The sequence below is a fragment of the Reyranella sp. GW821-FHT12G01 genome (assembly GCF_058806575.1).
The window spans coordinates 1,110,627-1,330,400 of record NZ_JBXAPV010000001.1; the positions used below are offsets into that span (position 1 = coordinate 1,110,627).

218 protein-coding genes, 2 tRNA genes and 1 riboswitch (2 of these 221 running past the window's edge) are annotated in these 219,774 nt (G+C 66.9%); of the genes, 111 read left to right on the top strand and 109 right to left on the bottom strand.

Annotated elements, in window-relative coordinates; all coding sequences use genetic code 11:
* The 3 genes in view from AC1RP5_RS05485 to AC1RP5_RS05495 are tightly spaced (at most 36 nt apart) and all read right to left on the bottom strand, a layout consistent with a single transcriptional unit that may run on beyond the window.
* Window positions 1-350, bottom strand: partial view of a Bug family tripartite tricarboxylate transporter substrate binding protein gene (locus tag AC1RP5_RS05485; protein ID WP_493109585.1) — the beginning only. Its footprint begins 625 nt before the window's first position; the window shows 350 of its 975 coding nt (coding positions 1-350); its start codon is at window positions 348-350; the stop codon falls past the left edge of the window.
* A gap of 36 nt (window positions 351-386) precedes the next feature.
* Window positions 387-1,367 (bottom strand): Bug family tripartite tricarboxylate transporter substrate binding protein, encoded by a 981-nt coding sequence (locus tag AC1RP5_RS05490; RefSeq protein WP_493109586.1) that lies wholly within the window; start codon window positions 1,365-1,367, stop codon window positions 387-389.
* 19 nt (window positions 1,368-1,386) lie between these two features.
* On the bottom strand, window positions 1,387-2,364 hold the full coding sequence (locus AC1RP5_RS05495; RefSeq protein ID WP_493109587.1) for a Bug family tripartite tricarboxylate transporter substrate binding protein: 978 nt from the start codon (window positions 2,362-2,364) through the stop codon (window positions 1,387-1,389).
* 235 nt (window positions 2,365-2,599) lie between these two features.
* Between AC1RP5_RS05495 and AC1RP5_RS05500 the strand changes: the two genes are divergently transcribed.
* The 3 genes from AC1RP5_RS05500 to AC1RP5_RS05510 are packed head-to-tail and all read left to right on the top strand — an operon-like array spanning window position 2,600 to window position 6,022.
* Window positions 2,600-3,025, top strand: coding sequence for a VOC family protein (locus AC1RP5_RS05500; RefSeq protein WP_493109588.1), 426 nt, complete (start codon window positions 2,600-2,602; stop codon window positions 3,023-3,025).
* A 23-nt stretch (window positions 3,026-3,048) separates the two neighbouring features.
* Window positions 3,049-4,254 carry an acyl-CoA dehydrogenase family protein gene (locus AC1RP5_RS05505; protein ID WP_493109589.1) on the top strand — a complete coding sequence of 402 codons (1,206 nt, stop codon included), beginning with the start codon at window positions 3,049-3,051 and terminating at the stop codon, window positions 4,252-4,254.
* A gap of 52 nt (window positions 4,255-4,306) precedes the next feature.
* Window positions 4,307-6,022, top strand: coding sequence for a thiamine pyrophosphate-binding protein (locus tag AC1RP5_RS05510; protein WP_493109590.1), 1,716 nt, complete (start codon window positions 4,307-4,309; stop codon window positions 6,020-6,022).
* A 133-nt stretch (window positions 6,023-6,155) separates the two neighbouring features.
* Here the strand turns inward: AC1RP5_RS05510 and AC1RP5_RS05515 are convergent, their stop codons facing one another.
* Window positions 6,156-6,806, bottom strand: a complete 651-nt coding sequence (locus AC1RP5_RS05515) for a TetR/AcrR family transcriptional regulator (protein WP_493109592.1) — start codon at window positions 6,804-6,806, stop codon at window positions 6,156-6,158.
* A gap of 109 nt (window positions 6,807-6,915) precedes the next feature.
* Here AC1RP5_RS05515 and AC1RP5_RS05520 point away from each other — a divergent pair, with 109 nt between their 5' ends.
* Window positions 6,916-7,377 carry a GNAT family N-acetyltransferase gene (locus AC1RP5_RS05520; RefSeq protein ID WP_493109593.1) on the top strand — a complete coding sequence of 154 codons (462 nt, stop codon included), beginning with the start codon at window positions 6,916-6,918 and terminating at the stop codon, window positions 7,375-7,377.
* Here AC1RP5_RS05520 and hslO read toward each other — a convergent pair.
* From hslO to AC1RP5_RS05535, 3 genes are read right to left on the bottom strand one after another with little or no spacing between them, the layout of a single operon-like run.
* Window positions 7,374-8,348 carry an Hsp33 family molecular chaperone HslO gene (hslO, locus tag AC1RP5_RS05525; RefSeq protein ID WP_493109594.1) on the bottom strand — a complete coding sequence of 325 codons (975 nt, stop codon included), beginning with the start codon at window positions 8,346-8,348 and terminating at the stop codon, window positions 7,374-7,376. The two genes, AC1RP5_RS05520 and hslO, sit on opposite strands and share 4 nt — an antisense overlap.
* Window positions 8,336-9,262, bottom strand: a complete 927-nt coding sequence (gene argF, locus AC1RP5_RS05530) for an ornithine carbamoyltransferase (protein ID WP_493109595.1) — start codon at window positions 9,260-9,262, stop codon at window positions 8,336-8,338. Before argF ends, hslO begins: the two co-directional genes overlap by 13 nt.
* Window positions 9,263-9,264: 2 nt before the next feature.
* Window positions 9,265-10,461 carry an aspartate aminotransferase family protein gene (locus AC1RP5_RS05535; protein ID WP_493109596.1) on the bottom strand — a complete coding sequence of 399 codons (1,197 nt, stop codon included), beginning with the start codon at window positions 10,459-10,461 and terminating at the stop codon, window positions 9,265-9,267.
* Between the two features lie 181 nt (window positions 10,462-10,642).
* Here AC1RP5_RS05535 and AC1RP5_RS05540 point away from each other — a divergent pair, with 181 nt between their 5' ends.
* The 9 genes from AC1RP5_RS05540 (at window position 10,643) to AC1RP5_RS05580 (ending at window position 21,396) form a co-directional block, all read left to right on the top strand.
* Window positions 10,643-12,382 carry a fatty acyl-AMP ligase gene (locus AC1RP5_RS05540; protein ID WP_493109597.1) on the top strand — a complete coding sequence of 580 codons (1,740 nt, stop codon included), beginning with the start codon at window positions 10,643-10,645 and terminating at the stop codon, window positions 12,380-12,382.
* Between the two features lie 9 nt (window positions 12,383-12,391).
* Window positions 12,392-13,315 (top strand): NAD-dependent epimerase/dehydratase family protein, encoded by a 924-nt coding sequence (locus AC1RP5_RS05545; protein ID WP_493109598.1) that lies wholly within the window; start codon window positions 12,392-12,394, stop codon window positions 13,313-13,315.
* A gap of 111 nt (window positions 13,316-13,426) precedes the next feature.
* A complete protein-coding gene (locus AC1RP5_RS05550) occupies window positions 13,427-13,729 on the top strand; it encodes an acyl carrier protein (RefSeq protein ID WP_493109599.1) in 303 nt (100 codons plus the stop codon).
* A 2-nt stretch (window positions 13,730-13,731) separates the two neighbouring features.
* Window positions 13,732-14,958, top strand: coding sequence for a serine palmitoyltransferase (gene spt / locus AC1RP5_RS05555; protein ID WP_493109600.1), 1,227 nt, complete (start codon window positions 13,732-13,734; stop codon window positions 14,956-14,958).
* Between the two features lie 13 nt (window positions 14,959-14,971).
* A complete protein-coding gene (locus AC1RP5_RS05560) occupies window positions 14,972-15,892 on the top strand; it encodes a metallophosphoesterase family protein (RefSeq protein WP_493109601.1) in 921 nt (306 codons plus the stop codon).
* Window positions 15,893-15,898: 6 nt separating this feature from the next.
* Entirely contained in the window at window positions 15,899-17,050 is a 1,152-nt protein-coding gene (locus AC1RP5_RS05565; RefSeq protein ID WP_493109602.1) for a GNAT family N-acetyltransferase, read from the top strand.
* Window positions 17,047-18,300 (top strand): MFS transporter, encoded by a 1,254-nt coding sequence (locus tag AC1RP5_RS05570; RefSeq protein ID WP_493109603.1) that lies wholly within the window; start codon window positions 17,047-17,049, stop codon window positions 18,298-18,300. Before AC1RP5_RS05565 ends, AC1RP5_RS05570 begins: the two co-directional genes overlap by 4 nt.
* A gap of 427 nt (window positions 18,301-18,727) precedes the next feature.
* Window positions 18,728-19,858, top strand: a complete 1,131-nt coding sequence (locus AC1RP5_RS05575; protein ID WP_493109604.1) for a type III PLP-dependent enzyme — start codon at window positions 18,728-18,730, stop codon at window positions 19,856-19,858.
* Between the two features lie 95 nt (window positions 19,859-19,953).
* Window positions 19,954-21,396, top strand: coding sequence for a homospermidine synthase (locus AC1RP5_RS05580; RefSeq protein ID WP_493109605.1), 1,443 nt, complete (start codon window positions 19,954-19,956; stop codon window positions 21,394-21,396).
* Window positions 21,397-21,496: 100 nt separating this feature from the next.
* Here the strand turns inward: AC1RP5_RS05580 and AC1RP5_RS05585 are convergent, their stop codons facing one another.
* Together AC1RP5_RS05585 and AC1RP5_RS05590 are read right to left on the bottom strand one after the other, a co-directional pair.
* Window positions 21,497-22,402, bottom strand: coding sequence for a hypothetical protein (locus AC1RP5_RS05585; protein WP_493109606.1), 906 nt, complete (start codon window positions 22,400-22,402; stop codon window positions 21,497-21,499).
* A gap of 160 nt (window positions 22,403-22,562) precedes the next feature.
* The gene (locus AC1RP5_RS05590) at window positions 22,563-23,096 is read right to left on the bottom strand and encodes a DinB family protein (protein WP_493109607.1); all 534 of its coding nucleotides are present in this window, start codon (window positions 23,094-23,096) and stop codon (window positions 22,563-22,565) included.
* Between the two features lie 59 nt (window positions 23,097-23,155).
* Between AC1RP5_RS05590 and AC1RP5_RS05595 the strand changes: the two genes are divergently transcribed.
* Together AC1RP5_RS05595 and AC1RP5_RS05600 are read left to right on the top strand one after the other, a co-directional pair.
* Complete coding sequence (locus AC1RP5_RS05595; protein ID WP_493109608.1) at window positions 23,156-23,821, top strand: TetR/AcrR family transcriptional regulator; 666 nt, start codon at window positions 23,156-23,158, stop codon at window positions 23,819-23,821.
* Between the two features lie 88 nt (window positions 23,822-23,909).
* Complete coding sequence (locus AC1RP5_RS05600) at window positions 23,910-25,493, top strand: ABC transporter substrate-binding protein (protein ID WP_493109609.1); 1,584 nt, start codon at window positions 23,910-23,912, stop codon at window positions 25,491-25,493.
* 19 nt (window positions 25,494-25,512) lie between these two features.
* Here AC1RP5_RS05600 and AC1RP5_RS05605 read toward each other — a convergent pair whose 3' ends face one another.
* The 4 genes from AC1RP5_RS05605 to AC1RP5_RS05620 all read right to left on the bottom strand — a co-directional run bounded on the left by AC1RP5_RS05605 (window position 25,513) and on the right by AC1RP5_RS05620 (window position 30,118).
* The gene (locus tag AC1RP5_RS05605; protein WP_493109610.1) at window positions 25,513-26,658 is read right to left on the bottom strand and encodes an energy transducer TonB family protein; all 1,146 of its coding nucleotides are present in this window, start codon (window positions 26,656-26,658) and stop codon (window positions 25,513-25,515) included.
* Window positions 26,659-26,830: 172 nt separating this feature from the next.
* A complete protein-coding gene (locus AC1RP5_RS05610) occupies window positions 26,831-27,913 on the bottom strand; it encodes a 50S ribosomal protein L11 methyltransferase (RefSeq protein ID WP_493109611.1) in 1,083 nt (360 codons plus the stop codon).
* A 16-nt stretch (window positions 27,914-27,929) separates the two neighbouring features.
* A complete protein-coding gene (locus tag AC1RP5_RS05615; RefSeq protein WP_493109612.1) occupies window positions 27,930-29,300 on the bottom strand; it encodes a sodium:proton antiporter in 1,371 nt (456 codons plus the stop codon).
* Window positions 29,301-29,353: 53 nt separating this feature from the next.
* Entirely contained in the window at window positions 29,354-30,118 is a 765-nt protein-coding gene (locus AC1RP5_RS05620; protein ID WP_493109613.1) for an SDR family oxidoreductase, read from the bottom strand.
* Between the two features lie 68 nt (window positions 30,119-30,186).
* Here AC1RP5_RS05620 and AC1RP5_RS05625 point away from each other — a divergent pair, with 68 nt between their 5' ends.
* From AC1RP5_RS05625 to can, 7 genes are all read left to right on the top strand, one after another.
* Complete coding sequence (locus AC1RP5_RS05625; RefSeq protein WP_493109614.1) at window positions 30,187-30,879, top strand: glycerophosphodiester phosphodiesterase family protein; 693 nt, start codon at window positions 30,187-30,189, stop codon at window positions 30,877-30,879.
* A gap of 133 nt (window positions 30,880-31,012) precedes the next feature.
* Window positions 31,013-32,329, top strand: coding sequence for a sn-glycerol-3-phosphate ABC transporter substrate-binding protein UgpB (gene ugpB / locus AC1RP5_RS05630; RefSeq protein ID WP_493109615.1), 1,317 nt, complete (start codon window positions 31,013-31,015; stop codon window positions 32,327-32,329).
* A gap of 86 nt (window positions 32,330-32,415) precedes the next feature.
* Window positions 32,416-33,297: a sn-glycerol-3-phosphate ABC transporter permease UgpA gene (gene ugpA, locus AC1RP5_RS05635; RefSeq protein WP_493109616.1), complete on the top strand. Its 882-nt coding sequence runs from the start codon at window positions 32,416-32,418 to the stop codon at window positions 33,295-33,297.
* A complete protein-coding gene (gene ugpE, locus AC1RP5_RS05640; RefSeq protein WP_493109617.1) occupies window positions 33,297-34,148 on the top strand; it encodes a sn-glycerol-3-phosphate ABC transporter permease UgpE in 852 nt (283 codons plus the stop codon). Before ugpA ends, ugpE begins: the two co-directional genes overlap by 1 nt.
* A 3-nt stretch (window positions 34,149-34,151) precedes the next feature.
* Window positions 34,152-35,243: a sn-glycerol-3-phosphate import ATP-binding protein UgpC gene (locus AC1RP5_RS05645; protein ID WP_493109618.1), complete on the top strand. Its 1,092-nt coding sequence runs from the start codon at window positions 34,152-34,154 to the stop codon at window positions 35,241-35,243.
* Window positions 35,240-36,007, top strand: a complete 768-nt coding sequence (locus tag AC1RP5_RS05650; RefSeq protein WP_493109619.1) for a fumarylacetoacetate hydrolase family protein — start codon at window positions 35,240-35,242, stop codon at window positions 36,005-36,007. Before AC1RP5_RS05645 ends, AC1RP5_RS05650 begins: the two co-directional genes overlap by 4 nt.
* 11 nt (window positions 36,008-36,018) lie before the next feature.
* Window positions 36,019-36,702 (top strand): carbonate dehydratase, encoded by a 684-nt coding sequence (can, locus tag AC1RP5_RS05655; protein WP_493109620.1) that lies wholly within the window; start codon window positions 36,019-36,021, stop codon window positions 36,700-36,702.
* 6 nt (window positions 36,703-36,708) lie between these two features.
* Here can and AC1RP5_RS05660 read toward each other — a convergent pair whose 3' ends face one another.
* Both AC1RP5_RS05660 and AC1RP5_RS05665 read right to left on the bottom strand, forming a co-directional pair.
* On the bottom strand, window positions 36,709-37,581 hold the full coding sequence (locus AC1RP5_RS05660) for a hypothetical protein (protein WP_493109621.1): 873 nt from the start codon (window positions 37,579-37,581) through the stop codon (window positions 36,709-36,711).
* The gene (locus AC1RP5_RS05665; protein WP_493109622.1) at window positions 37,572-38,525 is read right to left on the bottom strand and encodes a phosphotransferase family protein; all 954 of its coding nucleotides are present in this window, start codon (window positions 38,523-38,525) and stop codon (window positions 37,572-37,574) included. The genes AC1RP5_RS05660 and AC1RP5_RS05665 overlap by 10 nt, the downstream gene beginning before the upstream one ends.
* Window positions 38,526-38,635: 110 nt before the next feature.
* On the opposite strand from AC1RP5_RS05665, the gene AC1RP5_RS05670 reads away from it, so the two are divergent.
* Window positions 38,636-39,499, top strand: a complete 864-nt coding sequence (locus AC1RP5_RS05670; protein ID WP_493109623.1) for an endonuclease/exonuclease/phosphatase family protein — start codon at window positions 38,636-38,638, stop codon at window positions 39,497-39,499.
* Window positions 39,500-39,505: 6 nt separating this feature from the next.
* On the opposite strand, the gene AC1RP5_RS05675 is transcribed toward AC1RP5_RS05670, so the two are convergent.
* Window positions 39,506-41,110, bottom strand: a complete 1,605-nt coding sequence (locus tag AC1RP5_RS05675; protein ID WP_493109624.1) for an arylsulfatase — start codon at window positions 41,108-41,110, stop codon at window positions 39,506-39,508.
* 169 nt (window positions 41,111-41,279) lie between these two features.
* Between AC1RP5_RS05675 and AC1RP5_RS05680 the strand changes: the two genes are divergently transcribed.
* Window positions 41,280-42,356: a PLP-dependent cysteine synthase family protein gene (locus AC1RP5_RS05680; protein WP_493109625.1), complete on the top strand. Its 1,077-nt coding sequence runs from the start codon at window positions 41,280-41,282 to the stop codon at window positions 42,354-42,356.
* Window positions 42,357-42,452: 96 nt separating this feature from the next.
* Here AC1RP5_RS05680 and AC1RP5_RS05685 read toward each other — a convergent pair whose 3' ends face one another.
* Entirely contained in the window at window positions 42,453-43,541 is a 1,089-nt protein-coding gene (locus AC1RP5_RS05685; protein WP_493109626.1) for an ROK family protein, read from the bottom strand.
* Between the two features lie 105 nt (window positions 43,542-43,646).
* Between AC1RP5_RS05685 and AC1RP5_RS05690 the strand changes: the two genes are divergently transcribed.
* Entirely contained in the window at window positions 43,647-44,780 is a 1,134-nt protein-coding gene (locus tag AC1RP5_RS05690) for a zinc-binding metallopeptidase family protein (RefSeq protein WP_493109627.1), read from the top strand.
* 6 nt (window positions 44,781-44,786) lie between these two features.
* On the opposite strand, the gene AC1RP5_RS05695 is transcribed toward AC1RP5_RS05690, so the two are convergent.
* The 3 genes from AC1RP5_RS05695 to AC1RP5_RS05705 are packed head-to-tail and all read right to left on the bottom strand — an operon-like array spanning window position 44,787 to window position 48,655.
* Complete coding sequence (locus tag AC1RP5_RS05695) at window positions 44,787-45,857, bottom strand: DUF3500 domain-containing protein (protein WP_493109628.1); 1,071 nt, start codon at window positions 45,855-45,857, stop codon at window positions 44,787-44,789.
* 10 nt (window positions 45,858-45,867) lie between these two features.
* The gene (locus AC1RP5_RS05700; RefSeq protein ID WP_493109629.1) at window positions 45,868-46,509 is read right to left on the bottom strand and encodes a redoxin domain-containing protein; all 642 of its coding nucleotides are present in this window, start codon (window positions 46,507-46,509) and stop codon (window positions 45,868-45,870) included.
* A 10-nt stretch (window positions 46,510-46,519) separates the two neighbouring features.
* Complete coding sequence (locus AC1RP5_RS05705) at window positions 46,520-48,655, bottom strand: protein-disulfide reductase DsbD family protein (RefSeq protein ID WP_493109630.1); 2,136 nt, start codon at window positions 48,653-48,655, stop codon at window positions 46,520-46,522.
* A gap of 116 nt (window positions 48,656-48,771) precedes the next feature.
* On the opposite strand from AC1RP5_RS05705, the gene AC1RP5_RS05710 reads away from it, so the two are divergent.
* Window positions 48,772-49,995 carry a Zn-dependent hydrolase gene (locus AC1RP5_RS05710; protein ID WP_493109631.1) on the top strand — a complete coding sequence of 408 codons (1,224 nt, stop codon included), beginning with the start codon at window positions 48,772-48,774 and terminating at the stop codon, window positions 49,993-49,995.
* Here the strand turns inward: AC1RP5_RS05710 and AC1RP5_RS05715 are convergent.
* Genes AC1RP5_RS05715 through AC1RP5_RS05725 form a run of 3 tightly spaced genes read right to left on the bottom strand, consistent with a single transcriptional unit; the run spans window position 49,975 to window position 52,735 of the window.
* Entirely contained in the window at window positions 49,975-51,264 is a 1,290-nt protein-coding gene (locus tag AC1RP5_RS05715; protein WP_493109632.1) for a TRAP transporter large permease, read from the bottom strand. The two genes, AC1RP5_RS05710 and AC1RP5_RS05715, sit on opposite strands and share 21 nt — an antisense overlap.
* Window position 51,265: 1 nt before the next feature.
* Complete coding sequence (locus tag AC1RP5_RS05720) at window positions 51,266-51,763, bottom strand: TRAP transporter small permease (RefSeq protein WP_493109633.1); 498 nt, start codon at window positions 51,761-51,763, stop codon at window positions 51,266-51,268.
* Between the two features lie 3 nt (window positions 51,764-51,766).
* A complete protein-coding gene (locus tag AC1RP5_RS05725; protein WP_493109634.1) occupies window positions 51,767-52,735 on the bottom strand; it encodes a TRAP transporter substrate-binding protein in 969 nt (322 codons plus the stop codon).
* Window positions 52,736-52,802: 67 nt separating this feature from the next.
* Here AC1RP5_RS05725 and AC1RP5_RS05730 point away from each other — a divergent pair, with 67 nt between their 5' ends.
* From AC1RP5_RS05730 to sugE, 4 genes are all read left to right on the top strand, one after another.
* Window positions 52,803-53,528 (top strand): FadR/GntR family transcriptional regulator, encoded by a 726-nt coding sequence (locus tag AC1RP5_RS05730; RefSeq protein WP_493109635.1) that lies wholly within the window; start codon window positions 52,803-52,805, stop codon window positions 53,526-53,528.
* Window positions 53,515-54,345, top strand: a complete 831-nt coding sequence (locus AC1RP5_RS05735; RefSeq protein ID WP_493109636.1) for an NAD-dependent epimerase/dehydratase family protein — start codon at window positions 53,515-53,517, stop codon at window positions 54,343-54,345. The genes AC1RP5_RS05730 and AC1RP5_RS05735 overlap by 14 nt, the downstream gene beginning before the upstream one ends.
* Window positions 54,346-54,374: 29 nt before the next feature.
* On the top strand, window positions 54,375-55,310 hold the full coding sequence (locus tag AC1RP5_RS05740; RefSeq protein WP_493109637.1) for an N-carbamoyl-D-amino-acid hydrolase: 936 nt from the start codon (window positions 54,375-54,377) through the stop codon (window positions 55,308-55,310).
* A 247-nt stretch (window positions 55,311-55,557) separates the two neighbouring features.
* Window positions 55,558-55,878, top strand: coding sequence for a quaternary ammonium compound efflux SMR transporter SugE (gene sugE / locus AC1RP5_RS05745; protein WP_493109638.1), 321 nt, complete (start codon window positions 55,558-55,560; stop codon window positions 55,876-55,878).
* Here sugE and AC1RP5_RS05750 read toward each other — a convergent pair.
* Genes AC1RP5_RS05750 through AC1RP5_RS05760 form a run of 3 tightly spaced genes read right to left on the bottom strand, consistent with a single transcriptional unit; the run spans window position 55,875 to window position 57,945 of the window.
* Window positions 55,875-56,345: a YybH family protein gene (locus AC1RP5_RS05750; protein WP_493109639.1), complete on the bottom strand. Its 471-nt coding sequence runs from the start codon at window positions 56,343-56,345 to the stop codon at window positions 55,875-55,877. The genes sugE and AC1RP5_RS05750 overlap by 4 nt on opposite strands.
* A 10-nt stretch (window positions 56,346-56,355) precedes the next feature.
* Window positions 56,356-57,195, bottom strand: coding sequence for a S49 family peptidase (locus AC1RP5_RS05755; protein WP_493109640.1), 840 nt, complete (start codon window positions 57,193-57,195; stop codon window positions 56,356-56,358).
* Window positions 57,196-57,219: 24 nt separating this feature from the next.
* Window positions 57,220-57,945 (bottom strand): tRNA1(Val) (adenine(37)-N6)-methyltransferase, encoded by a 726-nt coding sequence (locus tag AC1RP5_RS05760; RefSeq protein WP_493109641.1) that lies wholly within the window; start codon window positions 57,943-57,945, stop codon window positions 57,220-57,222.
* A gap of 64 nt (window positions 57,946-58,009) precedes the next feature.
* On the opposite strand from AC1RP5_RS05760, the gene AC1RP5_RS05765 reads away from it, so the two are divergent.
* Genes AC1RP5_RS05765 through trpA form a run of 7 tightly spaced genes read left to right on the top strand, consistent with a single transcriptional unit; the run spans window position 58,010 to window position 64,664 of the window.
* Window positions 58,010-59,029, top strand: a complete 1,020-nt coding sequence (locus AC1RP5_RS05765) for a polyprenyl synthetase family protein (protein WP_493109643.1) — start codon at window positions 58,010-58,012, stop codon at window positions 59,027-59,029.
* 15 nt (window positions 59,030-59,044) lie between these two features.
* The gene (gene glpK / locus AC1RP5_RS05770) at window positions 59,045-60,529 is read left to right on the top strand and encodes a glycerol kinase GlpK (RefSeq protein WP_493109644.1); all 1,485 of its coding nucleotides are present in this window, start codon (window positions 59,045-59,047) and stop codon (window positions 60,527-60,529) included.
* 38 nt (window positions 60,530-60,567) lie between these two features.
* A complete protein-coding gene (gene pyrF / locus AC1RP5_RS05775; protein ID WP_493109645.1) occupies window positions 60,568-61,320 on the top strand; it encodes an orotidine-5'-phosphate decarboxylase in 753 nt (250 codons plus the stop codon).
* Entirely contained in the window at window positions 61,317-61,955 is a 639-nt protein-coding gene (locus tag AC1RP5_RS05780) for a phosphoribosylanthranilate isomerase (protein ID WP_493109646.1), read from the top strand. The genes pyrF and AC1RP5_RS05780 overlap by 4 nt, the downstream gene beginning before the upstream one ends.
* Window positions 61,956-61,967: 12 nt before the next feature.
* Window positions 61,968-62,555: a RidA family protein gene (locus tag AC1RP5_RS05785; protein ID WP_493109647.1), complete on the top strand. Its 588-nt coding sequence runs from the start codon at window positions 61,968-61,970 to the stop codon at window positions 62,553-62,555.
* 58 nt (window positions 62,556-62,613) lie between these two features.
* Window positions 62,614-63,828 (top strand): tryptophan synthase subunit beta, encoded by a 1,215-nt coding sequence (trpB, locus tag AC1RP5_RS05790; protein WP_493109648.1) that lies wholly within the window; start codon window positions 62,614-62,616, stop codon window positions 63,826-63,828.
* A gap of 2 nt (window positions 63,829-63,830) precedes the next feature.
* Window positions 63,831-64,664 (top strand): tryptophan synthase subunit alpha, encoded by an 834-nt coding sequence (gene trpA, locus AC1RP5_RS05795; RefSeq protein WP_493109649.1) that lies wholly within the window; start codon window positions 63,831-63,833, stop codon window positions 64,662-64,664.
* Window positions 64,665-64,773: 109 nt separating this feature from the next.
* Here the strand turns inward: trpA and AC1RP5_RS05800 are convergent, their stop codons facing one another.
* On the bottom strand, window positions 64,774-65,412 hold the full coding sequence (locus AC1RP5_RS05800) for an MBL fold metallo-hydrolase (RefSeq protein ID WP_493109650.1): 639 nt from the start codon (window positions 65,410-65,412) through the stop codon (window positions 64,774-64,776).
* Between the two features lie 83 nt (window positions 65,413-65,495).
* On the opposite strand from AC1RP5_RS05800, the gene AC1RP5_RS05805 reads away from it, so the two are divergent.
* Genes AC1RP5_RS05805 through AC1RP5_RS05815 form a run of 3 tightly spaced genes read left to right on the top strand, consistent with a single transcriptional unit; the run spans window position 65,496 to window position 68,953 of the window.
* The gene (locus AC1RP5_RS05805) at window positions 65,496-66,710 is read left to right on the top strand and encodes a D-alanyl-D-alanine carboxypeptidase family protein (protein WP_493109651.1); all 1,215 of its coding nucleotides are present in this window, start codon (window positions 65,496-65,498) and stop codon (window positions 66,708-66,710) included.
* A gap of 37 nt (window positions 66,711-66,747) precedes the next feature.
* Complete coding sequence (accD, locus tag AC1RP5_RS05810) at window positions 66,748-67,641, top strand: acetyl-CoA carboxylase, carboxyltransferase subunit beta (protein WP_493109652.1); 894 nt, start codon at window positions 66,748-66,750, stop codon at window positions 67,639-67,641.
* A gap of 13 nt (window positions 67,642-67,654) precedes the next feature.
* Window positions 67,655-68,953 (top strand): bifunctional folylpolyglutamate synthase/dihydrofolate synthase, encoded by a 1,299-nt coding sequence (locus AC1RP5_RS05815; protein ID WP_493109653.1) that lies wholly within the window; start codon window positions 67,655-67,657, stop codon window positions 68,951-68,953.
* Window positions 68,954-68,974: 21 nt separating this feature from the next.
* Here AC1RP5_RS05815 and trxA read toward each other — a convergent pair whose 3' ends face one another.
* The 13 genes from trxA to AC1RP5_RS05880 form a co-directional block, all read right to left on the bottom strand.
* Window positions 68,975-69,292: a thioredoxin gene (gene trxA / locus AC1RP5_RS05820; protein WP_230550834.1), complete on the bottom strand. Its 318-nt coding sequence runs from the start codon at window positions 69,290-69,292 to the stop codon at window positions 68,975-68,977.
* An 85-nt stretch (window positions 69,293-69,377) separates the two neighbouring features.
* The gene (gene addA, locus AC1RP5_RS05825) at window positions 69,378-72,881 is read right to left on the bottom strand and encodes a double-strand break repair helicase AddA (RefSeq protein ID WP_493109654.1); all 3,504 of its coding nucleotides are present in this window, start codon (window positions 72,879-72,881) and stop codon (window positions 69,378-69,380) included.
* The gene (gene addB, locus AC1RP5_RS05830) at window positions 72,878-75,826 is read right to left on the bottom strand and encodes a double-strand break repair protein AddB (protein ID WP_493109655.1); all 2,949 of its coding nucleotides are present in this window, start codon (window positions 75,824-75,826) and stop codon (window positions 72,878-72,880) included. Before addB ends, addA begins: the two co-directional genes overlap by 4 nt.
* Window positions 75,823-76,515 (bottom strand): nucleotidyltransferase family protein, encoded by a 693-nt coding sequence (locus AC1RP5_RS05835; RefSeq protein WP_493109656.1) that lies wholly within the window; start codon window positions 76,513-76,515, stop codon window positions 75,823-75,825. The genes addB and AC1RP5_RS05835 overlap by 4 nt, the downstream gene beginning before the upstream one ends.
* Complete coding sequence (locus AC1RP5_RS05840) at window positions 76,512-77,519, bottom strand: aminoglycoside phosphotransferase family protein (RefSeq protein ID WP_493109657.1); 1,008 nt, start codon at window positions 77,517-77,519, stop codon at window positions 76,512-76,514. The genes AC1RP5_RS05835 and AC1RP5_RS05840 overlap by 4 nt, the downstream gene beginning before the upstream one ends.
* Window positions 77,506-77,949, bottom strand: coding sequence for a tRNA (adenosine(37)-N6)-threonylcarbamoyltransferase complex ATPase subunit type 1 TsaE (tsaE, locus tag AC1RP5_RS05845; protein ID WP_493109658.1), 444 nt, complete (start codon window positions 77,947-77,949; stop codon window positions 77,506-77,508). Before tsaE ends, AC1RP5_RS05840 begins: the two co-directional genes overlap by 14 nt.
* Before the next feature lie 64 nt (window positions 77,950-78,013).
* A complete protein-coding gene (ahcY, locus tag AC1RP5_RS05850; RefSeq protein ID WP_493109659.1) occupies window positions 78,014-79,408 on the bottom strand; it encodes an adenosylhomocysteinase in 1,395 nt (464 codons plus the stop codon).
* Window positions 79,409-79,565: 157 nt separating this feature from the next.
* The gene (locus AC1RP5_RS05855) at window positions 79,566-79,877 is read right to left on the bottom strand and encodes an HPr family phosphocarrier protein (protein ID WP_493109660.1); all 312 of its coding nucleotides are present in this window, start codon (window positions 79,875-79,877) and stop codon (window positions 79,566-79,568) included.
* Window positions 79,874-80,278: a PTS sugar transporter subunit IIA gene (locus tag AC1RP5_RS05860; RefSeq protein ID WP_493109661.1), complete on the bottom strand. Its 405-nt coding sequence runs from the start codon at window positions 80,276-80,278 to the stop codon at window positions 79,874-79,876. The genes AC1RP5_RS05855 and AC1RP5_RS05860 overlap by 4 nt, the downstream gene beginning before the upstream one ends.
* A 9-nt stretch (window positions 80,279-80,287) precedes the next feature.
* The gene (gene rapZ / locus AC1RP5_RS05865; RefSeq protein ID WP_493109662.1) at window positions 80,288-81,223 is read right to left on the bottom strand and encodes an RNase adapter RapZ; all 936 of its coding nucleotides are present in this window, start codon (window positions 81,221-81,223) and stop codon (window positions 80,288-80,290) included.
* A gap of 16 nt (window positions 81,224-81,239) precedes the next feature.
* A complete protein-coding gene (locus AC1RP5_RS05870) occupies window positions 81,240-81,698 on the bottom strand; it encodes an HPr kinase/phosphorylase (RefSeq protein ID WP_493109663.1) in 459 nt (152 codons plus the stop codon).
* Window positions 81,695-83,377: a sensor histidine kinase gene (locus AC1RP5_RS05875; protein WP_493109664.1), complete on the bottom strand. Its 1,683-nt coding sequence runs from the start codon at window positions 83,375-83,377 to the stop codon at window positions 81,695-81,697. Before AC1RP5_RS05875 ends, AC1RP5_RS05870 begins: the two co-directional genes overlap by 4 nt.
* Before the next feature lie 79 nt (window positions 83,378-83,456).
* Window positions 83,457-84,152 carry a response regulator transcription factor gene (locus AC1RP5_RS05880; RefSeq protein WP_493109665.1) on the bottom strand — a complete coding sequence of 232 codons (696 nt, stop codon included), beginning with the start codon at window positions 84,150-84,152 and terminating at the stop codon, window positions 83,457-83,459.
* A 121-nt stretch (window positions 84,153-84,273) separates the two neighbouring features.
* Between AC1RP5_RS05880 and AC1RP5_RS05885 the strand changes: the two genes are divergently transcribed.
* The 7 genes from AC1RP5_RS05885 (at window position 84,274) to AC1RP5_RS05915 (ending at window position 91,519) form a co-directional block, all read left to right on the top strand.
* Complete coding sequence (locus AC1RP5_RS05885) at window positions 84,274-84,993, top strand: HugZ family pyridoxamine 5'-phosphate oxidase (RefSeq protein ID WP_493109666.1); 720 nt, start codon at window positions 84,274-84,276, stop codon at window positions 84,991-84,993.
* 182 nt (window positions 84,994-85,175) lie between these two features.
* The gene (locus AC1RP5_RS05890; protein WP_493109667.1) at window positions 85,176-86,783 is read left to right on the top strand and encodes a phosphoenolpyruvate carboxykinase; all 1,608 of its coding nucleotides are present in this window, start codon (window positions 85,176-85,178) and stop codon (window positions 86,781-86,783) included.
* Between the two features lie 63 nt (window positions 86,784-86,846).
* Window positions 86,847-88,694: an adenylate/guanylate cyclase domain-containing protein gene (locus AC1RP5_RS05895; protein WP_493109668.1), complete on the top strand. Its 1,848-nt coding sequence runs from the start codon at window positions 86,847-86,849 to the stop codon at window positions 88,692-88,694.
* A gap of 88 nt (window positions 88,695-88,782) precedes the next feature.
* Complete coding sequence (locus AC1RP5_RS05900; protein ID WP_493109669.1) at window positions 88,783-89,952, top strand: DUF3300 domain-containing protein; 1,170 nt, start codon at window positions 88,783-88,785, stop codon at window positions 89,950-89,952.
* The gene (locus tag AC1RP5_RS05905) at window positions 89,949-90,902 is read left to right on the top strand and encodes a DUF2950 domain-containing protein (protein ID WP_493109670.1); all 954 of its coding nucleotides are present in this window, start codon (window positions 89,949-89,951) and stop codon (window positions 90,900-90,902) included. Before AC1RP5_RS05900 ends, AC1RP5_RS05905 begins: the two co-directional genes overlap by 4 nt.
* Before the next feature lie 29 nt (window positions 90,903-90,931).
* Window positions 90,932-91,153 carry a YMGG-like glycine zipper-containing protein gene (locus AC1RP5_RS05910; protein ID WP_493109671.1) on the top strand — a complete coding sequence of 74 codons (222 nt, stop codon included), beginning with the start codon at window positions 90,932-90,934 and terminating at the stop codon, window positions 91,151-91,153.
* A gap of 12 nt (window positions 91,154-91,165) precedes the next feature.
* Window positions 91,166-91,519, top strand: a complete 354-nt coding sequence (locus tag AC1RP5_RS05915) for an HdeA/HdeB family chaperone (protein WP_493109672.1) — start codon at window positions 91,166-91,168, stop codon at window positions 91,517-91,519.
* Here the strand turns inward: AC1RP5_RS05915 and AC1RP5_RS05920 are convergent, their stop codons facing one another.
* Window positions 91,520-92,137, bottom strand: coding sequence for a glutathione S-transferase family protein (locus AC1RP5_RS05920; protein ID WP_493109673.1), 618 nt, complete (start codon window positions 92,135-92,137; stop codon window positions 91,520-91,522).
* Window positions 92,138-92,309: 172 nt separating this feature from the next.
* The gene (gene polA, locus AC1RP5_RS05925; protein ID WP_493109674.1) at window positions 92,310-95,228 is read right to left on the bottom strand and encodes a DNA polymerase I; all 2,919 of its coding nucleotides are present in this window, start codon (window positions 95,226-95,228) and stop codon (window positions 92,310-92,312) included.
* Window positions 95,229-95,288: 60 nt separating this feature from the next.
* Here polA and AC1RP5_RS05930 point away from each other — a divergent pair, with 60 nt between their 5' ends.
* Entirely contained in the window at window positions 95,289-96,206 is a 918-nt protein-coding gene (locus AC1RP5_RS05930; RefSeq protein ID WP_493109675.1) for an ABC transporter substrate-binding protein, read from the top strand.
* On the opposite strand, the gene AC1RP5_RS05935 is transcribed toward AC1RP5_RS05930, so the two are convergent.
* Complete coding sequence (locus tag AC1RP5_RS05935; RefSeq protein ID WP_493109676.1) at window positions 96,193-97,170, bottom strand: Bug family tripartite tricarboxylate transporter substrate binding protein; 978 nt, start codon at window positions 97,168-97,170, stop codon at window positions 96,193-96,195. The genes AC1RP5_RS05930 and AC1RP5_RS05935 overlap by 14 nt on opposite strands.
* Before the next feature lie 126 nt (window positions 97,171-97,296).
* Window positions 97,297-97,397: riboswitch (yybP-ykoY riboswitch) on the top strand.
* Window positions 97,398-97,503: 106 nt separating this feature from the next.
* Between AC1RP5_RS05935 and AC1RP5_RS05940 the strand changes: the two genes are divergently transcribed.
* From AC1RP5_RS05940 to AC1RP5_RS05950, 3 genes are all read left to right on the top strand, one after another.
* Window positions 97,504-98,082, top strand: a complete 579-nt coding sequence (locus AC1RP5_RS05940; RefSeq protein ID WP_493109677.1) for a TMEM165/GDT1 family protein — start codon at window positions 97,504-97,506, stop codon at window positions 98,080-98,082.
* A 239-nt stretch (window positions 98,083-98,321) separates the two neighbouring features.
* Window positions 98,322-99,515, top strand: a complete 1,194-nt coding sequence (locus AC1RP5_RS05945) for an efflux RND transporter periplasmic adaptor subunit (RefSeq protein ID WP_493109678.1) — start codon at window positions 98,322-98,324, stop codon at window positions 99,513-99,515.
* A 10-nt stretch (window positions 99,516-99,525) separates the two neighbouring features.
* Window positions 99,526-102,687: a multidrug efflux RND transporter permease subunit gene (locus AC1RP5_RS05950; protein WP_493109679.1), complete on the top strand. Its 3,162-nt coding sequence runs from the start codon at window positions 99,526-99,528 to the stop codon at window positions 102,685-102,687.
* Window positions 102,688-102,876: 189 nt separating this feature from the next.
* Here the strand turns inward: AC1RP5_RS05950 and AC1RP5_RS05955 are convergent, their stop codons facing one another.
* Genes AC1RP5_RS05955 through AC1RP5_RS05965 form a run of 3 tightly spaced genes read right to left on the bottom strand, consistent with a single transcriptional unit; the run spans window position 102,877 to window position 105,878 of the window.
* Window positions 102,877-103,758 (bottom strand): fumarylacetoacetate hydrolase family protein, encoded by an 882-nt coding sequence (locus AC1RP5_RS05955; RefSeq protein ID WP_493109680.1) that lies wholly within the window; start codon window positions 103,756-103,758, stop codon window positions 102,877-102,879.
* Window positions 103,755-104,924, bottom strand: coding sequence for a CobW family GTP-binding protein (locus AC1RP5_RS05960; protein WP_493109681.1), 1,170 nt, complete (start codon window positions 104,922-104,924; stop codon window positions 103,755-103,757). Before AC1RP5_RS05960 ends, AC1RP5_RS05955 begins: the two co-directional genes overlap by 4 nt.
* Window positions 104,925-104,957: 33 nt before the next feature.
* Window positions 104,958-105,878, bottom strand: coding sequence for a CHAD domain-containing protein (locus AC1RP5_RS05965; RefSeq protein WP_493109682.1), 921 nt, complete (start codon window positions 105,876-105,878; stop codon window positions 104,958-104,960).
* Between the two features lie 197 nt (window positions 105,879-106,075).
* On the opposite strand from AC1RP5_RS05965, the gene AC1RP5_RS05970 reads away from it, so the two are divergent.
* From AC1RP5_RS05970 to AC1RP5_RS05985, 4 genes are all read left to right on the top strand, one after another.
* A complete protein-coding gene (locus AC1RP5_RS05970) occupies window positions 106,076-106,591 on the top strand; it encodes a flavin reductase family protein (RefSeq protein ID WP_493109683.1) in 516 nt (171 codons plus the stop codon).
* A gap of 63 nt (window positions 106,592-106,654) precedes the next feature.
* Window positions 106,655-106,729 (top strand) — tRNA-Gln (locus AC1RP5_RS05975).
* Window positions 106,730-106,796: 67 nt separating this feature from the next.
* A complete protein-coding gene (locus tag AC1RP5_RS05980) occupies window positions 106,797-107,801 on the top strand; it encodes an SGNH/GDSL hydrolase family protein (protein WP_493109684.1) in 1,005 nt (334 codons plus the stop codon).
* On the top strand, window positions 107,801-109,315 hold the full coding sequence (locus AC1RP5_RS05985) for an SGNH/GDSL hydrolase family protein (RefSeq protein ID WP_493109685.1): 1,515 nt from the start codon (window positions 107,801-107,803) through the stop codon (window positions 109,313-109,315). The genes AC1RP5_RS05980 and AC1RP5_RS05985 overlap by 1 nt, the downstream gene beginning before the upstream one ends.
* A 42-nt stretch (window positions 109,316-109,357) precedes the next feature.
* Here the strand turns inward: AC1RP5_RS05985 and AC1RP5_RS05990 are convergent, their stop codons facing one another.
* The 3 genes from AC1RP5_RS05990 to AC1RP5_RS06000 are packed head-to-tail and all read right to left on the bottom strand — an operon-like array spanning window position 109,358 to window position 111,665.
* The gene (locus AC1RP5_RS05990) at window positions 109,358-110,221 is read right to left on the bottom strand and encodes an alpha/beta fold hydrolase (RefSeq protein WP_493109686.1); all 864 of its coding nucleotides are present in this window, start codon (window positions 110,219-110,221) and stop codon (window positions 109,358-109,360) included.
* Window positions 110,218-110,781 carry a DUF488 domain-containing protein gene (locus AC1RP5_RS05995; protein ID WP_493109687.1) on the bottom strand — a complete coding sequence of 188 codons (564 nt, stop codon included), beginning with the start codon at window positions 110,779-110,781 and terminating at the stop codon, window positions 110,218-110,220. Before AC1RP5_RS05995 ends, AC1RP5_RS05990 begins: the two co-directional genes overlap by 4 nt.
* Complete coding sequence (locus AC1RP5_RS06000; RefSeq protein ID WP_493109688.1) at window positions 110,778-111,665, bottom strand: LysR family transcriptional regulator; 888 nt, start codon at window positions 111,663-111,665, stop codon at window positions 110,778-110,780. Before AC1RP5_RS06000 ends, AC1RP5_RS05995 begins: the two co-directional genes overlap by 4 nt.
* A 77-nt stretch (window positions 111,666-111,742) precedes the next feature.
* Here AC1RP5_RS06000 and AC1RP5_RS06005 point away from each other — a divergent pair, with 77 nt between their 5' ends.
* From AC1RP5_RS06005 to AC1RP5_RS06025, 5 genes are read left to right on the top strand one after another with little or no spacing between them, the layout of a single operon-like run.
* Window positions 111,743-112,489 carry a TSUP family transporter gene (locus AC1RP5_RS06005; RefSeq protein ID WP_493109689.1) on the top strand — a complete coding sequence of 249 codons (747 nt, stop codon included), beginning with the start codon at window positions 111,743-111,745 and terminating at the stop codon, window positions 112,487-112,489.
* Between the two features lie 8 nt (window positions 112,490-112,497).
* Window positions 112,498-112,920, top strand: a complete 423-nt coding sequence (locus AC1RP5_RS06010) for a PaaI family thioesterase (RefSeq protein WP_493109690.1) — start codon at window positions 112,498-112,500, stop codon at window positions 112,918-112,920.
* 1 nt (window position 112,921) lies between these two features.
* Window positions 112,922-113,422, top strand: coding sequence for a PaaI family thioesterase (locus tag AC1RP5_RS06015; RefSeq protein WP_493109691.1), 501 nt, complete (start codon window positions 112,922-112,924; stop codon window positions 113,420-113,422).
* Window position 113,423: 1 nt separating this feature from the next.
* The gene (locus AC1RP5_RS06020) at window positions 113,424-114,056 is read left to right on the top strand and encodes an HAD-IA family hydrolase (protein WP_493109692.1); all 633 of its coding nucleotides are present in this window, start codon (window positions 113,424-113,426) and stop codon (window positions 114,054-114,056) included.
* The gene (locus tag AC1RP5_RS06025) at window positions 114,053-115,186 is read left to right on the top strand and encodes a DSD1 family PLP-dependent enzyme (RefSeq protein WP_493109693.1); all 1,134 of its coding nucleotides are present in this window, start codon (window positions 114,053-114,055) and stop codon (window positions 115,184-115,186) included. Before AC1RP5_RS06020 ends, AC1RP5_RS06025 begins: the two co-directional genes overlap by 4 nt.
* 110 nt (window positions 115,187-115,296) lie before the next feature.
* On the opposite strand, the gene AC1RP5_RS06030 is transcribed toward AC1RP5_RS06025, so the two are convergent.
* The 3 genes from AC1RP5_RS06030 to AC1RP5_RS06040 all read right to left on the bottom strand — a co-directional run bounded on the left by AC1RP5_RS06030 (window position 115,297) and on the right by AC1RP5_RS06040 (window position 117,447).
* Window positions 115,297-115,995, bottom strand: a complete 699-nt coding sequence (locus tag AC1RP5_RS06030; RefSeq protein ID WP_493109694.1) for an ArsR/SmtB family transcription factor — start codon at window positions 115,993-115,995, stop codon at window positions 115,297-115,299.
* Between the two features lie 64 nt (window positions 115,996-116,059).
* A complete protein-coding gene (locus AC1RP5_RS06035) occupies window positions 116,060-116,419 on the bottom strand; it encodes a DUF6285 domain-containing protein (protein WP_493109695.1) in 360 nt (119 codons plus the stop codon).
* A 2-nt stretch (window positions 116,420-116,421) separates the two neighbouring features.
* Window positions 116,422-117,447 (bottom strand): phosphotransferase family protein, encoded by a 1,026-nt coding sequence (locus AC1RP5_RS06040; RefSeq protein WP_493109696.1) that lies wholly within the window; start codon window positions 117,445-117,447, stop codon window positions 116,422-116,424.
* Window positions 117,448-117,516: 69 nt separating this feature from the next.
* Here AC1RP5_RS06040 and AC1RP5_RS06045 point away from each other — a divergent pair, with 69 nt between their 5' ends.
* Both AC1RP5_RS06045 and AC1RP5_RS06050 read left to right on the top strand, forming a co-directional pair.
* Entirely contained in the window at window positions 117,517-117,963 is a 447-nt protein-coding gene (locus AC1RP5_RS06045) for a MaoC family dehydratase (RefSeq protein WP_493109698.1), read from the top strand.
* 7 nt (window positions 117,964-117,970) lie between these two features.
* A complete protein-coding gene (locus tag AC1RP5_RS06050; protein ID WP_493109699.1) occupies window positions 117,971-118,894 on the top strand; it encodes a bifunctional riboflavin kinase/FAD synthetase in 924 nt (307 codons plus the stop codon).
* A gap of 243 nt (window positions 118,895-119,137) precedes the next feature.
* On the opposite strand, the gene AC1RP5_RS06055 is transcribed toward AC1RP5_RS06050, so the two are convergent.
* Window positions 119,138-122,254, bottom strand: coding sequence for an adenylate/guanylate cyclase domain-containing protein (locus tag AC1RP5_RS06055; protein ID WP_493109701.1), 3,117 nt, complete (start codon window positions 122,252-122,254; stop codon window positions 119,138-119,140).
* A gap of 58 nt (window positions 122,255-122,312) precedes the next feature.
* Here AC1RP5_RS06055 and AC1RP5_RS06060 point away from each other — a divergent pair, with 58 nt between their 5' ends.
* The 10 genes from AC1RP5_RS06060 to AC1RP5_RS06105 all read left to right on the top strand — a co-directional run bounded on the left by AC1RP5_RS06060 (window position 122,313) and on the right by AC1RP5_RS06105 (window position 133,933).
* Window positions 122,313-122,825, top strand: a complete 513-nt coding sequence (locus tag AC1RP5_RS06060) for a hypothetical protein (RefSeq protein WP_493109703.1) — start codon at window positions 122,313-122,315, stop codon at window positions 122,823-122,825.
* A gap of 61 nt (window positions 122,826-122,886) precedes the next feature.
* Complete coding sequence (locus tag AC1RP5_RS06065) at window positions 122,887-123,411, top strand: hypothetical protein (protein WP_493109705.1); 525 nt, start codon at window positions 122,887-122,889, stop codon at window positions 123,409-123,411.
* A gap of 259 nt (window positions 123,412-123,670) precedes the next feature.
* Window positions 123,671-126,469 carry an isoleucine--tRNA ligase gene (ileS, locus tag AC1RP5_RS06070; protein ID WP_493109707.1) on the top strand — a complete coding sequence of 933 codons (2,799 nt, stop codon included), beginning with the start codon at window positions 123,671-123,673 and terminating at the stop codon, window positions 126,467-126,469.
* Complete coding sequence (lspA, locus tag AC1RP5_RS06075; RefSeq protein WP_493109709.1) at window positions 126,466-126,948, top strand: signal peptidase II; 483 nt, start codon at window positions 126,466-126,468, stop codon at window positions 126,946-126,948. The genes ileS and lspA overlap by 4 nt, the downstream gene beginning before the upstream one ends.
* 45 nt (window positions 126,949-126,993) lie before the next feature.
* Entirely contained in the window at window positions 126,994-127,578 is a 585-nt protein-coding gene (locus AC1RP5_RS06080) for a DUF3035 domain-containing protein (RefSeq protein WP_493109711.1), read from the top strand.
* A 53-nt stretch (window positions 127,579-127,631) separates the two neighbouring features.
* Window positions 127,632-128,954: a M16 family metallopeptidase gene (locus AC1RP5_RS06085; protein WP_493109713.1), complete on the top strand. Its 1,323-nt coding sequence runs from the start codon at window positions 127,632-127,634 to the stop codon at window positions 128,952-128,954.
* On the top strand, window positions 128,951-130,276 hold the full coding sequence (locus AC1RP5_RS06090) for a M16 family metallopeptidase (protein WP_493109715.1): 1,326 nt from the start codon (window positions 128,951-128,953) through the stop codon (window positions 130,274-130,276). The genes AC1RP5_RS06085 and AC1RP5_RS06090 overlap by 4 nt, the downstream gene beginning before the upstream one ends.
* Window positions 130,277-130,301: 25 nt before the next feature.
* On the top strand, window positions 130,302-131,624 hold the full coding sequence (locus tag AC1RP5_RS06095) for a phosphoglucose isomerase-related protein (protein ID WP_493109717.1): 1,323 nt from the start codon (window positions 130,302-130,304) through the stop codon (window positions 131,622-131,624).
* A 12-nt stretch (window positions 131,625-131,636) separates the two neighbouring features.
* The gene (gene mutL / locus AC1RP5_RS06100) at window positions 131,637-133,457 is read left to right on the top strand and encodes a DNA mismatch repair endonuclease MutL (RefSeq protein ID WP_493109719.1); all 1,821 of its coding nucleotides are present in this window, start codon (window positions 131,637-131,639) and stop codon (window positions 133,455-133,457) included.
* On the top strand, window positions 133,454-133,933 hold the full coding sequence (locus AC1RP5_RS06105) for a hypothetical protein (RefSeq protein ID WP_493109720.1): 480 nt from the start codon (window positions 133,454-133,456) through the stop codon (window positions 133,931-133,933). Before mutL ends, AC1RP5_RS06105 begins: the two co-directional genes overlap by 4 nt.
* On the opposite strand, the gene AC1RP5_RS06110 is transcribed toward AC1RP5_RS06105, so the two are convergent.
* The 5 genes from AC1RP5_RS06110 to AC1RP5_RS06130 form a co-directional block, all read right to left on the bottom strand.
* Window positions 133,920-135,317: an MATE family efflux transporter gene (locus tag AC1RP5_RS06110; protein ID WP_493109721.1), complete on the bottom strand. Its 1,398-nt coding sequence runs from the start codon at window positions 135,315-135,317 to the stop codon at window positions 133,920-133,922. The genes AC1RP5_RS06105 and AC1RP5_RS06110 overlap by 14 nt on opposite strands.
* Before the next feature lie 185 nt (window positions 135,318-135,502).
* Complete coding sequence (locus AC1RP5_RS06115; RefSeq protein ID WP_493109722.1) at window positions 135,503-136,114, bottom strand: histidine phosphatase family protein; 612 nt, start codon at window positions 136,112-136,114, stop codon at window positions 135,503-135,505.
* A gap of 10 nt (window positions 136,115-136,124) precedes the next feature.
* Window positions 136,125-136,706: a 16S rRNA (guanine(966)-N(2))-methyltransferase RsmD gene (gene rsmD, locus AC1RP5_RS06120; RefSeq protein WP_493109723.1), complete on the bottom strand. Its 582-nt coding sequence runs from the start codon at window positions 136,704-136,706 to the stop codon at window positions 136,125-136,127.
* A complete protein-coding gene (locus tag AC1RP5_RS06125; RefSeq protein WP_493109724.1) occupies window positions 136,706-137,509 on the bottom strand; it encodes a pseudouridine synthase in 804 nt (267 codons plus the stop codon). Before AC1RP5_RS06125 ends, rsmD begins: the two co-directional genes overlap by 1 nt.
* Complete coding sequence (locus AC1RP5_RS06130; RefSeq protein WP_493109725.1) at window positions 137,506-138,222, bottom strand: gamma-glutamyl-gamma-aminobutyrate hydrolase family protein; 717 nt, start codon at window positions 138,220-138,222, stop codon at window positions 137,506-137,508. Before AC1RP5_RS06130 ends, AC1RP5_RS06125 begins: the two co-directional genes overlap by 4 nt.
* Before the next feature lie 76 nt (window positions 138,223-138,298).
* On the opposite strand from AC1RP5_RS06130, the gene AC1RP5_RS06135 reads away from it, so the two are divergent.
* Window positions 138,299-138,730 carry a nucleoside deaminase gene (locus AC1RP5_RS06135; protein WP_493109726.1) on the top strand — a complete coding sequence of 144 codons (432 nt, stop codon included), beginning with the start codon at window positions 138,299-138,301 and terminating at the stop codon, window positions 138,728-138,730.
* A gap of 57 nt (window positions 138,731-138,787) precedes the next feature.
* Here AC1RP5_RS06135 and AC1RP5_RS06140 read toward each other — a convergent pair whose 3' ends face one another.
* Window positions 138,788-139,660: a class I SAM-dependent methyltransferase gene (locus tag AC1RP5_RS06140; protein ID WP_493109727.1), complete on the bottom strand. Its 873-nt coding sequence runs from the start codon at window positions 139,658-139,660 to the stop codon at window positions 138,788-138,790.
* 24 nt (window positions 139,661-139,684) lie between these two features.
* Window positions 139,685-140,143 (bottom strand): preQ(1) synthase, encoded by a 459-nt coding sequence (gene queF / locus AC1RP5_RS06145; protein WP_493109728.1) that lies wholly within the window; start codon window positions 140,141-140,143, stop codon window positions 139,685-139,687.
* Between the two features lie 28 nt (window positions 140,144-140,171).
* Between queF and AC1RP5_RS06150 the strand changes: the two genes are divergently transcribed.
* The 3 genes from AC1RP5_RS06150 to AC1RP5_RS06160 all read left to right on the top strand — a co-directional run bounded on the left by AC1RP5_RS06150 (window position 140,172) and on the right by AC1RP5_RS06160 (window position 144,862).
* Complete coding sequence (locus AC1RP5_RS06150) at window positions 140,172-141,356, top strand: FAD-dependent oxidoreductase (RefSeq protein ID WP_493109729.1); 1,185 nt, start codon at window positions 140,172-140,174, stop codon at window positions 141,354-141,356.
* A gap of 248 nt (window positions 141,357-141,604) precedes the next feature.
* Complete coding sequence (locus tag AC1RP5_RS06155) at window positions 141,605-143,188, top strand: ABC transporter substrate-binding protein (protein ID WP_493109730.1); 1,584 nt, start codon at window positions 141,605-141,607, stop codon at window positions 143,186-143,188.
* Between the two features lie 87 nt (window positions 143,189-143,275).
* Window positions 143,276-144,862: an ABC transporter substrate-binding protein gene (locus tag AC1RP5_RS06160; protein ID WP_493109731.1), complete on the top strand. Its 1,587-nt coding sequence runs from the start codon at window positions 143,276-143,278 to the stop codon at window positions 144,860-144,862.
* Between the two features lie 180 nt (window positions 144,863-145,042).
* On the opposite strand, the gene AC1RP5_RS06165 is transcribed toward AC1RP5_RS06160, so the two are convergent.
* Window positions 145,043-145,858, bottom strand: a complete 816-nt coding sequence (locus AC1RP5_RS06165) for an N-acyl homoserine lactonase family protein (RefSeq protein ID WP_493109732.1) — start codon at window positions 145,856-145,858, stop codon at window positions 145,043-145,045.
* A 175-nt stretch (window positions 145,859-146,033) separates the two neighbouring features.
* On the opposite strand from AC1RP5_RS06165, the gene AC1RP5_RS06170 reads away from it, so the two are divergent.
* Entirely contained in the window at window positions 146,034-146,288 is a 255-nt protein-coding gene (locus tag AC1RP5_RS06170) for an ACT-like domain-containing protein (RefSeq protein ID WP_289297836.1), read from the top strand.
* A gap of 32 nt (window positions 146,289-146,320) precedes the next feature.
* Here AC1RP5_RS06170 and AC1RP5_RS06175 read toward each other — a convergent pair whose 3' ends face one another.
* The 7 genes from AC1RP5_RS06175 to AC1RP5_RS06205 all read right to left on the bottom strand — a co-directional run bounded on the left by AC1RP5_RS06175 (window position 146,321) and on the right by AC1RP5_RS06205 (window position 152,494).
* On the bottom strand, window positions 146,321-147,007 hold the full coding sequence (locus tag AC1RP5_RS06175; RefSeq protein WP_493109733.1) for an aspartate/glutamate racemase family protein: 687 nt from the start codon (window positions 147,005-147,007) through the stop codon (window positions 146,321-146,323).
* Window positions 147,008-147,017: 10 nt separating this feature from the next.
* Window positions 147,018-147,998 (bottom strand): Bug family tripartite tricarboxylate transporter substrate binding protein, encoded by a 981-nt coding sequence (locus AC1RP5_RS06180; protein ID WP_493109734.1) that lies wholly within the window; start codon window positions 147,996-147,998, stop codon window positions 147,018-147,020.
* 13 nt (window positions 147,999-148,011) lie between these two features.
* Window positions 148,012-148,647 carry a glutathione S-transferase family protein gene (locus AC1RP5_RS06185; RefSeq protein ID WP_493109735.1) on the bottom strand — a complete coding sequence of 212 codons (636 nt, stop codon included), beginning with the start codon at window positions 148,645-148,647 and terminating at the stop codon, window positions 148,012-148,014.
* Between the two features lie 9 nt (window positions 148,648-148,656).
* Window positions 148,657-149,526 (bottom strand): NAD(P)-dependent oxidoreductase, encoded by an 870-nt coding sequence (locus tag AC1RP5_RS06190; RefSeq protein ID WP_493109736.1) that lies wholly within the window; start codon window positions 149,524-149,526, stop codon window positions 148,657-148,659.
* Window positions 149,527-149,631: 105 nt separating this feature from the next.
* Window positions 149,632-150,543: a trypsin-like peptidase domain-containing protein gene (locus tag AC1RP5_RS06195; RefSeq protein ID WP_493109737.1), complete on the bottom strand. Its 912-nt coding sequence runs from the start codon at window positions 150,541-150,543 to the stop codon at window positions 149,632-149,634.
* Between the two features lie 61 nt (window positions 150,544-150,604).
* Window positions 150,605-150,979, bottom strand: a complete 375-nt coding sequence (locus AC1RP5_RS06200) for a hypothetical protein (RefSeq protein ID WP_493109738.1) — start codon at window positions 150,977-150,979, stop codon at window positions 150,605-150,607.
* Between the two features lie 51 nt (window positions 150,980-151,030).
* The gene (locus tag AC1RP5_RS06205; RefSeq protein ID WP_493109739.1) at window positions 151,031-152,494 is read right to left on the bottom strand and encodes an L-lactate permease; all 1,464 of its coding nucleotides are present in this window, start codon (window positions 152,492-152,494) and stop codon (window positions 151,031-151,033) included.
* A gap of 122 nt (window positions 152,495-152,616) precedes the next feature.
* Between AC1RP5_RS06205 and AC1RP5_RS06210 the strand changes: the two genes are divergently transcribed.
* The 3 genes from AC1RP5_RS06210 (at window position 152,617) to AC1RP5_RS06220 (ending at window position 155,448) form a co-directional block, all read left to right on the top strand.
* Window positions 152,617-152,692, top strand: a tRNA-Thr gene (locus AC1RP5_RS06210).
* A gap of 201 nt (window positions 152,693-152,893) precedes the next feature.
* The gene (locus AC1RP5_RS06215) at window positions 152,894-154,564 is read left to right on the top strand and encodes an anti-phage phosphoesterase (RefSeq protein WP_493109740.1); all 1,671 of its coding nucleotides are present in this window, start codon (window positions 152,894-152,896) and stop codon (window positions 154,562-154,564) included.
* Window positions 154,552-155,448, top strand: a complete 897-nt coding sequence (locus AC1RP5_RS06220) for an HAD family hydrolase (protein WP_493109741.1) — start codon at window positions 154,552-154,554, stop codon at window positions 155,446-155,448. The genes AC1RP5_RS06215 and AC1RP5_RS06220 overlap by 13 nt, the downstream gene beginning before the upstream one ends.
* Window positions 155,449-155,556: 108 nt before the next feature.
* Here AC1RP5_RS06220 and AC1RP5_RS06225 read toward each other — a convergent pair whose 3' ends face one another.
* Complete coding sequence (locus AC1RP5_RS06225; protein WP_493109742.1) at window positions 155,557-155,844, bottom strand: putative quinol monooxygenase; 288 nt, start codon at window positions 155,842-155,844, stop codon at window positions 155,557-155,559.
* 108 nt (window positions 155,845-155,952) lie between these two features.
* Here AC1RP5_RS06225 and AC1RP5_RS06230 point away from each other — a divergent pair, with 108 nt between their 5' ends.
* Entirely contained in the window at window positions 155,953-156,552 is a 600-nt protein-coding gene (locus AC1RP5_RS06230) for a DUF3592 domain-containing protein (RefSeq protein ID WP_493109743.1), read from the top strand.
* Window positions 156,553-156,676: 124 nt separating this feature from the next.
* The gene (locus tag AC1RP5_RS06235; RefSeq protein WP_493109744.1) at window positions 156,677-157,666 is read left to right on the top strand and encodes a Bug family tripartite tricarboxylate transporter substrate binding protein; all 990 of its coding nucleotides are present in this window, start codon (window positions 156,677-156,679) and stop codon (window positions 157,664-157,666) included.
* 10 nt (window positions 157,667-157,676) lie between these two features.
* Here AC1RP5_RS06235 and AC1RP5_RS06240 read toward each other — a convergent pair whose 3' ends face one another.
* Genes AC1RP5_RS06240 through AC1RP5_RS06250 form a run of 3 tightly spaced genes read right to left on the bottom strand, consistent with a single transcriptional unit; the run spans window position 157,677 to window position 160,989 of the window.
* A complete protein-coding gene (locus AC1RP5_RS06240) occupies window positions 157,677-158,921 on the bottom strand; it encodes an MFS transporter (protein ID WP_493109746.1) in 1,245 nt (414 codons plus the stop codon).
* Between the two features lie 18 nt (window positions 158,922-158,939).
* Window positions 158,940-160,310, bottom strand: coding sequence for a sensor histidine kinase (locus tag AC1RP5_RS06245; protein WP_493109747.1), 1,371 nt, complete (start codon window positions 160,308-160,310; stop codon window positions 158,940-158,942).
* A gap of 10 nt (window positions 160,311-160,320) precedes the next feature.
* Window positions 160,321-160,989 carry a response regulator gene (locus AC1RP5_RS06250; RefSeq protein ID WP_493109748.1) on the bottom strand — a complete coding sequence of 223 codons (669 nt, stop codon included), beginning with the start codon at window positions 160,987-160,989 and terminating at the stop codon, window positions 160,321-160,323.
* 140 nt (window positions 160,990-161,129) lie between these two features.
* Here AC1RP5_RS06250 and AC1RP5_RS06255 point away from each other — a divergent pair, with 140 nt between their 5' ends.
* The 4 genes from AC1RP5_RS06255 to AC1RP5_RS06270 all read left to right on the top strand — a co-directional run bounded on the left by AC1RP5_RS06255 (window position 161,130) and on the right by AC1RP5_RS06270 (window position 163,761).
* Window positions 161,130-161,690 (top strand): hypothetical protein, encoded by a 561-nt coding sequence (locus tag AC1RP5_RS06255; protein WP_493109749.1) that lies wholly within the window; start codon window positions 161,130-161,132, stop codon window positions 161,688-161,690.
* A gap of 73 nt (window positions 161,691-161,763) precedes the next feature.
* Window positions 161,764-162,246, top strand: a complete 483-nt coding sequence (locus AC1RP5_RS06260) for a hypothetical protein (protein WP_493109750.1) — start codon at window positions 161,764-161,766, stop codon at window positions 162,244-162,246.
* A 30-nt stretch (window positions 162,247-162,276) separates the two neighbouring features.
* Window positions 162,277-162,639, top strand: a complete 363-nt coding sequence (locus AC1RP5_RS06265; RefSeq protein WP_493109751.1) for a DMT family protein — start codon at window positions 162,277-162,279, stop codon at window positions 162,637-162,639.
* A gap of 144 nt (window positions 162,640-162,783) precedes the next feature.
* Window positions 162,784-163,761, top strand: coding sequence for a Bug family tripartite tricarboxylate transporter substrate binding protein (locus AC1RP5_RS06270; RefSeq protein ID WP_493109752.1), 978 nt, complete (start codon window positions 162,784-162,786; stop codon window positions 163,759-163,761).
* Here AC1RP5_RS06270 and AC1RP5_RS06275 read toward each other — a convergent pair.
* Window positions 163,748-164,179: a VOC family protein gene (locus tag AC1RP5_RS06275; RefSeq protein ID WP_493109753.1), complete on the bottom strand. Its 432-nt coding sequence runs from the start codon at window positions 164,177-164,179 to the stop codon at window positions 163,748-163,750. The genes AC1RP5_RS06270 and AC1RP5_RS06275 overlap by 14 nt on opposite strands.
* 100 nt (window positions 164,180-164,279) lie before the next feature.
* On the opposite strand from AC1RP5_RS06275, the gene AC1RP5_RS06280 reads away from it, so the two are divergent.
* The 3 genes from AC1RP5_RS06280 to AC1RP5_RS06290 all read left to right on the top strand — a co-directional run bounded on the left by AC1RP5_RS06280 (window position 164,280) and on the right by AC1RP5_RS06290 (window position 166,449).
* Window positions 164,280-165,047 (top strand): HpcH/HpaI aldolase family protein, encoded by a 768-nt coding sequence (locus tag AC1RP5_RS06280; RefSeq protein ID WP_493109754.1) that lies wholly within the window; start codon window positions 164,280-164,282, stop codon window positions 165,045-165,047.
* 88 nt (window positions 165,048-165,135) lie between these two features.
* A complete protein-coding gene (locus AC1RP5_RS06285; protein ID WP_493109755.1) occupies window positions 165,136-165,963 on the top strand; it encodes an SDR family NAD(P)-dependent oxidoreductase in 828 nt (275 codons plus the stop codon).
* A gap of 87 nt (window positions 165,964-166,050) precedes the next feature.
* A complete protein-coding gene (locus AC1RP5_RS06290) occupies window positions 166,051-166,449 on the top strand; it encodes a DUF6941 family protein (RefSeq protein ID WP_493109756.1) in 399 nt (132 codons plus the stop codon).
* On the opposite strand, the gene AC1RP5_RS06295 is transcribed toward AC1RP5_RS06290, so the two are convergent.
* The 6 genes from AC1RP5_RS06295 to AC1RP5_RS06320 all read right to left on the bottom strand — a co-directional run bounded on the left by AC1RP5_RS06295 (window position 166,446) and on the right by AC1RP5_RS06320 (window position 172,844).
* Window positions 166,446-166,814, bottom strand: a complete 369-nt coding sequence (locus AC1RP5_RS06295; protein ID WP_493109757.1) for a hypothetical protein — start codon at window positions 166,812-166,814, stop codon at window positions 166,446-166,448. The two genes, AC1RP5_RS06290 and AC1RP5_RS06295, sit on opposite strands and share 4 nt — an antisense overlap.
* Window positions 166,815-166,831: 17 nt before the next feature.
* Complete coding sequence (locus AC1RP5_RS06300; RefSeq protein WP_493109758.1) at window positions 166,832-167,872, bottom strand: ion transporter; 1,041 nt, start codon at window positions 167,870-167,872, stop codon at window positions 166,832-166,834.
* Between the two features lie 277 nt (window positions 167,873-168,149).
* Window positions 168,150-168,530 carry a hypothetical protein gene (locus AC1RP5_RS06305; protein WP_493109759.1) on the bottom strand — a complete coding sequence of 127 codons (381 nt, stop codon included), beginning with the start codon at window positions 168,528-168,530 and terminating at the stop codon, window positions 168,150-168,152.
* Between the two features lie 128 nt (window positions 168,531-168,658).
* Window positions 168,659-170,563, bottom strand: coding sequence for an adenylate/guanylate cyclase domain-containing protein (locus tag AC1RP5_RS06310; protein WP_493109760.1), 1,905 nt, complete (start codon window positions 170,561-170,563; stop codon window positions 168,659-168,661).
* 108 nt (window positions 170,564-170,671) lie between these two features.
* Complete coding sequence (locus tag AC1RP5_RS06315; RefSeq protein ID WP_493109761.1) at window positions 170,672-171,505, bottom strand: Crp/Fnr family transcriptional regulator; 834 nt, start codon at window positions 171,503-171,505, stop codon at window positions 170,672-170,674.
* A gap of 148 nt (window positions 171,506-171,653) precedes the next feature.
* Window positions 171,654-172,844: an acyl-CoA dehydrogenase family protein gene (locus AC1RP5_RS06320; protein WP_493109762.1), complete on the bottom strand. Its 1,191-nt coding sequence runs from the start codon at window positions 172,842-172,844 to the stop codon at window positions 171,654-171,656.
* A gap of 155 nt (window positions 172,845-172,999) precedes the next feature.
* Here AC1RP5_RS06320 and AC1RP5_RS06325 point away from each other — a divergent pair, with 155 nt between their 5' ends.
* Window positions 173,000-174,016: a Bug family tripartite tricarboxylate transporter substrate binding protein gene (locus AC1RP5_RS06325; protein WP_493109763.1), complete on the top strand. Its 1,017-nt coding sequence runs from the start codon at window positions 173,000-173,002 to the stop codon at window positions 174,014-174,016.
* An 8-nt stretch (window positions 174,017-174,024) separates the two neighbouring features.
* Here AC1RP5_RS06325 and AC1RP5_RS06330 read toward each other — a convergent pair whose 3' ends face one another.
* The 12 genes from AC1RP5_RS06330 to AC1RP5_RS06385 form a co-directional block, all read right to left on the bottom strand.
* On the bottom strand, window positions 174,025-174,930 hold the full coding sequence (locus AC1RP5_RS06330; RefSeq protein WP_493109764.1) for a tripartite tricarboxylate transporter substrate-binding protein: 906 nt from the start codon (window positions 174,928-174,930) through the stop codon (window positions 174,025-174,027).
* A 209-nt stretch (window positions 174,931-175,139) separates the two neighbouring features.
* Window positions 175,140-176,003, bottom strand: coding sequence for a TauD/TfdA dioxygenase family protein (locus AC1RP5_RS06335; protein WP_493109765.1), 864 nt, complete (start codon window positions 176,001-176,003; stop codon window positions 175,140-175,142).
* Window positions 176,004-176,244: 241 nt separating this feature from the next.
* Window positions 176,245-177,201, bottom strand: a complete 957-nt coding sequence (locus AC1RP5_RS06340) for an OmpA family protein (RefSeq protein WP_493109766.1) — start codon at window positions 177,199-177,201, stop codon at window positions 176,245-176,247.
* A 148-nt stretch (window positions 177,202-177,349) separates the two neighbouring features.
* Entirely contained in the window at window positions 177,350-178,132 is a 783-nt protein-coding gene (locus AC1RP5_RS06345) for a 3-hydroxybutyrate dehydrogenase (protein WP_493109767.1), read from the bottom strand.
* Window positions 178,133-178,160: 28 nt separating this feature from the next.
* A complete protein-coding gene (locus tag AC1RP5_RS06350) occupies window positions 178,161-178,916 on the bottom strand; it encodes an acetoacetate decarboxylase (RefSeq protein WP_493109768.1) in 756 nt (251 codons plus the stop codon).
* Window positions 178,913-180,061, bottom strand: coding sequence for a patatin-like phospholipase family protein (locus AC1RP5_RS06355; protein ID WP_493109769.1), 1,149 nt, complete (start codon window positions 180,059-180,061; stop codon window positions 178,913-178,915). Before AC1RP5_RS06355 ends, AC1RP5_RS06350 begins: the two co-directional genes overlap by 4 nt.
* Before the next feature lie 185 nt (window positions 180,062-180,246).
* Window positions 180,247-181,380, bottom strand: coding sequence for a nucleotidyltransferase domain-containing protein (locus tag AC1RP5_RS06360; RefSeq protein WP_493109770.1), 1,134 nt, complete (start codon window positions 181,378-181,380; stop codon window positions 180,247-180,249).
* Window positions 181,381-181,420: 40 nt separating this feature from the next.
* Window positions 181,421-181,651, bottom strand: coding sequence for a hypothetical protein (locus AC1RP5_RS06365; RefSeq protein WP_493109771.1), 231 nt, complete (start codon window positions 181,649-181,651; stop codon window positions 181,421-181,423).
* Window positions 181,652-181,680: 29 nt separating this feature from the next.
* Window positions 181,681-181,959 (bottom strand): PqqD family protein, encoded by a 279-nt coding sequence (locus AC1RP5_RS06370; RefSeq protein ID WP_493109772.1) that lies wholly within the window; start codon window positions 181,957-181,959, stop codon window positions 181,681-181,683.
* Between the two features lie 85 nt (window positions 181,960-182,044).
* Window positions 182,045-183,757: an asparagine synthase-related protein gene (locus tag AC1RP5_RS06375; RefSeq protein WP_493109773.1), complete on the bottom strand. Its 1,713-nt coding sequence runs from the start codon at window positions 183,755-183,757 to the stop codon at window positions 182,045-182,047.
* Window positions 183,758-183,759: 2 nt separating this feature from the next.
* On the bottom strand, window positions 183,760-184,194 hold the full coding sequence (locus AC1RP5_RS06380) for a lasso peptide biosynthesis B2 protein (protein WP_493109774.1): 435 nt from the start codon (window positions 184,192-184,194) through the stop codon (window positions 183,760-183,762).
* Window positions 184,191-185,135, bottom strand: a complete 945-nt coding sequence (locus AC1RP5_RS06385) for a hypothetical protein (RefSeq protein ID WP_493109775.1) — start codon at window positions 185,133-185,135, stop codon at window positions 184,191-184,193. The genes AC1RP5_RS06380 and AC1RP5_RS06385 overlap by 4 nt, the downstream gene beginning before the upstream one ends.
* Before the next feature lie 126 nt (window positions 185,136-185,261).
* On the opposite strand from AC1RP5_RS06385, the gene AC1RP5_RS06390 reads away from it, so the two are divergent.
* On the top strand, window positions 185,262-186,047 hold the full coding sequence (locus AC1RP5_RS06390) for a phytanoyl-CoA dioxygenase family protein (RefSeq protein ID WP_493109776.1): 786 nt from the start codon (window positions 185,262-185,264) through the stop codon (window positions 186,045-186,047).
* An 8-nt stretch (window positions 186,048-186,055) separates the two neighbouring features.
* Here the strand turns inward: AC1RP5_RS06390 and AC1RP5_RS06395 are convergent, their stop codons facing one another.
* Complete coding sequence (locus tag AC1RP5_RS06395) at window positions 186,056-187,738, bottom strand: ATP-binding cassette domain-containing protein (RefSeq protein WP_493109777.1); 1,683 nt, start codon at window positions 187,736-187,738, stop codon at window positions 186,056-186,058.
* Window positions 187,739-187,792: 54 nt separating this feature from the next.
* Window positions 187,793-188,920, bottom strand: coding sequence for an LLM class flavin-dependent oxidoreductase (locus AC1RP5_RS06400; RefSeq protein ID WP_493109778.1), 1,128 nt, complete (start codon window positions 188,918-188,920; stop codon window positions 187,793-187,795).
* A 65-nt stretch (window positions 188,921-188,985) separates the two neighbouring features.
* On the opposite strand from AC1RP5_RS06400, the gene AC1RP5_RS06405 reads away from it, so the two are divergent.
* From AC1RP5_RS06405 to AC1RP5_RS06420, 4 genes are read left to right on the top strand one after another with little or no spacing between them, the layout of a single operon-like run.
* On the top strand, window positions 188,986-189,675 hold the full coding sequence (locus AC1RP5_RS06405; protein ID WP_493109779.1) for a LolA family protein: 690 nt from the start codon (window positions 188,986-188,988) through the stop codon (window positions 189,673-189,675).
* A 42-nt stretch (window positions 189,676-189,717) separates the two neighbouring features.
* Window positions 189,718-190,254, top strand: a complete 537-nt coding sequence (locus AC1RP5_RS06410) for a GNAT family N-acetyltransferase (RefSeq protein ID WP_493109780.1) — start codon at window positions 189,718-189,720, stop codon at window positions 190,252-190,254.
* A 12-nt stretch (window positions 190,255-190,266) separates the two neighbouring features.
* The gene (locus tag AC1RP5_RS06415) at window positions 190,267-191,802 is read left to right on the top strand and encodes a class I adenylate-forming enzyme family protein (protein ID WP_493109781.1); all 1,536 of its coding nucleotides are present in this window, start codon (window positions 190,267-190,269) and stop codon (window positions 191,800-191,802) included.
* Window positions 191,802-192,749: a DMT family transporter gene (locus tag AC1RP5_RS06420; protein WP_493109782.1), complete on the top strand. Its 948-nt coding sequence runs from the start codon at window positions 191,802-191,804 to the stop codon at window positions 192,747-192,749. The genes AC1RP5_RS06415 and AC1RP5_RS06420 overlap by 1 nt, the downstream gene beginning before the upstream one ends.
* On the opposite strand, the gene AC1RP5_RS06425 is transcribed toward AC1RP5_RS06420, so the two are convergent.
* Window positions 192,697-193,074, bottom strand: coding sequence for a YkvA family protein (locus AC1RP5_RS06425; protein ID WP_493109783.1), 378 nt, complete (start codon window positions 193,072-193,074; stop codon window positions 192,697-192,699). The genes AC1RP5_RS06420 and AC1RP5_RS06425 overlap by 53 nt on opposite strands.
* Before the next feature lie 79 nt (window positions 193,075-193,153).
* On the opposite strand from AC1RP5_RS06425, the gene AC1RP5_RS06430 reads away from it, so the two are divergent.
* Entirely contained in the window at window positions 193,154-193,915 is a 762-nt protein-coding gene (locus AC1RP5_RS06430; protein WP_493109784.1) for an SDR family NAD(P)-dependent oxidoreductase, read from the top strand.
* 23 nt (window positions 193,916-193,938) lie between these two features.
* Window positions 193,939-194,307 carry a hypothetical protein gene (locus tag AC1RP5_RS06435; protein WP_493109785.1) on the top strand — a complete coding sequence of 123 codons (369 nt, stop codon included), beginning with the start codon at window positions 193,939-193,941 and terminating at the stop codon, window positions 194,305-194,307.
* Window positions 194,308-194,323: 16 nt separating this feature from the next.
* Here AC1RP5_RS06435 and AC1RP5_RS06440 read toward each other — a convergent pair whose 3' ends face one another.
* Window positions 194,324-194,902 carry a hypothetical protein gene (locus AC1RP5_RS06440; protein ID WP_493109786.1) on the bottom strand — a complete coding sequence of 193 codons (579 nt, stop codon included), beginning with the start codon at window positions 194,900-194,902 and terminating at the stop codon, window positions 194,324-194,326.
* A gap of 226 nt (window positions 194,903-195,128) precedes the next feature.
* Here AC1RP5_RS06440 and AC1RP5_RS06445 point away from each other — a divergent pair, with 226 nt between their 5' ends.
* From AC1RP5_RS06445 to AC1RP5_RS06465, 5 genes are read left to right on the top strand one after another with little or no spacing between them, the layout of a single operon-like run.
* Window positions 195,129-195,959 (top strand): chromate resistance protein ChrB domain-containing protein, encoded by an 831-nt coding sequence (locus AC1RP5_RS06445; RefSeq protein ID WP_493109787.1) that lies wholly within the window; start codon window positions 195,129-195,131, stop codon window positions 195,957-195,959.
* Between the two features lie 38 nt (window positions 195,960-195,997).
* A complete protein-coding gene (gene chrA, locus AC1RP5_RS06450) occupies window positions 195,998-197,317 on the top strand; it encodes a chromate efflux transporter (RefSeq protein WP_493113302.1) in 1,320 nt (439 codons plus the stop codon).
* A gap of 7 nt (window positions 197,318-197,324) precedes the next feature.
* The gene (locus AC1RP5_RS06455; RefSeq protein WP_493109788.1) at window positions 197,325-197,570 is read left to right on the top strand and encodes a DUF3297 family protein; all 246 of its coding nucleotides are present in this window, start codon (window positions 197,325-197,327) and stop codon (window positions 197,568-197,570) included.
* A gap of 7 nt (window positions 197,571-197,577) precedes the next feature.
* The gene (locus tag AC1RP5_RS06460) at window positions 197,578-198,576 is read left to right on the top strand and encodes a TAXI family TRAP transporter solute-binding subunit (RefSeq protein WP_493109789.1); all 999 of its coding nucleotides are present in this window, start codon (window positions 197,578-197,580) and stop codon (window positions 198,574-198,576) included.
* 52 nt (window positions 198,577-198,628) lie between these two features.
* Window positions 198,629-198,856: a hypothetical protein gene (locus AC1RP5_RS06465; RefSeq protein ID WP_493109790.1), complete on the top strand. Its 228-nt coding sequence runs from the start codon at window positions 198,629-198,631 to the stop codon at window positions 198,854-198,856.
* A gap of 19 nt (window positions 198,857-198,875) precedes the next feature.
* Here the strand turns inward: AC1RP5_RS06465 and AC1RP5_RS06470 are convergent, their stop codons facing one another.
* Window positions 198,876-199,850 carry a Bug family tripartite tricarboxylate transporter substrate binding protein gene (locus tag AC1RP5_RS06470; RefSeq protein WP_493109791.1) on the bottom strand — a complete coding sequence of 325 codons (975 nt, stop codon included), beginning with the start codon at window positions 199,848-199,850 and terminating at the stop codon, window positions 198,876-198,878.
* A gap of 164 nt (window positions 199,851-200,014) precedes the next feature.
* Between AC1RP5_RS06470 and AC1RP5_RS06475 the strand changes: the two genes are divergently transcribed.
* Both AC1RP5_RS06475 and AC1RP5_RS06480 read left to right on the top strand, forming a co-directional pair.
* Complete coding sequence (locus AC1RP5_RS06475; protein WP_493109793.1) at window positions 200,015-200,473, top strand: CBS domain-containing protein; 459 nt, start codon at window positions 200,015-200,017, stop codon at window positions 200,471-200,473.
* On the top strand, window positions 200,470-200,802 hold the full coding sequence (locus AC1RP5_RS06480) for a hypothetical protein (RefSeq protein ID WP_493109795.1): 333 nt from the start codon (window positions 200,470-200,472) through the stop codon (window positions 200,800-200,802). Before AC1RP5_RS06475 ends, AC1RP5_RS06480 begins: the two co-directional genes overlap by 4 nt.
* On the opposite strand, the gene AC1RP5_RS06485 is transcribed toward AC1RP5_RS06480, so the two are convergent.
* From AC1RP5_RS06485 to AC1RP5_RS06495, 3 genes are all read right to left on the bottom strand, one after another.
* Window positions 200,803-201,171: a copper-binding protein gene (locus AC1RP5_RS06485; RefSeq protein ID WP_493109796.1), complete on the bottom strand. Its 369-nt coding sequence runs from the start codon at window positions 201,169-201,171 to the stop codon at window positions 200,803-200,805.
* Window positions 201,172-201,338: 167 nt separating this feature from the next.
* Window positions 201,339-202,313: a tripartite tricarboxylate transporter substrate binding protein gene (locus AC1RP5_RS06490; RefSeq protein WP_493109797.1), complete on the bottom strand. Its 975-nt coding sequence runs from the start codon at window positions 202,311-202,313 to the stop codon at window positions 201,339-201,341.
* Window positions 202,314-202,370: 57 nt separating this feature from the next.
* Entirely contained in the window at window positions 202,371-203,288 is a 918-nt protein-coding gene (locus tag AC1RP5_RS06495; RefSeq protein WP_493109798.1) for a TauD/TfdA dioxygenase family protein, read from the bottom strand.
* A gap of 91 nt (window positions 203,289-203,379) precedes the next feature.
* Between AC1RP5_RS06495 and AC1RP5_RS06500 the strand changes: the two genes are divergently transcribed.
* Entirely contained in the window at window positions 203,380-204,126 is a 747-nt protein-coding gene (locus tag AC1RP5_RS06500) for a GntR family transcriptional regulator (protein WP_493109799.1), read from the top strand.
* Window positions 204,127-204,268: 142 nt separating this feature from the next.
* Here the strand turns inward: AC1RP5_RS06500 and AC1RP5_RS06505 are convergent, their stop codons facing one another.
* The gene (locus tag AC1RP5_RS06505) at window positions 204,269-204,592 is read right to left on the bottom strand and encodes a 4a-hydroxytetrahydrobiopterin dehydratase (RefSeq protein ID WP_493109800.1); all 324 of its coding nucleotides are present in this window, start codon (window positions 204,590-204,592) and stop codon (window positions 204,269-204,271) included.
* Window positions 204,593-204,636: 44 nt separating this feature from the next.
* On the opposite strand from AC1RP5_RS06505, the gene AC1RP5_RS06510 reads away from it, so the two are divergent.
* Window positions 204,637-206,175 carry an ABC transporter substrate-binding protein gene (locus tag AC1RP5_RS06510; RefSeq protein ID WP_493109801.1) on the top strand — a complete coding sequence of 513 codons (1,539 nt, stop codon included), beginning with the start codon at window positions 204,637-204,639 and terminating at the stop codon, window positions 206,173-206,175.
* Window positions 206,176-206,230: 55 nt separating this feature from the next.
* Here the strand turns inward: AC1RP5_RS06510 and AC1RP5_RS06515 are convergent, their stop codons facing one another.
* From AC1RP5_RS06515 to AC1RP5_RS06530, 4 genes are read right to left on the bottom strand one after another with little or no spacing between them, the layout of a single operon-like run.
* Window positions 206,231-207,196, bottom strand: coding sequence for an ABC transporter ATP-binding protein (locus tag AC1RP5_RS06515; RefSeq protein WP_493109802.1), 966 nt, complete (start codon window positions 207,194-207,196; stop codon window positions 206,231-206,233).
* The gene (locus tag AC1RP5_RS06520; protein ID WP_493109803.1) at window positions 207,193-208,149 is read right to left on the bottom strand and encodes an ABC transporter ATP-binding protein; all 957 of its coding nucleotides are present in this window, start codon (window positions 208,147-208,149) and stop codon (window positions 207,193-207,195) included. Before AC1RP5_RS06520 ends, AC1RP5_RS06515 begins: the two co-directional genes overlap by 4 nt.
* Entirely contained in the window at window positions 208,146-209,012 is an 867-nt protein-coding gene (locus AC1RP5_RS06525; protein WP_493109804.1) for an ABC transporter permease, read from the bottom strand. The genes AC1RP5_RS06520 and AC1RP5_RS06525 overlap by 4 nt, the downstream gene beginning before the upstream one ends.
* On the bottom strand, window positions 209,009-209,923 hold the full coding sequence (locus AC1RP5_RS06530) for an ABC transporter permease (RefSeq protein WP_493109806.1): 915 nt from the start codon (window positions 209,921-209,923) through the stop codon (window positions 209,009-209,011). Before AC1RP5_RS06530 ends, AC1RP5_RS06525 begins: the two co-directional genes overlap by 4 nt.
* 137 nt (window positions 209,924-210,060) lie before the next feature.
* On the opposite strand from AC1RP5_RS06530, the gene AC1RP5_RS06535 reads away from it, so the two are divergent.
* Window positions 210,061-210,516, top strand: coding sequence for a metallopeptidase family protein (locus AC1RP5_RS06535; protein WP_493109807.1), 456 nt, complete (start codon window positions 210,061-210,063; stop codon window positions 210,514-210,516).
* A gap of 146 nt (window positions 210,517-210,662) precedes the next feature.
* Here AC1RP5_RS06535 and AC1RP5_RS06540 read toward each other — a convergent pair whose 3' ends face one another.
* From AC1RP5_RS06540 to AC1RP5_RS06555, 4 genes are read right to left on the bottom strand one after another with little or no spacing between them, the layout of a single operon-like run.
* Entirely contained in the window at window positions 210,663-211,376 is a 714-nt protein-coding gene (locus AC1RP5_RS06540) for a superoxide dismutase (RefSeq protein WP_493109808.1), read from the bottom strand.
* A gap of 34 nt (window positions 211,377-211,410) precedes the next feature.
* Window positions 211,411-212,823, bottom strand: coding sequence for a DUF1254 domain-containing protein (locus tag AC1RP5_RS06545; protein WP_493109809.1), 1,413 nt, complete (start codon window positions 212,821-212,823; stop codon window positions 211,411-211,413).
* Window positions 212,820-213,362 carry a mismatch-specific DNA-glycosylase gene (locus tag AC1RP5_RS06550; RefSeq protein ID WP_493109810.1) on the bottom strand — a complete coding sequence of 181 codons (543 nt, stop codon included), beginning with the start codon at window positions 213,360-213,362 and terminating at the stop codon, window positions 212,820-212,822. The genes AC1RP5_RS06545 and AC1RP5_RS06550 overlap by 4 nt, the downstream gene beginning before the upstream one ends.
* Window positions 213,337-214,311: a Bug family tripartite tricarboxylate transporter substrate binding protein gene (locus AC1RP5_RS06555; RefSeq protein WP_493109811.1), complete on the bottom strand. Its 975-nt coding sequence runs from the start codon at window positions 214,309-214,311 to the stop codon at window positions 213,337-213,339. Before AC1RP5_RS06555 ends, AC1RP5_RS06550 begins: the two co-directional genes overlap by 26 nt.
* A 115-nt stretch (window positions 214,312-214,426) precedes the next feature.
* On the opposite strand from AC1RP5_RS06555, the gene AC1RP5_RS06560 reads away from it, so the two are divergent.
* From AC1RP5_RS06560 to AC1RP5_RS06575, 4 genes are read left to right on the top strand one after another with little or no spacing between them, the layout of a single operon-like run.
* Window positions 214,427-214,846: a response regulator gene (locus AC1RP5_RS06560; RefSeq protein WP_493109812.1), complete on the top strand. Its 420-nt coding sequence runs from the start codon at window positions 214,427-214,429 to the stop codon at window positions 214,844-214,846.
* Between the two features lie 57 nt (window positions 214,847-214,903).
* Entirely contained in the window at window positions 214,904-216,064 is a 1,161-nt protein-coding gene (locus tag AC1RP5_RS06565) for an acyl-CoA dehydrogenase family protein (protein ID WP_493109813.1), read from the top strand.
* Window positions 216,061-217,212 carry a CaiB/BaiF CoA transferase family protein gene (locus AC1RP5_RS06570; RefSeq protein WP_493109814.1) on the top strand — a complete coding sequence of 384 codons (1,152 nt, stop codon included), beginning with the start codon at window positions 216,061-216,063 and terminating at the stop codon, window positions 217,210-217,212. Before AC1RP5_RS06565 ends, AC1RP5_RS06570 begins: the two co-directional genes overlap by 4 nt.
* Entirely contained in the window at window positions 217,209-218,336 is a 1,128-nt protein-coding gene (locus AC1RP5_RS06575) for a CaiB/BaiF CoA transferase family protein (protein ID WP_493109815.1), read from the top strand. The genes AC1RP5_RS06570 and AC1RP5_RS06575 overlap by 4 nt, the downstream gene beginning before the upstream one ends.
* 30 nt (window positions 218,337-218,366) lie before the next feature.
* On the opposite strand, the gene AC1RP5_RS06580 is transcribed toward AC1RP5_RS06575, so the two are convergent.
* Window positions 218,367-219,774 carry the 3' portion of an acyl-CoA dehydrogenase family protein gene (locus AC1RP5_RS06580; protein WP_493109816.1) on the bottom strand. Its footprint extends 371 nt past the window's final position, so the window shows 1,408 of its 1,779 coding nt (coding positions 372-1,779); its start codon lies beyond the right edge, outside the window; it ends in the stop codon at window positions 218,367-218,369.

Genomic DNA, 219,774 nt, shown 5'->3' on the forward strand with positions numbered 1-219,774 from the left:
CTGTCGGGCTTGAGACCTGTGTCCTTCACGAGATGCGGCTGGGCGGTGACCGCGGTCATCGGTCCGATCATCAGCGTGTAGCCGTCCGGAGCCGCGTTCGCGACGGCCTTGGTGCCGACGACACCGGAGGCGCCCGACTTGTTGTCGACCACGGTCGGCTTGCCGAGTTGCTGCGACAGGGCTTCGGCGATCGTGCGCGCGGTCGCGTCCGAGGCGGTGCCCGGTCCGTAGTTGTGGATGATGGTGATCGGCTTGTCGGGATACTGCTGGGCCACGGCGGAAGTGCCGGCGACCAGCGTGCAGGCGGCAACCGCTGCGACGAGCGTGCCGAGGCGTTCGTGTCGGATCATGAGCGGCTCCTCCGAGCGTTTGACTTTTTGTTTTCTCTAGTCGGCGCGCGCGCCCGACGCCTTCACGATGGGCGCCCAGCGCGTGATCTCCATGAGGTAGAACTTCTCGAACTCGGCCGCGCCCATCGGCGCGACGGTGGCGCCGGCGCGTCCGAAGCGGGCGGCGACCTCTGGTTCTTTCAACGCATCGAGTGCTGCGGCTTCGAGCTTGGCGATGATCGCGCGCGGCGTGCCAGCCGGCGCCACCAATCCGTTCCACGACGTCACGTCGAAGTCGGGAATGCCGGACTCCATGACCGTGGGCACGTCGGGAAGTTGCGACAGCCGCTTCGACGAGGTGACGGCCAACGCCCATACTGCACCGCTCTCGACCTGACCCATGACGTTGGTGATGTTCTCGATGGCGAAATCGACCTCGCCGTTCACCGTCGGCAGCAGCGCCGTGCCCTTGTAGGGAACATGCAGGAATTCCGCCTGTGCGCGCACGCCGAGCAGCACCGTCGCGAGATGCGTCGTCGTGCCCGCGCCGCCCGAGCCGTAGCTCACGGAGCCGGCCTTGCTGCGGGCCTTTGCAAGCAGATCCTGCAAGGTCTTGTAGGGCGAGTTCTTCGGCACGATCACGATGTTCGCCAGCTCGACCAGCCGTGCCACGCCCACAAGGTCCTTGGCCGCGTCGTAGCCCGGGTTCTGGTAGAGCGACGGGCCGATGCCGAGCGGGCCGGCGCTCACCAGCACCACCGTGTTGCCGTCGGGCTTGGCCTTCGCCGTATAGGCGACGCCCACCGTGCCGCCGGCGCCGGGCCGGTGCTCGACGATGAATTGCTGGCCCAGGCGGCGAGTCAGGGCCTCGGCGATGATGCGGCCGATCACGTCGGACAGGCTGCCGGGCTGGCCGAGGCCGATGATGCGCACCGGGCCGGTCGGCCAGGCCTCCTGTGCCGAGGCGGCGGTTGCGCCGGCGATGCCGCCAAGGGCCAGAAGGGCGCCGAAGTCGCGGCGCGAGAGGATGTGAGCCATGGGAAGGCCTCCTCGATCTCTATTCGATGACGATGCGGGCCTGGTCGACGACTTCGGTCCAGAGCTTCAGGTCCTGCTCCAGCGCACGGGTGAAATCCGCCGTCGCCTGGCCGACCGGTTCGATGCCCAGGCGCTGGAAGGTTTCTATGACGCTGGGCGCGGTGAGGGCCTTGCGGAAGGCGGCGTCGAGCTTGGCGATGACGGCGGGCGGCGTACCGGCGGGCGCGAACACGCCGGCCCACGAGGTCACGATGAGGCCGGCCACGCCCAGCTCGAGGGCGGTTGGCACATTGGGCAGGATCGAGATGCGCTTCTGGCCCAGCGACGCCAGCACGTTGATCTTGTCGAAATAGGCGCTGCCCGAGCCCGCGGAGGTTAGCGACAGGCCGACATCGCCCGCGATCAGCGCAAAGGTGCCGGCCGGACCGCCCTTGTAGGGAATGTGCTGGATGTCGACGCCGGTCCGCACCTTGAACAGCTCGCCCGCGAGATGGCCGAGCGAGCCGACGCCGGCCGAGGAGTAGTTCACCTTGCCGGGGTTCGCCTTGAGATAGGCGATGAACTCCGGAAGCGTGCTGGCGGGAATCGTGCGGCTGGTCATGACGACCAGCGCTTCCTCGGCCAGCTTGGTCACCGGCACGAAGTCGCGCGCGGCGTCGTAGGCTGTCTTGGTCTTGAGCGCGAGCGCCACCGGCACCTGCGTGGGTGCGGCGACCATCAGCGTGTAGCCATCGGGCTTGGCGGTCGCGACGGTGGCGGGTCCGCTCGAACCGCCGGCACCGGGCCGGTTCTCGACGACGATGGGTTGACCGAGAATCTTGCTTGCCTCGTTGCCGACGGTGCGCGCCACGACATCCATGGTGCCGCCGGCCGCGAAGGGGACGATGAAGCGGATGGGCTTGTCGGGGAAATCGGCCTGGGCGCGAACGGAAGACGCAAGGCCGAGGCCTGCGGTCGATGCGACGCCCAGCACTGCGCTGCGACGGGTGATTGCCACCTGTTTCCTCCGGTTCTTTCTTCTTGGTTGCCGAGCGGGAGTCTTGCGGCCGTGCAGTGGTCGAGTCAACGGAGAAACGAAAAACTCGAACCGCCGTTCGACTTTGTGCGGCGCATCATCCGCTCAGTGAAAATGGGCCTCAAATAGATGTCGGCGAAAAGTCGAACCGCGGTTCGATTCGTTGACGCGCCCACCCCGATCGCCCACCATTGGGGTCACAAAAGGGAGTAGGGCGATGAGCATCGTTCGTCGAATGGACCATTTCACGATCGTCACCGACAAGCCGGAAGAGACGAAGGAATTCTATGCGCAGCTCGGACTGCATCCCGGCGACCGTCCGAACTTCGCGGTCAACGGCTTCTGGCTCTATGGCGCCGAGGGCAAGCCGATCCTGCACGTCATCCAGGTCAAGACCATGCCGAACCCGCGCCGCGGCGCTCTCGACCACATGGCCTTCTGGGGCGAGGACATGGCCAAGTCCCTGGCGTGGTTGAAGGAACGCAACATCACCTACCGGCTGAGCCGCGCGCCCGAGCCGTTCCTGACCTGGCAGCTCTTCTTCCCGGATCCGAACGGGGTCGAGGTCGAGATCGATTTCTCGCCGAGCGAGCCGCAGCCGGCGGACTGGAAGGGCAACATGCCCATGGCGCCGCGCAACTGATCCAGCCGCGAAGGGGATCCGAGATGGCGACGAAGCCCAAGGCGGAAGCCGAAGTGGTGGCAGGCCCGGTCGATTACATCCAGCGCGTCCGCGCGCTGGCGCCGGCTTTCGCGGACGCGCAGGCCCACCAGGAAGTGGTGGGCGAGCTCGATCCACGGCTGGTCGAGCAGATGCACGCGGCCGGCCTGTTCCGCATGGTCCTGCCGGCCTGGCTGAACGGCGGCGCGCTCGATCCGCTGACCTACACCAACGTCGTCGAGGAGATCGCGCGTCACGATGCGAGTGCCGCCTGGTGCGTGAACCAGGGTTCGGGCTGCTCGATGGTGGCGGGCAATCTCGATCCGGCGGTGGCCAAGCGCGTGTTCGGCACGCCGGCCGACGTGCTGGCCTGGGGCCCGTCGCCGGGCGCCAAGGCCGTTGCCGTCGAGGGCGGTTACAGCCTGAACTACAGCGGCTCGTTCGCAAGTGGCAGCCGGCACGCCACGTGGCTCGGCGCGCTCTGCCCGGTCGTCGAGCCCGACGGCAAGCCGCGGATGCGGGCCGATGGCCGCGCCGATCTGCGCGCTTTCATCTTCCGCAAGGAACAGGTCGACGTCCGCAAGGACTGGAACGTCGTGGGCCTGCGCGGCACCGGCAGCGATTCCTATGTCGCCAAGGACCTGTTCATCCCGGCGGAGTTCAGCGTCATCCGCGACGATGAAGCGACCCGCAAGGACACGAGCCCGCATTACCGCTACGCCAGCACGCTGATCTATTCGTCGGGCTTCGCGCACGTGGCGCTGGGCATCGCGCGCGGTTTCATGGAGGATTTCCTCGAACTCGCAGTCCACAAGACGCCGCGCGAGGGCCGCAGCTCGCTGCGCGACAGCTCGGCGGTTCAGTCGGAAGTGGCGCTGTGCAAGGCCAAGTGGGAATCCGCACGCGGCTACATGCGCGCCTGCATGGCCGACGCCTGGGCGACAGCGGTGCAGTCGGGGCGCCCGACGCCGGAGCAGCGGGTCACGCTGCGACTCGCCTCGACCTTCACCATCCATGCCGCCAAGGAAGTCGTCGACATCCTCTACGACGCAGCCGGTTCGCACGCGATCCTGCGCAGCGGCCCGTTCGAACGCCGCTTCCGCGACATGCATTCGGTGACCCAGCAGCTCCAGGGCCGCAAGGCGCATCTGGAGAATGTCGGGCGCTTCCTGCTCGGCCTGCCGATCGATCTCGCCAGCCTGCAGATGTAAAACCCGCCTTTAATAGGTATCGGCGGTCTTAGTCGTCTTTTCGGAGAATCCCATGTCGTCTGCTTCGGCTCCCGCCTCAGCGGGATCGCACCTGACTGCCCGCACCGGCGGCCAGGTCCTGATCGACCAGCTCGTCATCCACGGCGTCGATCACGTGTTCGGCGTGCCGGGCGAGAGCTATCTCGCGGCGCTGGACGCGCTGCATGACGCGCGCAATGCCATCAAGTTCGTGATCTGCCGCCAGGAAGGCGGTGCGGCGAACATGGCGGAGGCCTATGGCAAGCTCACCGGCAAGCCCGGCATCTGCTTCGTGACGCGCGGCCCCGGCGCCACCAACGCCAGCATCGGCGTCCATACCGGCTTCCAGGATTCGACGCCGATGATCGTTCTGGTGGGCCAGGTGGCGCGCGACCAGGAGGAGCGCGAGGCGTTCCAGGAGATCGACTATCGCCGCATGTTCGGCCCGATGACCAAGTGGGTCGCCCAGATCGAGGATGCGCGGCGCATTCCCGAGCTGATCAGCCAGGCCTTCCATCGCGCCATGTCAGGCCGGCCGGGTCCGGTCGTGCTGGCGTTGCCGGAAGACATGCTGACCGACATCGTCGAAGTGCCCGACGCGCCGCACTACAAGGTCGTGCGCGGCGCGCCCGACCCCGAGGATATGGACCGCCTGCGCGCGCTGCTCGAGGAAGCCACCGATCCGATCGTGCTGCTGGGCGGCGGCGGCTGGACGGTCAAGGCGACCGAGGATATCCGCGCCTTCATCGAGGCCAACGAGCTGCCGGTCGCGACGGCCTTCCGCAACGCCGACCTGATCGACAACCGGCATCCCAACTATCTTGGCAACCTGAGCAGCAGCGCCTCGGCCTACCTGCAGGAGCGCATCCTGAAGTCCGACCTGGTGCTGGCCATCGGGCCGCGGCTGGGCGAACAGACGACGCGCAGCTATGTGCTGTTCGAAGTGCCGGTGCCGAAGCAGCGGCTGGTCCATGTCCATGGCGGCGCCGATGAGCTCGGCCGCGTCTATCACGCGACCTTGCCGATCAACTCAGGGATGGCGCAGTTCGCGAAGGCTGCGAAGGCGATGAAGCCGGCGGCGCGCCGGCCGTGGGCGTCGAAAATCAAGGAAGGCAACGACGCCTATCTCGAGAGCATCGCGCCGATGCCGCCGCGCGGCGCGGTCGACATGGTGGCGATCGTGCGCTGGCTCAACGAACGGCTGCCGCACGATGCACTGATCAGCAACGGCGCCGGCAATTACAGCGGCTGGGTCTCGCGCTTCTTCCAGTATCGCGGCATGCGCTCGCAGCTCGCCCCGACCAGCGGCGCCATGGGCTACGGCGTGCCGGCGGGCGTCGCCGCCAAGATCGTGCAGGCCAACCGCCTGGTCGTTACCTTCGCTGGCGACGGCTGCTTCCTGATGAACGGCCAGGAATTCGCGACGGCGGTCCAGTATGGCGCCAACGTGATCGTCGTGGTCGTCGACAACAGCATGTACGGCACGATCCGCATGCACCAGGAGCGAGAGTATCCGACGCGCACGATCGGCACGGAGCTGCGCAATCCCGACTTCGCGACCTACGCCCGCGCCTTCGGCGGCCATGGCGAAACGGTCGTGAAGACCGACGAGTTCGCGCCGGCCTTCGAGCGCTGCGTCGCGTCGAACTTGCCGTCGATCATCCACGTGAAGACCGACCCCGACGACGTCAGCCCACGCACGACGCTCTCGCAGGTTCGCGAAGCGGCGCTGAAGCGTCTGAAGAAATAGAAACAGCCCGTCGTCCCGAGCGAAGCCGCCCGTAGGGCGGTGTAGTCGAGGGACCTCTTTTCCGACGCACGGCGTGTCGACGGGAAAAGAGGTCCCTCGACTACGCTGCGCTCCGCTCGGGACGACGGGAGTATCAGGCTTTGCGTGCGCTCGCGCGCATCGGGCTGCCCAGCCCGTGCGTCAGGAACTTGAGGTACGTCTTGCGGATGCCGGGCGGCATGCGGCGCTGGTTCTTGCCGGCGAGGAAGCGCGGGCCGATGAAGCTGCGCAGGGCGATCAGGATGACGGCGAGCGTTTCAAGCTCGTCCTCGCCGTAGTCCTTCAGTTCGCCGTTGGTCATCGCCCGCTTCAGCGCCTTCACATATTCGGCGCGGGCGGCGCGCAGGTGCTTGTCGAACGCCGCCTGCGCCAGCGTCTCGGCCTCGCTGAAGATCCGGTGATAGCCCGGCACCTGGTAGAGGAATTCGAACAGCGCGTCGAAGGACAGCTCCTCGAACTCGATCATCGAGGAGAAGCTCTTGGTCTTGTCGCGGATGAACGAACGAAGCTGGCCGCCCAACTCGGGCAGCAACTGGTCGAACAGCTCCTGGCGCGAGGCGAAGTAGGTGTAGAAGGTGCCCTGTCCGACACCGGCGCGTGCCGCGATCTTGGCGATCGAGCAGGCCTGGTAGCCTTCCTCTCCGACGATCTCGGCGGCGGCGGCAACGAGAGCGGCGCGGGTCTTCTCGAGCTGGACGGCGCGGGGAACCCGCTGAGGCTTCTTGAGCTTTTTCGTCTTCGGCACGATCGAGACCTTGAAGAAACGACAACCGGGGCGATTGGCCGTAGGTGACAAAGAGACAGTCGTCAAGGCAGTCTGCCTCTCGAGAAAAGAGGGAGCGCTCGAGTCTTCGATGTCCATCACCATCGCCGTCGAAACGCCGCTGCAGGACGAGGTCCGCACGCTGGTTGCAGAACTGAACACGGTGCTGCTCGCCCTGACGCCACCCGAACATTGCCATCACCTGACCGTCGAGCAGATGGCCGATGCGGAGACCACGGTCTTCATCGCGCGTGAAGAGGGTGCGGCGGTCGCGTGCGGCGCGCTCAAGCGGCATGCCGACGGGATCGGCGAGGTGAAGCGCATGTACACGCGGCCGAGCCATCGCGGCCGCAAGATCGGCGAGCAGATCATGGAGCGCATCGAAGCGGCGGCGCGGGCCGACGGGCTGAAGCGTCTCGTGCTGGAGACGGGCGACCAGCATTACGCCGCGTGGAAAGTCTATGAGCGCTCGGGCTTCACGCGCTGCGGGCCGGTGCTCGATTATGCCGACGTCAAATGGTCGGTGTTCTACGACAAGCAGCTCGGAGACTAGGTCTCCGGCGCATAGACCCGGTCGAGATCGTTGTCGTCGTAGGCGTATTCGGTCGAGCAGAACTCGCACTTCACCGAGACGCGGCCGGTCTTGTCGCGCAGGTCGCCGAGTTCCTCGCGCCGGATCGAGCGCAGCACGCTGTCGATGCGCTCGCGGCTGCAGCGGCAGCGCGCGGCGAAGGCGCGGCGTTCGAAGACACGCGGCTGTTCCTGGTGGAACAGGCGATGCAGCAGGGTCGTGCCGGGCAGCGCCGGATCGAGCATTTCCTTCTCCGTGGCCGAGGCCATCAGGATCACGGCCTTGCGCCAGTCGTCCTCGCGCTGCTCGGCATCGATGTCGACACGGCCGGCATCGAACTCGGGCATCTGCTGCACCATCAGCGACGCGGCATGCCAGTGGTGCTTGCCGTCCGCCTCGCTGCGGCGGGCGGTGATCTTGATGCCGGTCGGCAGCTGCTCGGACTGGCGGAAATAGGTGTGGGCGCAATCCGCGAGCGTCGCGCCCTCGAGCGGCACGACGCCCTGGTAGCGCTCGGTGTGCTGGCCCTGGTCGACGGTGAAGGTGAGGCGGCCCTGGCCGAACAGCTTCGGGATGTAGCCCGCCGGGACGTCCTCGTTGCCGCTGCCGAGCGCAATGGCGAGCTTCCACGAATCGAACTGCGCGTAGCCGCGCAGCGCGCCGTCGCTGGTGAGATCGGTGACGAGCAGGCGGATCGGTCCGTCGCCCGTCAACTGCAGGGTGAAGATGCCGTCGTATTTCAGCGAGGTGGCGAGCGTGGCGCACAGCACCATCGCCTCGGCGAGCGGCCGCGCCACGGCAAGCGGATAGCCGTGGCGTTCGATCACCTCGTCGAGGGCGGGACCCAGCCTGACCAGCCGGCCGCGCACGCCGAGCGCGTCCAGCTGGAAAGGAAGGACACGGTCCCAGTCATCGGAAGGAAGTCCTCCCGACGCAGGACTCAAGACAGGCACCAGGCCAGGATGCTCTTCTGGGCGTGCAGGCGGTTCTCGGCCTCGTCGAACACGACCGACTGCGGACCGTCGATCACCTCGGCGGTCACTTCCTCGCCGCGATGGGCGGGGAGGCAGTGCATGAAGATCGCGTCTTTCTTGGCCTGCTTCATCAGGTGCTTGTCGACCTGATAGGCGCGCAGCAGGTTGTGGCGTCGCGCGGCGCTCGGGCTGTCCGGATCCTCGTCGCCCATCGACACCCAGGTGTCGGTGACGACGCAGTCGGCGTCCTTCACCAGCTTCTCGGGGTCATGGCCGATCGAGATGCGGCCCTTGGACTTCTCCGCCCACTGCACCACGTCGTCCGGCGGCTTCAGCTCGGTCGGGCAGGCGATGCGCAGCTCGAAGTCGAACTGCACGGCCGCATGGATCCACGACGTCGCCATGTTGTTGCCGTCGCCCGACCAGACCACCGACTTGCCCTGGATGGAGCCGCGATGCTCCTCGAAGGTCATGACGTCGGCCATCAGCTGGCAGGGATGGGTCTTGTCGGTGAGGCCGTTGATCACCGGCACGGTCGCGTACTTCGCCATCTCGAGGAGTTTCTCCTCGACGGTGGTGCGCATCATGATGATGTCGACGTAACGGCTGAGCACGCGCGCGGTGTCGGCGATGGTCTCGCCGCGGCCGAGCTGCGTGTCGGTGCGGCCGAGCATGATCGTCTCGCCGCCAAGCTCGCGCATGCCCACTTCGAACGACACGCGGGTGCGGGTCGAGGGCTTCTCGAAGATCATGGCGAGCGTCTTGCCGGCCAGCGGCTTGTCGTGCCCGCCGTTGGACCGTTCCTGTTTCATCGCCTTGCCGCGATCGAGAATCTGGCGAAGCGTCTTGGGATCGACCTGGTCGAGGTCGAGGAAGTGCTTGGGAGTCGCCATGATTACTCGGCGGCCTTCGCCGCCGCCTCGAACGACTCCGCCGCATGCCCAAGAATCGCGATGCCCTCGTCGAGCGCCGCCTTGTCGGCGATCAGGGCCGGGAAGATGCGGACCACGTTTTCGCCGGCCGGCGGGACCAGGAGGCCCAGCGACTGGAGCTTGTTCACCATGTCGCCCACGGGAACCGACGGGGCGCACTGCAGGCCCTGCAGGAAGCCCATGCCGCGCTGCTCGACGAACACCTTGGGGTGCTTCTTGCAGAGTTCCTCGAGCTTGCCCTTCAGGTACTCACCGCGCTCGCGCACGCCGTCGATGAAGCCCGGCTGCAGCAGGATGTCGAGCACGCCGTTGGCCACGCCGGTGGCCAGCGGATTGCCGCCATAGGTCGAGCCGTGCGTGCCGGGGACCATGCCGACCGCCGCCTTCTCGGTCGCCATGAAGGCGCCGATCGGGAAGCCGCCGCCCATGCCCTTGGCGATCGCCGCGACATCGGGCTTCACGCCCGACCAGTCGTAGCCCCACATCTTGCCGGTGCGGCCGAAACCCGTGTGGATCTCGTCGTAGAACAGCAACAGGCCGAACTCGTCGCAGATCGCGCGCAGGTCCTTCAGGAACTGCGGGGTGGTGGCGCGGATGCCGCCTTCGCCCTGGATCGGCTCGACCAGGATGCCGGCGGTCTCGTCATCCACCATGTCGCGCACGACGTTGGTGTTGTTGAGCGGCGCGTGGCGATAGCCGGGCGCCGGCGGGCCGAAGCCTTCGAGGTACTTCTCGTTGCCGGTGGCGGCGAGTGCGTTCAGCAGGCGGCCGTGGAACGCCGCCTGGAAGGCGATGATCTTGTACCGCTTGGGCTGGCCGTTCATGTACTGATACTTGCGGATCAGCTTGATGCCGCCCTCGATGGCTTCCGCGCCGGAGTTGCAGAAGAACATCGTGTCGGCGAACGAATTCTCGACCAGCCGCTTGGCCAGCTTCTCGCCGTTGCCGACCCGGAACAGGTTCGACGTATGCCAGAGCTTGGAGCCCTGCTCGGTCAGGGTCTTGACCAGGTGCGGGTGGCAGTGGCCCAGCGCGTTCACGGCGATACCGGACGTGAAGTCCAAGTAACGTCGGCCGTCCACCGCGTAGAGATAGTTGCCCTCTCCGCGTTCGAACACGACGTCCTTGCGACCGTACGTCGGCATAACAGCCGTAATCACAGCAAGCCTCCCTCAAAAACCAAAAAACCCCCGCCGTTTCAGCGATTCCACCATGGAAACACCGACTTTTAGCGAGGGCCCGGCACTATCTTACCCGCCCCCTTGTGTGTCAACTTTGGGCGGGGGGGCGGCGGGGCGCTTCTTGAGGGCCCTCGACCCCTCTGCTACGACGCGCCTTCCGATGAAATTGCTGCCGACCCGCAATTCCACGCTCGCCCTGCATCGCGCCGGCTTCTCGTCGGTGCCGGCGATGCTCGACTACGCGGCGCGGGGCGACACCGGGGCTACCTTTTATAATGCCAAGGGTGAGCAACTCTCGGGCTTGCCGTGGCGCGAGGTCCGAGAGCGGGCCCATGTCGTTGCCCGCAAGCTGATCGGCGCGGGCTTCGCGCGCGGTGAGCGCATCCTGATCACGGCCGACACCTGGCCCGGCTTCTTCGACGCCTTCTTCGGCGCCCAGTATGCCGGCCTCGTGCCGGTGCCGGTCTCCATCCCGATCGGCATCGGCAGCAAGGATGCCTATCTCGACCAGCTTCGCCGCCAGCTCGCCACCTCCGGCGCGGTGGCCGCGGTTGGTCTCGACGATCTCGCGGGCTATCTCGCCGATGCGGCGGGAGAGTTTCCCGACGTTCGCCTGCATGGCGGCGTGGATGCGCTCTATGCCTTGCCGGAGAAGCAGGTCGACCTGCGGCCGCTCGAGGCCGGCGACCTTTGCTACATCCAGTTCTCGTCGGGCAGCACGCGCCAGCCGCACGGCGTGCAGATCACGCAACGTGCATTGATGGCCAACCTGGCGGGCATGGTCGGACCGGCCGGACTGGACATGGCCGAGGGCGACCGCGCGGTGAGCTGGCTGCCGCTCTATCACGACATGGGCCTGATCGGTTTCCTGTTCGCGCCGCTGTCCTGTCAGATCTCGATCGACTATCTGACGCCGCGCGACTTCGCGCGCCGGCCGATGCAGTGGCTGAACGTCATCGCGCGCAACGGCGGCACCATCTCCTACAGTCCGAGCTTCGGTTACGATCTGGCCGTACGTCGTGGCGCGTCCCAGATCCCGGCCGATCTGGATCTGCGCAGCTGGCGTCACGCCGGAATCGGCGGCGACATGGTGCGGGCCGATGTGCTGGAGCGTTTTGCCGAGACGTTCGAGCCGTTCGGCTTCAACCGCAACGCCTTCATCCCGAGCTACGGCATGGCCGAGGTCTGCCTCGCCGTCAGCTTTTCCCCGCACAGTACGGGGATGCGCTCCGACACCATCGATCGTACCGCGCTTGGCGAACTGCAGCGCGCGGTTCCGGCGCAGGATCCGACGGATCGTCACCGCACGCGCCGTTTCGTGATCTGCGGCCGCGTGCTGCCCGACCACCGTCTCGAAGTGCGGGGTCCGGACGGCACGGTGCTGGCCGATCGCGCGGTCGGACGCATCTTCGTGTCCGGTCCCAGCGTCATGCCGGGATACTACGGCGATCCCGACGCCAGCCGCGAAGTCCTGTCGGACGGTTGGCTCGACACCGGCGACCTCGGTTACATGCTGAACAGCGAGATCGTCGTCACCGGGCGCGCCAAGGACCTGATCATCGTCAATGGCCGCAACGTCTGGCCGCAGGACATCGAATGGGCGATCGAGGCCACGCGCGTCGTGAAGGCGGGCGACTCGGCGGCCTTCTCCGTCGACACCGGCGAAGGCGAACGTGTGGTCGTCGCCGTGATGGCGCGCGTGACCGGCGATGAGGCGAGGGAAGCGCTCGCGCGCGAAGTGGCCGGTGCGGTGCGCGAGGCGGTCGCCGTCGATTGCGACGTGGCGCTGGTGCCGCCGACCCTGGGCCTGCCCACCACCTCGTCGGGCAAGCTGTCGCGCACCCGCACCAAGGCCAATTACCTCGCCGGCCTCTACGCGCCGAAGCCCGTCGCGGCCTGATCGGGTGCCATGACCAAGCTGGTCGCGGTGACCGGGGCCACCGGTTTTGTCGGGCCGCATCTCGTGGCGGCGCTGGCGCGGCGCGGCTGGCGGCTGCGCCTGCTGGTGCGCCGCTGGACGCCGCTGCCGTCGCTGGCCGGCGTCGACGCCGACATGGTCCTGGGCGACCTCTCTTCGGAAGGCGCGCTGCGCCAGCTCGTCGAGGGGGCGGATGCGGTCGTCCATGCCGCCGGGCTGATCAAGGCGCGCCAGGACCGGGATTTCCTGCCCGTGAACCGGGACAGTGCCGCGCTCCTGTCGGCGCTGGCCCCGGACGCCCGTCTGGTCCTGCTCTCCTCCCTGGCCGCTCGTGAGCCCCAGCTTTCTGCCTACGGGGCGAGCAAGCGCGCTGGAGAGGCAGTTATCGCCACCCGCAGCGGTCCTTGGGCGGTCGTCCGGGCGCCGGCGGTCTATGGGCCGGGCGACCGCGAGACCCTGGCTTATTTCCGAGCGATCAAGTCAGGTATTGCGCCGCAGCCCCGGCTGACGGGTGCCCGCCTGTCCCTCATTCATGTCGCCGACCTCGCCGAGGCGCTCGCGCTGACCGTGGAACGGCCACCGCCGGACGCGATCTACGAGGTCGACGACGGCCACACCTATACCTACGCCGAGATGGCCAAGGCCGCGGGCGAGGCGCTGGGCGGCCGCCGGCCCTGGCGGATCGCCGTGCCGCGCGGCGTGATGGCCTGCCTCGCCGGCTGGAACGGCATTCGGCAGTCACTGGGGGGCGATGCCCAGATCCTGACCCGGGGGAAGGTGAACGAGATCTTCCATCCGGATTGGTCCGCCGGGGATCGGCGGCTGGCCGCAGCGATTGGCCTACAGCCCCGTTACACCCTGGCGACCGGCTTTCGTGACACGATCTTGTGGTATCGGGCGAAAGGCTGGCTATAGGTCGCGTGAAACACGGCGTAACAATTTGTCATTTCACTCGGAATCAGTGTTTTGGCACAAGGTGACCGCCCACCCCCGGGCCTGGAGAGCGTTTTGCGCACAGCTCATCAAATGATCGTCGAAACTGACGGCATGACCGAGACCCTCGAACGGACCCGCGTCAGCGGTCAGTCGCGTGGTGAAGTCATCAGCGAGATTTGCCATCACCTGGCACCGTTCCAGACCGGCGAGCGGCCGATCACGGGCAGCACGGTGATCGCCAAGGATCTGACCATCGACTCGTTGGCCATCATGGACATGGTCATGGAGCTCGAGGATCATTTCGACATCTCGATCCCGATGAATGTCGTGGCCGAGATTCACACTGTCGACCAGCTCGCGGACACCATCCTGAAGCTCTGCGCCCGGCGTTAGCCATGGGCCTGTTCGATCGCCATAAGGGCCTGCTCGAGGCCTATCGGGACGTTCGGACGACGGGATACGACCCGTTCCAGATTCAAATGGAACGGGTCCTGTCGCCCACCGAGGCGATCATCAAGGGCCGCAAGGCCCTGCTGGTCGGCACCAACAACTATTTCGGCCTGACGTTCGATCAGAGCTGCATGGACGCGGCTGTCGAAGCCATTCGCGCCGAAGGCACGGGCACGACCGGCTCGCGCATCGCCAATGGCAGCTACACCGAGCATATGCTGCTCGAGCAGGAAATTGCCGCGTTCTACGGCAAGAAGCACTGCATGGTCTTCACGACCGGCTACCAGGCCAATCTCGGCGTGATCTCGACCCTGGCGGGCGAGGGCGATCATCTGCTGATCGACGCCGACAGCCACGCCTCGATCTACGACGCCTGCAAGATGACCCAGGCCGAGGTCGTCCGCTTCAAGCACAACGATCCCTCCAGCCTCGATGCGCGCCTGCGCCGTCTGGGCGACCGTCCGGGCAACCGCGTCGTGGTGCTCGAAGGCATCTATTCGATGCTGGGCGACAGCGCGCCGCTGCGGGAGTTCATCGACGTCTGCAAGAAATACAAAGCCTATGTGCTGGTCGACGAGGCCCATTCGCTGGGCGCGCTCGGCGACACCGGCCGCGGCCTCTGCGAATCGACCGGCGTGATCGACGATTGCCATTTCATCGTCGGCACCTTCTCCAAGACCCTGGGCGCCATCGGCGGCTACTGCGTCTCGGACGATCCGGATTTCGACGTGCTGCGTGTCACCGTGCGCTCCTACATGTTCACGGCCTCGCTGCCGCCGTCGATCGTCGCTTCGGTGCGTCAGGCGCTGAAGGTCGTGAAGGCCAAGCCCGAGCTGCGCACGCAACTCTGGGCCAACGTCTCCACGCTCTACGAAGGTCTCGCCGCCAAGGGCTTCAAGCTCGGCCCCGAGCACGGCCCGGTGGTCGGCGTGCACCTGCCCGATCCCATGACCGCGATCGGCTTCTGGCGCGCCATGCTCGATGCCGGCATCTACGTGAACGTCGCCGTGCCGCCGGCCACGCCCAACGGCGTGTCGCTGCTGCGCTGCTCGGTCTGCGCCGTCCACACCAAGGAACAGCTCGAGCACGTGATCGAGGTCATGGCGGGCATCGGCCGCCAGCTCGGCGTCCTCGACGACCGCACGCTCCGCGTGGTTGGCGGCGCCCGCTAGGGGCGCGTCCGCCATGTTCACCCTCGCACATCTGTCCGATCCGCATCTGCCGATGCCGCCGGCGCGCGCCGTCGAGCTGCTGGGGAAGCGTGCGACTGGCTACTATAATTGGTGGCGCAACCGCGTTCAGCTCCATCGCCCCGAGGCGCTGGCCGGCATCGTGGCCGACATCAAGGCCCAGGCGCCGGACCATATCGCGCTGACCGGCGATCTCGTGAACATCTCGCTGCCCGACGAATTCGCGCGCGCCTCGACGTGGCTGGAAGGTCTCGGCACGCCCGAGCATGTCACGGTCATCCCCGGCAACCACGATGTCTATGTCGCCACGAAGTGGGGCGAGGGGCTGGGTCGCTGGGGCGCCTATATGGCCGGCGACGGCCAGCCGCCCGCTGCCGACTTCAAGGTCTTCCCGACGTTGCGCCGGCGCGGTCCGGTCGCGCTGGTCGGCCTGAACAGTGGCCTGCCGAAGCCACCGCTGCTGGCGACCGGCACGCTGGGCGAGGCGCAGATCGCTGCTGCCGAGAAGCTGCTGGCCGAGCTCGGCCGCGAAGGACTTTGCCGCGTCGTGATGATTCATCATCCGCCGCTCACCACCGAATCGCGCTTCAAGCGCCTGACCGACGCCGCCGCCTTCCAGGCGATGATCCGTCGCGTCGGCTGCGAGATCGTGCTGCACGGCCACAACCATCGCAGCGAGGTCGCACGCATCGCGGGGCCTGCCGGTGCGATTCCCGTGGTCGGGGTCACATCGGCGTCGGCCGCGCCCGGCAGCAAATACGGTCGCGCCCGCTATCATCTCATCGGCATCGAGCGGGACACCGCGGGCTGGCACATCTCCGTCGACATCCGCGCCCTCAAGGCCGATGGCACGGGATGCGAGCCCGACGGCCGGCTCGTGTTCAACAGCGGCGCCTCGGCCGCCCTGGCAGCGTGAGGCGCAATGGCTTCGTCCGACATCGTCGTCAGCCCGGTCGCCTCGAAGGCTGACCTGAACGCGTTCATCGCGCTCCCCCGGCGCCTCTATGCCGGCCACAAGGGCTACATCGCGCCGCTCGACCTCGAGCGCCGCGAAGCCTTCACGCCGGGCAAGAACCCGCTGTTCCAGCATGTCGAGGTCGGCTTCTTCCTGGCGCGGCGGGCCGGCAAGGTGGTGGGTCGCATCTCCGCGCAGATCGATCACGCCCATCTCGAACGCTACAACGACAGTACCGGCAATTTCGGCTGCCTGGCGGCGGAGGACGATCCGGCGATCTTCACCGCGCTGTTCGCCGCGGCCGAGGCATGGCTGCGCGACAAGGGCATGAAGCGCGCGACCGGTCCGTTCAGCCTCTCGGTCAACGAGGAGGTGGGCCTGCTGGTCCACGGCTTCGAGAGCCGGCCGGTCCTGATGGTGCCCTACGATCCGCCCTATGCTGGCCCTCGGGTCGAGGCCTGCGGCTACACCAAGACCAAGGACGTCTTCTCCTACGACTACGACGTCCAGAACGCGCCCGAGACGATCGGCGCCAAGCTGCTGGCGCGCGGCGGCCTCGAGGGCCGGGTCAAGGTGCGCACCGCCAACATGAAGATGTTCGATGCCGAGGTCCGCACCCTGGTCGGCATCTTCAACGACGCCTGGAGCGACAATTGGGGCTTCGTGCCCTTCACCCAGGCCGAGATCGATCATGCCTCCAAGGCGTTCGGCCCGGTAATTGTCCCTGAGCTCGCGGTGTTCGTGGATGTCGACGACGAGACCGTCGCCTTCATCGTGGCGCTGACCAACCTCTACGAGGCGATCGAGGAGTTCGACGGCAAGCTGGGGCCGGTGAAGCTCGCCAAGCTCTTGTGGCGCCTCAAGATCGCGGGCGTCGGCAGCACCCGCGTGCCGCTGATGGGCGTGAAGAAGAAGTACCGCAATCACCCGCTGCTGGGCGCCGGCCTCGCCATGATCGCCATCGATCACCTGCGCCAGAACGGCAAGCGGCTGGGCAAGACCTCGGCCGAGCTGGGCTGGATTCTCGAGGACAACAAGGCGACCAACAACATCATCCGCTCGGTCGGCGGCGTTCATTACAAGACCCATCGCATCTACGAGAAGGTGCTGGCGGGGTGAACGAGCCGGCGTCTCCGAGGCCGCCTTCGAGACCACCGTCGGCCTTCGCGCCGCTGGCCAACCGGTCGTTCCTGGCGATGTGGATCGCCAACCTGATGTCCAATGTCGGCGGCTGGATGCAGACCACGGGCGCCGCCTGGGAAATGACCAGCCTGACGCAGGAGCCGATCTTCGTGGCCCTGCTGGCCGCCGCCAGCACCCTGCCGATGTTCCTGTTCTGCTTCTTCGCCGGCATCCTGGCCGACCGCTTCGACCGCCGCCGCTACATCATCTGCTGCCAGATCTGGATGATGGGCGTGGCCGCGACGCTGGCAGTGCTGGCCTTCTTCGGCCTGCTCAACCACTGGAACCTGCTGGCGCTGTCCTTCTGCATGGGGCTGGGCAACGCCATGAACGCCCCGGCCTGGCATGCTGTGGTGCCCGAGATCGTCTCCGGCCCGCAGCTCCGCCCCGCCATCGCGCTGAACAGCGCGGGCTTCAACCTCGCCCGCACCGTCGGCCCGGTGATCGGCCAGTTGCTGCTGAGCCTCGTGGGCGTCTTCCTGCTCTTCGCCATCAACTCGCTCACCTATGTCGGCGTGATCCTTGCCATGCGGGCCTGGAAGCGGCCGGCCGAGGCGCGCGCCGCCCAGCGCCGCGAGACCCTGGGCGAGGCGGCCCGGGCCGGCATCGCCTTCGTCCGGGGTTCGGCCGAGCTGCGGGCGATCTTCGCTCGCGGTCTCTGCTTCTTCGTGCCGGGCATCGCCATGGGCACCTTGCTGCCGGTGATCGGGCGCTTCGAACTCGGCCTCGATGAGTTCAACTTCGGCATTCTCTACGGCGTGTTCGGCATCGGGGCGGTGGCCGCGGCCTTCTCGCTGCCCACGGTCAACCGCTTGCTGGGTTCGGACCGCGCCAATATCTGGGCGATGGGCATCTCGGGGGCGGCCACGATGGTGGCGGCGCTGGCGATGACGCCGATCGTGGTCGGCGCCGTCGTTGCCATCAACGGCGCCTGCTGGATCACGGTCATCGCCAACAACGGCGCCTCAGTGCAGATGATCCTGCCCAACTACATGCGGGCCCGCGGCATGGCGGTCCACCAGATGGTGTTCTTCGGCGCCATGGTGCTGGGCGCGCTGCTGTGGGGGAAGATCGCCAACTTCTTCGACGTCCGTACCGCGCTCATCGGCTCGGCGGTGATGCTGGCACCTCTCACCGTGCTCGCGGCGTCGATCAAGCTGCCCGGCTCGTCATTGCCGCGTGTCTGAAGCGCCACACGCCTGACACGCATGTGCCGATTCGACCACAAGCGGCCCGAAAATTTTCGAGGCGGGGCAGATTCTTCTTGTAACCAGGTCGATTAGTTGTAGATAGCGTTCATACAAGACGCCCAACGCACGTGCCGCTGGCCCTCTGTGGTTACGCAACGACGGAAAGTGTTCTTTTTGGCAGTGCCGGTTTCGAGCCGGGTCCGGGAAGGAGCTTCTGAGATGGTTGCTTACCGCGCGGGGCGCGTTCCCCGCTATTATGTCATTTGCCCGACCCTTGCTCGGGCCTCCTTCCTCGCTCAGCCGCATAAACGGATTTTAGCTCAGTCGAGTATCGGCTGACGTATCGCGCCACGCTTGGCGCCGTACGTCGTTGTTCGATCCTTCGTTTGACTGACTGACTATTCCTACGGGGAGCCCCCCAGCGATGACCGAGCGTATTTTCCGTTACCTCCGCGAGCAGCAGCCCGAGACGCCGTGCCTGGTGATCGACCTCGATGTGGTCGAGACGAACTTCCGCCGCATGCGCGAGCTGCTGCCGACCGCGCACATCTTCTACGCCGTGAAGGCGAACCCGGCCGCACAGGTGTTGGCTCGTCTAGCGACGGCCGGTTCCAAGTTCGACACCGCGAGCCGCGGCGAGATCGAGATGGTCCAGGCGACCGGCGTCTCGATGGACCGCATCTCCTTCGGCAACACGATCAAGAAGGAAAAGGACATCGCCTGGGCCTACCAGCAGGGCGTGCGCCTGTTCGCCTTCGACAGCGAGGCGGAGCTGCAGAAGCTCGCCCGCGTGGCGCCGGGCGCCCGCGTGTTCTGCCGCGTGCTGGTCGATTGCGGCGGCGCCGAGTGGCCGCTCAGCAAGAAGTTCGGCTGCGCGCCGGAGATGGCCAAGGACCTGCTGCGCAAGGCCCAGGATTGGGGCCTCGACGCCTACGGCATCTCCTTCCACGTCGGCAGCCAGCAGACCGACCTCGAACAGTGGGACAAGGCGCTGGGCCAGGTCTCGCAGATGTTCTTTGCGCTGGCCGAAGCGGGCGTCGACCTGCGCATGGTCAACCTGGGCGGCGGCTTCCCGGCGCGCTATCGCTCGGAAGTGAGCGGCATCGAGGCCTACTGCGAGGCGGTGACCCGCGCGCTGGTGCGCCACTTCGGCAACCGCATGCCCGAGGTCATCATCGAGCCGGGCCGCTCCATGGTGGGCGACGCCGGCGTGATCCAGAGCGAGGTCGTGCTGGTCTCGCGCAAGGCCGCGGGCGACCGCAAGCGCTGGGTCTACCTCGACATCGGCAAGTTCTCCGGCCTCGCCGAGACGATGGACGAGAGCATCAAGTACCGCCTGCGCACGCCCGGCGAGGGCACGCGCATGGGCCCGGTGGTGCTGGCCGGCCCGACCTGCGATTCGGCCGACATCCTCTACGAAAAGACGGAGTACAAAATGCCTCTGTCTCTGAAGCCGGGCGACAAGGTCGAGATCCTCTCGACCGGCGCCTATACGACGACCTACTCCTCGGTCGCGTTCAATGGCTTCGCGCCGCTCAAGGCGGTCTGCATCTGAACTGACACAATTCGGGCGTACGGAACGACGGGGCCTTGAGAAAGGCCCCGTTGCTGTTTTTACTGACTGCTCGTGACAAGGACGGGGACGCTGAAATGGCGAAGAAGACCGCACGCAAGCCTGCCGCGAAGAAGTATCTCGATTTCCATGGCCGCCTGGTCATGGTGGGCTTCGGCTCGATCGGTCAGGGCGTGCTGCCGCTGATCCTGCGTCACATCGGCATCAAGCCCGAGCAGATCACCATCATCACCGACGACATGCGCGGCGGCGAGGACGAGGCCGAACGCTACGGCGTCGAGTTCGTCGAGAAGCGCCTGACCGAGTCCAACGTGCGCTCGACCCTCGACAACCGGCTGGGCCAGGGCGACTTCCTGCTCAACCTCTCCGTCGAGGTCGCCTCGACGGCGCTGATCGAGCTCTGCCAGAAGAAGGGCGTCCTTTACCTCGACACCTGCATCGAGCCGTGGCCGGGCGGCTACTCCGACCCGAACCTGTCGGTGTCGCGCCGCTCGAACTACGCGCTGCGCGACACGATGCTGAAGCTGAAGTCGCGCCACAAGGGCGGGACGACGGCCGTCGTCGCGCACGGCGCCAACCCGGGCCTGGTCTCGCACTTCGCCAAGCAGGCGCTGGTGAACATCGCCCGCGACACCGGCGTGAAGGCGCCCGTGCCGACCACGCGCGAGGGCTGGGGCAAGCTCGCCCAGCGCCTGGGCGTCAAGACGATCCATATTGCCGAGCGCGACACCCAAGTCTCGGCGATCCCGAAAGAGGTGGGCGAGTTCGTCAACACCTGGTCGATCGACGGCTTCATCTCCGAAGGCGGCCAGCCCGCCGAGATGGGCTGGGGCACGCACGAGAAGGCGCTGCCGCCCGACGGCAAGCGCCACACCTTCGGCTGCGATGCCGCGATCTACCTCAATCGCCCGGGCGCGGTGACGCAGGTTCGTACCTGGACGCCGATCGAGGGGCCGTTCCACGGCTTCATCATCACGCACAACGAGTCGATCTCGATCGCCGACTACCTGACCGTCCATGACGGCAAGAAGGTCGTCTACCGGCCGACCGTGCACTACGCCTATCACCCGTGCGACCAAGCGATCATGTCGCTGCACGAGCTTGCCGGTAAGAACCTGAAGCAGCAGAAGCACCAGCGCCTGATCGTCGATGAGGTGGTGTCGGGCCGCGACGAGCTTGGCGTGCTGCTGATGGGCCACAAGAAGGGTGCCTACTGGTACGGCTCGCAGATCGATATCAACGAGGCGCGCAAGCTCGTGCCCTACAACAACGCGACCTCGATCCAGGTCGTGGCGCCGGTGCTGTCGGGCATGATCTGGGCGCTGGAGAACCCCAACGAGGGCATCGTCGAGGCCGACGAGATGGACTTCGCGCGCAACCTCGAGATCTGCATGCCCTATCTCGGCCCGGTCGTCGGCAAGTACAGCGACTGGACCCCGCTGCAGGGCCGCGGCGAACTCTTCCCCGAGGACCTCGACAAGTCCGACCCCTGGCAGTTCAAGAACTTCCGGGTGGTTTGACGGGAACGTCAGGCAATCGCCTGGGGTTGAAGCGACATTGAGGGCTCGACGGCACGCCTGCCGTCGGGCCCTTTCCATGAGTGCGCGCCTCTATTGGCGCCTATCTCGGACCCGGCGGGGGTGAGACCTGACCCGTCGCGATCAGTCCCTTCAGCAATGCGACCGCACCGCATTGCCTGGATTCGGCATTGGCATCGTACTTTCCGTCGGCGACGAAGCGACCCTTCGCATAGAGGTCGGTGCACGCCCATACATACGGCGAGTTGACGCCGTAGTGCCGATAGCCAAGGCCGTTGTAGCGTTCCCAAACGACGAGCATTCCGGCAATGCTCCAATCGTTCCACTTGTCGTAGCGATTGATCGCGATGGCATCCATCGCACTTTCCTCCCAGCTGAAAGGCGGTTTGCCCTGGGCCGGCCGCCCCGCCGGCACACGGACCGTACGGGCTGTCAGCGGGTCGCCGTTATGGAGGTGCGCATCGAATCTGAAGTCGGCTTCCAGTCCATGAATGATCGCGAGGAAGTACCAGGGCATCGTCGTCGACTTCGTCAGGCGTTCATACCGGGCGCGATTGCTCAGGATCTTCTTGACGCTTTGCGCGACGATTTCCTGGCGTGCCGCAGGCACTCTCGCGGCGTCGAAACGCTGCTGGTACTCCTGGCGAAGCAACCTCGAGAGAACGGCGTTCTCATACTCGAGCTGCGCGACCTGGCTTTCGCGCGTTACCGCCAGCTCCCTGAAGATCCATGTTGCCGTGCCGCCCAGCGCCAGGATGATTGCGGCGATCGCGCTTGCCGCAATCGTTTGACGACGGCGCTTCCGGGCAAGTTCATATGCGGCTCGGAGCTCACGCCCTCTTGCCTCTCTCTCCTCGACCTCGCTCAGGACCGGTAGTGCCGTGCTTGCCTCAGAACTTGCCCACGCCGCCTCGTCGAACCGGCTGGCAAAGCGAGTCTCTCCGGGCGAACCATCGCTTTGGGCGGAAGCGGGAGTGCGATCGGCCATGTCGTTACCGCGCCGGCCTTGCGTGCCGATATCGCAAATGCCTATTCCTCATTCTGTCTCCTCGGCCGCAATGGCGAGCAGGGTCAGGATCGTGGTCAGGCCAACTCTCTGCCCATTGAAACGGACTATGTCACCGCAGACAAGGGCGGCTCCGACCGTGTTACTGCGGCGAGGCTTTCAGGAAATCGGTGATCCGGTCTGGAAAGGGCTGGATGCCGTTCTTCTGCAGCAGGATCGCGACCTGACCGCGATGCCCGGCGGCATGCATCGCCACGTGCAGGAGCATCTCGCCGCGTGTCATGCTCGCGGGCTCGCCGTTGGCGAAGGTGAAGTCCACCACCTCGTCGACCTCCGCCGGTAGCAGCGCGTCGGCGTAATCGGCATACCAGTCCGCGGTCGAACGGGCCCGGCTCGCCAGCGCATCGAACGCCGGCATCTCGGCCGAGCGCGCCGCACGATGGCCGTGAGGGCGCGATTCGAGATTGCTGCAGAAGATCTCGTCGACGACCTGGATATGGTCGAGCAGCCTCGTGATCACGAACCGATCATCCGCGGCAATGCCGTCGAGATGTTCGGCAACGACTCCGTTGAGGCCGTTGGTCGCCCAGCGCTTGAAGTGCATCAGCGTGCGATAGGGCAGGGTGAACATCGCGATGCCTTTCGGTCGGTGCGGGAGGACGGCGAGGCGTTGCATGTCCAGAATTTGCGAGCTATGGCTCGTATTGTCTACTCGCATTGGCGGCTGGGTGTCTTATGGCGCGCGCAATCCCCACGACCCCGAGGAAATCGGCCTCGCAGAAGCGATCCCAGGCGATGGTGGAGACGCTGCTGGATGCGACCGCTCGCGTTCTCACGCGCGAGGGATACGATCGCGCCAGCACGAACCGGATTGCCGCCGCGGCCGGCGTGAGCATCGGCTCGCTCTATCAGTACTTCCCGAACAAGGAAGCACTCGTCGCGGCGCTCGTCGCGCGCCACAACCGCGAGATGCTCACGCTGCTGCGCGGCGCCCTCAATGAAGTCGCCTCGCTCGACCTGGCGACGGCGATCCGCAAGCTGGTCAAGGCATCGGTCGACGCCCATCTGGTCGATGCTGCCCTGCATCGCATCTTCGCCGAGCAGGTGCCGCGCATGGGCCAGCTCGCCAAGATCGAGGCGCTTCAGCAGGAAACCTTCCTGATGGTCAGGACGTACCTGGAGTCACGCCGGTCGGAGATCTCGGTCCGCGATCTCGACGCCGCGACCTATATCGGCGTAACGGCCGTCGAAGCCCTGACGCACGAGTTCGTCATCAACAAGCCCGATGCGCTGGCCGGCGACCGCGATCTCTTCATCGAAGAAGTCGCGCGCTTGCTGGAGGGCTATCTGATGCCGGCCCGTTCCCCGATGAAGAAGCGCCCCGTCCGCCTACCCAGGTAGCCGGCCGAGCGGCACGCGCATTGCATGGCTTGTGAGGGGAACTGGCAGCCTGCCGGGCACGGTCCGTGACAGGCAAAGGGGGTGACTCATGGCCCATTTGCACAAGTTTGCAGCGGTCGCGGCGATGGCGTTCGGATGGGCGGCCGGGGCGGTGGGACCGGCAGCGGCCCAGACGACGCTCCGGATGGTGTCGCACGCCGACATCAAGATCCTCGATCCGATCTGGACGACGGCGAACATCAGCCGCAACCACGGCTACATGATCTACGACGTGCTGTTCGCCACGGACGCCGATTTCAAGATCCAGCCGCAGATGGCGGAGAAGTACACCGTCTCCGACGACAAGCTCACCTACACGATCACCTTGCGCGATGGCCTGGAATGGCACGACGGCAAGCCCGTCACGTCCGAGGATTGCATCGCCTCGATCAAGCGCTGGGGCGCGCGCGACGGATATGGCCAGGTGCTGATGAAGGCGATGGCCGACATGAAGGCCGTCGATGACAAGACCTTCGTCCTCACCCTGAAGGAGCCGTTCGGTCTGGTGCTGGAGGCGCTGGGCAAGGTGGGGTCGAGCGTGCCCTTCATGATGCCCAAGAGGGTGGCCGACACCGATCCCAACAAGCAGATCGAGGACTATACCGGCTCGGGCCCCTTCATCTTCAAGAAGGACGAGTGGAAGGCCGGCGAGCGCGTCGTCTACGTGAAGAACACGAAGTACAAGCCGCGTGCCGAGCCGCCGTCGCTGCTGGCTGGCGGCAAGGTCGTGAAGGTCGACCGGGTCGAGTGGCTGGCCATTCCCGACCCCAGCACGGCGGCCAATGCGCTGATCGCGGGCGAGATCGATCTCATCGAGACGCCGCCGCCCGATCTGTTTCCGCTGCTCCGGGCTGCGAAGAACGTCGAACTGTACGGCTGGAACGCGCTCGGCTCGCAGGCACTGATGCGCTTCAACCACCTGCAACCGCCGTTCAACAATCCGAAGGCGCGTCAGGCCGCGATGTATGCGATCGCGCAGGAGGATCTGCTGCGGGCGCAGTATGGCGAACCCGAGATCTACAAGGTGTGCAACGCGCCGTTCATCTGCGGCACGATCTACGGCAAGGAGTACGGCGATTTCCTGATCAAGCCCAACCTGGAGAAGGCGCGGGCCCTCCTGAAGGAGTCGGGCTACGACGGCACGCCGATCACGATGCTGCACCAAACCGATCTCGCCTCGTCCAACCAGTTCCCGCCGGTCGCCAAGCAGCAGCTCGAGCGCGCCGGCTTCAAGGTCGAGATGCTGGCGATGGATTGGCAGAGCGTGATCTCACGGCGCGCGCGCAAGGAGCCGCCGGCCCAGGGTGGCTGGAACATCTTCTTCACGACCAACATCACCATCGACGTCGACAATCCCGGCACCAGCGGCTACGCCGCCGCGACCTGCGAGAAGGCCTGGTTCGGCTGGCCCTGCGATCCCGAGATCGAGAAGCTGCGCACGGCCTTCCTCAAGGAAGGCGATCCGGCCAAGCGCAAGGAAATCGGCTTCGCGATTTCCGATCGCTTCATGGACCAGGGCATCTTCGTTCCGCTCGGCCAGTACAAGGCCTTCGGCGCCTATCGCAAGGACAGGCTCGAAGGCTGGCTGCCGGGCCCCGTGGCCATGGTCTGGAACATCAGCAAGAAGAACTGAAGCCGCGAGAAGCGGGAGGTCACGGCCCCCGGTACGACACCAGCGGCACCGTGAAGGACGCGGGGTCGCCCTTGATCTCGGCTGGAACCGGCGGATAGGGCGAGCCCGCCCGCACGCCGGCCATCACGCCGTTGTCGAACTCCGGCAACCCACTCGACTGCACGACGCGGACATCGAGCAGCCGGCCGTCGCGGGCGATGACGATCTGCACGACGGTCCTGCCTTGCTGTGCCTTCGTGTTGCTGGCCGTGTATCGATAGCCCACGAGCTTGCGGACGACCTGGGCCAGGTAGTTGTCGGTGATCTTGGCGCGCGAATAGGCATCCGCCGGATTGACGAAGGGATGGGGCGACGGCGGCTCCTTCGACGATGCCGACGGAGGCCGCTTGCTCGGCGTCGTGGCGAGCGGCGAGGGTTTTAGCTCCGGCTTGGGCGCAGGCGGCGGCTTGCCCGGCGGCGTCGCCAGCGCCTGCTGCTGCGGCATGGGCTTGGGCGTCGGCGCAGGCTCGGGCGGCTTGGCCTGCGGCTGAGGCTGCGGTTGAGGCGGCGTCGGCGTTGCCTGCGGCGCGGGCGGCGGCGGCTGCTCGGGCGCCTTCTTCAGACCGTTCTCGGTCGGCACGTCGATCGGCTTCTCGGCCGGCGTCGCCGGCGGAGGCGGCTGCACGCTGGTCTCGACCGGTGGCGTGGGCGTCGGCGGCGGAGGGGCGGCCTCCAGCTGCGGAAACTCCTTCGAGGCCTCGCGCTCGGGCGGCGGCGGCGGTGCGGGGGGCTCCTTCGACACCTGATCGGTCGGCGGAGCCTGCGTCCGCTTGTCGTCCACGATCGGCGCCGGCGGTGCCAGGGCGTAGTCGACCGGCGGCGCTGGCGGTGTCGGCGGCTGCTGGGCCTGCTGGGGTGGTGGTGGCTTCGGCGGTTCGGGCTTGGGCGGCTCCGGCTTCGGCGGTTCCGGCTTCGGGGCCTCGGCCTTCGGCGGCTCCGGTTCTGGCGGTTTCGGCTGCTCGAAGGAGACCTCGATCGCTTCCTCGACCGGCGGCACCGGCGTTCGCTGCTGCGACAGCCACCACAGGACCGCGGCCACCAGCACGTGCAGCAGGATCGCCATCGCCAGGGCGACGGGCGACATGCGGTCGGAACGGTAGGAGAAGGCGCTTACGGCGTGGGCCACGGGGTCGTTCTACAGCTTTTCGCCTCGATGCTTGGCGTCCTCGGTACGAGAGGGCGGGCCTGGGTGTGCCAAGGATCGGGAGGCTTTTCCCATTCTAGAGGAAATGCGCCGGTAGCCTCTGCGGTTTCTTGTCCGCTAGGCCGTTGGAATTACTGGCAATTTTGCGGGATTCCTATGAATCCGACCCGGTCCACAGCCAGAGCGACGTCCGGTCCCGGCCGCCGTGCACGACCACCTGCTCGCCCGGGCGCGACTCCATGACAGAGGGCAGGGGCTGGAACATCACGGCCCAGCACGAGGACGCCCCCGGCGCCGGCCTGTTCTCGTAGGTGCCCTCGGCGTCCATCCGCAGCCAGATCCACTGGGCGATGCCGTTGACCGGGCCGCCGGTGCTGGTGAGGCAGGCCGATGCGCGATGGTTTTCGAAGGGGCCGCCCGAGCTGAAGTCGAAGCTGAAAAGATCGGCCGGTTCGCTCCTGAGCTCGAGCGCTTCGTTCCCGATCGACAGGCCGATGCGCCCGCCCAGCACATTCATCGGCGACAGGTCGAACCCCTGGACCGACTCGACCTGTTTGCGCGCGAGCTTGCCGTAATGGGCGAGAGCGATGCGAACGGCGCCGTGCGAGGGAATGATGCAGGCGGCGGGTTGTGTCAGCCGTCCGACCGCGTCCTCGAGGCAGCCGAGCACGTCCTCGCCCAGCAGGTCGTTGGTGACGATCTCCGACACGAGGATGTCGACGGGCCTGGGAAGGTCGGCGCCGATCGCGAGATCGCGCGAATGCTTGCAGACGACGCTCACGCGATCGGCGAAGCCGTTGCGCTCGACGATCCCCGCGGCGGTCGCGGCCGTGGCGCTGTTGAATTCGCAGCTCACCACATGGGCCGCGCCGGCGCGCGCCGCCATCATGCCTAAAAGGCCCGATCCCGCGCCGATATCGAGGACGTGCGACCCGGCCCGCACGTTGCGCCGCAGCGCCGCGTCGTAGGCCGCGTTGCGGGTGTCGTCGGCCAGGATGGCATGGTGCCAGACCGGCACGCTGCGGCTCATGACGAGTCCGACGATGCGTTCGACTTCGGGATCGTCCGGGGCGATGCGGCGTGCCTCGCGCGCGAGCTCGACGGCGCGCTGCACCTCGCCGCCGTCCAACATCAGCTTCGCCAGCCGCGCCATGCGGACCGGATGGCCGGCGAGGCGCGTGACCATCTCGGGCACCGAGAGGTGTTTCAGAAGCGACGCGGCGGCCAGCGAGTCCACGGTGATCGATGGCCCTTCAGTGGAAGAACATGAAAGTCAGCACGATGAAAAGCGGCACGAGGATGCCGCACGACCAGGCCATGTAGCCGAAGAAGCTCGGCATGCGGATGCCGGCTTCCTCGACCACCGCCTTGACCATGAAGTTGGGTGCGTTGCCGATATAGGAGTTGGCGCCCATGAACACCGCGCCGCAGGAGATCGCCGCGAGGGTGCCGGCAAGCGCTCCCATCAACAGATCGGCATCGCCGCCGGCCAGGTTGAAGAACACGAGATAGGTCGGCGCGTTGTCGAGGAAGCTCGACAGGATGCCGGTCAGCCAGAAATACCAGACGTCATTGGGCTGGCCGTCCGGGCCCGTCACCAGGGCGACCAGGGGCGCGAGCGCGCCGTCCTTGCCGGCGCGGAGAATGGCGAGCGCCGGCGCGATGGTGATGAAGATGCCGGCGAACAGCTTGGCGACCTCGGCCATCGGTCCCCAGCTGAAGCCATTGTCCGCGCGCGACTTGCGCGAGGTGAGTCGCAACGACAGGAAGCAGATCGCCACCAGCGCGAGGTCGCGCAGCACGTTCTGGAGCTCGAGCGGCACGTGGAAGACGCTGAAATGAACGCCGGGATTCCAGGTGCCGCTCATCAGCACGACGCCGACGATGGCGAGTAGCAGGATGATGTTGGCGCCACCTTCGAGGCGCACCGGCTTTTCCGGCGTCGGGTCGGACTTGAGATGGCCTTCCTTGCGGTACCAATAAGTGTCGAGCGCATAGAACAGGGCCAGGAGGACGAGGGTGCAGACCAGCATCTGCGGGAACAGATGCTGCGTCGTCCAGAAGAAGCTGACGCCTTTCAGGAAGCCCAGGAACAGCGGTGGATCGCCGAGCGGCGTCAGCGCGCCGCCGATGTTCGACACCAGGAAGATGAAGAACACGAAGACGTGCGTCTTGTGCCGGCGATCGTCGTTGGCGCGGATCACCGGGCGGATCAGCAGCATCGACGCGCCAGTCGTGCCCATCCAGCCCGCCAACACCGTGCCGATCGCCAGCAGGGCGGTGTTCATCGACGGCGAGCCGTGCAGGTTGCCCTTGATGTGGATGCCGCCCGTCACGGTGAAGAGCGCCAGCAGCAACACGATGAAGGGAATGTAGTCCAGCAGCAGCAGGTGGATGATCTCGTAGGCGGCCGTCGGAATGCCATGGATCACGGCGAAGGGCACGACGATCATCGCCGCCCAGGCGGCGGAGACCTTTCCAAAGTGATGATGCCAGAGGCTCGGCGTCGCGAGCGGCAGGATGGCGATCGACAGCAGGATGCCGACGAAGGGGATCATCCAGGCGAGGCCGAGATGGCGGCCGTCGATGGCCGGTGCATCGGGGCTGGCAGCGAACGCCGGCAAGGCGAGGCCGAGCGCGAGGGCGCCCGCGAGAGGGGGGAGGTGTCGGATCTTCTTCAGCCCATGTAGGTGGCGGTGACGCCACCATCGACGGTGAGCGTATGGCCGTTGACGTAGCTGGCGGCCGGGGAAGCAAGGAAGATCGCGGCGCCGGCGATCTCCGACGGGTCGGCCCAGCGCCGGGCGGGACAGCGCATCCGCATCCGCTCGCCGGCCGGCGAGGCGATCAGCGCCTCGTTGGTCTCGGTCGCGAAGAAGCCGGGCGAGATGGCGTTGGAAGTGATGCCCTTGTCGCCGAGTTCGCCGGCCAGCGCGCGGGCCAGCGCAGCGAGGCCTGCCTTGGCCGCGATGTAGGAGGAGGCGCCGGGCGCCGCGAGCGTGGCGGCGATCGAGGTGACGAGGATCAGCCGGCCCCAGCCGCGCTCGACCATGCCCGGCACGACCAGCCTGATCAGCGCCTGCCCGGCCGACAGGTCGGTATCGACCAGCCGGGCGAAATCGTGGGATTCGATCTCGGTGAAGGGGCGGCGGTCCCGCTCGCCGACATTGTGGATCAGGATGTCGATCGGCCCGGTCTCGGCGAGGGCCAGGTTCATGGCGGTCCGGTCGGCCATCCCGAACACCACCGCGTCGGTCGCCCGGCCGGCGGCGCGCAGTTCGGCCAGCCGCGGCGCCAGCCTCTCGTGCGAGCGTCCATGCAGGATCACGCGGGCGCCGGCCTCGGCCAGGCCCTTGGCCATTTCCCAGCCGAGGCCGCGGGCCGAGCCCGTGATCAGGGCGGTGCGGCCGTCGAGGCGGAATTTGTCGGGGAAGGTGGACATGGATATCGGACGGGACAGGAGCGAGGCGTTAAGCTATTGCGACAGCCGAGTTAGCTTCGGATTCGTTCATGCTGCAACTGCCTAAAGTCGTCGGCCATCGCGGCGCCATGGCCTATGCGCCGGAAAACACGCTGGATTCGTTCCGCGAAGCCCATCGCCGGGGCGCGACCTGGGTCGAGATCGACGTCAAGCTGACGGCCGATGGCGTGCCCATCGTGATGCACGATTCGTCGCTCAAGCGGACGACCGGCGTCGACCGGCTGGCGTCCGAAATACGGGCTGCCGAGCTGCCGCCCTCGGTGCCGACCTTCGAGCAGGCGATCGCCTGCTTCGGCGAGCTGGGACTGGGCTGCAACGTCGAGATCAAGCCCTGCGAGGGAAGTGAGGCCGAGACGGCGCGCGTGACGGTCGCGACCTTGCGCAAGTCGTGGCCGGCCAAGCTGCCGGCGCCGCTCCTGTCGAGCTTCAAGGACGCTTCGCTCGCCGCCGCCCGTGAGGCCGCGCCCGAATTTGCGCGGGCGCTGCTGATCGACGAGGTGAAGGACGACTGGCAGGCCCGCGCCGAAGCCGTGTCGGCCGTCGGCATCAACACCAGCGGCAAGCGGCTGACGGCGGTCCGTGCCGTCGAGATCCGCAAGGCCGGCTACCTGCTCAGCGTCTACACGATCAACGACGGCGACGTCGCCCGGGCGCTGGTCGGCATGGGCGTGCAGTGCGTCATCAGCGACGCGCCCGACGTGATATTGGCGGCGCTTCAGTAATATCGACCATTTGGGGGTTGCGTTACCTGCGCAGTCTTGGTGGACTGTCATCAGACCGCAACAAAAGAGACACATCGCAGTCTTGCGGCCCGCCGATACATCGCCGGGGATTTTTCTGGGAGGTTTGTTCGATATGACACGGATTCTGCTGTCTTCCGTCGCGGCTGCGGCGGTTCTCGCGAGCGCGTCGACCGCGTTCGCGCAGACCGAGATCCAGTTCTGGCACGCCATGGGCGGCAACCTGGGTGAAACGGTCAATGCGCTGGCCGACGGCTTCAACAAGTCGCAAAGCGAATACAAGGTCAACGCGGTCTACAAGGGCTCCTATCCGGAGACGCTGACCGCCGCGATCGCCGCCTTCCGCGCCAAGCAGGCGCCGCACATCGTGCAGGTGTTCGAAGTCGGTACCGCCAACATGATGGCCGCCAAGGGCGCGATCTATCCGGTCTATCAGCTGATGGCCGATGCCAAGGAGCCGTTCGATCCCAAGGCCTATATCGGCCCGGTCTACGGCTACTACTCGACGACCGACGGCAAGCTGCTGTCGATGCCGTTCAATTCCTCCACGCCGGTGCTCTACTGGAACAAGGACCTGCTCGCGAAGGCCGGCCTCGATCCCAACAAGGGCCCGACGACCTGGCCGGAACTCGGCGAGATGGCGAAGAAGGCCGTCGCGGCCGGCGCCAAGTGCGGGTTCACGCCGCAGTGGCAGACCTGGACGCTGATCGAGAACTACGGCGCCTGGCACAACCTGCCCTACGCCACCAAGGACAACGGCTTCGGCGGCACCGATATCGAACTGAAGTTCAACGATGCGCCGCGTATCAAGTTGATCCAGATGATGGCCGAGTGGACCAAGGACAAGACCTTCGTCTACGGCGGCCGCGAAGGTAAGTCGGACTCGCTGTTCAACGGCGGCGAATGCGCGTTCCGTATCGGCTCGTCCGGTTCGGCCGCGGGCGCGGAGAAGGCGCTGGGTCAGGACAAGGTCGGCATCGGCATGATGCCCTACTCGCCCGACGTCATCGCCAAGCCGCAGAACTCGATCATTGGTGGCGCCACGCTGTGGGTGCTGCAGGGCCGTCCGGCCGCCGAATACAAGGGTGTCGCCAAGTTCCTGACCTACCTGTCGACCACCCCGGTGCAGGCCAAGTGGCACCAGGAGACGGGCTATGTGCCGATCACGGTCGGCGCCTACGAAGCCACGGAGAAGGACGGTTTCTACAAGAAGTTCCCGGGCCGTGACATCGCGGTCAAGGAGCTGACGCTCAACCCGCCGACGGCCAATTCGAAGGGCCTGCGCATCGGCAACTTCGTGCAGATCCGCGACATCGTCGACGAGGAGCTCGAGTCGGTGTGGTCGGGCAAGAAGGACGCCAAGACCGCTCTCGACGACGCGGTGAAGCGCGGCAACGAACAGCTTCGCAAGTTCGAAGCGGCCAACAAGTAAGACCGGCCTTGGCCGCGCTCTTTTTTCAGGTTCCTCTCCCCCTGGCGGGGGAGAGGAGACTTGAAAGCGGGGTGCGTCTCTAAGTCATGGAAAAGCGCGTCACCTTCAACGAACGATGGCTGCCCTACCTTCTGGTGGCGCCGCAGATCGTCATCACCCTGGTCTTCTTCTTCTGGCCGTCGGGCCAGGCGATCTACCAGTCGGTGCTGACCGAGGACGCGTTCGGCGGCAATACCAAGTTCGTCTGGTTCGATAACTTCACCTCGCTGTTCCACGACAGCGCCTATTTCGCCTCGGTGCGACTTACCCTGGTGTTCAGCGCGCTGGTCGCCTCGATCGGCCTCGCCGTCTCCCTGCTGCTGGCCGTGATGGCCGACCGCGTCATCCGCGGCGCCTCGCTCTACAAGATGATCCTGGTCTGGCCCTATGCCGTGGCGCCCGCCGTGGCCGGCGTGCTGTGGGGCTTCCTGTTCAATCCGTCGGTCGGCGTGGTCGCCTGGCTGCTGCACAAGGTCGGCGTCGACTTCAACTACGTGATGAACGGCAACCAGGCGCTGATCCTGGTCGTCATCGCCGCGGTCTGGAGCCAGGTCAGCTACAATTTCCTGTTCTTCCTCGCCGGCCTGCAGTCGATCCCGAAGTCGCTGATCGAGGCGGCGGCGATCGACGGCGCGGGACCGGGGCGGCGCTTCTGGGACATCGTCTTCCCGCTGCTGTCGCCCACCGGCTTCTTCCTGCTGGTGATCAACATCATCTACGCCTTCTTCGGCACCTTCGGCATCGTGGGCTCGCTCACCCAGGGCGGGCCCGGCCAGGCCACCAACATCCTGGTGTGGAAGGTCTACAATGACGGCTTCCGCGGCCAGGATCTCGGCGGCTCCTCGGCCCAGTCGGTGATCCTGATGATCGTCGTCATCGCGCTCACCTTCGTGCAGTTCCGCTTCATCGAGCGCCGGGTGCATTACTGATGGTCGAGAACCGGCCCTTCGTGACCTGGCTCAGCCATATCGTGCTGATCATCGGCCTCGTCGTCATCGCCTTCCCGGTCTGGATGACCTTCGTGGCCTCCAGCCACGACCAGCAGACGATGCTGCAGCCGCCGGTGCCGCTGTGGCCCGGTTCGCACCTCATCGAGAACTACAAGGAAGTGCTGGTCGACGGTTACAACAGCAAGCGCGGCACCGTCCCGCTCTACGTCACGCTGACCAACAGCATGATCATGGCGCTGGGGGTGGCGCTCGGGAAGATCGCCATCTCGATCATCGCCGCGTTCGCCATCGTTTACTTCCGCTTTCCGCTGCGCATGACCTTCTTCTGGGCGATCTTCGTGACGCTGATGCTGCCGGTGGAGGTCCGCATCGTGCCGACCTACGGCGTCGTCGCGAGCCTCGGCATGCTCGATACCTATGGCGGATTGATCATCCCGCTGATCGCGTCGGCCACCGCCACCTTCCTGTTCCGGCAGTTCTTCCTCAGCGTGCCCGACGAGCTCACCGAGGCCGCCCGCGTCGACGGTGCCTCGCCGATGCGCTTCTTCTGGGACATCCTGCTGCCGATGAGCCGCACCTCCATCGCCGCGCTGTTCGTCATCCAGTTCATCTACGGCTGGAACCAGTACCTGTGGCCGCTGCTCATCACGACCAAGGAGAAGTACTACACCGTCGTCATGACGGTCTCCCGCCAGGCCAACGTGGTTGACGCGGTGCCGAGCTGGAACCTGCTGATGGCCATGGCGATGCTCGCCATGCTGCCGCCGGTGCTGGTCGTTGTGTTCATGCAGCGCCAGTTCGTGCGCGGCCTCGTCGAGACGGAGAAGTAGGCCATGGCGCAAGTCCACCTGCGCGGCGTCAAGAAGAGCTACGACAAGCTCGAGATCATCCACGGCATCGACATGGAGATCGCCGACGGCGAGTTCATCGTCATCGTCGGACCCTCGGGCTGCGGCAAGTCCACCCTGCTGCGCATGGTGGCGGGGCTGGAGCGCATCACCGGCGGCGAGATCGCGATCGGCGACCGGGTCGTGAATGAGCTGGAGCCGAAGGATCGCGATATCGCGATGGTGTTCCAGAACTACGCGCTCTATCCGCATTTCAGCGTCTACGAGAACATGGCCTATGGCCTGAAGATCCGCGGCCTGTCCAAGGCCGAGATCGACACGCGCGTGCAGAAGGCCGCCAAGATCCTGGAACTGGGCGCGCTGTTGCAGCGCAAGCCGCGCCAGCTCTCCGGCGGCCAGCGCCAGCGGGTCGCCATGGGCCGTGCCATCGTGCGCGAACCCGCGGTGTTCCTGTTCGACGAGCCGCTGTCCAACCTCGACGCCAAGCTGCGCGTGCAGATGCGGCTCGAGATCAAGCGGCTGCAGCGCGAGCTCGACGTCACCTCGATCTACGTGACGCACGACCAGGTCGAGGCGATGACGCTCGCCGACCGGCTGATCGTCATGAACGCGGGCGTCGCCGACCAGATCGGCACGCCGATGGACGTTTACGAGCGTCCGGCGTCGGTATTCGTCGCCGGCTTCATCGGCTCACCGGCCATGAACTTCCTGGCGGGCAAGGTTTCCGACGGCGGCCGTGCGGTCGAGTTGGCCGGTACGGGCGCCGTGCACGTGACCTTGCCGCTCGGCCTGCCCACCACGGCGACCGCGGGCACGCCCGTTGCGGTCGGCATCCGGCCCGAGCACCTGCATCCGGCGGCCGACGGCGCGCTGGAATTCGAGATCGAGCTGGCCGAACCGCTGGGCGCCGACACGCTGCTGCACGGCCGCTTCGGCGAGGCGCGCGAGCTGGTCACCGTGCGTCAGGGCGGCCATGTGCTGGCCCAGCCGGGCGAGAAGCGTCGCTTCAAGGCCGAGCCCGGACACATCCACCTGTTCGACTCGCAGACCGGCAAGCGCATCGCCGACGCGACATGACACTGCTCGCACGTATCGACCATGCCGGTCGTCCGCGCGTCGGCGTCCTCGAAGGCGAGACGATTCGCCTGCACGAAGGCACGATCTTCGAGCTTGGCGCGGCGACGGGCGAGGAGGTCGCGGTCGCCGATGCGAAGTGGCTGACGCCGACCGAGCCCACCAAGATGGTGGCGTTGTGGAACAACTTCCGCGCCGCCGCCGAGAAGAACGGCTGGGCGATCCCGGCCGAGCCGCTCACCTTCCTGAAGGCGCCCAACAGCTTCGCCGCGCACGGCCAGCCGATCCCGGTCCCGAAATCCTATGACGGCCGCGTCGCCTACGAGGGCGAGTTGGGCATCGTGATCGGCAAGACCTGTTCGGGCGTGTCGCCGCAAGAGGCCGCGGCTCACATCCTCGGCTACACCTGCGTGAACGATGTGACCGCGATGGAACTGCTCCAGCGCGACCCGTCCTTCGCGCAATGGACGCGGGCCAAGAACTTCGACGGTTTCGGCGTCTTCGGCCCGGTCGTCGCGACCGGCCTCGATCCGGCATCGCTCACGGTGCGCACGCTGGTGAACGGCCGCGAGCGCCAGAACTATCGGGTCGACGACATGATCTTCCCGCCGGCCGAACTGGTCAGCCGCATCTCGCAGGACATGACCCTGGTGCCGGGCGACGTCATCGCCTGCGGCACCTCGCTCGGTGTGCTGCCGATGAAGGCGGGCACCACGGTCGAGATCGCGATCGACGGCGTCGGCACGCTGCGCAACCAGTACGGCTGAGAGGTCCGGTCATGGCTGATTCCGACGAGCAGGATTTCCTCGACGGCCTCTTCGCCAACAATCGTGCCTGGGCGAAGCGGATCGAGGAGGAGAATCCCGGCTTCTTCGACAAGCTGGCCAAGCAGCAGGCGCCGCGCGTGCTGTGGATCGGCTGCTCCGACAGCCGCGTCCCGGCCAACGAGATCACCGGCATGCTGCCCGGCGAGGTGTTCGTTCACCGCAACGTCGCCAACCAGGTCATGATGGTCGACTTCAACTGCCTGGCCGTCCTGCAATACGCCGTCGAGGCGCTGCGGGTGCGCCATGTCGTCGTGTGCGGCCACTATGGCTGCGGCGGCGTGAAGGCATCGCTCAAGAGCCACGAGCTCGGCCTGCTCGACAACTGGCTGCACGACATCCACGTGCTCGGCCGCCGCCACGAGAAGGCGATCGTCGCCCAGCCGCACAAGAGCCAGCAGGTCGACGCCCTGTGCGAGATCAATGTCATCGAGCAGGTCCGCAACGTCTGCGAGACCTCGATCGTGAAGCAGGCCTGGCGGCGCGGCCAGGACCTGTCGATCCATGGCTGGATCTACGGCATCCAGGACGGGCTGCTGCACGACCTGCACGTCACGGTGAGCGAGGCCAAGGGTGCCGAGAAGGTGCTGGCCGATGCGATGGCGGCGCCACGGCTGCAGCACAAGGCCAACCGCTAGGCCCTTTCACATCGAGAACAGGCTGCCGGCGTCTTTGCCGCTTTCGCTATCGGGCGACGCCTTGCGTTCGCCCAACCGGTATCCGTCGATCGTGGCCACGATCCCGGTCATGCGCGGGCTGAGATGGGGTTCCATGGCCTTGAACAGGCCGCTGTCGCGGAATTCACCCCACTCGGCGAGATGCTTGCCGATATCCCAGCCGCCGATCTTCCTGCCGTCGCGCACCGAGGGTTCGGGCGACCTGTTCGGGCTCGCATGGATCCCGTGCAGGGGACGGAAGCGTTTGAAGTCGAGCGGGAAGTCGCCGATCTTGCGGCGCACCAGAACGGCCAGCAGCGCCTCGTCGTTGATCCGGATGCCCTGCAGGTCGCTGAAGTCGGGCAAGGGGTAGTAGGCGTCGTAGCGCGTGAAGTGCAGGCCCGACAGCCGCATCGGGCGCGACCGCGTCTCCTGGCCTTCTTCCGGCCTGCGTATGATGTTGCTGAAGGGCAGTCCCGTCTTCGCCATGTGCCGCAAGTGGGCGTCGAGGATGCCGGGTTCGAGCACGATGATGTCGATGTCGCCGATATAGACGTATTCGGACGCGAGGACGGGCGTGGTGATGTAGCGGACGGAATTGGGCAACATGCGCCGCCCGTCGGGACGCCGGAAATCGGCCTTTCGTATCAGGAACGAATCCTGCCCGAAGTGCCTGGCGATGGGCGCGATGGCGCCGCCATGCGCCTTCATGAACTGGTCCACGTCCTCGACACCGATTTCCACGGTGACGTCGGGATTGGACCAAAGGCAGGACGCGATATAGGACGGCGCGAAATCCTCGTACTTGCGATCCGCGCAAGTGAACATGTTCAGCCGCGCCGGCGTGGCTCTCAGTTCCATATGGCGTCGAAACCCTGACTGTCCCGCACGCGCATGGCCTGGGCGATGTGCACGGCGAGCTGTTCGGGATGGTCGCGACAGACCTGGGCCTGCATGACGCACCGGATGAACAGCACCGACCTGAACGTGTCGCGATCCAGGCCGAGCATTTCCCGGGCGCCGGCGACCAGCCGTTCCTGCAGGTCGGGGCGGTTCCAGAGCAGGAGCCAGTGATAGGCGACGCTGTTCTCGTTCTCGAACGTCGAGGCCTGGGCGCCATCCCAGTCGATGATCGCCGTGCGGGCCGGCGAAACCTCGACGAGATTGAGGAAGCGGAAATCGCCGTTGCTGACGATGACGGGTTTCGTCCGGTCGTCGAAGCCGCTCAGCGAGACGATCTCGCCCTCGAGGATCAGCCCATCGTCCTGCGAGATCAGGTTGCGGTTGATCATCTCGCGCAGGCGTTTGCGAACGCCGCGAATCGCCACATCGTGCGTGATCTTCTTCAGGCCTTCCGACAGCAGTTCCGTCGTCGGCAGTTCCTGGAGATCGCGCATCAACTCCAGCACCAGGTCGATGTGCGCCGGCTCCAGCTTGATGCCGCCGCTGCGATCGGGCCTGAAATAGTGCCAGCGGTCGCGGAAATCCCGCCCCTCGATGTGACCGAGGAGGACATACCAGCCGGATTTGGGATCGTATCCGTCATAGATGTATTCGGGCAAAACCAGCCGGCCGTTGCTCTTGCGCATCGACGTAAGAAAGCGATGGGCAAGGATCGGATAAGGCGTTTCCTGTGTCTCCCTGTCGCCGGTGCCGGGCGACCAGGTCTTCAGTACGAACGAACGCCCCGCGCGGCTGACCAGCCAGGTCTGCCGGCTCTGGGAAACCTTGAAAGGCTCCTCCAGCTTCAGGCCGAGCGAAGCGCCCAGCAATGTATTCGCGACGACCAGTTCATCGGTAGACAAGGCGCATCCTACGTGGCGTTGCACCAAGGATGAATACTAACAACCTCCGATTGGAAGTCACCCGGGGAGTGACGAATCGGGCTACAAGCATGTGTCAACGACATGATTCGATGGGATCCGAAGTGCTGTTCTGCACCTACAACATCCACTACGGCGTCGGCGCCGACGAGAAGTACGACGTCGCCCGCATCGCCGACGCGGTGGCCGAGGCCGATATCGTCTGTATCCAGGAGGCCGTCTCCGGCTGGCCGCAGAACGGCTTCGCCGACCAGACCGCCGAGATCGCCGGCCGGCTCAATCGCTATCACTGGTATCACGGCGCCATGGAGTCCGACGCGAGCTCGGTCGATGCGGAGGGGCGGATCACCAATCGCCGCCGCAGCTTCGGCAACGCCGTCATCTCGCGCTGGCCGATCGCCTGGGCGCGCGGGCATCTCCTGCCCAAGACACAGCTCATCGACAGGTTCGACCTGCAGCGCGGTTTCGTCGAGGCGGCGATCGAGACGCCGGCGGGACCGCTCCGCGTCTACAGCGTGCACCTCAGCCATGTCGGCCCGCAGACGCGGCTGCCGCAGGTTCGGGCGCTGATGGAGACCGTCCTGAACGCCGAGAGGATCGGCGCGACCTGGGACAGCGCCGCGGGCGAGACTTTCATGTTCCAGGAGCGCCGGCCCGAAGTGCCGCGCGCCGCCATCCTCGCCGGCGATTTCAATTTCACGCCGGCGCACCCGGAGTATCCGCTGGTCTGCGGCGACACGAGCTATTACGGCCGGCTCGGTACCACGATGAACCTCGCCGATGCCTGGATCGCCGCGGGCAACAGCGAGGAGGAGGTCGATTCCTTCCCGCACGAAGGTCGTATCGACCATGTCTTCGTGACCCACGACCTCTCACCGAAGGTGAAGAGGGCGTGGATCGGTCACGGCATCGTGGCCTCGGACCACTGGCCGGTTTTCGTCGAGTTCGACCTCTAGGCGACGTCAGTTCACGCCCTGCGGCGGGGTGCTCAGCTTGTCGAGCACGCCCTGCAGGTTGAACGAGGCCGGCTTCTGCCGCGGCGGGAACTCCGCCAGCGTCTGGATGAAGCGGCTGACGAAGGCCTGTGCCGGCACCAGCAGGTAGATGCGGTCGAGGCGCCAGCGGCCGTAGCCCATGCCTTCGTGGTCGGCCCGCTCGAACGGATCGGCCTTGAGGTCGAACAGCTTCGGCACACGCAGGGTCACCATCGGGTCCTGCCAGACGTCGAAGCCGTGGCTGCGCTGCTCCATGAAGGCGAGCTTCCACTTGTCGTAGCGCAGGCCGGCCAGGCCGCCATCGTCGGTCCAGTAGAAGAACTCCTTGCGGGCGCTGCCCGCGCCGTTCTTCAAGAGCTCGCGCTGGTCGTAGCCGTCGAGATGGACCTTGAAGGTCTTGGGGCCGAAGCTGGCGCCGGCCATCAGCTTGGCCTTGAGGTCGGTCTCGCCGACCGCGGCCAGCAGGGTCTGCATCCAGTCCTCGGACGAGAAGACCTCGTTGATCTCGGTGCCGGGCTTCACGAGTCCGGGCCAGCGCACCATGGCGGGCACGCGGTAGCCGCCTTCCCAGTTGGTGTTCTTCTCGCCGCGGAACGGCGTGGTGCCGCCGTCGGGCCAGCTCATGACCTCGGCGCCGTTGTCGGTCGTGTAGATCACGATCGTGTTCTGGGTGATGCCGAGGTCGTCGAGCTTCTTCAGGAGCTGGCCGACATGGCCGTCATGCTCGACCATGCCGTCGGCATAGACGCCCAGCCCGGTCTTGCCCTCGGACGCGGGCTTGAGATGCGTCCAGATGTGCATGCGGCTGGAGTTCGACCAGACGAAGAACGGCTTCTTGTCGCGGTTGGCGCGGTCGATGAAGTCGAGCGACGCGGCCAGGAATTCCTCGTCGACCGTCTCCATGCGCTTCTTGGTCAGCGGCCCGGTATCCTCGCACTTCTGCTTGCCCCACTTGCCGAAGCGCGGATCCTCGCCCGGCGTGTCGTTGGGCTGCGTCACGCACTTCAGCACGCCGCGCGGGCCGAACTTGGCCTTGAAGGTCGGGTCCTTCGGGTAATCGATGTTCTCCGGCTCTTCCTCGGCGTTGAGGTGATAGAGATTGCCGAAGAACTCGTCGAAGCCGTGCACGGTCGGCAGGAACTCGTTGCGGTCGCCGAGGTGGTTCTTGCCGAACTGGCCGGTCGCATAACCCTTGGCCTTCAGCAGGTCGGCGATGGTCGGGTCCTTTTCCGACAGGCCTTCCGGCGTGCCGGGCAGGCCGACCTTCAGCAAGCCGGTGCGGATCGGCGACTGGCCGGTGATGAAGGCCGCGCGGCCGGCGGTGCAGCTCTGCTGGCCGTAATAGTCGGTGAAGATCGCGCCTTCCTTGGCAATGCGATCGATGTTGGGCGTGCGGTAGCCCATCATGCCGCGATTGTAGGCGCTGATGTTCCAGAGCCCGATATCGTCGCCCATGATGACGAGGATATTGGGTTGCGCCGTTGCCTGCGCGCGGGCGGGCAGGGCGCCGCCTGCGAGGCCGGCCAGCAGCGCCGCCGCCGACAATAGCCGGCTCAGTTTCAGTTTGGGCATTGGTTTTCCCCCTCCGATGGATGGAGCAGGGACACTCTTCCTGGTGTCGATACGGAACAACCAAGCGAACGATACGGTTCGTGCATCAACCTCCCTGCGCCCGGTGTGGGTGGTTTTGCGGCATGACCGAACCGTCGTAGACTTCGCGCCCAGCCAAAGGGAGACGAATATGAGCGCCAAGCTCCGGACCACTGCGGGACGCGGTCGACTTTACGACAACGTGCTCGACACGATCGGCGACACACCCTGCATCCGCATCAATGCGCTCGCGCCCAAGGGCGTCACGATCTACGTGAAGGCCGAGGCCTTCAATCCCGGTGGCTCGGTGAAGGATCGCCTGGCCGTCAACATCATCGAGGCGGCCGAGCGCAATGGAACCCTGAAGCCCGGCCAGACCGTGGTCGAGGCGACCAGCGGCAACACCGGCATCGGCCTCGCCATGGTCTGTGCCCAGAAGGGCTATCCTCTGGTCGTCACCATGGCCGACAGCTTCTCGATCGAGCGGCGCAAGCTGATGCGCATGCTGGGCGCCAAGGTCATCCTGACGCCGCGCGCCCAGAAGGGCTTCGGCATGTACCAGAAGGCCGTCGAGCTCGCGAAGGCCAATGGCTGGTTCCTGGCCCATCAGTTCGAGACCGACGCCAATGCCGAGATCCACGAGAGCACCACGGCGCGCGAGATCCTGGCCGACTTCAAGGGCCAGCGGCTCGACTATTTCGTGAGCGGCTACGGCACCGGCGGCACCGTGACCGGCGTCGCCCGCGTGCTGCGCAAGGAGCGGCCCGAGACGAAGATCATCCTGACCGAACCGGCCAATGCCCAGCTCGTCGGCAGCGGCAAGGCGCAGGAGCGTGGGCCCGACGGTTCCCCCTCGGTCAGCCATCCCGCGTTCGAGCCGCATCCCATCCAGGGTTGGACGCCGGACTTCATTCCGCTCGTGCTGCAGGAAGCGATCGACAAGAAATACTTCGACGAGCGCCTGCCGATCGCCGGCCCCGAGGGCATCAAGTGGGCCAAGGCGCTGGCGCAGAAGGAAGGCATCTTCACCGGCATCTCCGGCGGCTCGACCTTCGCCGTGGCATTGAAGGTGGCCGAGACCGCCGCGCCCGGCTCGGTGATCCTCTGCATGCTGCCCGACACCGGCGAACGCTATCTCACGACGCCACTGTTCGAAGGCATCATCGACGACATGGACGAGTCCGAGATCGCCATCTCGAAGTCCACGCCGGGATACCAGATGGGGTAGGGATCATCGGAGCGCGCCACTCCAGTGGCGCTCATGTCTTGTCGATCGGCGATTCATGAGCGCAACTGGAGTTGCGCGCTCCAATGACTCTTCGGGTCACTCCCGGTTCGTGAACCGCGCGTTGCCCAGCCCGGTGCCGATCGTCATCACGCCCCAGTGCTCGACATCCTTCATGTTGGGGACCTCGCTCAGGCCCTGAACGACGGCGTCGTTGTGCAGCAGGATGAAGATGTCGTGGCCCCCCACCTTTGGAAGGTGAGGGCCGAGCGCGGCGGCGAGGTTGAAGCCCTTGCCTTCCCAGTTGCCCGGCAGGTTCTGGCCGCCCTTCAGGATGAAGCCGTGCTCGTCGATCAAGCCGGGGCAGCCGATGCCCATGAACGGTGCGAGCTTGATCTTCTCCTCGCTCGCCCGCTCGATCAGCTTGTTGATCATCGCGCCGATTTTCTCGATCGCCTCGTCGCGTTCGGGCTTGTCGTCGGCATGACGCCAGTGTTGGCGTTTCCAGACGTCGGCTTCCTTGATCTCGCCGCGCTTGTCGGCGTTGAGCTCGACGACGCCCGCGCGCACGTTGGTGCCGCCGATGTCGACCGCCAGGATGGCGTCGTGTCCAGCCATCACCCAGCTCGGCGCGAGATGCACCGCGCCGATCAGGCCGGCCTCATCGGGATGGTTCTGGATGGCCACCAGTTCGATGCTGACGCCTTCGGCCGCCAGCATGATGCTGGCCCGTCCCATCGCCAGCTCGCCGATGCGGCTGGCGATCATGCCGCCGCCGATCACGATGCGCTGCGTGCCCTTCCAGCTCGGGACCCGCAGGAAGCGGCGCACGACGGTCGCCAGTTCGCCAGCGAACTCTTCCACGACTGTGTGGACGAGGCCGGCGGAGACCGGATCGGCGCTGCCCAGCATCTTGTCGAGCTTGGACTTGGAGATTTCCTCCATCGGCAGGTCGCCGAACGGATCCTCGCCGCGCTCCTTCAGCCGGTCGCGCCAGTCGGCCAGGATGGCGCGGAAGGCGCGGCGGCTGGCGCGGTCGCCCACGAAGCCTTCCTCGTCGCGCAGTTCCTCGTTGTAGGTATCGACGGTGACGGCGGGCAGGACCTTGCCGCCATGGGTGAGGACGGCGGGCGCGGCGGCCGGCTCGTCAGGGGGCGCCGCTTCTCGAGCTTCCGTCTTCGCGCCCATGGACTCTCTCCTCGTTGGGTGCGTGAACGAGTGGGAGGGGCACAAAGTTCCCCCTGCGGCGGCATGGCTCGGCAACACCCGGCCGCGTCGGGCGTTGGGACGGCGATGAAACTCTTCAAATGCCAGAGCTGCCAGCAGATCCTGTATTTCGAGAACGATGTCTGCGTGAAATGCGGGCACAAGCTCGGATACGTCCCCGAGGCCGCGACCCTGTCGGCGCTGGAGCCGGAAGGCGACTTGTGGCGCGCCCTGGCGTCGAAGGACGTGCTTTACCGGTTTTGCGCCAACGCGCAGCATGCCGCCTGCAACTGGCTGGTCGAATCGACCTCACCGGAGACTTTCTGTTTGTCGTGCCGGCACAACAGGATGATCCCCGACCTGTCGATCGCCGATAACCTCGCCAACTGGCAGAAGATCGAGATCGCCAAGCACCGGATGTTCTATTCCTTGCTGCGCTTCAAGCTACCGACGCCAACCAAGGTCGAAACACCGGAAAACGGGCTGGCCTTCGACTTCCTCGCCGAAATGCCCGATCCCAATGCGCCGCGCGTCATGACCGGCCACGACAACGGGTTGATCACCCTGGCGCTGGCCGAGGCCGACGATGCGGCCCGCGAACAGAACCGCGTCGCCATGCACGAGCCCTACCGAACCTTGATCGGTCATTTCCGGCACGAGATCGGCCACTACTATTGGGACCGGCTGGTGCGCGACGGCGGGCAACTCGACGCGTGCCGCGCCGTGTTTGGCGACGACAGCCAGGATTACGGGCAGGCGCTGCAGAACCACTACGCCAATGGGGCGCCCGCCGATTGGCAGGACAGCTTCGTCAGCCAGTATGCGACCTCTCATCCGTGGGAGGATTTCGCCGAGACCTGGGCGCACTACCTGCATATCGTCGACACGCTCGAGATCGCGCGCGCCTTCGGCCTCTCGACCCATCCGCGCCTGACCAAGAGCGAGGAGCTGGACGCGAGTGTCGACTTCGATCCCTATCGCGCCGTCGAGATCGGCCAGCTGATCGACAGTTGGCTGCCGCTGTCGCTGGCGCTCAACAGTCTCAACCGCGCCATGGGCCAGCCCGACCTCTATCCGTTCGTGCTGTCGGTGCCCGCGATCGAGAAGTTGGGCTTCATCCACCAGCTCGTGCACGGCGCAAACGCCCCCGTGACGCAGGCCGTCCCGGCAGCGCCCGCCGCTCCGGCGCCGTCCGCTGCCCCGGTCACACCTGCCGTCTAGCCTGCGTCAGCGGTGCTTCTGCTGGCGATAATGATCGGCCAGCGCATCGCGGCCGAAATCGGCGGCGAGGTCGCGCCAGACGGCGTGGACATGGTTGGCGCCGTTCTGGGTATTGTCGTGCTCGATCAGGGTCGCGGGGCCGTGGACCCGGAAATAATGCGCCTCGCCGGGCGTCAGCGATCCCGCCCAGGCGAAGCGGAAGGTCGCCAGCCCCTGTTCCATCACGCGTTGCTTCTGCTGCGCTAACAAGTCGGCGGCGAGCGTGCCGAGGAAACGGTCCATCAGCGCTTCGACCAGCGTGCGTTGCGCGCCGGTCATCTCACCCAGCAGCAGGCCCTTCGAGCTGCCGAGATCCTGTTCGCGCTGCGGGCTCGCCACGATCTCGCCGAACGAGCGGTTGGCGATGATCGCGGTCTTGCGTTGCTGGTCGTTGAGGCCCGCCATGATCTGGCGCGCGAGATCCTCCGAGGCGCCCAGCAGGCGGAAGCCGGCATTCGGCCCGTCGCGCACCGTGGCGGGATGGGCGCCGGTGAAGAACGGCGTCACGGAGACATGGCCCGCGGCCGGCAGCGCCACGTTCAGCGAGAGGTGATGGCCCTCGAAGCGCCAGCCCCAAGGGAAGCGGCCGGGCGTGCCGAAGACGGAAACGTAGTAGCGGCCGGGATCGCGGAAGCTGCCCTGCTGTTCGCGCAACACGCCTTCCAGCAGGCGCACGCCGTCAAGCAGTTCAAGGCCGCGCTGGTTCAGCACCGAGGCGAAGAGCGCGCGGGCTGCATCGGCCTGGTTGGGTCGCATCTCGCCCAAAGCGAGACCGGAGCGGCTGCGCGGGATGTAATGCCAGTCGAGGCGATTGGCCGAATCGAAGGCGATCATCGCCTTCTGGCGCTGGCCGTCGTCGAGCGAGAGCAGGAAGCGATTGGCCGCGTCGGCGATGCGCTGGGCGGCATCGACCGTCTGCGCGTTGGCCACGCCGAACGGCAACAGGGCCGCCGCGGCCAGCACGGTCCGCCGGGTCGGCGGGCCGTGATGATGATGATGGTGCTCCTCGTCGTGCGGATGCCAGCCGTCGTGCGGCATGGCCGGTCCGTCAGGTCGAGGTCTTCGGGTACTTCAGCGTGCAGCCGTAGGCGCGCGTCGAGGAGTCGGCGACCTGCTGGCCGGCCTGCACCTGGCCGAGCGCCACGCGGACATACTGCGTGGCCTTGGGAATGTCGGCGACGTTGGACGACGGGATCGAGTCGATGCCGCCCTTGTAGACCAGCGTGCCGTTGGCATCGATGATGTACATGTGCGGCGTCACGGTGGCGCCATAGGCGCGCGCGACCTTGCTCTGCGGGTCGAGCAGCACGGCGGCCGGAGCGGCGTTGCGGCTCTTGGTGAGATCGTTCGCCTGCTGCGCCGTCACATGGCCCTGCTCGCCGGTGGCGGAGGAGGCGACGGTCAGCCAGACGATGCCCTTGGCGGCGGCTTCGCGCTGCTGGTCCTGCATGTTGGCGGACGTGTAGTGCTTGCGCACATAGGGGCAGTCGTGATTCGTCGTCTCGAGCACGACGATCTTGCCCTTTAGGTCGGCCAGCGACCAGGTCTTGCCGTTGCTGTCGACGCCGGTGAACTGCGGCGCGGGCTTGCCCACGTCGGGGCTGGTGGTTGCGAAGGCGGCGGCCGGAGCGATGGCAATCGCGGCGCTGCCGAGCAGCAGGGAACGACGGTGAACGTTCAGCTTCGACATGATGACCTCCTCAACGCTTTGCTTGTTGGATTGACGACAACTCCGACAGGATCAGCGACTCGGTGAGGACCTGCGGCAGGATCTTCGGTCGATCCGCGCCCGGCGCCCAGAACAGATAGAGCGGAACACCCGCGCGGCCGAGTTCCTTGAGGACCCCGGTGATCTCGGCATCGCGATTGGTCCAGTCGCCCTTGAGCTTGACCACACCGGCCTGCTCGAAAGCCTTGCGGACGGCAGGGATTTCGAGCGCGACACGCTCATTCACCAAGCAAGTAATGCACCAGGCGGCGGTGAAGTCCACGAACACCGGCTTGCCGGCGGCCACGGCCTCGGCCATGCGGGCGCGCGAGAAGCGCTCCCAGCCGTCGAAGCTGACGCCTGCGCTTGGACTGCCCGACGCCGAGGCGGCGGTCGCGGGACTATCGTCGAGCTTCAGGGTTGCGGCGAAGGCCAGCAGCACGGCGGCGGCCGCGAGACCACGGCGCACCCAAGTGCCGGCCGAGGCGCCGCTGCCGATCCGCAACAGCCAGATCGCGAAGGCGATCAGGATCATGCCGCCCAGCGCGTAGAGCACGCCGTCGGCGCCGGTCTGCTGGGTTAGCACCCAGATCATCCAGACGGCGGAGGCGTACATCGGGAAGGCAAGGAACTGGCGCAGCCGGTCCATCCAGGCGCCGGGCCGCGGCATCAGCCGCTGCAGCGCCGGCGTCATCGACAGCGCCAGATAGGGAAGGGCAAGACCGAGGCCCATCGCCAGCAGCACCGCCACGGTGGCGGGCGCGGGCTGGCTCAAGGCAAAGCCCAAGGCCGCGGCCATGAACGGCGCGGTGCAGGGTGTCGCCACGATCACCGCCAGTACGCCGGTGAAGAAGGCGCCGGTGGTGCCGCCGCGCGAGACCAGGCCCTGGCCGACGCCGGCCAGGCGTCCGCCGACCTCGAACACGCCGGAGAGGTTGAGGCCGACCACGAAGAAGAGATAGGCGATCAGCAGCGAGAAGACCGGCGACTGGAACTGGAAGCCCCAGCTCACCTCGCCCGCGGCCGAGCGGATCGCGATCACCGCGCCGGCCATGGCGGCAAACGAGATCAGCACGCCGGCCGTGTAGGCGATGCCGTCGCGGCGCATCGCGCTCTGCTCGTGGCCGGCGAGGCGCGCAAAGGCCGCGGCCTTCATGGCGAGCACCGGGAACACGCAGGGCATCAGGTTCAGGATCAGGCCGCCCAGCAGCGCGAACAGCAGCGCCTGGACCAGCGAGATTTCCTCGGCGCCCACGGCGTTGGCGAGCGACACCGACGAGCCGGTCGGCACGAAGGCGGGATCGAGCTTGGCCGAGAGATCGAAGGCCTGCTTCACGCTGCCGTCGGCGGTCTTCTCGGTGAGGACCAGCGTGCCGGCGAGTTCGGCGGGCATCGGGGTCTTGGCGTCGCCCCTCTTCAGCGGGATGCGGATGCCCTCGGCCGTGACCGTGGCAGTCTGCTTGGCCATGGTGGCGATCGGGCCCCATTCGGCCGGGAAGAAATAGATGTCGCCGACCGCGTCGGCCTTCAGGCCCTTGGCTTCGACCAGCAGGGTCGGATCGCCGGCCTTCGACACGCCATAACGCGCGGGCCACGGGCTCGCCGTCGGCACCGCGCGGCGTGCCTGCTCGAACACCGCGCGCGTCTCGGGCGAGGCCGGCGTCGCAGCAGTGCCGCTCGGCAGCACCAGCTCGAACTTGCCCTCCTCGGGGATGCAGACATCCTCGCAGACCAGCCAGTTGGCTTCGGCGGCGACCGTCATCGGGCCCGTGAGGTTGGCCGGCGGCGTGATGCGCACCAGCAGCACCGACTCGTCCTTGAAGCCGTAATTGATGACGCCGCCGATATCGAAGCGCATCGGCGCCGGCCAGACGATCGGATCGGCCTTGGCGCCGTCCGGCAGCTTCCACGCGATCTCGGTCGGCAGTCCCGATTCGCCCGGGTTCTTCCAGTAGGTGTGCCACTTCGGCCGCAGGGTCTGGCGCAGGCCGACCCAGAACGGCTCGCCGGGCTTCACCGTCGCGACTTCGGACACGAGTTCGGATTTCACATTGTCGGTCTGCACGACAGCTTGCGCAAAAGCCGGGCCTGCCAGCAGAACGAGCAGAAGGGCGAGGATACGTGCCATCGCCTACTTAAGTGACCCCGGCCCGTGGCGCTGGCAAGGCAATCCGGATCAAGCCGCCGTGATATTTTGCCCGATACCCCGCGAGCGACTAAGGTCTTGGTTCGATTGGAGAATTCATGTTGCGACTGGATGAAGGGCGTCTACTGGGCGCGCTCGACGAGCTGGCTTCCATCGGTGCGATCGAGGGTGGCGGTTGCGCGCGGCTGGCGCTGACCGACGAGGACAAGGTCGGCCGCGATCTCGTCGTGGGCTGGATGCAGGCGCTGGGGCTCGCCGTGACGGTTGACGCGATCGGCAACGTGATCGGCGTGCGCGCCGGTCGGGAGAACCTTCCGCCGATCATGACCGGCAGCCACATCGACACGGTGCGCACCGGCGGTCGCTATGACGGCAATTACGGCGTGCTCGCGGGGCTCGAGGTCGTGCGCGCGCTGAACGAAGCGGGCGTCACGACGCGCCGGCCGATCGCCGTCGCCTTCTTCACCAACGAAGAGGGCGCGCGCTTCCAGCCCGACATGATGGGCAGCCTCGTCTATGTCGGCGGCATCTGCCTCAACGAAGCCTATGCCGCGGCCGACAAGGACGGCGCCTCGGTCGGCGACGAGCTGCGCCGCATCGGCTATCTCGGGCCGGTGAGGCCTGGCGCGCTGAAGCCGCATGCCTTCGTCGAGCTGCATATCGAGCAGGGACCGATCCTCGACGAGGAGAAGGTGCAGATCGGCGTCGTCGAGAGCGTGCAGGGCATCTCGTGGACCGAGTACACCGTGACCGGTGTCTCCAACCATGCCGGCACGACACCGATGCGCCTGCGACGCGACGCGGGCTATCTCGCGGCCTCGGTCAATCTGTTCACCCGCAAGCTCGCCTGGGAGATGGGCGGCAACCAGGTGGCCACGGTGGGGTCGCTGGCGCTGCGGCCCAACCTCATCAACGTCGTGCCCAACCGCGCGATCTTCTCGGTGGACTTGCGCAACACCGACGAGGCCAAGCTCAAGGAAGCCGAAGCGCGCGTTGCCGCGCACATCGCCGAAGTGGCGAAGGCCGAACGGGTGGAAGTCGAGGCCAAGGTACTGGCGCGCTTCGAGCCGGTGATCTTCGATTCGAAGCTGGTCGATCGGGTCGAGCATCACGCCAGGGCGCTGTCGCTCAGCACCCGCCGCATGCCCTCGGGTGCCGGCCACGACGCGCAGATGATGCAGCGCCTCTGCCCGACGGCGATGATCTTCGTGCCGTCGGTCGATGGCCTCAGCCACAATGTGAAGGAACACACCGAGGCCGCCGACCTCGCCGCCGGCGCGCAGGTGCTGCTGAACGTGATGCTAGAACTTGCCGAGAAATAGGTTCGGCAAAGCGAGCGAGAAGGCCGGCACGTAGGTCACGAGCAGCAGCGCCATGATCAGCGCGCCGTAGAAGGGCAGGATCGTCCGCATCACCTGGCCGACCGAGATGCCGCCGATGGCGCAGCCCACGAACTGCGTCGTGCCGACCGGCGGCGTGTTCAGGCCCAGCGCGCAGTTGATCAGCATCAGCATGCCGAACTGCACCGGCCCCATGCCGTACTGCATGCAGATCGGCAGGAAGATCGGCGTACAGATCAGGATGGTGGCCGCCATGTCGAGGAACGTGCCCAGGACGAACAGGATCACGTTCACCAGCAGGAAGATCACCCAGGGATCGGTCGAGAGCGCCGACAGCGACTTGCCGGTGAGGTCGGCCACTTCGTAGAGCGTGATCAGGTAGCCGAAGGTATTGGAGACGCCGATCAGCAGCAGCACGATGCCGGTGGTCTTCACCGCCTTGGCCGCGGCCTTGAGGAAATTGGTCCAGGACAGGCTGCGATAGACGAAGATCGTGAGGGCCAGCGCATAGATCACCGCGATCGCCGCCGACTCGGTGGCGGTGAACACGCCGCTGAGGATGCCCACCAGGATGATTGCGATCACGAACAGGCCGGGCAGCGCACCGACCATCGACCACAGGACCGCGTTCCAGCCCGGGAAGGTGCCGGCGGGATAGCCGCGCCGGATGGCCACCAGATAGGCCGCGACCAGCATGCAGGCCATCAGCAGCGCCGCCGGGATCATGCCGGCGAGGATCAGCGCGGTGATCGAGACCTTCCCGCCGGCCGCCAGCGAATAGATGATCATGTTGTGGCTGGTCGGCATCAGCGCGCCGACGAGAGCGGCGTGCGTCGTCACGTTGACGGCATAGTCGGCGTCGTAGCCTTCCTTCTTCATCATCGGGATCATGACCGCGCCGGTCGCCGAGACGTCGGCTACCGGCGAGCCCGAGACGCCGCCGAACAGGGTGCAGGCCACGACGTTGGCCATGCCCAGCCCGCCGCGCACATGGCCGACCAGGCTTTTGGCGAAGGAGACGATGCGATCGGCCACGTCGCCATAGAGCATCAGCTCGCCCGCGAAGATGAAGAACGGGATGGCGAGGAAGGAGAAAATGTTCATGCCCGACGTCATGCGCTGGAACACGACGGCGAGCGGCAGTCCCTCGTAGAGGATGGTGGCGACGGCTGAGAGGCCGATGGCGAAGGCCACGGGCACGCCCAGCAGCAGGCAGGCCACGAAGACGATGCAGAGGATGGTCAGGGCCATTTCAGTACCAGGACGGCTCGACATCCTCGCCGCGCAGGAGCGCGATGATGTGCTCGAGCGAGAAGAGGGTGATCAGGACGCCGGCGATCACCAGCGGCAGGTGATTGATGCCTTCGGAGAACCCGAGCGTGGGGATCTTGTAGGCCATCACCGATTCAGCCAGCACGCCGCCATTCCAGGCCATGATGAGGCCGAACGCGCCGACCAGCACGTGGATGACGATCTCCAGCTTCAGCCGCAGCCCGTCGGGCACGAGGATCAGCAGCGACTCGAGGCCGATATGGCCCGCGTCGCGGACGCCGACGGCGGCGCCCAGCATGGTCACGTAGAGGATCAGAACCAGCGCCGTGCTCTCGGCCCAGATCGGCGTGTCGTTCAGCACGTAGCGGCCGAACACCTGTACGCCCACCACGGTGACGATGCCGATCAGGCCCGCCACCGCGAGATACATGCACCAACGCGAGACCGTCGCGTTGAACGCCGTCAGCGCCCGGAACATGCGCTAGGGCGTCGCCTGGATGCGCTTCACGAGGTCCTGCAGCTTCGGGTCGGCCGCGAACTTGGCGTAGACCGGGGCCATCGCGTCGGAGAACGACTTCTTGTCGACGTCGCTCACGACCTGGGAGCCGGCGGCCTCGACGGTCTTGCGGGCGGAAGCCTCGCGCTCGTCCCACAGCTTGCGCATGTAGGGCACCGATTCCTTGGCGGCAGCGCGGATGACGGCCTGGTCTTCCTTGGAGAGACCGTCCCAGACCCGCTTGGAGAAGACGAGGATCTCCGGTGCCATCGAATGTTCGGTGAGGCTGTAGATCTTGGCGGCTTCGTAGTGGCGCGAGGATTCGTAGGACGGCCAGTTGTTTTCCGCCGCATCGACCACACCGGTCTTGAGCGCGGTGTAGACTTCGGCATAGGGCAGCGGCGTCGCGTTGGCGCCGATGGCCTGCATCATCGCCACCCACATGTCGGACTGCTGCACGCGGATCTTCATGCCCTTGGTGTCGGCCACGTTCCGGATGGCCTTCTTGCCGGAATAGAAGGAGCGCGAGCCGGAATCGTAGAAGCAGAGACCGATGAAGCCCTGCGCTTCCATCGCCGCCAGGATCTCGTCGCCGATCGGCCCGTCGAGCACGCGCCGCATGTGCTCGGTCGACTTGAAGAGGAAGGGCAGCGAGGGAACGATGGTCGCCGGCACGATGTTGTTGAACGGCGCCACGTTGACCCTGACCATGTCGAGCGCGCCGATCTTGGTTTGCTCGATCGTGTCCTTCTCCGAGCCCAGCGTGCTCTGGCCGAACACCTTGATGCTGTGCTTGCCGCCGGTGCGTTCGTTGATCAGCTTGCCCATGTAGGCCACGGCCTGCCCGGTGGGATAATCGAGCGGATGGACGTCCGAGGACCGGAATTCCTTGGCGTGGGCTGCCGTGGCGGCTAAGGCCGCGACAAGACCGATCGCAATGCGGGTCAGGTTCATCGTTTCCTCGCTTGTTTCATTATTCTTAAGTTGTCTGACAACTTACTGGACGCTAGCATCGCCTCCGATGTCCGACAAGCAGCCCGTCAAGAATCTCGCCGAGCAGGTCATGGCGCGGCTGAGCGCCGACATTCGCGGTGGCAGGCTCGCGCCCGGGGCGCGGCTGCCGACCGAACAGGCGCTGACGGCCGAGTTCGGCATCAGTCGCACGGTGGTGCGCGAAGCGGTGGCGGCGTTGCGCGCCGACGGGCTCGTCGTGACGCGTCGCGGCTCGGGCGCCTTCGTCGCCGATCCGACAGCCGGTCCCTTCCGCATCGTCCCACCGCGTACGACCTCGCTGCCCGATATCCTGAACGTCATGGAACTGCGGCTGGCGGTCGAGGTGCAGGCGGCAGGCCTCGCCGCCGAGCGCGCCAGCCGCAAGCAGCTGGCGTCGATCCGCGCGACGTGGCGGACCATCGATGCCGCCCTGCAGCGCGGCGAGGGCGCCGTCGCCGAGGACTTTGCCTTTCACCGCTCGATCGCCGAAGCCACCGGCAACGACCAGTTCCCGCGCTTCCTGGCCTATCTCGGCAGTCACGTGATCCCGCGCCAGAGCGTGCGGCTCGAGGTCGACACGCCGGAGGAGCGCCGTCTCTATCTCAAGCGCATCCAGGTCGAGCACACGCGCATCGTGACGGCAATCTCGGACAAGGACGTGGCCGAGGCACGGCGAGCCATGCGAGACCATCTCACGCGCTCGCTCGAACGCTATCGAACACTTGCTGGAGGAAACAAGAATGGCCGACGCTAACAAGAATCGCCGCATCGTCTACACCGGCGCCGCCGGCGGCATCGGCACCATGACGCGGCCGCTGCTGGCCAAGCTTTATCCCGGCCTGGTGCTGAGCGATCGCGTGAAGCCCAAGGATCTGCAGCCCGGCGAGACCTTCGTCGCCGCGGATCTCACCAAGCCCGACGAAGTCGCCGCGGTGCTGAAGGGTGCCGACAGCGTCATCCATCTCGGCGGCCATTCGGTCGAGGGCACCTGGGACCAGATCCTGCAGGCCAACATCATCGGCTGCTACAATGTCTTCGAGGCGGCGCGCGAGGCCGGCGTGAAGCGGATCATCTTCGCTTCGTCAAACCATGCGATCGGCTTCTACTCGCGCAAGAAGCGCATCGGTACCAACCTCACGGTGCGCCCCGACAGCCGCTACGGCGTCAGCAAGGTGTTCGGCGAATCGCTGGGCTCGCTCTATTCCGACAAGCACGGAATCGGCGTGACCTGCCTCCGGATCGGCAATGTCGGCCCCATGCCGCTCGATGTGCGCCGGCTCTCGATCTGGATCTCGCCGCGCGACCTCGTGCAGCTCTTCCAGATCGGCCTCGACCATCCCGACCTGCGCTACGAGATCTTCTATGGCGCGTCGGACAATGCGGCGGGCTGGTGGGACAATTCGCGGGCCGAGAAGCTCGGCTACCGACCGCAGGACAAGGCCGAGGATCATCGGGCGCATGCCGAGGCGGAGCAGGCAAAGATCGGACCAGATCCGGTCGGTGATCTCTTCCAGGGCGGCACTTTTTGCTCGGCTGAGTTTACCAACGACGTGAAGCGCATCCTCACCTAGAGGCTATACTCGTCGCCGAAGAGGTGACGATGACGCGTTTTCTGACTGTCGGTGCGGCGCAGATGGGTCCCATCCAGCGCAGCCATAATCGCCGTGACGTGGTGGAACGGCTGATCGCCCATCTGCGCGAAGCCAAGCGGATGGGCTGCGATCTCGTGGTGTTCCCCGAACTCACGCTCACCACGTTCTTTCCGCGTTGGTGGATGCAGGACCAGGCCGAGGTCGATTCCTTCTTCGAGCAGGAGATGCCGTCCAACGAGACGGCGGCTTTGTTCACCGAAGCCAAGCGTCTCGCGATGGGCTTCTGCCTCGGCTACGCCGAGCTCGCCAACGAGGATGGGCGCATCCGCCACTTCAACACCTCGATCCTGGTCGAGCGCGACGGCAGCATTGTCGGCAAGTATCGCAAGGTCCATCTGCCGGGCCATGCCGAGCACGAACCGGAGCGGCCGTTCCAGCATCTCGAGAAGCGCTACTTCGAGGTCGGCAATCTGGGCTTCCCGGTCGTCAAGGCGTTCGGCGCCAACATGGGCATGTGCATCTGCAACGACCGCCGCTGGCCCGAGACCTATCGCGTGATGGGCCTGCAGAACGTCGAGATGGTGCTGCTGGGCTACAACACGCCGCTGCACAACGCGCCGTCCCCCGACCATGACGAGCATTCGTGGTTCCATAACCAGCTCTCGATGCAGGCCGGCGCCTATCAGAATGGCACCTGGGTCGTCGGCGTCGCCAAGGGCGGCACGGAAGAGGGCGTGCCGTCGCTGGCCGACAGCATGATCGTCGCGCCCTCGGGCAAGGTCGTGGCGCGCGCCGCGGGAGACGGCGACGAGCTGATCGTCCATCGCTGCGATCTCGATGCCGGCAAGAGCTACAAGACGACGACCTTCAACTTCGCCGTCCATCGCCAGCCCGATCAGTACCGCATGATCGTCGACCGCAAGGGCGCGCAGGATCCGGTGTGATTCTTCCTTCGCCTCCCCATTCAAATGGGGAGGTGGCCCGAAGGGCCGGAGGGGTCATGACCCCATCGCCTCCGTAAGACGGAGGCACTTCCCCATTTGAATGGGGAAGAGGCTCAAGAGTTACGCCCCCGTAACGTCTTGCGCCGTCTTCGCAATCTGCCTAAGTGAGCTTGCGCCCGGCGGGGACGACCCCGCCTTTCAGGGGCAAGTGTCGGGACGACCCGGCTTCTTGCGAAGGGTGCGTCCCATGGCTTGGCTTATTCTTCTGGTCGCCGGTCTTCTCGAAGTCGGCTGGGCGACCGGTCTCAAATACACCGAAGGCTTTACGCGGCTCGTGCCGACGGTGCTCACCGCAGGATCGATGATCGTGAGCGTCGTCCTGCTCGGTATCGCGCTGAAGACGCTGCCGGTCGGCACCGGCTACGCGGTGTGGACCGGCATCGGCGCCGTGGGCACGGCGATCCTCGGCATCTACCTGTTCGGCGAATCGGCCGACCTGCCGCGGCTCGCCTCGATCGGCCTGATCGTGGCGGGCATCATCGGCCTGAAGCTGACCAGCGCGGGTTAGCGCTCGACTTCGCTTTTGGCGAAGTTGCCGAAGCTGCGGTCCGGCGTGCCACGGAACAGCGACATGTGCGTGTGGGTGGCCACGAACGGGTCGCCCACCGCCTTGCGTCCCATCACCGTCGTGGTGCGGCCGGGCCGGTCGAAGCGGTCGCCGTTGGGATGGAAACCGTAGGACTGCCACACGCCCATGCCGACGGCGGTGAGGCGATCGGCCGACACGATGGCCTCGATCTTGGAGAGGTCGTAGCGGAACTCGCGGATCGTGCCCCAGACGTTGCGCCACTGCTTCTGCTCGGCGAGCTCGCGGCCGTGCATGAAGTCGGTAAAAGTGCCGAAGGCGATCATGTCGTCGGCGAAGATCGGTCGCGCGCCTTCGTAGTCGACGGCGCGGCAATGCTTCGACAGCGTGTCGAACCATTGGCGCACGGCGGCGAGGTCGTCGGCGCTGACGGGAGTACGAAGGTTCATTGCAGGTCTCCTAGAGTCCGTAACGCTGCCAGATCGCGCGCTCCTCGAGGGCGGCGAGCGTGGCGGGTCCGATATTGTCGATTCCCCCGCCAATCCCGGTTTGCAGGCCGAAGTGTGACAGCAGCCGGCGACGCGGGCCGATGACGGGCAGGCGCACCTTGTCGCCATAGCGCTCCTGCAACGTGGCGCGCAGTTCGCCGAACCCGTCGACCAAGCCGAGTTCAAGGCCGCGTTTGGCCGTCCAGAACTCGCCGCTGAACAGGGTGTTTTCGTCGCCTTTCAGCAGCCTGCCGCGGCGCTCGCGGATCCAGTCCTTGAAACCGTCGTGGATTTCCCGCTGCAGGCGCTCCAGGCGCTCGACGTCGCGCGGTTGCTCGGCGCGAAAGGGGTCGAGCATCGACTTGTTCTCGCCCGACGTATGGACGCGGCGCTCCACGCCGATGCGTGCGATCAGGTCCTGGAAGCCGAAGCCCGAGCTGATGACGCCGATCGAGCCCACGATGGAGCTGGGATCGGCGATGATCTCGTCGGCGGCACAGGCGAGCCAGTAACCGCCCGACGCGGCCACGTCCTCGACGAAGGCGATGACGGGCAGGCCCTTTTCCCTGGCGTGCAGCCGGATGCGCTGGGCGATCAGCGCCGATTGCACGGGCGAGCCGCCCGGGGAGTTGAGCGACAGTGCGACGGCCTTGGCGCCCTTTGTCTCGAAGGCCCGCTTGAGCAGGGGCGCGACGGATTCGATCGACAGGCTGCGGCCTCCCAGCAGGCCGCCGTTGGCGATGACGCCGGAGAGGCGGACGACGGGCACGGTCGGCCCGCGGCGGAAACGATCCTTGATCCAGTTCAGCATGCCGGCACTGTCGCGGGCGTGCTTCTAGAAGGCAAGCGGCTGGCCGTGACGCAGGATGGCTTCGGCCTCGTCGGTGTAACCGCCTTCTGGCCGGTGCAGGACCAGCGGCGCGGCGTCCTGCCGATGCAAACGGCTCGCACGGCGCGCCCGCACGAGCATGCGGGCGGCAGGCGGCAGGCGCTTCACCGTGACGTCGCCCCAGCCGAGATCCGTCAATGTGGCGACGATCTCTTCCAGCCGGTCGCTACGATGGATCGCGAGCAGGGTCCCTGCAGGTTTCAACGCCCCGGTCGCGACGGTCAGCCAGCGAACGAGGGGCGCACTCGATTCGATGGTCGCCAGCGCCTTGCTGCGATCGGGCGGCGGATCGGCGACGGCGGCGGCCAGATAGGGTGGGTTGGTGGCCACGTGATCGAAGGGAGCGAGATCGGGTGGCAACGGCCTCGCCAGATCGTGAACGAGCGTTCGCACCCTGTCGGCTGCATGATTGAGTGCAACATTGCGCTCGGCCAGGGCCGCCAGTTCCGGTTGCAGTTCGATGCCTGTTATGTGGCAGCCGGCGACGCGTGCGGCGATACAGAGGCCCACGGCGCCGACCCCGGCGCCCAGATCGAGCACATTCTCAGCCGTCCGCGCCTCGACGGCGGCGGCCAGCAGCACGGCGTCCACCGCGATCCGATATCCGCGCCGGGGCTGCAAGAGCTTTACGCGCCCGCCCATCACGGTGTCTTCGGTCGGCGCGGATTCCATGCTACTCATCTCTCACGACATCTTGTCGCAATAACAGGCTTCACCGGAGAGTTAATCTCCCGACATGGCAACCGTCGTCTCTCTCGAAGGCAAGCGCAAGGCGCCCAGCCTCGATCCGCTATTGGCCCTCTGCGCCGACGACATGGGGCGGGTCGATCGCGAGATCTTCGCGCGCATGCGCTCGCAGGTCCCGCTGATCCCCGAACTCGCCAACCATCTGGTCGGCGCTGGCGGCAAGCGCATGCGTCCGCTGCTGACCGTCGCGGCGGCGCGGCTGTGCAGCTACAGCGAAGCCAGCGATCGCCACATCAAGCTCGCGACCTGCGTCGAGTTCATCCATTCCGCCACGCTTCTCCATGACGATGTCGTCGATGTGAGCGCGCTGCGCCGCGGCAAGCCGACCGCCAACACGGTGTACGGCGACAAGGCTTCGGTGCTGGTCGGCGACTTCCTGTTCACGCGTGCCTTCGAGCTGATGGTCGAAGTCGGCTCGCTCGACATCCTGGGCGTGCTGTCGAACGCCTCCTCGACGATTGCCGAGGGCGAGGTGCTGCAGCTCGTCAGCCAGCGCGACATCAGCACGCCCGAGGCGACCTATCTCGAGATCATCAAGGCCAAGACCGCCAAGCTGTTTGCCGCGGCGGCCGAGGTCGGCGCCATGGTGGCCGGCCGCAATGGACCCGAGCGCGTGGCGCTGCAGAGCTTCGGCATGAACCTCGGCATCGCCTTCCAGCTCGTGGACGATGCGCTCGATTACTCCGGCCGCGAGGCCAAGCTCGGCAAGTCGGTCGGCGACGATTTCCGCGAAGGCAAGATCACCCTGCCGGTGATCCTCGCGTTCCTGCGCGGCGGCGCCGTCGATCGCGAATTCTGGAAGCGTACCCTCGAGAAGCTCGACCAGCGCGAAGGCGATCTCGAACAGGCGCACAGCCTGATCGAGCGTCATGGCGCGCTGTCCGACACCTTGGAGCGCGCCCGGCACTACGGCGCCATGGCGCGCGATGCGCTTGGGCTGTTCCCGAGCTCGCCGCTCAAGTCGGCGCTGCTCGAGGCGGTCGACTTCGCCATCGACCGCGCCCATTAGGCATCGGGCGCTGCGATGGCTGCCAAGCACGTCCTCGCCATCGACCAGGGCACCACCAGCACTCGCGCCATCGTCTTCGATGATGGTGGCCGCCCGGTCGCCTCGGCGCAGAAGGAACTGCCGCAGATCTTTCCCAAGCCGGGCTGGGTCGAGCACGATCCGGAGGAGATCTGGTCGGCGACGGTAGAAGTCTGTCGCGGCGCGCTCGCGAAGGCCAAGATCGATGCGAAGGCATTGGCCGGCATCGGCATCACCAACCAGCGCGAGACCACGGTCGTGTGGGATCGCGCCACCGGCAAGCCGATCCACAATGCCATCGTCTGGCAGGATCGCCGCACCGCCGACCGTTGCGCGGCGTTGAAGAAGGACGGCCACGAGAAGCTCTTCACCGATCGCACCGGGCTTCTTCTCGATCCGTATTTTTCCGGCACCAAGATCGCGTGGATCCTCGATCATGTCGCCGGCGCCCGCGCCGCGGCCGAGAAGGGCGCGCTCGCCGCCGGCACCATCGAATGCTTCCTGCTGTGGCGCCTGACCGGCGGCAAGGTGCACGCAAGCGACGCCACCAATGCCAGCCGCTCGCTGCTGCTCGACATCCGTAAAGGTGCCTGGGACGCCGAGCTGATGAAGATCCTGGGCGTGCCAGCCTCAATGCTGCCCAAGGTCGTGGACTGCTCGGGCGAGCTGGGCGTCGCCGACGAGAACATCCTCGGCGCGCCGGTGCCTATCCTCGGCATGGCCGGCGACCAGCAGGCCGCGACCGTGGGCCAGGCCTGCATCAAGCCCGGCATGGTGAAGGCGACCTATGGTACGGGCTGCTTCGCGCTGCTCAACACCGGCAGCATCGCCGTGCATTCCCGCCATCGGCTGCTCACCACCATCGCCTATCAGCTCGACGGACGGCGCACCTATGCGCTCGAAGGCAGCATCTTCATTGCGGGCGCCGCCGTGCAATGGCTGCGCGACGGGCTGAAGCTGATCGAGAAATCCTCCGACGTCGAGAAGGTCGCCGCCGGCGCCAAGGAAGGCCATGGCGTCTACATGGTGCCGGCCTTCGTGGGGCTGGGCGCCCCGCATTGGGACCCCGAGGCGCGCGCCGCGATCCTGGGCCTCACGCGCGATTCCGGCCCCGGCGAGATCGCCGCCGCCACGCTCGATTCGGTCTGCTACCAGACCCGCGACCTCTTGGAGGCGATGCGCGGCGATGGCGCCCAGATCGACGAACTCCGGGTCGATGGCGGCATGGTGGTGAACGATCCGCTGATGCAGCGGCTGGCCGACACGGTCGGCACGCCGGTCGAGCGGCCGGAAGTGACCGAAACCACGGCGCTGGGTGCCGCCTTCCTGGCGGGCCTGAAGGCCGGCCTGTGGCCCTCGCTGGAGGCCCTGTCCAAGACCTGGGTGCTCGACCGGGCGTTCAAACCGGCCGAGGACTCCGCCTCGCGCGACCGCCGTTATGCCGGCTGGAAGGACGCGGTCCGCCGGGTGCGCAGTTCCTGATTGCTGCTAGGCGGCACGGCCATTAGGTTGCGCCCGCCATGAAGACCCGCGCAAATCCCGTCTATTGCAGTATCGACACGATCGATCTTGCCCACGCCACCAAGCTCATCCAGAGCGTCGCCGGGGGGCCCAAACCGGCCGTCGGCGGTATCAAGCTCGGGCTGGAGTTCTTCCTGGCCCACGGCGCGCCGGGCGTGCGCTATGCCTTTCCGACACCGGTCCGGGCAACCGGCGTGGGCTTCTTTCTCGATCTCAAGCTGCACGACATTCCCAACACGGTGGCGGGCGGCATCCGCGCGGTGGTCGAGCTGGCCCCGACCTTCATCACGATCCACGCGAGCGGTGGCCGCGAGATGATGAAGGCGGCGGTGGAAGAGGCGGCGGCGCAGGCGGCCAAGCAGAACGTCGCGCGGCCGAAGCTGCTCGGCGTCACGGTGCTGACCTCGCTCGACCGCTCCGATCTCGAAGCGACTGGCGTCAATGCCGATCCGTCGGACCAGGTGCTGCGTCTGGCAGCGCTGGCGCATGAAAGCGGCCTCGACGGCGTGATCTGCTCGCCGCACGAGATCGCCGCACTGCGCAAGCAATGCGGCCCCGACTTCACCCTGATGGTGCCCGGCATCCGTCCCGTCGGTGCGGCCGCCAACGACCAGAAGCGCGCGATGACGCCGCGCCAGGCGGTCGACCTCGGCGCCTCCAATCTCGTCGTCGGCCGGCCGATCTATCAGGCAGCCGATCCGCGCGCCGCCGCCGAAGCGATCGCGCGCGAGGCCGGCGTCAACGACCTATGAGCGTCGAGGCCAAGATCTGCGGGCTGTCGACGCCGGAGACGGTCGATGCCGCGGTCGAGGCCGGTGCCGGCTTCGTGGGCTTCGTCACCTTTCCGCGTTCGCCGCGCCATATCGAATCGCTCGACCTGCTGAAGTCGCTGAGTGCGCGCGTGCCGTCGACAGTGATTCGCGTCGGCCTGTTCGTCGATCCCGATGACGCGCTGATCGATGCGCGGCTGGCGACCGGCGCGATCGACATGCTGCAGCTTCACGGCAGCGAAACGCCCGCGCGGTTGGCTGAGCTCAAGGCGCGCACGGGCAAGCCGGTGATGAAAGCGATCAAGGTCGCGGCACCCGCCGATGTCGATCGCGGCATTGCGACCTATGCCGGTGTCGCCGATCGCCTGATGTTCGATGCGGCCGAGGGTACCTTGCCGGGCGGCAATGCGACGGCGTTCGACTGGACGATCCTGTCGGGCCGCACTGTGCCGGTGCCGTGGTTCCTCGCAGGCGGCCTCACGCCGGTCAATGTTGCGGAGGCCGTGCGCGTGACGGGCGCGCCCGCGGTCGACGTTTCTTCTGGCGTGGAAGCGACGCGCGGTGTGAAATCCATCGAATTGATTCGCGCCTTCATCGGCGCGGTGAAAGCGTTGTAAGGAGCAGGCGGCATGAAGATCGAAGAGCGGCTCAAGGAACTCGGCATCGAACTCCCCGAGGCGACCACGCCGATGGGCAGCTACGTCAATGCCGTGCGCGCCGGCAACCTGCTCTTCATGGCGGGCAAGGGACCGGGTCATCCGGGTAAGCCGCTGCCGGTCGGCAAGGTCGGGCGCGACTTCTCGCTCGAACAGGCAAATCGCCTCGCGCGCGACGTCGGCCTCAGCATCCTCGCCGCCCTCCGGGCCGAACTCGGCGACCTCGACCGCGTCAAGCGCATCGTCAAGGTGCTCGGGATGGTTAACGCCACGTCGGAATACGGCAGCCATCCGGAAGTCATCAACGGCTGCTCCGATCTCTTCGTCGAAGTGTTCGGCGAGAAGGGCCGTCACGCCCGCTCGGCGGTCGGCATGGGCTCGCTGCCGCGCGGCATCCCGGTCGAGATCGAGGTAATCGTCGAGATCGAGGACGACGCCCCGCCGCCGCGCGCCGCTGCTGCAGCCAAGCCGGCGGCCAAGTCAGCCGCCAAGCCCAAGGCCGCGGCTCCCAAGCCGAAGGCAGCCCCCAAGGCAAAAGCGGTCAAGAAGAAGAAAATCTAGGGCTTTTGACCGAACCCTGCCGGGACTGCTAAGCCGGCCAGTCCCGACAGGAAGAGCAATGCCCAGCACACCCAACAGTTTCCGCAGCGGCCCCGACGAGCGTGGGCATTTCGGCATTTTCGGTGGCCGCTATGTCGCCGAAACCCTGATGCCGCTGATCCTCGATCTCGAGAAGGCCTACAACGAGGCCAAGGTCGATCCGCAGTTCCAGGGTGAGCTGAAGTATCTGCTGACTCAGTATGCCGGCCGGCCGAGCCCGCTCTATTTCGCCAAGCGCCTGACCGAAAAGCTGGGCGGCGCGAAAATCTACATGAAGCGCGACGAGCTGAACCACACGGGCAGCCACAAGATCAACAACGTGCTGGGCCAGGTGCTGCTCGCCAAGCGCATGGGCAAGACCCGCGTGATCGCCGAGACCGGCGCGGGCCAGCACGGCGTCGCCACGGCCACGGCCTGCGCGCTGTTCGACATTCCCTGCGTCGTGTTCATGGGTTCGGTCGACGTCAGCCGCCAGGCGCCGAACGTGGCGCGCATGAAGATGTTGGGCGCCGAGGTGCGACCGGTGACGGCCGGCGCCTCGACCTTGAAGGACGCGATGAACGAGGCGCTGCGCGACTGGGTCGCGACCTGCGAGAACACCTTCTACTGCATCGGCACGGTGGCCGGTCCGCATCCCTATCCGGCGATGGTCCGCGACTTCCAGTGCGTGATCGGCGACGAAGTGCGCAAGCAGATGATGGAGGCCGAGGGCCGGCTTCCCGACACGCTGGTCGCCTGCATCGGCGGCGGCTCGAACGCGATGGGTCTGTTCCATCCCTTCCTCGACGATCCGACCGTGCGCATCCTGGGCGTCGAGGCGGCGGGCCGCGGTCTCGATACCGAGGAGCATGCCGCATCGCTGACCGGTGGTCGCCCCGGCGTGCTGCACGGCAATCGCACCTATCTGTTGCAGGACAAGGAAGGCCAGATCATCGAGGCACACTCGATTTCGGCCGGCCTCGACTATCCGGGCATCGGACCCGAGCATTCGTGGCTGAAGGAAATGGGCCGCGTCGAATACGTCTCGGCGACCGACGACGAGGCGGTCGAGGCGTTCCAGCTCCTGTGCAAGCTCGAGGGCATCATTCCCGCGCTCGAATCCTCGCACGCCGTCGCCTTTGCCGCGAAGCTCGCGCCGACCCTGCCGAAGGACAATCTCCTCGTGCTCAACCTCTCGGGTCGCGGCGACAAGGACGTCCCGCAGATCGCCGAGCGCCTCGGGATGAAGATCTGACCATGAGCCGTATCGAGAAGCGTTTCGCCCAGCTCAAGGCCGACAAGCGCGCCGGGCTCGTGACCTACATCACCGCCGGCGATCCCGACGCCGAGATCAGCTACCAGATCCTGAAGGGCCTGCCGGGTGCCGGCGCCGATCTGATCGAGCTTGGCATGCCGTTCACCGATCCGATGGCCGACGGCCCGTCGATCCAGCTTGCGGGCCAGCGCGCGCTCAAGGCCGGCATGACGGTCGAGAAGACCTTCGACATGGTCCGCCGCTTCCGCAAGGAGACCGGCGACAACGACACGCCGATCCTGCTGATGGGCTACTACAATCTCGTCTACCAGCGCGGGCCGGAGAAGTTCTGCAAGGACGCGGCCGCGGCCGGCGTCGACGGCTTCATCCTGGTCGACCTGCCGCCCGAGGAAGCCGACGAGCTGAAGCCGCACGCGACGGCCAACGGCCTCGACACGGTGCTGCTGACCGCGCCGACCACCGACGATGCGCGCCTGCCGGCCGTGCTCAAGTTCGCCTCGGGCTTCGTCTACTTCGTCTCCGTGCTGGGCATCACCGGCACCAAGTCGGCGACGGAAGAGGCGGTGCGCACCCATGTCGAGCGCATCAAGCGCCACACCAAGCTGCCGGTGGGCGTGGGCTTCGGCATCCGCACGCCCGAGCAGGCGGCGGCCGTGGCGCGCCATGCCGATGCCGCCGTCGTCGGCACCGCCATCATCGACCACGTAAAGGCGGGTCTCGACGACAAGGGCAAGGCCAAGCCCGAACTGGTGCCGGGCGTCTTCGCCTACATCAAGGCATTGGCAGACGGCGTGCGCGGCGTCCGCAAGGCTTAGCTCTTGTCATCCTGAGCGTAGCGAAGGATCTCACGTCAGCGACGGAGTCCTTCGGTCGCTCCGTCAGGTCCTTCGCTGCGCTCAGGACGACAACTAAACGCTGACGGTCCTAATCCTCGAAATTGAGATCGGCGACGTAGGGGTTGGTCTTGCGTTCCCAGCCGAAGGTCGAGGTCTGGCCGTGGCCGGGGACGAAGGTGATGTCGTCGCCGAAGGGCCACAGGCGATGGCGGATCGAATCGAGGAGCTGCTCGTGGTTGCCGCGCGGAAAGTCGGTGCGGCCGATCGAGCCGCGGAACAGCACGTCGCCGACGAACGCGACCCGCGAGGGTTGGCTCACGAAAACCACGTGGCCCGGCGTGTGGCCGGGGCAGTGCACGACGTCGAGCGTGTTGTTGCCGAGGCTCACCGTCTCGCCATGCGTCAGCCAGCGGTCGGGCACGAACGGCTTGTAGACCGGGAAATTGTACTTCTTGCCGGAGTCGGGCAGGCCCTCGATCAGGAACAGGTCGTCCTCGTGCGGGCCCTCGATCTTGACGCCATAGTGCTCGGCCATGGTGCCGGCGGCCGAGGCATGGTCGACATGGCCGTGGGTCAGCAGGACCTTGGTGACCTTGATGCCCTGCTGGTCGATCGCCTGGCGCAGCATGTCGAAGTCGCCGCCGGGATCGACGGCGGTGCCCTCCATCGTCTCATCGCACCAGACGATGGAGCAGTTCTGCTGAAACGGGGTGACGGGGGCGATCATGACCTTGAGCATCCTTCCGATCTAATGCCTCCCGTGGACGGTTGGAAGGGCGTATGCTCCCGGTCCCTCCGGCATCGATGGCAATGAACGTGCGTCTTCTGCTGTGCATTCTGGGCCTGTTCGCCCTGTCGCTGGCCTCCGCGCAGGCCCAGATCGCCACCGTGGCGTCGCCCTCGGGGCCCGTTCCGGCTGGCCCCTATGTCGTGGTCGACGTGGCGACCGGCGAGGCGCTGATGGACCGCAATGCCGGGGCGCTCTGGTATCCCGCCTCGCTCACCAAGATGATGACCCTCTACATCGTCTTCGAGGAGCTGAAGGCCGGCCGCCTGCAACTCACCTCGACGCTGCCCTTTTCCGAGAATGCCCGGAACAAGCCGGCCTCCCATCTCGGCCTGGCGGCGGGGCGGAGCATCACGGTCGAGCAGGGCATTCAGGCTCTGGTCGCCCGGTCGGCCAACGACGTCGCCACGGCGTTCGGCGAGCTGCTGGCCGGCTCGGAGCCGGCCTTCGCCCAGCGCATGACCGACACCGCGAAGCGCCTGGGGATGACGGCGACCACCTTCCGCAACGCCAACGGCTGGCCCGATCCGGCGCAGACCACGACGGCGCGCGACATGGCGATGCTCGCCCTAGCGTTGATCAAGGACTTTCCGCAATATTACCCCTACTTCCGGACCAAGGAGTTCATGCTGGGCAACCAGAAGATCGGGCCCGGCATCAAGTTCCTCGATCTCTATGCGCCCTATGCCGACGGGCTGAAGACCGGCTTCATCTGCGCCTCAGGCTTCAACATCGTGGGCAGTGCGGTGCGCGACGGGCGGCGGCTGGTCGCCGTCGCTTTCGGCTTCCGTCGCGGCGACCTGCGCGACGAATTCCTGGTCCGCCTGTTCGACGAGGCCTTTGCGCTCAAGACCGGCGGCAACCGCCAGAAGGTCTGGCAGTTGCGCAACGGCGAGGGCGGGCCGACGACCGTGCTGCCCTACGGCGAATGCGGCGGCATCCGCTACGACATGCCGGGCGACGCGGTGTGGCTCGGCACGTTCGGCGACTGGCGGACGGCGAAGAATGCGTTCGACGTCGGACAGGCCAAGCTCGGGACGATGGGCGTCGCGCACCAGGGCAAGGAGTACATCCTGCCCGTGACGTCCAACAAAGTGACGAAACAGGCGGCCATCATCGCCGATCTCGAGCCCGAGGCGGCGCAGAGGCTGTGCGCCGACTACCAGGCCCGGAAATCCTTCTGCGTCGTGAAGAAACCTTCGGACTTCGTGGCGCCCTACGGCGCCTTCTGGCGCTGACCTTGGCCCGTCCCCCCATTCGTGCGATACCGCGCCCATGAACTGGCTGACCAATTTCGTCCGCCCCAAGCTGCGTGCGCTGGTCGCGCGCAAGGAAGCGCCGGACAATCTCTGGGTTAAGTGCCCGAAGTGCGAACAGATGCTGTTCACGCGCGACTGGGAGGCCAACCAGGAGGTCTGCAATCACTGCGGCCACCATATGCGGCTGCGGCCGCTGAAGCGGCTGCCGCACCTCTTCGACGAGGGCAAATACGAGCTGCACCCGCTGCCGCGCGTAAATGCCGATCCGCTGAAATTCCGCGACACCAAGCGCTATGACGCGCGCCTGAAGGAAGCCCAGGCCAAGGCCGAAGGCACGACCGACGCGCTGGTCGTGGCGAGCGGCCTGATGGGCAGCCGCCTGTCGATCGTGGCGCTGCTCGATTTCGGCTTCATGGGCGGCTCGATGGGCACGGCCGTGGGAGAGGGCCTGGTCATGGCGGCCGAGCTGGCGGTCGCGCGCAAGGCGCCGCTGATCGTGTTCTCGGCGTCGGGTGGCGCGCGCATGCAGGAGGGCATCCTCTCGCTGATGCAGCTCACGCGCACGACGATCGCGGTGCGCATGGTGAAGGAAGCGGGCCTGCCCTACATCGTGGTGCTGACCGATCCGACGACCGGCGGCGTCTCGGCCTCGTTCGCCATGCTGGGCGACGTCCACATCGCCGAGCCCGACGCCATCATCGGCTTTGCCGGACCGCGCGTGATCCAGGACACGATCCGCCAGGAGCTGCCGGCGGGTTTCCAGCGTTCGGAATACCTGCTGGATCACGGCATGGTCGATGCCGTCGTGCATCGCCACAAGCTGCGCGAGACCCTTATCCGCATGGTCTCGCTGTTCATGGATCCGCTGGTCGTCGAAAACCGCGCACTGGCGGTATCGTCTTCACGCTAAAGGAATTGCTGACGTGACCGCGAACGACCCGATCGTTCAGCGTCTGATGAGCCACCATCCGAGGGTCATCACCCTCGGCCTGGAGCGCATCGAACGCCTGCTCGTGCGCCTTGGATCTCCCGAAAAGAAGCTGCCGCCGCTGGTCCATGTCGCCGGCACCAACGGCAAGGGCTCGCTGGTCGCCTATCTGCGCGCCATGGCCGAGGCCGCGGGCTATCGCGTCCACGTCTACACCTCGCCGCATCTCGTGCGCTTCAACGAGCGCATCCGCATCGCCGGCGAGCTGATCGACGACGGCCTGCTCGACGAGATGCTGACCGAATGCGAGGAGGCCAACGGCGAAACGCCGATCTCCTTCTTCGACATCACCACGGCGCTGGCGTTCCTCGCCTTCTCGCGCGTGCCGGCCGATCTCGGCATCATCGAAGTCGGCATGGGCGGCCGCTTCGACAGCACCAACGTGGTCGAGCCCGCTTTGTCGGCCATCACGCCGGTCGGCTACGACCACACGGGCTTCCTGGGCGACAAGCTCGAAGGCATCGCCTGGGAGAAGGCCGGCATCATCAAGCGCGCGACGCCCGCCGTGATCGGCCGCCAGCGTGATGTCAGTGCACAGGTCATCGAGACCGAGGCGGCCAAGATGGCCGCCCCCCTGTTCCGCATGGGCCGCGAATGGCAGGTGACGCCGCAGGATTCCGGCTTCCGCTACGAAAGCGATCTTCTGACGCTCGACCTGCCCGCGCCTGCATTGATCGGGGCGCACCAGATCGACAATGCCGCGACCGCCGTCGCCTGCATCGAGCGGCTGCGGGCGGCGCGCTTCGAGATCGACGACACCGCGGTCCGCAAGGGCCTCTCGTCCGTGGAGTGGCCGGCGCGCCTGCAGCGTCTCACCAAGGGGCCGCTGCCGAACTCGCTGCCGGCCGGTTGCGAACTCTGGCTCGACGGCGGCCATAACGAGGATTGCGGCATCGTGCTCGGCCGCATGGCGGCGGAGTGGGCGAAGGAGCCGGCACCGCTGCCGCTCTATCTCGTCTTCGCGATGCAGACGACCAAGGACGCCTCGGGTTTCCTGCGGCCGCTGGCGCGCTACGCCACGGCGGCGCGCGCGATCCCGTTCCCCGAAGGACATGCTGCCTACACGCCGCAGGAAGCCTGCGCCCGCGCCGCCGACGTCGGGCTCGATTGCGCCCCCGCAAACGACATCGGCGCGGCGCTGGAAGACCTGTTGGCCACCCAGCCCGCGCCGATGCGCATTCTCATCTGCGGCTCGCTCTACGTTGCGGGCGAGGTCCTCGTCCGCAACGGCTAGCGGCCGTCAGCTCAAGCTTGTTCAGACGACGGTGTTGATCCAGCTCACCAGCTTCTGCTTCGGCTCGGCGCCGATCTTGGTGGCGGCGACCTGGCCGTTCTTGAACAGCAGCAGGGTCGGGATCGAACGGACGCCGTAGCGCGTCGGCGCCATCGGGTTCTCGTCGATGTTGATCTTCACGACCTTGAGCTTGCCATCCATCTCCTTGGAGATGTCTTCCAGCGACGGGCCGATCATGCGGCAGGGGCCGCACCATTCGGCCCAGAAGTCGACGAGGACGGGCGTGTCGGACTTCAGGACTTCCTGCTCGAAGGAAGCATCGGTTGCTTTAACGGTCATCGTGGGTTCTCCCAAATACACTACAGGCCGGTCGATGGACCGGCGCCGCCCTTGGCCCTGAAGCTAGGAACGCACGCCCCCGGAGTCAAGGAGGCGAGGCATAAGGCATTGATTTGTCTAGGGTTTCTGCGGAAATCTCCATGAGCCGCGGGGCCGCCGTCCACAGCAGGAAGGCCCGGATCGGGCGCCCCGGATAGATCTGCTGCAGCAGCGCCCGGTAGAGCGCGAGCTGGCGGCGATAGGACAGCGCCACGCCATCGGCCGAATCGGGCGGCGGACGGTTGGTCTTGTAGTCGACGATCAGCACTTCGTTTGGCGAGACCGCCAGCCGATCGACCTGGCCGCTCACGGTGAAGGTGCCGCGCGCCGTCTTTACGGTGCCGATCAACGGCACCTCCGCGCGCGATCCCTCGGCGAACAAAGCGGCATGCGCCGGCGCCTCGGTGACGGCGAGCGCTTCGGCGGCCCAGCTCCCGATATCCTCCGGCGCGAGCTCATGCGCGGGCTGGGCGAGGAATCGGCGGGCGGAGTCGGCGCGCGCCGCATTGGGTAGGCCGGGAAGGTGGCGCAGCAGATCGTGTAGCAGCAGGCCGCGCTGCCAGCGCCGGGGATCGTCGGCGAGGAGCGGGCTGTAGGCGCGCGGTTCGACCGTCGCCTCGTCCGGCAGCGGCTGCGAGGGCGCGAGCGGCGCGGGCGGATCGGGCTCCTCGGGCGCCGGCTGGCCCCACCAGGGCGGCAGCGGCGCCTCGTCGGCGATCGGCAGCTCGGGCTGCTCGGCCTCGACGATGCGGCCTTCATTGGTCAGCTCATAGCCGTCGCCCGACCAGCCGCCGATCGCCAGCATCGGCGTGAAGTCGAACGCCTTGGTGACGGCGCGAACGCGCGGCGCGCCGGCCGGCATCTCTGCTTCGGTGCTGGCGCGCAAGCCGGTCTCGATGCGTTCGTACCAGCAGCCGCGATCGGGCTTCTTCGATCCGATCCAGCCGCCGACATAGAGCCGGTCCTCGGCGCGCGTCATGGCGACGTAGAGCAGCCGGTTCTGCTCCTCCAGGGAGCGGTCGCGCGCTTCGGTCCGCCAGGCGCGCGCGGCATCGTTGGCGTCGTCGGTGCGCGGCAGCCAGAGGCGCGCTTCGCCCTCGGCGCCCGCGAGCAGGCGCTCGGAGGTCTGCGGTACGCGCGTCGTGTCGGGCAGGTAGACGATCGGCGCCTGCAAGCCCTTGGAGGCATGCACCGTCAGGATGCGCAATTCGCGCCGGCGGTTCTGGTCGAGGTCGCGCTTGATCTCGCCGCCGCCCGTCTCGAACCAGCGCAGGAAGCCCTGCAGCGAGCCGCCCTCGATTCCCTGGTACTGGAGCGCGCGGGCCAGAAGCTCGTCGATCGGATCGGAAGCCTCGCGGCCGAGCCGCTCCAGCAGCCGGCGACGTCCGCCCTCGGGGCCGAGCACGCGGGCGAAGAAATCGAACGGCGTTCCGTAGTCGGCGCGGCGCAGCCAGTCGGCCAGGATCGCATGGGCGTTGGCGAACTCCGGCTCGGCGCGGCGCGCGCGGAGCGCGCCCCATAGATGGCCGGTGCGCTTCCAGGCCAGGGTGAAGAGCTGCTCTTCCTGAAGACCGACCAGCGGCGATTTGAGGAGTGCTGCAAGGTTGAGGTCGTCCTGAGGCAGCAGGACGAAGCGCGCCATTGCCAAAAGATCCTGGATCGCGAGCTCCTGGCCGAGGTTGAGACGGTCGACGCCCGCCACCTCGACGCCCTCGCGCTTCAGCGCGCGCACCAGCGCGTTGACGAACTCGTTGCGCCGCCGCACCAGCACCATGAAATGCCCGGCGTGCAGCTTCTCGCCGTCGCGCGCGCGGCGCTCCGTGCCGATCAGGCCCTTGGCGTGCACCGCGATCAGCCGCGCCAGCCGCTCGTGCGGCAGGTCGTGCGCCATGCCGCCGCCGCTCACGTCCGTCGTGTCGGCCTTGTCTTCAGAGGCGGCGACCAGCGGCCACAGCTCGACCCGTCCGGGCTCGCTCTTGCGGCTGGGCACATGATTCACGTCACCCGGTTCGGCGACGCCCTTCGCGGCCTCGATCTCACCGAACACCCAGTCGACCGCGTCGAGCACGGCCGGCGTCGAGCGGAACGAGACGTTGAGGCCGACCGGCACGAAGACGCGGTCGGCGACGCGGCTGCGGTCGCCAAACCACTCGCGCATCTCCTTCAGCTTGCGCGGATCGGCGCGCTGGAAGCCGAAGATCGACTGCTTGGTGTCGCCGACCGCGAAGATGGTCCGGCTGCGACCGACCGCGCCGTCGCCCACGAAGAATTCCTCGGTGAGGCGGCGGATCACCTCCCACTGGTCGGGGTTGGTGTCCTGCGCTTCGTCGACCAGCACATGGTCGATGCCGCCATCGAGCTTGAACAGCACCCAGGCCGCGCTCTCCGCGCTTTCCAGCAGGCGACGCGTGGCGACGATCAGGTCGTCATAGTCGAGCACGGCGCGGCGGCGCTTGGCGCGGGTGTAGCGCTCGGTGACGTCGAGGCCGAGCCGCAGCAAAGCGAGCGTGCGTTCGACCAGCGCCGCGCCGTTGATGCGATCGAGGACCGCCGCCAGCCGCTTGGCTTCGCGCAGCAGCACGTCCTCGATGTTGGGCATCTCGGCGATCGCGGCCTTGGTCGCGAGCCGCGCCAGGATCTCGCCCTTGGCGGTGAAGAAGGCGCCGGCATAGTCGGTGAGCATCGCGGGCCGGTCTGCCGCGGCCAGCCACTCCGCGATCGTCGTGCTGCGTGCCTTGTCCTGCTTGCCGCCCTTGGTGAGCGCGCGGGCGGCTTCGCGAAGGGCCACCGCATCGAAGGCCGAATCCAGGCAGGCGGCGGTGGTGAGGCTGTCGGCCGTATCGTCGACCTCGCAGCCCATCTCCTTGGCCAGCCGGGCGCGGACCCTTTGCAGGCCGGCTTCGTCACCGATGCGCGCCAGCAGCCACGCCCGTTCGCTCAGCAACCGGGTCATCAGCTCGGCATACTCGGCGATCGACACCTTGTTCGCGACGGAGGCCAGCGCGGCGGCGAGTTCGGGCGGTGCGTCGCTGCGCGCCAGCGCCTCCATCTGCTCGTCCTGCACGCGACGCAGGATCGTCTGGGCCTCGGCCTCGTCCAGGATCTCGAAGCCCGGCGCGACGCCGGCCTCAAGTGGGAAGCGCTTCAGCAGCGCCTGGCAGAAGGCGTGGATGGTGAGGATGTTGATGCCGCCCGGCGCGTCGAGCACGCGCGCGAACAGGCGTCGCGCCACCACGCGCTCCTTCGCGCCCGGTGGGCGGTCGATCATCCTGGCGACTTCCGCGTCGAGCCTCGCTTCGTCGGTCAACGCCCAGCGGCCAAGCTGATGAGCCAGGCGATTGCGCATCTCCGCCGCCGCCGCCTTGGTGAAGGTGAGGCAGAGGATGCGCTCGGGCTTCACCTCGTTCAGCAGCAGCCGCGTCACGCGATCGGTCAGCACCTTCGTCTTGCCGGTGCCGGCATTGGCCTCGACCCAGGCCGAGTGATCGGGCGTGGTCGCGCTTCGTTGCGCGTTGGTCGCCAATGCGAGGGCGTCTAAAACGTCGCTCATTCCTCGCCTCCGCCCGCGGTCGACCATTCGGCGATGCGTTCTAGATGGGCGTAGTCGTTGAAGTGCGGGCCGTAGGCCGGCCACGGCAGCGCGGCATAAGGCGTGGTCGGATTGGCGAAGTGTTCCGCCATCTTCTCGACCAGCGCCATCATCTCGGCCACGAGCTCGTCGCTGCCCTTGATCTCGCTCACCTTGCCGCCGTCGCCCAGGCCGTTGGCCTGCCAGTAGGAGAGGTGCACGGTCTCGGCCTTGCCCGTGACCTTCTCGAAGCCGCCGCGCTCGGCCATTGCCGCTTCGAGAAGAAGCTGTGGCGCAAACAGCGCATCGAGCTCGTCCTTGGTCGGCACGCGTCCGGTCTTGTAGTCGATGATCTCCCAGACGCCGTCACCGAGATCGTCGACCCGGTCGGCGCGCGCTTCGATGCGCAACGGGCGCGAGGCCGGTCCGACGGTCATCGCGGCATTGCTCTCGCTGGTCAGCAGCCTGGTGCCGTTGGCGCGTCGCGCATTCTCGTGGGCGACGAACCAGCGGGCGAGGCGCTGGAAGCGCGGCCACCAGAAGGCGCGTTCCGCCGGCGCTGTGAGAAGATCGGCAAGATGCTTCTCACCCAGTTCCTCGAACTCGCGCACGGCATCGGGCGGAAGCACGCCGGAGGGATGCGCCTTCAGGAATTCGTCGAGCGCGTCGTGCAGCGCATTGCCGCGATCGGCCGCGCCCAGCTCGGCTTCCAGCGGCTCGAGGGCTTCCAGTTCCAGGATGCGGCGCGCATAGAGGCCGTACGGATCGCGCCGCCACTGCTCGACGCTGGAGACCGACAGGCGCGTGGGCCGCGCCTCGACCGGCGGGCGTGGTTCGGGCCGCGACCACGGTTCGTATTTGTCGGGCCGGTCGATCGCTTCCGCCCAGGCGACGAAGCTGCGCCGGCCGCGCTGGATGTATTCCGGCACCGGCGCACTGCCGCCGGGCTCGTAGCCGAACAGGGCGTCGAGGCGCGCCAGCCAGCGCGACGGCACGGTGGGCGCGCCGCCTTCGCGCTCGGCCCGCGTCATCAGCACGCGCTCGGCGCCAAGGGCCGCCACAAAATCGTGCGCCGACAGGCCGATGCGCCGTTCGGGTTGCTGCAGGCCGAGCTGGGTTCGCATCGGGCGGTTGATCCACGGGCCGGTTTCGACGGCAGGCGGCCAGGTGCCTTCGTTCAGGCCGCCCAGCACGAGGAGGTCGGCGCGCTGCAGACGGGCTTCGAGCGGGCCCCAGATCGACAGGCGCGGATGCCGTCCGAAGGCCGGCCGGATGCTCTCCGGTTCCAGCATCGCGGCGAACAGGCCCGGCCATTCGCCCGATGCGATTGCGGGCTTGTCCGTCCAGGCCGTGCGCAGGCGGCCCAGCGCGTCGGCCAGTGTACTGCCGGCTTCGCCGGACCAGAGCGTCTCGGGCGGCGAGATCTTCTCCGCCGCGGCGACGGTCGCGTCGATCAGCAGGTCGGGCGTGGCGTCGTCCTGCATCAGCGCGACCAGCGGCGACGTCGCTTCTTCCAACTGGTCGATCAGCGTACGCACCGCGGCGCGGTCGGCGGGATCGCCGAACTTCGCCTCGTCGACACGGGCGCGTATGGCCGCGAGGCCAGGCGCCGGCTTCAGGCCGCGCAGGCACTTGCGGTCGAGCCGTCGCGTTGCGTCCAGCACGAAGGCGCGGTCGTGACCCAGGGTGCACAGCGGATGCTTGAGCAGGGCCAGCAGCTCGACCGGTGCGAAGCCCGCGTCGACGGTCGCGATCAGCTCGTGCAGGAGACCGGCGGGCGCGGTGTCGGCGAGCGACGCGCCGGCCGAATCGTCGATGTCGATCTGCCAGCGCTTCAGCTCGGCGGTGACCCTGCGTGCAAGTTCGCGATCGGGCGTGACGAGGGCCGCCGTGCGCGTCGGCGTGTCGAGCACGCTGCGCAGCGCCAGCGCCACGACCAGCGCCTCCTGGTGAGGCGTGGCGCAATCGGCGCGCGTCACATGCTCGAGCGAGGCGGCTTCCGGCCTGACCCAGGATTCGCTGGTCTCCGCCGGCCGCATCAGTTCGCTCAGCAGCAAGTGACGCGCCGATCCGCTCGCGGCGCCCGGCCATTCCTGCACATCGGCGCGGGTCTGCCCAAGCGCGCCCAGCAATTCGTGCAGGCCATATTGCGGATGCGACTGGTCGAGCGCGGTCCAGCTCGCCTCATCCATCTCCTTGTCGAGGCCGGGCAGGACGACGGCGCCCTGCGGCAGCTCGGCGATGGCAGCCAGCAGGTCGCGCGTCGCAGGTTGCGAGCCGGTCGAACCCGCCGCGATCACCGGCGTCGAAGGAGGCTTGGCGCGCCAGCGGGCGGCCTGGTTGCGGATGGCGAGCGTGCGCCGCTCGATGGCGTCGATCCGGCCACGCTCCTTCAAGAGTTGCGGCCACGCTTCGCCCACGATGGCGAGGAATTTCAGGGTGCGCTGCCAGTGGCTGGCGAAGTTGCCCTCGACCAGCCCTTCGAGCTGGCCGAACGACACGCCTTCGATGGCGAGTTCGTCGAGCAGGCGGCCGAGTTCACGCGCGAGCTTCAGGGCCTGCGCCGCCGACTGCGCAATCGGATGGCCCTGATCGTCCTTGAAGGCCGCGACGAACCGCGCGAGCAGCGCCTCGCGCTCGGCCGTGTCGATGGCGGGCGGCAGGGTGAGCGCATCGCCGTCGCCGGAGGCGATCTCCCATTCGCCGTCGTCGACGTCGCCCAGCGGGGCCATGCGCGGCAGGATCGTCGGCGTGCCGTCGGCGGCGCGCAGGAAGGCTTCGCGCAGGGCGCGCACCGAGCGCCGTGTCGGCAGCAGGATCAGCACATCGGCGAGCGCCAGCGGATCGCCGCCATGCTCGGCCAGCACCACCCGCGCCAGCTCGTCGGCGAAGCGCCGCTCCGTGCCGATGGTGTAGAGGCCCTTCATCCCAGCACGCGCTCGGCGGCGGCCAGGGCTTCGGGTGTGCCGACATGGAACCAGTCGCCGTCATGTACCAGGGCGAACAGGCGACCGGCCTGCTCCGACCGGTTCCATAGTTTCAGCAGCGAGAAGGGGCCTTCCGGCGAGCCGTTGAACAGGCGCGAATCGCAGATCGAGATGCTGGCGAAAAGATACGGCGCGGTCTCGGCCGTGCCGCGATGACGGGCGTGACCATCCGGTTCGAGATAGTAGTCGCCGCGATCCTTCTCCTCGCGACCGATCGCGGTGGCCAGCGGATGGAGCAGCAGCAGCGCGTCCATGCGGTTGGGATCCCAGGCGGCGGCGAGGCGGCCCAGCATCGACTCCGGCCCATCGCGCCACAGCCCGTCGCCGTTAAGCACGAAGAACGGAGCGTTGCCGAGCAGGGGCAGCGCATTGCGCACGCTGCCGCCGGTTTCCAGCAGATGATCCTCGCGGACGATGCGGGCTCGGCCGCCCACGCGGTCGGCGATCTGGTTGCCGAGGTGATGGACGTTCACGACGATGTTCTGCACGCCCGTGCGCTGCAGGCGATCCATGCTGCGTTCGAGCATCGAACGGCCGGCCACCGGGATGAGCGGCTTCGGGATCGAATCGGTGAGGGGCCGCATGCGCTCGCCGCGGCCCGCCGCTAGGATCATGGCGCTGCGGATCACGAGCCGGCTCCGATGCGGCGCAGTTCCGGCGGCAGGGTGCGATCGATCCAGATGCGCAGCGGCGTCAGTGCCTCGTGCTGCAGGGCGCGCTCGAACATGCGCCAGACCCGCGGCAGGTATTGCAGGTAGTCGGGCTTGCCGTCGCGCCGCAGCAGGCGGACGAACACGCCGATGATGCGCGCATGGCGCTGCGCGGCCATCAACGCGAAGCCGGTGCGGAAGCCGGCGGCATCGGCGATGCCCGCTTTGGCGATGTAGCGGTCGAGACAGGCGGCGTGGACGGCGGGCGCCACGTCGCGGCGCGCATCCTCGATCAGCGACACGAGATCGTAGGAGGGGTGGCCACGCTGGGCGTCCTGGAAGTCGAGCAGGCCGCACGCCTTCACGCCCGGCCGTCCCGGCAGCCACAGGAGATTGTCCTTGTGATAGTCGCGCAGCAGCAGCGTCTCCGTCATGACCGGGAGTGCGGCCAGGCATTCGCGCCACGCCGCGACATAGCTTTCGATCTCTTCCGGCGGCGTCGGCTTGCCGGTCGCTTCGGCGAGATACCATTCCGGCAACAGCAGCGCGGCTTCGATCAGCGCGTCACCGGTATAGGCGCCGAGGCCGGGCACGAGGCTGCGTTCGCCAGCGCGATAGATCTCGACCAGCACGTCGGTGGCGCGGCTGTAGAGTTCGCCCTCGTCGCCACCGGCTTTCAGCACGCGCGCGTAGGTATCGTCGCCAAAATCCTCCAGCAGCAGGAAGCCGTGCTCGACATCCTCCGCGAGGATCTCCGGCGCGCTGAGACCGAGTGCGATCAGATGGCGGCCGATCTGTACGAACGGCCGCACATCCTCCTGTGGCGGCGGCGCATCCATGACGACCGCCGAGCCGCGCGGCCGGCTCAGCCTGAAATACTTCCGGAACGAGGCATCGCCCGCCAGCAGGCGTTCGCCGGCATCGCCCCAGCCGGCGCGGTCCACGAACTCGGCGCGCAGCAGGTCGCGTTCAGACTTCGCCAAAGCGGGATTCTCCTTCCAGGGTGACACGCCGGCCGTCGCCCTCGACCGACAGGCTGATGGTGAGCCGCTCGCGCGGCAGCAGCGGGCCCAGGCGCTCGGCCCATTCGACGAGGGCCACGCCGTCGATGCGGGCTTCCTCCCAGCCCAGCTCGAAGACCTGCTCGGGCTCTTCCAGGCGGTAGAGGTCGAAATGCCAGAAGCTGCCGCGAGCGGTCTCGTAGACCTCGACCAGGGTGAAGGTGGGGCTGGGCACGATCAGCGCCGGCTCGCCCGCGGCGGCCCGCAGGATGGCGCGCGCGAGCGTCGTCTTGCCGGCGCCGAGGCCGCCTTCGAGCGCCACGACGTCGCGCGGCTTCAGGCGGGCGGCGAGCGCCGCGCCCAGCCGCTCGGTCGCGGCCTCGTCGGGAAGGGACAAAGAAAAAGTCGGCATCTTTCGATGCCGACTTCTTAGCATGGCCCGCTTGTGGGCCGTTGCGGATCGCCCAGTAGCGGTACTAGTAGCGGTACAGGTCGCCCTTGAACGGGCCGGCCTCGGGCACGCCGATGTAGGCGGCCTGGTCGGGGCGGAGCTTGGTCAGCTTGGCGCCGACCTTCTCGAGGTGGAGCGCCGCGACCTTCTCGTCGAGGAACTTCGGCAGCGTGTAGACCTGCTTCTCGTACTTGCCCGGGTTGGTCCAGATCTCGATCTGGGCCAGCGTCTGGTTCGAGAACGAGGCCGACATCACGAAGCTCGGATGGCCCGTGGCGTTGCCCAGGTTCACCAGGCGGCCTTCCGACAGCACGATGATGCGCTTGCCGTCGGCGAACTCGACCTCGTCGACCTGCGGCTTCACGTTGTGCCACTTGAAGTTCTTCAGCGCCGCGATCTGGATCTCGGAGTCGAAGTGGCCGATGTTGCAGATGATGGCGCGATGCTTCATCGCCTTCATGTGCTCGAGCGTCAGCACGTCGACGTTGCCGGTGGCGGTGACGAAGATGTCGGCGCGCGGGGCGGCGTCTTCCATCGTCACGACCTCGTAGCCTTCCATCGCCGCCTGCAGGGCGCAGATCGGATCGACCTCGGAGACCATGACGCGGCAGCCGGCCTGGCGCAGCGAAGCGGCCGAGCCCTTGCCCACGTCGCCGAAGCCCGCGACCATCGCGACCTTGCCCGACATCATGACGTCGGTGCCGCGGCGGATGCCGTCGACCAGCGACTCACGGCAGCCGTAGAGATTGTCGAACTTCGACTTGGTGACCGAGTCGTTGACGTTGATGGCCGGCCACAGGAGCTTGCCTTCCTTCGCCATGTTGTAGAGGCGATGGACGCCCGTGGTCGTCTCTTCGGTGACGCCGCGGATCGACTTGCCGAGCTTCGCGTACCAGCCGGGCTTTTCCTTGTTGGTCTTGAGGATCGCCTTGTAGAGGACTTCCTCTTCCTCGTTGGTCGGCTTGGCGACCAGCGACGGATCCTTCTCCGCGCGGGCGCCGAGATGGACCAGCAGGGTGGCGTCGCCGCCGTCGTCGAGGATCATGTTCGGCTCGCCGCCGTCACCCCATTCGAAGATCTTGTGGGTGTAGTCCCAGTATTCCTCGAGGCTCTCGCCCTTGATCGCGAAGACCGGCGTGCCGGCCTTGGCGATCGCCGCGGCGGCATGGTCCTGCGTCGAGTAGATGTTGCACGAGGCCCAGCGCACGTCGGCGCCCAGCGCCTTCAGCGTCTCGATCAGCACGCCGGTCTGGATGGTCATGTGCAGCGAACCGGCGATGCGCGCGCCCTTGAGCGGCTGCTTGGGGCCGTATTCCTTGCGGATCGACATCAGGCCCGGCATCTCGGTCTCGGCCATGTCGAGTTCCTTGCGACCCCAGTCGGCGAGCCCGATATCCTTGACGATGTAGTCCTGAGCCATGTGGCGCTCCTTGCTGTGCCGGTTTCGGCAGGCGGCGAAATGTGAAAAGCGGGCGTGTCATAACAGCGGCGCGGGACCGCCTCAACGCGCGGGATCAACATATAAGCAAGAATTTATGTCGGTATGCGCAAGCCTTTATGCGCAGGCCGCGAGCGGCTTAATCCTCGCCGAATTTGCCTTCGACCAGCGTCGAAATGGCGGCCAGGGCATCGGCGGCCTGCTTGCCCGTGCACACGACGTCGATGGCGCTGCCGATACCGGCCGCCAGCATCATCAGGCCCATGATCGAGAGGCCGGACACTTCCTGGCCCTTGAAGGAGACACGGACGACGGCGTCGAACTGGCCGGCGGTGCGCACGAACTTGGCGGCGGCCCGGGCGTGCAGGCCGCGCTTGTTGGCGATCGGAAGGGTGCGTTTCAGGGCGCCGATGCTGGCATCCGCGCTGGCGCCCGAGGCTGCGTCGCTCACGAAGCTTCCTTGGCCAGGATGCGCGAGGCGACGGTGATGTATTTGCGGCCGGCTTCCTGCGCCATGCGCACCGCCTCGGCGATCGGCCGGGTGCGGACGCTGGCGAGCTTCACCAGCATCGGCAGGTTGACGCCGGCCAGCACCTCGACCCGCGCCTGCTCCATGATCGAGATCGCGAGGTTGGAGGGCGTGCCGCCGAACATGTCGGTCAGCACGATCACGCCTTCGCCCGTCTCGCAGGCCCGAACGCGTTCGAGAATTTCACCGCGCCGCTTTTCCATGTCGTCGTCGGCGCCGATGCAGACCGTCGACAGGCATTGCTGCGGCCCGACGACATGCTCCAGCGCGGCTTTGAATTCCTGCGCCAGATTGCCGTGAGTCACCAGTACGATACCAATCATGCTTTCGCTCTACCCTGCGCCACCGGCCTCCCCGGCCGCCCCGACGTCCCGGTGCGAGAGAGTGACGGAGCGGCCTGCGCTTCGCAACCAGTCTGCAAGCTCCTCCGCCAGGGCCACGGACCGATGCTTGCCGCCGGTGCAGCCCACCGCAATGGTCAAATAGGCCTTGCCCTCTGCGTCGAAACGCGGCAGCAGCGGCCCGATCAGGGCCTGCAGCCGGTCGACAAACGGGCGGTAGTCGGGATCGGTTGCGATGAACGCCGCCACGGCGGGATCGCGGCCGGTCAGCGGCTTCAGGGTGGGTTCGTAATGCGGGTTCTTGAGGAAGCGCGCGTCGAACACCAGGTCGGCCTCGCGCGGCAGGCCGCGGCGGAACGAGAAAGACATCACCGAAATCCGCGTGCCGACGCTGCGGCCGAGCCCGAAATGGCCGGCGAGGATCTGCTTCAACTGATGCGGCGAGAGGCCTGAAGTGTCGAGGCAAAGGTCGGCGAAATCGCGCATCCCGCCGATCTGGCGGCGCTCCTCGGTGATGCCGTCGATGACGGGGCGATCGGGCGCCAGCGGATGGGGGCGCCGCGATTCGGTGTAGCGCCGCCGCAGCGTCTCGGTGTCGGCTTCGAGGAACAGCAGGCGCACCGCCAGGCCGGAATGTTGCCGCAGCTCCTCGACCTGGGCCACGAGGTCGCGCTTGTTGAAACCGAAGGTACGGGTGTCGACGCCGATCGCCAGCGGCGGCGCCTTCTCGCCGCGTTCGCCGCCGGTCGAGCGCATGAGATCGTGCAGCAGCGGCAGCGGAACGTTGTCGACGGCGACATAGCCCAGATCGTCGAGCACGTTCAGCGCGGTGGCCCGGCCGGCGCCCGACAGGCCGGTCACCACGACGAACGGGCGTCGCGTGTCCTGTGCGGTGACGGAGTCGGGCAGGGCGGGGCTGTCTGGCATGTGCGAAGCGCCTCGATCATGCCGCCCGGATTTGAGCGAGAGCAAGGCGCAACTTTGCAGAGGCGGAGGCTTCGAACGGCGCCAGGGACATAAGCGGCAGGTCGACTCCCAACAGAGTCTCGCGCGCCGGATCGGGCAGGCGTTCGATGCGCTCGGGCGACACGAGGTCGACCAGCAGGGCGATCCGGACCCGCGCGAGAAGCTTGGCGCGATCGAGCTTCACGATGCCAAGGCCACGCACTTCCAGAAGGCCCGAAATCGTGCCCGGCGACGTGCCGACCAGCGTGCGGCCGCGTTGCTCCAAGGCGGTCTGGTCGTCGGCGATCAGTCTGGCGCCCGAGTCGATGAGACGGAGGGCGAGGTCGGATTTGCCGGCGCCGGAGGGCCCGCGCAGCAGGACGCCGCGCCAGCTTTTGCCGCCGGCCTGCAGGGCGATGCAGGTCGCGTGGACGTAGGTCGTGACCGTGATGGTCACTTCCGGCCGCTGGCCGAGGGCAGCCGGACCGTGAAGCGGGCGCCCAGGATCCTGCCGTCGGGGCTGTGCCGGTTGGTGGCCGCGATCGTGCCGCCATAGGTCTCGACGATCTGGCGGCAGATCGAGAGGCCGAGGCCGGAATGCTGGCCGAAATGCTCGACCGGGCGCTCGGAATAGAAGCGCTGGAAGATCGATTCGAGATTGTCCTCGGGGATGCCCGAGCCTTCGTCGTCGATGGTGACGACGAACGGCCCGTTGCGCGGCTCGCGGGAGAGTTCGACCACGATGCGCGAGCCCTTGGGCGCGAAGGAGAGGGCATTGTCGATGACGTTGCGGAACACCTGCCCGTAGCGGCCGTCATGGCCGTGCGCCACGAACGGAGGATTGGCGGCGACGCGATACTCGACCTCGACGCCCGACTTCTGGTTGGCCGTCACCGCGTAGTGATGGACCATGTCGCGCAGCAGCTTGTCGAGTTCGACCGGCCGCACCTCGCCGCGCATCAGTTCGGCATCGAGGCGCGAGGCGTCGGAGATGTCGGAGATCAGCCGGTTCAGTCGGTTGATGTCGTCCATGACGATGGCCATCAGCTTGGCGCGCCGTTCGCCATCGAGATTGGGATGGCCCGCCATCTCGATGGCCGAGCGCAGCGAGGTCAGCGGGTTCTTGAGCTCGTGCGCGACGTCGGCGGCGAAGCTCTCGATGGTGTTGATGCGCAACCACAGCGCCTCGGTCATCGAGCGCAGCGCGTCGTTCAGGTCGCCGATCTCGTCGCCGCGCTTGCCGAGATCGGGAATCTCGGGCCGGCTTTCGCGGGCAAGACGAACCTCGTCGGCGGCGCGGGCGAGACGCACGATTGGCTGCGTGATGGTGCCGGCGAGATAGAGCGACAGCAGCACGGTGATGCCGAGCGCCGCTGCTGCGATCGTCAGCATGTCGTAGCGGACCTCGCGCAGGGACGCCGCGATCGCGCGATTGTCGCGCGTCAGCAGCAGCGCGCCCAAGACCTGCTTGTAACGCTGCACCGGCACCGCGGCGCTCAGGATCAGCCGTCCATCGCCCGCGCTGCGCACCGCCGAGGCATTGAAGCCGCGCAAGGCGCTGGCCGCTTCAGGGAAGTCGCGCAGGGTCGGGACCGGCTTGTCGATATATTCGGGATAGTGATCGACCCGCGAGAGCTGGCGGGCGATCCAGTCGCTGATGCGGTCGCCGATATTGACCTCGGCGACTTCACTGGTGACCGGCATCTCGGGCGGCGGCAGCGGCACGACATGGATGCGGCCCACCTCGTTCAGCATCGCCGAATCGCCTAACAGCTCGCCGGTCTCGCTGAACAGGCGCGCCCGCACGCCGGTGGGACGGACCAGGCGCGTCAGCAACTGGCGCGCGGCGTCGGCATCCATGCGGTTGACCGTGGTCTCGCCGCCGACCACCGCGACCTCGCCGATGCCGGCGGCCACCATCTCGCCCTGCACCAGTAGCGAGGCGAGCTCGGCGTCGATCAGCTCCTCTTCGTAGTCGCTGAGATAGACGGCACCCAGGGTCAGCAAGGCCACCGGGATCAGATTGAGCAGCAGGATGCGTCTCGTCAGCGGCGAGTGGCTGCGCCCAACGCTGCGGCGGCGGCGCAGCAGCGATGGCGAATCGGCAGCACTGATCGTCGCCGGTGCCTTGCGCACCGCGCGCGGAAACCATCGGCCGAGCGCCGTCGCGATCCGGGAGCTTAAAGTCTGAGGCCCGAGCGGATGCGGCGAGGGCTCAGGAGTCGCGGTATCGGTATCCGATGCCATAAAGCGTTTCGATCTGCTCGAACTCGCCATCGACTTCGCGGAACTTGCGGCGAACCCGCTTGATGTGGCTGTCGATGGTGCGGTCGTCGACGTAGATCGTCTCGCCGTAGGCCGCGTCCATCAGCTGGTCGCGGTTCTTCACATGGCCGGGCCGCTCGGCGAGCGACTTGAGCAGCAGGAACTCGGTGACCGTGAGGTGCACCTCCTTGCCCTTCCAGGTGCACTGGTGACGACTCGGGTCGAGGACCAGCTCGCCGCGCACGATGCGCTCGGCAGCGGCTTCGCCCTTGGCGCCACCCACGTCGGCGCGGCGCAGCACGGCGCGGATGCGCTCGAGCAACAGGCGCTGCGAGAAGGGTTTCCGGATGAAATCGTCGGCGCCCATGCGCAGGCCCAGCACCTCGTCGATCTCCTCGTCCTTCGACGTGAGGAAGATGACCGGGAACTGCTGGGTCTTGCGGATGCGGTTCAGGAGTTCCATGCCGTCCATGCGCGGCATCTTGATGTCGAAGATGCCGAGGTCGGGAGGCGATTGATTGAGACCTTCCAAAGCCGACGCACCGTCATTGTAAGTCTTGATCTGGAACCCTTCGGCTTCGAGCAGCATCGACACCGAAGTGAGGATGTTGCGATCGTCGTCGACGAGGGCGATGTTTTTGCGCACGGCGTAGCTTCTCCTGCAGCGGACAACGGCAATTCGACCATGCTATCACAGACCGGGCCGTCGCCGCCGCCTCCCCGGTCCACAATACTCAACGAATAATTGCGGCTTTTTTGATCCGAAAATGACCCAAGACGACATGCCTGGCACCGTGCGTGCCCTTCTGCGCGGCCTCGACCGGGCCTCCCTGGCCACTTCGCTGGCCGCCGAACCGGCCGGCTGGCCCTACGCGTCGCTGGTCCTGGTGGCGGTCGATCACGACCTGTCGCCGATCCTTTTGCTGAGCGATCTGGCCGAACATACCAAGGCCATCCAGGCCGACAGTCGCGTTTCCCTGCTGTTCGACGGCACCGCCGGGCTCGACCAGCCTCTGACCGGCCCGCGGGTGACGGTGCTCGGCCGCGCCGAACGCACGGCCGATGAACGACTGAAGGCGCGGTTCCTGGCCCGCCATCCCGACGCGGCGCTTTATGCCGGCTTCAAGGATTTCGCCGTCTATCGCGTCGCGGTCGAGCGGGCCCATCTGGTGGGCGGTTTCGGCAAGATCCGCTGGATCGATATGGCGGAACTGGCGTCGCCGCAGGCGCCCGGTCTCGCGGAGGCCGAGCCGGGCATCGTCAGCCACATGAACGAGGACCATTCCGACGCCGTCCAGCTCTATGCCGAGAAGTTGATCGGCCTGGCCGGCAGCGGCTGGAAGATGACCGGTATCGATGCCGAGGGCATCGACCTCCGGCTGAAAGGGCAGGTGGCGCGGCTGGGGTTCGACGCGCCACTGCAGGCCGCGAGCGAAGCGCGCAAGGTTTTGGTGGCTTTGGTCGGCAAGGCGCGCGCCGCCGGCTGAGGCCCCGCCGCCGGGCCGATTCGATGCCGCGGCGCAGCATTGCTTTCGCGACTGCGAAGTCTGATCCACATGATCCTCGGCACTAGTTTGTCGCAGGGCCTTGCCACTCTGTGGCCCTGCCAGTAGCGCATGGGGCAATAAACCTACGCCATTCGGATTAGCCGGAAAGCAGGAGAAACGCAGTGCATCAGGCGGGCTTCGTCGTACCGAAATTTGGACTGGAAGCGCTCGGGCTGAAGAACCTGAGCAACGTCTACTGGAACCTGCAGGTTCCCTCGCTCTACGAGGAAGCGGTCCGCCGCCGCGAAGGTGTCGTCGCCGATGGCGGCGCGCTCGTCGTGCGCACCGGCATCCACACCGGCCGCTCGCCCAACGACAAGTTCATCGTCGAGGACTCCGAGAGCAAGGGTCGCATCGACTGGGGCAAGACCAACAAGCCGATCACGCCCGATCGCTATCGCGCCCTCTACAATCGCATGATCGCCTACGCGCAGCGTCGCGATCTGTTCGTGCGCGACTGCTGGGCCGGCGCCGATCCCGCGCATCGCATCGGCGTGCGCGTGGTCAACGAGACGGCGTGGCACAATCTCTTCGCCCGCAACATGTTCCTGCGGCCCAAGCCCGAGGAACTCGAAGGCTTCAAGCCGGAGTTCACCATCCTGAACCTGCCGGGCTTCCAGGCCGATCCCAAGCTCGACGGCACCGCGTCGGACTGCGCCATCCTGGTGAACTTCACCGAGCGCGTCGTGGCGATCTGCGGCACCTGGTACGCCGGCGAGATCAAGAAGTCGGTGTTCACGATCCTGAACTACCTGCTGCCGGACAAGAACGTACTGCCGATGCATGCGTCGGCCAATGTCGGCCCGAAGAACGACGTCGCGATCTTCTTCGGCCTGTCGGGCACCGGAAAGACCACGCTGTCGGCCGATCCGACGCGCACCCTGATCGGTGACGACGAGCATGGCTGGGCCGAGGACAGCCTCTTCAACTTCGAGGGCGGCTGCTACGCCAAGGTGATCAAGCTGAGCCGTGAGGCCGAGCCCGAGATCTACGCCACCACCGGCCGCTTCGGCACGGTGCTCGAGAACGTCGTGCTCGATCCGGCGACCGGCCGTCTCGATCTCGACGACGGTGCCTATACCGAGAACACGCGCGCCTGCTATCCGCTCGACTTCATCCCGAACACCTCGACGACCGGCATCGCCGGCACGCCCGAGAACATCGTGATGCTGACGGCCGATGCGTTCGGCGTGCTGCCGCCGATCTCGCGCCTCTCTCCGGAGCAAGCGATGTACCACTTCCTCTCGGGCTACACGGCGCGCGTCGCCGGCACCGAGAAGGGCGTGACCGAGCCGCAGGCGACCTTCTCGACCTGCTTCGGTGCGCCGTTCATGCCGCGCCATCCGACCGTCTATGCGAAGATGCTGGGCGAGAAGATGGCCCGCCAGAACGTGAAGTGCTGGCTGGTCAACACCGGCTGGTCGGGCGGCGGCTTCGGCGTCGGCGAGCGCATGTCGATCCGCCACACCCGCGCGATGGTGCGCGCGGCGCTCGACGGCACCTTGGCCTCGGTCGCCTCGTCGACCGATCCGCACTTCGGCATGCAGGTGCCGAGCGCCTGCCCGGACGTGCCGGGCGACGTGCTCAACCCGAAGAACACCTGGAAGGACAAGAAGGCCTACGACAGCGCCGCGCGCGACGTCGCCCAGCGCTTCGAGAAGAACTTCCAGCAGTTCGAGAGCCACGTCGACGACAAGGTCAATAAGTCGGCGATCCGCGCGGCCGCCTGACCTCGCGAACGAGGCCACGCGAAACATCGCTTCGGCGCGGCGGACATTCTATGATGCCGCCGCGTGAGCCAGCTTAGCGACACACCCCTTGCTGCAGCGGTCGTCCGTCGGCCGTGGCGGCTGCCGTTGGTCGCCGCCCTGGCGCTGGCCTTCGTCTCACTCGCCCTGATTTCCGGCATCGCCTACATCGTGGTGCTTGCCGGTGCGACCGGCACCGCGGAGCGGCTGCTGGTCGACCGTGCCGCACGCGTGGTCGACGCCCAGGTGTCGCTGGTACGCAGCCGCCTCGATCCGGTGGGCGAGCAGCTCGAGCTGATCGCCGGGTTGGCTGCCGCGGGGCGCATCGATATCGAATCGCCCGTCGCGGTGCGCGAGATGCTGGCCGTCATGATCCAGCAGGTGCCCGCAGTGTCGGCCGTCGGCTTCGCGACGCTCGATCTTCAGCTCCATCGTGCGATCCGCGAGCCCGACGGACGGATCGAGCGCGACACGCTCTCGCTCGTCGACCAGCCGCAGGGCATGCAGCGTTTCCGAGAGCTCCAGACATCGCAGCACACCTTCTGGGGTGCGCTGTTCTGGAGCGACACGATCAAGCAGCCGGTGGTCAACGTGCGCACACCAGTGCGGCGCATCGACAATGCCTTCATCGGCGGCCTGATCGCCACGGTGGCGGTCGGCGATCTCTCCTATCTGATCGGCGATCCGAAGACCGGCGGCGACGGTCGCTATTTCATCCTGGTCGGCCGCGACAAGGTATTGGCCGCCCGACGCCTGATCGATCCGCGCGGGCTTGGCCTGTCCGAGCAGCGGCCCCTGCCCACGATCAAGGAAGTCGACGATCCGGTGCTGGCCAAGATCTGGGACCCGCCGGTGCGGTCGCCGCAGATCGACCGGGCGCTCGGTTCGCTCGGGCATGTCGTCGAGGAAGGCGGCCGGCGCTGGGTGTTCGTCTACCGCGAGCTGAAGCGATTCGGCCCCGAGCCCTGGCTGGTCGGGCAGTATTTCCCGATCGAGGACGCGACCGGCGATCTCGACCGGCTTACCAACGGCGCCATCGTCGGCGGCATCACCCTGGCCGTCGCCGCGCTGCTGGCGCTGGTCATGGGGCTCAGCATGGCGCGCTCGATCGGCACGCTCACGTCAGCGGCCGAGTCGATGGAGCAGCTCAAGTTCGACCAGCCATTCCACCGCCGGTCGCGCCTGCGCGAGATCGACGACGCCGGCCACAGCCTCGACAAGGCGCGCGGTGCACTGAAATGGTTCGGCGCCTACGTGCCGCACCGCCTTGTCTTCCAGTTGATGGAGATGGGCGAAGGCGCGGTGGCGTCGCGCCGGCGGGTCGTCACCGTGATGTTCACCGACATCGTGGGCTTCACGCCGCAGGCCGAGGAACTGCCCGAGCAGGAAACGGCCGACATGCTCAACCATCATTTCGCGCTGCTGGGCACCTGCATCGAGAACGACCAGGGCGTGATCGACAAGTATATCGGCGACTGCGTGATGGCGGTGTGGGGCGGGCTGTCGGCGATGGAGGATCACGCCGACCACGCCATCCATGCCGCGCTCGAAATGGGAAGGGTCGTGCGCGAGGACAACCGCCAGCGCATCGCCGCCGGCCACGCAGCCGTCCGCCTGCGCATCGGCATCCATTCGGGTCCGGTGGTGGTGGGCAACATCGGTGCGCCCGGCCGGGTCAACTACACCGTGGTCGGCGACACGGTGAACGTGGCGCAGCGCTTCGAGCAGCTCGGCAAGGAGTTCATGGGCGAGGACGAGGATGTGATCGTCCTGGTGAGCGGCGACACGATCGAGGCGATGAAGCACCCTGAAGTTCTAGGGAAATTGCCGACACCGGAATTGCGGCACGTGAAGGGCAGGGACGAACCCGAACAGGTCTATCGTCTCATGTGAGAAGGCGCTCGCGCTGGACGAAATGAGGTCTTCGCCGGTAGTGTGCCGCCGTTCTTTTCATCGGTGTTTTTCAAGGAACGAGCAGCACATGGAACGACGCAAACTTCTTGCATTGTCGACGGCCGTGCTGGCCCTTGCTCCCTTCGCCGCCGTACGCGCGCAGGACTCCAACAAGCCCTTCACCAACGAACAGCTCGACCAGATGCTGGCGCCGATCGCGCTCTATCCCGACGCGCTTCTCGCACAGGTGCTGATGGGCGCGACCTATCCGCTGGAGATCGTCGAGGCGGCGCGCTGGTCGCAGTCCAACCCGACCCTCAAGGGCGATGCCGCCGTGGCGGCGGTGAAGGACAAGAGCTGGGACGTCAGCGTGAAGTCGCTGACCGCCTTCCCGCAGACCCTGCAGATGATGAGCAACCAGCTCGATTGGACGCAGAAGGTCGGCGACGCGATGATCGGCCAGCAGAAGCAGGTCGCGGACTCGATCCAGCGCCTGCGCGCCAAGGCCGAAGCGGCGGGCAACCTGAAGTCGAGCTCACAGCAGAAGGTGACGACGCAGTCGAGCGGCGGCGCCAGCGCCATCGTGATCGAGCCGGCCAACCCGGAAGTCATGTACGTGCCGTACTACAATCCGGCTTGGGCCTATGGCCCGTGGCCGTACCCGGCCTATCCGCCACCGTATTATCCGCCGCCGCCGAACTACGGCGCGGCGCTGATGACCGGCATGATGTTTGGCCTGGGCGTGGCCGCGGGTGCGGCGATGTTCGGCGGCTGGCACTGGGGCTACAGCGGCGGCAGCTGGGGCGGCAGCTACACGACCGTGAACGTCAACAAGGCGACCAGCATCAGCGTCAACAACTTCAACGGCGATCGCTATCGCAATGGCCAGTGGAACCACGATCCGGCGCATCGCGATGGCGTGCCCTACCGCACCGCCGCCGAGCGCCAGGAGTTCCGCCAGGATCGCCCCGACGCGGCGCAGCGCCAGCAGTTCCGTGGCCAGCTCGACGGGCGCAGCAACTACACGCAGCGCCCTGCCGAGAACCGGCCGGCCGAGAATCGCAGCTTCGAGAACCGCGCGAGCGGCGATCGCGGCGCGTTCGACGACATCAATCGGGGCGGTGGCGGCGCCAGCCGCGACTTCGACCGCGGCAGCAGCTCGTGGGGCAACCGCTCCTGGGGCGACCATAGCTTCGGCGGCGGAGGCGATCGCTTCGGCGGTGGCGGCGGTGGTCGATTTGGGGGAGGACGGCGATGAGCGGCTCGATGTTCCGGCGCGGCCTTCTGGCCCTTGCCGTGTCCGTCGGTCTTGCAGGGAGCCTGGCCGGCGGCGCGATCGCGCAGCAGGCGACTCCGCCGGCATCCCAGGCGGCCGCGAAGGTCCAGGGCTTCCCGACGGCCGAAGCCGCGGCCAATGCTTTCACCGACGCGGTCCGCAAGACCGATACCAAGGCCCTGACGACCTTGCTCGGGCCCGAGTGGCGCGAGTTCGTGCCGACGACGACCGAGCAGCTCCAGGCCCGCCGCGCGGCCTATCTCGCGGCCTGGGACGAAGGACACGAGGTCAAGGTTTCGGGCGACAAGGCGACGGTCGTGGCCGGCAAGGCCGGCTGGACCTTGCCCATCCCGATCGTGAAGGACGGCGCGGAATGGCGCTTCGACGCGGTCGCGGGCTGGCGCGAGATGCGCCTGCGCCAGATTGGCCATGACGAAGGCTCGGTCGTGCAGACGATGCTGGCCATCGTCGACGCCCAGCGCGACTACGCCGCGATGGATCCGATGAAGACCGGCTCGCCGGTCTATGCCCGCCGGCTGCTCAGCTCGCCCGGCACCAAGAACGGCCTCTACTGGGAGACCAAGCCTGGCGAGCCGCAGAGCCCGCTGGGACCTGCGGTCGCCCGCGCCCAGGCCGACGGCAAGTCGCCGGATGGCCATTACGGCTACTACTTCCGGCTGCTCTACGCGCAGGGTCCGGACGCGCCGGGCGGCGCCCGCGACTACATCGTGAACGGCCGCATGATGGGCGGCTTCGGCGCCATCGCCTGGCCGGTGAAATACGGCGTCACCGGGGTGATGACCTTCATCGTCGACTACAAGGGCGAGGTCTATCAGCAGGATCTCGGGCCCGACACGGCGCAGCGCGCCGGGATGATGACGACCTTCAATCCTGATAAGGGTTGGGTGAAAGCGGACATGACGCCTCCGTAAGGGAGGCGTGCTTAGGGGGAGATTGAGTGATGAAGACCAAGGTCCTGATGCTGCTCGTCGCGGCAGGCTTCCTGGGTGGTTGCAACACCAGCAACCTGTCGGACGGCCAGACCGGCGCGCTGGTCGGCGCTGCGGCTGGTACGGGCATCGGCCTGGCGACCGGCGGCAGCTTCGGCGCGGTGGTCGGCGCGGGCCTGATCGGCGGCGCGGTCGGCTATCTCGGCGGCACCGCCATCGGCAACAGCAAGTAAGGGGAGACCGGCATGACCTCCAAGCTTCTCTGCGCGCTCGCGGGCTTCGGCGCCCTCGCGGCCGTTTCGGTCCCGGCGCAGGCCCAGGCTCCGGTCCAGGCGGCGACGCTCAGCTTCGACCAGGCAGCCTATGTCACCTGCCGCGAGGCGCACACGATGAACCCGGACGCCCGCAAGGCGCTGGCCATCTTCCTCGCCGAGCATTCGGCGCGCGTGCGCGGCGTGATGATCCCCGACAACGAGCAGGGCGCCCAGCTTGCCCATCTGGTGCGCGGCGGCTGCACCCTGTCGCCGGACGCCTACCTGTTCACGGTGATCGACCGCGCGATCGTGGCCGAAAGCTCGAAGCTGCCGAAGCGCAAGTAATCAGGTCAGCTTGATCATGACGTGCCTGGCGTAAGCCGGGCGCGCCATGAGTCGCTCGTACCACGCCCGGACGTTCTTCAGGTCCGGGCGTTCTATTTCCAGCGCATACCAGCGATGGATGAAGCAGCCGACCGGGATGTCGCCCATCGTGAAGTGCTGGCCCGCGACGTAGCGGCGGTTGGCGAGATGGGCGTCGAGGCGGCTGTAGAGCTTGCCGGCTTCCTCGGCCGCCTTCTTGATCGCACCCATGTCACGCTTCTCCGGCGGCGTGCGGATCAGGCCCCAGAAGGCGATGCGCATCGGCTCGGCAATGGTGCTGAGCTGCCAGTCCATCCAGCGCTCGGCCTCGCTGCGCAGGCCGGGGTCGGTCGGCCACAGGCTGCCGGCAGCGTACCTGGCCGTGAGATAGCGCACGACCGAATTGCTCTCCCAGATGATGCGCCCGCCATCGTCGACGGTCGGCACGATCCCGTTGGGATTGAGGTCGAGATACCATTTCTGGTCGTTGCCGCCGAACGCCCCGCCGACATCCTCGCGCTCGTACTTGAGCCCGCACTCGTCGGCGGCCCACAGCACCTTCATCACATTGATCGAATTGGCGCGGCCCCAGATCTTCATGGCGTTCCTCACTATGTATTGCTGATCAATTAACACCTCACCCTGAGGAGCGGCCCGCAGGGCTGCGTCTCGAAGGGTGGGCAACAGACGTGGTGCTCGTGCCCACCCTTCGAGACGCACCGCTTCGCGGTGCTCCTCAGGGTGAGGTCTTTATTGTTCCTGGTGCTCGCTCCTAGTGCGCTTCTGCCCAGTTCTGGCCGACGCCGGTATCGACGACCAGCGGCACGGTGAGCGAGGCCGCACTTTCCATGACCTTGCGCGTCACGTCCCTGGTCTTGTCGAGTTCCTTTTCCGGCACCTCGAACAGCAGTTCGTCGTGCACCTGCAGCAGCATCTTCGCCTTGAGCTTCGCGGCGGTGAGCGCAGCCGGCAGGCGGATCATCGCGCGCTTGATGATGTCGGCGCCGCCGCCCTGCAGTGGCGCGTTGATCGCAGCACGCTCGGCGAAGGCGCGCATGCCCTGGCTCTTGTCGTGGATGAAGCGCAGGTGGATCTTGCGGCCGAACGGCGTCAGCACGTAGCCGTGCTTGCGCGCGAACTCCTTGGTGCGCTCCATGTAGTCTCGGATGCCGGGATAACGCTGGAAGTACTTGCCGATGTACTCCTTCGCCTCCTGCTGGCCGATGCCGAGCTGGTTGGCGAGGCCGAAGGCCGAGATGCCGTAGATGATGCCGAAGTTGATCGCCTTGGCGCGGCGGCGCATCAGCGGGTCCATGCCCTTCACCGGCACGCCGAACATCTCGCTGGCGGTGATCGCATGGATATCGTCACCGCGCGCAAAGGCTTCCTTCAGTTCGGGAATGTCGGCGACATGCGCCAGGAGGCGCAGCTCGATCTGCGAATAGTCGGCGCTGAGCAGCTTGTAGCCCTGCTCGGCGATGAAGGCCTGGCGGATCTTGCGGCCCTCCTCGCTGCGCACCGGGATATTCTGCAGGTTGGGATCGGTCGAGGCGAGGCGGCCCGTCGCGGCGCCGGTCATGTGATACGAGGTGTGAACGCGACCGGTCTTGGCATCGACCTGGCGCATCAGCGCGTCGGTGTAGGTGCCCTTCAGCTTGGCGAGCTGGCGGTGCTCCAGGATCTTCACCGGCAGGGGATGGCCCTGTGCGGCGAGATCGTCGAGCACCGAGGCGTCGGTCGCCCACGAGCCGTTCTTGTTGCGCTTGCCGCCGGGCAGCTTCTGCTCGTCGAACAGGATTTCGCCCAACTGCTTGGGCGAGCCAACGTTGAACTCGCGCCCCGCGATCTTGTGGATCTCGCCCTCGAGTTCGCCCAGGCGCTTCTCGAAGTCGGTGCTCAGCTTCTTGAGCTTCAGCGCATCGACCTTGATGCCCGCGCTCTCCATCGTGAGCAGCACCGGGATCAGCGGCCGCTCGATCGTCTCGTACATCGACGTGACGCGCTCGGGCACCAGGCGCGGCTTCAAGCGCGCCCAGAGCTGCATGGTGACGTCGGCATCCTCGGCGGCGTAGTCGCGCGCCTTGTCGAGCGGCACCTTGTCGAAGGTGACCTGCTTGGCGCCGCTGCCGGCCACGTCGGAGAACTTGATGGTCTTCTGGCCGAGATGCAGTTCCGCCAGCTCGTCCATGCCGTGGTTGTTCTTGCCGGCATCGAGGACGAAGGAGATCAGCATCGTGTCGTCGACCGGGCCGATCTCGATCCCGTGCCGGCGGAACACCGCCATGTCGTACTTGATGTTCTGGCCGACCTTCAGCACCGCCGGGTCTTCGAGCAGCGGCTTCAGCTTGGCGAGCGCTGTTTTGAGCGGAATCTGCCCGTCGAGCAGTTTGCCGGCATCCTTGTCGCCGCCATCGCCCAGAAGATCGAGCGCGCCCTGTGCGGCGGCGCCGGGGACGCGATGCATCAGCGGCAGATAGGCCGCACGCCGGCGCGTCGAGTTGACGTCGCCCCACGGGCCCTCAAGGAGAGCCAGCGACACGCCGACAAGACCGGCATTGTTGGAATCGAGCCCGTCTGTCTCGCAGTCGAACGCCAGGGTGCCGGCCTTGGTCGCTTCGGCTATCCACTCGTCGAGCAGCTTCTCGTCCTGGATCAGCTCGTAGTCGGCCGTCGTGAAGTCGCGGTTAGGCTTCTTCGTCGACGAAGCGGCGGGCGTCGGCGTGGGCTCGGCCTTCTTCGCCGGTGCGGGCGCGGAGGTCGGCGCGACAGGCGCGGTGGCCTCGCCCAGTTCGTTGGTGAAGCGCTGGAGCAGCGTCCTAAAACCCTGTTGCTCCAGCCAGGGCAGCAGCACGTTTGGATCGGGCTTCCGCTTGTCGAAGGCCTCCGGCTCGGCCGGCGTCGGCACGTCGTCGCGCAGGGTCACGAGCTGCTTGGAGATGCGGATCAGCTCGGCGTTGTTCTCCAGCGACTCGCGGCGCTTGGGCTGCTTGATCTCCTTGGTGCGCTCCAGCAGCGCTTCGAGATTGCCATACTCGTTGATGAGCTGGGCCGCGGTCTTGATGCCGATGCCCGGCGCGCCCGGCACGTTGTCGGTCGAATCGCCCGCCAGCGCCTGCACGTCGACGACCTTGTCGGGCGTCACGCCGAATTTCTCGAACACCGCCTCGGGTCCGAGCTTGATCTTCTTGATCGGGTCCATCAGCTCGACGCCCGGCCGCACGAGCTGCATCAGGTCCTTGTCGGACGAGACGATCGTGCAGGTGCCGCCGGCCTCGACGGCCATGCGGGCGTAGGTCGCGATCAGGTCATCGGCCTCGTAGCCTTCGAGTTCGCAGACCGTGACGTTGAAGGCGCGCGCCGCCTCGCGGATCAGCGGGAATTGCGGGATCAGGTCTTCGGGCGGGTCGGGCCGGTTGGCCTTGTACTTGTCGTAGATCTTGTTGCGGAACGTGACGCTGCCCGCATCGAGGATCATCGCGATGTGGTCGATCTCGGGATTGTCCAGAAGGTCGGCCACCAGCATGCGGCAGAAGCCGAACACCGCATTGATCGGCGTCCCGTCCGGCCGGTTCATCGGCGGCAGGGCGTGATAGGCGCGGAACAGATAGCCCGAGCCGTCGATCAGGTAGAGGTGGCGGAGCGGCTTGTCGCCGTCTGCCGGGGTGGTCGCTGGAGCCTTGGATTTCGCCATGCCCAAGGCCTAGCACGCTGGGCCCTGCAGGGGGAGGTGGGGCTGTGTTACGATCGGTGCATGGCGATCGTTCTGTCCGAGAATTTCCGCGCGCTGTTCTACGCGCCTTTCTATGCAGCCCATGCGACGGGCGCCTTCAAGCGGGCCGGGGTCGAGGTCGAACTGCGACCCTCGCCCGATCCGCTGGCGGCGGCGCGGGCGCTGCGGGCTGGCGAGGTCGACGTCATGTGGGGCGGGCCGCTCCGGGTCATGATCGCGCGCGACACGGATCCTGCCTCCGACCTGGTCTGCTTCTGCGACGTCGTGGCCCGCGATCCGTTCTTCGTGGTGGGCGCGCGGCCGCGCCCCGACTTCAAGCTGGCCGATCTTCTCTCGGTGAAGCTCGCGACGGTGTCGGAAGTGCCGACGCCCTGGGTCTGCCTGCAGGACGACCTGCGGCGCGCCGGCGTCGACCCCGCGAAGGTCGACCGGATCACCGACAGGAGCATGGGCGAGAACGAGACGACGCTCCGCGAGGCCAAGGTCGATGCGGTGCAGGTCTTCCAGCCTTATGCCGAGCGACTGATCTCAACGGGTGCGGGCCATGTCTGGTATGCCGCCGCCAATCGCGGCCTCACGGCTTACACGACCCTGGTGACGCGGCGCGGCGTCCTCAAGGATCGCGCCGACGAACTCTCAGCGATGATCCGCGGCATGGACGCGACGCTGAAATGGTTCGCCACCGCGCCGTCGTTCGAGATCGTCGACGCGGTGCAGTCGTTCTTCCCCGACGTGTCGCGCGACCTGTTCGCGGCCTGCATCGACCGTTATCGCGCGCTGAAGCTCTGGGGCCCCGATCCGGTCATCCGGCGCGAAGGCTACGACCGCCTGCACGCGGCCATGCGATCGGCCGGCACGCTGTCGCGCGACATCGCCTTCGACGACGTGGTCGACACGAAGCTCGCGTCCGCGGCGATCGGAGCGGCTACTCGGGCTTGATGCCCTTGTCCTGGATGATCTTGCCCCAGCGTGCCGACTCCGCGCGCACGAAGGCGGTGAACTCGGCCGGCGTGTTGCCGCCGGGCTCGGCGCCGAGGGCGGCCATCTGTTCCTTCACGTCGGCGCTGCGCAGCGCCTTCACCACTTCGTCGAAGAGCCTGCCGGCGATGGTGGGCGGCGTGTCCTTCACGAGGAAGAGGCCGTTCCAGCCTACCACTTCGTAACCGGGCAGGCCGGATTCGGCGATGGTGGGAATGTCGGGCGCAAGGGCGGCGCGATGGTCGGTCGTCACGCCCAACGCCTTCAGCTTGCCCGACTTCACCAGCGGCAAGGTACCCGGCATGTTCTCGATCATGAAGCTCAACTGCCCGCCGACGAGATCGGCCAGCGCCGGTGCGCCGCCGCGATAGGGAACGTGCGTCACGTCGATGTTGGCCATCGAGCGGAAGAGCTCAGTGGCAAGGAACGGTGTGCTGCCGATGCCGCCCGAACCGTAGTTGAGTTGCGCGGGCTTCGCTCGTGCCAGTGCGATCAGTTCCTTCACCGAGTTGGCCGGCAGTGAAGGATGCGCGACCAGCAGGAGCGGTGCGGTGTTCACCAGGGTGAGCGGAATGAAATCCGTCATCGGGTCGTAGGGCATCTTCGCCAGCAGGAACGGATTCACCACCAGCGACGGGTTGCCCATCAGCATCGTGTAGCCGTCGGGCGGCGCCTTCGCGACGACGTCGGCGCCGACCGTGCCGCCGGCGCCGGGCCGGTTGTCGATGATGATCGGCTGGCCGAGCGCGGGGCCGAGATGTGCCGAGAGCAGGCGCGCCATGATGTCGAGCACGCCCGCGCCGGCGGGAAAGGGCACGACGATGCGGATCGGACGGTCGGGCCAGTTCTGTGCGAGGGCGGTGCGGGCGGTGGACGCGGCGAGCAGGGAGAGAGCGAGCAGGCGACGCTTGGACAAAGACAGCATCAGGCACCTCGGACAACTGACCGGACTGTAGTGCACTTGGCTCATCATGCCAGCGCGGCTTGCGAGGCATTCGCAAAAACCCGCGACGTTACGTGCCTTGCCGTGCGCGAAGCGCGGGACTATCTACCCCTCGTCATCGGGGAGTAGCCGGCCTCACCCCAGAGGCGGATGCGTCAACAGACTTGGTTCTCCGGAACCATGGCGCATTCGGCGACCGACGGTCCTTTAGGACCGCGCTTGGCGAGACCTTTGGCTTCCAGCACTTTCACCCGCGGGATCGGGCAGTGCGGGGAGTCATTGGGTTCGTGCTCGGTCCCGCTATGTGTGTCCGCCGTGGAAGCCTTTCTTGTTTCAACAGGACTCGTTGCTGTCGCCGAGATCGGGGACAAGACGCAGCTCCTGGCAATGATCCTCGCCACCCGCTATCGCCGTCCCGTTCCCATCATCCTGGGCATCCTGGTCGCGACGCTCGCCAACCATGCGCTCGCGGCGTGGGCGGGTGCGGCCGTCGCCGCGTGGCTCGGGCCGGATGCGATGCGCTGGATCCTGGGCGTCATGTTCCTCGCCATGGCGGTGTGGTGCCTGATTCCCGACAAGGCCGACGAAGGCCCCAAGGTCGCGGGCGCGGCTGGTGCGTTCATCGCGACGGCGGTCGCCTTCTTTCTGGTCGAGATCGGCGACAAGACCCAGATCGCCACCGTGGCGCTCTCGGCGCGCTTCAACGACCTCGTCGCCGTCACCGCCGGCACGACCTTCGGCATGATGATCGCCAACGTGCCCGCGGTGCTGTTCGGCGACGTGCTCTCGCGCAAGGTATCGCTCAAGCTCGTGCGTTCGCTCGCGGCGACAGCCTTCCTGGTGCTGGGCCTGATTGCGCTGCTGAAGCTCGACATGGGGTTGCTGGGAGGCTGACCACCTCCCTGCACGTGCCACGTCACAAGCTGTGAAAGTTCGTCGTCTTCTCGCCACACTCTTTGGCGAATTTCACACGGTGAGAAGTGACGGAAACGGCAGCCCTCAAGAGCGAAATCTGCAGGCCGAAGTCACCAAGGGATCCAGAAACGCTTGAGGAAAAGGCCGCGCGAACACGGGTCGCGCGGAGGAAGACGCATGCGTCGAGGCCGGCGCATCGAAAAGCGGGGAGAGCGTAAATGCGTAGCGGACACCCTTGGAAGCTGGCGGCCCTTCTCCTTCTCACGCTGGCGCCCGCGCTTGCGGGCTGCAAGGAATCCTCGGCCTCTGCCGAGCCCAAGGAAGCCCCACCCGAGGTCGGCGTGGTCACCGTCACGCCGCAGCCGCGCACGATCGTTCGCGAGCTTCCCGGCCGCATCGCGCCGACCCGCGTTGCCGACGTGCGGCCGCGCGTGTCCGGAATCGTGACCGCGCGAACCTTCAACCAGGGCAGCGACGTCAAACTGGGTGATGCGCTCTACCAGATCGATCCCAAGCCCTTCGAAGTCGAACTGCAGTCGGCCGAGGCGGCGCTCGAAAAGGCGAGGGCGGGGCTCGATCTCGCGGTGCCGCAAGCCACGCGTTCGACGGCACTTGCCAAGACGCAGGCCATTTCGACGGCACAGCATGAAATCGCCGTTGCCACGGTGGCGCAGGCCAAGGCCGAGGTCGCCGCGCGCGAAGCCGACGTGGCGCGCGCCCGTCTCAATCTCGACTATGCGACGATCCGGGCGCCGATCAGCGGACGCATCGGCGCCGCGCGGGTCAGCGAAGGCGCGCTGGTTGTGCAGAACGACGCGACCAATCTCGCGACCATCCAGCAGCTCGATCCGATCTACGCCGACTTCACGCAGTCGGTGGGCGAGCTGAACAAGCTGCGCCGCGCCCTCGAGGCCGGCGAGCTCGAGCGCATCTCGCCCGATGCGATCAAGGTGAAGCTCCTGATGGACGACGGCTCGGTCTATCCGCTGACCGGCAAGCTGCTGTTCTCCGAGGCGCAGGTCGATGCGTCGACCGGCCAGGTGACGTTGCGCGGCGAGTTCCTCAATCCCGATCGCGAGCTGCTCTCGGGCATGTACGTGCGCGTCCTGATCGAGCAGGGCGTCGACAGCGACGCGATCAGCCTTCCCGAGCAGGCGATCCAGCGCAACGGCGGCGGCGGCGCCGAGGTGTTCGTCGTTAAGGACGACAATCGCGTCATCGTGCAGCCGGTGCGGCTCGGCCCTGTGCAGGGCGGCCAGTGGCTGGTGCTGGACGGGCTGAAGTCGGGCGACCGGGTGGTCGTCGACGGCTTCCAGAAGTTCGCCGCCGGCGACAACGTGAACCCGCGCACGATCAGCGCGGAGGCGGCGCCCGAGGGCGGCGCGGCGAAGTCCCTCAGCGCGACGCGGTGAGCGGCGACCCATGCCGAGCTTCTTCATCGATCGCCCGATCTTTGCCTGGGTCATTGCGCTTCTCATCTGCCTGATCGGCACGATCTCGATCCCGCTGCTGGCGATCGCGCAGTATCCGATCATCGCGCCGCCCTCGATCTCGATCAGCACGAGCTATCCCGGCGCGTCGCCAGAGAACCTCTACAACAGCGTCACGCGCCTGATCGAAGAGGAGCTGAACGGCGCCTCGGGCATCCTGAACTTCGAATCGGCCAGCGATTCGCTGGGCCAGGTCGAGATCATCGCGAACTTCCAGCCCGGCACCGATCCGGCGATGGCTTCGGTCGAGGTACAGAATCGCATCAAGCGGGTCGAGGCGCGCCTGCCGCGGGCGGTGATCCAGCAGGGCATCCTGATCGAGGAAGCTTCCAGCGCGGTGCTGCAGATCATCACGCTCAGCTCCACCGACGGCAGCCTCGACGAGGTCGGCCTCGGCGACTTCATGGTCCGCAACGTGCTGGGCGAGATCCGCCGCATCGACGGCGTCGGCCGCGCCACCCTCTATTCGACCGAGCGCTCGCTGCGCATCTGGGTCGATCCGGCCAAGCTGGTCGGCTTCAACCTGACCTCCGACGACGTGACAAAGGCCATCAATGCGCAGAATGCGCAGGTCGCCTCGGGCAGCGTTGGTGCCGAGCCGAGCCCCGCGCACCAGAAGATCTCGGCGCTGGTGCTGGTGAAAGGCCAGCTCGCCTCGCCCGACGAATTCGGCGCGATCGTGCTGCGCGCCAATCCCGATGGCTCGACCGTGCGCTTGCGCGACGTGGCGCGCGTCGAGGTCGGCGGCATGGGCTACCAGTTCAACACCCGCCTGAACGGCAAGCCGACCGCCGGTCTCTCGGTGCTGCTGGCGCCGACCGGCAATGCGCTGGCGACCGCCGGCGCGGTCGAGGCGAAGATGAAGGAGCTGTCGCGCTTCTTCCCCGCCAACATCACCTATTCGATTCCCTACAACATCACGCCGGTGGTCGAAGCCTCGATCCAGAAGGTCCTGATGACCCTGGTCGAGGCGGTCGTGCTGGTCTTCGTGGTGATGTTCCTGTTCCTGCAGAACATCCGCTACACGATCATCCCGACCATCGTGGTGCCGGTGGCGCTGCTCGGCACCTGCGCCACGCTGCTGGCCGTCGGCTACTCGATCAACATGCTCACCCTGTTCAGCATGGTGCTGGCGATCGGCATCCTGGTCGACGATGCGATCGTCGTCGTCGAGAACGTCGAGCGCATCATGGCGGAAGAGGGGCTGTCGCCCAAGGACGCCACGCGCAAGGCGATGAAGCAGATCACCAGCGCCATCATCGGCATCACGCTGGTCCTGGTCGCGGTGTTCCTGCCGATGGCGTTCTTCCCTGGCTCGGTCGGCATCATCTATCGCCAGTTCTCGGTGACGATGGTGGCGGCGATCGGCTTCTCGGCGCTGCTTGCGCTGTCGCTGACGCCGGCCCTGTGCGCGACCATGCTGAAGCCCATCCCGGCCGGCCATGCGCACGAGAAGCGTGGGCTGTTCGGCTGGTTCAACCGCAAGCTCGATGGCATCCGCGACCGCTACGTCACCACGGTCGGCTGGTCGCTGAAGCGGACGGGGCGGATGATGGGCATCTACGCTGCCCTCCTGATCTGCCTGTCGTGGGCGTTCGTTCGCCTGCCCGGCGGCTTCCTGCCGATCGACGACCAGGGCTTCATCACGACCGATGTGCAGGCGCCGTCCGACGCCTCGTACAATCGCACCAAGGCGGCGGTCGAGGCCGTGGAGCGCTACCTCGCGGGCCGCGAGGGCGTCGACAACGTGACCTTCCTGACCGGCTACAGCTTCCTCGGCCAGGGCGTGAACACGGCGCAGGCCTTCATCACCCTGAAGGACTGGTCCGAGCGCGGCCCCAACGAATCCGCCGCCGCGATCGTCGAGGACATCAACCGTGCCATGGCGTCGGTCCGCGACGCCGAGATCTCGGCGCTGCAGCCGCCGCCGATCGACAATCTCGGCAACTCCGCGGGCTTCAGCTTCCGCCTGCAGGATCGCGGGCAGAAGGGCTATCCGGCGCTGATGGCGGCCACACAGCAGCTCCTTACCGCGGCGAATGCGAGTCCCATCCTGCGCAACGTCTATGTCGAGGGATTGCCGGAAGCGCCGCTGGTCAATCTCGTCATCGACCGCGAGAAGGCGAGCGCGTTCGGCGTCACCTTCGAGGACATCAACAACACGATCTCGACCAACCTCGGCTCGGCCTACGTCAACGACTTCCCCAATCGCGGGCGCATGCAGCGCGTGATCGTGCAGAGCGATTCGGCGGGCCGCATGAGCGCCGACGACATCCTGGCCTACAACGTGAAGAACGCGCAGGGGCGGCTGGTGCCGTTCTCGGCTTTCGCCAGCGTCGAATGGTCGAAGGGCCCGACCCAGATCGTCGGCTTCAACTACTACCCCTCGGTCCGCATCAGCGGCGAGGCCGAGCCCGGCTACACCAGCGGCGACGCCATCGCCGAGATGGAGAAGCTGGCCGGCAAGCTGCCGCGCGGCTTTGGCTACGAATGGACCGGACAGTCGCTGCAGGAAAAGCTCGCCGGCTCGATGGCGCCGCTGCTGCTGGGCCTGTCGGCGCTGCTGGTCTTCCTCTGCCTGGCGGCGCTCTACGAGAGCTGGACGATCCCGCTCGCCGTGCTGCTCACGGTGCCGCTCGGCATCAGCGGCGCGGTCATCGCGGCCAACCTGCGCGGCCTGCCCAACGACGTCTACTTCACGGTGGGCCTGGTCACGATCATCGGGCTCGCCGCCAAGGACGCGATCCTGATCATCGAGTTCGCCAAGGAGCTGCGGTCGCAAGGCAAGCCGCTGGTCGCGGCGACGCTGGAAGCCTGCAAGCTGCGCTTCCGGCCGATCCTGATGACCGGCTTCGCCTTCGTCTGCGGCGTGCTGCCGATGGCGATCGCCGTGGGCGCGGGCGCCAAGAGCCAGCAGGCGCTGGGCACCGGCGTCATGGGCGGCATGATCGCCGTCGTCGTCCTCGCCCTGCTGATGGTGCCGGTGTTCTTCGTCGTCGTGCAGCGCGTGCTGGCCCGCGATCGCGAGAAGCCAATCGAGGCGGCGGAGCCCGTTGCGGAACCGGCGAGGCCTGCGTCCCCGCAGGCGACGTAGACGCGGAGTCTTTTCGATTCGAATCGCGTCTGGTTTCCAAACAATAACCTCACCCTGAGGAGCGCTCCGCAGGAGCGCGTCTCGAAGGGTGGGCGCGAGCACCACGTCTGTTGCCCATCCTTCGAGACGCCGCGCTGCGCGCGGCTCCTCAGGATGAGGTGGTGCGGGTCAACTCAAGACGAAAAGACTCTAAGCCACCTTGTTCGACAGACGACCCAGCCCGTCGATCTCGATCGTGACGCGGTCGCCGCGCTTCAGGAACTTCGGCGGTGTGAAGCCGATGCCGACGCCGACCGGCGTGCCGGTGGCGATGACGTCGCCGGGCTTCAGGGTGATGCCGGCGGAGATCGTCTCGATCAGGGTCGGGATGTCGAAGATGAGGTCGCGCGTGTTGGCGTTCTGGCGCAGCTCGTCGTTCACCCAGCACTTCACGGTGAGGTTCTCGGGCTCGACTTCATCGGACGTCACGAGCCACGGGCCCATTGGGCAGAACGTGTCGAGCGACTTACCAAGAAACCACTGCTTGTGTTTGCCCTGCAGGTCGCGCGCCGTCACGTCGTTGATGATCGTGTAGCCACAGATGTGACTGTAGGCGTCGGCCTTCCTGATGCCGCGGCCGCCCTTGCCGATGACGAGGCCGAGCTCGGCTTCGTAGTCGACCGAATCGCTGACGCCCTCGGGGTAGCGGATGTCCGAACCGTCGGCGATCACGCACTCCGGCGCCTTGGTGAAGATGATCGGCGCGGTCGGGATCGCGTCGGCGGCCGAGCTGGCGCTGCTGTCGAAGCCCGAGCGCGTGAACTCTTTCGCGTGCTCGTGATAGTTCTTGCCCACGCACATGACGTTGCGCGCCGGACGCGGGAGCGGCGCCTCGACCTTCACGGCGGACAGCGGTAGGCCCGCGCCGGCCGGCTTCAGCTTCGACTTGATCGCGTCGAGTTCGCCCACGATGGCGCCGAGATCGGCGACGGGACGGCCCAGCATGGCTTCGAGCGGCCAGAAGATCTGACCGTCAGCGGCAACGAGGGCGGCCTTGGTGCGGCCCTCGTGGGTGATCGTGGCGAGCTTCATTGCGGCTTCGCGGCCTCGCCGGCGTTCCCGCCCCAGCCCTTCTTCTCGGCGTCGAAGAACGAGGCGAAGACCTTGCGGATCGTGCTCTCGCCGATGTCGCGCGTGATGAACACGACGCGGCTCTTGCGGTCGTCGCCCTCGGGCCAGGCGTCGAGCGTGGCCGGCGGATGGAAGACGTGCTGCACGCCGTGGATCACCACCGGTTTGTCGGTGTCCTTGACGTTCAGGATGCCCTTCATGCGCAGCAGGTCGGGGCCGCGATAGGTCACCAGCGCGTCGAAGGCGGCGGCCACCGTCGACCAGCTCATCGGCTCGTCGAAGGTCATGCAGAAGGAGCGGATGCGGTCGTCGTGACGGTTCACGTCGTGCGGATCCTGCTCGCCGTGGCCGTGCTCGTGGGAATGGCCGTGATCGTGGCCATGGTCGTGTCCGTGATGGTGGCCGTGGCCGTGACCATGATCGTGGCTGCCTTCATAGGCCTCGGCCTGCAGCCACTTCTTCACGTCGGCGCTCTTGGTCTCGGGATTGTAGAGGCCGGCGTTGAGGATCTTGTTGGGATCGATCTCGCCCGCCTCGACGCTCTGGAACGGCGCGCCGGGATTAAGGTGCTGCAGGCGGTGCTTCAGGTCGGCGAGCTTGGGCGCGTCGGCGATGTCGACCTTGGTGAGCAGGATGCGGTCGGCGACGGCGGCCTGCTTCACGGCCTCCTCGTGATTGTCGAGCGTGCTGGCGCCGTTCACGCCGTCGACCGTCGTCACCACGCCGTCGAGGCGATAGCGCGAGGCGAGCAGGGGATCGGTCATCAGCGTGTGCAGGATGGGGGCGGGATCGGCCAGGCCCGTGGTCTCGACCACCATGCGCTTGAACGGCGAGACCTCGCCGCGCGAGCGCTTGAGGAACAGCTCGCTCATCGTGCGCACCAGGTCGCCGCGCACCGTGCAGCACAGGCAACCCGAGTTCAGCGTCACCATGCCTTCGTCGTCGGACTTCTCGACCAGCAGATGGTCGAGGCCGATCTCGCCGAACTCGTTGATGATGACGGCGGTGTCGGCCAGCTCGGGCCGGCGGAGCAGCTTGTTGAGCAGGGTGGTCTTGCCGCTGCCGAGGAAGCCCGTCAGCACGGTGACGGGTATGCGCTGCTCGGCGGCGTTCTGCGTGTCGCTCATCGGGGGATCCTGTGGGGTATCCGGTGTTCGGGATCACGCCCGCCAGAAGCACTCGGCCTTCCTGAACTCCTTCCAGGCCCGCTCGAGCTTGCGGCGGCGGCGCTTCTCGCCACTCGTCGCCTGCCTCGCGAGAACCTTGAGCGGCGCGGCCGTGTCCTCGTTGGGACGGGCGGCCATGGCGATGTCGGCCAGCATGGCGGCCGCCGTCGCGCGATCGTTCAAGGCGCCGAGCGCGCCCTGCAGACGCGTCGTCGCTTCGATATAGGGCTTGGCCGCGGGCGAGGCAAAGGCAGGGCTGAGATAGGTCGCGGCGTAGCGCAGCTTCTTGAAGGCGATGCGCAGGTCGTGAAGCTGCTCCTCGTCCATCTGGTCGATCAGGCGGCCGCGGCGGCCGACCTTGTCGTGACGCTTGTCGAGCACCGCGCGGCCAAACTCGTCGAGGCGGACGCTGCCCGCGGTTCCGGTGGCCATTGGGCCGGTGACGAGGGGACCGGCGGCGAAGGCCGCGAGCTTGCGGTCGAAGTCGTCGTAGCGGGCGCTGTCGAGCGCCGAACGGGCGCGCTCCAGATGGACCTCGGCGACGCGCGCGGCCACGCGCTTCACGACCGGCGGCACGTCGGTCACGCTTTCGGTCAGGAATACATGCAGGTCGCGTGCGGGTCCGCATTCGCCGGCCAGCCACCTGGCCTCGGCCGACAGGGCCCGCACCTCGGGCCCGTCCACGGCAGGGCGGAAGACGCTGAAGGCGGCCCGCAGGCGGCGCAGGGCGACCCTCGCCTGATGGATGCCGACCGGCCGCCGGCTGGTCAGGACGATGGTGCGGTTCTTGGCCAGATCGGTCCGGCAGGAGGCCGCGATCAACCGCAGGGCGACGTCGGGAGGTGTTTCGGCGTTGGGCTTCGCGGCGGGTTTGGTGGCCGGTTTCTGGGCGGGTTTGGGGGGCGGGGCTGACATCGCGGCCGACCGTAGCGACCGCGCCAAGCCGGGCAACCGCTAAGAACGACAGTCTGGTTAAGGTTTTATTGCAACAGGGAGACTGTAGATTTGAGCCGTTTTCGGCCGATTTCGCTGGCCGGCCGGAGATTTAGCGGACGTGCTTACCCCTCCGTTTGCAGTGGCGGCGGCAGCCCGGCGTGGCCTAGAGTCGCTTCATGAGTATCGATGCGGCAGCCTTCAAGAAGGGCATGCGCCACCTCGCGGCGAGCGTAACCCTGATCACCACCAAGCTTCAGGACCAGCGGGGCGGCCTCACCGCCACCGCGGTCTGCTCGGTTTCCGCCGAGCCGCCGCAGATCCTGGTCTGCGTCAACAAGACCGCCAGCGCCCACGATCCGATCGGCGAAGCGGGCTTCTTCTGCGTCAACATCCTGTGTCCCGAGCATCGCAAGCTGGCCGAGCGCTTTGCCGGCATGGACGGGATCGAGGGCGACGAGCGCTTCAACGACATGGGCGAGTGGACCACGCTCACCACCGGCGCGCCGGTGCTGAAGGGCTGCCCGGTTTCGTTCGACTGCAAACTCGTCACCGAGCTCTCGGCCGGCACGCACACGATCTATATCGGCGAGATCGTCGACGTGGCGCTGCATGAGACCAACCTGCCGCTGCTCTATGCCGACGGCACCTTCGTGCACGGCGCGGCGCTGAAGAAGGCCGCACAAGCCGCCTGAGACGCGGGGTTGCACCTCCGCACCAACCCACTATGTTCCCGCCCGCCCGGACGGGGCGCCTGCTGGGGCGTCGCCAAGCGGTAAGGCAGAGGATTTTGATTCCTCCATTCCCAGGTTCGAATCCTGGCGCCCCAGCCAAAGCGCCCCGTCCGAGGGCTTGGACGTCCGCACGCTGTCTTGGATGAATCGCTCGAGCGCAAAGTCTATGAACTTTCTCAAGAATACGCTTCTGGTCGTCGTTCTCACCGCCATCTGCGCACTCTGCCTCGAAGGCATGACGCGCCTCTTCCTCGACACCGGCATGCTCTATGAACTCGAGATGTGGCGTTATGCGCGCGACGTGAAGGTTCGCGACATGCGGCCCGATCTCGGCCATCGCCATCGTCCGAATGCGGACGCTCAGCTCATGGGCGTCAGGGTGACGACGGACTCGCACGGCTTCCGTTCGTCCGAGCTTCCCGAGAAGGCGCCGCCGGGCGTGGCGCGCATCGCCTTCGCCGGCGATTCGACGACGCTCGGCTGGGGTGTCGCCCAGGACGAGACCGCCGCGGCGCGTGTCACGGCCGCGCTGCTCAAGGAAGGCCGCAAGGTCGACAGCTACAATCTCGGCGTCGGCAACCACAACACGCTGCAGGAACTCACGCTGTTCCGCGAGAGCGTGAAGCAGATGAAGCCCGACATCGTCGTGCTGAGCTACTTCATCAACGATGCCGAGCCGATGCCGACCTACGGCCAGACCTCGTGGCTCGACGAGCATTCGGCGGCCTGGGTCGTCTTCAAGTATCGCCTCGACTCGCTGATGCGCCAGTTCGGCGAGGCGCCGGACTGGAAGCGCTATTACCGCGAGCTCTACAACGACAACGCACCGGGCTGGCAGCAGACCCGCAAGGCGCTGCAGGGCTTTGCGACGACGGCGCGCGAGATGGGCATCAAGCTCGTCGTGTTCAACATTCCCGAGCTGCGCGAGTTCAAGCCCTATCCCTTCAATGACGTCACCGCCAAGGTGAAGGCCGACGTCGAGGGCCTGGGCGTGCCGTTCTTCGACCTGCTGCCGACGGTCCAGGACCTCGATCCTGCGAGCCTGTGGGTGACGGTTCCCGATCCGCATCCGAACGGCGCTGCGATGGCCGCCTTCACCAAGATGATGGTGCCCGAACTCAACACGCTGCTGGACGGCCTGTGCAAGGACCAGGGCAAGGGCTGCAAGTAATGCGCTTCCTGAAGGACGCGCTGCTCTTCCTCGTCTCGATTGCCCTCACCGTCGTCGTTGCCGAAGGCGTCATCCGCTACATCGACGGCTACACGATCTTCTACATGCCGCTCAGCGAGCCGAGCGGCCTCGCCAGCGTAAAGCAGGAGTCGGTCGACAAGGTGCCGCGTGCGCCGGGCGTCGAGCGCGACTGGTTCTCCACCGAGCCGGCGCCGCTGCCCAACAAGAAGCCTGTGCCGGAGGAGTGGGGCAAGCTCTACCGGTTCGTCGAGGCCAATCCCGTCGGCGGTTTGAGGTTTCGTCCGTCAGACGCCTTCAAGGTCTGGAACACCAGTTTCTCCGGCGATCCCTGCAATCACTGGTTCCTGCGCTACGCCCCCGGCCAGCTCTTCCTCTACGACGCGCCCGACGGCCAGGATCGTCCGCCCTACCGCTTCCTGCCCGACGTCACGATCCCGAGCGGGCTCACCACCAACCAGATCGGATGGCGCGGCCCGCCGATCGAGACGCCGCGGCCCGAGAAGACGGTGCGCATCGTCTTCGTCGGCTCCTCGACCGTCGTCGAAGCCCATCACCTGCCTTTCTCCTGGCCGGAATATGTCGGCCACTGGCTGAACGTCTGGTCGAAGGCCAAGGGGCTCGGCATCAAGTTCGAGGTCCTGAACGCCGGCCGCGAAAGCATCATTTCGTCCGACATTGCCGCCATCGTGCGCACCGAAGTGCTGCCGCTGCGTCCCGACCTCGTCGTCTATCACGAGGGCGGCAACCAGTTCCGGCCCGCCTCGATCGTCGACAAGGTCCCGCAGGACCCGGTGACCCGGCCGTCGAATGCGAAGGACCCGGCCATGGTGGCGTGGCTGAAGGAGGGTGCGCGTTATTCGGCGCTGATCGGCCGTATCCAGGCGGCCTTCGCGATCGCCGGCGCCGGAACCGGCGGCGGCGGCGAATGGCCCAAGCCCGACTACAAGGTCGTCTGGCCCGAGGGGCTGGACGAGATGTCGCCGCAGCTCGACTTCGCCAACCTGCCGGTCAGCCTCAACATCATCCAGAAGGACCTCGACCAGATCCGCGGCGACCTCAAATCGATCGGCGCCGACATGGCGCTCGCCTCGTTCTTCCTGATGGTGAAGGACGGGCTGATCGTCGACCCGGTCCGCCACAAGTACATCATCGAGCAGCTCAACGCCGCGAACTGGCCGTACCGTTATCGCGACCTCGAGCGGCTGGCAAAGTTCCAGAACCGGCTGTTCGGCAAGTATGCCGCCACACATGGCATCAACTTCCTCGACATCGTGGCCAACATGCCGTTCGACCCGGATCTCTTCACCGACGCCGTGCATACGAATTACGCGGGCACCCGCATCCGCGCGTGGACGGCCTTCAACCTGCTGGTGCCGATGATCGAGAAGAAGCTGGCGGACAAGGCCTGGCCGCGCGCCTGGCCGGCGGATGCGCCAACAACGCTGCCGACGTTTTCGCCGCGACTGACGAAGCTGGAGTGTAAGGCGCCCTAGTTCACTTCCTTCCCCATTTGAATGGGGAGGAAAGTTCTTCTTCTAATCGGCGTAACGGCGGATGTGCTCCAGCAGCAGCTCGTTCACGCGCGCCGGCATCTGGTCGGCGGCGTAGTGGCCGACCCCGGGCAGCACTTCGAACTTGTACGGCGCGTCGATGAATTCGCCCGTGCCTTCGGCCGCGGCGCGGCCCACCGTATCGTCGGCATCGCCCCAGATATAGAGCGTCGGCACCTTGATCGGGCCGAGCGGCATCCGCTCGCCGCGAGCGCGATACCAGGCGAGCGCCGCTTCCATCGCCGGCACGTTGCCGAGCACGGACAAATGAAGGTCGATGGCCTCTTTCGGCACACCCTCCTTGGCGTGGCGCGTCCGCAGCCAGGCGCAGTCGTTCTCCAGCACTTTCGAGACCGCATCGGGTTCGAGGAAGGCCTGATGATGGCCCGAGCGACGCTTCTGTTCGCCATCCGGCATCGCCAGTGCACGCGCAAACGACATCGGATGCGGCCGCGACAGGATGGTGAGCGAGCGCAGCTTTTCAGGATGACGGAAGGCGATGGCCCAGGCGAGGCTCGCGCCCCAATCGTGGCCCACGAGATGGAAACGCTTGTCGCCATGTCCGACCGCCGACACGAGATCGAGCGCGTCGCCGGTCAGCTTGTCGAAGCGATAGGAATCGAGATTGGCGGGATCGGGCCGGGCGCCCGCCGAATAGCCGCGCTGGTTGGGCGCCACGGCAAAGTAGCCGGCATTCCCCAGCGCCGGGACCTGCGCCTTCCACAAATGCCGCGACACGCCGAAGCCGTGCAGCATCAGCACCAGCGTGTCGCTGTCCTTGCCGGCGACCGATACGTCGAACACCAGGCCGGGCGCGGTCTCGATCTTGCGGACTTCCATCTCGTTCATTCTCCTTCGCCGGTGCCGGCGCGGCCCCATTTCGCTTCGAGACGTCGCCACGCGCGAGCCAGTCGCGCGGCGCGGTCCTCGAACAGGTCTGGAGCGGCTTCCTTGCCCAGCAATGTTTCCTCGACCTCATGATGGGGCCGCATGCTGCCATCGGCCAACAGGTGCTCGATCTTGACGCCGCGCTCTGCGAGACGGCGCGACACCAGCACCGTGCGATGACAGTCGAGCGGCTCCTTCTCGGCGCACATCAGGCAGAGCGTCGCGTCGTTGGCGCCGTCGATCACGCGATCGAGACCGGCCTTGAAGTCGGGTCGCGCGGCGAGCTGCTCGTAGCTGCCGCCGCCTTGGGGCTTGCCGCCCAGCGCCGCGCCTTCATGCACGTAGGCAATGCCCACCTCGGCCAGCGACTTCGCGAGCTTCTCGCGGCCGAACTGCGGATGACGGCGCGACCATGGCGTGGAGCGCACGTCGACCAGCCGCTCGACGCCGCCCGCCTTCAGGAGCGCCACGAAGCGTTCGATCGGATGATTGGAATGGCCGATCGTCTTGATAGGCTTCATGCGATTTGGCGAACCCGGTCGATGAAAGCCAGCGTCGCGGCCGAGGCTTCGTCGCGGCGGCAGGCGAGGTTGAGCGGCACTTTCAGCGGCGGCCGCCCGGTCAACGGGCGATAGGTTACACCCTCCAGCGGCAGGCGCGTGAGCGACGCCGGCACGATGGTGATGCCGAGGCCGGCCGCCACCAGGTTGAGGGTCGACACGATGCGCGGCGCTTCCTGGCTGATGTGCGGGCTGAACCCCGCCGCGGCACAGGCCGAGATGATGACGTCGTAGAGGCCGCGCCCATCGGACCGGCGGTAGAGGATGAAGTCCTCGGCCGCGAGATCTTTCAGGGTGAGCTTCGATTGGCGCGCGAGCTTGTGGCGGGCGGGGAGGGCGGCCGCCATCTCCTCATGCAACAGCTCGTGCATCTGAAATCCTTGCGGATCGCTGAGGCCGGAGCGGATGAATGCGATGTCGAGCCGCTCGTCGCGCACCGCGGCCAGCAGGTCGCCCGAGCTGCTCTCCTCCAGCACGAAGGAAATGTCGGGCCGCTCGCGGCGGAACTCGCGGATGGCGCGCGCCACCAGCGGATGGAACGGCGCCGAGGTGGTGAAGCCCACGGCGATGCGCCCGGTCTCGCCGCGCGCCGTGCGGCGGGCCTTCACGGTCGCCCGCTCGACGCCGGCCAGGATCGCCTCGGCGTCGGCCAGGAAGGAGCGGCCAGCGTCGGTCAGGCTGACGCCGCGTGGGTGACGCAAGAGAAGCGGCGCGCCGATCTCGCGCTCCAGCGCGCGGATCTGCTGGCTGAGCGGCGGCTGCTGCATGTGCAGCTTCTCCGCGGCGCGGGTGACATGGCCCTCGCGCGCGACGGCCACGAAATAACGCAGGTGTCGCAGTTCCACTGAGATATCCAATAAGTATCCAAGTTGAATTTATCATATATTTGAACACTGCATAAGGGCGCCCTAGCGTGACGGCCATGACGATATCCATGGCACTGGGCCTCGGCCTCCTGATGGTTTTCACCGCCTTCCTGTCCGGCATCTTCGGGATGGCGGGTGGCATGGTCCTGATCGGCGTGCTGCTGTTCGTGCTGCCGCTGCCCATGGCCATGGTGCTGCATGCGGTGACGCAGATGGCGTCGAACGGCTGGCGCGCCATCCTGTGGTGGCGGCACATCCAGTGGCGCATCACGGTGTTCTACGTGACGGGCTGCTTCATCGCGGTCGGCATCTGGTCGCTGACCCTCTACGTGCCGGAGAAGGCCATCGCGTTGCTGATGCTGGGCGTCTCGCCCTTCCTGCTGCGGATCGTGCCGGCGAAGCTCATGCCCGCGACCCTGGGGCCGATCCAGGCGCTGGGTGGCGGGCTTGCCTGCATGGCGCTGATGCTGCTCACCGGCGTCACCGGACCGCTGCTCGACCAGCTCTTCCTGCGCTCGCCGATGAACCGGCACCAGATCGTGGCGACCAAGGCCTCGTGCCAGGTGTTCGGCCACGGCTCGAAGCTCCTCTACTTCGGCGCGCTGATCGAGGGTTCGGGCTCGGTCGAGCCGTGGGTGCTGGCGATGGCCGTCGGCGCCTCGATGCTGGGCACTTCGCTCGGCAAGACCATCCTCGAACGCCTGTCCGACGGCCAGTTTCGCACCTGGGCAGGGCGGCTCATCACGGTGCTCGGTCTCTACTATGTCGGCTATGGCTTGGTGCTGCTGACCGGGATTGCCTAAGATGGCGCGTGGACATTCCAGCAGGATTTCGAGAACTCACTGAAGCGACCGGTTTCACCGCGGCCAACGGCCCGTGGTTCGAGAAGGTCGAGGGGCGCAAGGTCTGGCGCGGTTTCAGGCCGGGCCCGCAACACGCCAATGCGCTGGGCATCGTGCATGGCGGCATGCTCGCCGCCTTCATCGATGCCGCCCTCGGCTCGGTGGTCTATCGCGCTATCGACCGGCGCTCCGTCACCCTGAAGCTCACGCTCGACTATCTGACGCCGGCGCGGGTCGGCGACTGGCTGGAAGCCACGGGCGAGCTGCTGGGCCATGACGAGCATGTGGCGCAGGTGAGGGGCCGTCTCTATGGTCCGCGCCACGATGTGCTGGCCGGGTTGGGCGATTTCGCGCTGCTGCGGCCGGGACGCCCTTTGAGAGTCCGGAGCTAGAGTGTCTTCTTTCGAAATTCCCGATAATGCGCCCGAGGGCTTCAAGCTCGTCGATTTCGCGCGCGGCCGGCCCGAGCCGACCTTCAACACCCATATCGGCAACATGTACGTGAAGCGCGGCGAGAAGGGCACGCGCGACGAGTTCGTGCTGGCGATCCGCGTGCAGCAAAACATGTGCAATCCGGCCGGCGGCCTGCACGGCGGCATGATGATGACGGTGGCCGACCTGGTCGGCACGATGGGCGGCGGCTACCTCGCGGGACTGCGCAAGTTCCTGCCGACCGTCAGCATGACCTTCGACTTCGTGGCGCCCGCCAGGGTCGGCGACTGGGTCGAGGGCCGCGCCGAGCTGATCCGCCAGACGCGCACGCTGCTGTTCACCAACATCTACCTGACCGTGGGCGAGCAGAAGATCCTGCGCGCCTCCTCGATCGCCAAGATCTCGTCGGGCGATGGGACCGGTTACACGAAGCAGCCCACCGAACCCGCGGCGGCCTCGTGACATGGCGCTGCCGAAGGCCGTCCTGTTCGACCTGCTGACGGCGCTGATCGATTCCTGGACCTTGTGGAACGACGTGGCCGGCTCGGAAACAGCCGGCCGGTCGTGGCGCGCCGAGTATCTGCGGCTCACCTACGGCTGCGGCAGTTACGTGCCTTATGAGCAGCTCGTGCGGGACGCGGCCCGCGCCACCGGCTTGTCCGACGCCACCGCCGATGCGCTGGACGCACGTTGGGGTGAGTTGCCGGTGTGGAGCGGCGCGCAGGAGGCGCTCGACGCAATGCGCGGCCGCACCAAGCTCGCCGTGGTGACGAACTGTTCGGTGCGGCTGGGCCAGCTTGCCGCAAAGCGCCTCGACATTCCGTGGGACGTCATCGTCACGGCCGAGGAGGCGGGTTTCTACAAGCCCGATCCGCGACCCTATCGTTTTGCCCTGGCTCGACTCGGTGTCGAACCGCAGGATGCGGCCTTCGTCGCGGGTTCCGGTTACGACCTGTTCGGCACGTCGGCGGTCGGTCTCCGCACCTATTGGCACAACAGGGTCGGTCTTGCGCGGCCCGACGGCGCGCCGCCGGCCGCGCTGGAGCGCACGACCCTGGACGATCTGATTCCCTGGCTCGAAGGACGCCTCCCGTGAACCTCAAGGACATCGAAACCCCCGCCGCGCTCATCGACGAGCGCCGCATGGCAGGCAACATCGCGCGCATGCAGGGCCATCTCACGTCGCTCGGCGTGCGACTGCGGCCGCATGTGAAGACGTCGAAGTGCGTCGAGGTCGCGCGGGCCCAGCAAAAGGCCGGCGCCGTGGGCATCACGGTCTCGACCCTGAAGGAAGCAGAGCAGTTCTTCGCCGCGGGCTTCACCGACGTGCTCTATGCGGTCTGCATCGCGCCGGACAAGCTCGACCGCGCGCTGGCGCTGATCCGCAAGGGCTGCGCGCTGACCTTGCTGGTCGATTCGGTTGCCGCCGCCCAGGCCGTCGTGGCCAAGGGCAGGGAAGCGAACCAGACCTTCGCGGTGATGATCGAGATCGATTCCGACGGTCATCGTTCGGGCGTGCAGCCCGAAGCGCCCGAGCTGATCGACATCGGCAAGGTCCTGCAGGCAGGCGGCATGGTGGTGAAGGGTGTGCTGACCCATGCCGGGAGCTCCTACGACCTCGACACGTCGCAGGCACTGCAGGCGCTGGCCGAGCAGGAGCGCGCGCTGTGCGTGCGCGCGGCCGAGCGGCTGCGGGCGGCCGGCATCGCCTGCCCCGAGGTCAGCATCGGCTCGACGCCGACCGCGATCTCCGCGCAGCATCTCGAAGGTGTGACCGAGGTACGGGCGGGCGTCTACGTCTTCTTCGATCTCGTGATGTCGAATGTCGGCGTCTGCAAGCCCGACGATGTGGCGCTGTCGGTGCTGACCACGGTGATCGGCCATCAGCCCGAGAAGGGCTGGGTGATCGTCGATGCCGGCTGGATGGCGATGAGCCGCGACCGCGGTACGCAGCGCCAGAAGATCGACTACGGCTACGGCGCCGTGTGCGACGTCGACGGCCACACGATCGACGGGCTGATCGTATCCGGTGCGAACCAGGAGCACGGCATCGTCTCGCGCCGCGACGGCACGGCCGATGCCAGCCTGGTCGAGCGCTTCCCGATCGGCGCGAAGCTGCGCATCCTGCCCAACCATGCCTGCGCGACCGGCGCGCAGTATCCGTCCTATGTCGCGGTGACGCCTTCGGGCGAGGCGACACCGTGGTCGCGCTTCCAGGGTTGGTAACGTAGACACGATCTCGAAATGGAGCGCGCAACTCCAGTTGCGCTCAAGCTTCGTCGACAAGCACGATATGAGCGCAACTGGAGTTGCGCGCTCCAATGAGACGCTTCGCTCTAAACCGTCGCGCCGAAGTGGCTGCCGAGCGCGCGGCGGCCGGAATCGGTGAGGCGCACGGTGCGGCTGCGGCGCAGCCGCTCGACCCAGCCGCGCTTGAAGAACGTGTCGGCAATGGCCGCGCCCAGCGCGCCCGAGATGTGCGGCCGGCGTTCGCTCCAGTCGAGGCATTGCCGCGCGAAGTGGCGCGAGCTCGTCTTGCGCGCGGTGTCGAGGTCGACGCCCAGCCGGTCGCAGAACAGTTCGCCCGACGGCGTGAGCTGCCAGTCGCGCGGGCCTTTGGGTTCGAGATGGCCGTGCTGGGTCAGCGAATCGGTGACGGCGATTCCGACCTGACCGGCGAGATGGTCGTAGCAGGTGCGGCAGAAGCGGAGGTCGGGATCGCGCCGCCAGGCCGCACTCTTCGACGCGGGCGCCGCGCGCGTGCCGGCCAGCGCCATCAGCGATTCGATGGCGTGCGCCACGTCAGGCGACGACAGACGATAGAAGCGGTTGCGGCCCTCGGCCCGGGCCGCCAGCAGGTTGGCCTCGACCATGCGCGAGAGGTGGCCGCTCGCGGTTTGCGCGGTGATCCCCGCATTGTGCGCGAGGTCCGATGCGGTATGGGCGCGGCCATCCATCAGCAGCGACAGCATGGAGGCACGCGCCGGATCGCCCATCAGGGCGGCGATCTCGGAAAGGGCGTTCACGGTGGTCATGGCGGAAATCTAGGCCCGCGCGCGCGACCTCGCCATGGTCAATGGTTCGGTGGGTGCCGAAGCATCAACGCCACTTCGGATTGGCGATGGCGATCTTGTCGGCGATCGTGGCGTCGAGATGGGCCATCAGTGTGGCGTCGCTTTCGTTCCTCTCGCCAGTGCGCAACTGGCGGGCCAGCTCGTGGTTCAGTTCGTCGAGCGTGGCGTCGTGGCCGAGCAGTTTGACGAGGCGCTCATGCTCGCGCGCATCGGCGGCAGGTCCCAAACGGACCTCGCGTTCAAGGATGGCGAGCGAGTTCACCGCGACCCGCATCTGGAAGCCGAGGCGCGGCTCGGTGCGGTCGAGGGCGGGCGTCGCCTCCTCGCGCAGAAAGTCTGCGATGGCGGTTAAAAGCTCGGCGGCGGTGGGGCGGTCCTGGGCCACGGTCAGGCTCCCTGCTTCAGCAGTTGCAACAGATCGACTTCGGTCTCGACGGCCCGGCGGCCGATCGAGGCATGCTCCATCGATTTGATGGAGCCCGAGAGATGCTTGAATGCCTGGTTGAGGCAGATGACGCCCCAGTGGACGGTGCCGAAGACTTCCCACCAGTGCGCGCGGGCGGGATCGACCTTGCCGCCGCCGGCACGCTCGTAGGCCGCCCACAGTTCCTCGCGGCTGCCGAAGCCGCCGGCCGGCTTGTCGATCGCGCCGAAGCGCCAGCTCTTCACGCAGAGCCAGCCGAGGTCTTCCACCGGGTCGCCGAGATGGGCGAGTTCCCAGTCGAGGATCGTCGTCACGCCGGTCTCGTCGACGAGATAGTTGCCGGTGCGATAATCGCCATGAACCAGCACCGGCCGCGCGAGTGGCGCGGGCTTGCGGCGGTCGAGCCACGAGAGAGCCAGTTCGAACACCGGCTGCTGCCGGCCCAGCATGTCGAGCGAGCGACGCAGCTCGGCGATGTGATCGGCGGCCTCGCGGCGCACGAGACCCGGAAGCGTGGCGGTGTCGGTCGCATGGATGCGTGCCAGGATCTCGCCGAGCTGGCCCGCGATTTTTCCGCGCGCCGCTTCGTAAGGCGCATCGCGCAGCAGCTTGCGGGCGATGGCGATGCCGTCGATGCGGCGCATCACATAGGCCTCGCCCAGCGCATCCTGTGCCGCGAGCTCGAACAGCGGCTCGGGCGACTTCACGCCGGCCGCATGGGCTGCCTGCAGGACGCGGAACTCAGTGGCGCGGTCGAGGGCGACGGCCCGCTCGCGCGCCGTCTTGCCCTGGGCCGGCGGATCGCGGCGCAGGATCAGGGGATGGCGCTCGCCGTTCACGAGGGCGTCGAAGCTCCAGGTCTGGCGCGAGGCGCCGCCGGATTGCCGGCTCAGCCGTTCGATGGTGGCGGGGCTGCCGAAATGGCGGCTGGTCGCGTCGATGAGGACACGGGCGACGGTGTCGGCTTCAGTTGGCGTGTGAACGGTCATTTACCGGGACTGTGGCACAGGCTCCGTCGCATGGTAAGAGGACCGCGCCAACTGGGGAGATCAAGCAACGTGTCGAGCGCCTTCGCGGCCATGAACGGCCTGTATCTGGAAGACCTGAAGCCCGGCATGTCGGCGATGTTCGGCAAGACCGTGACCGAAGCCGACATCATGGCCTTCGCCGGCGTATCCGGCGACACCAACCCCATTCATCTGCACGACGGCTTCGCGCGCACCACGCGGTTCGGCCAGCGCATCGCGCACGGCATGCTGAGCGGCAGCTTCATCTCGACCGTGATCGGCACCAAGCTGCCGGGCCCGGGCGCGGTCTATATCTCCCAGACCATGAACTTCATGGCGCCGGTCATCATCGGCGACACGATCACCGCCGTGGCGACCATCACCGCGATCGACGAGAAGCGCCGCCGCGTGACGCTCAAGACCCAGTGCCTGAACGGCGACAAGGTCGTGATCGACGGCGAGGCGGTCGTGCTGGTGCCGCGGCGCGACGCGGCTTGAGCCGACGATGATCCCGGTGTTCGACGACTGGCGTTCCGTGCCGCCCGAGCGGAAGGGCGGCGTGGTCGCGCTCGGCAATTTCGACGGCGTGCATCGCGGTCATCAGGCGTTGCTGGCGCAGGCGCGCGAGCAGGCCGGCTCGTCGGGAGTGCCGCTCGTCGCCTTCACCTTCGAGCCGCACCCGCGCGGCTTCTTCGTGCCCGACACCGGCCCGTTCCGTCTCACCCTGCCGCCGGCCAAGACGCGCCTGCTGGCCGAGCACGGCGTGCAGGCGGTGCTGGCCCAGCATTTCGACGAGGCCTTCGCGGCCCTGCCGGCGGCCTCGTTTATCGAGGACGTGCTGCTGAAGGGGCTGGGCGCCCGCCACGTCGTGTGCGGCTACGACTTCACCTTCGGCGCGCGGCGCAGCGGCAATGTCGAGATGCTGCGGGCGGAGGGCAAGGCGCGCGGCTTCGGCGTCACGGTGCTCGATCCGGTGACGCACGAGGGCGAGATCTATTCCTCGACCCGCATCCGCGAGGCACTGCGCGCCGGCTGGGCGAGCGAGGCGGCCGAGCTTTTAGGCCGCGACTGGGAGATCGAGGGCACCGTCGAGCTGGGCGACCAGCGCGGCCGCACCATTGGATTTCCGACCGCCAACGTCGGCTTGGGCGAACACCTGCGCCCGCGCTTCGGCGTCTACGCGGTACGCGCGCTGGTCGATGGGACCTGGCGCAACGGCGTCGCCAACCTCGGCAAGCGCCCGACCTTCGGCAAACTGCAGGAGAATTTCGAGGTCCACCTGTTCGACTTCGCGGGCGACCTCTACGGCAAGGTCCTGCGCGTCGCGCTGGTCGATTTCATCCGCCCCGAGATGAAGTTCGCCGGCCTCGACGCACTGAAGGCCCAGATCGCGGCCGACGGGCAGGCGGCGCGGAAGATCCTCTCCTGATCGCCGGCTAGAGTCTTTAAGAGCGAAGCAGAATCACTTTCCTCCCCATTCAAATGGGGAGGTGGCGGCGTCTTACGCCGACGGAGGGGTCATGAGTGGACGATCCTTTTCGGCGCTCCCGGACATCGCTTTGCGATGTCCTGCCGCTCAGCGGCCGAGCTTCGCTCGGCCCATGACCCCATCGCCCCGTATGACGGGGCACTTCCCCATTTGAATGGGGAAGCAGTTGATGTCGGAAAAACCCTAGCGACGCGGCGGCGCCAGGCCCGACAGCAGGCCGGCCCCCGTTTCGTCCACCAGCGCCTTGAACGCGGGCGTCTCCGGTCCGGTCAGCAGCCATTCGGCATAGGCGAGCCAGATCTTGGCGCCGCGCTTGCGCGCCACCATGGCGGCTTCCTCGGCCGTCGCGCGGGCGCGATCGGCAAGACCGGCGCGAAGCTGCACCCAGGCGAGATCGGCCAGCATGCGGGCTTCGTTCTCCATGCCCGCATGATGCTCGCGTGCAAAGCGCAGCGCCTCGCCGATCGTGGTGGTCGCCTCTGAATGCTCGCCGCAGACCGCTTGCCCCAGTCCACGGAAGGCGCGGCCATAGACGACGAGATAGGGATTGCCGCTTTTCTCGGCGAGACGATGCGCCTCGGTCGCGTGCTGCGTGGCGATGGTCCGGTCGTTCTGGCCCCAGGCGATGTCGGTCATGGTGCCGTGGCCCAGCACGCGATGCATGGCGTCGACGGTGACCTCGTCGCCGTCGATGAGTTCCATGGCGAGCGCGCGCGCCTCGTCGAAGCGTCCCATCATCGCCAGGATCTTGCTGCGCATGCCCTTGATCCAGGTCAGCACGCGGAAGCCCAGCGTCTGCTGGTCCTGCTCCTCGACCTTGTCGGCGCCGGCAAGGGCGGTGTCGTTGTCCGCCAGCGCGCGCCGCAGGTCGCCGGCCAGCCAATAGGCGTGACAGCGGATGGTGGTCAGCACGATGTGCAGGCCGGCATGCTTCTGCGGATCGATCAGCGCCAGCGCCTCGTTCACCTTGGCGAGATAGTCCGTGGCCGAGCCCGAGCTTGCCAGCGAGCGGGCATAGGCCGCCGTGACCAACGTGATCGCGCGCATGTCCCCGAACGAGCGCGCAATATCGAGTGCTTCGATGTAGTAGGGCTCGACGTCGGCGGCGGTGAGGCCCTCGCGCCAGGCGAAGTTGACGATCTGACCGCTCGCCATCAGCAGCGGATAGCGCGCCGGCCCTTCGAGGTTCAAACCGACCAGCAGACGCCGCACCCGCTTCCAGGCGTCGAGCGCCTGCTCGGGGTCGCGGGTGCCGTGCCACATCGCGGCTTTCATGTTGTAGGACGCGGCCATCGGCGCGTTGCCGGCTTCCTCCAGGTGATAGGCGATGAAGCCGGCCTGCGCGCCGTTGGGATCCGGCAGCGTCGTCTCGAGATCCTTGGCGACCTGCCCGTGCAGGGTGCGGCGGCGATCCGACACCAGCGAGCGGTAGACGACCTCCTGCACCATCGGATGCTTGAAGGCGAAGCCGCCCGCGACCGAGCCGCCGGCCTCGTAGACCAGGCCCGCCGTCGACAGCCGGTGCAGCGCGGCGGCGAGCAGGTTCGAGGCAATGCCGGTCACATGCTCCAGCACCGGCACGGCGAACTCGCGCCCGATCACGGCGGCGGTCTGCAGCAAGGTGCGCTCCAGCTCGGGCCGGCTGTCGACGCGCGCACTCACGATGGCCTGCACGTCGTCGGGAATGAGCTTCATGTCAGGCGCGCGCAGGAGGCGGTAGGCGCCGGGACTGCCGGCGAGATGGCCGCTTTCGTCGAACTTGCGGACGAGCTCCTCGATGAAGAACGGATTGCCGCGCGCCCGATCGGCGATCAGCGGCAGCAGCGGCTTCACCGTCTCGTCGTCGCCGAGGAGATGCAGCATGAGTTCGTCGGCCGCGACCTGGCGCAGCGGCGTCAGGGAGATCTGCTCGTAGTGCTCGACCCTCATCCAGGGCGCGGCATAGCCGGGGCGGAAGTTGACGAGCAGCAGGATGCGCGTGCCCGTCAGGGTTTCGGCGAGCACTTCGAGCAGCGATTCGCTGCCGCTGTCGAGGAAGTGCAGGTCCTCGACCAGGATGACTGCCGGCGTGTGCTGGCTCGCCAGGCGCACCAGCCGGCGGAAGAGCGTGTAGAGGCGCTCGCGCCGCGCCGCGGGATCGAGCTTCTCGCGCACCGTCGTCGCGTCGGCGAGGCCCAGGAAGTCGAGGAGCAACGGCAGCTCCGCCGTCATCTCAGGCCCGAACCGCTCCAGCGAGGCGGCGACCTTTTCGCGCGCGCGGGCGACCGGGTCGTCGGGCGCGATCTCGAAGAAGGCCTTCAGCACGTCGATCACCGGCTCGAACGGCGTCGCCTTGCTGTGCGCCAGCGCCCGTCCTTCGAGGACGCGCACGTCCGCGGCCCGGCAACGTTCGGCGAATTCGAAGCACAGGCGGCTCTTGCCCACGCCGGCGTCGGCGACGAGACCGATGGCGCAGCCGTCGCCTTCCGTTGCCCGCTCGAGCCCGCGCTCCAGCAGGGCGAGCTCGCGATCGCGACCGACGAAGCCGGAGCGATTGCTCTCGGAACTGAAACGCTGGCTGGTCCGTCCGCGTCGCAGCCCGGTCAGCAGCGAGACCTCCATCGGCGCGGACAGTCCGCGGATGGCCTGCTCGCCCATCGATTCGACGGAGATGAACTGCCGCGCCCCGCGCAGGGTGGCGGGCGAGAGGGCAATTCCGCCCGAGGGCGCCAGATGTTCGAGGCGGCTTGCGACATGGACCGTGATGCCGGTCGCGTCGAAGGTCTTCGACAGGTCGGTCGTCACCGTGCGCGCCAGCACCTCGCCGGAATGGATGCCCACGCGGATCGCCAGCGGCCCGTCGGACAGCGCCTTGACCGCGGCCTGCATCGCCAGCGCCGCGCAGCAGGCCCGCACCGCATGGTCCTCCTGGGGCGTGGGCGCCCCGAAGAATGCCATCACGCCATCGCCCTGGATCTTCACGACCGAGCCTTCGAACCGGCGCACCGCCTCGCGCATGGCTTCGATGGCCGGCGCCAATCGGCTCGCGGCCTCCTCGGGGTCGAGCGCTTCGATCAGCGTCGTCGAGTCGGAGACGTCGGCGAACAGGACGGTGATCTGCTTGAGTTCGGCGTCGGCGACCGGTTGCGGAGGCGTCGTCGCCCGGGTCTCGACCAGGCCGATGCCGCATTGCGTGCAGAAGCGCGCCGTCGCGGGATTGGGGCTCGCGCAGGACGGACAAACCCGTCCCAGCGCCGCGCCGCAATCGACGCAGAACTTGGCACCCGGCGCGTTGTCGATCTCGCAGGCTAGACAGCGCACTTTGCGGTTCTCCCACCTCGCATTATGCTATCGGGATCGTCCGGGCGAGCCTAGTGCCGTGATCGTCGATTCCCCGCAGAATCCTGCTGATTTGAGGCCCGCGAGACACCCGCAAACGCGGCATCGGGCGAAAGCACTGCTCGCGGTCTTCCAGAGATGCTTTACCGACATCGTCTATGAGGTGGCCTGGTACAGCGATTCGGTGAACGCCCAGGCTTTCATCTACCGCAATCGAAAGCATGTGCGCCTGTACGGCGGCCTGGCGCGGCACCGGAAAGTGACCCGGGCCGGCATGGCCTATGCGCTGGCCCATGAGACGGGCCATCACCTCGCGGGGCCGCCTTTCGATCCCACCTACTTCTGGCTCTCCAGTGAGGCGCGTGCCGATGAATGGGCCTTGAGCGAAGGAATGGTTCGAGCCTTCGGGCCGACGCGCGGGCGAAGCATGGCACTCAAGGGGTTGCAGGAACTGGTCGCGCTTTCTCCCGCCGGGGACACTTCCTGTGCAAATCGTCAGAGGCTGTTGAGCGGCCACGATCCTCTGGTCGCGCGAGTTTCTTCGCAAAGTTGATCGCCTGTTTCGGTTGCAGTAGCGTTTGCTTTGTCGCTGGGGCGGCAAAGGGGGATCAGCCATGGGGATGTTGTTCAACAGTCAGGCGGTCATGTATCTCGGCGCTCGAATGAGCGCGGAATTCGCGGAGATCGCGACGGCTCCTGCCATGGGGCTGGCCTACTGGAAAGGGACGAGCGACGAGGCCAAGGAGTTTCGCGACGCCCTGGATGGGTCGTGGCAAAACAAAGTGCCCGCGCTTGGATCCATTACGCTCGAATACTTCGATATTCTCATCCCGGATTCGGCTGATGGCGAGACGCCCGGTTCCGATCCGTCGTCGGGTAAGTCCTACAAGCGCTGGATCATTTTCTGGAAAGATCTGCGCAAGAAGGACAAGCTCAACTACAAGAAGCTCGTGAAGGCGGTTCTCGAGGTCCTGACCGGAAGTGCCCCGGCTATCAAATCGATCACGTTCTCCGCAACGGAAAGCAACGCCATCAATGTCACCGTCGTCGACACGGGACCCAAGCGGGTGATCACGTTGTTCACGCCGAACTGGCACAAGGTGAAGTCCGTCAAGGTTACAAAAAAGAAGAAGCTGTAGGCGGCACGCGGGCCGGCGGGGGCGGGGGACCACGCTGCCCCGCCTTGACCCCCCCGACCCCCATCCCTAGATTGCCGGCCCTATGTTTATCGGGGCCTCCCAGGAGCGAATTATCCGCCCGGTCCGCTGACCGCGGCCGGGTCGTCCTGTCTGTTGGCGGCTATCCCCGGGACTGCCGCCCGTCGCTCCTCTCAGTGCCGAGTTTCTTGTGACAACTGATTATAAATCCAGCGTTTTTCTGCCCAAGACCGATTTCCCGATGCGTGCCGGCCTGCCGAAGAAGGAGCCGGAACTCCTGAAGCGCTGGGCCGACATGAAGCTGTGGGACCGGCTGCGCGAGGAGAGCAAGGGCCGACCGAAGTTCGTGCTGCACGACGGCCCTCCCTACGCCAACGGCAACCTCCATATCGGCCACGCGCTCAACAAGATCCTGAAGGACCTCGTCTCGCGCACCCAGCAGATGCTGGGGAAGGACAGCCACTACGTCCCGGGCTGGGACTGCCATGGCCTGCCGATCGAGTGGAAGATCGAGGAACAGTACCGCGCCAAGAAGCAGGACAAGGACCAGGTCCCGGTGGTCGAGTTCCGCCGCGAGTGCCGCGCCTTCGCCGATCACTGGATCACGGTCCAGCGCGAGGAGTTCAAGCGCCTCGGCGTCGATGGCGACTGGGAGAACTACTACTCGACGATGAAGTACGAGTCCGAGGCCACCATCGTGAAGGAACTGGGCAAGTTCCTGATGAACGGCGGCCTCTACAAGGGCTCGAAGGCGGTGCTGTGGTCGGTGGTCGAGAAGACCGCGCTGGCCGAGGCCGAGATCGAGTATCACGACCATACGTCGGACACGATCCATGTCCGCTTCCCGGTCGTGAAGTCGAAGGGCGGCAAGCTCGACGGCACCTCGATCGTCATCTGGACGACGACGCCGTGGACCATGCCGGGCAACCGTGCGCTCGCCTACGGCAAGGATATCCCCTACGTCGTGGTCGAAGTCGCGGCCGCCGCCGAAGGCAGCAAGGCCCGTGTCGGCGAGAAGCTGCTGTTGGCGCGCGAGCTGGTCGACGCTGTCGCCGAGGAAACGAAGTTCACGCCGAAGATCGTGGCCGAGATCGCGCCCGAGGATCTCGAAGGCCTGATCGCGGCCCATCCGTTCCGTGGCATGGGCTTCGAGTTCGACGTGCGCCTGCTGGCCGGCGATTTCGTGACCGCCGATGCCGGTACCGGCTTCGTGCACATGGCGCCGGGCCATGGCGCCGACGACTACGAGCTGGGCGTCGCCAACGGCGTCGAAGTGCCGGACACGGTCGCCGAGGACGGCACCTACTATCCGCATGTGCCGCTGTTCGCCGGCAAGCGCGTCTACACGCCCGAGGGCAAGAAGGGCGATGCCAACCGCACGTCCATCGCGCTGCTCGACGAGGCCGGCAAGCTGCTCGCCTCGGGCCGCATCACCCACTCCTATCCGCATTCGTGGCGCTCCAAGGCGCCGGTCATCTTCCGCAACGCGCCGCAATGGTTCATCGCCATGGACAAGCCGATCCCCGAGATCGGCGGCACCTTGCGCGAGAAGGCGTTGGCGGCGATCGACGCGACGCGCTTCGTGCCGCGCGCCGGCTACAACCGCCTGCGCTCGATGATCGAGACGCGTCCCGACTGGAACGTCTCGCGCCAGCGCGCCTGGGGCGTGCCGATCGCGGTGTTCGTCGACAAGAAGACCGGCGAGCCGCTGCGCGACGCCGAGGTGATGGAGCGGATCGTCGAGGCGTTCCGCGCCGAGGGTGCGGATGCCTGGTTCGACAGCCCGCCCGAGCGCTTCCTCGGCAACAAGTACAATGCCGCCGACTTCGAACAGGTCACCGACATCCTCGACGTCTGGTTCGACTCGGGCTGCACGCATGCCTTCACGCTCGAAGGCAACGACCAGCTCAAGTGGCCGGCCGACCTCTATCTCGAAGGCTCGGACCAGCATCGCGGCTGGTTCCATTCCTCGCTGCTCGAAAGCTGCGGCACGCGCGGCCGCGCGCCCTATGACGGCGTGCTGACGCACGGCTTCACGCTCGACGAGCAGGGCCGCAAGATGTCGAAGTCGCTGGGCAACATCACCGCGCCCCAGTCGGTCTGCGACCAGTACGGCGCCGACATCCTGCGCCTCTGGGTGGTCGGCACCGACTACACCGAGGACCAGCGTATCGGTCCGGAGATCCTGAAGCACCAGGCCGAAGCCTATCGCCGCCTGCGCAACACGCTGCGCTATCTGCTGGGCAGCCTCGAAGGCTATTCGTCGGACGAGGCGGTGGCCCATGCCGAGATGCCCGAGCTCGATCGCTGGGTGCTGCATCGCCTGGCCGAGCTGGACGTCATGCTGCGCAAGGCCGTGGACGACTACGACTTCCACACGATCGCGACGGAGCTCCATAACTTCTGCGCCGTCGATCTCTCGGCCTTCTACTTCGACATCCGCAAGGACTCGATCTACTGCGACGCGGCCAGCACCTTGCGCCGTCGCGCGGCGCGCACCGTCATGGCCGAGGTCTTCTCGTTCCTGACGGCATGGCTGGCGCCGATCACCTGCTTCACGGCCGAAGAGGCCTGGCTCGCGCGTCCCGGCGACATGCCGGACGGCAAGGCCGAGAGCGTGCATCTGCGTCTCTATCCGACGATCCCGGCGAGCTGGCTCGATGCCGCGCTCGGCGAGAAGTGGAAGACCGTGCGCGCGCTGCGCCGCGTCGTGACTGGCGCGCTGGAACTGGAGCGCGCCGAAAAGCGCATCGGTTCGAGCCTGCAGGCCGCGCCGCATGTGCATGTCTCGCCGGAATACATGAAGGCGATGGAAGGTCTCGACCTGGTGGAGATCTGCATCACTTCCGGCGGCGATCTGGTCGCGGGCGAGGCGCCGGCCGGCGCGTTCACCTTGCCCGACGTGGCGGGCGTGGCCGTGGTGCCGAGCCCGGCCGAGGGCACCAAATGTGCACGCTGCTGGCAGGTGCTTGAGGAGGTCGGCAAGTCGGCCGCCCACCCGCTGCTCTGCCTGCGCTGCGAAGAGGCGGTTTCGGCATGAGGCGGATCGATCGCCAGGCGATGGCGCTGCTGGCCGTCACGTTGGTGGCGGACCAGGTCTCCAAGCAGCTTCTGCTGGGCTTCCTGCTCAAGGCCGGCGCCATCGTGCCGGTGATCGACGGCTTCTTCCGGCTGGTGATCGTGTGGAATCGCGGCGTGAGCTTCGGCCTGTTCGGCGGCGATCAGGCCTTGCCGCCCTGGGTCCTGTCGGGCGTGGCGATCGCGGTCTGCGTCGGACTTTTCCTGTGGCTGCGACGAACCGACCGACCCCTGACCGGATGGGGCATCGGCCTTGTCATGGGGGGAGCCATCGGCAATGTTATCGACCGCGCCCGTTGGGGTGCGGTCTTCGATTTCGCTGATTTCCACATTGGGCAATGGCACTGGCCGGCGTTCAATGTCGCCGATGCGGCGATCGTGATCGGCGTCGGACTGATGTTGATCGATTCGCTGATCGGCGAAAAGAAACAGGCGCCCTGAAGCGGCCATGATCGGCGGACAAAAGCCTACTACCAAGGACGGATGATGAAACCGACTCTCCTCCCGATTCCGCTGGCGCTTCTGGCCTGCAGCACCCTCGCCTTGGGAGGTTGCAGCGCGTTCAACAATCTCGGCGGCGGCAAGAAAGTCTCGCCTGACGAGTTCAAGATCGTCTCCCATTCGCCGCTGACCATGCCGCCGAACGCCGAGCTGCGTCCGCCGCGGCCGGGCGAGCCGCGCCCGCAGGAAGTGACGCCCGCCGACCAGGCCAAGGAAGCGCTGTCGCCGGCGCTGGCCGGTCGCACCCAGGCCCGTGTCAACGCCGGCCCCGATGCCGCGCGCTCGGGCAGCACCTCCGAGCAGGCGCTCGTCGCCCGCGCCGGCCAGGGTGGCCTCGATCCCAACATCCGCGGCCAGGTCAACAAGGACACCAAGACCCTGGGCGAGAGCGACAAGTCGTTCCTCGACAGCCTGATCTTCTGGCAGGATTCGGGTCCGTCGGGCGTGGTCGTCGATCCGACCAAGGAACAGCAGCGCATCCGCGATTCGCAGGCAGCCGGCCAGCCGGCTTCCGGACCGACGCCGACGATCACCCGTCGCAAGCGCGGCCTGCTCGAAGGCATCTTCTGAGTTCGGTTCGACTCCCCGGCCGCCGCGCCCTGCTCGGCGGCCTTTTGGGCGGTATGGCCCTGTCGCCGGCCGCCCCGGCGCTCGCCAAGCTGTTCGCCGTCGAAAAGCGCAACGCCGAGACCTTCACGCTGCCCAACGGCCTGCAGGTCATCGTGCTGCCGTCGCGGCGCGCGCCGATCGTCACCCAGGTCGTGGTCTACAAGATCGGCAGCGCCGACGAGACCTTCGGTCATACCGGCGTGGCGCACTTCCTCGAGCACATGATGTTCAAGGGCACCGACAAGGTGCCGAGCGGCGAGTTCTCGCGCATCGTCTCGCGCAACGGCGGCCGCGACAACGCCTACACCACCTTCGATTCCACGGGCTATCACCAGACCGTCGCGCCCGAGCGGCTCGACCTGGTGATGCGCATGGAAGCCGATCGCATGACCAACGTGCACATCACCGAGCGCGAGATCGTGCCCGAGCGGCAGGTCATCCTCGAGGAACGCCGCATGCGCACCGACAACGTGCCGTCGTCGCTGCTCGATGAAGCCGTGCGCGAACAGCTCTACGGCCGGCACAAGCCCTATGCGATGCCGGTGATCGGCTATGCCGACGACATCAAGAAGCTCGGCGTCAACGATCTCCTGGCCTTCTATCGCCGCTACTACGCGCCCAACAACGCGATCCTGATCGTGGCCGGCGACACCACGCCTGAAGAAGTGCGCAAGCTCGCCGAGCGGCACTACGGGCCGATCGCCAGCCGCAAGACCGAGGCACGGGTGCGGCCCTCGCAGGGCGGCGCCGACCTGCCGCAGAAGGTGATCCGCGCCGATGCACGCGTCGTCGAGCCGCGCTGGTCGCGACTGTGGCTGGCGCCGTCCTACAAGATGGGCGAGACGAAGCATGCCTATGCGCTGCAGGTGCTGGCGCGCCTGTTCGGCGGTACCGAGACCAGCCGCCTGTCGAGAGTGCTGGTCGACGAACGCATGATCGGCCTGTCGGCCTGGGCGTCGTACAATCCGGCCAGCCTCGGCCTCACCTCGTTCGACATCGGCGTGCATCCCGCCAAGTCGCGCAGCATGTCCGACGTCGAGGACGCGGTGATGGGGGAGATGAAGAAGCTGCTCGACGGCGGCGTCACGGCCGAGGAAGTCGAGCGCGCGCAGAACCAGCTGCTGGCCGCCGCCATCTACTCGCAGGATTCGCTGGCCAGCGGCCCGCGCATCTACGGCACGGCGCTCAGCACCGGCAGCACGGTGGCCGACATCGACGCCTGGCCGCAGCGCATTTCCGAAGTGACACCGGCCCAGGTGCTGGCGGCCGCGCAGCATGTCTGGCGCGACGACCATGCGGTCACGGCGCTGCTGACTCCGGCCGAGAGCAGCCGATGAAGCGTCTGCGCCTGATCGTGGCCGCCTTGGCCGGCCTGTTGGCCCTGTTGCCCGCCGTCGCGAGTGCGATCGAGATCAAGGAGATCACCACGCCGCTCGGCATCAAGGCGTGGCTGGTCGAGGACAAGAGCACGCCCGTCGTGGCGCTCTCCTTCTCCTTCTCCGGTGGCACCGCCACCGATCCGGCCGGCCAGGCCGGCATCACGGACCTGATGGCGGGCCTGCTGACCGACGGTGCGGGCTCGATGAACGCCCAGGCCTTCCGTCAGCGCCAGGAAGACGCCGCCGCGTCGCTGGGCTTCAACGCCTCGCTCGACCGGCTGACCGGATCGCTGCGCGTGCTGACGGCCAACCGCGACGAGGGCTTCGAACTTCTGCGATTGGCCATGACTGAGCCGCGCTTCGACCTCGACATGGTGGCGCAGCGCCGGGCGCAGACCATCGCCAGCATCAACCAGTCGGCCCAGCGGCCGGGCTCGGTGGCCAGCCGCACCCTGATGGAGACGCTGTTCGCCGGGCATCCCTATGCCGCCGATCCCGACGGCACGCCCGAGGGGCTGGCGGCCGTCACGCCGGAACTCCTGAAGAAGCGCGCGGCCGAGCTGCTGCTGCGCAACAACCTGATCGTTGCGGCGGTCGGCGACATCGGCGAGGCCGAACTGGCGCGCCAGATCGACAAGTCGTTCGGCGTGCTGCCGACCGGCACGCCGCCGGCGCTCCCACCGCAATGGGTGCCGCCGACCAAACCGCGCACCGTCGTCGTCGAGCGGCCGGTGCCGCAGAGCACGGCGCTGCTGGCGCTGCCCGGCATCCCGCGCGACGATCCCGAATGGTATGCGGCGATGGTGATGAACCATGTGCTGGGCGGCGGTGGCCAGCAGTCGCGCCTGTTCAACGAGGTGCGCGAGAAGCGCGGCCTCGCCTACAGCGTGTCGAGCGGCCTGCGCACCTACAAGCGCGCCTCGCTGCTGGTCATGTCGACGGGCAGCGCCAACGAACGCGTCGCCGAGGCGATCAAGGTGATCCGCGCCGAGATGGCCCGCATGCGCAACGAGGGTGTCACCGAGGCCGAGCTCAACGACGCCAAGACCTACCTGACCGGCGCGCTGGCCCTGTCGCTCGATTCGTCGGGCTCGATCGCGGGCCTGCTCCATTCCATGCAGATCGACGGCCTCTCGCCCGATCACCTGACGCGGCGCGCGGCGCTGATCGGGGCGGTCAAGCTCGAGGACGTTCGCAAGGTCGCGCGGCGCTTGCTGCGCGACGAGACGTTGACCACGGTGGTGGTCGGCAAGCCGGTCGGTGTCACGCCGGAACCGTAGGCCCCAGCTTCAGGGATCAGCTCGCATGTTCTACAGCCACGTGATCGACGACGCGCTCGAGGAGAAAGTCGGCAAGAGCGGCCTGCCGCGCGCCGCGCTCGACCGCGAACTCACACGCGCGTCCGGCGCGCTCGACAAGTTCCGCCAGTGGAAGGCCGACGGCACCCTGCCGCTGCTCAGCCTGCCCGGCACGCGCGACGACCTCGCGCTGCTGAAGCCGCATGCCGAGCGCTTCGCGAAGTTCGAGCATGTGATCGTGCTGGGCACCGGCGGGTCGAGCCTCGGCGGGCAGACGCTGGTCGCGCTCAAGGATCTCGGGTTCGGGCCGCAGGCCGGCCATCCGAAGCTGTGGTTCATGGACAATGTCGATCCCTCGACCTTCACGGAGCTGGCGGCGCGCCTGCCGCTCGCGCGCACTGGCCTGATCGTCATCTCCAAGTCCGGCACGACCGCCGAGACGCTGACCCAGTTCCTGACCCTGCTGCCGGAGTTCGAAGCCAAGGTCGGCAAGGACAAGTTGGCCGAGCATGTCATCGCCATTACCGAACCGAGCGACAATGCGCTGGGTCGCCTCGCGGGCCGCATCGGCTGCCCGATCCTCGACCACGATCCCAAGGTTGGCGGCCGCTTCTCGGTCCTGTCGCTGGTCGGGCTGCTGCCTGCCATGATCGCCGGGCTCGATGTCGGCGCGATCCGTGAAGGGGCGGCCAGCGTGCTCGATCCGGTGCTGGAAGCGAGTGACGCCCACACGCTCGCGCCCGCAGTTGGCGCGGCCCTGTCGATCGGCCTCGCCAAGGAACGTGGCATCGGCACCACGGTGCTGATGCCCTATTGCGACCGGCTGGGCTATTTCGGCTTCTGGTATCGCCAGCTCTGGGCCGAGAGCCTGGGCAAGGGCGGCAACGGCACGACGCCGGTGCGCGCCATGGGCACGGTCGACCAGCACAGCCAGCTCCAGCTTTATCTCGGCGGCCTGCCGGACAAGATGTTCACCGTGCTGATCCTCGACACGGCGGGGAAGGGCAAGAAGGTCCCGGCCGAGGCGCTGGGCGGCGACAAGGGCCTGGCCTATCTCGCGAACCAGTCACTGGGCGACCTGCTGCTGGCCGAGGCCGATGCCACGGCCGCGACCCTGATCAAGAACGGCCGGCCGACGCGCATCATGCGCATCACCACACTCGACGAAAGGGTGATGGGCGCACTGATGATGCATTACATGCTGGAGACGATGTTTGCCGCCCATCTGCTGGGCGTCGACGCGTTCGACCAGCCGGCGGTCGAGGAAGGCAAGATACTGACCCGCCAGTATCTCGCCGACCGCGTATCATCCACAGGCCGCAAGTCGTAAAATGGCGGCGCCATGAGCGCCCCCCGAACCCTTCGTCGACTTCCGTCGACGCTCGTCAACCGCATCGCCGCCGGCGAGGTCGTCGAGCGTCCGGCGAGCGCCGTGAAGGAGCTGGTCGAGAACGCGCTCGATGCCGGCGCACGGCGCATTGCGGTGACCCTGAAGGAAGGCGGCCGCACGTTCATCTCCGTGGTCGATGACGGTGTCGGCATGTCGCCCGACGAGCTGCGTCTCGCGGTCGAGCGGCATTGCACGTCGAAGCTGCCCGACGACGACCTGACCGACATCCGCACGCTCGGTTTCCGCGGCGAGGCCCTGCCGTCGATCGCCTCGGTTAGCCGCTTCACCATCACCTCGCGCCCCGTGGGCGCCGACACCGCGTGGAGCCTCGAGATCGACGGTGGCGCCAAGGCCGAGCCGAAGCCCGCCGCGCATCCGCAGGGCACGCGGGTGGAAGTGCGCGAGCTGTTCTTCGCCACGCCCGCGCGGCTGAAATTCCTGAAGGAGCCGCGCACCGAGTCGGGCCATGTCGCCGATGCGATGCGCCGGCTCGCCATGGCCCATCCGACCGTGGCTTTCCGGCTGGAAAGCGAGGAGCGGGCGCTGATCGATCTCGCCGCGTCCAACCCGTCGCTGCTGTCGGGCGATGCCGCGCGGCTCGAACGGCTGGCCGCCATCATGGGCCGCGAGTTCGCCGACAATGCCGTGGCGATCGACGCCAACCGCGAGGGCTTCCGGCTCACCGGCTTTGCCGGCCTGCCGACGCTCAACCGGCCGACGAGCCAGCACCAGTATCTCTTCGTCAATGGCCGCCCGGTGCGCGACAAGCTGCTGGCCGGCGCGGTGCGTGGCGCCTATCAGGATTTCCTGGCGCGTGACCGCCATCCGATGGTGGCGCTGTTCCTCGAAGCGCCGACCGAAATGGTCGACGTCAACGTCCATCCGGCCAAGACCGAGGTGCGTTTCCGCGACGCCGGCATCGTGCGTGGCATGATCGTGGGCGCGCTGCGCACCGCGCTGTCGGCCGCCGGCCATCGCGCCAGCACGACCGTGTCGGATGCCGCCCTCGGTGCCTTCCGTCCGCACACGGGCTTCGCAACGCCGCTGCCGATGGGTGGTGGTGGGTTCGGCGGCGGCAACGGCTATTCATCGGTGCCGCGTGGCCTCGCCGAAGCGGCGATGCAGTTCATGGCGCCGCTCGATGGACTCTCGGCGCGAGTCGAGGAGCAGCCCACGAACATCGCGCCCGGCAACTATCCGTTGGGCGTGGCGCGCGCGCAGCTCCACGAGACCTACATCGTGGCGCAGACCGACCAGGGCGTGGTGATCGTCGACCAGCACGCCGCGCACGAGCGGCTGGTGCATGAGCGTCTCAAGACCCAGCTCGAGGCCGAGGGCGTGAAACGGCAGGCGCTGCTGCTGCCCGAGGTCATCGAGATCGGCGAGGACGGCGCGCGTCGTCTCACGCAACGCGCCGCCGAGCTGGCCGACATGGGCCTGGTGCTGGAACCGTTCGGCCTCGGCGCCGTGGTCGTGCGCGAGACGCCGGCCGTGCTGGGCGAGGTCGATATCCAGGGTTTGGTGCGCGACCTGGCCGACGAGCTGGCGGAGATGGGCGATCATCTCTCGCTGAAAGAGAAGGTCGAGGAAGTCTGCGGTACGCTGGCCTGCCATACGTCGGTGCGGGCTGGCCGCCGGCTCACGGTCGAAGAGATGAACGCGCTGCTCCGCCAGATGGAGGCGACACCGCACTCCGGACAGTGCAATCATGGACGTCCGACCTACGTCGAACTCAAGCTGGCCGACATCGAGCGGCTGTTCGGAAGACGATGAATAAGTTTCTCGCGCTGCTGCTGATCGCGGGCGTTGCCACCACCGGTGCGGCGCTGGCCCAGAATCGCGCGCCCGCGCCGCCTTCGGGCATGCCACCCGGCACCACGCCGACGCCCGCACCGGCCTCGCCGCTCGACGGCACCTGGCGCGGCACCAGCGACGGCGGCTCGTGCAATGCGCCGCTCGACTACGTGCTCAACATCGAATCGGGCTTCGTCGACGGCTCGGCCTTCGACACGACCGCGCGCGGTCCCGTGCCGAACACCAAGCGGACGGCGCCGCCGCCTCCGGGTCCCGGTCTCTGGCAGGTCCATGGCGTGGCCAAGGTCGGCGCGCCGTTCAATCTGCTGAGCCTCGCCTCGGTGAAGGGGACGGAGCATCGCCGCATGCAGCTCACGGCCACGGGCGATGCGTCGGGTCTGGTCGTCACCGAGACCGGCGGCTGCCGGCGGACGGCACGACTCAGCCGAAGCTGACGAGACCTAGCCGCTCGCGCCGCAGCCAGCGGACGAGCAGCAGTAGCGCCACGACGGTGAGGCCCGTCGCCAGGCCGATCCACAGGCCAAAGCCCTGCAGCCCGGCCCAGAAGGCCAGCACCACGCCCAGCAGCAGGCCGATGCACCAGTAGCCGACACCGGCATAGATCATGGGCACGCGGGTGTCGTGCAGGCCGCGCAGCATGCCGGCCGCCACCGCCTGGCCGCCATCGGCCACCTGGAACAGCGCGGCGACCATGAGGAAGCTCACCGCCAGTTCGATGACGGGCGCATTGGCCGGCGTGTCGAGATCGAGGAACACCCCGACCAGCAGGCGCGGCGCCAGGACCATGACCAGCGCCGTCATCGCCATGAAGCCGACGCCCATCACGTAAGCCGTCCACCCCGCGCGGCGGATGCCTTCCTTGTCGTGGGCGCCGAAGGCGCGGCCGACGCGGACGGTGGCGGCCTGCGCGAGGCCGAGCGGCACCATGAACGAGAGCGAGGCGAGCTGCATGGCGATCGAATGCGCCGCCAGCGCCGCCGCGCCGATCAGGCCCATCAGGAAGGTGGCGCCGTTGAAGACCGCGACCTCGAACACCAAGGTCGCGCCGATCGGCAGGCCGAGATGCCACAGCTCGCGGAAGCGTGGCCAGTCGGCGCGCCAGAAGCGGCCGAACAGGTGGTAGCGGCGGAACTTCCGGTCGGTGAGCACGACCGCCGCCATCATCGCGAACATCACCAGGTCGGCGATGGTCGTGGCATAACCCGCGCCGACCAGTCCGAGCTTCGGCAGGCCGAAATGGCCGAAGATCAACACCCAGGCGAGCGCGGCGTTGACGACCACGCCGACGATGCCGGCCCACAGCGCCCATAGCGGCCGCTCCAGCGCCGAGATGAACGAGCGCAGCACGAGGAAGAAGAAGAACGGCAGCAGCGACCATTGCAGGGCGCGGACATACTCGCTGGCGGCCTTGGCGAGCGCCGGCTCCTGGCCGAGCAGCAGCAGGATCGCCTCGCTCTGCCACAGCGCGATCCAGATCGGCACGGTGACGACGACGGCGGTCCACATCCCCTGGCGCACCGTGCGGCGCACGTCGCGCACCGAATGGCCCTTGCGGCCGAGCTCGCGCGCGATCATCGGCGCGGTCGCCGTCGTGAGACCGAGGCCGAAGATCATCGTCGCAAAATAGAGGTTGGAACCGAGTGCGCCGGCGGCCAGCGCGTCGGGGCCGAGCCAACCCATCATCACCACGTCGGTCGCGGTCATCATCGTCTGCGCGAGATTGGTGAGGATCAGCGGCCAGGCGAGCACGAGCGTCGCGCGCGCTTCCGCGCCCCACGTCATCCGGCCCGTCGTGTCTGTCTGTGCACTCTCGCTCATGCCGGCGCTTATAGCCGGCACACCGTTACGTTCACAGGTACGTTCACAAACCCTACCTCGCGATTCAACTGGGGAGGTGTCGCGTCTTACGCGACGGAGGGGTCATGAGTGGCCGTTCTTCCTTCGGCGCTCCCGGACATCGCTTCGCGATGTCCTGACGCTCAAGGGGCCGAGCTTCGCTCGGCCTACAAGTCGCAGGTGATGCGTTCTTCGCTGCCGGCCATCAGCCGGAAGAAGGCGTCCTGCGGCTTTTCCATCACGAACATGGCGCGGGCATCGAGGCCGAGATTGAGGCCGCGCACGACGGCGCCGCTGACGCCGTGGCTCACCACGACGGTGCGGGTGTTCGACATCGCGATCTCGGTCAGCACGGCCTCGCAACGCCGGCGCAGGTCGAGATGCGTCTCGCCACCCGGCGGGCAGTAGCCGTGCGGATCGGCGCGCCAGTCGGCCATCGCCGTCGGATGATCGATCTCGATCTCGGCCCAGGAGAAGCCTTCCCAGCTTCCGTAGGAAAGCTCGGCCAGCCGCATGTCCTCGCGCCATTCGGAGGAGGGGAGTCCCAGTTCGTGGCCGATGATCTCCGACGTCTCGCGCGTGCGGCCGAGCGGGCTGCGCAGGAAGATCGTCGGGCCGGGCTCGCGGTCGAGCTCGGCCTTCAGCGTGCGGCCCATGGCCATCGCCTGCACCCTTCCGCGCGGCGTCAGGTCGGAGTTCTTGTGGCCCTGCATGCGGCGTTCGGTGTTCCACGCGGTCTCGCCGTGCCGCAGCATGTAGAGGGGAGCCCCAAGTTTCATGAAGGGAGCTTCACGACGTCCGCTTGAGGATCACGATCTTGGCGGCGCCATAGCGCCTCTCGTCGATCGTCTCGAAGCCGGTGGGCACCGCGATGTCCTCGTTGTAGGCGAGTTCGACGGTGACGACGGCGCCGGGCGCCATCCAGCCGGCATTGGCAAGTGCGGTGATCGCGGTCGCGGCCTCGCCCGAGCGATAGGGCGGGTCGAGAAAGACGAGATGGCACGGCTCGCGACACTGCGGCGGCCGGGTCATGTCGGCGCGCACGACCTTGGACGCGCCGGTCTCGCCCAGCTTGCGCAGGTTCTCGCCGATCGCCTTGATCGCCGCGGCATCGTTGTCGAGGAAGGTCACGTGCTCGGCGCCGCGCGACAGCGCTTCGAGCCCCAGCGCGCCGGAGCCGGCATAGCCGTCGAGCACCCGCGCATCGATCAGCGGCGAGGTGCCGCCGTCCTCGTCCATGTCGCGCCAGCGCGCATGCATCAGCACGTTGAACAGCGCCTCGCGCGCGCGGCTGGCGGTGGGGCGCGTCGCTTCGCCTTCCGGCGTCACGAGCATCCGGCCGCGATGCTTGCCGCCGATGATCTTGATCATCAGTGCTTCCGGCGCTTGGTGCGGGCCGGCGTCGGCTTGGGACGCGCCCAGCCTTCCTTGCGCGGCGGCCGCTTGACGCCCAGCAGGCTGTCGAGCGCCTGCGGCGGGATCTCGTCGATATGGCCGCGCTCGATCTCGCCGAGGCTGAACGGCCCGAAGGCCACGCGGATCAGGCGCACCACCGGCAGGTCGAGATGGGCCAGCACGCGACGTACTTCGCGGTTCTTGCCCTCGGCCAGCGCGATGTCGATCCACGCATTGGAGCGCTGCTGGCGATCGAGGCTGGCCTGGATCGAACCGTAGCGGATGCCCTCGATGGTGATGCCGTTGGCGAGTTCCGCGAGCTTCGCCTCGTCGACATTGCCGTGCACGCGGGCACGATAGCGGCGCGTCCAGCCGTTGGCCGGCAGTTCGAGCTGTCGCGCGAGGCCGCCGTCGTTGGTGAGCAACAGCAGGCCTTCCGACATGTAATCGAGCCGGCCGACCGTGACGACGCGCGGCATGCCCTTGGGCAGCGATTCGAAGATGGTGCGGCGTCCTTCCGGATCGCGCGCCGTCACCAGCTCGCTCGGCGGCTTGTGGTAGCGCCACATGCGCGGCCGGTCCGCGGCGCCCAGCAGCTTGCCGTCGACCTCGATCACGCTCTTGTCGGTGACGACGCAGGCCGGGGTCTCGAGGATCTTGCCGTCGACCGAGACACGGCCGGCTTCGATCCAGCGTTCGGCATCGCGACGCGAGCACAGGCCGGCGCGCGCGAGGCGCTTGGCGATGCGCTCGCCTTCTTTCGCTACGGGTTCGCTCATTTTGCTGCCGCCGCTCCCAGGAAGGCGCGGAACAGTTTCGCGTCGCCTTCGGAGATCAGGAATTCAGGATGCCACTGCACGCCGATGCAGAAACGATAGGCCGGCGCCTCGATGCCCTCGATGACGCCGTCCGGTGCGGTCGCGTTCACGATCACGCCGTCGGGCGAATCGGCCGCCGCCTGGTGATGCGCGCTGTTCACCTGCAGCTCCTCGGCGCCGACGATGCCGTGGAGCTGCGTGCCCCTGGCCACCTTCACGACATGGCCGGGCTCGTTGCGCGGGTTGGGCTGCTCGTGCGCCAGCGGCTCGGCGATCGTGTCGGGGATGTGCTGGATCAGCTTGCCGCCCAGCACGACGTGCAGGAGCTGCTGGCCGCCGCAGATGCCCAGCACCGGCTTGTCCTGCGCCAGCGCCCCCTTGGTGACGCCGAACTCGAAGGCGGTGCGGCGGTCCTTGGTGATGACCGTCGAATGGCGCGCGCCGCCGCCATAGTAGGAGGGATCGACGTCGAAGGCGCCGCCGGTCACCACCAGCGCGTCGATGCGCTCCAGATAGTCGGCGACCCGGTCGGGCTCGTGCGGTAGTGCCACGGCAAGACCCCCCGCCGCGTCGATCGCGTCGAGGTAGTTCTGGCGCAGCGCATACCAGGGAAACTTGGAGTATCCGCCGGGCTTTTCAGCATCCAGCGTGACTCCGATCAGGGGACGGGGCATGCGGGCCAAGATACGCGGGTGCGCCGCCTTGCGCTACAGTGCGGCCGTCATGCCGGATACCTCCAAACTTACGCCCATGGACAGGGCCCTTGCCGCCGCCCGCGCCGCTGGTGCGCGGGGCGAGGTGCCGATCGGCTGCGTGATCGTGGGGCCGAGCGGCGCCGTGCTGGCCGAGGCCGGCAACCGCACCGAGGAGCTGAAGGACCCGACCGCCCATGCCGAGCTTTTAGCGATCCGGGCGGCCGCGGCGGCCTTGGGCTCACCGCGCCTGGTCGACTGCGATCTCTACGTGACCCTGGAGCCCTGTCCGATGTGCGCCCAGGCGATCTCCTTCGCCCGCCTGCGCCGCGTCTACTGGGGCGCCAGCGACCCCAAGGGCGGCGGCATCGAGCAGGGGCCCCGAATCTTCGACCAGCCAACCTGCCACCATCGGCCGGACCTCTATCCCGGCCTCGGCGAGCGCGAGGCCGGCGACCTGCTGCGCACGTTCTTTAGGGAGCGGCGGTAAAAAACCCGTCGTCCCTCGACTGCGCTGCGCTCCGCTCGGGACGACGGTGTTCTCGCTTTAAGGCTTCACGAACTTCAGGACGAATTCGTCCTTGGGCTGCGGCGGGTCGGGCGTGTTCTTGTCGCGCGGGTCGTTGGGATTGCGCAGGAAGTTGCCCTCGGCGACCAGCTTGAAGCCGGCGGCCTCGACCTCCTTTCGCAGGAACGCTTCCTCGATGCGATGCAGCGTGCCGGATTCGGAGATGCCGGTACCGGCACGGCCCGAATGGTCGGCGATGACATAGAAGCCGCCCGGCTTCAGCGCCTTGAACGCCGCCGCATTCATCTTCGCGCGGTCGATCTCGAGGAAACCGAGGTCGTGATAGTTGAACATCAGGGTGATGAGATCGAAGCGGCCGTTGGCGAGTTCCGCCGGCACCGGATCCTCGAACGGACGCGAGAGCGCGGTGATCGGCGCGGCGGCGACGCCCGCGGCCTTCATCTTCTCGGCCCGGTCGGCGAGCGCGACCGGCGAGGGACGCGGCGGCGCCGGCGGCGTGGCCGGTGCAGCCGCAGCGGGGGCCGGCGTGGCGGTCGGATTGGCATTGCCTTCCGGCGCGGCGGGACGCGGCGCGGGCTGGCTGGGATCGCGCGGCGGCCGGCTCTGTCCATAGACCGCGCCTGTCGGCCCAATCGAACGGGCCAGCAATTCGGTCGTGTAGCCACCGCCGGCGCTGAGATCGAGCGCGGTGATGCCCGGCGCGATGGCGATGAAGGCCAGCATGTCTGCGGGCTTGCGGCGCTGGTCGTTGGTGCGGTCGGCGGCGCTGCGGTCCGGGCTCGCCAGAATCTCGGCGATGCGCGCCGGTGAGTTCGGCTGCTGTGCCAGTGCCGTGCCCGTCACCAGGACGAGCGTCGCGCCCGCGATCAGGGCCAGTCTTTTGAATGTCATCGTTTCACTCCCGATGCGGGCGTGTCATCCGCGTCCGCGGTAGGAGGCTACACCTGTATCGGGCAGCCACAAGCCCTTGGGCGGCGCGGCCGTCTGCCAGAAAACGTCGATCGGCATGCCGCCGCGCGGATACCAGTAGCCGGCGATCCTGAGCCAGCGCGGCGCCATCGCCTTCACCAGCCGCTTGCCGATGCCCACGGTACAATCCTCGTGGAAGGCCGCCTCATTACGGAAGCTGTTGAGGAAGAGCTTCAGCGACTTGCTCTCGACCAGCTTGGTCCTCGGCACGTAGTCGATCACCAGATGGGCGAAATCGGGCTGGCCGGTCACCGGGCAGAGCGAGGTGAACTCGGGCTGCGTGAAGCGGGCGAGATAGAGCGTGCCCGGATGCGGGTTGGGCACCGTTTCCAGGACGGCCTGGTCGGGCGAGGCGGGGAGGGCGGTGGCCTGCCCGAGCTGACGGAGTTTTGCGTATTTAGCCATGCACCCATCATATGCTAAGCGGGCCGCCATGACTCACAGGGTTGCCATCGTCGGCGCCGGCCCGTCCGGCTTCTATGCCGCAGACGGGCTGCTGCGCGGCCGGCCCGACCTGCGCATCGACATCATCGACCGCCTGCCCACTCCCTACGGGCTGGTGCGGGCCGGCGTCGCCCCCGACCACCAGGGCACCAAGGCCGTGGTCCGCCAGTTCGACAAGCTTCTGGATCAGCCGGACCTGCGCTTTGCCGGCAATATCGAGATCGGCCGCGACCTTTCCTGGGACGAGCTCGTTGCGGCCTACGACGCGGTGATCGTCGCCACCGGCATGGTCATCGACCGCAAGCTCGGCATCCCGGGCGAGGAGTTGCCGCAGGTCTGGGGCTCGTGGCGCTTCGTGGCCTGGCTGAACGGCCATCCCGATTTCCGCGGCGGTCCCGACCTCTCGGGCGTGAAGTCGGTGGCGGTGATCGGCAATGGCAATGTCGCGCTCGACGTGGCGCGCCTGCTCGCCAAGACGCCGGATGAGATGGCCAAGTCCGACATCGTGCCGGAAGCGGCGGCCGCGATCGTGGCAGCACCTCTCACAGACATCCATGTGATCGGCCGGCGCGGCGCCGAGCATGCGTCCTTCACCACCAACGAGCTGGCCGAGATGGGCCGCCTGGCGCGCGCCGTCTCGGTCGCCGATGCCGGCGTGCTCGACGCGGTGGCGCCAGCCAGCGATCCGACGCCGGAGAAGCTGCGCAAGACCAAGAACATCGACACGCTGAAAGGCTTCGCCGCGCATAGTGCGGGGGAGAAGCCGGTGACGGTTCACTTTCGCTTCCACGCGACTCCGGTCGCGATCCGCCCCGGCGAGGTCGAACTGTCGACGGGCACCATCGCCACCGATCTCGTCGTCACCTGCATCGGCTACACCGGCGAGGCCTTTCCGAAGTCGGACGGTGTTTTCGCCGTCGGCTGGGCGCGTCGCGGTCCCAGCGGCACCATCCCGACCAACCGCGCCGACAGTCATGCGGTAGCGAAGGACGTGATCGCCTGGCTCGACGGCCGCGATCCCAAGAGCGGCCCCGACATCCTGCCGCTCGCCGTCGACGCCGAAGGCTGGCGCCGCATCGACAAAGCCGAGATCGCGGCCGGTGCGGCGCAGGGACGGCCACGGCTCAAGTTTGTCGACCGGCAAGCGCTTCTCGACATCGCGCAGGGCGATTAAGCAACCGACCTCGAAGCAACCGACTTTCCAAACAAAGACCTCACCCTGAGGAGCGCTCCGCAGGAGCGCGTCTCGAAGGGTGGGAATAAGCACCACGTCTGTTGCCCATCCTTCGAGACGGCCACTTCGTGGCCTCCTCAGGATGAGGTTAGTGGGGCGATGGTGGACCGGCAGGCACTTCTGGACATCGCGCAGGGCGGCTGAACGTTCTATCCTCCCGAAAACAAAAGACGTTTCAGGGAGGATTTATGATGCTGGCCATAGGTCGCCGTTTTGTCTGCGCGCTTGCCGCCGCCGTCGCGGTTCTGCCGTTCGCCGCACCGGCGTCGGCGCAGACCACGCTCAAGGTGGCGCTGCATTCCGATCTGAAAATCATCGACCCGATCTGGACCGTGGCGCTGATCTCCGCGCATCACGGTTATCTCGTCTACGACACGCTGTTCGCGCTCGACGACAAGCTCGAGGTGAAGCCGCAGATGGTCGACACCTGGACCGTCTCGCCCGACAAGCTCACCTGGACGTTCACTTTGCGCGACGGGCTCGAATGGCATGACGGCACGCCGGTCACCGCCGAGGATTGCGTCGCGTCGCTGAAGCGCTGGGCGGCGCGCGATGCGGTGGGGCAGAAGCTGATCGCCAATGTCAGCGACCTGTCGCCGGTCGACGCGAAGACCTTCAAGATGGTGCTGAAGGAGCCGCGCGGGCTTGTGCTGGAGACGATCGGCAAGTCGGGCGCGAACGTGCCGTTCATGATGCCCAAGCGCATCGCCGACACCGATCCCAACACACAGATCTCCGACGCCACCGGTTCGGGTCCCTTCATCTTCAAGAAGGACGAGTGGAAGGCGGGCGAAAAGGCCGTCTATCTCAAGAACCCGAAATACAAGCCGCGCACCGAACCCGCGTCGGGACTGGCCGGCGGAAAGCTCGCGAAGGTCGATCGCATCGAATGGATCTGGATCGCCGACAGCCAGACGCAGGTGAACGCACTGCTGAACGGCGAGATCGACCTTATCGAGAATTTCTCGCCCGACCTGCTGCCGCTGATCGCCAAGGACAAGGCGATCCGCACCACCGTCCTGAACAAGTGGGGCCGCCAGTACGTCATGCGCTTCAACGTGCTGCACAAGCCGTTCGACAATCCGCTGATCCGGCAGGCCGCGATGTATGCGGTGAACCAGAAGGACGTGCTGGAGGCCAATGTCGGCAACCCGTCCTACTACAGCGAGTGCAAGTCGCTGTTCCCTTGCAGCTCGCCGCTGGAATCGACCAAGGGCTGGGCGGACAAGCTGGGCGGCGACGCGGCCAAGGCCAAGCAGCTCCTGCAGCAGGCGGGCTACGACGGCACGCCGGTCGTGCTGCTGCACCAGACCGACGTGGCCGGGCACAACAACCTCGCCACCGTGGCCAAGGTCCAGCTCGAACGAGCCGGCTTCAAGGTCGACCTGCAGCCGATGGATTGGCAGACGCTGGTGTCGCGCCGCACCCGCAAGGAACCGCTGTCGGCCGGCGGCTGGAGCGCCTTCTTCACCTCGTCGAGCGCGCTGAATGTGCTCGATCCGGTCGAGAATTTCTTCCTGAACGCATCGTGCGACAAGGCGCCGTTCGGCTGGCCCTGCGACGCCGAGATCGAGCGGCTGCGCACGGAGTACACAAAGGAAACCGACCCAGCCAAGCAGAAGGCGATCGCCGAGCAGGTCCAGTTGCGCGTGATCGAGTATCCGACGCACGCGCCGCTCGGCCAGTTCACCACGCCGACCGCCGTTCGCGGCAATGTGACCGGACTTTTGCAGGCGCCGTCGCTGGCGCTCTGGAATATCGAGAAGAAATAGCTTCCCGAGGTCGCGGGAAACGACTACCGGCCTTATTCTTGCTCTTCTACGGGGATGGGCAAGTACGGGGAAGGCTAGGGAGTTTCCATGCTGAATTTCGGTCGTCGTTTCATGTGCGCGCTCGCCGCCGCCGCCGCGGTGGTGCCGTTCGCCGCGCCTGCGCCTGCCTCGGCGCAGTCCACGCTCAAGGTCGCGCTCCATTCGGATCTGAAGATCATCGATCCGATCTGGACCACCGCGCTGATCACCCAGCACCACAGCTACCTGATCTACGACACGCTGTTTGCGCTCGACGACAAGCTGCAGGTCAAGCCGCAGATGGTCGACAAGTGGGAGGTCTCACCCGACAAGCTCACCTGGACCTTTACCCTGCGCGACGGGCTCGCCTGGCATGACGGCAAGCCGGTGACGGCGGCCGATTGCGTCGCCTCGCTGAAGCGCTGGGGCGCCAAGGACGCGATGGGCCAGAAGCTGATGTCCTACGTGACCGACCTGTCGGCGCCGGACGACAAGACCATCAAGATGGTCCTGAAGGAGCCCTACGGCCTCGTGCTCAACACCCTGGGCAAGCCGGGCTCCAACGTGCCGTTCATGATGCCCAAGCGCATCGCCGACACCGACCCGAATACGCAGATCACCGATTCCACCGGCTCCGGCCCGTTCATCTTCAAGAAGGACGAGTGGAAGCCCGGGGAGAAGGCGGTCTACGTCAAGAACCCCAACTACAAGCCGCGCGCCGAGCCGTCGGCCGGCCTCGCCGGCGGCAAGGTCGCCAAGGTGGATCGCGTCGAGTGGGTCTGGATCCCCGACACGCAGACGCAGGTCAACGCGCTGCTGGCCGACGAGATCGACATGATCGAGACGGTGCCGCCCGATCTGCTGCCGCTGGTCGAGAAGGAAAAGGGCGTCAAGATCCAGGTCGTGAACCAGGCCGGCCGCCAGTACTCGATGCGCTTCAACACGCTGCACAAGCCGTTCGACAATCCCAAGATCCGCGAAGCCGTGCTCTACGCGCTGAACCAGAAGGATTTCCTCGACGCCAACGTCGGCAATCCCAAGTACTACACCGAGTGCAAGTCGCTGTTCCCCTGCGGCTCGCCGATGGAGACGACCAAGGGCTGGGAAGACAAGCTCTCGGGCAACGCCGCCAAGGCCAAGCAGCTCCTGGCCGAGGCGGGCTACGACGGCACGCCGGTCGTGCTGATGCACCAGACCGACACGCCCGGACACAATGCGCTGGCGACCGTCGCCAAGCCGCAGCTGGAGAAGGCCGGCTTCAAGGTCGACCTGCAGTCGATGGACTGGCAGACGCTGGTCGGCCGCCGCGCCAAGAAGGATCCGCTCAATGCCGGTGGCTGGAGCGCGTTCTTCACGTCTTGGGCCGCCGCCGACGTGCTCGATCCGGTGGCCGTCGCCTTCCTGAACGCCTCCTGCGAGAAGGCAACGTTCGGCTGGCCGTGCGATCCCGAGCTCGAGAAGCTGCGCGACGCCTTCGCCAAGGAAACCGATCCGGCGAAGCAGAAGGAGATCGCCGCCCAGGTCCAGGCGCGCGCGGCGGTGTATCCGACGCATGCGCCGCTCGGCCAGTTCACCGCCCCGACCGCCGTCGGCCGCAAGGCGTCGGGCCTGCTGCCCTCGCCCGCGCTGGCGCTGTGGAACGTCGAGAAGAAGTAATCGCGCAGCGATTACCCTGAGCGAAGTGCGCAGCACGTAGCCGAAGGGTCTCGCCGCAAGCGATTAGAACAGAAAGGGGCAGGCCGCAGGGCCTGCCCCTTTTCCATGTCCGGACGAGGTGTCTCCTCGGAGCGCGCAACTCCCGCAACTGGAGTTGCGCGCTCCAATGAAGTGCAGGTTCTAATCGAGCCGGACGCTGATGCCTTCGAGGCCCTTGGCCGACGCGGGGTAGCGCGTCATCACTTCGGCGTCGTGGCCGGGGATCACCATCTCGACCCTGCCCTCGGCCAGCTTCTTCAGCTTGTCGTAGCCCGCCAGCATGTCGGCGACCGAGTAGACGATCGAGAACAGCTTGTCGTTGTTCACGCCCCAGAAGTAATGCGAGGCGTCGGAGGCGAGCACGAGCCAGCCGTTGCGCGTCATGATGCGCACCGACTGGATGCCGGCAGTGTGGCCGCCGATCAGGTGCAGCGAGATGCCGGGCTGCAGCTCCTCGTCGCCGTCATGGAACACCAGCCGTCCGCCGTAGAGCGCGCGCACCATGCCGACGATGTCCTCGCACTCGTAGGCGTGGCGGAACGGTCCCTTGCACATGTGGCGGCCGGTCGCGAAGTTCATCTCCTTGTCCTGGAGATGGAAGCGCGCCTTCGGGAAGCGGTCCCAGTTGCCGATATGGTCGTAGTGGAGATGGGTGACGATGACGTCCTCGATCTCCTTCGCGTCGATGCCGAGTTCGCCTAACAGGTCGGCCGGGTTCTTCTTTACCTCGCGGCCGCGCTGCTTGCCGACCGTGGCGTTGAAGCCGGTGTCGATCACGATGGGCTTGCCGCCGATCGCGCGGTTGCCGCTCTCGTCGAGCGGGATGGCGACCCAGACGAAGTAGTCCATCGGGAAGTCGGCGTCGTGCGGGTCGGGGTTGATCTGCACTTCCCATGCCTTGCGCGGCAGGTGGGCGTATTTGACCGCATGCACCTCGTATATGGGCGTCGAACGCATCTTTGTTTCCTTCCCGGCGGGTTCGTTGCCGGACCCTAGCGCGCCGGCCGGCTTTGGCGCTACAGTGGCGACATGGCCCGCATGGACCTCCTTGGACGGCGAATTAGCACCACGGTTTGCACTGCAAACCGTTGCGTTGCCGCGTTCGCCTTTTACTCGTCCAAGGAATCGTCCGATGTCTGCCGTACTCTCCCTCAAGCGTAGCAATTCCGCCGTCCGTTACTGCTTCGAAGCCGACGCCGAGCCCGGCGTGCTGCCGCGTGCCCTCGAGCTGATCGCCAAGCGCGGCCTGGTGCCGGCGCGGGTCTTCGCGCAAGCCGACGGCGATGCGCTCAGCGTCGAGATCGAGGTGGAAGGGCTGGAGCCGGCAACCGCCGAACATGTCGGCCGCTCGCTCGGCCAGATCGTCGGCGTGCGGCACGTTTTCTAGAACCTTGCCTCCCCATTCAAATGGGGAGGCGATTAAGACGCCAACCGCTCCACGATCGCGTCGATGTGGAGGCGGGCGACGTCGATGGCGGGGAAGCCGGCCGTCGTTTCGTCGAACATCACGGTGAGGTCGGTGCCGGCCAGCAGGATCGTCTCGACGCCGTCGCGGCGCTGCAGCTCGGCGGCGAGCTCGCGGAACTTGGCGGCGTCGGCGTCATTGGAACGCTGCGTGTCGAGGATGCGCTGGTAGGCAGCGCCCGCGAAGGCAACTTCGTCGGGGCGCGGCTTCACGATCTCGACGTCGGGCGCGTAGCGTTGGAGCTGGCCCCACAGGCTGCCTTCGATGGTGAAGACCGTGCCGAACAGCGCCACGCGCCGCAGCTTCTTTGCACGCAATTCGGCGCCGAGCGTTTCCACGATGTCGACGATCGGCAGGGACGTGCGCTGCTTCACCCGGTCGATGGCGATGTGCGGCGTGACGGCAGGGATCGCCATCACCTGCGCGCCCGCGCGTGCCATGCGGTCGAGGAACGACACGAGATAGGCTGCCAGCTCGTCGAGCTTGCCCGCGCGCACCAGCCCCTGGCCGAAATCGACATCGGCATGGGTGAAGACGAGATCGGGCGTGACGCCGCGCGCTTTGCAGGCGGCCGCGATGCGTTCGTAGTAGTGAACCGTCGCGGCGACGCTGAGCCCGCCGATGATGCCGACGCAGGCCATGGCGGCTGCTCTATTCGGTGAAGGTGATGTTGTTCTCGCGGATCACCTTGCCCCAGGTCTCGACCTCGCCTTTGGCGAAGCTGTCCATCTGGGCGGCCGGCCAGTCCTTCAGCACCGTGCCGAGCTGGTTGGCGCGGGCCACGACGGCTTCCATCTTGCCGATCTTGCGCATCGCGGCGTTCAGCTTCTCGACGATCGGCTGCGGCGTGCCGGCCGGCGCGAACAGCGCGAACCAGCCGTCGAGGATGAGGCCGGGCAGGCCCGCTTCGGCCGTCGTGGGAATGTCAGGGAATGCCGGATGCCGCTCCGCACTCGCGAGGGCCAGCGCCTTCACGGTGCCGCTGCGGATGTGCGCCGACATCGAGGGCGGCGTCACGATCAGCAACTCGACCTGGCCCGCCACGACGTCGGCGGTCGCAGGCCCCGCGCCCTTGTAGGGAACGTGCACGAGGTCGAGGCCGGCCGCCTTGTTCAAAAGCACGCCGCCCAGGTGCGGCACCGAGCCGGCGCCGACCGAGGCGTAGTTCAGCTTGCCGGGATTGGCCTTGGCGTAGGCGATGAAGCTCTTGAGGTCGTCGGCCGGGACCTTCTTGGCGATGACGATGACGTGCGGCGCGACCGCGCCCATCGCGACGCCGACGAAGTCGTCGGGCTTCCAGTTCAGGTCCTTGATCAGCGCCGGATTGGCCGAGTGATAGGCCGAGTACTGCATCAGCAGCGTGTAGCCGTCAGGCTTGGCACGCGCGACGATGGCCGTGCCGATGTTGCCGTTGCCGCCGCCCTTGTTGTCGACGATCACCTGCTGGCCGAGTTCCTGGCTCAGCAGGTCGGAATAGAGGCGCGCGACGAGATCGGTGCCGCCGCCCGGCGGAGCCGGCACCACCATGGTGATCGGCTTGTCGGGATAGGTGCCTTGGGCGAAGGCGGTGCCTGTCGCGGACGACGTGGCCGCGGTGGCGGCGGCGAGGGCGACGAAGCTGCGGCGTTTCATCCTGTGTCTTTCCTTAGGTCGGATAGTTGCGCTTCCACACCCCGGCGAGCTCGGGCTTGGCATCGGCGCGGCGCGCGATCTTGAAGAGGCGGGGCGTCTCGCTCTCGAACCAGCCGCGCTTGGGGCGCCAGCGGGTCATCACGTCGATGTAGATGTCGAGCGCGCTGAACCGCTCGCCCAGGAACCACGGCGCGCCGGCCTCGCTCTCGACCTGGCGCCAGAGGCGTTGGGCATAGGCGTCGGTGGCGGCGCGGAACGGATCGCGCGCGTTGTTCACCGAGACGAAGCGCGCGGGATCGTCGGCGTAGGTGAAGGTCGGGTAGATGTTGGCGACGATGAACACCAGCCAGCGCAGGAACTTCGCGCGTTCCGCGCTGCCCGCCGCCGGCACCAGCGAATCGGTGCCGGTGACCTCGGCCAGCAGCAGCGTGATGGCGGCGCTCTCGCTCATGACCGTGCCGTCGGGCAGGACCAGCGTCGGCACCTGGGCGAGCGGGTTCACCTTCTCGAGCTTCGCCTTCGCGCCGGGCGTACGGAACAGGTCCTCGACCGGCTCGAAGGTGAAGGGCAGCCCATACCAGTCGAGCTGCGCCTCGATCAGGGCCGAGCCCCAGCCGGGCCGGCCCCAGAGGGTGTAGTTGCCGCTCACCAGACGGCCTTACGGCTTCTGCAGCGGCTGGATCAGGCTCGACGTGTCCCAGCGGCCACCGCCGCGCGCCTGGACGCGCTCGTAGAACTGGTCGACCAGCGCGACCAGCGGCATGCCGGCCTTCTGGCGCTTGCCCTCGGCCATGGCGATGCCGAGGTCCTTGCGCATCCAGTCGACGGCGAAGCCGTAGTCGAACTTGCCGTTCACCATGTTCTGCCAGCGATTCTCCATCTGCCAGCTCTGCGCCGCGCCCTTGGAGATGGCGCCCAGCGCCTTCTCCATGTCGAGGCCGGCGCGCTGGCCGAGGTTCAGCGCCTCGGCGAGGCCCTGCACGATGCCGGCGATGCACATCTGGTTCATCATCTTGGTGATCTGTCCCGCGCCCGGCGGGCCGATCAGCGTGACCGCCTTGGAGAAGGCGTCGGCCACCGGCTTGGCCTTGTCGAACGGGGCCTGTTCACCGCCGCACATCACGGTGAGCTGGCCGTTCTCGGCGCCCGCCTGGCCGCCCGAGACCGGCGCGTCGATGAAGTCGATGCCGAGCTTCTTGCCGGCGGCATGGAGCTCGCGGGCGATGTCGGCCGAGGCCGTGGTGTTGTCGAAGAAGATCGTGCCCTTGCCCATGCCGGCAAACGCGCCGTCGGGCCCGAGCACGACCGAGCGCAGGTCGTCGTCGTTGCCGACGCAGCAGAACACGATCTCCTGGCCGGCAGCAGCCTCCTTGGGCGTCTTCGCGGCCTTGCCCTTGTGCTTCTGCGTCCAGGCCTCGGCCTTGGCGAAGGTGCGATTGTAGACGGTGACCTCGTGGCCCTTGGCGGCGAGATGCCCCGCCATCGGAAAGCCCATTACGCCCAGACCCAGAAATGCCACTTTGGCCATCGTTCTCTCCCGCGAAATTCCGTCCCTGTCCGCCAGGGCGGCCGCGATCATAGAGGCAAAATGGGACCGCGCCAGTCGGGGTGAAGAGGGGCGGAAGGGGGGCGCTCAGCTCACGAACTGCAGGCCGGGCACCTTGTCGTTCAGCCAGTCGCGGACGCCGCTCACCTGCGGGAAATAGGAGCGCTTGCCGTAGACGTCGCCGGTGCCGTTCGAGTTGACGCCGGCGATGGCCCAGCCGCCGCCCGCCGTCCGGACCCAGGTCGAGCCGCCGCTGTCGCCCGAGCCCAGCAGCCCGTCGAGCCGCGACGCGCCCCCGCTCTCGCGGCGCAGGGTCACGCCGAACCAGTTGCCGGCATCGTCGCCCGTGCCGTCCTTCGGCACCGGCCGCACGGGCGCCATGGTGCGGGACACGACATTCGAGGCGGCAGCCTTGTCGGACGGCTCGTAGAATTTGAGCTGCTGGCCCTCCGAGGCGATGCCGCGGCTGCCATAGCCGATCATCACGACCTGCATGCCCTCGCGCACCGGGTTGGCGTAGAGCGCGGGCGGCGGGCCGCTGTCGGTGACGGCATCGCGCAAGGTGACGATGGCGAAGTCGTAGCCGGTGCGTTCGTCGTTGCTCCAGTTGTAGAGCGGATGGAAGTCGACGGCGACGCCGCGATGCACCGCGCCGCTGGCCGAGCGGTAGATGTAGTAACGCGCCGGCCCTCCACGATTGAAGATGTGCGCGGCCGTCAGAATCCGGCCACGCCCCTCGACATTGCCGATCCAGGTACCCGACGCCGCGCCCCATCCCGGATCGTCGCTGCCGCGGTTGCGGGCCATCGCGACGAGGCTCGCGAACTGCGGCTGGTTGGCCAGCGCGATATGCGCGCCGAAACCCTCGCTCTCATGGCCGCGCCGCCCGCCTTCTTCGCGCCACGTGCTGTCGAGGATGATGACCGCATTGGCGGGCCGCGTCGCAGCGGCGACGCCGGCGGAAGCACAGGCCAGGAGTCGGCGTCGCTGGATGCTCATGGACCGGCCCCCGCTGCGGTACCGGCGCAGCATAGGGGTGAGGTCAGCCGCGGACCAGCCATCACGGCTTTACGTTCGCTTGGCTCCAAGGCCGGAGTTCAAATGTCGCTCGCGAGAAGTCGAGATTGCCGGTGGACGTGTCGCCGTAGGAGTAGCCCTCAATCATGGAGAGGCGACCGTCCTTCAGGAACACGAGGAAGCCCATGCCATGCTCGACTCCGAGCACATCTCCGCAGCCTCCGCTCAGCGGCGACTTTTCGGCCAGCACAGCGGCGTTGGTTGCCACTGTTAGGTGGGAAAAGAAACCGGCGCCTGTGTTCTCAAAAGTGACGACCTGCGCGGTCTCGATCTGCTGGCGGAGTGTCTCTGCGGCCGCCGGATAGTCCGCCGCCGTGATTTCAAGAACTTTTCGCTCGATGGGCCAAAGCGGACGCATTTGAGGCGTTCAGCTTATCGAGCGAACAGGCGCCGCGCCAACCGTGAGGCTTTACCCGCGGACCAGCAACACCACGATCACCGCGAAGCCTGTCAGCAGCGGTGGCAGCGCGAGCGGCCAGGCGCGGCGGTAGAGGATCGCGTCGGAGGTCGAGAGCGCCAGGATCGCCGCGCCCATCGAGACGCGGATCGGCGACAGCATGGTGAGGTTGGCCGTGACGCTGTTCTGCACCGCCGCGATCCAGGCCGGGTCGAGGACCAAGGCGCGGGCGAGCGCGGTCTCCATCGGCATCAGCATGGCGCTGGATGCCGCCCCGCTGCCGGTGAGGAAGCCGCCGGCCGCGGCGAACAGCGGCACGCCGAGCGCCGCGCCGCGTCCGGCGACCGAGCGCAGCGCCTCGGCGATCGAGGTCGCCATGCCGGAGCCGACATAGAATTCGGCCATCACCACGAAGGCGAGCGTCACGGCGCAGGCGCGCCACGCGCCGTTCGCTGCTTCCTTCACGACCTGGCCGAGCGGCGCGCGTGCCAGCAGCACGACCGCGATGCCGATCGACAGCAGCCAGAAGCCCGGCGCGTAGAAGGGCGCGAAGGCTGGCTGGTTGTCGAACGGGCGCATCGCCCACAGGGGCTTCAGCAGGTCGCGCAGCGGCGTCACCAACCGCGTGGCGCAGAGGACGAGCGTGAGCGCGACGTAGGGCGCGGCGGCCTGCAGTGTGGCGCGCGTGCGGGCAAGGTCGGGACGCTCGTCGCGCCAGAAGCGCACGGCCAGCAGGAAGGCGGTGGGCGCGGCGGCGGCAATCTCGACGTCGCTGTAGCGGTTGGCCGTCCAGATCAGCGCCAGCAGCAGCGCCGTCCAGAGGAGGTCGTCGAGCTTCTGCAGCGACGGCACGGGCACGCCGGCCTCGCGCGCGAAGCGCCAGTAGAGGCCGAGGTAGAGGGCGTGGATCGGCACCTGCAGCACCGCCGAGCTGACGCCCAGCTCGGTCGGCGTGAGGCCGGCCAGGGTTGCGCCCACGGTCGTGCCGATGGCGAGCGCGCCCCACGGCACCAGCGACTGGCTGTAGAGGCCGAGCAGCAGCGCCGGCAGGCCGCCGATGCCCAGCCGCCGCAGCGCCGCGAGGGCGATGATGTAGCCGACGCCGAAGCCGGTCACCGATTCGGCGAAGGGCGCCAGCAGGAAGCAGACCGAGAAGAGGCGGCGCGGGGTGGCCTCGAGCGCTGCGGTGTCGCTCCCAGCATTGCCCGCGGCGGCGCGCGCGAGATTGGCGCGATGGAAGAAGACGCCGGTCACGATGATCGCGATGACGTGCCAGGAGAGCCACAGCCCGGCCGGCACCTCGCGGCGGAACAGGATCGCCACGGCGCCCGGACCATCCGATTGCATCACCAGGGCAGCCGAGGCCGCCAGGGTCGCGGCGAGGCCGGCCAGGCCCGCCACCAGGGCGCTGGCGCGGCCCGAGGCCAGCAGGCCCAGGACGAGGAGGAGCGGCAGGAGCGAGAGGAGCGTCGTCATGGCGGCCGTTTTACAGTCTTCCAGCAGGCCGCATGCTTCGGTTTCGGCCGAATCGAGGCTCCGGGAGGGGTAAAAACGCCGCCTTGCGTCGGCGCTCCCTTTCCCTTAAACCCGCCGCCGATGCCCCGATAGCTCAGCTGGTAGAGCACGTCATTCGTAATGATGGGGTCGGCGGTTCGATTCCGTCTCGGGGCACCATTTCTTCAATGACTTGTAGGTTCCTGTCGTGCAGGCTTTCCCTTCCAGGAAGCACTGGGCAGGACGAGACAAGGCGTCGACACTCGAATTTCGGGGCGTCTCGAGCCATCTCTGTTGCTAATAGCTGGCAGAAATCGCCTAACGCGATTGGACCACACTGGTCCCTCCATCGTGCTGGCGACAAGAAGATGGGGATGACACGTGAGCAAGACGGGCGATCCTTCAGAAATCCGATATCTCTTCCGCTATCGCGATTTGGTCGCCAAGACCTTGGAAGAGCACCGAAAGATTATTGAAAAGGACGGGGTTTGCTGGTGGGGATGGTGGAAGCGGCCGTCTGAGGCAAGCCGCATGGAGATTTGGCAAACACTGCAATCAGAGGCGTCTCCAACGACACCCGTCAAAGTTGGTCTGTTCGACTCGGGGTCGGGCAAAGTGAACATTGCAGAGGTAGTAGGCGTAGTTCTGCCGGAACCAAGCCCGCAAGGTGGAGAGCATCCAAGCGTCCCGGCAGAAGAGCAGACCCTCATTCCATCTTACTATCGCAAGAGCCCGTTTAGCATGGCCTGGATGAAGTTGAGGGCCATTGAAGGAGCACCCGAACCATTCTTCGATAAATATTCTTTTGCAGAGTCACCTTCGCTTCCAAATTACCCTCAGCATGTCTTGGACCGCTTCAAGAGTAAGGTTGTTATCGAGGCCGATGAACTTAGGGGTATGGATACGACGATCTGGATCGTTCGCCCTCGGCAGTCAACGGACAACGCCGACCGGATCATTCTGACCGTCCCAGGTGCTCCTCATCCTATATCAAACGAGGCGATCAACGCACCAGGGATGAGTATTCTGCACATTACAGATATTCATTTGGCGTCCGGAAAATTTCGGAAACAGCACATTTGGCGTTTGGAGGGGGAGGACGGTTCCAAAGACACGCTGGCAGAAGCGGTAACACGAGCTATTCGAGAGAAGGAGAAGATTGGGCTCGTCATTATCACGGGTGACCTAACTTTCTTGGCATCCAAGGAGGAGTTTGACGCAGCTTCCAGCGCAATCTTTAGAATATTGGGAAACTTGAACCTCGGCCGCGAGCACCTCGTCATTGTGCCGGGCAATCACGATATTGGTTGGTCCGATGATGTCGGAAATTATACTGACGGCGCCGAGGTGAATGTAGCATCAGACAAAGCGACTCAAAATTATCGAAATTTCTATTCTGCTGTCTTTGGGCACGACCCCAACAAACATTTGTCGATGGGGCGGCGTTATGTGTTTCCGTCAGGCATTGTTGTGGAAGTTGCGGGTTTGAATTCGAGCTCTCTGGAAACAGGAAAAAATTTCTTGGCTGGGATGGGGCGCATTCAAGAAGCGGCTTTTCAAGACGTTGCGAATGGCCTTGGATGGAACGAAGATGCCAAGTCGGTGTCGATAAAGGTGCTTGCTCTCCATCATCATTTGACTCTAACGGAGAATCTTGAACCTGCTGAAGGTTATAGCAGGGGGTTCGGTCTTGCCGTCGATGCGCCTCGTATCCAACGGATGGCAGCTCGCAATGGAGTCCAGCTAGCGTTGCATGGTCACAAGCATCGCTCGTTTGTCGGGCGGACGACAGTTTACGAACTTTTAGAGGAGACTCAGCCGCGATTCCGGCTTGGTGATTTGTCCATCGTGGGAGGTGGTAGCGCGGGATCGGTCGATACAGAAGGAGGCAGGAATTTTTTCAATCTGATCGACGTGGAAGCAGACGGTTTAAAGTTGCGAGTGTTCCGTTCGCAGAACGGCGGCGCATTCACGCTTATGATGACATGCGTGGGAATGCTAGCTTATGACAAAAGCACTTCGAGAATTGCCCTCGCAGAATGGTCGATATGACATCGTCTCGACCAGAAATTCATTTACTTATCCTCGATTTGGACAATACCCTTTACGACTGGGTAAGCTTCTTTGTCCCGTCATTCTATCGGATGGTTGAAACCGCTAGTCCCATTGTCGGAGTTGCGGTGGAAGAGCTGCTTTCCGATTTGAAAGCGGTGCATCAGCGTTATGGTAATTCTGAACACCCGTACGCGCTCTTGGAAACAAAATCGGTTGCTCGGAAATTTCCTGAGAAAACACGTTCCGAACGTGCTGAGATGTTGGACTCCGCATTTCACGCCTTCAACAGTGAGAGGCAAAGGCATTTGCGCCTGTTCCCTGGGGTAAGGGAAACGCTTGATGAAGTGAGGCGAAGCGGTTGCACTATTGTCGCGTACACTGAGGCTGTGGTTGAGAATAGCGTATTTCGACTACACGCTTTGGGCCTTCTGTCAGACATTCGGCGGTTATATTCACCGGCAAGTTCTGGTTTAGGCCATCCAAAAGGAAAGGAGCTGCGACCGATAGAACTAAAGCCAGATTTCTTGCATGCTTTACCCCCTGATCATCGAAAGCCCGATCCTCATGTAATCGCTGACATCATTGCCGACTACCGAATTGCTTCCAGCCAGGCGCTTTATGTCGGGGACAGCATCACCAAAGATATCGCCATGGCCAAGCTTGCTGGAGTTAACGCCGCTTGGGCAAAATACGGCACGTTGTTCGAAAAAGCTCTTTGGGAGCAGCTTGTTCGAGTCACTCATTGGACCGAGAACGACGTAAAGAGAGAGGCCGATTTGCGCGCTGAATATGCCGGACTTAAGCCAGATGTTGAGTTGGATTCATTTGACCAAATCATTCGATTTTATGACTTTGGCCCATTGGGGCACGGTGCAGCCTAGCAAACGACTGAGACTGCAGCGTGCCACATCAGTTGACTCCCGCTGAAGCTCAGTAGTTCCGAGGTGAAGTCCGGCTGACGACGCTTCCAGCGGGGGACAGCCTGCGCTCTAGACCAGCCGCGTCAGGTTCGTCGTCACGGCTTTCTCCGCGGCGCACTCGGCGATCAGGGGTAGAAGCCTCGTCAGGTGGGCCGCCCCTAGATGCGCATCGATGGCCTTCTGATCGGTCCATCGCTGGAGCAGGTAGTAGAGGCGCGGTTGTTCGGCCTTGTACCACTGGTAGCGCAGGCAGCCCGGGTCGTTCTCGGCCGTTTCCTGCTCGAGTTGCCGCAACAGGTCCTCGGCCTTTTCTTCCATGCCTGGCTTCACCAGCAGCGTGAGGATCCTGTCAATCATCAGACGCCTCCCAGGACTTGTGATGACGATGCCTGTCTCCTCGTTCATTCTCCTCATCGTCGGCGTTCCGTCCAGCCTTCGTCCCATAAAGGTCTTTGCCCTCTCGCCATGACGGACTCCCCTCGCGTCGATTTCTGGCGGCTTGCCGTTCCCATCGCGCCGATCGCGACGGCCGCCGTCATCTTCTTCGGCGTCCTGTTGCTCGGCGGGTTCGACGATTTCCAACCGGTGGGTCGGGAAGTCTCGACGCTCGGCGCGTTCGGCCTGCTCGGGACACTGTGCTTTCCCTTCGCGGCGTATCGGGTGGCGCATCGCAAGTACAACGAGGCCCTGAGTACCGCGACCCGCGCGTGGCCGACCGCTCCCGCGACCATCCGGACCAGTGCGGTGGAGCGGCGGATGACCGGCTGGGCGTCGGCCTTGTGGGCGCTGGATATCGAGTATGACTATGTCGTCGATGGGCAGGCCCATACCGCGACGACCCTGGCCTTTGCGCCGCGCTTCGTCGCCGACAAGGACCTGATCCTGCGCCTCGCCGAAAAGTACAAGGCGAACAGCATCGTCACGGTCCGCTACGACGCGTCTTCGCCTGATGTGGCCGTCCTGGAAACATCCGACGAACTTGTACGCGGAACCGACTGGCGATTCTGGTCGGCCGTCGCGACCCCCTGCGTGGTCGCGCTGATCACGGCGTTGAGGCACCTCTGATCTGCATCGCCGTTGCCGCTATTCGCGGTGCGGTGACATCGCCAAGAAGGCGATAGTCCTCCCCGGCGGCTTCCTCTACGCTTTTGGGAACGCAGGCGAATGACCTGCCTGGGAGGAAACATCGATGCGTCTGTCACGCCGCGCCGCGCTCGGCCTCTTTGCCACGTCACCTGCCTTGGCCGCGCCCGCCGTGTGGGCGCAGGGACGCGCTGCCAGCGATTACCCCAACAAGCGGCTGCGGCTCCTCGTGCCCAGCGCCGCCGGCGGCTACGAGGTCTATGCCCGCATCCTGGCGCCGCGCCTTGCCGAGCTGCTGGGCCAACCCGTCGTCGTCGACAACAAGCCCGGCGCCAACGGCATCATAGGCATGCAGGAGGTCCAGCGCAGCGCGCCCGACGGCTACACCTTCATGTTCGCCCATATCGGCGCCATCTCGATCGGCAGCAGCATCTATCCCAACATGCCGCTCGATCCCGTGGACGACCTCGCGTCGATCTCGGTGGCCGTGACCTCGCCGCTGGTCTGGGTGGTGACGCCGTCGCTGCCCTTCAAGTCGATGCCGGAGTTCATCGCCAAGGCGAAGGCCGAGCCCGGCCAGTGGCGCTATGGCCTGCCGGCCTCGGGCAGCATCCCGCACCTGGTCGCGGAGGACACGAAGATCCGCCACAAGATCGACATGCCCGCCGTGCCCTACCGCAGCACGCCGCAGTCGCTGATGGCGGTGATCAACGGCGAGGTGCCGATCACGGTCGACAGTCTCGGCGCCAGTGCGGGCTACATCGCCAACGGTCAGTTGCGCGCGCTCGCCGTCACCTCGCGTGAGCGTTCGGATCGGCTGCCCAACGTGCCGACGATGATGGAGCAGGGCCTCGATCCGCGCGAATGGGTGGCCTGGTACGCCTTCATGGCGCCCAAGGGCACGCCCGACGACATCATCAAGAAGCTGAACGGCGCCATCAATCAGGCGCTGCAGGAAGAAGCCATCGCCACGCGCATCCGCGAGCTGGGCGCGTCGCCGCGCATCACCACGCCGGCCGAGACGCTCGCCTTCATCACCCAGGAACGCACCGACTTCGGCGCCATCGCGCGCGCCGGCAAGATCCGGGTGGAGTAGCGCGGCGCGCCTAGGCGCTGGCGTAGGCCGACGGAACTTCACAGGCGGGACGGAGAAGCCCCGCATGGAAGACCCATAGTGCGATCGAGCCGAAGGCAAAGCTCCCGAGGATCAGGAACATGGCCTCGAAGCCCAGCGTCTCGGCGATCCAGCCGCCGAGGGCGGGGCTGAGCGCGGCGCCTATGCCTTGGACGGTCATGACCGCGCCCTGGCCCACGTTCACGCGACCCGTGCCGTTCAGGATGCGGGCCACGAGACCGGGAACCGCCACGCTCTGCAGCCCGGCGCCGACGCCGTCGAGTATCTGCACCGGGTAGACGCCCCATTCGTCGATGAAGCCCGCCGCGATCAGGCCGCGGACCGGCAGCGCCACGAACGAGATCAGCAGCACCAGCCAGTAGCCCGATCGTTCGGCCATGCGCATGGCCACGATCGAGGCGCCGATCATCACCGTCTGGGCCACGACGATGGTGATGGCCACGAAGCTCGCGGCATCGACCTGTTTGGCGGCCACGACTGCGATGCCGTAGAGCGGCAGCATGGCGGCATTGCCGAGATGAAACAGCGCGAGCGCCGCGGCGAGGACGAGCAGCGGCTTGCACTCCAGCAGCACGCCGAAGCTGCTCGCCTTGCCCTCGCCATGGCCATCATGGTCGATGTCTTCTTCCAGGCCGCGGGCCGCGCGATGGTCGATCCGGTCGCGCGGAATCATCATCACGGAAATGATCGAAAGCACGCCGAACGCGGCGGCCAGCAGGAAGACCGCGGTGAAGCCGTACATCCACCCCAGCAGGCCGGAGAGCCCGGCGCCGATCACGTTGCCGGCGTGGTTGAAGGCCTGGTTGCGGCCGTTCTGTCGATTGAAGCCGGCCTGCCTCACGAGGCCCAGCGTCATGCCGGTCACCGCCGGGCCGATCGCCGCGCCCGCGATGGCGGTGGCGACCTGTGACAGCGCGACCAGCCAGAACTCCTGCGAGAGCAGGATGATGCCGGAGGCCAGGATCACGCAGATGCCGGGGACGACGACGAAGGCGCGCTTGTGCGTCGTGCTGTCGACCAGCGCCCCGGCCGGCGCGGTCATCACCATGCCGGCGATCCCGCCGATCGTCATGACCGTGCCGATCCAGCCGCTCTGCCAGCCATGCGCCAGCAGGAACACGCCCAGGAACGGACCGACGCCGGCCTGCATGTCGGCCATGAAGAGGTTGAGCGCCTCCAGCGGATGGTGGATGCGGGGCTCCAGAGCCGTCGTCATGATCGGCTTCCCTTTCCCCTAGGAAGGCTGCTGCGCCAACGGCAGCTGCACGGTCACGCGCAGGCCGCCTTCGGGCGCCGTGGCGAAGGCAAGGCTGCCGCCGTACAGCTCGACGAGCTCGCGTGTGATCGAGAGGCCGAAGCCGAAGCCCGGCGCGCTCTCGTCGAGGCGCTGTCCGGGCCTCAACAGCTGGGGAACCTGTTCGGCCGACAGGCCGGGCCCGTCGTCGTCGATCTGCAGCAGAACATTGCGATCTTCGACGACGGCGCGAACCGTCACCGACCGCCGCGACCACTTGAAGGCGTTGTCCAAAAGGTTGCCGGCAATCTCGTCGAAGTCCTGCGGTTCGCAGGCCACGGCCAGCCGGGCCGGCATGTCGGCTGCGAAGGCGATGACGCGTTCGGCATAGACCTTCGTGAGGACCGCGCCGAGATCGCCGATGGCGGGGGCAACCAGGGTCTGCGACCGCGTCGGCCCGGCCAATGCCGCAGCGCGCGCACGGCCGAGATGATGACGGATGTGACGCTCCATGACGTCGACGAGACCGGTGAGAGTTCGATTGCCATCGCTCTTGGTGGACAAAGCCAGGCTCAGAGTCGCCAGCGGCGTCTTCAGGCCATGGGCGAGGTTGGCGACGTGCGCACGGGCGCGTTCGAGATTGGCGGCGTTCTGCGTCAGGAGCGCGTTGAGTTCGGAAACGACAGGGCGGATCTCCGCGGGCTGCTCCTCGGGCACTTTCTGCTGCCGGCCGGCCCGCACATCGGCAATTGCGTTGCGCAGCCGGTCGAGCGGCCGCAGCCCCAATCGCACCTGCAAGACGATCGCCAGCACCAGCGCTACGCCCAGCACCAGCAACGACAGGCCGAGCGTCGTCATGGCCTCGCGCAGGGGGCCCATCACCGCGTCGCGCGGCGCCGTCGCCACGATCTCGACGCTCGCGCCGTCGAGGACGAGATGCTGGATCCGGTAATGCAGCGCCTGGCCGTTCGGTCCCGGCCCGTCGCCCGGACGCGGCGGCGGACTGGTGCGATGCGGCGGCAGGGGCGGCGGCGGTGGCAGGGACAGCGCCGAGACATCGAGCGTGCCGTCGCCGAGCGCGCGCGAACGCAGCACGTTGCGCGGGCCGCTGACTTGCCAGTACCAACCCCGCGCCGGCCGGTCGAACGGCGGTCCGTCGGCACTTCCCGCCAGCGAGAGGTCGCCGGCTGCATTGGTGCGCAGCATCGAGGCCAGGAAATTGACCTGGGTGTCGAGGCGCTGGTCGATCTGGCCCTGCACGAAGCGATGCAGCACGAAGCCGATGACGATCGCGGCAATCACCAGCGCCACGGCGATGAACACCGAAGCGCCCAGCAGCAATCGCCGTCCCAGCGAAGCGTCAGCTCTCATGGCGCGGCTCTCATGATGCGGGGGCTGCCGTCAGCCGATAGCCGCGGCCGCGCACCGTTTCGATCGCGTCGCGGCCGATCTTGCGCCGCAGGCGGGCGACGATGACTTCGAGCGAATTGGAATCGGTGCCGACATCGCCCTGGTAGACTTTCTCCGTGAGGTCGCCGCGTTCGATCACCACTTCCTTGCGCAGGATCAGGCATTCGAGCACGCGCCATTCCAGCGCGGTCAGCTTGAGCGGCAGGCCGTCCAGCTCGAACACGCCGGTCTGCGCGTCGAACGAGACCGAGCCGCACACGATCTTTGGCGTCGCGTGTCCCGTCGAGCGCCGCACCAGCGCGCGCAACCGCATGATCAGCTCCTCGACCCGGAACGGCTTGGTGAGATAGTCGTCGGCGCCGGCCTTGAAGCCGTCGACCTTGTCGGTCCACCCGTCGCGCGCCGTCAGGATCAGCACCGGCAACTGGCGCCCGGCCTTGCGCCAGGCCCGCAGGACGGCGGCGCCCGGCACCCGGGGCAGGCCGAGATCGAGCACGGCTACGTCATAGGCTTCGGTCTCGCCCATGTGCTGGCCATCCACGCCGTCGGCGGCGATGTCGACCACGAAGTTCTCGTCGCGCAAGGCGCGCGCGATCTGCTCGGCGAGCGGACCGTCGTCTTCGACGAGCAGCACCTTCATGACTCTCCCATCTCCCGGGCACGCCTCATGCCTGCTGAAGTAGCGGACCCAAGCTGAACGCAGCCTGAACTGCCAGGTTCAGCGTGCATTTGGGGGCGAACCCTATGTTGGCGTCATCGCAACACTTACAGGAGGCGATCATGGCAACAAACTCAATCGTTCCGACCTCATCGAAGCAGCGTCACGGCAAGGTCCTCGCGGTCACCGCAAGCGTGCTGCTGATCGCCGGTCTCGGCGGCATCGCCGTCGCTCAGACCCCACCGACCCCACCCGCGCCGCCGGCAGCTGGTGCCGTCCCGCCGCCGCCGCCCGCGCGACCCGGCGTCGCGCCCGTCGCCGCCGCTCCGCAAGCGGTAATGCTCATCACGCCGATGCCGATCGCCAAGCTGCAGCCCTCCGATGTGGTCGCCGTGAAGGGCAGCGTCGCGGAGATCTACGGCAACAAGTTCATCCTGCAGGATGACAGCGGCCGCATGCTCGTCGATCTCGGTCCGCGCGGCGACGACGCGGTCATCGTGACCAAGGGCGAGCAGGTCTCGGTGCAGGGCCGCTTCGATCGCGGCTTCGTGGCGGCCCAGGTGCTGTCGCGGGCCGACGGCCGCAGCGACGCATTCGGCCCGATGGCGCCTCCGCCGCCTCCCGGCCGCGAAGCCGATCGCGGTCCGGGTCGCCGCCCGCCGCCGCCGCCCGCGCCGCGCTGAGTTCACGGGTCGGCCTGAACGGCGACCCCGTTCAGGCCGTCTTTCCTCTCTCGCTTTGTCACTGGAGTTCGCAATGCCCCACGATCATGTCCGCGTTTCCGGCAAGATCCTGCATGTCTTCGCCCACCGGTTCGTCGTCCAGACCAGGGCCGGGGCCATCCTGGCCGACGTCACGCCGCACGGGCTCGACCATGTGGTGCTGCGCGTCGGCGACACTGTCTCGCTGGAAGGCGAGGCGAAGCCGTCCGAGCTGAAAGTATCGAGCCTGACGCTCGACGGCCGCACGGTGAAGATCGAGCACAGGAAGCCGCATCATCACGACCATCATCACCATGAGCATCATCATGGCCCGGCCGATCCGGAAGTGGTTCTGAAGGCGGCGCGCGACGCCGGCTACGAGCCGTTCGCGAAGCCGCGCCGCAAGCCCAAGCACTTCGAGGTTCTGGGCAAGCGCAACGGGCGCTTCACGGAACTGCACATCGAGCTGGACGGCCACATCCGCAAGACCAAGCCCACGGAACGCGACGATCCGAAGTGGGAGAAGCTCGCACACTGAGCCGTCCCGTCCGTTTCACACGAGAGAACGATGTCCCTCTTGCCGGCCACCCTCACGCCCATCGCCCTGCTGCTGGTCTCCAACGTCTTCATGACGTTCGCCTGGTACGGGCACCTGAAGTTCACCGACAAGCCGCTGTGGCTGGTGGTGGTGGCAAGCTGGGGCATCGCCTTCGTCGAATACTGCTTCGCCGTCCCGGCCAACCGGTACGGCCACGAGATCTATTCGGCCGCCGAACTCAAGACCATGCAGGAGGTGATCACGCTGGTCGTGTTCGCCGCCTTCTCGGTGCTCTATCTCGGCGAACGCTTCACCTCTAACCATCTCGTGGGCTTCGCCCTGATCTGTGGCGGCGCCTTCTTCATCTTCAAGGGACCGCTCCCGTCCTGGTGAAATGAGATCGTAACGCGCTGCCGGCGGTGGAAAGAGTGTCGTGGGCCTCTTCCGCCCGCTCGCAAGACGGGTGTAGCCTGTCCCCGCAGCTGGCCCGGATGGATAGCAAGTCCACGAGATGGTGCAGCCTGTGGAGGAAGCATCATGACGTTTCGCCGTCGCACGTTCGTGCAACTGGCCGTGGGTTCTGCTGCGTTGCCCATGGTTTCCCGCGTCGCTCACGCCCAAGCTTATCCATCGAGACCCGCCCGCATCGTCGTCGGCTTTCCCGCCGGCGGCGCGACCGACATCCAGGGACGCCTCGTGGCCGAATGGTTGACCGAGCGTCTCGGCCAGCAGTTCATCGTCGAGAACAAACCCGGCGCCAGCGGCAACATCGGCACCGAGACCGTCGCCAAGGCCGCGCCCGACGGCTACACCCTGCTGCAGGTCGTGACGCCGCACGCGATCAACGCGGCGCTCTACTCGAACCTTCCCTTCGACTTCATTCGCGACATCGCGCCGGTCGTCTGTGCCGCGCGCCTCGCCTATGTCGTTGTGGTGAACCAGACGGTCCCGGTGAAGACGCTGCCGGAGTTCATCGCCTACGCCAAAGCCAACCCGGGCAAGATAAATTATGGTTCGGCGGGGCAGGGCACGCCGCAGAACATCGCCGCCGAGCTCTTCAAGATGATGACCGGCGTGAACCTGGTCCACGTTCCCTACAAGGGCGGCGCGCCGGCGATCGCCGACCTGATCGCCGGTCACGTGCAGGTGGTCTTCGCGCCCCTGTCGGAATCGATCCAGCAGGTCCAGGCCGGCAAGCTGCGGGCGCTCGCGGTCACGACCACGGCACGTCTCGACGTGCTGCCGGACATTCCGCCGATCGCCGACTTCGTGCCGGGCTACGAGGCCAGCGGCTTCGCCGGCATCGGCGTGCCCAAGGGCACCCCGGCCGGAATCGTCGAGCTGCTGAACAAGGAGATCAACCTCGGCCTCGCCGATCCCAAGATAAAGGGCCGGATCGTCGAGCTGGGCGGCACGGTGCTGGGCGGCACGCCCGCGGAGTTCGGCAAGATCCTCACCGATGCCACGGAGAAGTGGGCGAGGGTCATCAAGGCCGCAGGCATCAAGCCGGAATAGGGCCCCCGGGAAGGCCCACGGGCGGATGCTGCCAGGACTTGTAGACGGCTTCGAGACTGTAGCCGTCGGGGTCCAGGACATTGGCCGCGTAGTAGCGCGGATCGTAGTGAAGCCGCGGGCCGGGCGCGCCGTTGTCGGTGGCGCCGGCCGCCAGGGCCGCGGCGTGGAAGGCGTCGACCTCCGCCTGGCTGCGGGCCACGAAGCCGACATGGGTCGCGCGGGCGTCCGCGGCGCCGGGCCTCAGCCAGAAGAAGATGCGATTGTCGCGGCCGAAACCCTTCAGGTCGGGATGGCCCGGCGGCCCGTTCCTTCCGTCATAATCGTGGACGTGGGCGATCCCGAGCGGCGCCAGGGCCCGTTCATAGAAGGCGATCGAACGGCGAACGTCGCTGACCGAAACAAATACATGGTCGAGCATTGATCTTACCCTCGTAGTTGTCTGACATGTCGCCGTGCCCGATCCCAGGATGGGGCCGAATCCGGTTTTCGGGACATCATAGAACGTCGGGAGAACGACCATGCGGCAGAACAAGATCAAGCAGAAGTGGAAGGCGGGACAGTGGGTGTCGCTGGGCTGGCTTTCGGTGTCCCACACCTTCACCGCCGAGGTGATGGCGCGGCTGGGCTTCGACGCGCTGTGCGTCGACCTGCAGCACGGCCTGTCGGAGATGAAGGACGTGGCGCCGATGCTGCAGGCCATCTCCCAGACCGAGACCGTGCCGGTCGTGCGCGTCGCCTGGAACGAGCCGGCCGCCATCATGAAGGCGCTCGACCTGGGCGCCTACGGCATCATCGTGCCGCTGGTGAACAATGCCGAGGAAGCGGCCAAGGCGGTCGCCGCCTGCCGTTATCCGCCGGTCGGTATGCGCTCCTCCGGCCCGGTCCGCGCCGTGCACTATGGCGGCCCGGACTATGTCGCCAAGGCCAATGACGAGATCGTCGTGATGGCGATGATCGAGACCAAGGAAGGCATCGCCAACCTCGACGCGATCTGCGCCACCCCGGGCCTCGACGCGGTCTATATCGGACCGGCCGATCTGTCGTTTGCGCTCGGCCTCCCGCCGCGCGGCGACAATCCCGATCCGCTGCACATCGCGACCTGCGACAAGATCCTGGCGGCCGCACACAAGGCCGGCATCAAGTGCGTCATGCACTGCGCCACCGCCGAGTTCGCGGCCGGCGCGATCAAGCGCGGCTTCGACATGGTGATGGTGACCTCCGACCTGTCCTGCATGATCGCGGGCGCCAAGAGCGAGCTCGAGATCCTCAAGAAGAAGACGGCCTGAGCTTCGGCCTTATGAACGGTGAATCCGGGCGGCAACGCCCGGATTTGCTTTTGTATGAGTGCGTATTCCGATTTTCGAGGGACATGACATGGGCAAGCGCGTTGCGGGTAAGATTGCGGTCGTCGTGGGCGCGGGACAGACGCCGGGTGAAACGATCGGCAATGGCGCGGCCATCGCCCTCTTGCTGGCGCGCGAGGGCGCGACCGTGCTGTGCGTCGACCGCGTGGGCGAGCGCGCCCAGAAGACGGTGACGGAGATCGCCGCCGACAAGCTCGTGCTCGACAGCGGCGCAGCGCCGGTCCTGTCGGCGATGGCGGCCGACATCACCGACGCGGCCGACTGCGCGCGCATCGTCGAGGAGGCGAAGAGCCGCTACGGCCGGATCGACATCCTCATCAACAATGTCGGCATCGGCGGCAGCGGCGACGCGCCGGCGCATCGGCTCGAGGAACAGGTCTTCGACCGCATCCTCGACGTGAACCTGAAGGGCATGTGGAAGACCACCAAGGCGGCACTTCCGATGATGCGCGAGCAGGGCGGCGGCTCGATCGTCAACATCTCCTCGCTGGCGGCGATGAGCGGCGCCACGCAGCTCGCCTACGAAGTCTCCAAGGCGGCCGTCAATCGCCTGACCACCCATGTCGCGCAGTCGAACGCCCGCTACGGCGTGCGGGCCAACGCGATCATGATGGGCTTCATGGACACGCCGATGGCGGTCACCGGCATCGCCCAAGCGACCGGCCGCACCACCGACGCTGTTCGCGCCGAGCGCGACGCCATGGTGCCGCTGCGGCGCAAGATGGGCACCGGCTTCGACACGGCCTATGCCGCGCTGTTCCTCGCGTCCGACGAGGCGCAGTTCGTCACCGGCGAGATCCTGCGCGTCGACGGCGGCATGGGACTGGGACTGGCCTAGGGGCTGGCCTAGCCCGCTATCGTCTTCGGCCCGCGGTTGCGCTACTAGGAAGGCGCTGAACCGCGATTTGGGAACTTGGGGTGGGAAATGAATCTCATATTCATGACGTGTGCGCAGTCGAGTGCCGTGGATAGCCAGACCGGCCGGCTGAGCCTTTTCCACCTCCTGGAGCAGGTCCAGGCGGCGTCGTTCCCGACCGCCATGTCGCTCACGCTCGTCGGCCTGTTCGTCAAGGACCCGAGCGAAGCCGACGATCAGTCGGTGCGGCTGAAGGTCGATCTCGACGGCAAGGCGCTGTTCGATTCGCCGGTGAACTTCTCGTTCAAGGGCAAGCAGCGCAGCCGCGTGCTGACGGCGATGAACGGCCTCGGCATTCCGGGACCGGGCGTCCTGTCCTTCGCGTTCTCGACCGAGGCGGGCGACCCGCTCGGCTCGCCGTGGAGCGTGTTCGTGGAAAAGACGGCGGGCGCGGGCTCAGCCGCTTAAGGCTTCGGCGGCGGCTCCCCGGCCTCGGCGCGCCGCAGCTCTTCGGCGCGCCCGCACGCGGCGGCGGCGTCGCCGTACTGCTTCAGGTCGAGATGGGCGCGTGCCAGGAACTCGTAGTGCACCGCCTTGCGGTAGGCGCTCGAACTCACCTTCCTCAGCAGCGCCCGCGCGGCGGGGCGTTGCTGTACGGCCACGAGCGTCCGGACGGCGAGGCAGGTCGCCTCCAGCACCAGGTCGCGTGGCATCTTCAGCGCCGTCGCGCGTTCGTAGAGAGCGACTGTCCCGTTCCAGTCGCTGCGCGCGAAGGCCACGCGCATTTCCCTGACGAGGTTGGCGGCCTGTGCGTCCTGCGTGTCGTCGGTCATTCAGCGTCCACCATTCCCTAAAGAAGCTCGGTGATCTGCGTCGATATCTTGGGAAACGTCTCGAGCAGCCATTTCACCTCGAGCGGCGCCAGGATCAGCAGCTTCACCATGGTCTCGGTGCGGGCCGATTTCTTCGCGACCGCCGTCCGGCCGCCGAACGCATCGCCCGGTCCCAGGCGCTGGCGGTTGCGTCCGCGCTCGACGTCGACCTTGCCCTCGGCGATCAGGAACAGCGATCCCACGGTCTCGCCGCGCCGCACGATGTATTCGTCCGGGCCGTAGGTCCGCGTGCCGACCGACGGCAGGATGTTGATGATGGCGGCGGCGTCGATGCCGGCGAAGATCGGCATGCGGGCAATGAGTCCGCCGGTCACGACGAAGTTCTGCCGCGCGATGATGTTGGCGAAGGCGGTGGCGACGATGCCGGCCGGCAGCGCCAGCATCAGCAACCCGACCACCATGGTGAGCGCGCCGATGATGCGGCCCCACGGGGTCATCGGAACGACGTCGCCGTAGCCCACGGTGGTGACGGTCGCGACCGCCCACCACATCGAATCGGGAATCGAGCCGAACTTGTCGGGCTGCGCCTTGTGCTCCAGCACGTAGAGGAAGCCGGCGGAGATCAGCACCACCGACGCCAGGATCAGGATGCAGGCCATCAGCGCATGACGTTCGGCGCGCACCGCCTCGACCAGCGAATGGAAGCCGGGCGAGTAGCGCGCGAACTTGAAGAAGCGCAGCAGCCGCACCAACACGATCACGCGCAGGTCGACGTCGGTGAGCTGGCCCAGGATGAAAGGCGCGACCGCCAGAAGGTCGATCAACCCCTCGACGCTCACGATCCAGCGCAGCCGCGCCTTCCACGCCGTCTCGCCGCTGCGGAACGATCCTTCCGGCGCGACCCAGACGCGGAGCCCATACTCTGCCGCGAAGATGAACAGCGAGACGCTTTCGATCGCGTCGAAGATCCTGCCGTAGACGAGGTCCATCTCCTCGACGGTGCTGAGCACCGACGTCGCCACGTTGAGCAGGATCAGCGCGAAGAGACCGTAACGCACGCAGAGGACGGCTCGCGTCCTGGGACCGCTTCCGTCCAGCAGTTGAAAGGTCCGCTGCCGCAGGTTCAATGCGTCCACTCCAGCCGATAGACAAATCACTAGACGATCTGCCGGTGGACTTTGAGGGCGGTGGCTTACCGCACGCTTACGAGGTCGATGCGTTGAGAATCACAGACGCTGCGTCGTCATTGCGTGTGATGCGTTCAGGCGCGACCCACAAAAAAGCGGCCCCCGAAGGGGCCGCCAGATCGATGAGAAGAGAGAGGTGCGCTGCCGCTTACTGCGTGCAGGGCATCACGACGTTGCGCTGTTCGGCCGTCGACCAGGTCGAGACGCCGCAAGTCGGCTTGGCGCCGCCCGCGGTGCTGGACTGGGTGGTCGTGCTGCCCACACCCGCGCCGCAGGGCATCACGACGTTGCGCTGCTCGGCCGTCGACCAGGTCGAGACGCCGCACTTGGTGCCGGCGGCATCGGTCGCCGTGCTCGAGCTGGCGCCGCCTGCCGCGCAGGGCAACACGACGTTGCGCTGCTCGGCCGTCGACCAGGTGGAGACGCCGCAGCCCGGCGTCGCCTGCTGCGCCGTCGCCGAAGTCATCCAGATCGCGGAAGCCGACAGCACGGACAGGGCCGCAACAGTTCCCATAGCAAGAATACGCATGATCCAGTCTCCCATTCTTGTGCAGCTGAAATAGATCGAAGCAGCTGCACGCTATCGGGGAGTCCGGGGGCGCTCTGTGAACCAGGTTACAGAGCCGCGAAGAATCTTCGCCGTGGGGAAGCGGGCCTTTACGGCGCGTTGGCGGTCGAGGTCGAACGCTCGATCATCATGTCGAACTCGCCGCGATCGGTGTTCACGGAGAAGCGGATCGAGCGGCCGACGGCATGTCCGGAAATCGTGAAGGGCCCGACCGCATTGCCGTTGCCGCGGATCGGCACCGGACAGTTGAGGTCGCCCCGGCCGCCGACGTCGCCCGCGAGCGAAATCGTCATCGAGAAGCGGCTGGGGTTGCAGCCCGCCACGTCGATCGTGCCCGAACCGCTGCCGCTGGTGATCAGCACATGCGCGGTCAGCGATTGCTGCGTGCCGCGCCGGCCGCCGACATAGGCGCCGTCGAAGCTGTTGGTCGGCGAGGGCGGTGGCGTCGCGGGTGGCGCGGGCACGACGGCGCGCGTCTCGTCGGCCTTGTGCCGCTCGTCGTCCCATTGCGCGATGGCGGGCGCGGCGATGGTCAACAGCTGCGTGCGTTGCGCGGCCGTCAGGAACCCGGTCGACGGCGCACCGATCTTCTTCTGCCAGCCCGCGATCATGTCGCGCGACCGGGGACCGAGCCGCCCGTCGGTGCCGCGCGTGTCGAAGCCCAGCGACGTCAGCGCCACCTGCAGGTGCTGGCGATCGGCCAGCGCCAGATGCAGCGCGGCCTCGGCGTTCTCGGCGTCGCTCTTCAGCTTGTTGGCGGCGGCGATGGCGGCCTCGGCCTCGGCCTTCTGCTTGGCCGTGGCCTCGAGCTTGTCCTCGGCCCGCCGCCGCGCCGCGGCTTCCTCGTCGGCCTTCTGTCGCGCCGCCTGGGCCTGCGCCAGCGCCTCGTCGGCTAGGCGCTTGTTCTCGGCCTCGATCACGGCCTTGCGCAGCGCCTCCTGCTCGGCCTGGCGCAGCGACGCCATCTCGACCTCGGCGAGGCGATGGGCCTCGTCCTCGGCCGCGCGCTGCGCCGCCGTGTTGCTGAGCTGGTCGGTGAGCTGGTGCTGGTTGGCGCTCGTGCCGTCGCGCCGGCTGCCCTCGATCCTCTGCCGCATCTCTGCCAGGTCGGCTTCCGCCTTCTGCCGTTCGAGCCGCGCCTTCTCGAGATCGGCCACGGCCTGTCGCAGCGCCTCGGCATCGGCCTCGGCCTTGCGCTCGGCTTCTTCCTCCAGCCGCTTCTTCTCGGCCGCCGCCGCATCGGCCGCGCGCCGCTCGACCAGCAACCGCTCCAGGTCCTCGACCTTCAGCGCCTGCAGGTCGGCAAGCGTCGGCGGCGGGCGTGGCGCGAGCGTGACATAGGCGACGCCCGCCAGCGCGATGCAGCCGACCGCGGCCACGGCCCAGACGCCAAGCCGCATCCACGGCGACGGCGCCGCCGCGGGCCAGACATAGGCCGGCGCGATGCCCGGCACCGACGGCCAGTCCGCGGGATGCCAGCGCACGAGGAACGCCTGGATCGGCCGGTCGATGTTCTTCAGCGCGACGTCGCCCATGTCCTCGAAGGCGGCCTTCTGACGGCCCGCCACCGCTTCCCAGACATTGCGCGACACGACGATGCCACCGGGCGGGGCCTGCTCCTGCAGGCGCGCGGCCACGTTCACGTCGTCGCCGTAGAGGTCGTTGTGCTCGATGATGACGTCGCCGATGTGGATGCCGAGCCGGAACCAGATGGCGTCGTCGGCCGGCTGGTTGCGATTGGCCTCGGCCATGGCCTGCTGGAACTCGATGGCGGCGGCCACCGCGTCGACGGCGCTCGCGAACTCGACCAGGCCGCCGTCGCCGGTCAGCCGCACCACGCGGCCGTCGTGGCGCGCGGCGAACGGCGCGAGCCGGCGGGTGAGATGCTCCAGCAGGCGCGCGACGGTGCCGCTCTCATCGCGGGCGATCAGCCGCGAGGATCCGACGACGTCTGCGAAGAGGATTGCCGCCAGCCGGCGGCGCTGTCGATTCACGGAACCATCCGCCCCTTGCCGTGCACCGACTCTAGGAGGCGGGCAGGGGCGGGGCAAGGAAGGCCCGGGAAACGCACCGGCTCGCTCAAAGGTCGATCCTCCCGCGTCTCAGCCGCCGTCGATGATCCCGTACAGCGCCTGCGTGTCGAGGACGGTGAGGCGGCTGCGGCCGAGCTCCACGATGCCGGCCTCCCGCCAGATCGCGAGCTGGCGGCTCACGATCTCGCGGCTGACGCCGAGCGTCCGCGCCAGCTCCTCCTGCGAGATGTGCAGGGTGGGGGCGGTCGCGTCGGCGCCGCCCGCCTTGGCGACCTCCGGCCGGCCGTAGCGGTCCATCAGCACCACGAGCTGCTTGGCCAGCCGCGTCGCCACGCCCAGGAACGCCGAATCCTCGACGAGGTCGGTGGTGCGGCGCAGGCGGCTGCACAGCAGGCCGATGATGCGCAAGGTCGCGTCGGGCCGCTGGATCAGGAAGGGCTGGAACACCGCGCGGCTGAGGAACAGCAGCTCCGACGCTTCGCGTGCAATTGCAGTGGCGGTGCGTCCGTGACCGTCGAGCAGGGCGATCTCGCCGAAGAACTCTCCCGGCCCGAACATGTTGAGGATCAGTTCCTTGCCCGCCGCCGATTCGACGGTGACGACGATGCGCCCGCCCAGCACGCCGTACAGCCCGTCGCCGGGATCGTCCTTGCGGAAGATGACGTGCCCGGCCGAGACGCGGCGGCGCACCGCGTGCGCCAGCAACTCGCGGCTTTCGCTCTCCGTGAGGGCGCCGAGGAACGGATGCAGGCGGAACAGGTCTTGCGGGGTCATGAGCGGGACGATGTCGCGGGCGCGTGCCTCGCGGCGCGGCGCACCCTCTGTGCGATGTCCGCACGAATCGCCGGTTGCGTCCAGTGGCTGGCCTTCGCCTTCAGGGCGCCGCAGCAGATCGACTGTCATGGTGACCCCACACCCGATCGCCGCGCAGCGAGCCGGAACGGCTTCACACAGCGATCAACTTTCCTTGCGACGCGGGGCGAAAACTGTCTGTGACACGCCGCACAGAGCGGCGGCTTTTGCGCGAACGTCTTCTCAGAGATTTGGGCTCTCAGAGATTCTGGAGCTTGTTCTCCACGCCGAGGATGTGGCGGCCGACCATCTCGGCGTGGCCCAGCATGCCCTGGAGGTGCTGGCTGGCGCTCATGGCGTCGCGGAAGCGGCGCTCGAACGGCGCGGAGTTCAGCATGGCCGTCGTGCCCGAGGCGCGGTAGGCGGCGATCGAGACGTCGGTCGCCTCGTTCATGCCGTAGGTCGTGGCCAGCCGCAGCCGCATGCGGCCGTCGACGTCGAGCGTGCCGTTCGCGGCCTTGTCGTAGGCCGTGCGCACCTCGGCGTGCAGGTAGGCGCGGGCGGCCGAGAGCTTGGCCTCCAGAAGGGCGATCTCGCGCTGGATCGCGTTGTTGGCCGACATGGCGTTGATCGAGGCGCGGCTGTGCTTGCCGCGCGCCAGGTCGATGTAAGTCTCCAGCATGCGGCGCGCGAGGCCGAGCGTCACGCTGCAGAAGCCGCTGGCATAGAGCAGGGTCGACATCATCGTGTAGATCGGTCCGGTCTCGCGCCGCTCCTGCAGCGCGTCGCGCGCCGGGGCGTGCGAGTCGGCGATGAACAGGTCCTCGACGATGTAGGTGTCGCTGCCGGTGCCGCGCAGTCCCAGCACCTGCCAGTCGTCGATGATCTGCGCATCGCTGCGCTTGAACACGAAGCTGCGGTCGTCGGGCTTTCCGTAGCGTTGGTGCGGCGTGCCGTCCGGGTTCTGCACGGCGCTATGCGCGCCCAGCCACGTCGTGTGACGGCCGCCGCTGGCGAAGCTCCACTTGCCGCTGAGCCGGTAGCCGCCGTCGACGCGGATCGCCTTGCTGGTGCCGTTGCGCGCGCCCCAGGCGAGGCCGACGCCGGGATTGCCGAAGGTAGCGACGGCCGCCTCGTGCGGCATGGCGGCGGCCGAGGTCGAGGAGGAGACGTTGGACTGGTTCACGAACCAGCCGACGCTGGCGTCGGACCAAGCGATGGCCTCGACGGTCTTGCAGTAGTCGAGGAGGTCGAGCTCCTGGCCGCCCATGCTCTTGGGCAAAAGCAGGCGCAGCATGTCGTTGGCCACCAGCGCCTCGACGACCTCGGGCGTAACCTCGCGGCGGCGGTCCATCTCCGCGCCATGCTCGTCGAGCAGCGGCTGCAGCGCGCGGGCGCGCTCGGGGGCGCTGAGGGTGGAGGCGGGGGCCGAAGAAACGCGGGTGTCCATGGAGTCCTCGGGAAATGTCTGGCCGATCAAGCTGGGCGTCTGCTCGCCTCATACTGGCCGGGATTGGCATTGCGTCAATCGACAGACGGGGAAAGCCATTACCCAGCGAAAGAAGCCGCCGCTAGACTGGCAAAAAACGACTGGAGGAACGCCGCATGCCCAACAGGATCGGCAACGACCACAGGACGGCCTCGCTGTCCCGACGGACGCTGCTCGCGCTCTCGCTGCCCGCCCTCGCGTCTACGGGCGCGGCACACGCGCAGTCGGGCGAGGGGCCCTGGCCCAACCGTCCAGTGCGCATCGTCATACCCTCGGCGCCGGGTGGGCCGACCGATTCGATGTCGCGCATGATCTCGCCCGGTCTCACCACGCGGCTCGGCCAGCCGATCCTCATCATCAACCGCCCCGGCGCGGGCGGGAACATCGGCGTGCTGCAGGCGGCGAAATCGCCGGCCGACGGCTACACGATCCTGATCGCCTCGACCGGCTTCGTCGTGAACCCGAGCCTCTATCGCGAGCCCGGCTACGATCCGTTCAAGGACTTCCTGCCGATCACCGAACTCGGCTCGTCGCCGAACGTGATCCTCGTGCATCCCTCGTCGGGCATCACGTCGATCAAGCAGCTCATCGAGACGGCCAAACGCGACGGCAAGCCGCTGAACATCATCAATCCCGGCCAGGGCTCGACGCCGCATCTCACGGCGGAGCTGTTGCAACTGCGCGCCGGCATCAAGGTGGAGAACATCCCCTACAACGGCGCGGGCCCGGCCATCCAGGCGCTGCTGTCGAACACGACGCCGGTCGGCATCACGGCGCTGCCGCCCGCGCATCCGCAGATCAGGTCGGGCGCGTTGCGGGCGCTCGCGATCACTGGCGAGACGCGCTGGTTCGACTTGCCCGACGTGCCGACCATGCAGGAGTCCGGGTTTCCGGGGATGGTGTCGGAGACTTTCCAGGGCATGTTCGTTCCCGCTGGCACGCCGCCCGACGTTGTGAGGCGCATCGTGCGCGACACGCTTGAGGTGCTGAAGGATCCGCAGGTGCTGGAAAAGCTGCGCGCGATCGGCTTCGACGTGCGCGCACGTGGTCCCGAAGGCCTGGCCGACAGGGTCGCGCGCGAGGTGCCGATGTGGCGCGACCTCATCGTGCAGGCAAAGATCGAGCTGATGTAGGGCGCTGCTTACCCCGAGATGTCGGCGGCGATGCGCCGGTCGCGGGCGATGGCCGCGACGACGGCCGAAGGGACGTCGAACTGCAGGGGAATGTTGGCGAGTTGCGCCTGGGTCTGTACCGACTTGTCGCCACGCAGGCCGACGAGAGCGGAGGTCAGCCGGTTCGCGACCGGTGCGGGCGTCGCGAGCGGCGCGAACAAGCCGAAGCTGATCGTGTAGGCGAGCTTGGGATCGCCCACCAGTTCGGCGAGCGTGGGCACGTTGGGCAGTTGCGGCGAGCGATTGGCGCCCGACGTCGCGAGGATGCGCAGTTTGCTGCGGCTGCGGCCGTTGTGGAGCAGCGCGGTCCGCGTATCGACAACCGCGAGGTCGGCGCGGCGCGTCAGCAGCATGTCGACCGCGACGTGAGTGCCGGGCACTTCGATCGGCTGGAAGGCGAGCTTCAGGCGGCGCTCGACCAGCGCCAGCAGCAGACCGACGGTCGAGTCGTTGCCCGTGGTCGCGGCCTTCAGCGATGCAGCGCGCGCCGCCGACACGAGGCCCGTCCAATCCCGGATGTCGGAGAGCTCGTTGACCACCAGCGCGGTCGAGAAGCCGCGCGTGATCTTGGCGATCGGCTGTAGTCGCGACAGCAGCGGCTCGGCCGGCGTCTCCTGCAGCACGAGGTTCAGGATTTCGGCGATCAGCAGCAGCCGCCCGTCCGGCGCCGCGCCGATCACTTCGAGCGCGGCAAGACGCCCCGCCTCGCCCAAGGTGTAGTCGAACTCGACCGGCTCCTTGAGCGCGGCGGAGAACCCGTCCTGGATCAGCTGGGCGCAGAGGTCAGTCGGGTTGCCGACGCCGAAGCCGCAGATCAGCCGCACGGTCGAGGTGGCGGCTGTCGCGGGACGATCGGTGAAGCCGGCCGCTGCCATGGCAACGGTTCCCAGAAGTGCATCGCGCCGGAGCAATCTCATGCGATCGATGTTACAGGGCCTGAGCGGACCCAGTCATCTCCCGTCGTCCCGAGCGGAGACGCCCGCAGGGCGGCGCAGTCGAGGGACCTCTTTTCCGGCGCACGGTGTGTCGAGGCGAAAAGAGGTCCCTCGACTACGCTCGGGACGACGGGCTTTCTGGAAGCGCGCTAACTCGCCAGCGCCGTCTCGCTGGCCGGGTCGCCGGCGATGCGGCTGTGCCACATGATGCGCTTCTGGGTCATGTCCCACGGCGTCGCCTGGTGCAGCAGGCAGCGATTGTCCCACAACACCGCGTCGCCCGCGGCCCAGTCGTGATGGTAGATGCGCGGCCGCTGGCAGGCGAAGTCGATCAGCTCCTGCAGGAAGGCCTCGGACTCGGCCGGATCCATGCCGGGGATGGCGTGCGCGTGGCGGCCGATCAGCAGCGACTTGCGTCCCGTCTCGGGATGCGTCTTCACCAGCGGACGCAGCGGCACCGGCCCATCGTGCAGCCCGTAGCCGCTGTACTGGCCGTCGGATTTCTTCGTCTCGTGTCCCAGCTTCGACTGGCTGTAGTGCAGCGAATGGCGGGCCTGCAGCCTCTCGACCTTTTCCTTGCGGGCGTCGTCGAGTGCATCGTAGGCGGCACGCATGTCGGCGAAGCCGGTCTGCCCGCCGATCGTCGGCACGACCTCGGCGCTGAACACCGCGCCCTTGGCCTGCACGGGCATGTAGGTGCTGTCGGCATGCCAGCCCATGTTGCCCTTCAGGATTTTCATGACGTCGTCATTGTCCTTCTCGACGCGCACGCTGCCGTCGGATCGGACGTTGCTGATCGCCGCCATCTCGAATTCGAGCGGGCCGAAGCGTTTGGCGAAGGCGATCTGCTGGTCGCGCTTCAGGTGCTGGTCGGGAAAGACGAGAAGCGCATGGTCGAGCCAGGCGGCGTGCAGGTCGCGGCACGTGGCATCGTCGAGCTCGACGAGCTTTATGCCGGTGACGACCGCGCCGAAGGTGGCGTCGAGCGGTTCGATATCGAAGGCGCGTGTCATTGCGGTTCCTCCTGATCGTTTTCCGCAGTCTAGGGTCTTTCGGTCGCGAGTTGAACACACCTCCCTCATCCTGAGGAGGCCCGAAGGGCCGTCTCGAAGGATGGGCTCCAGATGTAGTGCGCGTGCCCACCCTTCGAGACGCTCACTGCGTTCGCTCCTCAGGGTGAGGTTTTGGCCAAAAGAGAACGGCCGGGCATGGGCCCGGCCGTTCCTTCGTCTTTTTAAACGTGAAGCCTGAAGCTTACTGGATCACGATCTCGACGCGGCGGTTCTGCGGCTCGCGGACGTTCGGGCCGGTCTGCACCAGCAGGCCCTGCTCGCCACGACCCACAACGGCGATGTTGGTCGCCGGCACGCCTTCGCGGACCAGCGCGTCCTTGACGGCGTTGGCGCGACGCAGCGACAGCGCCATGTTGTAGCTCTCCGAGCCCGACGTGTCGGTGTGGCCGGTCGCGGTGACGCGGGCGTTGCCCTTCTGCTTGTAGGCGTTGGCGGCCTGACGGATCGTCGTCAGCGCTTGGTCGGAGAGGTTCGAGCGATCCCAGTCGAAGAACACCATGAACGACGGCGGGGCGACCGGCGCGGCCTGCGGCGGCGGAGCGGCCGGCGCGGGCTGGCCGAACTTGTAGCTGATGCCCAGCATCGCGGAGATGTTGTTGTTCTGGTAGAAGCCCGGATTCGTCGTGCCGTAGTAACGGCCGTCGAGGTTCACGCGGAAGTTCTGGTCGACGTTCCAACCGAGGCCGATGATGCCCTGGTAGGCGAACTGCGTGCTGCAAAGCGAGCAGCCGTTGATCGCGTTGTCAGCGAAGGCGATACCGGCACCGGCACCGACATACGGCGTGATGGTCGCGCCGGGGATGAAGTCGTACAGCACGTTGGCCATGACGGCGAGCTGCTCGATGCGGCCGCTGGTGTTGCTGAAGACGTTGCCGAAGTTCGCGGTGCCGCGGCCGTTGTTGGAGCGGAACACGGTCTCCAACTCGACCCGGGGACCCACGAAATCGTAACCGACGACGCCGCCGGCCGCGAAGCCCAGGTCCATGTTGTAGTTGTTGTTGTTCAGCAGCCAGTTTCCGCCGCCTTCGAGACCGATGTAGAGACCGGGATTGGACGGCCCGGGAGCCCACATCGACTGCGCGTTGGCTGCCATGGGAACCGCCATCAGCGCCGCAGCGGCCAGAAGTGCCTTCTTCATTTTCAAAATCCCTCGTTGGGTGACGCATCCGGGCTGACGGACGCACGCAGACCAACGAGGGCCGCTTGTATTTAGTTGCCCCTTGCAGGGAACCTGAGCGCCACGTCCCCGAGGACCGTGACCTCAAAGCAACACTATTCAGTCAGGTTTACTGCATGAACCAGCCGTGGCTGACCACGGCGGACTGGCCGCTGTGAACTGTGCTCTTGGCGGCTGCATAAAACAGGACGGCGTCCGCCACGTCGTCAGTCGTCGTGAACTGACCGTCGATCGTGTCCTTCAGCATCACGTTCTTGATGACTTCTTCCTCGGTGATCTTCAGTTCCGCCGCCTGCTCGGGGATCTGCTTCTCGACCAGGGGCGTGCGCACGAAGCCCGGGCACACGACGTTGGACGACACGTTGTATTCCGCGCCTTCCTTGGCCAGCACCTTGCTGAGGCCGATCAGGCCGTGCTTGGCGGTGACGTAGGGCGCCTTGAGCTTCGAGGCTTCCTTGGAATGCACAGAGCCCATGTAGATAACGCGGCCGTACTTGGCCTTGTACATGTGCTTCAGGCACGCCTTGGTCGTGAGGAACGCGCCGTCGAGATGGATCGACAGCAGCTTCTTCCAGTCGGCGAACGGGAAGTCGACCAGCGGCTTCACGATCTGGATGCCGGCGTTGCTGACCAGGATGTCGATCTTGCCGTACTTGGCGATCGTGTCGGCGACACCCTTCTCGACCTGCGCCTCGTCGGTCACGTTCATGGCGACGGCGAAGGCATCGCCACCCTTGGCCTTGATCTCGTTCGCGGTCGCGTTCGCGGCGTCGAGGTTGAGGTCGGCGATGACCGGCGTGCCGCCCTCGGCAGCGATGCGCAGCGCGATCTCCTTGCCGATGCCCGAAGCGGCGCCGGTGACGATGGCAATTCTTCCTGTGAAACGCGACATGACTGAATCCTTCTCTCTCTGTGCCTGATTATTTCGCGAGGTAGTCGAACACCACTTCACCGAGGCCCAATGTCAGGTCGGTGACATAGTGGCTCGCCGAAACGACTTCACGCACCGGCAGGCGCGAGACGTCGCACATGGCGTGATCGAAAAGCTGGAGCGCCGCCGGGCCGGACCAGGCGCCCTTCAGGGTCACGTCCTCGCAGTAGTAGCGGACCAGCTCGCAGATGCGCGGCGTGCAGTCGACGTGCGGGATGATCTTGATCATGAAGGCGGGCTTGGCGAGCGCCTTGATCAGGGGCGCGTGATCGATCTCGCGATGCTTGTAGCCCATGGTGGCGTTGACGCAGAGCACCGAGCCGTAGTGCAGCGTGCAGACCAGGGTCTCGTTCTCGTGGCTGATCTTGGGCGAGGCGAGCTTCTTGGGGAAACCCCAGATCTCGCGGCCGCCGGCGATCGGCGAATTGTCGTCGAGGTACATGGCGTGCACGTAGCCGCCTTCCTGCACCGTGCCGTCCTTGTCCTTGAAGCGCACCGGGATGACCTGCCCGGTCTCGGTGTAGTCGCCGAAGCCTGTGGAATCCGGCATGCGGATGAATTCGTAGCTCACCGTGTCGCCCACAACCTCGAGCGGCTCGGGCACCAGCGCGCGCAGCGCTTCGGGATCGGTGCGGTAGCTGATGACGACGAATTCGCGATTGTAGAACTTGTAGGGCGGCCGCGGATAACTCGGATTGTTCAGCGGCATCGCGAAGGCGTTCTTGCGGACGTCGGCGATCTTCATTTGTCGGTCTCCTTGCGGCCCTGCAGGGCCAGATCGAACGTGAACACACCGTCCGTGCTCGTCGGACGCTGCAAGACTTCGGGATGTTCGAGCGTGCGGGTCATGTCGGAGTAACCCGACTCCCAATGCTCCTCCATCGTGCGGCGCGAGAACTCGTAGTCCTTCGACGCGCCTTCGTATTTCCGCGCGCGGTAGATCGTGTGAATGATGTTGTAAACTTTGGTGTCGGCTTCCTGGGCCAGCAGCTCGGCCTCCGGCGTCTGGCGCACCTCCGGCGGCATGTCGGCTATTATCTTGGCGGTCGCGCGGCGCAGCGCCTGCATCTGACGGAACTGGTCGGTGCCGGCGCGCGTGCGGCTGGAGTAGCGGATGTCCTTCATGCGGACATCGACCTCGACCATGTCGCGCGGCAGGTCCCCGCGTGCGCTCCACAGGTCGATCTGGAAAGCGAGCGTATCGGCGCGCGGGCGGGCATCGAGCACCCATTGCAGCGGCGTGTTGGAGACGACGCCGCCGTCCCAGTAGAACTCGCCGTCGACCTCGGTTGCGGGAAAGCCCGGCGGCAGCGAGCCGCTGGCCATCACGTGCTGCGGCCCGACCGTATGCGTGTCGTTGTCGAAGTAGATGAAGTTGCCGGTCTTGACGTTGGTCGCGCCGACGCTGAAGCGCATCTCCTTGGCATTGATGCGATCGAAGTCGACGAGGCGTTCGAGCAGCGCCTTGAGCGGCGAGACGTCGTAGTAGGCGAGGTTCCCGGGATTGCCCGCGGGCGTGAAGATCGGCGGCGGAAAGCGCGGTTTGAAGAATTCCGGCGCACCGAACATCAGCGTTCCGAACGAGCGGAGCTGGTTGATGAACTGGTGCTCCATGTCGCTGCTGAAATCGAGGCCCTTGAGCGTGGGCATGCCCATTGGCGAGCGGGTGACGGTCTCCCAGAAGGTGCGCAGCTTGTCGACGCGCTGTTCCGGCGGATTGCCGGCAATCAGCGCGGAGTTGATCGCGCCGATCGAGATGCCGGCGACCCAGTCGGGATGCAGGTTGGCTTCGCTCAGCGCCTGGTAGACGCCGGCCTGGTAGGAGCCCAGCGCACCGCCGCCCTGAAGGAGGAGGGCGATTCGTTCGAAGGGAGGATGGGACCGGGGCACGGATTGAGTAGCGATCGCGCGATCTCCTCTTTGGGCCGCCTCGTTGGGGCGACGGTTTGTGGCGCGCCGGCCGGGCAGGGGCAACGGCGTTTCCGCAATTTCCGGACCGAATTCCCCGAGTGGGCTCCGGGCCGGACTTTTAGTCAGCCTTCATTATAGCGGCATTACGGCTGCAGTTTACGGGATCAGGAGCGACCGAGGACCGCCTTGAAGGCAAGCCGGCACGGGCGGGTCGCATAGTAAGCGCCCCACAAAGCAGGCGGTAGCTTCATCGCCGCATAGTCGCCGGCGGTCGGCGTGAAGGCGAGTTTCAGGGCGCCCTTCACCCTGTCGATTCGTCGGTCGCAGAGGATCAGGTCTGCAAAATGCTCGACCTGTGCCGACGGCGGGAGGTTCCGATGCATGGCCTCCCTCACGGCGACTGCACGCGCACGCACGCGATCGTTGGCCGTGACCAGCGGCGCCAGCGCCTCCGGGAGGGCGACGCCCAGCAAGTCGTTGGCCACCGCGCAGCCCAGCAGGATCGCCTCGCCGCATCCGCGGGCGCGGGCGCGCTGGTGCAGCGCCGCCCAGTCGAGGTCGCGATGCCGGTCGAGCAGCAGGGCGAAGTCGCTCACCCATTTCAGCATCGTCCAGCCTTCCTTCGTGCCGTGCCCGGCGAGCAGCAGGGCTAGGTCGGGAGGGGACAGGATCGGCACGGCGCGGTCGCCGATGTTGAGGAGAGGAGGAGCGTCCCACAGGCCGGTCGTGGCGAGCGGGAAGGGCGCGTGGGCGCCGCTGAAATCCCAATGCAGGTCGATCGCCGCGCCGTCGCTCTCGCGGGTGAAGGCGTACTGCCGTTGCGGGCTGAGGAAGGTGTGCCGGAAGCGGCGGTCGCCCTGGAGGCTGGCGTAGCCCAGCGAGGCGATCACGGTTTCGGCCGCATCGACATGCTGCGGCGGCACGATCACGTCGAGGTCGTTGTATTCGCGTCGCGCGAGGCCGTCGTAGAGGGTGAGCGCGAGGGTCGGTCCCTTGAAGGTGACGAAGGGAATCGCGCAGGCCGAGAGCGCGATCGTCAGCCGGTGCAGCTCGCCGGCCAGTGAGAGGGTGCGCCTCAGGTGATGCTGGCGAAAGCGCTCCAGCTCGGCTTTCGCAGGTTCGGGAACCGTCTCCCACGAGACCTTGCCCAGGCAATCGAGCAGGGCGGGCCGCACGCCATGCCGCGCGGCGAGGGCCGCGAGCGATCGATGGTCTATGCCTTTGAGAAGCTGTTCCCTGAAGCGCGTGAGGTCCGGCCGCGGTCCGACCGCGAGGCAGAGGAGCTCGAATTCAGTCATCGCCTCGAAGCCGGCGGTTCCGCCGGCGAGGCTCCCCGTCTCAGGAAGCAGGGTCCTGGGGCTGGGCGCCGAGGCCCTCGAGACCGCCGCGGCCGGTCTTGTCGTTGCGGCCGCGCGAGTTGTTGTCGCGGTTGCCGTTCTGGCTGACGCTCAGCGTGACGTCATGGAACGCGCCGAGCTTGGTGAGAACGGGGCTCACATAGGGCTTGCGGGGAGAGGTCGAGCCGCCTTCGGTGGCCGCGTCGTCCTTGTGCATCGCATTGTCCGTCATGGATCAGCCTTTCACCCTAACGGGTCTCTCTATCGGGTCGCCTCAACGAGGCCTTCGGCCTCGAGGTTGCCAAGTATTTGCACGATGTCGGCCTGGCAGTCGGCCTCCGATACCTCGAATTCAGCCATGACCGAAGCGCAAAGATCTTCGACCGACCGGGGTTGCTCCAGCGAGTCCCAGATATGAACACCTACGCCCTGGAGGCCGAAGTAGATCGCCCGGTCCAGGTTCAGAATGGCGACTTCGTCGTTGATCCGGCAGGAGACCTGACTGACAGATTTTCTGTAGATCGGTGAAGACCCAGCCATTGCCCACATGCTCTGAAGCGAATAGTGCCAAATCTACCAACTGTTTCATTGCCGGGCAAATGCAATAAACCGCGGCTGGACGGGCTTATCGGCGTCTTTCCTGCAGCCAGAAGTCGAGCGTGTGGACTGCAGAAATCGCCTCCAGATCGGCTTCCGAGACCTCTCGCGGGCTGAGGAATTGCGGATCGAGGTAGCGGCTGACGTCGGCCGTCTCCGGGAGCTCCGGAAGCCCCTCCGGCCACGCCCTTTTCGCTGCCGGATCGGTCGGGACGGGGGTCTTCTCGCGGCCCAGCACCTCCTGCGGCAGCCGCCCCTGCATGGCCTCGCGGATCAGCCGCTTCTTCCAGCCCCAGGGGAGCGGCGGCACCGACAGCATGAAGGTGAGCACGCGGAGATCGAGATAGGGGTAGCGCCATTCGATCCCGCCGAGCGAGGCATCGAACGCGTTGCCGTCGAAGAAGGACTGCCAGATCGGGCTGGTGAAGGAGGCGATCGCCGTCGGGTGCCACGGGTGCGATCCCTCGCCGCCGCCGTCCAGCGCGTCGGCCCGCTCGGCAAGGCGCAGGCGTTCCGCGAAGTCCCGCCGAAGCCAGGAAGGCGTGGCGCTGGCCGAGGCCGGCGGCGTCCGCGCCGGGCCGACATGGCGGCTCACCGACTGCGCCCAGCCGCCGAACCCCTTGGCCGCGGTGTAGTCGAGCAGCGCGCCGGCCAGCCGCCGCCACGACCCGCGCCGCACCAGCCAGCGCAGATAGGCGTCGCGCTCCAGGGTCAGCGCATTGTCCGGTCCCTCGCCGTTCAGCCAGACGGTCGACCGCGCGGCCCGCTCGCGCGCGATCGATTGCAGGAAATGCGCGTTGAGCAGTGCCTGGGTCGGCTCGGGCGAGCGGATGCCACGCGAACGCCACTGCGGATCGAGGTCGAGATCGTCGACCGGCCGGATGCGCAGGTCGATGCCGAGATGCCGGGCGGCGAGCGACGCGAAGTGATCCTCGCGCAGGTCCAGGCCGGCATAGTGATGGCACTCCGCGACGACCCGCGTCGCATCCTCGGTCACGCCGACGGCAGTCGCCGCCAGCGTCGTCGAATCGAGACCGCCGCTCATGGCGATCCCGACCGTGCCGGCCGGCAGCCGGTCCGACACGGCGTGGCCAAGCAGTTCGCGGAAGCGTTCGGTGTAGGCGCCGGGCCGGGGAAGGAACAGCGGCTCGGCGATGTCGAGGCGCCAGTATCGATGGAGCGACGGCTCGCCGTCGCCGGCCTTCAGCACATGGGCCGGCGCGAGCCTCTTGATGTCGCGATAGACCGTGCGCTCGAATTCGCGCGACATGCCCAAGGTCAGGAAATCCGCGATCCAGTACTCGTCGAGCGCGTCCGCGGCCGACGTCTGTGCCGCGAGCCAGTCGAGCGAATCGCTCAGCAGCAGCGTCGTGGCCGTTCGTGCATGGAACAGCGTGCGCACGCCCAACTGGTCGCGCACGCCGAACAGGCGTTGCCGCTCATCGTCCCACAGGACGAAGGCGAAATCGCCGGCGAGGAGACCGGTGAAGGTCTCGCCCCACTTCGCATAGGCATGCAGGCAGAGCATCGCATCGCTGGCCGTCGCGGCCGATGGACCGAGCCGATCGCGCAATTCGTTGCGGGCATCGAGCCGGATCGAGCCCACGATCCAGAGACGTTCGCCCAGCGCTTCGAAGGCGCTGCCTGGACCGTTGAGGAAGGCGGTGCGTCGCGCCTTGCCCACGATCTGAAAGCCTGGAGGTGCGGCAATGGCCTCGGGGCCGAAGATGGCGGCGAACAACGCTAACCCGGCGTGCCGGAAGGCTCGTGCGTGTCCCACGCGGTGAGCCTCGTGTAGCGCTCCTGCTCCTCCTCGCCGATCACCACGACGCCGTCGTGGACGAGCCAGGCATGGGCGAGGAAACCGGTGGCGTCGCGGGCGACGCCGATATGGACCTGCGAGGGATGTCCCTCCGACGCCAGCAGGCGCTGCAAGGTGAGAGCCGAGCTGAGGCAGGTGACGCCGGGCACGCGCCGCGCCGCGATGCGCACCACCTGGATGATGCGGTCGGCCGGCCGCGCGCCGGAGCGGAGACGGAGACGGCCGCTCCACGCGCGCAGGCGCTCGATCGAGACGAGATGCAGCGCGCCGCGCACGAGCACCAATGTCGCGACGGCCTTGATCAGCAGCAGCCGATCGCCGCGCGGCAGGGCGAAGAAGGCGTCGAGGCGGCTCACGGCCCGATGGTCTCGCGGATTTCGCGCACGACACCATCAAGTGCTGCGACGGTGCGGGGATAGCGCAGCGCATACACCGGCAGCAGGTGCGCCACGCGCGCGGCGAACCGGATCTGACGCTCCATGCGCGCAGGCCTTGCGTATCGCGTGTCCATCGCCGACGCCATGAGAGTCCGCGCGAGCTCAAGACCCTTCAACCGGACGCTCGAGATCGCCGTGACCGTGTCGTCGTCGGGATCGCCGAGATGAAACAAGGCCGCGAGCCGTGCCGGCGCACGCTGACGACGAATCTCTTTTCGCGGGCGGACCATGATCTTGCCGCTCAGCGAGTTGAAGTGTCCGTCCGCCACGGCATCGGGCAGGAAGCGCGTGTCCGGCGCGTCGAGCAGCTTCAACCGGTAGGGGCCGGGATAGGCCAGCAGCGCATCGTCGGCGAAGCCGACGCGCAGCATGTCGTCGGTGATCAGGTCGGCGCCGCGGCTGATCAGGAACGAAGCGAGCGTCGACTTGCCGGCGCCGCTGCGGCCGAGCAGGCCGACGGCGCGCCCCTCGACGTCGAGCACTGTCGCATGCAGCGTCTCCTCGCCCTGCAGGGTGAGCGAGGCGCTGACGATGAAGTTCAGCAGGTTCGCTTCGAAGGCGCGTTGATCGACGTCGCCCAGCTTCCGGCAGATCGCGGTCCGGCCATCGGCGGAGATCGTGGCCTCGAAGACCTCCTCCGACTTCATGTAGAGGCCGCCGTCGGCCAGCACATGATGCTCGATCCAGTCGTTGGGATCGGGCGTGACGGCGGGCTTGATCGCCTCGAAATAATCTGCCGACCCGAGGACGACCGCGATATCCGCGTCACCGTCGTCGCCGGCAGCCTCGTGCACCGAGGTCAGCGGCAATTCGCTCTCGATGACGAGGCCGTAGACGCGGTAGCGATGTCGGGCGTTCAAGCTCACTCCTGCCGGCGGCCCGGAAAGGACAGCACGCACACTCATAGCAGAATGCCTTGACTTCCTCGATTGTTGGGACAGCCTAGCCGCGGGGATGATGCCGCCATGGGCATCGGGGATTGTAGGATGAACCGGATCAATTTTGCAGGCGTTTCGACCGAGGGGCTCGCGCAGTCGAACGAGATCCGGGAAGCCTTCCAGACGTTCACCCGCCACGGGTATGTCATCCTCGACAACATCATGCCGGAAGACACCATCCGCTCGCTGCATGCGGAGTTCTTCGAGCGTTACAAGGAACAAATCAGGGACCAGGAGACCGCCGATTCGCTCGAGGTCGGCGAGCGGCGCTTCATGATCCCGCTGCACCTGTCAGGCAACCTCGGGGCGCCGCAGGTCTTCGCCAATCCCTATGTGATCGCGCTGGTCCGCATGCTCCTCGGCGACGACGCGATCATCGATGCGTTCGGCGCCTTCCTCTCGCTGAGCGGCGCCGAGGACCAGCACATCCATCATGACGGCCCGATCCTCTTCAACTCCGAGATCGCGCGGCTGCTGCCGTCCTATGCCTTGACCTTCGGCCTGCCGCTCGTGGATCTCGACGACGTGTCGGGAACCACGGCGATGTGGCCGGGCAGTCATCGGACCGGCGGGCATGGCGGCGCTAAGCCGGTGCATCCGCAGGTTCCCCGCGGCTCGTGCATGTTGTGGGACTTCCGTACCTATCACAGCGGCCTGGCCAACCGGTCTGATCAGCTCCGGCCGATGGTCTATGCCACCTACGCGCGCTGCTGGTACCAGGACCCCGTCAATTTCCGCAAAGAGACGCTGCAGCGTCTGGTCTTCGAACCGGGATTCCTCGGCACCCTGCCGGAAGAAACACGCGGCCTGTTCCGCCACCTGCGTTCGACCTGACGCGGTTCTTATTCGAGCCGGCCCTCGACCAGGCGGACGTGCCGGTCGGCGGCGGCGATGGCATCGGGACGATGCGTGACCAGCACGATCGTCGCGCGGCCCTTCAATCCGGCAATCGTTTCGAGGATGCGTTCCTCGTTGCCGGCATCGAGCGCGCTGGCCGGCTCGTCGAGCAGGATCAGCCGCGGCGCACGCAGCAGCAGGCGCGCGAGCGCAAGCCGCTGGCGCTCGCCGCCCGACAGATTGGCGCCGCGATCGCCGACGACCGTGTCGAGGCCCTGGGGGAGCGCCGCAGTGAAGTCCGCGAGGCCCGCGTCGCGCAGGGCCTCGCGCATCGCCTCGTCCGACGCGTCGGGCCGCGCCCAGGCGAGATTGGCCCGGATCGAGGCATGAAAGAGGAAGGCTTCCTGCGCCATCGTGCCGACCGACCGGCGCCAGGCCGGCGCGATCTGCGGCGTGAGTTCCCGGCCGTCGATCAGGATGCGTCCCGAGCGCGGCGCCGACAGCCCGCCCAACAGGTCGAGGATCGTGCTCTTGCCCGCGCCGGAGACGCCCGACAGCACGGTGAGCGAGCCCGCGGGCAGCACGAGGTCGATGCCGCGCAGGATGTCGGGATCGTCCGCGCCGTAGCCGAAGCGCAGCTCCTCAAGCCGAATCTCGCGCTCGAAGGCGACCAGCGGGCCGATGTCTGCGCCTTGAGGATCGGCCGCCGCCTCGCAGGCCTCGATGGAAGCGGCGACGGTCCGGTAGGCAGGCGACGCATGGACGAACTGCTGGCCGAGTTCCTGCACGTTCTGCAGCATCGGCAGCAGCCGCTGGAACACCAGGATCAGCACTAGCAGATCCGCGAGCGGCAGGGCGGCCCAGCTCGCCGCCAGCCACAGGAAACCCGCGAGGGCGACGGCGACGACGCAATCGAGCACGAGGCGGGTGTTGGCCTGCAGGCGGTTTGCCGCGAGGTGAGCGCCCTCGGCGCCGCGCGCGGCATCGGCGAAGGCCCGGACATGCTGCGCCTCCGCGCCATAGGCTTTGGTGAGCTTCAGCGCCTGCAGGAACTCGGTGATCTCGCGGCTGATGATGACGTTGGCCTCGGACGCGAGTTCGCCCAAGCGCCGGCTTTCCGTCAGCCTGTGCCGCATCAGCCAGCCCAGGGCGGCGCCGAAGGCGATGGCGAGCGCGGTGAATCCCGGCGCGATCGCGAAAGCGACGACGAAATGCGCCACCAGGATGGAGAGCCGCGCCGGCATCTCGAGCAGGAGCCAGGTGGCGTGCTCGACCCGGTCGATCTCGGTCGAGAAGATCGCATGGAAGTCCGCGGTGCGCTGGCGTCGCAGGTAGGTCCACGAGGCGTGGGCGATGGCGGCATAGGCGCGGACCTGCAGCGCCACGGCGAAGTCGAAGGACAGGCGCGCCGCCGCAAATTGGCGCGCGCGGGCGAGCAGCGCACGCACCAGCACGACCGCCAGGAAGACCAGCAACAGGCCAGGCAGCGATCGCGGCAGCAGGGCGAACAGCCCGCCCTGCGCGCCGGCATCGGTGGCGCCCAGCGAATTCAGCAGCGGCACGAGGAGTGCCAGGCCGACGCCGTCGGTCGCGCCGGACAGCACGATCAGCAACGTCAGGACGGCCAGCCGTCCGGCCCCGGCCTGCCCGCTGCGCAGGCGCCACGCCGCCCTTAGATCAGCCAGCATCGGCTGCGATCGCGTCCATGCCGCAGCCTAGCAGGCGGATCGATCCCGCGCCCTCTACTCCGCAGCGGCGGCGAAGCGCAGGTCGGGCAGCGGCCCGGCGCGGTCGATCGCGGCGCCGGCGTCGAATTTCTTCAGCTCGGGCATCACGGTCCGGGCGAACATCGCCATGTTCCGCGCCGCTTCCTCGTGCGGCATGCCGGCGTAGGAGAAGACGCCGACATAGCCGCAATTGTTCGTCTGCCTGTGGATCGCCAGGATCTTCTCATGCACCTGCTCGGGCGTGCCGTAGACCTGCAGGTCGGCGAAGAACTCGATCGCCTTCTGGTCGCCATAGACCGCGAGCTTCTCGTTCATCTTGGCGTAGTACTCGTAGCCGCGCTGGTTCTTCATGTGCGCGCCGGCGAACTGATAGTGGTCGAGCACCGTGCGGTAATAGCCGCCGATGTACTTCACCGCCATCTCGCGCGCCCGCTCGGCGCTCTCGTCGACGAACGTCCAGCCGGCCGAGATCGGCTGCGGCGCGTCGGTGCCGTTGATCTCGCGATAGAGCGAATTGTACTCGGTCAGCTCCTTCTCGACCTCGCGCCATGGCTTCTGCGGGATGATCAGGAGACCAACGCCCAGCCGCGCCATGATGCGCGCGCTCTCCGGCGAGACGGCGGCGGCGTAGGTGCGCCCGCGGAAGCTTTTAAACGGCGCGGGGCGGATCTCGACCGGCGGCTGCCTGTAATGCTTGCCTTGGTACTCCATCACGCCGGTCTCGAGGCCTTTCAGCAATGCCTCGCCGTATTCGACGAACAGCTCGCGGCTGTCGCCCATGTCGAGGCGGAACCCGTCGAACTCGACTTTCCCGGCGCCGCGGCCGAGACCCAGGATCATGCGGCCGCCCGAGAGGTGATCGAGCATCGAGATCTGCTCGGCGACCCGCATCGGATCGTGCCACGGCAGCACCACGACCATCGAGCCCAGCCGTACATGCCGTGTGCGACCGGCCATGTAGGACAGGAACTGCACCACGTCGGGGCACATCGTGTAGTCGGTGAAGTGATGCTCGACCGACCAGATCGAATCGAAGCCCAGCGGTTCGGCCATATCCGCCAGCGCCAGCTCGTTCAGGTAGATCTGGCGGTCGGAGAGCGCCCGGCCGGTGTTCTGGAAGACTGCAGCCATTCCGACGTGCATGGCGTTACCTCCTGCTGGTTGCCGCATGGTAAACGTCTGTTCACATGATTGGGAAGTGCCCGCCGATGCTTGATTCCGCCGTATTCGACCGTCATATCCGCCGCATGCGCACCCTGCTCGCCGCTCTTTCCTCCGCCGCTCTTCTCGCTCTTGGAACCGTCCAGGCTCACGCCCAGGCGCCGGTGCAACAGGCGCAGGCGCCAGCTTCCAATCCGCAGGTTGCGGAAGTGGAACGCTACTTCAACGGCATCCGCACGATGCAGGCCCGCTTCGTCCAGTCGAACCCGGGCGGCACCGTGGTGCAGGGCACGCTCTCGGTCAGCCGGCCCGGCCGCATGCGCTTCGAGTACGATCCGCCCTCGCAGCTCAAGATCGTGGCCGACGGCAGCCAGGTGACGATGTGGGACATCGCCAACCGCGACTTCGGCCAGTGGCCGATCGGCTGGACCGCCGCGTCGTTCCTGGTGCGCGAGCCGATGGTGCTGCAGGGCGGCGACCTCACGGTCGAGAAGATCGAGCGCGCCGACGGCATGCTGCAGCTCACCATGAGCCAGACCAAGAAGCCGAACGAGGGCAAGGTCATCGTGCGCCTCAGCGAGAACCCGATGGTGCTGCGCGGCTGGTCGATCATCGACAATCGCGGCCAGCGGGTCGACGTTGCGCTGAACGGCCTGCAGACCGGCCTGCCGCTGGCGCCTGCCCTGTTCAAGTATGACGGCCCGGATGCCAGCATTGTTCGGCGTGGCAACAGATAGGTCTATAGTCGCCGCCTGAAACCGGCGTGGGGACTTTTAGACGTGAGCGGACTGACGGTGAGGGCCTCGACCGAGGCCGACGTGGCGCGGTGCGCCGAGATCTACGGACATCACGTGCTGCACGGCACGGCCTCCTTCGAGGTCGATCCGCCCGACCTCGCCGAGATGAAGAAGCGCCGCGCCGCCGTCCTCGACCTCGGCCTGCCCTATATCGTCGCCGAGAAGGACGGCCGCCTGCTGGGCTACGCCTATGCCGGCCTCTACCGCACCCGGCCGGCCTATCGCTTCACCGTCGAGAACTCGATCTACATCGACAAGGATGCCGTCGGGCAGGGTGTCGGCAAGGCGCTGCTGGTGCCGCTGATCGACCTCTGCGCCCGCGACGGCCGCCGCCAGATGATCGCCGTGATCGGCGACTCCGCGCACGTCGCCTCGATCAACCTCCACGCCTCCTGCGGCTTCGAAATGACCGGCACCTTCAAGAGCGTCGGCTTCAAGTTCGGTCGCTGGCTAGACAGCGTGCTCATGCAACGGCCGCTGGGCGAGGGGGATACGAAACCGCCGGCGTCCAATCCGTAGGAAGGTGTCGCGATGAGACTCATCGACTATTTCGACCGCGGCGCCGATCTCTATCCGGAGCGGCATTGCCTGCATGACGGCACGCAGGGCTGGACCTATCGCGAGGTGCGGGGGCAGACGCATCGTGTCGCCAACGGGCTTTTGGGCATGGGCCTCGGGCGCGGCTCGAAAGCGGCGGTCTACAGTCCCAACCATGCGGCGGCTTACGCCTGCCTGCTGGGCATCGTGCGGGCCGGGATCACCTGGGCGCCGGTCAATGCGCGCAACGCGCTGGAGGAGAATCTCTACATCCTGAACAACACCGACGTTGAGGTGCTGTTCTACCATTCGAGCTTCGAAAACTATCTTCCGCGCATCCGCGAGGCCTGTCCGCGCATCACCGGCTTCATCTGCATCGACACGCCGTCCTTCGCCGAGTGGCTGGCGGCGCAGAAGGAGATGGCGCCGGACCTGCCGGACGCGCCGGACGACGTGGCCTTCCTCGCAAGCTCCGGTGGCACGACGGGCCGGCCGAAGGGCGTGCAGATCACCAACGGCAACATCGAGACGATGAACTCGATCTTCTGGGCCTGCATGCCCGTGACGTCGCCGCCGGTCCATCTGATGGTGGCGCCGATGACGCATGCGGCAGGTGTCTGCTCGTTTCCACTGCTGGCGTTCGGCGGCACCAATATCTTCATGGGCACCGCCGATCCCGGCGGCATTCTGGCCGCGATCGAGAAGCACAAGGTCACGCATGTCTACATGCCGCCAACCCTGATCTACATGCTGCTCGCCCATCCCGACATCGCCAAGTACGACTACAGCTCGCTGAAGCATCTCGTCTACGCGTCGGCGCCGATGTCGGTCGACAAGCTGGTCGAGGCGGTAAAGGTGTTCGGCCCGGTTCTGACCCAGACCTACGGCCAGGCCGAGGCCTGCATGATCTGCACCTTCTTCTCGCCGGCCGATCACGTGGCGGCGCTGGAGACCAACAACCGTCACCGGCTCGCAAGCTGCGGCAAGGTCTCACCGCTGGTGCGGCTCGAGGTCATGGACGATGCCGGCAAGCTCCTGCCGCGTGGGCAGCGCGGCGAGATCGTCGTGCGCGGCAATCTCGTGATGAAGGGCTACTACAACAACGTCGAGGCGACGGCCGAGGCCTCGGCCTTCGGCTGGCACCATACCGGCGACATCGGCGTCATCGACGAGGACGGCTTCGTCTATATCGTCGATCGCAAGAAGGACATGATCATCTCCGGCGGCTTCAACGTCTTCCCCGGCGAGGTCGAGCAGGTCCTGTGGAGCCATCCTTCGGTTCAGGACTGCGCGGTGATCGGCGTGCCCGACGAGAAGTGGGGCGAGGCGGTGAAGGCCGTCGTCGAGCTGAAGCCCGGCATGACGGTGCCGGCCGACGAGTTGATCCAGCTTGCCAAGGAGAAGCTGGGCGGCGTGAAGGCACCCAAGACCGTCGACTTCATCGACGTTCTGCCGCGCAGTTCCGTCGGCAAGGTGCTGAAGAAAACGCTGCGCGAGCCCTACTGGGTCGGTCACGAGCGGAAGATCTGATGCGCGATTGGCTGCGGCGCCTGCCGCCCAACGTGCAAGGCGCCCTGTGGCTGGTGAGCGGCGGGTTCATCTTCACTTCGACCGGCGTGATGATTCGCCTGCTGTCGGAGCAGGTCGAGAGCGTCCAGACGGCGTTCTTTCGCGCCATCATCTCGGTGATCATGCTGATGCCGCTGATGCTGTCGGGCCGGGTGAAACCCTGGCTCAGCCAGCGCATCAAGGGTCATTTCTGGCGCACCTTCATGGGCACCACCTCGATGGTGCTGGGCTTTTATGCGATCTCGATGCTGCCGCTGGCCGATGCGACGGCCATCGCTTTCTCGCAGCCGTTGTTCTCCGTCGTCGTGGCGGCCGTCATCGCCAAAGAGAAAGTGCGCTGGCGGCGCTGGACCGCGACCATCGTCGGCTTCGTCGGCGTGCTCATCATGGTGCGGCCGGGCGAGGGCAGCCTGCAGCTCGGCGCGCTGGTGGCGCTGGCCAATGCCGCCTGCGTGGCGATCTCCATCCTGCTGGTGAAGAGGCTTTCCGACTCGGAATCGCCGCTGATGATCCTGACGCAGTTCGCGATCTTCTCGACCCTGTTCCTGGCGCCGCCGGCGATCTGGGTGTGGCGTTGGCCCGATCTCTGGGGCTGGGTGCTGGCGATCGGCATCGCGTCCACCGCCACGATCGGCCAGTATTTCTGGGTGCAGGCCTTCAAGTCCGGCGAGATGTCGGCGATCGCGCCCTTCGAATACATGCGCCTGCCCTTTGCCGTGTTCATGGGCTGGCTGATGTGGAACGAGATGCCGGTCGTGTGGACTTATGTCGGCGCCGGCATCGTCATCGCCTCGGCGCTCTACATCGCCCACCGCGAGCACGTGGTCGCGCGCGAGCGCAAGCGCGCTGCAGCGGTCAGCCCGCCGGAGAAGCCTCAGACGAAGCCGCCCCCTGGCCCTGCTCCTTGAGCAGCCAGGCCCGCGCCTGAGCGCGGTGCGCCTCGGTGATGTGCATGCGCGCGGCGGTGAAGGCCGCGACCATGATGGCGGCGTCGTCGGTGAAGCCGAGGCCCAGCAGCATGTCGGGAATGACGTCGAACGGCAGCACGAAATAGGCCAGTGCCCCGAAGAGCGTGGCGCGGATCGGCAGCGGCGTGGCGCTGTCGCTGGCGCAGTAAAAGGCCGCGACCGCGTCCTCGGTGAAGGGCACGCGGCCCAGGTTCCGGCGCGCCTTCTGCCAGAAGCCCTGGCGCACGGTCGCCTCGTTCCGGACAAGATCCGATTCATCGCTCATGCCGTGAAAGGTTGGGTCGGCGGGCCGGCTTGGCAAGAGGGGCGGTCGTGCTAAAAGCGCCCAACCACGGAGGGCATGGATGAACGTCAAGGGTCAGGCCGCCATCATCACGGGCGGCGCTTCGGGATTGGGCGGCGCCACGGCGTCGGCGCTGGCGGCGGCGGGCGCCAAGGTCGCGATCTTCGACCTGCAGGACGAACTGGGCGAGCAGAAGGCCAAGGAAATCGGCGGCATCTTCGTGAAGACCAATGTCGGCGACGCCGGCAGCGTCGAGGCCTCGGTCAAGACCGTCGTCGAGAAGCTGGGCGCCCCGCGCGTCGTGGTGAACTGCGCCGGCATCGGCCGCTCGGGCCGCACCATCTCCAAGTCCGGCCCGCACGATCTCGCGATGTTCAGCCAGGTCATCCAGGTCAACCTGATCGGCACGTTCAACGTGATCCGCGTCGCAGCCTACGCCATGAGCCAGGCCGAGCCGATGGACGGCGGCGAGCGCGGCGTCATCATCAACACCGCGTCGGTCGCGGCGTTCGACGGCCAGATCGGCCAGGCGGCCTATTCCGCGTCGAAGGGTGGCGTCGTCGGCATGACCTTGCCGATCGCGCGCGACCTCGCGAGCCTCGGCGTCCGCGTCTGCACCATCGCGCCCGGCCTGTTCCTGACGCCGATGATGATGAGCCTGCCCGCGGAAGCGCAGAAGAGCCTGGGCGCCCAGGTGCCGTTCCCCTCGCGCCTCGGCGACCCCAAGGAATACGCCCAGCTCGCCATGAGCATCGTCGAGAATCCGATGCTGAACGGCGAGACGATCCGCCTCGATGGCGCCATTCGCATGGCGCCGAAGTAAGCGGCATTTCCGGGGGCGCCACGATGCGGCTTGCGACGATACTGCTGACGGCGACGGCCACGGTTGTGCTGGCCGCGCCCGCGATGGCCGAGCCGCGCTGGCTCGCCTGCAAGGTCACCGATCAGGGCGGCCAGGTGCGCAATTTCAGCGTCGTGTTCGACGACCGGCGCAATACGGCGGGTGTCTGGGACGGAAATTCGATGGCCGACGGCACGAACGTCGCCATCACGTTCCAGGCGCTGCGCGCGCGCTTCCCGAACTTCACGATGACCTATAACAGGAACGACGGCACGCTCTCGATGACGCCGCTGGGCGCCAACTATGGCGGCCTGCTGCATGGCGAGTGCCGGCGCGCCGCGGCGCCGCCCGGCGTTCCCGCCGAGCTGCGCTAGGACGTTTCGTCAGCCGTTAGTAGAGATCGGACCGCTGCTCGCAGCGCAGGTCGGCGATGCTGTTCTCCGTCGCCTGGCGGCCCGGCGTCGTCTGGCCGTTGCAGGTGTAGCGGATGCGCAGCGTCTTGGTGAGGCGATCGGGCATGCCGAAGATGTAGGCCATCGCCGGCACCTGGCAGCGCGTCGGGCCGTCGCCGCAGATGTCCTTGACCTGCTGGGTCACGTCGATCGTCGAGTTCGGGCCGCCCCACGAGGCTTCGAGGATGTCGATGCGGCGCGGCACGAGCGGCGCTCCGCCGACGCAGGCCATCTGGACCTTGAAGGTCGGCGGCACGATCTCGGCCAGCACGAAGTTCTGCGGCTGGCAGGTCCAGATCACCGTCAACTTCTTGGCGAGGTCGAAGCGGCTGTCGTTATAGGCCGGGCCGTTGGCGAACACGTCGCAGGGATAGCCGCCGGGGCAGGTCACCATGCTGGTCACGTCGGCGGCCGGACCCGCCTGCGGCAGGCCCCAGTAGGCGCGCTTGATCAGCGCCGTCGACTGCACGACCCGCGGGGACTGGCTGCACGCCACGACCGCACCGACGACGGCCATTGCAATAAGAACAAGACGACCCCAAGCCATAAAACCCCCGGTATTTACCCGCACGACGATCCCAAGATCCCGCGGGCAAACTAACGTCAGGTCGCGGCCGCGGCAATCGGCCAAGCTTGACACTATTTGCACTGTCTTTAGAAATTACTGCGGATGGGGATCGCGGTCTCCCCACGAGGCGACAGCCGAAGCATCGCGTCCTGCCCCACTTCACAAGGACGCCGCCATGCCTTCGCCCAACACGATCTCCCCCGACAAACTCTCGCGCCTCATCGGCCGCCCCGATTCACCCGTACTGATAGACGTCTGTACCGAGGAAGACTTCGCCGCCAATCCGTATCTCGTGCCGGGCGCATTGCGCCGGCCCTGGGCCGAGGTGGCCACCTGGGGGCCAGGCGTCGTCGACGCCCGCCGGCCGGCCGTGGTGATCTGCAAGAAGGGCCAGAAGCTCAGCCAGGGCGTTGCCGCGCGGTTGCGTCATGAGGGTGTGCCAGCCGACATCCTCGAAGGCGGCATCCTTGCGTGGCAGGCCGCCCGGTTTCCGACGGTGCGTGCCGATCGCCTGCCGCGTCGAGATGCCAGCGGCCGCACCGTCTGGGTGACCCGCAGCCGGCCCAAGGTGGATCGCATTGCCTGTCCATGGCTGATCCGCCGCTTCGTCGATCCGCAGGCGGTCTTCCTCTTCGTCGCGCCCGCCGACGTGCTCGACGTCGCCGACCGCTTCGGCGCGACGCCTTTCGACGTCGATCACAAGGACGTGCACTGGAGCCATCGCGGTGAGCTCTGCACCTTCGACGTCATGGTCGAGGAGTTCGGCCTGGCGACCGAACCGCTGAAGCGGCTGGCGACGATCGTGCGCGGCGCCGACACGGCGCAGCCGGAACTGGCGCCGGAATCGGCCGGCCTGCTCGCGGCGTCGCTCGGCCTCTCGCGCATGTATTCCGACGACCTGGCGCAGCTTGAGGCCGGCCTCGCGCTCTACGATGCCTTCTATCGCTGGTGTCGCGATGCGGTGGACGAAGGTCACGACTGGCCGCCGACCGCGAGGAAGTCGTGAGCGAACCGCGAGAGCACGGCGTCCCCTTCAAGGAAGCGATGAAGGTCTGGCTCCGGGTGGCCGCGCTGTCGTTCGGCGGTCCGGCGGGCCAGATCGCGGTGATGCATCGCATCATCGTCGAGGAGAAGAAGTGGATCGGCGAGCAGCGGTTCCTGCAGGCGCTGAACTACTGCACGCTATTGCCCGGTCCCGAGGCGCAGCAGCTCGCGACCTATATCGGCTGGCTGATGCATCGCACGGCCGGCGGGCTGCTGGCCGGCACGCTGTTCGTGTTGCCCGGCATGATCGCGATCATGGCGCTGTCGTGGGTCTATGTGCTGCTGGGCAAGGTCAGTCTCGTCCAGGGCCTGTTCTTCGGCCTCAAGGCCGCGGTGCTGGTGATCGTGATCGAAGCCGTGCTGCGTGTCGGCCGGCGGGCGCTGCGCAACACGGCGATGCGCCTGCTGGCGGTCGCCGCCTTCATCGCGATCTTCTTCTACGGCGTGCCGTTTCCATTGATCGTCGTCGTCGCGGCGTTGATCGGCTTCGTCGGCACGAAGCTCGGCTGGACGGCGTTCCAGGCGGGAGGTCATGGCGGCGGGTCCGCGCAATTCGGCGACGCCCAATCGCTGCTGGGCGAAGCGACGCCCGAGCATGCGAAGCCCAATCTCGTCTGGTCGCTGTCGATCGGCGCGATCTTCCTCGCTCTCTGGCTCGCGCCGGTCGGCCTGTTATGGGTCCTGCGCGGACCCGAGGACGTGTTCACCCAGATCGCGGTGTTCTTCAGCAAGATGGCCGTCGTGACCTTCGGCGGCGCCTATGCGGTGCTGGCCTATGTCGCGCAGCAGGCGGTCGACCAGTATGGCTGGGTCACTGCCGGCGAAATGCTCGACGGGTTGGGGCTTGCGGAGTCGACGCCCGGTCCGCTGATCATGGTGACGCAGTTCGTGGGCTTCCTCGGTGCCTGGCGCGACCATGAGGGCCTGCATCCGCTGCTCGCCGGGACGCTGGGCGGGCTGCTCACCACCTGGGTCACCTTCGTGCCGTGCTTCCTCTGGATCTTCGTGGGCGCGCCCTATGTCGAGGCGTTGCGCAACAACAAGGCGCTGTCGGGCGCGCTGGCCGCCATCACCGCCGCGATCGTGGGCGTGATCCTCAATCTCGCCGTCTGGTTCGGGCTGCAGGTGCTGTTCGGCGAGCTGCGGCCGGTCAGCCTGCTGGGTGCCACCGTGGACATGCCGGTGCTGGGGTCGGCAAATGTCGCGGCCGTGGCACTGGCGGCGGCCTGTGCCGTTGCTGTATTCCGCTTCCGCTTCGGGATGATCCCGGTCCTGCTGGCCAGTTCGATGGCCGGCATCGTCTACGCGTTGATGCTATAGGAACACCATGACCGACACGCTCCCCGACCGCCTCTCCACCAACCCGAAGAGCCCGCATTACGACGAGGCGCTTCTCCAGCGCGGCATCGGCATCCGCTTCGATGGCCAGGAGAAGACCAACGTCGAGGAATATTGCGTGAGCGAAGGCTGGATCCGTGTCGCCGTCGGCAAGACGGTCGACCGCAAGGGCAACCCGCTCACCATCAAGCTGAAGGGCGTCGTAGAACCCTTCTTCGAGACTAAGAAGACCTAGGCGTCGCATGGGCGGGCCGCGCGAGGGACTTCGCACGACGCGGCCGCTTCCCGGCCGCCGCAGGGTGCTGCGGGCGGGCGTCGCCACGGCGGGTCTTCTCTTCGCGGCCGCACCTGGGGGAGCGCAAACCATGAAAGTCCGTCTCGGCACAGCCACGCCCGGTGGCGGCTTCCCGGTCTATGGCGCGGCCTTCGTCGAGGGCGTGCGCCGCTTCGATCCCGCGCTCGAGATCGAGGCGATCAACACCAAGGGCAGCACCGAGAACGTGCCGATGCTCGAGGCCGGCACGCTCGACATCGCGCTGGTGCAGGGCGAGGTCGTGCACGAGGTGCTGCAGGGCATCGGCCGTGCGCCGGCCGACCTGCGCGTGCTGACGGCGATGTATCCGACCGCCGGCATGTTCGTCGTGCGCGCCGATTCGCCCTATCGCAGCATCGCCGATTTAAAAGGCAAGCCGATCGCCTGGGGCGCCGGCGGTTCGGGTCTGGTGATCCTCGGTCGCTACGCGATGGACGGGCTCGGCCTCGATGCGGCGAAGGACTTCCAACCGATCTATCTCGAACGCGCGGGCGATGGCCCGGCGATGGTACTCGACGGACGTGCGGCCGCGCTGTGGGGCGGCGGCAATGGCTGGCCGGGCTTCGTGACCATGGCCAACAGCAAGGAGGGCGCACGCTTCATCGCGCCCGATGCCGCCGAGATTCAGCGCATTCTGGCCAAGCACAAGTTCCTGAAGCCGGTGACGCAGGCGGCCGGCAGCTTCCCCGGCCAGACCGCGGCGATCCCGTCGGTCGGCTCCTGGAGCTTCGTGCTGGCGCGGCCCGGCCTCGACGAAACGGTTGCCTATCGCATCGTGAAGGCGCTGCAGGCCGTGCAGCAGGCGGGCAATCCGCCGGCGCAGCTCGTCGACACGACGGCGGCCAACACGGTCGCCGTGACGCCCGGTCGCGAAAGGTTGCATCCCGGAGTCGTTCGTTTCTATCGCGAGATCGGTCTGCTGACGTAACCATCAGCGGGCTCCCGCGTTGCCCGCAAGGAACAACGAAGGAGCCCCAGCCATGGACAAGTCCAAAGCCAACGGCAAGATCGAAGGCGAAGGCAGCTACAGCGCCACCGCCGACTACAACAATCGCACCGCCGAGTTCCTGAAGAAGGGCAATGTCGACAGCGCCGCGCGCGAGGCGATGCAGGCGCTCGATTCGGAGGAAGCCGGCATGCTCAAGGACGCCGAAGCCAAGGGCAAGGCGGGCGATCCGAAGGGGCAGGGCAAGGCGAAGACCAAGTAGGTCTTCGCCTTCACACGCCTTATTCGGGCTTCAGCAGGCCCTTCTTGGCGAGTTCGCCGATGCCGATTTCGTCGGTCTTCATGAAGGCCACGAATTCGGCCGGCGTCGACGGACGCACCGTGGCGCCGAGTTCGGTGAACTTCTGCTTGATCGCGGGCTCGGCGAGCGCGGCGACACAGGCGGCGTTCAGCGTGTCGATGATCGGCTTCGGCGTGTCCTGTCGAACGTAGATGCCGAGCGTCGTGCCGCCGTCGAACGGCTTGCAGCCGGTTTCGGCCAGGGTCGGCACGTTGGGAATTTCCGGCGCGCGCTTCTCGCCGACCACGACGAGCGGCTTCAGCTTGCCCGCCTGGATGTGCGGCAGCGAGCTCGAGAGCTGGTCGCAGAAGCTGTCGATCTGTCCGGCCAGCACGTCGTTCAGGCCGACGCCCGAACCGCGATAGGGGACGATCGAGAAGCTGACATTCTCGTTCTCCTGCATGCGCAGGATGTCGGTGTGGTTCGGCGTGCCGTTGCCGGCATGACCCATGCTGATCGTGCCGGGCTTGGCCTTGGCGGCGGCGAGGAGGGGCTGGAAGTCGTTGAAGCGGCTGTTGGCCGGCACGACGACGACCATCGGCACGGTGCTGATCATGCTGACCGGCGCGAAGGACGGCACCATCGACGGCTTGCCGGCCATCAGCGGCGAGACGAACAGCGTGCCGAAGCCCGCGATCACCATCGTGTAGCCGTCGGGCGGCGCCTGCAGCGCCAGTTCCTGGCCGACGACGCCACCGGCGCCGGGCCGGTTGTCGATGATGATGGTCTGCCCGAGCTTGCGCTGCATGCCGTCGGCCGCGAGACGCGCCGACACGTCGGCGTTGCCGCCGGCGGCGAAGGGAACGATGAAACGGATCTGCTTGGTCGGAAAGGCCTGCGCCCGCGCGCCGAAGCCGGTCGCCGTCGCTGCCGTTGCAGCCAGTCCACCCAGAATAAACGAACGCCTCTGTGCCACGATATCTTCCTCCCAACACACACTTGTTGGCCGGAGCATCGTCTGCGGCGTGGGGCGAGGCCACTCAAAATCGCCGCCACCTTTCGCGGGATGGAAAGTCGCGCAACCACACTCTCTGCAGCGGCGTTTTTTCACTGAACCCAAAAGGAGAAAGGAGCGACGCCATGCGAGTGAGCGATGCCATGACGCGAGATGTTTGTGTTGCGCGACCCGACCACACGATCGCCGACGCGGCGCGGATGATGCTGGCGATCGACGCCGGCCTGCTGCCCGTCGGCGAGGACGACCGGCTGGTGGGCATGATCACCGACCGCGATATCGCCGTGCGCGGTATCGGCGAGGGCAAGGGACCGGACACCGAGGTCCGTGAAGTGATGACCCAGGACGTGAAATACTGCTTCGTCGACGAGGACACCGCGCACGTCGCCAAGAACATGGGCGAGCTGCAGGTGCGCCGCCTGCCGGTGATCGATCGCGACAAGCGCCTCGTCGGCATCCTGTCGCTGGCCGATGTCGCTGCGCACGAGAATGACGGCCGCAAGGTCGGCAACGCGCTGCGCGAGATCGCCCAGCCGGGCGGTGAGCACAATCAGGGCGCCGAAGAGCGCGGGAGGGGCATGTGAGCGCGCCGCACGCCGCCGTCTGGCTGAACGCCGACGAGGCTCACATCTTCCGTTTCGGCTCCGGCGAAGTGGAGAAGTGCGAGGTCAGGGCCGAGGGCAACGGCCGCGTTCGCGACGATCGCGAATACTTCGAGGCGATCCTGGCCGAGTTGACCGAGGTCGAAGGCTGGATGATCGCGGGTCCCACGGGCCCGCGCCAGGACTTCGAGAAGTATGTGAAGGTCGGTCACGCCGAGCAGCTTGCGAAGAAGCTGGTCGGCGTGGAGACGATGGACGAGCCGAGCGACGGCGAGCTGCTGCGTCACGCGCGCAAGCGGCTCTCGTCTTAGCTAGTTGCTGTTCTCCAGGCGCGTCACGACATAACCCCGGCCATCGCGCTCGACCTCGAAGCGGACGCGATCGCCCGGCCCAAGGCCTTTCAGCGAGGAGGGATCTTCCACGGTGAAGGCCCGCACGCCGCCCTCGGGCAGCAGCGGGAGCGGACGATAGTCGAGCGTGATGCGTCCGTTCTGCTGGTCCACGGCGACGACGCGGCCGCTGGCGAGCGGCGTGTCGTTCGGGACCTCGAGCGTACAATCCTCGAGATCGTGATTTTCGTACACGTCGTGGATGCTGGGAAGGCTCGAAGCCGAAAGCGGCAACGGCGACAACGCGACTGCTGCGAGCGCCGCAGCAAGCGTGAACATACTCTTCGACATTTGGGCTGAACTTCCAGGTAATGAACGCTACGCAGCGCTCCATCTGGGAAAGCTTTTGCCGATTTCCAGAGGTTACACCCGGGTGACAAGCGCGGCCCTGTCGCTTGTCACAGCCTCGAATTAAGTCCGCTTCAAGATGCAGGCTTCCTGCAAGCCTGCGCTCGCGATCATTCCGGCTTGATGTTGCCTTCGCGGATCACCTTGCCCCAGCGGTCGCGGTCGCCACTGACGAGCGTGACGACATCCTGCGGAGGGCCAGACAGCGGCTCGGCGCCAAACGTCGCCAGACGCTCGGCCGTGGCCGGCGAAGCGAGGACCTTGTTCACGGCGTCGTTCAGGCGCTTCACGACGGGCTCGGGCATGCCGGCCGGCCCTACGACGATGAACCAGCCTTCGATCTCGGCAGCGGCAAGGTTCAGCTCGCGCAAGGTCGGAAGCTCGGGCGCCAGCGTGCTGCGCTTGGGGCCAGTGACGGCCAGCGCGCGCATCTCGCCCCGCTGAACGTAAGGCAGCATCACCGCGACATTGTCGAACATCGTCTGGATGCGGCCTGCGAGGATGTCGGCGCGCACCGCGCCGCTGCCGCGATAGGGGACGTGCAGGATCTGGACGCCGGCGGTGCGCTGCAGGACTTCGCCCGCGAGATGCTGCGCCGTGCCCATGCCGGTCGACGCATAGGCGATGCCGTTCGGCTTGGACTTCGCGAGCGCGATCAGTTCGGCCACCGTCTTCACGCCGAGATCGGGATGAACGACCAGCAGGTAGGGCGTGCGCGCCACCGTGGCGATCGCCGTGAAGTCCTTGATCGGATCGAACGACAGGCTCGGATAGAGTGCGCCCAGCGTTGCGTGCGAGCTCGGCGCAAACAGCAAGGTGTAGCCGTCGGCCGGCGACTTCACGACCATCTCCGAGGCGATGATGCCGCTGGCGCCACCCTTGTTCTCGACCAGCACGTTCTGGCCGAGTTCGGTCGTCAGCCCCTGCGCCAGCAGGCGCGCGATCACGTCCGTCGCGCCGCCCGGCGGGAAGCCGACGACCAGTTTGATCGCCTTGTCGGGAAACGCGGGCGTCTGTGCCGCGGCCGGCAAAGCGAGAGCCATCGCGCCGCCTGCGAGCAGCGCTACGAATTTAGAGCGCAACATTGTCCATCCTCCCGGATTGGTTCTTCTTGTCTTGTCTGCGAGCCTTGGCAGCTTGCTTCAGGAAACCGCGGCGACCGCCTGCAGCATCGATTCACGGTCGTTGCCCGCCGTGTTGGCAGCGAAGCGGCCGCTCTCGACCTCGCCTTCGAGCGAGCAACGGAACATCACGCGCGGCTTGGTCTGGTCGAAGTCGCCCAGCGCCACGTGGCAGCTGCAGCGATTGTCCCACATCACCACGTCGCCGAGGCTCCAGCGGTGACGGTAGACGAACTCCGGCGAAGTCGCGTGCGCGTTGAGCATCGCCAGCAGGCTCTGGCTCTCCTCGTCGGACATGCCGAGGAAGCGGCGGATGCGCTGGTTGACCAGCAGCGACTTGCGGCCGGTCTCGGGATGGGTGCGCACCACCGGATGGATGACCGGCGGATTGCGCCGCTTCATCTCGGCCACGTCGGCGGGATCGCGCGCCTCGATGCCGCGGATCATCGACACGTCGTGCAGCGCCTCGAGGTTCTCGATCAGGCCGCGGATCGGCGGCGTCAGCGTCTCGAGCGCGAGGTAGAGGTTGGCGAACATCGTGTCGCCGCCGACCGGCGGCTTTTCCTTGCAGTGAAGGACCGCGCCCTTGGCGGGGCGGGACGTGTAGCTGAGATCGGTGTGCCAGTTGCGGCCCGAATTGTGGGTGCCCGACTTCTTGCCGCCGACCATCTTGTTGGTCAGGATCAGGATCTCGCGGTGATCCGGATGCAGGGTCGAGGGCGCCTGCGACTCGTGATTGTCGAGCACGCCGAAGCGGCGCGAGAAGGCGATCTGCTCCTCAGGCGTCAGGTCCTGCTCGGGGAACACCAGGACGATGTGCTCCAGCCAGGCCTTGTTGAGTTCCTCGTGCTGCGAGTTGGTCAGGGGCTTGCGCAGGTCGATGCCGCGGATCTGGGCGCCGGCCGCAAAGCCGAGGGGGGTGATTTCGAGCGAGTTCATGTGAGTTCTCCCAAGGCTCCAGTCTATCCAACCGTCCGATTATCGGTCAATATACTGTTTATTGTCAGACAAGAATTGGGATCGTCACTTCATGGACGCCAGCCCCGCCCGCGCCACCCCATCCGTCGACGACCTGGCCGAGACCCCTCTGGGCCGGCAGGTGAAGTCGCTGCCGGAACGGCTGGCCGAGCGCATTCTGCAGGACGTGATGACCGGCCGGCTGAAGCCGGGCGAGCGCCTGAAGGAAGAGCTGCTCGCCCAGACGCACGCCGTCAGCCGCGCCACGGTGCGCGAGGCGCTGATCGCGCTGGCGCGGCAGGGTTATGTCGTGCGCATCCCCCGCTCGGGCGCGAAGATCGCGGAGTTCTCGCGCGGCGACCTCGACGACCTGTTCGAGATGCGCGCGGCGCTGCTCTCCGTAGCGGCCGGTCGCTACACGCGGCAGGCCGGTCCGGCGCAGCGCGCCGAGCTGGAGGCGCTCGTCGTCGAACTCGAGAAGATGGCGGCGCTCGCCGACATGTCGCCGCAGGATTTCGCGACCCAGTCGGTGCGCATCCAGACGTTCCTCACGGAGCGCTGCGGCAACAACCACCTCCCCGACATGTACAAGCGGCTGGCGGGCATGGGCATGTGGCAGCTCATTCGCGGCCAGGCCAGCAGCTTCCTCACCTTGGCGGGCCGCGAAGAATCCGCAGCCGATTGGCGGCGCTTGGCGGACCGGGTGACGGCCGGCGACGTCGAAGGCGCCGAGCGTGCGGCCCGGCTGCTCCTCGAACACTCGGGCGCGCGCGTGCGCCAGCATTTCGATGAGGTCGTGCGGTCGGGAGTGAAGGCCTAATTACCCCGTCGTCCTGAGCGAAGCGCCGCAGGCGCGTAGTCGAAGGACCTCTTTTCGCTTCGACACACCGTGCGTCGGAAAAGAGGTCCTTCGACTGCGCCGCCCTTCGGGCGGCTCCGCTCAGGACGACGGGGTGAGTGGGCTACGCCACCTTGTCGATCACCTTCGCCAGCGCCACGTCCTTCAGCGACAGGCCGCCGGCATCGTGCGTGGACAGAACGATCTCGACCTTGTTGTAGACGTTCGACCATTCCGGATGGTGGTCGGCCTTTTCGGCGGCCATCGCGACGCGGGTCATGAAGCCCCAGGCTTCGTTGAAGTCGGCGAACTTGAAGCTCTTCTGGATGGCGTCACGTCCGCGCACCTTCTTCCAGCTCTTGATGGAGGCGAGTGCCTGGGTGCGGGCCTTGCCGGCGAGTTTGGCGGTCATTTGTTCTCTCCTCGGTTGGCGTGAAGCTTGCCTCATCGCAGCGCAGCAGCCTAGGCTCGCCCCAACAATCGGAGGCTTTCTTGAAAATCACTCGCCGCACCGCTCTCATTTCCAGCACGGCCGCCGCGCTGGGCGCCGTCACTGCCGCGCCCGCATCGGCGCAGAAGTCGGCCGATACGCTGCGCATCCTGTTCAACGACGCCGTGCCCAACGTCGACATGTATTTCAACAGCCAGCGCACCGGGCTCATCCTGGCGCACCAGGCCTGGGACATGCTGGTGCATCGCGATCCCGCGACCTTCGAGCTGAAGCCGTCGCTGGCCACCGACTGGAAGTTCACTGACGACAACACGCTGGATCTTACGATCCGCAAGGGCGTGAAGTTCCATGACGGCAGCGATCTCACGCCCGACGACGTGGTCTACACGATCGGCATGGCGACCGATCCCGCGTCCAAGGTCGCGGTGCCGTCGAACTACGCCTGGATCGACAAGGTCGAGAAGACCGGCGACTGGACGGTGCGCATCAAGATGAAGCGCCCGACGCCGGCCGCGCTCGAATACCTCGCGATGGTGACGCCGATCCATCCCAAGGCCTATCGCGAGAAGGTCGGCCCGGAAGGCTTCTCCGCCAAGCCGATCGGCGCCGGCCCGTACAAGATCGTGAAGAACGACCAGGGCAAGGAGATCTTCTTCGAGCGCTTCGACGATTACTGGAAGGGCTCGCCCAAGGGCGTGCCGGCGATCAAGAAGCTGCATGTCCGCTTCGTGCCCGATCTCGCCACCGCGGTGACCGAGGTGCTGGCGCAGAAGGCCGACTGGATCTGGAACATCAACCCCGACCAGGCCGACAGCATCAACAAGATGCCGTTCCTCCAGGCCGTGCGTCAGGAATCGATGAGGGTCGGATATCTCTCGATCGATGCCGCCGGCCGCACCGGCGCCGACAATCCGCTGACCAAGCTCAAGGTGCGCCAGGCGATCTGGCATGCGGTCGACCGCAAGACCTTCGCCGACAAGCTGGTCGGCGGCGGCAGCCGCGTGCCGCCGGCGCCGTGCTTCCCCAGCCAGTTCGGCTGCGATGCCGATGCCGCGGTGAAGTACGACTACGATCCGGCGAAGGCCAAGGCGCTACTGGCGGAAGCGGGCTTCCCCAACGGCTTCGACGTCGAGATGGTGAGCTACGTGCAGCCGACCTCGTGGGGTGCTGCGATCCAGAACTATCTCACCGCCGTCGGCATCCGCGCCAAGATCACCCAACTCCAGGTCGCGCCGGCCATCCAGAAGGCCCAGAAGGGCGAGGCGCCGCTCTACATGGGAAGCTGGGGCAGCTACTCGATCAACGACGTGTCGGCGATCCTGCCGGTCATGTTCGGCGCCGGTGCGCTCGACAACTACTCGAAGGACCCCGAGCTCGAGAAGCTGATCGCCGAGGGCGGCGCCACCTCCAACACCGAGGCGCGCAAGAAGGCCTACTCGGCGGCGGTGAAGATCGCGACCGAGAAGGCCTACTGGCTGCCGATCAACACCTACGTGAACACCTACGCCTTCTCGAAGACGCTGGACTTCAAGACCTACCCGGACGAACTCCCGCGCTTCTATCTGGCGAAGTGGAAGTGACACGCCAAAGGCGTGTCATCCCGAGCGTAGCCGAGGGATCTCTTTCCAAGAGATTCTAAGGAACCAGCAGACACTCCACGCCGCCGCCGGGCCGAGGCCTGAGCGGCGGCGTTTCTGTTGAGCAGCGCGGTTCGGCGATCGGGCAACGCGGATGGAAGCGGCAGCCCGGCGGGATGTTCGCCGGGTCGGGCATGATGTCGCCCAGGCCCACGTCGGGCACGCCGAGGCCGGGCTCGGGCGTCAGCACCGAAGCGAGCAGTGCTTTGGTGTAGGGATGCTCGGGCTGATGGAACAACGCCTGCGTCGGCTTCTTCTCGACGATGCGGCCGAGATACATAACCGCCACCTCGGTCGCGACGTGTTCGACGACCGCGAGATTGTGGCTGATGAACAGATAGGTGAGGCCGAGATCGCGCCGCAGTTCGGCCAGCAGGTTCAGGATCTGCGCCTGCACCGAGACGTCGAGCGCGGACGTCGGCTCGTCGCACACCACGATGCGCGGCCGCAGCACCAAGGCGCGCGCGATGGCAACCCTCTGGCGTTGGCCGCCGGACAGTTCGGCGGGCAGGCGATTGCCCATCTCGCCGGGCAGGCCGACGCGGGCCAGCATCTCGTCGACGCGCTTGGCGATCTCGGCGCGCGAGAAGGTGCCCTGCGCCTGCAGCGGCATCGCCACGATGTCGCGAATGCGGCTCAGCGGATTGAGCGAGGAGAACGGGTCCTGGAACACCGGCTGGATCAATCGTGCGCGGGCCTTGCGGTCCATGTCGACGACCCTCTGGCCCTCGACCGCGATGTCGCCCGAGTCGGGCGTGAGCAGGCCCAGGATCAGGCGGGCGAGGGTGGATTTGCCGCAACCGGATTCACCCACGACGCCCATCACGCCGCCCGTCGGCACGGCGAAGGAGACGCCGTCGACGGCCACGACCTTGCGGTCCTTGCCTAAAATGCCGCCGGAGACACGGAAGGTCTTGCCGACCGACTTGAGTTCGATCGCGGGTAGCGCCTTGTTCGTGCTCATGGCGCCAACCGGCAGAGATAGTCGTGACCCGGCGCGGCGGTCTGGTGCGGCACGGTGTGGGCGCAGCTTGCGTCGGCGAAGCTGCAGCGATCGCGGAAGCCGCAACCCTCGAAGCCCGGGCCGATGCGCGGCACCGTGCCGGGGATCGAGCCCAGCGGCTCGTCCGGGCTCTGCTTGCCCGGCACCGGGACGCATTGCAGCAGGCCGCGCGTGTAGGGATGCTTGGGATCGGCGAAGAGCTGCGCCGTGGCCGCGCTCTCCACGACTTCACCCGCGTACATGACGGACACGCGATGGGCGATGCGCGCCACGATGCCGAGATCGTGGGTGATCAGCAGCAGGCCGAGGCCGAGATCGCGCTGGAGCTGGGCCAGCAGGCGCAGGATCTGCGCCTGCACCGTGACGTCGAGCGCGGTGGTCGGCTCGTCGGCGATCAGCAGCTGCGGCTCGCACATCAGCGCCATGGCGATCATGACTCGTTGGCGCAGGCCGCCCGAGAGCTGATGCGGGAACTGGCCGAGCCGCAGGCCCGGCGCGGTGATGCCGACGCGGCCTAACAGGTCGGCGGCGCGGTCGATGGCGACCCGCTGGCTCACCTTCTTGTGCCGGCGCATCACCTCGGTCATCTGCGAGCCGATCGTGTAGGCCGGATTGAGGCTGGTCATCGGCTCCTGGAAGATCATCGCCATGGCGTTGCCGCGCAGGCGCGCCATGCCGCGATCGTCGAGCTTCAGCAGGTCCTCGCCCTGGAAGTCGAGGCGCTTGGCGGTGCGATGGCCGCCGCGCGCCAGCAGGTTCATGACCGCGAGCGCGGTCACCGATTTGCCGCAGCCCGATTCGCCCACCAGGCAATGGGTCTCGCCGCGTTCGACCGCGATCGAGGCGCCGCGCACCGCGGAGGTGCGGCCGCCGAAGCCCACTTCGAGCTTTTCGATTTCGAGAAGCGCGCTCATGTGCGCGACCGCGTGCCGAAGGCGTCGCGCAGGCCGTCGCCCAGAAGGTTGATGCCGAGCACCAGCACGAACAGCGCGACGCCGGGGATCACGATCACCCACGGGCTGAAGAACATGTAGTCCTTGGCTTCGGCAATCATCAGGCCCCACGAGGGCAGCGGTGGCGGGACGCCCAGGCCAAGGAAGGAGAGCGTCGCTTCGAGCAGGATGGCGAGTGCGATCTCGAGCGTCGCCACGACGACGAGGTGGCTCGCGATATTGGGCAGCACTTCGCGCGACAGCACGCGAAAGCGCGAGCAGCCGGCGCACCAGGCGGCGGCCACGAAGTCGAGGTTGCGCACCTGCATGGAGGTCGAGCGCGCGACGACGGCGAAGCGATCCCACAGCAGCAGGCCGAGGGTCAGCACCAGCAGGGTCATCGAGGTGCCGAGCAGGCCGACGACGGCCAGCGCGACCAGCACGACAGGAATGGAGAGGCGCGTGGTGATGGCGAACAGCACCGCATCGTCGATGCGGCCGCCAAAGAAGCCGCCCAGCACGCCCATGGTGATGCCGATCAGGCCTGACACGATCGTGACGGTGACGCCGATCAGCATCGAGATGCGGCAGCCCCAGATCAGGCGCGAGAGATAGTCGCGGCCGAGCTGGTCGGTGCCGAGGATGAACTGGGGATCGTGCCCCTCCATCCAGAACGGCACGAGCAGGCGGCGGTTGAGGTCCTGCGCAAAGGGATCGTGCGGCACCAAGAGCGGCGCGAAGATCGCACAGATCAGGGCGAGGCCGACGATGATGGCGCCGATCCACGTGCCCGCACTCTTCCAGCCCCGACGCGGGCCGGCATTTACCGAAACGGCGGCGCTCACGCGCGTAGCCTGGGATCGAGCACAGCGTTCATCAGATCGGAAACCATGGTCAGGGCGACGTAGATGACGGCCAGCACCAGCACGACGGCCTGCACGACCGGGAAGTCGTTCTTGGCGATGCTCTCCCACGCGAGGAAGCCGACGCCGTGCAGCGCGAAGACCTGTTCGATCACGATCGAGCCGCCCAGCATGAAGCCGAGCTGCACGGCGGCGATCGCGACGACCGGGATCGCGGCGTTGCGCAGCGCATGCTTCAACAGGATGGAGGCGCGCGACAGGCCCTTGGCGCGGGCGGTGCGGATATAATCGCTGCTCATCGCCTGGATCATGCCGGCGCGCGTCAGGCGGGTGAGGGCCGGGACCGCGGAGAAGGCGAGCACGATGCCCGGCATCACGAAATTCTCCCACGAGCCGGTGCCCGAGATCGGCAGCCAGCCCAGGGTGAGGCCGAAGAGGATCATCAGCAGCAGCCCGAGCCAGAACGAGGGCATCGCCTGGCCGATCAACGCGACCATTTGGACCGCGCGGTCGAAGTTGGTGTTCTCGCGCACCGCCGCGAGGATGCCCATGGGGATCGAGATGAGCAGCGCGAGCGAGAGGCCGGTGAGGCCGAGCGTCAGGGTCACCGGCATGCGCTCGGCGATCAGGGTCGAGACGCGCGTCTGGAAGAAGTAGCTGTTGCCGAGGTCGCCGGTCAGGGCGCGGCCGACCCAGTCGAAGAACTGTTCGAGCACCGGCCGGTCGAGGCCATAGGCCTTGCGCACGGCCTCGATGTCGGCCTGCGTGGCGTTGGGGCCCGCGATCGAGATGGCGAGGTCGCCCGACAGCCGCGTGAGGATGAAGGCGAGGGTCATGACCGTCGCCGCGACGAGCAGCGCCACGATCAGGCGACGGACAAGAAATTTGAGCATATGCGGCGGCGAGCTTAATGCGGATCGATGAAGAAGGCGATCATGCGAATACCGCGCCAAACTTCAAGATGGGAAGGTACACAAACGATCACGACGGGGCGCTTGGCGAGGGCGCGCTGGTCCTATAAGGGGGAGTCATGCCGGTCTTCAATAACCCTCGGCGTACGCCCTGTTTCGGCCTTGCGCCCTCGCTCGAAGATTTCGAAGCGATCGCTGCAGAAGCGCTCGCGACGATTCCCGAAGAGTTTCGTCGGCATGTCGGCAACGTGCGAATCCAGGTCGACGACTTCCCGTCCGACGAGGTCGAGAAGCAGATGGACCTCGATACGCCGTTCGACCTGCTCGGTCTCTATCAAGGCGTGTCGATGATGGAGCGTGGTGCGGGCCATGTCGCCAACGACATCGACCGCATCTTCCTCTATCGCCGTCCGATCCTCGATTACTGGTGCGAGTCGGGCGAGGACCTGCCGCACATCGTGCGCCATGTGCTGATCCACGAGATCGGCCATCACTTCGGCCTGAGCGACGACGACATGGAAGCGATCGAAGCCAAGGCCGAGGAAGAATCGCAGCGCAGCCAGCCGGGCGCATAACCCCGTCGTCCTGAGCGAAGCTGCCCGAAGGGCAGCGTAGTCGAAGGACCTCTTTTCGTTTCGACGCGTCGTGCGCCGGAAAATGAGGTCCTTCGACTACGCGCCTGCGGCGCTTCGCTCAGGACGACGGTGTTTTGACGTTTGCCTTATACCCGCATCGCCTCGCGATAGAGGCGCTCGGCATTCGTCCACTTGATCGCCTGCACATAGGCATCGATGTATTTCGCCGTGTCGCCGCCGTAGTCGGCCGCGTAGGCATGTTCGTACATATCCATGGCGAGCACGGGGACACCGCCGGCCGGTGATGCCGAATCGTCGGCGGCCCTGAAGTTGAACAGCCGCTTGTCGCGCGGCGCGTAGGCCAGGATCACCCAGCCGGTGCCCGAGGACAGCGACTTCCCCGTGCCGGTGAACTCCGCCTTCCAGCGATCGAAGCCGCCGAAGTCGCGCGACATCGCCTGGGCGAGCAGGCCCGACGGCTGGGTCGGCGCCTCGGCGATCCCATCGAAATAGATTTCGTGCAGGATTGTGGAATTGTAGGCGATCTGTTCGTCGCGCTTCAGTTCGCCCCACTTCTCCGGCGGCGTTTCGGCGACATCGAGCTTCGACAGTTCCTCGCCGATCGCGTTCAGCTTCTTCACCATGCCGGCATATTCGTTGTCGTGATGGCTGCGCAGCAGGTTGGCCGACAGGCCCTTCACCTTCTCCGGATTGAAGATCAGCGGCTTCGGCGTCACCTTCGGAACGGCGAGGGCGCTCGCGAGCTGGGGGGCCGTTTGCTGGGCGCGTGCACCAAGTGCCAGGGCGCCAGCCAGCAGGCCGGCGCCCGCGGCCAGGGAGCGGCGGGAGATGTCGGTCATGTGGGCTCCTGCTTGTTCGCAGGAGCAACGCCGGTCAGGGTAAGGAGTTGCGCCGCACCACAGCCGGCACGCGGTAGCGACCCTCGATCAGCGCGTCGCCGGGCTGGTAGGCGCGCAGCACCAGCCGCATCGCTCCCGCGGGCGCGGGCAGCCAGTTGGCGGCGCGCTCATCCCTTGGCCTGTCGTGCTGGATGTAGATCGTGAGCGACCCGTCGGTGCCGCGCACCAGTCCCTGCGTGCGATCGCCGATCGAATAGCGTTCGATCGGATTGTCGACGAAGAAGGCGCGACCGTCCGGTGTCGTCTCGTAGGCCGACAGCGACCAGAAGGCGTGCGCGGGCGGCAGGCCATCGCCGGGAAAGGTGAGCGTGTAGCGTGAGGCGCCGGTGAGCGGCCAGCGTTCCGCGTCGACGGCGCAGGTCACGTAGATCGCTTCGCCCGGCATCAGCGCGCCCAGCGCCGTCAGCGCCGTGGCGGCGCGATAGAGATAGTCGTCGCCGAAATTGCCGAGGTTCCGCTCGCCGTAGGTCCAGCCATCGATCGTTCGGCCGCGTCCGGCGGCGGCGCGGATGTCGGCGTGCCCCTGTTCGATGCCGGCACGGATGGCCCGCTGCTCGCCCTCGCTGAAGGCGCGCTGGTCGAACTTGCGTCCGGGCTTCAGCTTCAGCGGCGCCAGCGTCTCGAACAATGTGCGGTCGCGCTCGGGCAACGGGCTCTCGGCCAGGGCGCGCATGCCGATGTCGAACAGGTCGAACGGCTCGCCTGGATGCGCGGCCGGCCAGTCGGCGACGGGCTCGGGCGGCGCCTGCGTGCGGAAGCGCATCAGCTCGCCGGCCTCGAGGATGCGCCGCTCGTTGCGCATGTCGGGCGTCTCGAGCAGCACGCGGTTCTGCAGGATGCGCACGCGCGCCAGTTCCTCCGGCCCATCGACCAGGATGCGGCCCAGCAGCCACGCCGAGTTGGTGGGCGCGCGCACCAGCGTCACGTCGCTGGGCGCATCGCCCTTCCAGGTCGGGCCGACGATCATGTGCGTTGCGAGGCCGCTCGCCTGCCGGCGATGGCTGACGACCAGGAAGTTGTCGGTGAACAGGTCGATGAAGGCGTAGCTGTAATAAAGATCGCCGACCGGCGGCACGGTGAGGAACAGCGGCTCCAGCGAGAGGTCGAGCCAGGCCGACGAATAGAGCGTGTCGGCGTTGGGCGTCGTCACGTCGCGCGTGCGCGCATCGGCGAGCGTCGGATTGTGACGGAAACGGTTCAGCCGCTGGCGCTGCGGGTTGCTCTCGTCGACGGTGGCGCGCCAGCGCGCGCGATACATCTCGTAGACCGGGAAGAGGTAGATCGTGGCGCGCCGCGCGAGCTCGCGCAGGGTCGTCGCGTCCTGCGCATGGGCCAGCGCCGGCAGGCCGATCAAGGCCCCGAGGGCCACGCGGCGGCCGAAGATCACGCGAATCGCCTTTTTAAATGTCGCCGTTCGGCGACAAAATTTGCCGCCTCTTTCCACGGTTCCAAGGTCCAGAAGGAGCGCGCGCGGCCCGAGGGCGAGGACAGCACGAAGGCGACCGCGCCTTCGAGCAGGCCGACCTGCCGCCCGTAGGACGGCGCCTTGATGCCGAGCGCCAGCGAGGCGGCGTTCTTCGACGTGAAGGCGATGGCGGCGGGGCGGAAGCGCCGCAGCTTGGCATGCAGCGACTGCGCGTCCATCGCCTCGGGCGTCAACTCGTGGTCCGAGCCGACCTCGGTCTTGTTGAGGTCGGTCAGTCCCAGGCCGAGACCCAGCAGCTCCGGGAACCGCTCCGGCGCCAGCCGCTCGGGCGTCAGGCCGACCGCATGCAGGGTCGGCCAGAAGGAATTGCCGGGATTGGCATAGTAGGCCCGCGCCTTGAACGAAGCGGGGCTGGGCGCGGTGCCGCAGAACACCAGGTCGAGACCTGGTGCCAGCAGATCCGGAATGACGTGGCTATTCCGGCTTGATGCCCGCGGCACGAATGACCTCGCCCCAGCGCTTGATCTCGGTCTGGATGTAGGCGTCGATCTCGGGGACCGTCATGATGCCGGGCTCGAAGCCGCCGGCCTTCATGCTCTCCAGAACGTCCGGCGACTTCAGCGCCTTCTCCGTCGCATTGCGCAGCTTGTCCTTGATCTTCGCGGGCGTGCCGGTCGGCACCGCCCAGATCGACCACGAAGTCACGACGAGATCGGGCGAGACCTCTTCCGCGAAGGTCGGCGTATTGGGCACCACCGGCGACCGCTTGGCGCCGCTCGACGCCATCGGCTTCAGCTTGCCGGCGCTCACCTGGCCCATCAGCGAATCGATGTTGGAGATCACCATCGGCACGTGGCCGGCCAGCACGTCGGCGGCGGCCGCGGCGGCGCCGCGATAGCTGATGAAGGTGATGTCGCAGCCGGTCTTCTGCTTGAACAGCTCCATCGTCAGCGTCGGCGAGGTGCCGAGGCCCGAGGAGCCGAACGAATACTTACCGGGCTCCTTCTTCGCCGCCGCGATCAGCTTGGGCAGCGTGTCGTGCTCGAAACCGGGGCTGCAGCACAGCAGGTTGGGCTGCGTGCCGATCCACGCCACCGTCTCGAGGTCGGTGACGGCATTGTAGGCCGGCTTGCGATAGAGGTGCGGCACCAGCGCGTGGCTGCCGATGTTGCCTAAAAGCACCGAATAGCCGTCGGGCGGCGACTTGGCGACGTTGTCGGCGGCGATCGAGCCGCCGGCGCCGGTGCGGTTCTCGACCACGAAGGTCTGGCCGAGTTCATCGCTGAGCTTCACCGCGAGACGACGCGCGATATTGTCCTGCGACCCGCCGGGGGTGAACGGGCAGACGATACGGACATTGCGGTTGGGCCAGTCGTCGCCCTGCGCCAGCGCAAAGGTCGGCACGAACGGCAGGGTCGCCAGTCCGGCGGTAAAGTGACGTCTCCTCATGTCTTTTTCCTTTATCTCGGGAATATCTTTTCAGTCGGGATGATGCACCAGCGGCGGCGGGCCGCATAGGGGCCCGGATCGCGGAACAAAAGGTGTCGCGCCGCGTTCCGCCTGGATGAATGAAGCACGAGAGTCGTCGGGCGAGCCCGTAGCTGCCCCCGAAGCGACCATTCTCGTCGTCGATGACGAAGTGCTCATTCGCATGTCCGTCGCCAACTATCTCCGCGAATGCGGCTATCGCGTCGTCGAGGCCGGCAGCGGCGACGAGGCGATCGAGGTCCTTCAGGCCGGCGTGGCGGTCGAGGTTGTCTTCTCCGACATCCACATGCCGGGCGAGGTCGACGGTTTCGGCCTGGCGCAATGGGTGCGACGCGAGCGGCCTGGTGTGAAGGTGATCCTGACGTCCGGCGTGGCGCGCTCCGCCAAGGAAGCGGGACATCTCTGCGAGGACGGGCCGCTCATCGCCAAACCTTATAACCACGGCAATCTCGAACTTCGCATCCGCCAGCTTCTGGGCCGCCAGATTTCGTCCTGAGGCTCCCCGGCCTTGTCCGCTCCCCGCCGTCGGGCATGATGGAGGCGGGAGGACTGAATGAAGACGATCGACAAGGCCGACGAAGCACAACTGTTCGACACGATCGACCGGTGGATCGAGCGCGAGGTGGCGCCGCGGGTGAAGGAATTCGACCACGCCGACAAGTGGCCGGCCGAGATCGTCGAGCAGATGAAGGAACTCGGCCTGTTCGGCGCCACGATCAGCCCGGAATATGGCGGCCTCGGTCTTCCGGCCACGACCTACGCCGAGATCGTGATGCGCATCTCCTCGGTGTGGATGGCGATCACCGGCATCTTCAACTCCCACCTGATGCTGGCGCTGGCGGTCGAGAAGTTCGGCACGCCGCGGCAGAAGGAACACTGGCTGCCGAAATTCGCCTCAGGCGAGATCCGCGGCGGACTGGCGCTCACCGAGCCCGATGCCGGTACCGATCTCCAGTCCATTCGCATGGTCGCCAAGCGCGACGGCAATGACGGTTACGTCATCAACGGCACCAAGACCTGGATCTCCAACGGCATCGAGGGCCACTGCTTCGCCATGCTGGTGAAGACCAATCCCGAGGCCAATCCGCGCCACACCGGCATGAGCCTGTTCATCACGCCCAAGGGGCCGGGCTTCACGGTCGGCCGCAAGCTGGAGAAGCTCGGCTACAAGTCGATCGATTCGGGCGAGCTGGTGTTCGAGGACTACAAGATCCCGGCCGATCACCTGATCGGCGAGGTCGAGGGCCAGGGCTTCGCGCAGGTCGCTGGCGGCTTGGAACTCGGCCGCATCAACGTCGCCTCGCGTGGCGTCGGCATCGCCGAGGGCGCGCTGAGGCTCGCGACCAGCTATTCGCAGATGCGCAAGACCTTCGGCAAGCCGATCTGCGAGCACCAGGCGATCCAGCTCAAGCTCGGCGAGATGGCCACGCGCGCCCGCGCCGCGCGCCTGCTGACCTTGGACGCCGCCGCCATCTTCGATCGCGGCGAACGTTGCGACATGGAAGCCGGCATGGCGAAGTATTTCTCGTCCGAAGCGGCGCTGGAGAACAGCATCGAATCGATGCGCATCCACGGCGCCTACGGCTACTCGAAGGAATACGACATCGAGCGGCTCTATCGCGACGCGCCGCTCACCTGCATCGGCGAGGGTACCAACGAGATGCAGCGCATCATCATCGCGCGGCAGCTGGTGAAGCGGAATCCGATCTCGTGAGCGCGAACGGCAAGCCGCTCGAAGGCATCCGCGTCCTCACCCTGGAGCAGTTCGGCGCCGGTCCCTACGGCACGATGTTTTTGGCCGAACTTGGCGCCGAGGTGATCAAGATCGAGGCGCCGCAGGGCGGCGATCCCTCGCGGCAGGTCGGGCCGTACAAGCTCGGGGAGAACGACAGCGAGTATTTCCAGGCGTGGAACCTCGGCAAGAAGAGCGTGACCCTCGACATGAAGTCTGAAGAGGGACGCCGCCAGTTTGAGGCGCTGGTGAAGGGCGCCGACTGTGTCGTGAACAACATGCGCGGCACCCAGCCCGCCAAGCTCGGCATCGACTATGCGAGCTTGAAACATCTGAAGCCGTCGATCGTCTGTCTGCACATCTCCGCCTACGGTCGCGACAACGAGCGCAAGGACTGGCCGGGCTACGACTTCCTGATGCAGGCCGAGGCCGGGCTGATGGAACTGACCGGCGAGCCCGACGGGCCGCCGACTCGCGTCGGCGTCTCGATGATCGACAGCATGAGCGGCCTCACCGGCATCGTCGGCCTTCTAAGCTGCCTGCTGCGCGCCCGCACCACCGGCAAGGGCTGCGACGTCGATACCTGCCTCTACGACGTCGCCATGCACCAGCTCACCTATCCCGGCCTCTGGTACCTGAACGAGGGCGATGTCTCGCCGCGCGTTCCTCGAAGCGCGCATCTCTCGCTGGCGCCGGTCCAGACCTTCCCGACGAAGGATGGCTGGATCTTCATCATGTGCATGACGCAGAAATTCTGGCTGAACCTCTGCGAGGTCACGGGCCGCAGCGATCTTCTGGCCGATCCGCGCTTTCCCGATCCCAACACGCGCGCCCGCAATCGCGCCGCCATGTCCGACGAACTCGACGCGACGTTCCGCACGCGCACGACGGCGGAGTGGCTCGCCGCAACGAACGGCCTGCTGCCCGCCGCGCCGGTTTATCGCCTCGACCAGGCGCTCGACAGCGACTTCGCGCGCAACACCGGCATGGTCTCGTCCGTGCCGCATCCGGTGAAGGGCGAGCTGCGGGTTCTCGCCAATCCCCTGCGCATCGACGGCGAGCGGCTGGCGCAGTCCGCCTGTGCGCCGCTCGGCGCCGACAACGACGCATTGCTGGACAAATCACGATGAAACTTCAGGGCATCAAGGTCGTCGATCTCTCCTGGTTCCTGCCGGGGCCCTATCTCACCACGTCGCTCGCCGATCATGGCGCCGAGGTGATCAAGGTCGAGCCGCCGGGCGAGGGCGATCCCGGCCGCCACATCCTGCCGCCCGACGCGCGCACCTCGGTGTTTTTCCGCAACATGGGCCGCGGCAAGAAGAGCGTCGTGCTCGACCTCAAGAGCGAGCAGGGCCGCGCCGATCTGTTCCGCCTCGCCTGCGAGGCCGACGTGCTGGTCGAATCGTTTCGCCCGGGCGTCGCCGCGCGTTTCGGCATCGGCTATGAGGCCGTCGCGGCGAAGAATCCCGGCATCGTCTATTGCTCGATCAGCGCCTTCGGCCAGGACGGCGCCTATCCCGGCCGCGCCGCGCACGACCTCGCGCTCGAAGCCATGACCGGCGTGCTGAGCCTGACGCTTGGCGACGACGGTCGGCCGGCGATCCCCGGCATCCCGGTCGCCGACCTGGTGAGCGGCCTCTATGGACTATCCGGCGTGCTGATGGCGCTGCTGCGGCGCAAGGACACCGGCCGTGGCGACTATATCGACGTGTCGATGCACGAATCGCTGATGGCTTCCTGTGCCAACGTGGTCGGCACGGCCTTCGCCGAGAACCGGCATCCCGACGTGAAGCAGCAGCGCACGACCGGCGGCTCGGCTTTCTATCGCGTCTACGACACGTCCGACGGCCGCCAGCTTGTGCTCGCGGGCCAGGAGATGAAGTTCATCAAGAACCTGCTGGGCGCGCTCGGAAAGCCCGAGATGGCCTCCCTGTGCGAATGGCCCGGCGTACACCAGAAGCCGGTGGTCGACTTCCTCGCCGAAACCTTTCGCGCGCAGCCGCTCGCCCACTGGATGGACACGCTCGCCAAGCTCGACATCTGCTACGGCCCAGTGAACACGCTCCCCGAAGCCATCGCCGACGCCAACCTCGCCAAGCGCGGCTTCATGGTGACCGACGACCACGGCCGCCTCCACTTCGGCCCCGTCGTCCGCTTCAAGGACGAACCTTCAAGCCCGGTCTATCGCGAGCCGTTGCTCGGCGAGCACACCGAAGAGATCATCGGACCGCGGGCCTCCCGGCCCGCCTCATGATCTTGAGCGGGCCGGGAGGCCCGCGGTCCGTTATGAAAGCAATGCCGCCGCCTTCGCGAGCGGCACGGGCGCGTCGTCGAGGAGGAGGTTCATCGCCTCTTCCTCCCAGCCGGACTCGCCCAGCGATAGCGGGTCCTGTGGCGCCAACCGGTGTTCGATGACCAAGCGAGACAGGAGCAGGCGGCGGGCGTCGCCGCCTTCGGCGCCCAGGGTTGCGCCTTCCCAGGCGAGGAGCGCGGCGGTCGTAGCGTGATAGAGGGCGCCGGCGGCGAGGCGGGAGCGTTTTTCCTGCTTCGGGTCGGCGGCGACGGCTTCAACGAAGCGTTCGACCCGGTCGAGCGTCGCACCCAGCAGGCCCTTGTACTGGCCGGGCAGTGCGCCGCTCGGTTCGTACTTCGCCTTGAGTGCGGCGGAGAGCGTCTTGTGGCCGCCCGACTTGCCGACGGCGCGCTGCACCACGTCCAGCGCGTTGATGTTGGAGGTGCCTTCCCACAAGGTGCCGATCTGCGCGTCGCGGACGAGGCGCGCGGTCACCCATTCCTCGATGTAGCCCAGCCCGCCCTTGACCTCGAGCGCGGCGCTGGCGACCGGGATGTTGTCGCGGCAGGCGCGGAACTTGTAGACCGGCGTCAGGATGCGCAGCAGGTTCGCGGCGTCCTTGTCACCTTTATCGGCGCGACCCATCGCGTCGGCGGAAAAGGCGTACATCGACAGCGCCTGCTCGGTCGGCAGCATGATCTTCATGAGCTGACGGCGCAGCAGTGGATACTCGGCGATGGCGCGGCCGAAGGCGCGGCGGCCGCGCGCGGCGGCCAGCGCCTCGTTGAGGCAGCGGCGCATCATCGAGGCGGCGCGCACGCCGTGGCTCAGCCGCGACAGGTTCACCTGCTCCATCATCTGCTTGAAGCCGCGGTTCACGTCGCCCACGAGATAGGCGGTGGCGCCGTCGAGGATGATCTCGCCCGACGCCATCGAGCGCGTGCCGAGCTTGTCCTTGAGACGCACGATCCGGTAGCTGTTGCGGCTGCCGTCCTCCAGCCGCCGCGGCAGCGCGAACAGGCCGAGGCCCGAGGTGCCCGGCGCGGCGCCGCGCGGCCGCGCCAGCATTACGGCCACGTCGGCATCGGCGTGGCTGCAGAACCATTTCTGGCCATAGAGCTTCCAGCGCTCGACGCCGTCGGGGCCGACGCCCACGCGCTCGGCCTCGGTCTCAAGCGCGCCGACGTCGGAGCCGCCGGCCTTCTCGGTCATGAACTGCGTGCCCTTCAGCATCGTCGCCGGGTCCTGGCTCAGCAGCCGGTCGAGCAGCATCTTCTTCAGCGCCGGCGAGCCGTAGCGCTTGATGATGAAGTTCGACGTGTCCGACACCGAGACCGGGCACATCAGCCCGAACTCGCCCTGCACGAACAGATAGGTGATGCCGTACTTCACCAGCGGA

Excerpts from the sequence above, each read along its gene's own strand:
- AC1RP5_RS05490 (WP_493109586.1), bottom strand. The coding sequence starts at position 1,367 with ATGGCTCACATCCTCTCGCGCCGCGACTTCGGCGCCCTTCTGGCCCTT.
- AC1RP5_RS05500 (WP_493109588.1), top strand. The coding sequence starts at position 2,600 with ATGAGCATCGTTCGTCGAATGGACCATTTCACGATCGTCACCGACAAG.
- AC1RP5_RS05505 (WP_493109589.1), top strand. The coding sequence starts at position 3,049 with ATGGCGACGAAGCCCAAGGCGGAAGCCGAAGTGGTGGCAGGCCCGGTC.
- AC1RP5_RS05510 (WP_493109590.1), top strand. The coding sequence starts at position 4,307 with ATGTCGTCTGCTTCGGCTCCCGCCTCAGCGGGATCGCACCTGACTGCC.
- AC1RP5_RS05520 (WP_493109593.1), top strand. The coding sequence starts at position 6,916 with ATGTCCATCACCATCGCCGTCGAAACGCCGCTGCAGGACGAGGTCCGC.
- argF (WP_493109595.1), bottom strand. The coding sequence starts at position 9,262 with ATGGCGACTCCCAAGCACTTCCTCGACCTCGACCAGGTCGATCCCAAG.
- AC1RP5_RS05540 (WP_493109597.1), top strand. The coding sequence starts at position 10,643 with ATGAAATTGCTGCCGACCCGCAATTCCACGCTCGCCCTGCATCGCGCC.
- AC1RP5_RS05545 (WP_493109598.1), top strand. The coding sequence starts at position 12,392 with ATGACCAAGCTGGTCGCGGTGACCGGGGCCACCGGTTTTGTCGGGCCG.
- AC1RP5_RS05550 (WP_493109599.1), top strand. The coding sequence starts at position 13,427 with ATGATCGTCGAAACTGACGGCATGACCGAGACCCTCGAACGGACCCGC.
- spt (WP_493109600.1), top strand. The coding sequence starts at position 13,732 with ATGGGCCTGTTCGATCGCCATAAGGGCCTGCTCGAGGCCTATCGGGAC.
- AC1RP5_RS05560 (WP_493109601.1), top strand. The coding sequence starts at position 14,972 with ATGTTCACCCTCGCACATCTGTCCGATCCGCATCTGCCGATGCCGCCG.
- AC1RP5_RS05565 (WP_493109602.1), top strand. The coding sequence starts at position 15,899 with ATGGCTTCGTCCGACATCGTCGTCAGCCCGGTCGCCTCGAAGGCTGAC.
- AC1RP5_RS05575 (WP_493109604.1), top strand. The coding sequence starts at position 18,728 with ATGACCGAGCGTATTTTCCGTTACCTCCGCGAGCAGCAGCCCGAGACG.
- AC1RP5_RS05580 (WP_493109605.1), top strand. The coding sequence starts at position 19,954 with ATGGCGAAGAAGACCGCACGCAAGCCTGCCGCGAAGAAGTATCTCGAT.
- AC1RP5_RS05585 (WP_493109606.1), bottom strand. The coding sequence starts at position 22,402 with ATGGCCGATCGCACTCCCGCTTCCGCCCAAAGCGATGGTTCGCCCGGA.
- AC1RP5_RS05590 (WP_493109607.1), bottom strand. The coding sequence starts at position 23,096 with ATGCAACGCCTCGCCGTCCTCCCGCACCGACCGAAAGGCATCGCGATG.
- AC1RP5_RS05595 (WP_493109608.1), top strand. The coding sequence starts at position 23,156 with ATGGCGCGCGCAATCCCCACGACCCCGAGGAAATCGGCCTCGCAGAAG.
- AC1RP5_RS05600 (WP_493109609.1), top strand. The coding sequence starts at position 23,910 with ATGGCCCATTTGCACAAGTTTGCAGCGGTCGCGGCGATGGCGTTCGGA.
- AC1RP5_RS05620 (WP_493109613.1), bottom strand. The coding sequence starts at position 30,118 with ATGTCCACCTTCCCCGACAAATTCCGCCTCGACGGCCGCACCGCCCTG.
- AC1RP5_RS05625 (WP_493109614.1), top strand. The coding sequence starts at position 30,187 with ATGCTGCAACTGCCTAAAGTCGTCGGCCATCGCGGCGCCATGGCCTAT.
- ugpB (WP_493109615.1), top strand. The coding sequence starts at position 31,013 with ATGACACGGATTCTGCTGTCTTCCGTCGCGGCTGCGGCGGTTCTCGCG.
- ugpA (WP_493109616.1), top strand. The coding sequence starts at position 32,416 with ATGGAAAAGCGCGTCACCTTCAACGAACGATGGCTGCCCTACCTTCTG.
- ugpE (WP_493109617.1), top strand. The coding sequence starts at position 33,297 with ATGGTCGAGAACCGGCCCTTCGTGACCTGGCTCAGCCATATCGTGCTG.
- AC1RP5_RS05645 (WP_493109618.1), top strand. The coding sequence starts at position 34,152 with ATGGCGCAAGTCCACCTGCGCGGCGTCAAGAAGAGCTACGACAAGCTC.
- AC1RP5_RS05650 (WP_493109619.1), top strand. The coding sequence starts at position 35,240 with ATGACACTGCTCGCACGTATCGACCATGCCGGTCGTCCGCGCGTCGGC.
- can (WP_493109620.1), top strand. The coding sequence starts at position 36,019 with ATGGCTGATTCCGACGAGCAGGATTTCCTCGACGGCCTCTTCGCCAAC.
- AC1RP5_RS05660 (WP_493109621.1), bottom strand. The coding sequence starts at position 37,581 with ATGGAACTGAGAGCCACGCCGGCGCGGCTGAACATGTTCACTTGCGCG.
- AC1RP5_RS05670 (WP_493109623.1), top strand. The coding sequence starts at position 38,636 with ATGGGATCCGAAGTGCTGTTCTGCACCTACAACATCCACTACGGCGTC.
- AC1RP5_RS05675 (WP_493109624.1), bottom strand. The coding sequence starts at position 41,110 with ATGCCCAAACTGAAACTGAGCCGGCTATTGTCGGCGGCGGCGCTGCTG.
- AC1RP5_RS05680 (WP_493109625.1), top strand. The coding sequence starts at position 41,280 with ATGAGCGCCAAGCTCCGGACCACTGCGGGACGCGGTCGACTTTACGAC.
- AC1RP5_RS05685 (WP_493109626.1), bottom strand. The coding sequence starts at position 43,541 with ATGGGCGCGAAGACGGAAGCTCGAGAAGCGGCGCCCCCTGACGAGCCG.
- AC1RP5_RS05690 (WP_493109627.1), top strand. The coding sequence starts at position 43,647 with ATGAAACTCTTCAAATGCCAGAGCTGCCAGCAGATCCTGTATTTCGAG.
- AC1RP5_RS05695 (WP_493109628.1), bottom strand. The coding sequence starts at position 45,857 with ATGCCGCACGACGGCTGGCATCCGCACGACGAGGAGCACCATCATCAT.
- AC1RP5_RS05700 (WP_493109629.1), bottom strand. The coding sequence starts at position 46,509 with ATGTCGAAGCTGAACGTTCACCGTCGTTCCCTGCTGCTCGGCAGCGCC.
- AC1RP5_RS05705 (WP_493109630.1), bottom strand. The coding sequence starts at position 48,655 with ATGGCACGTATCCTCGCCCTTCTGCTCGTTCTGCTGGCAGGCCCGGCT.
- AC1RP5_RS05710 (WP_493109631.1), top strand. The coding sequence starts at position 48,772 with ATGTTGCGACTGGATGAAGGGCGTCTACTGGGCGCGCTCGACGAGCTG.
- AC1RP5_RS05715 (WP_493109632.1), bottom strand. The coding sequence starts at position 51,264 with ATGGCCCTGACCATCCTCTGCATCGTCTTCGTGGCCTGCCTGCTGCTG.
- AC1RP5_RS05720 (WP_493109633.1), bottom strand. The coding sequence starts at position 51,763 with ATGTTCCGGGCGCTGACGGCGTTCAACGCGACGGTCTCGCGTTGGTGC.
- AC1RP5_RS05725 (WP_493109634.1), bottom strand. The coding sequence starts at position 52,735 with ATGAACCTGACCCGCATTGCGATCGGTCTTGTCGCGGCCTTAGCCGCC.
- AC1RP5_RS05730 (WP_493109635.1), top strand. The coding sequence starts at position 52,803 with ATGTCCGACAAGCAGCCCGTCAAGAATCTCGCCGAGCAGGTCATGGCG.
- AC1RP5_RS05735 (WP_493109636.1), top strand. The coding sequence starts at position 53,515 with ATGGCCGACGCTAACAAGAATCGCCGCATCGTCTACACCGGCGCCGCC.
- AC1RP5_RS05740 (WP_493109637.1), top strand. The coding sequence starts at position 54,375 with ATGACGCGTTTTCTGACTGTCGGTGCGGCGCAGATGGGTCCCATCCAG.
- sugE (WP_493109638.1), top strand. The coding sequence starts at position 55,558 with ATGGCTTGGCTTATTCTTCTGGTCGCCGGTCTTCTCGAAGTCGGCTGG.
- AC1RP5_RS05750 (WP_493109639.1), bottom strand. The coding sequence starts at position 56,345 with ATGAACCTTCGTACTCCCGTCAGCGCCGACGACCTCGCCGCCGTGCGC.
- AC1RP5_RS05755 (WP_493109640.1), bottom strand. The coding sequence starts at position 57,195 with ATGCTGAACTGGATCAAGGATCGTTTCCGCCGCGGGCCGACCGTGCCC.
- AC1RP5_RS05760 (WP_493109641.1), bottom strand. The coding sequence starts at position 57,945 with ATGGAATCCGCGCCGACCGAAGACACCGTGATGGGCGGGCGCGTAAAG.
- AC1RP5_RS05765 (WP_493109643.1), top strand. The coding sequence starts at position 58,010 with ATGGCAACCGTCGTCTCTCTCGAAGGCAAGCGCAAGGCGCCCAGCCTC.
- glpK (WP_493109644.1), top strand. The coding sequence starts at position 59,045 with ATGGCTGCCAAGCACGTCCTCGCCATCGACCAGGGCACCACCAGCACT.
- pyrF (WP_493109645.1), top strand. The coding sequence starts at position 60,568 with ATGAAGACCCGCGCAAATCCCGTCTATTGCAGTATCGACACGATCGAT.
- AC1RP5_RS05780 (WP_493109646.1), top strand. The coding sequence starts at position 61,317 with ATGAGCGTCGAGGCCAAGATCTGCGGGCTGTCGACGCCGGAGACGGTC.
- AC1RP5_RS05785 (WP_493109647.1), top strand. The coding sequence starts at position 61,968 with ATGAAGATCGAAGAGCGGCTCAAGGAACTCGGCATCGAACTCCCCGAG.
- trpB (WP_493109648.1), top strand. The coding sequence starts at position 62,614 with ATGCCCAGCACACCCAACAGTTTCCGCAGCGGCCCCGACGAGCGTGGG.
- trpA (WP_493109649.1), top strand. The coding sequence starts at position 63,831 with ATGAGCCGTATCGAGAAGCGTTTCGCCCAGCTCAAGGCCGACAAGCGC.
- AC1RP5_RS05800 (WP_493109650.1), bottom strand. The coding sequence starts at position 65,412 with ATGATCGCCCCCGTCACCCCGTTTCAGCAGAACTGCTCCATCGTCTGG.
- AC1RP5_RS05805 (WP_493109651.1), top strand. The coding sequence starts at position 65,496 with ATGAACGTGCGTCTTCTGCTGTGCATTCTGGGCCTGTTCGCCCTGTCG.
- accD (WP_493109652.1), top strand. The coding sequence starts at position 66,748 with ATGAACTGGCTGACCAATTTCGTCCGCCCCAAGCTGCGTGCGCTGGTC.
- trxA (WP_230550834.1), bottom strand. The coding sequence starts at position 69,292 with ATGACCGTTAAAGCAACCGATGCTTCCTTCGAGCAGGAAGTCCTGAAG.
- addA (WP_493109654.1), bottom strand. The coding sequence starts at position 72,881 with ATGAGCGACGTTTTAGACGCCCTCGCATTGGCGACCAACGCGCAACGA.
- addB (WP_493109655.1), bottom strand. The coding sequence starts at position 75,826 with ATGAAGGGCCTCTACACCATCGGCACGGAGCGGCGCTTCGCCGACGAG.
- tsaE (WP_493109658.1), bottom strand. The coding sequence starts at position 77,949 with ATGCCGACTTTTTCTTTGTCCCTTCCCGACGAGGCCGCGACCGAGCGG.
- ahcY (WP_493109659.1), bottom strand. The coding sequence starts at position 79,408 with ATGGCTCAGGACTACATCGTCAAGGATATCGGGCTCGCCGACTGGGGT.
- AC1RP5_RS05860 (WP_493109661.1), bottom strand. The coding sequence starts at position 80,278 with ATGATTGGTATCGTACTGGTGACTCACGGCAATCTGGCGCAGGAATTC.
- rapZ (WP_493109662.1), bottom strand. The coding sequence starts at position 81,223 with ATGCCAGACAGCCCCGCCCTGCCCGACTCCGTCACCGCACAGGACACG.
- AC1RP5_RS05885 (WP_493109666.1), top strand. The coding sequence starts at position 84,274 with ATGACCCAAGACGACATGCCTGGCACCGTGCGTGCCCTTCTGCGCGGC.
- AC1RP5_RS05900 (WP_493109669.1), top strand. The coding sequence starts at position 88,783 with ATGGAACGACGCAAACTTCTTGCATTGTCGACGGCCGTGCTGGCCCTT.
- AC1RP5_RS05905 (WP_493109670.1), top strand. The coding sequence starts at position 89,949 with ATGAGCGGCTCGATGTTCCGGCGCGGCCTTCTGGCCCTTGCCGTGTCC.
- AC1RP5_RS05910 (WP_493109671.1), top strand. The coding sequence starts at position 90,932 with ATGAAGACCAAGGTCCTGATGCTGCTCGTCGCGGCAGGCTTCCTGGGT.
- AC1RP5_RS05915 (WP_493109672.1), top strand. The coding sequence starts at position 91,166 with ATGACCTCCAAGCTTCTCTGCGCGCTCGCGGGCTTCGGCGCCCTCGCG.
- AC1RP5_RS05920 (WP_493109673.1), bottom strand. The coding sequence starts at position 92,137 with ATGAAGATCTGGGGCCGCGCCAATTCGATCAATGTGATGAAGGTGCTG.
- polA (WP_493109674.1), bottom strand. The coding sequence starts at position 95,228 with ATGGCGAAATCCAAGGCTCCAGCGACCACCCCGGCAGACGGCGACAAG.
- AC1RP5_RS05930 (WP_493109675.1), top strand. The coding sequence starts at position 95,289 with ATGGCGATCGTTCTGTCCGAGAATTTCCGCGCGCTGTTCTACGCGCCT.
- AC1RP5_RS05935 (WP_493109676.1), bottom strand. The coding sequence starts at position 97,170 with ATGCTGTCTTTGTCCAAGCGTCGCCTGCTCGCTCTCTCCCTGCTCGCC.
- AC1RP5_RS05945 (WP_493109678.1), top strand. The coding sequence starts at position 98,322 with ATGCGTAGCGGACACCCTTGGAAGCTGGCGGCCCTTCTCCTTCTCACG.
- AC1RP5_RS05950 (WP_493109679.1), top strand. The coding sequence starts at position 99,526 with ATGCCGAGCTTCTTCATCGATCGCCCGATCTTTGCCTGGGTCATTGCG.
- AC1RP5_RS05955 (WP_493109680.1), bottom strand. The coding sequence starts at position 103,758 with ATGAAGCTCGCCACGATCACCCACGAGGGCCGCACCAAGGCCGCCCTC.
- AC1RP5_RS05960 (WP_493109681.1), bottom strand. The coding sequence starts at position 104,924 with ATGAGCGACACGCAGAACGCCGCCGAGCAGCGCATACCCGTCACCGTG.
- AC1RP5_RS05965 (WP_493109682.1), bottom strand. The coding sequence starts at position 105,878 with ATGTCAGCCCCGCCCCCCAAACCCGCCCAGAAACCGGCCACCAAACCC.
- AC1RP5_RS05970 (WP_493109683.1), top strand. The coding sequence starts at position 106,076 with ATGAGTATCGATGCGGCAGCCTTCAAGAAGGGCATGCGCCACCTCGCG.
- AC1RP5_RS05980 (WP_493109684.1), top strand. The coding sequence starts at position 106,797 with ATGAACTTTCTCAAGAATACGCTTCTGGTCGTCGTTCTCACCGCCATC.
- AC1RP5_RS05985 (WP_493109685.1), top strand. The coding sequence starts at position 107,801 with ATGCGCTTCCTGAAGGACGCGCTGCTCTTCCTCGTCTCGATTGCCCTC.
- AC1RP5_RS05990 (WP_493109686.1), bottom strand. The coding sequence starts at position 110,221 with ATGAACGAGATGGAAGTCCGCAAGATCGAGACCGCGCCCGGCCTGGTG.
- AC1RP5_RS05995 (WP_493109687.1), bottom strand. The coding sequence starts at position 110,781 with ATGAAGCCTATCAAGACGATCGGCCATTCCAATCATCCGATCGAACGC.
- AC1RP5_RS06005 (WP_493109689.1), top strand. The coding sequence starts at position 111,743 with ATGACGATATCCATGGCACTGGGCCTCGGCCTCCTGATGGTTTTCACC.
- AC1RP5_RS06020 (WP_493109692.1), top strand. The coding sequence starts at position 113,424 with ATGGCGCTGCCGAAGGCCGTCCTGTTCGACCTGCTGACGGCGCTGATC.
- AC1RP5_RS06030 (WP_493109694.1), bottom strand. The coding sequence starts at position 115,995 with ATGACCACCGTGAACGCCCTTTCCGAGATCGCCGCCCTGATGGGCGAT.
- AC1RP5_RS06040 (WP_493109696.1), bottom strand. The coding sequence starts at position 117,447 with ATGACCGTTCACACGCCAACTGAAGCCGACACCGTCGCCCGTGTCCTC.
- AC1RP5_RS06050 (WP_493109699.1), top strand. The coding sequence starts at position 117,971 with ATGATCCCGGTGTTCGACGACTGGCGTTCCGTGCCGCCCGAGCGGAAG.
- AC1RP5_RS06065 (WP_493109705.1), top strand. The coding sequence starts at position 122,887 with ATGGGGATGTTGTTCAACAGTCAGGCGGTCATGTATCTCGGCGCTCGA.
- ileS (WP_493109707.1), top strand. The coding sequence starts at position 123,671 with ATGCGTGCCGGCCTGCCGAAGAAGGAGCCGGAACTCCTGAAGCGCTGG.
- lspA (WP_493109709.1), top strand. The coding sequence starts at position 126,466 with ATGAGGCGGATCGATCGCCAGGCGATGGCGCTGCTGGCCGTCACGTTG.
- AC1RP5_RS06080 (WP_493109711.1), top strand. The coding sequence starts at position 126,994 with ATGAAACCGACTCTCCTCCCGATTCCGCTGGCGCTTCTGGCCTGCAGC.
- AC1RP5_RS06085 (WP_493109713.1), top strand. The coding sequence starts at position 127,632 with ATGGCCCTGTCGCCGGCCGCCCCGGCGCTCGCCAAGCTGTTCGCCGTC.
- AC1RP5_RS06090 (WP_493109715.1), top strand. The coding sequence starts at position 128,951 with ATGAAGCGTCTGCGCCTGATCGTGGCCGCCTTGGCCGGCCTGTTGGCC.
- AC1RP5_RS06095 (WP_493109717.1), top strand. The coding sequence starts at position 130,302 with ATGTTCTACAGCCACGTGATCGACGACGCGCTCGAGGAGAAAGTCGGC.
- mutL (WP_493109719.1), top strand. The coding sequence starts at position 131,637 with ATGAGCGCCCCCCGAACCCTTCGTCGACTTCCGTCGACGCTCGTCAAC.
- AC1RP5_RS06105 (WP_493109720.1), top strand. The coding sequence starts at position 133,454 with ATGAATAAGTTTCTCGCGCTGCTGCTGATCGCGGGCGTTGCCACCACC.
- AC1RP5_RS06110 (WP_493109721.1), bottom strand. The coding sequence starts at position 135,317 with ATGAGCGAGAGTGCACAGACAGACACGACGGGCCGGATGACGTGGGGC.
- AC1RP5_RS06115 (WP_493109722.1), bottom strand. The coding sequence starts at position 136,114 with ATGAAACTTGGGGCTCCCCTCTACATGCTGCGGCACGGCGAGACCGCG.
- rsmD (WP_493109723.1), bottom strand. The coding sequence starts at position 136,706 with ATGATCAAGATCATCGGCGGCAAGCATCGCGGCCGGATGCTCGTGACG.
- AC1RP5_RS06125 (WP_493109724.1), bottom strand. The coding sequence starts at position 137,509 with ATGAGCGAACCCGTAGCGAAAGAAGGCGAGCGCATCGCCAAGCGCCTC.
- AC1RP5_RS06130 (WP_493109725.1), bottom strand. The coding sequence starts at position 138,222 with ATGCCCCGTCCCCTGATCGGAGTCACGCTGGATGCTGAAAAGCCCGGC.
- AC1RP5_RS06135 (WP_493109726.1), top strand. The coding sequence starts at position 138,299 with ATGGACAGGGCCCTTGCCGCCGCCCGCGCCGCTGGTGCGCGGGGCGAG.
- AC1RP5_RS06140 (WP_493109727.1), bottom strand. The coding sequence starts at position 139,660 with ATGACATTCAAAAGACTGGCCCTGATCGCGGGCGCGACGCTCGTCCTG.
- queF (WP_493109728.1), bottom strand. The coding sequence starts at position 140,143 with ATGGCTAAATACGCAAAACTCCGTCAGCTCGGGCAGGCCACCGCCCTC.
- AC1RP5_RS06150 (WP_493109729.1), top strand. The coding sequence starts at position 140,172 with ATGACTCACAGGGTTGCCATCGTCGGCGCCGGCCCGTCCGGCTTCTAT.
- AC1RP5_RS06155 (WP_493109730.1), top strand. The coding sequence starts at position 141,605 with ATGATGCTGGCCATAGGTCGCCGTTTTGTCTGCGCGCTTGCCGCCGCC.
- AC1RP5_RS06160 (WP_493109731.1), top strand. The coding sequence starts at position 143,276 with ATGCTGAATTTCGGTCGTCGTTTCATGTGCGCGCTCGCCGCCGCCGCC.
- AC1RP5_RS06165 (WP_493109732.1), bottom strand. The coding sequence starts at position 145,858 with ATGCGTTCGACGCCCATATACGAGGTGCATGCGGTCAAATACGCCCAC.
- AC1RP5_RS06170 (WP_289297836.1), top strand. The coding sequence starts at position 146,034 with ATGTCTGCCGTACTCTCCCTCAAGCGTAGCAATTCCGCCGTCCGTTAC.
- AC1RP5_RS06175 (WP_493109733.1), bottom strand. The coding sequence starts at position 147,007 with ATGGCCTGCGTCGGCATCATCGGCGGGCTCAGCGTCGCCGCGACGGTT.
- AC1RP5_RS06180 (WP_493109734.1), bottom strand. The coding sequence starts at position 147,998 with ATGAAACGCCGCAGCTTCGTCGCCCTCGCCGCCGCCACCGCGGCCACG.
- AC1RP5_RS06190 (WP_493109736.1), bottom strand. The coding sequence starts at position 149,526 with ATGGCCAAAGTGGCATTTCTGGGTCTGGGCGTAATGGGCTTTCCGATG.
- AC1RP5_RS06195 (WP_493109737.1), bottom strand. The coding sequence starts at position 150,543 with ATGAGCATCCAGCGACGCCGACTCCTGGCCTGTGCTTCCGCCGGCGTC.
- AC1RP5_RS06200 (WP_493109738.1), bottom strand. The coding sequence starts at position 150,979 with ATGCGTCCGCTTTGGCCCATCGAGCGAAAAGTTCTTGAAATCACGGCG.
- AC1RP5_RS06205 (WP_493109739.1), bottom strand. The coding sequence starts at position 152,494 with ATGACGACGCTCCTCTCGCTCCTGCCGCTCCTCCTCGTCCTGGGCCTG.
- AC1RP5_RS06220 (WP_493109741.1), top strand. The coding sequence starts at position 154,552 with ATGGTCGATATGACATCGTCTCGACCAGAAATTCATTTACTTATCCTC.
- AC1RP5_RS06225 (WP_493109742.1), bottom strand. The coding sequence starts at position 155,844 with ATGATTGACAGGATCCTCACGCTGCTGGTGAAGCCAGGCATGGAAGAA.
- AC1RP5_RS06230 (WP_493109743.1), top strand. The coding sequence starts at position 155,953 with ATGACGGACTCCCCTCGCGTCGATTTCTGGCGGCTTGCCGTTCCCATC.
- AC1RP5_RS06235 (WP_493109744.1), top strand. The coding sequence starts at position 156,677 with ATGCGTCTGTCACGCCGCGCCGCGCTCGGCCTCTTTGCCACGTCACCT.
- AC1RP5_RS06240 (WP_493109746.1), bottom strand. The coding sequence starts at position 158,921 with ATGACGACGGCTCTGGAGCCCCGCATCCACCATCCGCTGGAGGCGCTC.
- AC1RP5_RS06245 (WP_493109747.1), bottom strand. The coding sequence starts at position 160,310 with ATGAGAGCTGACGCTTCGCTGGGACGGCGATTGCTGCTGGGCGCTTCG.
- AC1RP5_RS06250 (WP_493109748.1), bottom strand. The coding sequence starts at position 160,989 with ATGAAGGTGCTGCTCGTCGAAGACGACGGTCCGCTCGCCGAGCAGATC.
- AC1RP5_RS06255 (WP_493109749.1), top strand. The coding sequence starts at position 161,130 with ATGGCAACAAACTCAATCGTTCCGACCTCATCGAAGCAGCGTCACGGC.
- AC1RP5_RS06260 (WP_493109750.1), top strand. The coding sequence starts at position 161,764 with ATGCCCCACGATCATGTCCGCGTTTCCGGCAAGATCCTGCATGTCTTC.
- AC1RP5_RS06265 (WP_493109751.1), top strand. The coding sequence starts at position 162,277 with ATGTCCCTCTTGCCGGCCACCCTCACGCCCATCGCCCTGCTGCTGGTC.
- AC1RP5_RS06270 (WP_493109752.1), top strand. The coding sequence starts at position 162,784 with ATGACGTTTCGCCGTCGCACGTTCGTGCAACTGGCCGTGGGTTCTGCT.
- AC1RP5_RS06275 (WP_493109753.1), bottom strand. The coding sequence starts at position 164,179 with ATGCTCGACCATGTATTTGTTTCGGTCAGCGACGTTCGCCGTTCGATC.
- AC1RP5_RS06280 (WP_493109754.1), top strand. The coding sequence starts at position 164,280 with ATGCGGCAGAACAAGATCAAGCAGAAGTGGAAGGCGGGACAGTGGGTG.
- AC1RP5_RS06285 (WP_493109755.1), top strand. The coding sequence starts at position 165,136 with ATGGGCAAGCGCGTTGCGGGTAAGATTGCGGTCGTCGTGGGCGCGGGA.
- AC1RP5_RS06290 (WP_493109756.1), top strand. The coding sequence starts at position 166,051 with ATGAATCTCATATTCATGACGTGTGCGCAGTCGAGTGCCGTGGATAGC.
- AC1RP5_RS06295 (WP_493109757.1), bottom strand. The coding sequence starts at position 166,814 with ATGACCGACGACACGCAGGACGCACAGGCCGCCAACCTCGTCAGGGAA.
- AC1RP5_RS06305 (WP_493109759.1), bottom strand. The coding sequence starts at position 168,530 with ATGCGTATTCTTGCTATGGGAACTGTTGCGGCCCTGTCCGTGCTGTCG.
- AC1RP5_RS06315 (WP_493109761.1), bottom strand. The coding sequence starts at position 171,505 with ATGACAGTCGATCTGCTGCGGCGCCCTGAAGGCGAAGGCCAGCCACTG.
- AC1RP5_RS06320 (WP_493109762.1), bottom strand. The coding sequence starts at position 172,844 with ATGGACACCCGCGTTTCTTCGGCCCCCGCCTCCACCCTCAGCGCCCCC.
- AC1RP5_RS06325 (WP_493109763.1), top strand. The coding sequence starts at position 173,000 with ATGCCCAACAGGATCGGCAACGACCACAGGACGGCCTCGCTGTCCCGA.
- AC1RP5_RS06330 (WP_493109764.1), bottom strand. The coding sequence starts at position 174,930 with ATGGCAGCGGCCGGCTTCACCGATCGTCCCGCGACAGCCGCCACCTCG.
- AC1RP5_RS06335 (WP_493109765.1), bottom strand. The coding sequence starts at position 176,003 with ATGACACGCGCCTTCGATATCGAACCGCTCGACGCCACCTTCGGCGCG.
- AC1RP5_RS06340 (WP_493109766.1), bottom strand. The coding sequence starts at position 177,201 with ATGAAGAAGGCACTTCTGGCCGCTGCGGCGCTGATGGCGGTTCCCATG.
- AC1RP5_RS06345 (WP_493109767.1), bottom strand. The coding sequence starts at position 178,132 with ATGTCGCGTTTCACAGGAAGAATTGCCATCGTCACCGGCGCCGCTTCG.
- AC1RP5_RS06350 (WP_493109768.1), bottom strand. The coding sequence starts at position 178,916 with ATGAAGATCGCCGACGTCCGCAAGAACGCCTTCGCGATGCCGCTGAAC.
- AC1RP5_RS06360 (WP_493109770.1), bottom strand. The coding sequence starts at position 181,380 with ATGACTGAATTCGAGCTCCTCTGCCTCGCGGTCGGACCGCGGCCGGAC.
- AC1RP5_RS06365 (WP_493109771.1), bottom strand. The coding sequence starts at position 181,651 with ATGACGGACAATGCGATGCACAAGGACGACGCGGCCACCGAAGGCGGC.
- AC1RP5_RS06370 (WP_493109772.1), bottom strand. The coding sequence starts at position 181,959 with ATGGCTGGGTCTTCACCGATCTACAGAAAATCTGTCAGTCAGGTCTCC.
- AC1RP5_RS06390 (WP_493109776.1), top strand. The coding sequence starts at position 185,262 with ATGAACCGGATCAATTTTGCAGGCGTTTCGACCGAGGGGCTCGCGCAG.
- AC1RP5_RS06395 (WP_493109777.1), bottom strand. The coding sequence starts at position 187,738 with ATGCTGGCTGATCTAAGGGCGGCGTGGCGCCTGCGCAGCGGGCAGGCC.
- AC1RP5_RS06400 (WP_493109778.1), bottom strand. The coding sequence starts at position 188,920 with ATGCACGTCGGAATGGCTGCAGTCTTCCAGAACACCGGCCGGGCGCTC.
- AC1RP5_RS06405 (WP_493109779.1), top strand. The coding sequence starts at position 188,986 with ATGCTTGATTCCGCCGTATTCGACCGTCATATCCGCCGCATGCGCACC.
- AC1RP5_RS06415 (WP_493109781.1), top strand. The coding sequence starts at position 190,267 with ATGAGACTCATCGACTATTTCGACCGCGGCGCCGATCTCTATCCGGAG.
- AC1RP5_RS06420 (WP_493109782.1), top strand. The coding sequence starts at position 191,802 with ATGCGCGATTGGCTGCGGCGCCTGCCGCCCAACGTGCAAGGCGCCCTG.
- AC1RP5_RS06425 (WP_493109783.1), bottom strand. The coding sequence starts at position 193,074 with ATGAGCGATGAATCGGATCTTGTCCGGAACGAGGCGACCGTGCGCCAG.
- AC1RP5_RS06430 (WP_493109784.1), top strand. The coding sequence starts at position 193,154 with ATGAACGTCAAGGGTCAGGCCGCCATCATCACGGGCGGCGCTTCGGGA.
- AC1RP5_RS06435 (WP_493109785.1), top strand. The coding sequence starts at position 193,939 with ATGCGGCTTGCGACGATACTGCTGACGGCGACGGCCACGGTTGTGCTG.
- AC1RP5_RS06440 (WP_493109786.1), bottom strand. The coding sequence starts at position 194,902 with ATGGCCGTCGTCGGTGCGGTCGTGGCGTGCAGCCAGTCCCCGCGGGTC.
- AC1RP5_RS06445 (WP_493109787.1), top strand. The coding sequence starts at position 195,129 with ATGCCTTCGCCCAACACGATCTCCCCCGACAAACTCTCGCGCCTCATC.
- chrA (WP_493113302.1), top strand. The coding sequence starts at position 195,998 with ATGAAGGTCTGGCTCCGGGTGGCCGCGCTGTCGTTCGGCGGTCCGGCG.
- AC1RP5_RS06455 (WP_493109788.1), top strand. The coding sequence starts at position 197,325 with ATGACCGACACGCTCCCCGACCGCCTCTCCACCAACCCGAAGAGCCCG.
- AC1RP5_RS06460 (WP_493109789.1), top strand. The coding sequence starts at position 197,578 with ATGGGCGGGCCGCGCGAGGGACTTCGCACGACGCGGCCGCTTCCCGGC.
- AC1RP5_RS06465 (WP_493109790.1), top strand. The coding sequence starts at position 198,629 with ATGGACAAGTCCAAAGCCAACGGCAAGATCGAAGGCGAAGGCAGCTAC.
- AC1RP5_RS06475 (WP_493109793.1), top strand. The coding sequence starts at position 200,015 with ATGCGAGTGAGCGATGCCATGACGCGAGATGTTTGTGTTGCGCGACCC.
- AC1RP5_RS06485 (WP_493109796.1), bottom strand. The coding sequence starts at position 201,171 with ATGTCGAAGAGTATGTTCACGCTTGCTGCGGCGCTCGCAGCAGTCGCG.
- AC1RP5_RS06490 (WP_493109797.1), bottom strand. The coding sequence starts at position 202,313 with ATGTTGCGCTCTAAATTCGTAGCGCTGCTCGCAGGCGGCGCGATGGCT.
- AC1RP5_RS06495 (WP_493109798.1), bottom strand. The coding sequence starts at position 203,288 with ATGAACTCGCTCGAAATCACCCCCCTCGGCTTTGCGGCCGGCGCCCAG.
- AC1RP5_RS06500 (WP_493109799.1), top strand. The coding sequence starts at position 203,380 with ATGGACGCCAGCCCCGCCCGCGCCACCCCATCCGTCGACGACCTGGCC.
- AC1RP5_RS06505 (WP_493109800.1), bottom strand. The coding sequence starts at position 204,592 with ATGAGGCAAGCTTCACGCCAACCGAGGAGAGAACAAATGACCGCCAAA.
- AC1RP5_RS06515 (WP_493109802.1), bottom strand. The coding sequence starts at position 207,196 with ATGAGCACGAACAAGGCGCTACCCGCGATCGAACTCAAGTCGGTCGGC.
- AC1RP5_RS06520 (WP_493109803.1), bottom strand. The coding sequence starts at position 208,149 with ATGAGCGCGCTTCTCGAAATCGAAAAGCTCGAAGTGGGCTTCGGCGGC.
- AC1RP5_RS06530 (WP_493109806.1), bottom strand. The coding sequence starts at position 209,923 with ATGCTCAAATTTCTTGTCCGTCGCCTGATCGTGGCGCTGCTCGTCGCG.
- AC1RP5_RS06535 (WP_493109807.1), top strand. The coding sequence starts at position 210,061 with ATGCCGGTCTTCAATAACCCTCGGCGTACGCCCTGTTTCGGCCTTGCG.
- AC1RP5_RS06540 (WP_493109808.1), bottom strand. The coding sequence starts at position 211,376 with ATGACCGACATCTCCCGCCGCTCCCTGGCCGCGGGCGCCGGCCTGCTG.
- AC1RP5_RS06555 (WP_493109811.1), bottom strand. The coding sequence starts at position 214,311 with ATGAGGAGACGTCACTTTACCGCCGGACTGGCGACCCTGCCGTTCGTG.
- AC1RP5_RS06560 (WP_493109812.1), top strand. The coding sequence starts at position 214,427 with ATGAATGAAGCACGAGAGTCGTCGGGCGAGCCCGTAGCTGCCCCCGAA.
- AC1RP5_RS06565 (WP_493109813.1), top strand. The coding sequence starts at position 214,904 with ATGAAGACGATCGACAAGGCCGACGAAGCACAACTGTTCGACACGATC.
- AC1RP5_RS06575 (WP_493109815.1), top strand. The coding sequence starts at position 217,209 with ATGAAACTTCAGGGCATCAAGGTCGTCGATCTCTCCTGGTTCCTGCCG.